The 230,686-nt window shown below is 21.5% G+C and carries 226 protein-coding genes, 16 tRNA genes, 2 rRNA genes and 2 pseudogenes (2 of these 246 only partly in view); 95 read left to right on the forward strand and 151 right to left on the reverse strand.

What is annotated here, in order from left to right; translation table 11 throughout:
- The 4 genes from H0H34_RS01545 to H0H34_RS01560 form a co-directional block, all read right to left on the reverse strand.
- Positions 1-375, reverse strand: a 23S ribosomal RNA gene (locus H0H34_RS01545) (it extends 2,554 nt beyond the left edge of the window).
- Between the two features lie 54 nt (positions 376-429).
- Positions 430-503: transfer RNA gene (locus H0H34_RS01550), tRNA-Ala, on the reverse strand.
- Positions 504-523: 20 nt separating this feature from the next.
- Positions 524-597 (reverse strand) — tRNA-Ile (locus H0H34_RS01555).
- A gap of 108 nt (positions 598-705) precedes the next feature.
- Positions 706-2,242: ribosomal RNA gene (locus H0H34_RS01560) — 16S ribosomal RNA — on the reverse strand.
- The 16S and 23S rRNA genes sit together here with 2 tRNA genes alongside, the layout of an rRNA operon.
- Positions 2,243-2,500: 258 nt before the next feature.
- Here H0H34_RS01560 and queA point away from each other — a divergent pair.
- Genes queA through topA form a run of 3 tightly spaced genes read left to right on the forward strand, consistent with a single transcriptional unit; the run spans position 2,501 to position 6,684 of the window.
- Complete coding sequence (gene queA, locus H0H34_RS01565) at positions 2,501-3,544, forward strand: tRNA preQ1(34) S-adenosylmethionine ribosyltransferase-isomerase QueA (RefSeq protein WP_185873566.1); 1,044 nt, start codon at positions 2,501-2,503, stop codon at positions 3,542-3,544.
- A 23-nt stretch (positions 3,545-3,567) separates the two neighbouring features.
- On the forward strand, positions 3,568-4,530 hold the full coding sequence (locus H0H34_RS01570) for a polyprenyl synthetase family protein (protein WP_185873068.1): 963 nt from the start codon (positions 3,568-3,570) through the stop codon (positions 4,528-4,530).
- A gap of 12 nt (positions 4,531-4,542) precedes the next feature.
- Positions 4,543-6,684, forward strand: a complete 2,142-nt coding sequence (gene topA / locus H0H34_RS01575; protein WP_185873069.1) for a type I DNA topoisomerase — start codon at positions 4,543-4,545, stop codon at positions 6,682-6,684.
- Here the strand turns inward: topA and H0H34_RS01580 are convergent.
- Positions 6,650-7,072 carry a hypothetical protein gene (locus H0H34_RS01580; RefSeq protein ID WP_185873070.1) on the reverse strand — a complete coding sequence of 141 codons (423 nt, stop codon included), beginning with the start codon at positions 7,070-7,072 and terminating at the stop codon, positions 6,650-6,652. The two genes, topA and H0H34_RS01580, sit on opposite strands and share 35 nt — an antisense overlap.
- A 172-nt stretch (positions 7,073-7,244) precedes the next feature.
- Here H0H34_RS01580 and rsmI point away from each other — a divergent pair, with 172 nt between their 5' ends.
- Complete coding sequence (gene rsmI, locus H0H34_RS01585; RefSeq protein ID WP_185873071.1) at positions 7,245-7,907, forward strand: 16S rRNA (cytidine(1402)-2'-O)-methyltransferase; 663 nt, start codon at positions 7,245-7,247, stop codon at positions 7,905-7,907.
- Between the two features lie 3 nt (positions 7,908-7,910).
- Here rsmI and H0H34_RS01590 read toward each other — a convergent pair whose 3' ends face one another.
- A complete protein-coding gene (locus tag H0H34_RS01590; protein WP_185873072.1) occupies positions 7,911-8,906 on the reverse strand; it encodes an aspartate-semialdehyde dehydrogenase in 996 nt (331 codons plus the stop codon).
- A 36-nt stretch (positions 8,907-8,942) separates the two neighbouring features.
- Here H0H34_RS01590 and gmk point away from each other — a divergent pair, with 36 nt between their 5' ends.
- Positions 8,943-9,515, forward strand: coding sequence for a guanylate kinase (gene gmk, locus H0H34_RS01595; protein WP_317167285.1), 573 nt, complete (start codon positions 8,943-8,945; stop codon positions 9,513-9,515).
- A 17-nt stretch (positions 9,516-9,532) separates the two neighbouring features.
- Here the strand turns inward: gmk and H0H34_RS01600 are convergent.
- Together H0H34_RS01600 and H0H34_RS01605 are read right to left on the reverse strand one after the other, a co-directional pair.
- Positions 9,533-9,606 (reverse strand) — tRNA-Asn (locus H0H34_RS01600).
- A 23-nt stretch (positions 9,607-9,629) separates the two neighbouring features.
- Entirely contained in the window at positions 9,630-10,067 is a 438-nt protein-coding gene (locus tag H0H34_RS01605) for an RpiB/LacA/LacB family sugar-phosphate isomerase (RefSeq protein ID WP_185873073.1), read from the reverse strand.
- Positions 10,068-10,188: 121 nt separating this feature from the next.
- Here H0H34_RS01605 and H0H34_RS01610 point away from each other — a divergent pair, with 121 nt between their 5' ends.
- The 5 genes from H0H34_RS01610 to H0H34_RS01630 all read left to right on the forward strand — a co-directional run bounded on the left by H0H34_RS01610 (position 10,189) and on the right by H0H34_RS01630 (position 13,321).
- On the forward strand, positions 10,189-11,379 hold the full coding sequence (locus H0H34_RS01610) for a phosphoglycerate kinase (RefSeq protein ID WP_185873075.1): 1,191 nt from the start codon (positions 10,189-10,191) through the stop codon (positions 11,377-11,379).
- Between the two features lie 44 nt (positions 11,380-11,423).
- Complete coding sequence (locus tag H0H34_RS01615; RefSeq protein ID WP_185873076.1) at positions 11,424-12,041, forward strand: superoxide dismutase; 618 nt, start codon at positions 11,424-11,426, stop codon at positions 12,039-12,041.
- A gap of 22 nt (positions 12,042-12,063) precedes the next feature.
- Positions 12,064-12,414: a dihydroneopterin aldolase gene (folB, locus tag H0H34_RS01620; RefSeq protein ID WP_185873078.1), complete on the forward strand. Its 351-nt coding sequence runs from the start codon at positions 12,064-12,066 to the stop codon at positions 12,412-12,414.
- Positions 12,415-12,421: 7 nt separating this feature from the next.
- Positions 12,422-12,493: transfer RNA gene (locus tag H0H34_RS01625), tRNA-Cys, on the forward strand.
- 42 nt (positions 12,494-12,535) lie between these two features.
- Positions 12,536-13,321 carry a uroporphyrinogen-III synthase gene (locus H0H34_RS01630; RefSeq protein WP_185873079.1) on the forward strand — a complete coding sequence of 262 codons (786 nt, stop codon included), beginning with the start codon at positions 12,536-12,538 and terminating at the stop codon, positions 13,319-13,321.
- On the opposite strand, the gene glmS is transcribed toward H0H34_RS01630, so the two are convergent.
- Positions 13,282-15,132 (reverse strand): glutamine--fructose-6-phosphate transaminase (isomerizing), encoded by a 1,851-nt coding sequence (gene glmS, locus H0H34_RS01635; protein WP_185873080.1) that lies wholly within the window; start codon positions 15,130-15,132, stop codon positions 13,282-13,284. The genes H0H34_RS01630 and glmS overlap by 40 nt on opposite strands.
- Positions 15,133-15,174: 42 nt before the next feature.
- Positions 15,175-15,969, reverse strand: a complete 795-nt coding sequence (locus H0H34_RS01640; protein WP_185873081.1) for a glycogen/starch synthase — start codon at positions 15,967-15,969, stop codon at positions 15,175-15,177.
- A 136-nt stretch (positions 15,970-16,105) separates the two neighbouring features.
- Between H0H34_RS01640 and rnr the strand changes: the two genes are divergently transcribed.
- Positions 16,106-18,061, forward strand: a complete 1,956-nt coding sequence (gene rnr, locus H0H34_RS01645) for a ribonuclease R (RefSeq protein ID WP_185873082.1) — start codon at positions 16,106-16,108, stop codon at positions 18,059-18,061.
- Between the two features lie 8 nt (positions 18,062-18,069).
- Here the strand turns inward: rnr and coaD are convergent, their stop codons facing one another.
- Positions 18,070-18,549: a pantetheine-phosphate adenylyltransferase gene (gene coaD / locus H0H34_RS01650; protein ID WP_185873568.1), complete on the reverse strand. Its 480-nt coding sequence runs from the start codon at positions 18,547-18,549 to the stop codon at positions 18,070-18,072.
- Between the two features lie 400 nt (positions 18,550-18,949).
- Here coaD and H0H34_RS01655 point away from each other — a divergent pair, with 400 nt between their 5' ends.
- Positions 18,950-21,274: a transglycosylase domain-containing protein gene (locus H0H34_RS01655; RefSeq protein ID WP_185873083.1), complete on the forward strand. Its 2,325-nt coding sequence runs from the start codon at positions 18,950-18,952 to the stop codon at positions 21,272-21,274.
- A gap of 29 nt (positions 21,275-21,303) precedes the next feature.
- Here H0H34_RS01655 and H0H34_RS01660 read toward each other — a convergent pair whose 3' ends face one another.
- Genes H0H34_RS01660 through H0H34_RS01670 form a run of 3 tightly spaced genes read right to left on the reverse strand, consistent with a single transcriptional unit; the run spans position 21,304 to position 24,686 of the window.
- Positions 21,304-22,914, reverse strand: a complete 1,611-nt coding sequence (locus H0H34_RS01660; protein WP_238785437.1) for a diflavin oxidoreductase — start codon at positions 22,912-22,914, stop codon at positions 21,304-21,306.
- A gap of 20 nt (positions 22,915-22,934) precedes the next feature.
- Positions 22,935-23,843: a cysteine synthase A gene (cysK, locus tag H0H34_RS01665; RefSeq protein ID WP_185873087.1), complete on the reverse strand. Its 909-nt coding sequence runs from the start codon at positions 23,841-23,843 to the stop codon at positions 22,935-22,937.
- Between the two features lie 6 nt (positions 23,844-23,849).
- Complete coding sequence (locus H0H34_RS01670) at positions 23,850-24,686, reverse strand: serine O-acetyltransferase (protein ID WP_185873089.1); 837 nt, start codon at positions 24,684-24,686, stop codon at positions 23,850-23,852.
- Positions 24,687-24,795: 109 nt separating this feature from the next.
- Here H0H34_RS01670 and H0H34_RS01675 point away from each other — a divergent pair, with 109 nt between their 5' ends.
- On the forward strand, positions 24,796-26,022 hold the full coding sequence (locus H0H34_RS01675; RefSeq protein ID WP_185873091.1) for an NADP-dependent isocitrate dehydrogenase: 1,227 nt from the start codon (positions 24,796-24,798) through the stop codon (positions 26,020-26,022).
- On the opposite strand, the gene H0H34_RS01680 is transcribed toward H0H34_RS01675, so the two are convergent.
- From H0H34_RS01680 to menB, 5 genes are read right to left on the reverse strand one after another with little or no spacing between them, the layout of a single operon-like run.
- Entirely contained in the window at positions 26,011-27,057 is a 1,047-nt protein-coding gene (locus tag H0H34_RS01680; protein ID WP_238785438.1) for an AMP-binding protein, read from the reverse strand. The two genes, H0H34_RS01675 and H0H34_RS01680, sit on opposite strands and share 12 nt — an antisense overlap.
- Positions 27,014-28,123, reverse strand: a complete 1,110-nt coding sequence (locus H0H34_RS01685) for an enolase C-terminal domain-like protein (RefSeq protein WP_238785439.1) — start codon at positions 28,121-28,123, stop codon at positions 27,014-27,016. Before H0H34_RS01685 ends, H0H34_RS01680 begins: the two co-directional genes overlap by 44 nt.
- A 15-nt stretch (positions 28,124-28,138) precedes the next feature.
- Positions 28,139-28,828: a metal-dependent hydrolase gene (locus H0H34_RS01690; protein ID WP_185873093.1), complete on the reverse strand. Its 690-nt coding sequence runs from the start codon at positions 28,826-28,828 to the stop codon at positions 28,139-28,141.
- A 14-nt stretch (positions 28,829-28,842) separates the two neighbouring features.
- Positions 28,843-29,724, reverse strand: a complete 882-nt coding sequence (gene menA, locus H0H34_RS01695) for a 1,4-dihydroxy-2-naphthoate octaprenyltransferase (RefSeq protein ID WP_185873095.1) — start codon at positions 29,722-29,724, stop codon at positions 28,843-28,845.
- Complete coding sequence (menB, locus tag H0H34_RS01700; RefSeq protein WP_185873097.1) at positions 29,721-30,545, reverse strand: 1,4-dihydroxy-2-naphthoyl-CoA synthase; 825 nt, start codon at positions 30,543-30,545, stop codon at positions 29,721-29,723. The genes menA and menB overlap by 4 nt, the downstream gene beginning before the upstream one ends.
- A gap of 41 nt (positions 30,546-30,586) precedes the next feature.
- Here menB and H0H34_RS01705 point away from each other — a divergent pair, with 41 nt between their 5' ends.
- Positions 30,587-30,961 (forward strand): hypothetical protein, encoded by a 375-nt coding sequence (locus H0H34_RS01705; RefSeq protein ID WP_185873098.1) that lies wholly within the window; start codon positions 30,587-30,589, stop codon positions 30,959-30,961.
- Between the two features lie 10 nt (positions 30,962-30,971).
- Here the strand turns inward: H0H34_RS01705 and H0H34_RS01710 are convergent, their stop codons facing one another.
- Genes H0H34_RS01710 through rplM form a run of 39 tightly spaced genes read right to left on the reverse strand, consistent with a single transcriptional unit; the run spans position 30,972 to position 54,574 of the window.
- A complete protein-coding gene (locus H0H34_RS01710; protein ID WP_185873099.1) occupies positions 30,972-32,231 on the reverse strand; it encodes an SLC13 family permease in 1,260 nt (419 codons plus the stop codon).
- A 16-nt stretch (positions 32,232-32,247) separates the two neighbouring features.
- Positions 32,248-33,543: a phosphopyruvate hydratase gene (eno, locus tag H0H34_RS01715; RefSeq protein WP_185873100.1), complete on the reverse strand. Its 1,296-nt coding sequence runs from the start codon at positions 33,541-33,543 to the stop codon at positions 32,248-32,250.
- 5 nt (positions 33,544-33,548) lie between these two features.
- The gene (gene rplQ / locus H0H34_RS01720; protein WP_185873101.1) at positions 33,549-33,980 is read right to left on the reverse strand and encodes a 50S ribosomal protein L17; all 432 of its coding nucleotides are present in this window, start codon (positions 33,978-33,980) and stop codon (positions 33,549-33,551) included.
- On the reverse strand, positions 33,977-35,008 hold the full coding sequence (locus H0H34_RS01725; protein ID WP_185873103.1) for a DNA-directed RNA polymerase subunit alpha: 1,032 nt from the start codon (positions 35,006-35,008) through the stop codon (positions 33,977-33,979). Before H0H34_RS01725 ends, rplQ begins: the two co-directional genes overlap by 4 nt.
- 7 nt (positions 35,009-35,015) lie before the next feature.
- Complete coding sequence (rpsD, locus tag H0H34_RS01730) at positions 35,016-35,618, reverse strand: 30S ribosomal protein S4 (protein ID WP_185873571.1); 603 nt, start codon at positions 35,616-35,618, stop codon at positions 35,016-35,018.
- Positions 35,619-35,632: 14 nt separating this feature from the next.
- A complete protein-coding gene (gene rpsK / locus H0H34_RS01735) occupies positions 35,633-36,019 on the reverse strand; it encodes a 30S ribosomal protein S11 (RefSeq protein WP_185873105.1) in 387 nt (128 codons plus the stop codon).
- A 20-nt stretch (positions 36,020-36,039) separates the two neighbouring features.
- Positions 36,040-36,420 carry a 30S ribosomal protein S13 gene (gene rpsM, locus H0H34_RS01740; RefSeq protein ID WP_185873106.1) on the reverse strand — a complete coding sequence of 127 codons (381 nt, stop codon included), beginning with the start codon at positions 36,418-36,420 and terminating at the stop codon, positions 36,040-36,042.
- Positions 36,421-36,424: 4 nt separating this feature from the next.
- Positions 36,425-36,541 carry a 50S ribosomal protein L36 gene (rpmJ, locus tag H0H34_RS01745; RefSeq protein WP_185873108.1) on the reverse strand — a complete coding sequence of 39 codons (117 nt, stop codon included), beginning with the start codon at positions 36,539-36,541 and terminating at the stop codon, positions 36,425-36,427.
- A gap of 6 nt (positions 36,542-36,547) precedes the next feature.
- Positions 36,548-36,763: a translation initiation factor IF-1 gene (gene infA / locus H0H34_RS01750; RefSeq protein WP_185873110.1), complete on the reverse strand. Its 216-nt coding sequence runs from the start codon at positions 36,761-36,763 to the stop codon at positions 36,548-36,550.
- A gap of 39 nt (positions 36,764-36,802) precedes the next feature.
- Positions 36,803-38,197, reverse strand: a complete 1,395-nt coding sequence (gene secY / locus H0H34_RS01755; protein WP_185873111.1) for a preprotein translocase subunit SecY — start codon at positions 38,195-38,197, stop codon at positions 36,803-36,805.
- A gap of 15 nt (positions 38,198-38,212) precedes the next feature.
- Positions 38,213-38,659, reverse strand: coding sequence for a 50S ribosomal protein L15 (gene rplO / locus H0H34_RS01760; RefSeq protein WP_185873113.1), 447 nt, complete (start codon positions 38,657-38,659; stop codon positions 38,213-38,215).
- Positions 38,660-38,663: 4 nt separating this feature from the next.
- The gene (rpsE, locus tag H0H34_RS01765; RefSeq protein WP_394798897.1) at positions 38,664-39,200 is read right to left on the reverse strand and encodes a 30S ribosomal protein S5; all 537 of its coding nucleotides are present in this window, start codon (positions 39,198-39,200) and stop codon (positions 38,664-38,666) included.
- A 5-nt stretch (positions 39,201-39,205) separates the two neighbouring features.
- A complete protein-coding gene (rplR, locus tag H0H34_RS01770; RefSeq protein WP_185873115.1) occupies positions 39,206-39,526 on the reverse strand; it encodes a 50S ribosomal protein L18 in 321 nt (106 codons plus the stop codon).
- A gap of 14 nt (positions 39,527-39,540) precedes the next feature.
- On the reverse strand, positions 39,541-40,092 hold the full coding sequence (gene rplF, locus H0H34_RS01775; protein WP_185873116.1) for a 50S ribosomal protein L6: 552 nt from the start codon (positions 40,090-40,092) through the stop codon (positions 39,541-39,543).
- Between the two features lie 12 nt (positions 40,093-40,104).
- Positions 40,105-40,479: a 30S ribosomal protein S8 gene (gene rpsH / locus H0H34_RS01780; RefSeq protein ID WP_317167287.1), complete on the reverse strand. Its 375-nt coding sequence runs from the start codon at positions 40,477-40,479 to the stop codon at positions 40,105-40,107.
- 21 nt (positions 40,480-40,500) lie between these two features.
- Positions 40,501-40,770 (reverse strand): 30S ribosomal protein S14, encoded by a 270-nt coding sequence (rpsN, locus tag H0H34_RS01785; RefSeq protein ID WP_185873118.1) that lies wholly within the window; start codon positions 40,768-40,770, stop codon positions 40,501-40,503.
- A gap of 6 nt (positions 40,771-40,776) precedes the next feature.
- Complete coding sequence (gene rplE / locus H0H34_RS01790) at positions 40,777-41,334, reverse strand: 50S ribosomal protein L5 (protein WP_185873119.1); 558 nt, start codon at positions 41,332-41,334, stop codon at positions 40,777-40,779.
- A 2-nt stretch (positions 41,335-41,336) separates the two neighbouring features.
- Complete coding sequence (rplX, locus tag H0H34_RS01795; RefSeq protein WP_185873120.1) at positions 41,337-41,555, reverse strand: 50S ribosomal protein L24; 219 nt, start codon at positions 41,553-41,555, stop codon at positions 41,337-41,339.
- Positions 41,552-41,923 carry a 50S ribosomal protein L14 gene (gene rplN, locus H0H34_RS01800; protein ID WP_185873122.1) on the reverse strand — a complete coding sequence of 124 codons (372 nt, stop codon included), beginning with the start codon at positions 41,921-41,923 and terminating at the stop codon, positions 41,552-41,554. The genes rplX and rplN overlap by 4 nt, the downstream gene beginning before the upstream one ends.
- Positions 41,924-41,928: 5 nt before the next feature.
- A complete protein-coding gene (rpsQ, locus tag H0H34_RS01805) occupies positions 41,929-42,174 on the reverse strand; it encodes a 30S ribosomal protein S17 (protein WP_185873123.1) in 246 nt (81 codons plus the stop codon).
- Complete coding sequence (gene rpmC, locus H0H34_RS01810; RefSeq protein ID WP_185873124.1) at positions 42,158-42,376, reverse strand: 50S ribosomal protein L29; 219 nt, start codon at positions 42,374-42,376, stop codon at positions 42,158-42,160. Before rpmC ends, rpsQ begins: the two co-directional genes overlap by 17 nt.
- Before the next feature lie 3 nt (positions 42,377-42,379).
- A complete protein-coding gene (gene rplP / locus H0H34_RS01815) occupies positions 42,380-42,790 on the reverse strand; it encodes a 50S ribosomal protein L16 (RefSeq protein ID WP_185873125.1) in 411 nt (136 codons plus the stop codon).
- Positions 42,790-43,500 carry a 30S ribosomal protein S3 gene (gene rpsC, locus H0H34_RS01820; protein ID WP_185873127.1) on the reverse strand — a complete coding sequence of 237 codons (711 nt, stop codon included), beginning with the start codon at positions 43,498-43,500 and terminating at the stop codon, positions 42,790-42,792. The genes rplP and rpsC overlap by 1 nt, the downstream gene beginning before the upstream one ends.
- Positions 43,501-43,502: 2 nt before the next feature.
- On the reverse strand, positions 43,503-43,838 hold the full coding sequence (gene rplV, locus H0H34_RS01825; RefSeq protein WP_185873128.1) for a 50S ribosomal protein L22: 336 nt from the start codon (positions 43,836-43,838) through the stop codon (positions 43,503-43,505).
- A gap of 3 nt (positions 43,839-43,841) precedes the next feature.
- On the reverse strand, positions 43,842-44,150 hold the full coding sequence (gene rpsS / locus H0H34_RS01830; RefSeq protein ID WP_185873129.1) for a 30S ribosomal protein S19: 309 nt from the start codon (positions 44,148-44,150) through the stop codon (positions 43,842-43,844).
- Between the two features lie 5 nt (positions 44,151-44,155).
- On the reverse strand, positions 44,156-44,980 hold the full coding sequence (gene rplB, locus H0H34_RS01835) for a 50S ribosomal protein L2 (protein ID WP_185873131.1): 825 nt from the start codon (positions 44,978-44,980) through the stop codon (positions 44,156-44,158).
- On the reverse strand, positions 44,922-45,272 hold the full coding sequence (gene rplW, locus H0H34_RS01840) for a 50S ribosomal protein L23 (protein WP_185873133.1): 351 nt from the start codon (positions 45,270-45,272) through the stop codon (positions 44,922-44,924). Before rplW ends, rplB begins: the two co-directional genes overlap by 59 nt.
- A gap of 10 nt (positions 45,273-45,282) precedes the next feature.
- Positions 45,283-45,915 (reverse strand): 50S ribosomal protein L4, encoded by a 633-nt coding sequence (gene rplD, locus H0H34_RS01845; protein ID WP_185873135.1) that lies wholly within the window; start codon positions 45,913-45,915, stop codon positions 45,283-45,285.
- Positions 45,906-46,547, reverse strand: a complete 642-nt coding sequence (gene rplC / locus H0H34_RS01850) for a 50S ribosomal protein L3 (protein ID WP_185873574.1) — start codon at positions 46,545-46,547, stop codon at positions 45,906-45,908. Before rplC ends, rplD begins: the two co-directional genes overlap by 10 nt.
- Positions 46,547-46,852: a 30S ribosomal protein S10 gene (gene rpsJ / locus H0H34_RS01855; RefSeq protein ID WP_185873136.1), complete on the reverse strand. Its 306-nt coding sequence runs from the start codon at positions 46,850-46,852 to the stop codon at positions 46,547-46,549. The genes rplC and rpsJ overlap by 1 nt, the downstream gene beginning before the upstream one ends.
- 3 nt (positions 46,853-46,855) lie before the next feature.
- Positions 46,856-48,958 (reverse strand): elongation factor G, encoded by a 2,103-nt coding sequence (gene fusA / locus H0H34_RS01860; RefSeq protein ID WP_185873137.1) that lies wholly within the window; start codon positions 48,956-48,958, stop codon positions 46,856-46,858.
- 4 nt (positions 48,959-48,962) lie between these two features.
- Positions 48,963-49,439 carry a 30S ribosomal protein S7 gene (gene rpsG, locus H0H34_RS01865; protein WP_185873138.1) on the reverse strand — a complete coding sequence of 159 codons (477 nt, stop codon included), beginning with the start codon at positions 49,437-49,439 and terminating at the stop codon, positions 48,963-48,965.
- A 3-nt stretch (positions 49,440-49,442) separates the two neighbouring features.
- Positions 49,443-49,817, reverse strand: coding sequence for a 30S ribosomal protein S12 (rpsL, locus tag H0H34_RS01870; RefSeq protein WP_185873139.1), 375 nt, complete (start codon positions 49,815-49,817; stop codon positions 49,443-49,445).
- A 5-nt stretch (positions 49,818-49,822) separates the two neighbouring features.
- Positions 49,823-50,635 carry a type I methionyl aminopeptidase gene (gene map / locus H0H34_RS01875; protein ID WP_185873140.1) on the reverse strand — a complete coding sequence of 271 codons (813 nt, stop codon included), beginning with the start codon at positions 50,633-50,635 and terminating at the stop codon, positions 49,823-49,825.
- A gap of 20 nt (positions 50,636-50,655) precedes the next feature.
- Positions 50,656-52,185, reverse strand: a complete 1,530-nt coding sequence (gene gpmI, locus H0H34_RS01880; protein WP_185873141.1) for a 2,3-bisphosphoglycerate-independent phosphoglycerate mutase — start codon at positions 52,183-52,185, stop codon at positions 50,656-50,658.
- A gap of 20 nt (positions 52,186-52,205) precedes the next feature.
- Positions 52,206-53,024: a translation elongation factor Ts gene (gene tsf / locus H0H34_RS01885; RefSeq protein WP_185873142.1), complete on the reverse strand. Its 819-nt coding sequence runs from the start codon at positions 53,022-53,024 to the stop codon at positions 52,206-52,208.
- 6 nt (positions 53,025-53,030) lie between these two features.
- The gene (rpsB, locus tag H0H34_RS01890; protein ID WP_185873143.1) at positions 53,031-53,717 is read right to left on the reverse strand and encodes a 30S ribosomal protein S2; all 687 of its coding nucleotides are present in this window, start codon (positions 53,715-53,717) and stop codon (positions 53,031-53,033) included.
- Between the two features lie 5 nt (positions 53,718-53,722).
- Positions 53,723-54,106: a 30S ribosomal protein S9 gene (gene rpsI, locus H0H34_RS01895; protein WP_185873144.1), complete on the reverse strand. Its 384-nt coding sequence runs from the start codon at positions 54,104-54,106 to the stop codon at positions 53,723-53,725.
- A gap of 12 nt (positions 54,107-54,118) precedes the next feature.
- The gene (gene rplM, locus H0H34_RS01900; protein WP_185873145.1) at positions 54,119-54,574 is read right to left on the reverse strand and encodes a 50S ribosomal protein L13; all 456 of its coding nucleotides are present in this window, start codon (positions 54,572-54,574) and stop codon (positions 54,119-54,121) included.
- Positions 54,575-54,751: 177 nt separating this feature from the next.
- On the opposite strand from rplM, the gene dnaK reads away from it, so the two are divergent.
- A complete protein-coding gene (dnaK, locus tag H0H34_RS01905) occupies positions 54,752-56,650 on the forward strand; it encodes a molecular chaperone DnaK (RefSeq protein ID WP_185873146.1) in 1,899 nt (632 codons plus the stop codon).
- An 18-nt stretch (positions 56,651-56,668) separates the two neighbouring features.
- Here dnaK and H0H34_RS01910 read toward each other — a convergent pair whose 3' ends face one another.
- Genes H0H34_RS01910 through rsfS form a run of 4 tightly spaced genes read right to left on the reverse strand, consistent with a single transcriptional unit; the run spans position 56,669 to position 60,479 of the window.
- Positions 56,669-57,337, reverse strand: a complete 669-nt coding sequence (locus H0H34_RS01910) for a phosphatidylserine decarboxylase family protein (protein ID WP_185873147.1) — start codon at positions 57,335-57,337, stop codon at positions 56,669-56,671.
- Between the two features lie 4 nt (positions 57,338-57,341).
- Positions 57,342-58,151, reverse strand: a complete 810-nt coding sequence (locus H0H34_RS01915; protein WP_185873148.1) for a phosphatidate cytidylyltransferase — start codon at positions 58,149-58,151, stop codon at positions 57,342-57,344.
- Positions 58,152-58,165: 14 nt separating this feature from the next.
- Positions 58,166-60,109, reverse strand: coding sequence for an ATP-dependent zinc metalloprotease FtsH (ftsH, locus tag H0H34_RS01920; protein WP_185873149.1), 1,944 nt, complete (start codon positions 60,107-60,109; stop codon positions 58,166-58,168).
- Positions 60,110-60,143: 34 nt separating this feature from the next.
- Entirely contained in the window at positions 60,144-60,479 is a 336-nt protein-coding gene (gene rsfS / locus H0H34_RS01925; RefSeq protein WP_185873150.1) for a ribosome silencing factor, read from the reverse strand.
- Between the two features lie 41 nt (positions 60,480-60,520).
- Here rsfS and H0H34_RS01930 point away from each other — a divergent pair, with 41 nt between their 5' ends.
- Positions 60,521-61,273, forward strand: a complete 753-nt coding sequence (locus H0H34_RS01930; RefSeq protein ID WP_185873151.1) for a biotin--[acetyl-CoA-carboxylase] ligase — start codon at positions 60,521-60,523, stop codon at positions 61,271-61,273.
- A gap of 6 nt (positions 61,274-61,279) precedes the next feature.
- On the opposite strand, the gene yidC is transcribed toward H0H34_RS01930, so the two are convergent.
- A complete protein-coding gene (gene yidC / locus H0H34_RS01935; RefSeq protein WP_185873152.1) occupies positions 61,280-62,992 on the reverse strand; it encodes a membrane protein insertase YidC in 1,713 nt (570 codons plus the stop codon).
- 7 nt (positions 62,993-62,999) lie between these two features.
- Positions 63,000-64,622: a CTP synthase gene (locus H0H34_RS01940; RefSeq protein ID WP_185873153.1), complete on the reverse strand. Its 1,623-nt coding sequence runs from the start codon at positions 64,620-64,622 to the stop codon at positions 63,000-63,002.
- A 203-nt stretch (positions 64,623-64,825) separates the two neighbouring features.
- Here H0H34_RS01940 and clpX point away from each other — a divergent pair, with 203 nt between their 5' ends.
- A complete protein-coding gene (gene clpX, locus H0H34_RS01945; RefSeq protein ID WP_185873154.1) occupies positions 64,826-66,061 on the forward strand; it encodes an ATP-dependent Clp protease ATP-binding subunit ClpX in 1,236 nt (411 codons plus the stop codon).
- Here the strand turns inward: clpX and obgE are convergent.
- The 3 genes from obgE to H0H34_RS01960 are packed head-to-tail and all read right to left on the reverse strand — an operon-like array spanning position 66,033 to position 69,081.
- On the reverse strand, positions 66,033-67,040 hold the full coding sequence (gene obgE / locus H0H34_RS01950) for a GTPase ObgE (protein ID WP_185873155.1): 1,008 nt from the start codon (positions 67,038-67,040) through the stop codon (positions 66,033-66,035). The genes clpX and obgE overlap by 29 nt on opposite strands.
- Positions 67,030-67,635, reverse strand: a complete 606-nt coding sequence (locus H0H34_RS01955; RefSeq protein WP_185873156.1) for an adenylate kinase family protein — start codon at positions 67,633-67,635, stop codon at positions 67,030-67,032. The genes obgE and H0H34_RS01955 overlap by 11 nt, the downstream gene beginning before the upstream one ends.
- 60 nt (positions 67,636-67,695) lie before the next feature.
- Positions 67,696-69,081 (reverse strand): dihydrolipoyl dehydrogenase family protein, encoded by a 1,386-nt coding sequence (locus H0H34_RS01960; protein WP_238785440.1) that lies wholly within the window; start codon positions 69,079-69,081, stop codon positions 67,696-67,698.
- An 87-nt stretch (positions 69,082-69,168) separates the two neighbouring features.
- Here H0H34_RS01960 and fsa point away from each other — a divergent pair, with 87 nt between their 5' ends.
- Positions 69,169-69,834 (forward strand): fructose-6-phosphate aldolase, encoded by a 666-nt coding sequence (gene fsa / locus H0H34_RS01965; RefSeq protein ID WP_185873157.1) that lies wholly within the window; start codon positions 69,169-69,171, stop codon positions 69,832-69,834.
- Positions 69,835-69,836: 2 nt separating this feature from the next.
- Here the strand turns inward: fsa and H0H34_RS01970 are convergent, their stop codons facing one another.
- From H0H34_RS01970 to H0H34_RS01990, 5 genes are all read right to left on the reverse strand, one after another.
- The gene (locus H0H34_RS01970) at positions 69,837-70,163 is read right to left on the reverse strand and encodes a hypothetical protein (RefSeq protein ID WP_185873158.1); all 327 of its coding nucleotides are present in this window, start codon (positions 70,161-70,163) and stop codon (positions 69,837-69,839) included.
- A complete protein-coding gene (locus tag H0H34_RS01975) occupies positions 70,160-70,837 on the reverse strand; it encodes an outer membrane protein assembly factor BamD (protein ID WP_185873159.1) in 678 nt (225 codons plus the stop codon). The genes H0H34_RS01970 and H0H34_RS01975 overlap by 4 nt, the downstream gene beginning before the upstream one ends.
- Before the next feature lie 58 nt (positions 70,838-70,895).
- Positions 70,896-71,393, reverse strand: a complete 498-nt coding sequence (locus H0H34_RS01980; protein ID WP_185873160.1) for a ferritin — start codon at positions 71,391-71,393, stop codon at positions 70,896-70,898.
- Positions 71,390-72,283 (reverse strand): 4-hydroxy-tetrahydrodipicolinate synthase, encoded by an 894-nt coding sequence (gene dapA / locus H0H34_RS01985; protein ID WP_185873161.1) that lies wholly within the window; start codon positions 72,281-72,283, stop codon positions 71,390-71,392. Before dapA ends, H0H34_RS01980 begins: the two co-directional genes overlap by 4 nt.
- Positions 72,284-72,373: 90 nt before the next feature.
- A complete protein-coding gene (locus H0H34_RS01990; RefSeq protein WP_185873162.1) occupies positions 72,374-72,655 on the reverse strand; it encodes an RNA recognition motif domain-containing protein in 282 nt (93 codons plus the stop codon).
- A 206-nt stretch (positions 72,656-72,861) separates the two neighbouring features.
- Here H0H34_RS01990 and pncB point away from each other — a divergent pair, with 206 nt between their 5' ends.
- The 7 genes from pncB to groL all read left to right on the forward strand — a co-directional run bounded on the left by pncB (position 72,862) and on the right by groL (position 79,615).
- Positions 72,862-74,034, forward strand: a complete 1,173-nt coding sequence (gene pncB / locus H0H34_RS01995) for a nicotinate phosphoribosyltransferase (RefSeq protein WP_185873163.1) — start codon at positions 72,862-72,864, stop codon at positions 74,032-74,034.
- 24 nt (positions 74,035-74,058) lie between these two features.
- A complete protein-coding gene (gene miaB / locus H0H34_RS02000; protein WP_185873164.1) occupies positions 74,059-75,366 on the forward strand; it encodes a tRNA (N6-isopentenyl adenosine(37)-C2)-methylthiotransferase MiaB in 1,308 nt (435 codons plus the stop codon).
- Positions 75,367-75,376: 10 nt separating this feature from the next.
- Positions 75,377-76,660 carry a sigma 54-interacting transcriptional regulator gene (locus H0H34_RS02005; protein ID WP_185873165.1) on the forward strand — a complete coding sequence of 428 codons (1,284 nt, stop codon included), beginning with the start codon at positions 75,377-75,379 and terminating at the stop codon, positions 76,658-76,660.
- On the forward strand, positions 76,650-77,264 hold the full coding sequence (locus H0H34_RS02010) for a hypothetical protein (protein WP_185873166.1): 615 nt from the start codon (positions 76,650-76,652) through the stop codon (positions 77,262-77,264). Before H0H34_RS02005 ends, H0H34_RS02010 begins: the two co-directional genes overlap by 11 nt.
- A gap of 20 nt (positions 77,265-77,284) precedes the next feature.
- Positions 77,285-77,524: a preprotein translocase subunit SecG gene (gene secG, locus H0H34_RS02015; RefSeq protein ID WP_317167288.1), complete on the forward strand. Its 240-nt coding sequence runs from the start codon at positions 77,285-77,287 to the stop codon at positions 77,522-77,524.
- Positions 77,525-77,639: 115 nt separating this feature from the next.
- On the forward strand, positions 77,640-77,918 hold the full coding sequence (locus tag H0H34_RS02020) for a co-chaperone GroES (protein ID WP_185873167.1): 279 nt from the start codon (positions 77,640-77,642) through the stop codon (positions 77,916-77,918).
- A gap of 53 nt (positions 77,919-77,971) precedes the next feature.
- The gene (gene groL / locus H0H34_RS02025; RefSeq protein WP_185873168.1) at positions 77,972-79,615 is read left to right on the forward strand and encodes a chaperonin GroEL; all 1,644 of its coding nucleotides are present in this window, start codon (positions 77,972-77,974) and stop codon (positions 79,613-79,615) included.
- 59 nt (positions 79,616-79,674) lie between these two features.
- Here groL and H0H34_RS02030 read toward each other — a convergent pair whose 3' ends face one another.
- Positions 79,675-80,178, reverse strand: a complete 504-nt coding sequence (locus H0H34_RS02030; RefSeq protein ID WP_238785441.1) for a KdsC family phosphatase — start codon at positions 80,176-80,178, stop codon at positions 79,675-79,677.
- A gap of 86 nt (positions 80,179-80,264) precedes the next feature.
- On the reverse strand, positions 80,265-80,612 hold the full coding sequence (locus H0H34_RS02035; RefSeq protein WP_185873169.1) for a DUF3276 family protein: 348 nt from the start codon (positions 80,610-80,612) through the stop codon (positions 80,265-80,267).
- Between the two features lie 198 nt (positions 80,613-80,810).
- Here H0H34_RS02035 and nusB point away from each other — a divergent pair, with 198 nt between their 5' ends.
- The 4 genes from nusB to H0H34_RS02055 all read left to right on the forward strand — a co-directional run bounded on the left by nusB (position 80,811) and on the right by H0H34_RS02055 (position 82,796).
- A complete protein-coding gene (gene nusB / locus H0H34_RS02040; protein WP_185873170.1) occupies positions 80,811-81,704 on the forward strand; it encodes a transcription antitermination factor NusB in 894 nt (297 codons plus the stop codon).
- 124 nt (positions 81,705-81,828) lie between these two features.
- Positions 81,829-82,086 carry a preprotein translocase subunit YajC gene (gene yajC, locus H0H34_RS02045; protein WP_317167289.1) on the forward strand — a complete coding sequence of 86 codons (258 nt, stop codon included), beginning with the start codon at positions 81,829-81,831 and terminating at the stop codon, positions 82,084-82,086.
- A complete protein-coding gene (gene coaE, locus H0H34_RS02050; protein ID WP_185873172.1) occupies positions 82,055-82,678 on the forward strand; it encodes a dephospho-CoA kinase in 624 nt (207 codons plus the stop codon). The genes yajC and coaE overlap by 32 nt, the downstream gene beginning before the upstream one ends.
- A complete protein-coding gene (locus H0H34_RS02055) occupies positions 82,665-82,796 on the forward strand; it encodes a 30S ribosomal protein THX (RefSeq protein WP_185873173.1) in 132 nt (43 codons plus the stop codon). Before coaE ends, H0H34_RS02055 begins: the two co-directional genes overlap by 14 nt.
- On the opposite strand, the gene H0H34_RS02060 is transcribed toward H0H34_RS02055, so the two are convergent.
- Positions 82,783-83,502: a zinc metallopeptidase gene (locus H0H34_RS02060; protein WP_185873174.1), complete on the reverse strand. Its 720-nt coding sequence runs from the start codon at positions 83,500-83,502 to the stop codon at positions 82,783-82,785. The genes H0H34_RS02055 and H0H34_RS02060 overlap by 14 nt on opposite strands.
- Positions 83,503-83,620: 118 nt before the next feature.
- On the opposite strand from H0H34_RS02060, the gene H0H34_RS02065 reads away from it, so the two are divergent.
- Entirely contained in the window at positions 83,621-84,922 is a 1,302-nt protein-coding gene (locus tag H0H34_RS02065) for an NAD(P)/FAD-dependent oxidoreductase (RefSeq protein ID WP_185873175.1), read from the forward strand.
- On the opposite strand, the gene H0H34_RS02070 is transcribed toward H0H34_RS02065, so the two are convergent.
- On the reverse strand, positions 84,919-85,998 hold the full coding sequence (locus H0H34_RS02070; protein ID WP_185873176.1) for a chorismate-binding protein: 1,080 nt from the start codon (positions 85,996-85,998) through the stop codon (positions 84,919-84,921). The genes H0H34_RS02065 and H0H34_RS02070 overlap by 4 nt on opposite strands.
- Complete coding sequence (locus H0H34_RS02075) at positions 85,991-86,428, reverse strand: hotdog fold thioesterase (RefSeq protein ID WP_185873177.1); 438 nt, start codon at positions 86,426-86,428, stop codon at positions 85,991-85,993. Before H0H34_RS02075 ends, H0H34_RS02070 begins: the two co-directional genes overlap by 8 nt.
- An 18-nt stretch (positions 86,429-86,446) precedes the next feature.
- Here H0H34_RS02075 and H0H34_RS02080 point away from each other — a divergent pair, with 18 nt between their 5' ends.
- From H0H34_RS02080 to miaA, 6 genes are all read left to right on the forward strand, one after another.
- Positions 86,447-86,980, forward strand: coding sequence for an isopentenyl-diphosphate Delta-isomerase (locus H0H34_RS02080; RefSeq protein ID WP_185873178.1), 534 nt, complete (start codon positions 86,447-86,449; stop codon positions 86,978-86,980).
- Complete coding sequence (locus H0H34_RS02085; protein WP_185873179.1) at positions 86,977-87,381, forward strand: 6-pyruvoyl trahydropterin synthase family protein; 405 nt, start codon at positions 86,977-86,979, stop codon at positions 87,379-87,381. The genes H0H34_RS02080 and H0H34_RS02085 overlap by 4 nt, the downstream gene beginning before the upstream one ends.
- Complete coding sequence (gene gcvT / locus H0H34_RS02090) at positions 87,368-88,483, forward strand: glycine cleavage system aminomethyltransferase GcvT (RefSeq protein ID WP_317167290.1); 1,116 nt, start codon at positions 87,368-87,370, stop codon at positions 88,481-88,483. Before H0H34_RS02085 ends, gcvT begins: the two co-directional genes overlap by 14 nt.
- 134 nt (positions 88,484-88,617) lie before the next feature.
- Positions 88,618-89,859, forward strand: coding sequence for an MATE family efflux transporter (locus H0H34_RS02095; protein WP_238785442.1), 1,242 nt, complete (start codon positions 88,618-88,620; stop codon positions 89,857-89,859).
- A 40-nt stretch (positions 89,860-89,899) separates the two neighbouring features.
- Positions 89,900-90,985: a chorismate synthase gene (aroC, locus tag H0H34_RS02100; protein ID WP_185873180.1), complete on the forward strand. Its 1,086-nt coding sequence runs from the start codon at positions 89,900-89,902 to the stop codon at positions 90,983-90,985.
- Entirely contained in the window at positions 90,982-91,920 is a 939-nt protein-coding gene (gene miaA / locus H0H34_RS02105; protein ID WP_238785443.1) for a tRNA (adenosine(37)-N6)-dimethylallyltransferase MiaA, read from the forward strand. The genes aroC and miaA overlap by 4 nt, the downstream gene beginning before the upstream one ends.
- Here miaA and H0H34_RS02110 read toward each other — a convergent pair.
- Positions 91,894-91,969: transfer RNA gene (locus H0H34_RS02110), tRNA-Val, on the reverse strand. The genes miaA and H0H34_RS02110 overlap by 27 nt on opposite strands.
- A 26-nt stretch (positions 91,970-91,995) precedes the next feature.
- Positions 91,996-93,246 carry a bifunctional folylpolyglutamate synthase/dihydrofolate synthase gene (locus tag H0H34_RS02115; RefSeq protein WP_185873181.1) on the reverse strand — a complete coding sequence of 417 codons (1,251 nt, stop codon included), beginning with the start codon at positions 93,244-93,246 and terminating at the stop codon, positions 91,996-91,998.
- A gap of 91 nt (positions 93,247-93,337) precedes the next feature.
- On the opposite strand from H0H34_RS02115, the gene glnS reads away from it, so the two are divergent.
- Positions 93,338-94,984: a glutamine--tRNA ligase gene (gene glnS / locus H0H34_RS02120; RefSeq protein WP_185873580.1), complete on the forward strand. Its 1,647-nt coding sequence runs from the start codon at positions 93,338-93,340 to the stop codon at positions 94,982-94,984.
- 6 nt (positions 94,985-94,990) lie between these two features.
- On the opposite strand, the gene rpoC is transcribed toward glnS, so the two are convergent.
- The 16 genes from rpoC to ileS form a co-directional block, all read right to left on the reverse strand.
- A complete protein-coding gene (gene rpoC, locus H0H34_RS02125) occupies positions 94,991-99,226 on the reverse strand; it encodes a DNA-directed RNA polymerase subunit beta' (protein WP_185873182.1) in 4,236 nt (1,411 codons plus the stop codon).
- Positions 99,227-99,267: 41 nt separating this feature from the next.
- Positions 99,268-103,083 (reverse strand): DNA-directed RNA polymerase subunit beta, encoded by a 3,816-nt coding sequence (gene rpoB, locus H0H34_RS02130; RefSeq protein ID WP_185873183.1) that lies wholly within the window; start codon positions 103,081-103,083, stop codon positions 99,268-99,270.
- 17 nt (positions 103,084-103,100) lie between these two features.
- On the reverse strand, positions 103,101-103,475 hold the full coding sequence (gene rplL, locus H0H34_RS02135) for a 50S ribosomal protein L7/L12 (protein WP_185873184.1): 375 nt from the start codon (positions 103,473-103,475) through the stop codon (positions 103,101-103,103).
- Between the two features lie 34 nt (positions 103,476-103,509).
- The gene (gene rplJ, locus H0H34_RS02140; protein WP_185873185.1) at positions 103,510-104,040 is read right to left on the reverse strand and encodes a 50S ribosomal protein L10; all 531 of its coding nucleotides are present in this window, start codon (positions 104,038-104,040) and stop codon (positions 103,510-103,512) included.
- A complete protein-coding gene (locus H0H34_RS02145) occupies positions 104,027-104,719 on the reverse strand; it encodes a 50S ribosomal protein L1 (RefSeq protein WP_185873186.1) in 693 nt (230 codons plus the stop codon). Before H0H34_RS02145 ends, rplJ begins: the two co-directional genes overlap by 14 nt.
- 4 nt (positions 104,720-104,723) lie before the next feature.
- The gene (gene rplK / locus H0H34_RS02150) at positions 104,724-105,152 is read right to left on the reverse strand and encodes a 50S ribosomal protein L11 (RefSeq protein ID WP_185873187.1); all 429 of its coding nucleotides are present in this window, start codon (positions 105,150-105,152) and stop codon (positions 104,724-104,726) included.
- 7 nt (positions 105,153-105,159) lie between these two features.
- A complete protein-coding gene (gene nusG / locus H0H34_RS02155; protein ID WP_185873188.1) occupies positions 105,160-105,714 on the reverse strand; it encodes a transcription termination/antitermination protein NusG in 555 nt (184 codons plus the stop codon).
- 12 nt (positions 105,715-105,726) lie between these two features.
- Positions 105,727-105,912 carry a preprotein translocase subunit SecE gene (gene secE, locus H0H34_RS02160; protein WP_185873189.1) on the reverse strand — a complete coding sequence of 62 codons (186 nt, stop codon included), beginning with the start codon at positions 105,910-105,912 and terminating at the stop codon, positions 105,727-105,729.
- Positions 105,913-105,971: 59 nt separating this feature from the next.
- Positions 105,972-106,045, reverse strand: a tRNA-Trp gene (locus H0H34_RS02165).
- Between the two features lie 9 nt (positions 106,046-106,054).
- Complete coding sequence (gene tuf, locus H0H34_RS02170) at positions 106,055-107,242, reverse strand: elongation factor Tu (RefSeq protein ID WP_185873190.1); 1,188 nt, start codon at positions 107,240-107,242, stop codon at positions 106,055-106,057.
- A gap of 35 nt (positions 107,243-107,277) precedes the next feature.
- Positions 107,278-107,349 (reverse strand) — tRNA-Thr (locus tag H0H34_RS02175).
- Positions 107,350-107,367: 18 nt separating this feature from the next.
- A tRNA-Gly gene (locus tag H0H34_RS02180) sits at positions 107,368-107,441 on the reverse strand.
- Between the two features lie 17 nt (positions 107,442-107,458).
- Positions 107,459-107,543 (reverse strand) — tRNA-Tyr (locus tag H0H34_RS02185).
- Positions 107,544-107,554: 11 nt separating this feature from the next.
- A tRNA-Thr gene (locus H0H34_RS02190) sits at positions 107,555-107,628 on the reverse strand.
- Positions 107,629-107,725: 97 nt separating this feature from the next.
- A complete protein-coding gene (locus H0H34_RS02195; RefSeq protein WP_185873191.1) occupies positions 107,726-108,367 on the reverse strand; it encodes a lipoprotein signal peptidase in 642 nt (213 codons plus the stop codon).
- On the reverse strand, positions 108,364-111,795 hold the full coding sequence (gene ileS / locus H0H34_RS02200) for an isoleucine--tRNA ligase (protein WP_185873192.1): 3,432 nt from the start codon (positions 111,793-111,795) through the stop codon (positions 108,364-108,366). Before ileS ends, H0H34_RS02195 begins: the two co-directional genes overlap by 4 nt.
- Before the next feature lie 45 nt (positions 111,796-111,840).
- On the opposite strand from ileS, the gene mutS reads away from it, so the two are divergent.
- From mutS to H0H34_RS02215, 3 genes are all read left to right on the forward strand, one after another.
- Positions 111,841-114,375 (forward strand): DNA mismatch repair protein MutS, encoded by a 2,535-nt coding sequence (gene mutS / locus H0H34_RS02205; protein WP_185873193.1) that lies wholly within the window; start codon positions 111,841-111,843, stop codon positions 114,373-114,375.
- Positions 114,376-114,431: 56 nt separating this feature from the next.
- Positions 114,432-114,504, forward strand: a tRNA-Gly gene (locus H0H34_RS02210).
- A gap of 7 nt (positions 114,505-114,511) precedes the next feature.
- Positions 114,512-114,596: transfer RNA gene (locus tag H0H34_RS02215), tRNA-Leu, on the forward strand.
- 8 nt (positions 114,597-114,604) lie between these two features.
- Here the strand turns inward: H0H34_RS02215 and guaB are convergent.
- Positions 114,605-116,062: an IMP dehydrogenase gene (gene guaB, locus H0H34_RS02220; RefSeq protein ID WP_185873194.1), complete on the reverse strand. Its 1,458-nt coding sequence runs from the start codon at positions 116,060-116,062 to the stop codon at positions 114,605-114,607.
- 195 nt (positions 116,063-116,257) lie between these two features.
- On the opposite strand from guaB, the gene H0H34_RS02225 reads away from it, so the two are divergent.
- Positions 116,258-116,554: a hypothetical protein gene (locus H0H34_RS02225; RefSeq protein ID WP_185873195.1), complete on the forward strand. Its 297-nt coding sequence runs from the start codon at positions 116,258-116,260 to the stop codon at positions 116,552-116,554.
- A 92-nt stretch (positions 116,555-116,646) separates the two neighbouring features.
- Here the strand turns inward: H0H34_RS02225 and rplS are convergent, their stop codons facing one another.
- From rplS to H0H34_RS02265, 8 genes are all read right to left on the reverse strand, one after another.
- On the reverse strand, positions 116,647-116,991 hold the full coding sequence (rplS, locus tag H0H34_RS02230) for a 50S ribosomal protein L19 (protein ID WP_185873196.1): 345 nt from the start codon (positions 116,989-116,991) through the stop codon (positions 116,647-116,649).
- On the reverse strand, positions 116,991-118,388 hold the full coding sequence (locus H0H34_RS02235; protein WP_185873197.1) for a phosphohexomutase domain-containing protein: 1,398 nt from the start codon (positions 118,386-118,388) through the stop codon (positions 116,991-116,993). The genes rplS and H0H34_RS02235 overlap by 1 nt, the downstream gene beginning before the upstream one ends.
- 53 nt (positions 118,389-118,441) lie before the next feature.
- Positions 118,442-119,965: a replicative DNA helicase gene (dnaB, locus tag H0H34_RS02240; protein WP_185873198.1), complete on the reverse strand. Its 1,524-nt coding sequence runs from the start codon at positions 119,963-119,965 to the stop codon at positions 118,442-118,444.
- 28 nt (positions 119,966-119,993) lie between these two features.
- Positions 119,994-120,947: an acetyl-CoA carboxylase carboxyltransferase subunit alpha gene (locus H0H34_RS02245; protein ID WP_185873199.1), complete on the reverse strand. Its 954-nt coding sequence runs from the start codon at positions 120,945-120,947 to the stop codon at positions 119,994-119,996.
- Between the two features lie 19 nt (positions 120,948-120,966).
- Positions 120,967-121,722: a succinate dehydrogenase/fumarate reductase iron-sulfur subunit gene (locus tag H0H34_RS02250; RefSeq protein WP_185873200.1), complete on the reverse strand. Its 756-nt coding sequence runs from the start codon at positions 121,720-121,722 to the stop codon at positions 120,967-120,969.
- A 7-nt stretch (positions 121,723-121,729) separates the two neighbouring features.
- A complete protein-coding gene (locus H0H34_RS02255) occupies positions 121,730-123,775 on the reverse strand; it encodes a fumarate reductase/succinate dehydrogenase flavoprotein subunit (protein WP_185873201.1) in 2,046 nt (681 codons plus the stop codon).
- 13 nt (positions 123,776-123,788) lie between these two features.
- A complete protein-coding gene (locus tag H0H34_RS02260) occupies positions 123,789-124,385 on the reverse strand; it encodes a succinate dehydrogenase cytochrome b subunit (RefSeq protein WP_185873581.1) in 597 nt (198 codons plus the stop codon).
- Positions 124,386-124,451: 66 nt separating this feature from the next.
- Positions 124,452-125,630 (reverse strand): cysteine desulfurase family protein, encoded by a 1,179-nt coding sequence (locus H0H34_RS02265; RefSeq protein WP_185873202.1) that lies wholly within the window; start codon positions 125,628-125,630, stop codon positions 124,452-124,454.
- Between the two features lie 168 nt (positions 125,631-125,798).
- Here H0H34_RS02265 and rny point away from each other — a divergent pair, with 168 nt between their 5' ends.
- From rny to lpdA, 3 genes are read left to right on the forward strand one after another with little or no spacing between them, the layout of a single operon-like run.
- Positions 125,799-127,370 (forward strand): ribonuclease Y, encoded by a 1,572-nt coding sequence (gene rny, locus H0H34_RS02270; protein WP_185873203.1) that lies wholly within the window; start codon positions 125,799-125,801, stop codon positions 127,368-127,370.
- 18 nt (positions 127,371-127,388) lie between these two features.
- Positions 127,389-128,357 (forward strand): deoxyhypusine synthase family protein, encoded by a 969-nt coding sequence (locus H0H34_RS02275; protein ID WP_185873204.1) that lies wholly within the window; start codon positions 127,389-127,391, stop codon positions 128,355-128,357.
- A 26-nt stretch (positions 128,358-128,383) separates the two neighbouring features.
- Positions 128,384-129,811 (forward strand): dihydrolipoyl dehydrogenase, encoded by a 1,428-nt coding sequence (gene lpdA / locus H0H34_RS02280; protein ID WP_185873205.1) that lies wholly within the window; start codon positions 128,384-128,386, stop codon positions 129,809-129,811.
- 3 nt (positions 129,812-129,814) lie between these two features.
- On the opposite strand, the gene H0H34_RS02285 is transcribed toward lpdA, so the two are convergent.
- Together H0H34_RS02285 and H0H34_RS02290 are read right to left on the reverse strand one after the other, a co-directional pair.
- Positions 129,815-130,486, reverse strand: a complete 672-nt coding sequence (locus tag H0H34_RS02285) for a uracil-DNA glycosylase (protein ID WP_185873206.1) — start codon at positions 130,484-130,486, stop codon at positions 129,815-129,817.
- Complete coding sequence (locus H0H34_RS02290; RefSeq protein WP_185873207.1) at positions 130,476-130,802, reverse strand: 4Fe-4S binding protein; 327 nt, start codon at positions 130,800-130,802, stop codon at positions 130,476-130,478. The genes H0H34_RS02285 and H0H34_RS02290 overlap by 11 nt, the downstream gene beginning before the upstream one ends.
- A 31-nt stretch (positions 130,803-130,833) precedes the next feature.
- Between H0H34_RS02290 and H0H34_RS02295 the strand changes: the two genes are divergently transcribed.
- On the forward strand, positions 130,834-131,880 hold the full coding sequence (locus H0H34_RS02295) for an acyl-CoA reductase (RefSeq protein WP_185873208.1): 1,047 nt from the start codon (positions 130,834-130,836) through the stop codon (positions 131,878-131,880).
- Here H0H34_RS02295 and ribD read toward each other — a convergent pair.
- The 4 genes from ribD to H0H34_RS02315 form a co-directional block, all read right to left on the reverse strand.
- On the reverse strand, positions 131,872-132,891 hold the full coding sequence (gene ribD, locus H0H34_RS02300) for a bifunctional diaminohydroxyphosphoribosylaminopyrimidine deaminase/5-amino-6-(5-phosphoribosylamino)uracil reductase RibD (RefSeq protein WP_185873209.1): 1,020 nt from the start codon (positions 132,889-132,891) through the stop codon (positions 131,872-131,874). The genes H0H34_RS02295 and ribD overlap by 9 nt on opposite strands.
- 10 nt (positions 132,892-132,901) lie before the next feature.
- Positions 132,902-133,693 carry a shikimate dehydrogenase family protein gene (locus tag H0H34_RS02305; protein ID WP_185873210.1) on the reverse strand — a complete coding sequence of 264 codons (792 nt, stop codon included), beginning with the start codon at positions 133,691-133,693 and terminating at the stop codon, positions 132,902-132,904.
- Positions 133,683-133,880: a 30S ribosomal protein S21 gene (rpsU, locus tag H0H34_RS02310; protein WP_185873211.1), complete on the reverse strand. Its 198-nt coding sequence runs from the start codon at positions 133,878-133,880 to the stop codon at positions 133,683-133,685. Before rpsU ends, H0H34_RS02305 begins: the two co-directional genes overlap by 11 nt.
- Before the next feature lie 30 nt (positions 133,881-133,910).
- Positions 133,911-133,985 (reverse strand) — tRNA-Val (locus tag H0H34_RS02315).
- 79 nt (positions 133,986-134,064) lie between these two features.
- On the opposite strand from H0H34_RS02315, the gene H0H34_RS02320 reads away from it, so the two are divergent.
- From H0H34_RS02320 to H0H34_RS02350, 7 genes are read left to right on the forward strand one after another with little or no spacing between them, the layout of a single operon-like run.
- Positions 134,065-136,101 carry an ATP-dependent DNA helicase RecG gene (locus H0H34_RS02320; protein WP_185873212.1) on the forward strand — a complete coding sequence of 679 codons (2,037 nt, stop codon included), beginning with the start codon at positions 134,065-134,067 and terminating at the stop codon, positions 136,099-136,101.
- Between the two features lie 15 nt (positions 136,102-136,116).
- Positions 136,117-138,150 (forward strand): ATP-dependent helicase, encoded by a 2,034-nt coding sequence (locus H0H34_RS02325; RefSeq protein ID WP_185873213.1) that lies wholly within the window; start codon positions 136,117-136,119, stop codon positions 138,148-138,150.
- 3 nt (positions 138,151-138,153) lie between these two features.
- Positions 138,154-139,161, forward strand: coding sequence for a cation diffusion facilitator family transporter (locus H0H34_RS02330; protein WP_185873214.1), 1,008 nt, complete (start codon positions 138,154-138,156; stop codon positions 139,159-139,161).
- Positions 139,162-139,196: 35 nt separating this feature from the next.
- Positions 139,197-139,814: a DUF4290 domain-containing protein gene (locus tag H0H34_RS02335; RefSeq protein ID WP_185873215.1), complete on the forward strand. Its 618-nt coding sequence runs from the start codon at positions 139,197-139,199 to the stop codon at positions 139,812-139,814.
- Positions 139,801-141,117 carry a UDP-N-acetylglucosamine 1-carboxyvinyltransferase gene (murA, locus tag H0H34_RS02340; protein ID WP_185873216.1) on the forward strand — a complete coding sequence of 439 codons (1,317 nt, stop codon included), beginning with the start codon at positions 139,801-139,803 and terminating at the stop codon, positions 141,115-141,117. The genes H0H34_RS02335 and murA overlap by 14 nt, the downstream gene beginning before the upstream one ends.
- A 19-nt stretch (positions 141,118-141,136) precedes the next feature.
- Positions 141,137-141,622, forward strand: coding sequence for a transcription elongation factor GreA (greA, locus tag H0H34_RS02345; RefSeq protein WP_185873217.1), 486 nt, complete (start codon positions 141,137-141,139; stop codon positions 141,620-141,622).
- The gene (locus tag H0H34_RS02350) at positions 141,612-142,016 is read left to right on the forward strand and encodes an HIT family protein (protein ID WP_185873218.1); all 405 of its coding nucleotides are present in this window, start codon (positions 141,612-141,614) and stop codon (positions 142,014-142,016) included. Before greA ends, H0H34_RS02350 begins: the two co-directional genes overlap by 11 nt.
- Here H0H34_RS02350 and H0H34_RS02355 read toward each other — a convergent pair.
- On the reverse strand, positions 142,006-142,788 hold the full coding sequence (locus H0H34_RS02355) for a type III pantothenate kinase (protein ID WP_185873219.1): 783 nt from the start codon (positions 142,786-142,788) through the stop codon (positions 142,006-142,008). The two genes, H0H34_RS02350 and H0H34_RS02355, sit on opposite strands and share 11 nt — an antisense overlap.
- 54 nt (positions 142,789-142,842) lie before the next feature.
- On the opposite strand from H0H34_RS02355, the gene H0H34_RS02360 reads away from it, so the two are divergent.
- Together H0H34_RS02360 and H0H34_RS02365 are read left to right on the forward strand one after the other, a co-directional pair.
- Positions 142,843-143,649 carry an alpha/beta fold hydrolase gene (locus H0H34_RS02360; protein ID WP_185873220.1) on the forward strand — a complete coding sequence of 269 codons (807 nt, stop codon included), beginning with the start codon at positions 142,843-142,845 and terminating at the stop codon, positions 143,647-143,649.
- Positions 143,646-144,269 (forward strand): 5-formyltetrahydrofolate cyclo-ligase, encoded by a 624-nt coding sequence (locus H0H34_RS02365; protein ID WP_185873221.1) that lies wholly within the window; start codon positions 143,646-143,648, stop codon positions 144,267-144,269. Before H0H34_RS02360 ends, H0H34_RS02365 begins: the two co-directional genes overlap by 4 nt.
- On the opposite strand, the gene rseP is transcribed toward H0H34_RS02365, so the two are convergent.
- The gene (gene rseP / locus H0H34_RS02370; protein ID WP_185873222.1) at positions 144,228-145,535 is read right to left on the reverse strand and encodes an RIP metalloprotease RseP; all 1,308 of its coding nucleotides are present in this window, start codon (positions 145,533-145,535) and stop codon (positions 144,228-144,230) included. The genes H0H34_RS02365 and rseP overlap by 42 nt on opposite strands.
- Positions 145,536-145,637: 102 nt before the next feature.
- Here rseP and H0H34_RS02375 point away from each other — a divergent pair, with 102 nt between their 5' ends.
- Complete coding sequence (locus tag H0H34_RS02375; protein WP_185873223.1) at positions 145,638-145,865, forward strand: FeoA family protein; 228 nt, start codon at positions 145,638-145,640, stop codon at positions 145,863-145,865.
- 17 nt (positions 145,866-145,882) lie between these two features.
- The gene (feoB, locus tag H0H34_RS02380) at positions 145,883-147,925 is read left to right on the forward strand and encodes a ferrous iron transport protein B (protein ID WP_185873224.1); all 2,043 of its coding nucleotides are present in this window, start codon (positions 145,883-145,885) and stop codon (positions 147,923-147,925) included.
- Positions 147,926-148,054: 129 nt separating this feature from the next.
- Here feoB and H0H34_RS02385 read toward each other — a convergent pair whose 3' ends face one another.
- On the reverse strand, positions 148,055-149,032 hold the full coding sequence (locus H0H34_RS02385) for a D-alanine--D-alanine ligase (protein ID WP_185873225.1): 978 nt from the start codon (positions 149,030-149,032) through the stop codon (positions 148,055-148,057).
- A gap of 83 nt (positions 149,033-149,115) precedes the next feature.
- Here H0H34_RS02385 and H0H34_RS02390 point away from each other — a divergent pair, with 83 nt between their 5' ends.
- Positions 149,116-150,174, forward strand: a complete 1,059-nt coding sequence (locus tag H0H34_RS02390) for a PASTA domain-containing protein (RefSeq protein WP_185873226.1) — start codon at positions 149,116-149,118, stop codon at positions 150,172-150,174.
- Positions 150,174-151,169 carry an RluA family pseudouridine synthase gene (locus H0H34_RS02395; protein WP_185873227.1) on the forward strand — a complete coding sequence of 332 codons (996 nt, stop codon included), beginning with the start codon at positions 150,174-150,176 and terminating at the stop codon, positions 151,167-151,169. Before H0H34_RS02390 ends, H0H34_RS02395 begins: the two co-directional genes overlap by 1 nt.
- Here H0H34_RS02395 and mgtE read toward each other — a convergent pair.
- Entirely contained in the window at positions 151,139-152,494 is a 1,356-nt protein-coding gene (gene mgtE, locus H0H34_RS02400) for a magnesium transporter (RefSeq protein ID WP_185873228.1), read from the reverse strand. The two genes, H0H34_RS02395 and mgtE, sit on opposite strands and share 31 nt — an antisense overlap.
- A gap of 79 nt (positions 152,495-152,573) precedes the next feature.
- Here mgtE and H0H34_RS02405 point away from each other — a divergent pair, with 79 nt between their 5' ends.
- The 6 genes from H0H34_RS02405 to rpoN are packed head-to-tail and all read left to right on the forward strand — an operon-like array spanning position 152,574 to position 160,944.
- Entirely contained in the window at positions 152,574-155,306 is a 2,733-nt protein-coding gene (locus tag H0H34_RS02405) for a class I tRNA ligase family protein (RefSeq protein WP_185873229.1), read from the forward strand.
- An 18-nt stretch (positions 155,307-155,324) separates the two neighbouring features.
- Positions 155,325-156,755: a Glu/Leu/Phe/Val family dehydrogenase gene (locus H0H34_RS02410; protein ID WP_185873230.1), complete on the forward strand. Its 1,431-nt coding sequence runs from the start codon at positions 155,325-155,327 to the stop codon at positions 156,753-156,755.
- Between the two features lie 19 nt (positions 156,756-156,774).
- Entirely contained in the window at positions 156,775-157,488 is a 714-nt protein-coding gene (pyrH, locus tag H0H34_RS02415; protein ID WP_185873231.1) for a UMP kinase, read from the forward strand.
- Positions 157,489-157,494: 6 nt separating this feature from the next.
- On the forward strand, positions 157,495-158,049 hold the full coding sequence (locus H0H34_RS02420; protein WP_185873232.1) for a ribosome-recycling factor: 555 nt from the start codon (positions 157,495-157,497) through the stop codon (positions 158,047-158,049).
- A 5-nt stretch (positions 158,050-158,054) separates the two neighbouring features.
- A complete protein-coding gene (gene asnS / locus H0H34_RS02425) occupies positions 158,055-159,443 on the forward strand; it encodes an asparagine--tRNA ligase (protein WP_185873233.1) in 1,389 nt (462 codons plus the stop codon).
- A 10-nt stretch (positions 159,444-159,453) separates the two neighbouring features.
- Positions 159,454-160,944, forward strand: a complete 1,491-nt coding sequence (gene rpoN / locus H0H34_RS02430) for an RNA polymerase factor sigma-54 (RefSeq protein WP_185873234.1) — start codon at positions 159,454-159,456, stop codon at positions 160,942-160,944.
- On the opposite strand, the gene H0H34_RS02435 is transcribed toward rpoN, so the two are convergent.
- From H0H34_RS02435 to H0H34_RS02460, 6 genes are read right to left on the reverse strand one after another with little or no spacing between them, the layout of a single operon-like run.
- On the reverse strand, positions 160,939-162,303 hold the full coding sequence (locus tag H0H34_RS02435) for an aldehyde dehydrogenase family protein (protein WP_185873235.1): 1,365 nt from the start codon (positions 162,301-162,303) through the stop codon (positions 160,939-160,941). The two genes, rpoN and H0H34_RS02435, sit on opposite strands and share 6 nt — an antisense overlap.
- On the reverse strand, positions 162,281-162,724 hold the full coding sequence (locus H0H34_RS02440; protein WP_185873236.1) for a SufE family protein: 444 nt from the start codon (positions 162,722-162,724) through the stop codon (positions 162,281-162,283). Before H0H34_RS02440 ends, H0H34_RS02435 begins: the two co-directional genes overlap by 23 nt.
- An 18-nt stretch (positions 162,725-162,742) precedes the next feature.
- Positions 162,743-165,031 carry a 5-methyltetrahydropteroyltriglutamate--homocysteine S-methyltransferase gene (gene metE, locus H0H34_RS02445; RefSeq protein WP_185873237.1) on the reverse strand — a complete coding sequence of 763 codons (2,289 nt, stop codon included), beginning with the start codon at positions 165,029-165,031 and terminating at the stop codon, positions 162,743-162,745.
- 31 nt (positions 165,032-165,062) lie between these two features.
- On the reverse strand, positions 165,063-166,253 hold the full coding sequence (locus tag H0H34_RS02450; protein WP_185873238.1) for a putative sugar nucleotidyl transferase: 1,191 nt from the start codon (positions 166,251-166,253) through the stop codon (positions 165,063-165,065).
- Between the two features lies 1 nt (position 166,254).
- Positions 166,255-166,521 (reverse strand): type B 50S ribosomal protein L31, encoded by a 267-nt coding sequence (locus tag H0H34_RS02455; protein WP_185873239.1) that lies wholly within the window; start codon positions 166,519-166,521, stop codon positions 166,255-166,257.
- Positions 166,522-166,533: 12 nt separating this feature from the next.
- Positions 166,534-167,628, reverse strand: a complete 1,095-nt coding sequence (locus H0H34_RS02460; RefSeq protein ID WP_185873240.1) for a 3-oxoacyl-ACP synthase III family protein — start codon at positions 167,626-167,628, stop codon at positions 166,534-166,536.
- 78 nt (positions 167,629-167,706) lie between these two features.
- Between H0H34_RS02460 and ubiE the strand changes: the two genes are divergently transcribed.
- Genes ubiE through H0H34_RS02485 form a run of 5 tightly spaced genes read left to right on the forward strand, consistent with a single transcriptional unit; the run spans position 167,707 to position 173,291 of the window.
- A complete protein-coding gene (gene ubiE, locus H0H34_RS02465; RefSeq protein WP_185873241.1) occupies positions 167,707-168,450 on the forward strand; it encodes a bifunctional demethylmenaquinone methyltransferase/2-methoxy-6-polyprenyl-1,4-benzoquinol methylase UbiE in 744 nt (247 codons plus the stop codon).
- A gap of 8 nt (positions 168,451-168,458) precedes the next feature.
- Complete coding sequence (locus H0H34_RS02470) at positions 168,459-169,973, forward strand: GH3 auxin-responsive promoter family protein (RefSeq protein WP_185873242.1); 1,515 nt, start codon at positions 168,459-168,461, stop codon at positions 169,971-169,973.
- Positions 169,974-169,977: 4 nt separating this feature from the next.
- On the forward strand, positions 169,978-170,244 hold the full coding sequence (gene rpsO, locus H0H34_RS02475; RefSeq protein ID WP_185873243.1) for a 30S ribosomal protein S15: 267 nt from the start codon (positions 169,978-169,980) through the stop codon (positions 170,242-170,244).
- A 27-nt stretch (positions 170,245-170,271) separates the two neighbouring features.
- Entirely contained in the window at positions 170,272-172,410 is a 2,139-nt protein-coding gene (locus H0H34_RS02480) for a polyribonucleotide nucleotidyltransferase (protein ID WP_185873244.1), read from the forward strand.
- A gap of 17 nt (positions 172,411-172,427) precedes the next feature.
- Positions 172,428-173,291 carry a sigma-70 family RNA polymerase sigma factor gene (locus H0H34_RS02485; RefSeq protein ID WP_185873245.1) on the forward strand — a complete coding sequence of 288 codons (864 nt, stop codon included), beginning with the start codon at positions 172,428-172,430 and terminating at the stop codon, positions 173,289-173,291.
- 10 nt (positions 173,292-173,301) lie between these two features.
- On the opposite strand, the gene H0H34_RS02490 is transcribed toward H0H34_RS02485, so the two are convergent.
- The 3 genes from H0H34_RS02490 to H0H34_RS02500 form a co-directional block, all read right to left on the reverse strand.
- A tRNA-Arg gene (locus H0H34_RS02490) sits at positions 173,302-173,375 on the reverse strand.
- A 22-nt stretch (positions 173,376-173,397) separates the two neighbouring features.
- Positions 173,398-174,159, reverse strand: coding sequence for a triose-phosphate isomerase (tpiA, locus tag H0H34_RS02495; protein WP_317167291.1), 762 nt, complete (start codon positions 174,157-174,159; stop codon positions 173,398-173,400).
- 1 nt (position 174,160) lies between these two features.
- The gene (locus H0H34_RS02500) at positions 174,161-174,673 is read right to left on the reverse strand and encodes a nucleotide modification associated domain-containing protein (RefSeq protein WP_185873246.1); all 513 of its coding nucleotides are present in this window, start codon (positions 174,671-174,673) and stop codon (positions 174,161-174,163) included.
- A 38-nt stretch (positions 174,674-174,711) separates the two neighbouring features.
- Between H0H34_RS02500 and folP the strand changes: the two genes are divergently transcribed.
- The 4 genes from folP to H0H34_RS02520 all read left to right on the forward strand — a co-directional run bounded on the left by folP (position 174,712) and on the right by H0H34_RS02520 (position 179,139).
- Positions 174,712-175,548 (forward strand): dihydropteroate synthase, encoded by an 837-nt coding sequence (folP, locus tag H0H34_RS02505; RefSeq protein ID WP_185873583.1) that lies wholly within the window; start codon positions 174,712-174,714, stop codon positions 175,546-175,548.
- 67 nt (positions 175,549-175,615) lie between these two features.
- A complete protein-coding gene (locus tag H0H34_RS02510) occupies positions 175,616-176,938 on the forward strand; it encodes a UDP-N-acetylmuramoyl-tripeptide--D-alanyl-D-alanine ligase (RefSeq protein ID WP_185873247.1) in 1,323 nt (440 codons plus the stop codon).
- A gap of 61 nt (positions 176,939-176,999) precedes the next feature.
- A complete protein-coding gene (gene pdhA, locus H0H34_RS02515; protein ID WP_185873248.1) occupies positions 177,000-177,989 on the forward strand; it encodes a pyruvate dehydrogenase (acetyl-transferring) E1 component subunit alpha in 990 nt (329 codons plus the stop codon).
- A 37-nt stretch (positions 177,990-178,026) separates the two neighbouring features.
- Positions 178,027-179,139 (forward strand): dihydrolipoamide acetyltransferase family protein, encoded by a 1,113-nt coding sequence (locus H0H34_RS02520; protein ID WP_185873249.1) that lies wholly within the window; start codon positions 178,027-178,029, stop codon positions 179,137-179,139.
- On the opposite strand, the gene H0H34_RS02525 is transcribed toward H0H34_RS02520, so the two are convergent.
- Together H0H34_RS02525 and H0H34_RS02530 are read right to left on the reverse strand one after the other, a co-directional pair.
- Positions 179,134-179,826 carry a TerC family protein gene (locus tag H0H34_RS02525; protein WP_185873250.1) on the reverse strand — a complete coding sequence of 231 codons (693 nt, stop codon included), beginning with the start codon at positions 179,824-179,826 and terminating at the stop codon, positions 179,134-179,136. The genes H0H34_RS02520 and H0H34_RS02525 overlap by 6 nt on opposite strands.
- A gap of 37 nt (positions 179,827-179,863) precedes the next feature.
- A complete protein-coding gene (locus H0H34_RS02530) occupies positions 179,864-181,642 on the reverse strand; it encodes an ABC transporter ATP-binding protein (protein ID WP_185873251.1) in 1,779 nt (592 codons plus the stop codon).
- A gap of 135 nt (positions 181,643-181,777) precedes the next feature.
- On the opposite strand from H0H34_RS02530, the gene H0H34_RS02535 reads away from it, so the two are divergent.
- Positions 181,778-181,945 carry a Sec-independent protein translocase subunit TatA/TatB gene (locus H0H34_RS02535; protein ID WP_185873252.1) on the forward strand — a complete coding sequence of 56 codons (168 nt, stop codon included), beginning with the start codon at positions 181,778-181,780 and terminating at the stop codon, positions 181,943-181,945.
- A gap of 21 nt (positions 181,946-181,966) precedes the next feature.
- Here H0H34_RS02535 and H0H34_RS02540 read toward each other — a convergent pair whose 3' ends face one another.
- From H0H34_RS02540 to H0H34_RS02920, 3 genes are read right to left on the reverse strand one after another with little or no spacing between them, the layout of a single operon-like run.
- Complete coding sequence (locus H0H34_RS02540; RefSeq protein WP_238785445.1) at positions 181,967-184,069, reverse strand: SurA N-terminal domain-containing protein; 2,103 nt, start codon at positions 184,067-184,069, stop codon at positions 181,967-181,969.
- Entirely contained in the window at positions 184,066-185,337 is a 1,272-nt protein-coding gene (locus H0H34_RS02545) for a hemolysin family protein (protein WP_185873253.1), read from the reverse strand. Before H0H34_RS02545 ends, H0H34_RS02540 begins: the two co-directional genes overlap by 4 nt.
- An 11-nt stretch (positions 185,338-185,348) precedes the next feature.
- Positions 185,349-185,594: a hypothetical protein gene (locus H0H34_RS02920; RefSeq protein ID WP_238785446.1), complete on the reverse strand. Its 246-nt coding sequence runs from the start codon at positions 185,592-185,594 to the stop codon at positions 185,349-185,351.
- Positions 185,595-185,913: 319 nt separating this feature from the next.
- Between H0H34_RS02920 and H0H34_RS02555 the strand changes: the two genes are divergently transcribed.
- Positions 185,914-185,986 (forward strand) — tRNA-Phe (locus H0H34_RS02555).
- 6 nt (positions 185,987-185,992) lie between these two features.
- On the opposite strand, the gene H0H34_RS02560 is transcribed toward H0H34_RS02555, so the two are convergent.
- The 3 genes from H0H34_RS02560 to H0H34_RS02570 form a co-directional block, all read right to left on the reverse strand.
- Complete coding sequence (locus H0H34_RS02560) at positions 185,993-188,599, reverse strand: BamA/OMP85 family outer membrane protein (RefSeq protein WP_185873254.1); 2,607 nt, start codon at positions 188,597-188,599, stop codon at positions 185,993-185,995.
- 14 nt (positions 188,600-188,613) lie between these two features.
- Positions 188,614-189,342, reverse strand: coding sequence for a polyprenyl diphosphate synthase (gene uppS / locus H0H34_RS02565; protein ID WP_185873255.1), 729 nt, complete (start codon positions 189,340-189,342; stop codon positions 188,614-188,616).
- A 65-nt stretch (positions 189,343-189,407) separates the two neighbouring features.
- Positions 189,408-190,289 (reverse strand): NAD kinase, encoded by an 882-nt coding sequence (locus H0H34_RS02570; RefSeq protein WP_185873256.1) that lies wholly within the window; start codon positions 190,287-190,289, stop codon positions 189,408-189,410.
- Between the two features lie 65 nt (positions 190,290-190,354).
- Between H0H34_RS02570 and H0H34_RS02575 the strand changes: the two genes are divergently transcribed.
- The 3 genes from H0H34_RS02575 to H0H34_RS02585 are packed head-to-tail and all read left to right on the forward strand — an operon-like array spanning position 190,355 to position 192,481.
- Positions 190,355-191,302, forward strand: a complete 948-nt coding sequence (locus H0H34_RS02575; RefSeq protein WP_238785447.1) for a mevalonate kinase family protein — start codon at positions 190,355-190,357, stop codon at positions 191,300-191,302.
- Between the two features lie 2 nt (positions 191,303-191,304).
- On the forward strand, positions 191,305-192,027 hold the full coding sequence (locus tag H0H34_RS02580; protein WP_185873257.1) for a pseudouridine synthase: 723 nt from the start codon (positions 191,305-191,307) through the stop codon (positions 192,025-192,027).
- 28 nt (positions 192,028-192,055) lie between these two features.
- On the forward strand, positions 192,056-192,481 hold the full coding sequence (locus H0H34_RS02585; protein WP_185873258.1) for a type II 3-dehydroquinate dehydratase: 426 nt from the start codon (positions 192,056-192,058) through the stop codon (positions 192,479-192,481).
- A 22-nt stretch (positions 192,482-192,503) separates the two neighbouring features.
- Here the strand turns inward: H0H34_RS02585 and H0H34_RS02590 are convergent, their stop codons facing one another.
- The 7 genes from H0H34_RS02590 to atpD form a co-directional block, all read right to left on the reverse strand.
- On the reverse strand, positions 192,504-193,256 hold the full coding sequence (locus tag H0H34_RS02590; RefSeq protein WP_185873259.1) for an alpha/beta fold hydrolase: 753 nt from the start codon (positions 193,254-193,256) through the stop codon (positions 192,504-192,506).
- A 12-nt stretch (positions 193,257-193,268) separates the two neighbouring features.
- Complete coding sequence (locus H0H34_RS02595) at positions 193,269-193,970, reverse strand: ribonuclease III domain-containing protein (RefSeq protein ID WP_185873260.1); 702 nt, start codon at positions 193,968-193,970, stop codon at positions 193,269-193,271.
- Positions 193,971-193,993: 23 nt separating this feature from the next.
- The gene (gene fabF / locus H0H34_RS02600) at positions 193,994-195,253 is read right to left on the reverse strand and encodes a beta-ketoacyl-ACP synthase II (protein ID WP_185873261.1); all 1,260 of its coding nucleotides are present in this window, start codon (positions 195,251-195,253) and stop codon (positions 193,994-193,996) included.
- Positions 195,254-195,279: 26 nt separating this feature from the next.
- Positions 195,280-195,528, reverse strand: coding sequence for an acyl carrier protein (locus H0H34_RS02605; protein WP_185873262.1), 249 nt, complete (start codon positions 195,526-195,528; stop codon positions 195,280-195,282).
- A 70-nt stretch (positions 195,529-195,598) separates the two neighbouring features.
- Positions 195,599-196,180, reverse strand: coding sequence for a riboflavin synthase (locus H0H34_RS02610; RefSeq protein WP_185873263.1), 582 nt, complete (start codon positions 196,178-196,180; stop codon positions 195,599-195,601).
- Positions 196,181-196,209: 29 nt separating this feature from the next.
- Entirely contained in the window at positions 196,210-196,443 is a 234-nt protein-coding gene (locus H0H34_RS02615) for a FoF1 ATP synthase subunit delta/epsilon (protein ID WP_185873264.1), read from the reverse strand.
- The gene (gene atpD, locus H0H34_RS02620) at positions 196,440-197,933 is read right to left on the reverse strand and encodes a F0F1 ATP synthase subunit beta (protein WP_185873265.1); all 1,494 of its coding nucleotides are present in this window, start codon (positions 197,931-197,933) and stop codon (positions 196,440-196,442) included. Before atpD ends, H0H34_RS02615 begins: the two co-directional genes overlap by 4 nt.
- An 85-nt stretch (positions 197,934-198,018) precedes the next feature.
- Here atpD and H0H34_RS02625 point away from each other — a divergent pair, with 85 nt between their 5' ends.
- Both H0H34_RS02625 and H0H34_RS02630 read left to right on the forward strand, forming a co-directional pair.
- Positions 198,019-198,951: a bifunctional riboflavin kinase/FAD synthetase gene (locus tag H0H34_RS02625; RefSeq protein WP_185873266.1), complete on the forward strand. Its 933-nt coding sequence runs from the start codon at positions 198,019-198,021 to the stop codon at positions 198,949-198,951.
- A gap of 22 nt (positions 198,952-198,973) precedes the next feature.
- On the forward strand, positions 198,974-201,499 hold the full coding sequence (locus H0H34_RS02630) for a PD-(D/E)XK nuclease family protein (protein WP_185873267.1): 2,526 nt from the start codon (positions 198,974-198,976) through the stop codon (positions 201,497-201,499).
- On the opposite strand, the pseudogene leuB reads toward H0H34_RS02630, so the two are convergent.
- The 4 genes and pseudogenes from leuB to H0H34_RS02650 all read right to left on the reverse strand — a co-directional run bounded on the left by leuB (position 201,493) and on the right by H0H34_RS02650 (position 205,702).
- Positions 201,493-202,543: pseudogene (gene leuB / locus H0H34_RS02635) on the reverse strand (3-isopropylmalate dehydrogenase). The gene H0H34_RS02630 and the pseudogene leuB sit on opposite strands and share 7 nt — an antisense overlap.
- Positions 202,540-203,121, reverse strand: a complete 582-nt coding sequence (leuD, locus tag H0H34_RS02640) for a 3-isopropylmalate dehydratase small subunit (protein WP_185873268.1) — start codon at positions 203,119-203,121, stop codon at positions 202,540-202,542. The pseudogene leuB and the gene leuD overlap by 4 nt, the downstream one beginning before the upstream one ends.
- Positions 203,122-203,138: 17 nt before the next feature.
- Positions 203,139-204,526, reverse strand: a pseudogene (gene leuC, locus H0H34_RS02645) (3-isopropylmalate dehydratase large subunit).
- The gene (locus H0H34_RS02650; RefSeq protein WP_185873587.1) at positions 204,527-205,702 is read right to left on the reverse strand and encodes a 2-isopropylmalate synthase; all 1,176 of its coding nucleotides are present in this window, start codon (positions 205,700-205,702) and stop codon (positions 204,527-204,529) included. It lies immediately after the preceding pseudogene.
- A 151-nt stretch (positions 205,703-205,853) separates the two neighbouring features.
- On the opposite strand from H0H34_RS02650, the gene H0H34_RS02925 reads away from it, so the two are divergent.
- From H0H34_RS02925 to tyrS, 3 genes are all read left to right on the forward strand, one after another.
- Positions 205,854-206,021: a hypothetical protein gene (locus tag H0H34_RS02925; protein WP_238785448.1), complete on the forward strand. Its 168-nt coding sequence runs from the start codon at positions 205,854-205,856 to the stop codon at positions 206,019-206,021.
- A gap of 77 nt (positions 206,022-206,098) precedes the next feature.
- Positions 206,099-207,403, forward strand: coding sequence for a hypothetical protein (locus H0H34_RS02655; RefSeq protein WP_238785449.1), 1,305 nt, complete (start codon positions 206,099-206,101; stop codon positions 207,401-207,403).
- A 380-nt stretch (positions 207,404-207,783) separates the two neighbouring features.
- Positions 207,784-209,052 (forward strand): tyrosine--tRNA ligase, encoded by a 1,269-nt coding sequence (tyrS, locus tag H0H34_RS02660; protein ID WP_185873269.1) that lies wholly within the window; start codon positions 207,784-207,786, stop codon positions 209,050-209,052.
- Positions 209,053-209,061: 9 nt separating this feature from the next.
- Here the strand turns inward: tyrS and era are convergent, their stop codons facing one another.
- Both era and H0H34_RS02670 read right to left on the reverse strand, forming a co-directional pair.
- Positions 209,062-209,958, reverse strand: coding sequence for a GTPase Era (era, locus tag H0H34_RS02665; RefSeq protein ID WP_238785450.1), 897 nt, complete (start codon positions 209,956-209,958; stop codon positions 209,062-209,064).
- Positions 209,959-209,965: 7 nt separating this feature from the next.
- The gene (locus H0H34_RS02670) at positions 209,966-212,566 is read right to left on the reverse strand and encodes an ATP-dependent Clp protease ATP-binding subunit (RefSeq protein ID WP_185873270.1); all 2,601 of its coding nucleotides are present in this window, start codon (positions 212,564-212,566) and stop codon (positions 209,966-209,968) included.
- Positions 212,567-212,626: 60 nt separating this feature from the next.
- On the opposite strand from H0H34_RS02670, the gene prfB reads away from it, so the two are divergent.
- Genes prfB through H0H34_RS02935 form a run of 7 tightly spaced genes read left to right on the forward strand, consistent with a single transcriptional unit; the run spans position 212,627 to position 219,122 of the window.
- Positions 212,627-213,712: a peptide chain release factor 2 gene (gene prfB, locus H0H34_RS02675; protein ID WP_185873271.1), complete on the forward strand. Its 1,086-nt coding sequence runs from the start codon at positions 212,627-212,629 to the stop codon at positions 213,710-213,712.
- A gap of 16 nt (positions 213,713-213,728) precedes the next feature.
- Positions 213,729-215,126, forward strand: a complete 1,398-nt coding sequence (locus H0H34_RS02680; RefSeq protein ID WP_185873272.1) for a type III PLP-dependent enzyme domain-containing protein — start codon at positions 213,729-213,731, stop codon at positions 215,124-215,126.
- Positions 215,123-215,983 carry an agmatinase gene (speB, locus tag H0H34_RS02685; RefSeq protein WP_185873273.1) on the forward strand — a complete coding sequence of 287 codons (861 nt, stop codon included), beginning with the start codon at positions 215,123-215,125 and terminating at the stop codon, positions 215,981-215,983. The genes H0H34_RS02680 and speB overlap by 4 nt, the downstream gene beginning before the upstream one ends.
- 12 nt (positions 215,984-215,995) lie before the next feature.
- Positions 215,996-216,733 (forward strand): (d)CMP kinase, encoded by a 738-nt coding sequence (gene cmk / locus H0H34_RS02690; protein ID WP_185873274.1) that lies wholly within the window; start codon positions 215,996-215,998, stop codon positions 216,731-216,733.
- Positions 216,684-217,421, forward strand: a complete 738-nt coding sequence (gene fabG, locus H0H34_RS02695) for a 3-oxoacyl-ACP reductase FabG (protein WP_185873275.1) — start codon at positions 216,684-216,686, stop codon at positions 217,419-217,421. Before cmk ends, fabG begins: the two co-directional genes overlap by 50 nt.
- Positions 217,422-217,425: 4 nt before the next feature.
- Positions 217,426-218,034 (forward strand): thiamine pyrophosphate-binding protein, encoded by a 609-nt coding sequence (locus tag H0H34_RS02930; protein WP_238785451.1) that lies wholly within the window; start codon positions 217,426-217,428, stop codon positions 218,032-218,034.
- A gap of 35 nt (positions 218,035-218,069) precedes the next feature.
- Positions 218,070-219,122 carry a thiamine pyrophosphate-binding protein gene (locus H0H34_RS02935; protein ID WP_238785452.1) on the forward strand — a complete coding sequence of 351 codons (1,053 nt, stop codon included), beginning with the start codon at positions 218,070-218,072 and terminating at the stop codon, positions 219,120-219,122.
- On the opposite strand, the gene H0H34_RS02705 is transcribed toward H0H34_RS02935, so the two are convergent.
- From H0H34_RS02705 to H0H34_RS02715, 3 genes are read right to left on the reverse strand one after another with little or no spacing between them, the layout of a single operon-like run.
- Positions 219,041-219,682: a SanA/YdcF family protein gene (locus tag H0H34_RS02705; RefSeq protein WP_185873276.1), complete on the reverse strand. Its 642-nt coding sequence runs from the start codon at positions 219,680-219,682 to the stop codon at positions 219,041-219,043. The two genes, H0H34_RS02935 and H0H34_RS02705, sit on opposite strands and share 82 nt — an antisense overlap.
- A 47-nt stretch (positions 219,683-219,729) precedes the next feature.
- Positions 219,730-222,975, reverse strand: a complete 3,246-nt coding sequence (gene secA, locus H0H34_RS02710; protein ID WP_185873277.1) for a preprotein translocase subunit SecA — start codon at positions 222,973-222,975, stop codon at positions 219,730-219,732.
- A gap of 42 nt (positions 222,976-223,017) precedes the next feature.
- Positions 223,018-223,251, reverse strand: a complete 234-nt coding sequence (locus H0H34_RS02715) for a DUF2795 domain-containing protein (protein WP_185873278.1) — start codon at positions 223,249-223,251, stop codon at positions 223,018-223,020.
- Between the two features lie 69 nt (positions 223,252-223,320).
- Between H0H34_RS02715 and H0H34_RS02720 the strand changes: the two genes are divergently transcribed.
- The gene (locus H0H34_RS02720) at positions 223,321-224,337 is read left to right on the forward strand and encodes a methionyl-tRNA formyltransferase (RefSeq protein ID WP_238785453.1); all 1,017 of its coding nucleotides are present in this window, start codon (positions 223,321-223,323) and stop codon (positions 224,335-224,337) included.
- A gap of 87 nt (positions 224,338-224,424) precedes the next feature.
- Complete coding sequence (locus tag H0H34_RS02725) at positions 224,425-224,691, forward strand: HU family DNA-binding protein (RefSeq protein WP_185873279.1); 267 nt, start codon at positions 224,425-224,427, stop codon at positions 224,689-224,691.
- A gap of 44 nt (positions 224,692-224,735) precedes the next feature.
- Here the strand turns inward: H0H34_RS02725 and pdxH are convergent, their stop codons facing one another.
- Positions 224,736-225,383, reverse strand: a complete 648-nt coding sequence (gene pdxH / locus H0H34_RS02730) for a pyridoxamine 5'-phosphate oxidase (protein ID WP_185873280.1) — start codon at positions 225,381-225,383, stop codon at positions 224,736-224,738.
- A gap of 69 nt (positions 225,384-225,452) precedes the next feature.
- Here pdxH and H0H34_RS02735 point away from each other — a divergent pair.
- A tRNA-Met gene (locus H0H34_RS02735) sits at positions 225,453-225,527 on the forward strand.
- 22 nt (positions 225,528-225,549) lie between these two features.
- Entirely contained in the window at positions 225,550-227,661 is a 2,112-nt protein-coding gene (locus tag H0H34_RS02740) for a phenylalanine--tRNA ligase beta subunit-related protein (RefSeq protein ID WP_185873281.1), read from the forward strand.
- Between the two features lie 16 nt (positions 227,662-227,677).
- Here H0H34_RS02740 and H0H34_RS02745 read toward each other — a convergent pair whose 3' ends face one another.
- Both H0H34_RS02745 and trxB read right to left on the reverse strand, forming a co-directional pair.
- Positions 227,678-229,117, reverse strand: coding sequence for a glycine--tRNA ligase (locus H0H34_RS02745; protein ID WP_185873282.1), 1,440 nt, complete (start codon positions 229,115-229,117; stop codon positions 227,678-227,680).
- Positions 229,118-229,126: 9 nt separating this feature from the next.
- Entirely contained in the window at positions 229,127-230,071 is a 945-nt protein-coding gene (gene trxB, locus H0H34_RS02750) for a thioredoxin-disulfide reductase (RefSeq protein WP_185873283.1), read from the reverse strand.
- 42 nt (positions 230,072-230,113) lie between these two features.
- Between trxB and H0H34_RS02755 the strand changes: the two genes are divergently transcribed.
- Complete coding sequence (locus H0H34_RS02755) at positions 230,114-230,545, forward strand: type I restriction enzyme HsdR N-terminal domain-containing protein (protein WP_185873284.1); 432 nt, start codon at positions 230,114-230,116, stop codon at positions 230,543-230,545.
- A gap of 12 nt (positions 230,546-230,557) precedes the next feature.
- On the opposite strand, the gene gap is transcribed toward H0H34_RS02755, so the two are convergent.
- Positions 230,558-230,686, reverse strand: partial view of a type I glyceraldehyde-3-phosphate dehydrogenase gene (gene gap, locus H0H34_RS02760; protein ID WP_185873285.1) — the end only. It continues 891 nt past the right edge of the window; 129 of the gene's 1,020 nt are visible here — the last part of the coding sequence; its start codon lies beyond the right edge, outside the window — the gene reads right to left on this strand; the stop codon is at positions 230,558-230,560.

Raw genomic sequence — 230,686 nt, forward strand, 5'->3', positions numbered from 1 at the left:
AGGATTATCACCTTCTTTGATTGATTTTTCCAAATCATTTTGTTATAAGAAAATATTCCATATAATTGTAGTCCTACAACACCATTAAAGCCTAAACTATAATGGTTTGGGCTGTTCCACTTTCGCTCGCCACTACTGATGGAATCACTAAATTGTTTTATTTTCCTCTAGATACTTAGATGTTTCAGTTCTCTAGGTTTGCTTTAGTCTAATATGAAATATTAGATAATATCATATTATATGATAGGTTTCCCCATTCGGAAATCTGCGGATTAATTTGTATGTGCCAATCCCCGCAGCTTATCGCAGCTTATCACGTCCTTCATCGCCTCTCAGAGCCAAGGCATCCACCATACGCTCTTCTTTCGCTTTTTTTTACCCTTATTCCTCACTATTGTATATTTATTATATTTCAAAGAACATTTTGAATGGAGAATATCGGAATTGAACCGATGACCTCCTGCGTGCAAAACAGGCGCTCTATCCATCTGAGCTAATTCCCCTATTCTGTTTACGTTATGAATAGTCTCGCGCGGAATTGAACCGCGGACCTCTACATTATCAGTGTAGCGCTCTAACCATCTGAGCTACGAGACTGATTTTATAAAATCAATCTCAATCTCAATACCAAATTTATAAAATATTTTAATCAAAATATAAAAAAGCTTCTACTAATTTTAAGAATTCTTTGAACAAAAACTCTAAAAAAGAGATGTTCCAGCCGCACCTTCCGGTACGGCTACCTTGTTACGACTTAGCCCCAGTCATCGATTTTACCTTAAGCAGTTCCTTTTATGGTTACCGATTTCAGGTCCCTCCGACTTCCATGGCTTGACGGGCGGTGTGTACAAGGCCCGGGAACGTATTCACCGCATCATGGCTGATATGCGATTACTAGCGATTCCAGCTTCATAGAGTCGAGTTGCAGACTCCAATCCGAACTGAGACCAGTTTTTAGAGATTAGCTTTTGATTACTCAATAGCAACCCTTTGTACTGGCCATTGTAGCACGTGTGTAGCCCAAGGTATAAGAGCCGTGATGATTTGACGTCATCCTCACCTTCCTCTCGACTTACGTCGGCAGTCTTGTTAGAGTCCCCGACATTACTCGTTGGCAACTAACAACAAGGGTTGCGCTCGTTGAGGGACTTAACCCAACACCTCACGGCACGAGCTGACGACAACCATGCAGCATCTTGCACTCCGTCCGAAGACTAAACTATTTCTAGCTTATTCGTAGTTCATTTAAACCTTGGTAAGGTTCCTCGCGTATCATCGAATTAAACCACATGCTCCACCGCTTGTGCGGGCCCCCGTCAATTCCTTTGAGTTTCAGTCTTGCGACCGTACTCCCCAGGTGGATCACTTATTACTTTCGCTTAGTCACTGAATAAAAATCCAATAACTAGTGATCATCGTTTACGGCGTGGACTACCAGGGTATCTAATCCTGTTTGCTCCCCACGCTTTCGTGCCTCAGCGTCAGTATAGATTTAGTAACCTGCTTTCGCGATCGGTGTTCTGTGTGATATCTATGCATTTCACCGCTACACCACACATTCCAGCTACTCCAATCTCACTCAAGTTTATCAGTTTCAATAGCAATTTTAACAGTTAAGCTGTAATATTTCACCACTGACTTAATAAACCGCCTACGCACCCTTTAAACCCAATAAATCCGGATAACGCTTGTGTCCCCCGTATTACCGCGGCTGCTGGCACGGAGTTTGCCGACACTTATTCGTATAGTACATTCACAATTCTTAATAATAAGAATTTTTATTCCTAAACAAAAGCAGTTTACAACCTATTAAGGCCTTATTCCTGCACGCGGCGTGGCTGGTTCAGAGTTTCCTCCATTGACCAATATTCCTCACTGCTGCCTCCCGTAAGAGTCTGGTCCGTGTCTCAGTACCAGTGTGGGGGATCACCCTCTCAGGCCCCCTACCGATTGTCGTCTTGGTAAGCCATTACCTCACCAACTAACTAATCGGACATACGCTCATCTTTTGCCACATTTCTGCTTTAATAATGAAATCATGCGATAACATTACATTATAGAATATTAATTTGAGTTTCCTCAAGCTATTTTCTTGCAAAAGGTAGATTACGTATGCATTACGCACCCGTTCGCCGGTCGCCATCAAATTATATTAGAAATATAATTCATGTTGCCCCTCGACTTGCATGTGTTAAGCCCGCCGCTAGCGTTCATCCTGAGCCAGGATCAAACTCTCCGTTGTAAAAAAATTAATTGAAAATTTGTTAAAGGATCCTTGACTATTAGCTAGAAGCTTTTTAATGTTTTATATTTAATTCTAAAATATTTATAAAGACAAAGAACAATCGAAATGATGTCTCATTTATAAAATGAATAAATCAATTCAAGAATGCAATTATACATATTTTTTTTAAAAAAAACAAATTTAAAAAAAAATATTATATATTATGTTGTAAATTTTTTAAATTTTTTATTAAATAAAGAAAAAGAAACTGAAATTATGAGAACTTCAGATTTTAATTTTGAAAATCCTTTTAATCTTCTTGCAAAATTTCCATCTAATGAAAGAGATGAATCTAAATTAATGATAATTCATAAAAATGATAAAAAAATTGAACATAAATTATTTAAAGATTTACATTATTATTTCAATGAAGGAGATTCAATAATATTGAATAATACAAAAGTATTTCCTGCAAGATTACTGGGTAATAAAGAAAAAACAGAAGCAAAAATAGAAGTTTTTTTACTTAGAGAATTAGATAAGGAAGATAGAACATGGGATGTTCTAGTTGATCCAGCTAGAAAAGTAAGAGTAGGTAATAAATTAAATTTTGGATATGGATTGTCAGGAGAAGTAATAGATAATACAACTTCTAGAGGTAGGATCTTGCAACTTAATTTTAACGGAGATCATAATGATCTAATAAAAAAAATAAAAGAAATAGGAAAAACTCCATTACCAAAATATATAAATAGAGATCCAGAAGAAATTGATAAAAAAAGATATCAAACCGTATATGCAAAAAAAGAGGGATCAGTTGCTGCTCCTACAGCAGGATTACATTTTTCTAAACATCTTTTAAAGAAATTAGAAATAAAAGGAGTTAATTTAGTAGAAATTACTCTTCATTTAGGTTTAGGCAGTTTTATACCAGTAGAGGTAGAAGATATATCTAAACATAAAATGGATTCTGAAAAATGTTTAATAGATAAAAAATCATGTGATATAATTAATAAAACAATAAAAAATAAGAAAAGAGTTTGTGCTGTAGGTACTTCTTCTATGAGAGCTATAGAAAGCTCTATTTCTTCTGAAAGAAATCTTAATCCATTTTTTGGATGGACTAATAAATTTATTTTTCCACCTTATAATTTTAGTATTGCTAACTCTATGATCACAAATTTTCATATGCCAAAATCAACATTAATAATGATGACTGCGGCTTTTACTGGATTCAGTTTATTAATGAAAGCATATAAAATAGCAATACAAAAAAAATATAGATTTTACTCATATGGAGATGTAATGTTAATTTTATAAAAATATTAGTTCATTAACTAATTATGAAAGAACTTTTAGAAAAAGCAAAAAAACCTATAAGTAAAGAAATAAAAATATTTGAAAAACAATTTTTTAATATAATAAAAAGTGACGTTAACCTGATAAATAAAATTAGCAATTATATTTTACAAAAAAGAGGAAAAATGATTCGTCCAATATTTGTTTTTTTAATTGCAAAAATGTTTGGAAAAATACAAAAAAAAACATATCATACAGCATATTTAATAGAATTAATACATAACGCAACACTTGTTCATGACGATGTTATTGATAACAGTAATTTAAGAAGAGGATTTTCTTCTATTAATTCTTTATGGAAAAATAAAATAGCAATTTTAATTGGAGATTATTTACTATCTAAAAGTTTATTATTAGCCAGTAATAACAATTATTTAGATTTATTAAAAATTATTTGTAAAACATTAAATAATATGAGTGAAGGGGAATTATTACAAATAGAAAAATCTCCCAATATTTCTGAAAAAATTTATGATAAAATTATTTATAAAAAAACAGCTAATTTAATTGCTACATCTTGTGAATGTGGAGCAATATCTGTTAATGCAGATAATAAAAATATATTGAATATGAGAGAATTTGGTACTTTAATTGGAATTGCATTTCAGATAAAAGATGATTTATTTGATTATGGATATAATAATATTGGAAAACCAATAGGAATTGATTTAAAAGAAAAAAAAATAACATTACCAATAATTTATACCATAAAAAAAGCATCTGTAAATGATAAAAATACAATTTTAGATTGTATCAAAAATTATAATGAAGAAAAAAGAAAAGAAATAATATTTATTGTTAATAAATATGGAGGATTGAAATACGCTATTAAAAAAATGATGAATTTTTATAAAAAATCATTAGAAATATTAGAATTATATCCTGAATGTATAGCAAAAGAATCATTAAAAATTATGACAAAATTTATTATTAAAAGAAATAAATAATAAATTAAAAAAATGAAAAAAAATTTAGTTATTGTAGAATCCCCGACTAAAGCTAAAACAATACAAAAATTTTTGGGAAATAATTATCATGTTATTTCTAGTTATGGACATATAATGGATTTACCAGAAAAAAAATTAGGAATTCAAATTGAAAACAATTTTACTCCTGATTATGTAATATTAAACAAAAAAAAAAAGATAGTAAATAATATAAAAAAATTAATAAAAGATTTTAATATAATATGGATTGCCTCTGATGAGGATCGTGAAGGTGAATCAATTGCGTATCAAATTAAAAAAATATTTTTTTCACCTGAAAAAATATATAAAAGAATTGTATTTAATGAAGTTACAAAAAATGCAATAATAAAATCTATAAATAATCCAAGATCATTAAATTTTAATTTAATTTATGCACAACAAGCAAGAAGAATCATAGATAGATTAGTTGGATTTAAATTATCTCCTTTATTATGGAAAAAAATTAAACCTAAACTTTCTGCAGGTAGAGTACAATCTATTGCTGTTAGACTTATTGTAGAAAGAGAAAATAAAATAAAAAATATAATTCCAATTAAAACTTTTAAAATAAATGGAATCTTTAAAAAAGACGATCAAATTATTTATACAAAATTTAATGAAAATATAGAAAATAAAAGAAAAGTTAAAGAATTAATGAAATCATTTATTAACAATAATTTTTTTGTTGAAAAAATTATAGAAAATATTGAAAAAAAATCTCCATCTTATCCATTTACTACATCATCTCTTCAACAAGAATCATTTAATAAATTAAGATTTTCTATATCTAAAACTATGTTTCTTGCCCAAGAATTATATGAAAAAGGTTATATAACATATATTCGTACAGATAGTCAAAAATTATCTTCTATTATTATTTCAGAAATAAAAAAATATGTATTAAACACTTATGGGGATAAATATTTATCAATTAGAGTAAATAAATCATCTAATAAAAAATTTTCTCAAGAATCTCATGAAGCGATTAGACCTACAGTTATTAATTATGATAGCAGTTATTTAAAATTATTAAATAAAAATGAAAAAATGCTTTATAAATTAATATGGAATCGTACTATTATGAGTCAAATGAAAGATGCAATTTTTAGAAAAAAATTTTTTTACATAAAATTTTCTAATTTAAATAACTTTTTTATTGGAAATGATAAAATAATTGAATTTGATGGTTTTATGAAAATAAAAAATATAGATAAAAATAATTTGTTTTCATTAAAAATAAAAAAAGGATCTTCTTTAGAAAGAGTAGAAATAATTGCAAAACAAATTATAAAGAATAATTCACATAGATATAATGAATCATCATTAGTTAAGGATTTAGAAAATCTTGGGATAGGAAGACCATCAACTTATGTTCCTATAATTTCTACAATAAAAAATAAAAATTATGTTAATATTCAGAAAATTATTAAAGAAAAAAATTTTTATGAAATTTTTATATTAAAAGAAAAAAGTAATGTTATATCTAATATTAATGAAAATAAAATTAGAATAGAAAGAAATAAATTTATTCCTACAGAAATAGGGACAATAATAACAAATTTTTTAAAAAAATATTTTAAAGAAATAGTAAACTACAATTTTACTGCAGATTTAGAAAAAAAATTTGATGACGTTTCTAAAGGGAATTTATCTTGGACAAGTGTAATACAAGATTTCTACAAAAATTTTGAAAAAAAATTATTTTATGTTAATAATAATGTTAAAAAAATTTATAATAAACATTATATAGGAATAGATCCAAAATCTAATAAAAAAATATTTACAAGAATAGCAAAATTTGGCCCCGTAATACAATTAGGAGATTTTGAAAAGAACAAAGAAAAACCAAAATTTTTTCCATTATTAAATAATCATAAAATTGATTCAATATCATTAAATAATGCTATAAATATAATAAATTTACCTAGATCTATAGGGTTTTTTAGAAAAAAAGAAATATTATTAAAAATGAATAAATATAATGTGTATATAAAATATAACAATAAATTAATACCAATAGAAAAAGAAGAATTTTTTAATAATAAAATTAATCTAAAAAAAGCTATTAATATTATTAATAATTTTGAAAAAAAAACGGTTAGTGATCAAAATACCTTTGATTTAAATAAGTAGTAGGATAAGCTTGATCATGACCTGTTCTTTTAACATGATCTAAATATATAGGAATATAAGATAATGCTTTTACTCTATCAGATAAAGACATGTTATTCCATATATTCTCAGCCATTTTTTTTTTCCCTACTTTATATTTATAATCTATCCAAAACCTATTAAATGATAAATCTGTAGGTATTTCTTCTATAGAAAAAGATAATTTTGATTCTTTCATTTTGTTAATAATAGATTCATTATAAGGAAGATATTTTCCAATCCATATATAATGAGACAGTGATAATTTATTAGGAAATATAATTTCTCTTAAATAACCATTCAAATCATATTTAAATACAATCTCTCCAGACACCAAATTACTTCTAAATATATATTGTTTACCTTTCATTAATTTATACTAAATAATAAAATTTTTAATTTTTTTTACTTAAAAAAGTATGATAACCAGTATGATAACCAATATAATAAACCAATATGATAACCAATATAATAAAAATGATAAATATTAAATTTAAAAAATATTATTAATAAATATATAATTAAATATTAATAAAAAAAATATGTTATATATAGTTCCTACTCCTATAGGAAATTTAGAAGATTTTTCTTTTAGAAGTATAAGAATTTTAAAAGAAGTAGATTTTATTTTAGTTGAAAGCTATAAAATATCTATTAAATTATTAAAATTTTATAATATAAATACAAAATTAATAAAATATAATATGTATAATGAATGGAAAACTATTCCATTTATTATTAATAATATAAAACAAGGGAAAAATATAGCATTAATATCTGATGCTGGAACACCTGGAATTTCTGATCCTGGATATTTACTAATTAAACATTGTATAGAATCATCTATTTATGTAGATTGTTTGCCAGGTCCTACTGCATTAATTCCATCATTAATAATATCAGGTTTTCCAATAGATGAATTTTTATTTATTGGATTTTTACCAAAAAAAAAAAGAAATTTAAAATTAAATAGTTTATCTAAAGAAAATAGAACTATTGTTTTATATGAATCTCCTCATAGATTATTAAAGACATTAAATGATATAAAAACATTTTTTGGAGAAAACAAAAATATTGTTTTATGTAAAGAAATATCCAAATATTATCAAAATATATTTAGAGGAAATGTAAAAGATATTTTATTTTTTTATAAAAAAAATGTAAATAAGATATTAGGAGAATATACAATAATTATAGGAAAATAATTACTAAACATATTTTTTTTCAATTAAAAATTTTGCTATTTGAATAGCATTAGTTGCTGACCCTTTTCTTAAATTATCTGATACAATCCAAATATTAATAGAATTTTTACATGAATTATCTTTTCTTATTCTACCAACAAAAACTTCATCTTTTCCATGAGAAAAAATTGGCATTGGATAAATATTATTTACAGGATCATCTTGGACTATTACACCTTTTGTTTTATTTAAAATTTCTTTAATATAATTTATTTTTACATTTTTTCTAAATGTTATATTAACGCTTTCAGAATGTCCTCCAATAACTGGGACTCTAACTGAAGTAGCTGTTATAGAAATACTATTATCATTAATTATTTTTTTAGTTTCGTTTATTAATTTCATTTCTTCTATAGTATATCCATTTTTTAAAAAACTATCGCATTGTGGAATAACATTTTGATGAATTTTATATGGATAAATTTTTTTTTTAGAAAATCCCTTTAATTTTTCCTCTTCTAGTTGATCTAATGCTTTTTTACCTGTTCCTGTTACTGACTGATAAGTAGAAACTATTACTCTTTTTATAGAGAAAATTTTATGTAAAGGATTTAATATCATTGCTAATTGTATAGTTGAACAATTTGGATTTGCAATAATTTTATCTTTTTTTTCTAATAAAAAACTATTTATTTCCGGAATAATCAATTTTTTTTCAGGATCCATCCTCCATGCAGATGAATTATCTATTACATAAGATCCAATTTCAAAAAATTTTTCGGCCCAATTTTTTGATATTATTGATCCAGCTGAAAATAAAACTATATCTGGTTTTTTTAAAATTAATTCATTTATTCCAATTATTTTATAACTTTTTCCTTTAAAAAAAATTTCATTTCCAATGGAACGATGTGATGCAGATAAATATAAATCAAATAAAATTTTTTCTTTTTCAAGAATCTTCATCATAACTCTACCAACCATACCGGTAGCACCAACTATTCCTAGTTTAAGTTTCATAAATAAATTTTAAAAATCAAATTTATACATTAATTAATGATTAAACAAAGTAAAATAATTATTTTATCTGGCCCATCTGGTAGTGGAAAAACTACTATATCAAATTATCTTATATCAAAAATTCCAAATTTAAAATTATCTATATCATGTACAACAAGAAAAATTAGAAAAAATGAAAAAAATGGAAAAGATTATTTTTTTATTTCTAAAAAGATTTTTAAATCAAAAATAAAAAAAAATCAATTTTTAGAATGGGAAGAAGTTTACAATAATATTTTTTATGGAACATTAAAAAATGAAATTAATAATTTATTAAAAAAAAAAAAATATATATTATTTGATATTGATGTAAAAGGAAGTATAAATCTAAAAAAATTATATAAAAATGAATCTATATCAATTTTTATACTAACGAATTCTAAAAAAATTTTAAAAAATAGACTTATAAATAGAAAATTAAATAATTATAAAGAAATTAAAATTCGTTTAGAAAAAGTTAAAAAAGAAAATAATTATTCTAATTTATTTGATTTTATTATTTTAAATGAAAAATTGGAAAAAACTAAAAACAAAATATTTAATATAGTATATAATTTTATAAAAAATTAATTTATATATAACTATAACTCCCTAGGTCGGATTCGAACCAACGACACCCTGATTAACAGTCAGGTGCTCTAACCAACTGAGCTACTAGGGATTAATTATTAAAGTAATTAATGATTAATTAATTGGTATTTTTTCTATTCTTTTTCTATGTCTACCTTCATCAAAATCTGTTTTAAAAAAAATTTTTATAATTTCTAATAAATCATTTTTTTTTATAAAACGAGCAGGTAAACTAATTACATTTGCATCATTATGTTTTCTTGCTAAACAAGTTATTTCCTTATTCCATACTAAAGCTGCTCGAATTTTTTTATATTTGTTTGCAATCATTGCTGCACCATTTCCTGTTCCACAAATTACTATTCCAAAAGTAGCAATACCATCATTTACATGTTTAACTGTAGGATGAATAAAATCTGGATAATCTACTTGTTTTCCATTTTTATTATGGAAACCAAAATCTATTATTTTATATCCATTTTTTATCAAAAAATTTTTTATTAAATATTTATAATATACCCCTGTATGATCAGAACCAATAGCTACTATCATTATTACTTACTAAAATTTTTATCGAAAAAATTTTATATTTAATGCAATATAATAAAAAATTTTTTTATATTCTTAGTTTAGGTTGATAACCTAACATAATAATAATATTTACAAATATATAATGAAAAAGATAAAAGATGTAAATGATTTTAATTTTAAAAATAAAATAGCTTTACTAAGAGTAGACTATAATGTTCCAGTTGATAAATATGGAAAAATAACGGATGATACACGTATTAAATATTCTTTACCTACTATAAATAAAATTATTTCTGATGAAGGAAAAATTGTTATTATATCTCATTTTGGAAGACCTAAAGGTATTTTCAATAAAAAATATTCATTAAAATTTTTAATACCAATTTTATCTAAAAAATTAAAAAAATCAATTATTTTTTGTCCAAATGTTATAGGGAATGATACAAAAAATAAAATTAAATACCTAAAAAATGGTAATATTATTTTATTAGAAAATTTACGTTTTTATAGAGAAGAAGAAAAAGGAGATGAACAATTTTCTTATATTTTGTCAAAATATGGAGATATTTATGTAAATGATGCATTTGGAGTTTCTCATAGAAAACATTCATCAATAACAATTGTACCAAAATTTTTTAATAAAAAATGTATAGGACTTTTAATGAAAAAAGAAATTTACAATCTAAGTATTTTTTTTAGTAAAAAAATTAGTAGACCTGTTACTATAATATTAGGTGGTGTAAAAATATCATCAAAATTAAATTTTATAAAAAATTTTATAAATATAGCTGATTATATATTAATAGGAGGTGGTTTATCATATCCATTTATAAAAATGGATAGTGGAAATATAGGAAAATCACTTAATAATATAAAAGAAAAAAAGAAATTAATACAAGAAATATTATATTTAAAAAATAATATAATATATTTTCCAAATGATGTTATTGCTGTTAAAAATGGAAATTTTAATAATATTAAAATAATATCAATTAATAATATACCTAATAATTGGAAAGGATTAGATATAGGACCTAATTCTATAAATAATTTTTGTAAAATTATTAATAAATCTAAAACTATATTATGGAATGGACCAATGGGTTTATTTGAGAATAACAAATTTTCTAAAGGAACTATTTCAATTGCAAAAGAAATTATAAAAATAACAGAAAAAAATTATGCATTTACTATAGTAGGTGGTGGAGATTCCATATATGCATTAAAAATGATAAAAAGTATTGATAAAGTTAGTTACTTATCTACTGGAGGAGGAGCTATGTTAGAATTTTTAGAGAAAAAAACTTTACCAGGAATAAATATAATAAACTAATAAAAAATCAAGTTTTTAATTATATTTGTAATAAACTAAAAAATATGTCATTTAAACTTCCAAAATTATCATATTCATATAAGGATTTTGAACCATATATTGATGAAAAAACTATGGAAATTCACTATAAAAAACATCATTTAACTTATGTGAATAATTTGAATAATATTATTTCTGATACTGATATGAAAGATCTTTCTATAGAAGAAATTTTAAGAAGATCACATATTGAATCACCTGTTGTTAAAAATAATGCAGGAGGAGTTTATAATCATAATTTATTTTGGAAAATATTGATTCCTTCATCAAAATTTATTCCACCAAGCAAATACTTTATTAATATAATAAATGAAAATTTTTCTTCCATGAATAGCTTTAAAAATAAATTTTCAGATATTTCCTTAAAAAAATTTGGATCTGGATGGACATGGCTATGTATTAATAATAATAAAGAGTTAAATATTTGTATCACTAGTAATCAAGATAATCCTATTATGTATGGATCAGAATGTGAAGGAATACCAATATTAGGTCTAGATCTTTGGGAACATGCCTATTATTTAAAATATCAAAATAGAAGATCAGATTATATATCCTCTTTCTGGAAAATAATAAATTGGAAAGAAGTAGAAAATAATTATAATAATTCTATTTTAGAATAAAAATTATATTTTCATTCTATTTATGGCAATAATTATATTAGATAATATAAAATTATTTGGACATCATGGATGTCTACCTGAAGAAAAATTAGTTGGTTCTAATTTTTCTATAAAATTAGAAGTAAAGATAGACATTAATAATGTATTTAATGATGATATATATGAAACTGTTGATTACGTATCTCTTTACAATATAATTAAGGAAGAAATGAAAATACCATCAAAAATAATAGAATCTTTAGCAAAAAGAATAATTGATAGAATTAATAAAATAAAAAAAATAAAACATACAAAAATAAAAATATGCAAAGAAAATCCTCCAATAAATGGTAAAATAGATAAATTCTGTATTATAATGGAAAAAAAAATATAATTTTTATGGCACTGTGGCCGAATGGATAAGGCAGAGGTCTGCAAAACCTTTTAAAGCGGTTCGATTCCGCTCTGTGCCTCAAATTAATAAAAATATTAAAAATATAAATAATTGTAATTTAATGAACATTCTTATTTCACAATCTATATATATTGGACCTAATTCACCATATTTAGAGCTTAGCAAAAAAAAAAATGTAAAAATATATTGTAAATCTTTTATAAAAATAATAGATGTATCATCTTCTTATGTAAGAAGACAAAAAATTAATTTTTCTGATTTTAATGCAATTATTTTTTTAAGTAAAAAATCCGTAGATTATTACTTTAGAATTGCTAATTCTATGAGATTTAAAATTCCTACTACTATGAAATATTTTTGTAAAACAGAATCAATAGCTTTTTATTTACAAAAATATATTACTTACAGAAAAAGAAAAATATATACTGGAAAAAAAAATTTTTCAGAATTAATACCTTATATAAAAAATAATTCAAATAAAAAATTTCTTTTACCATCTTCAGATATATTATCATCTCTTGTTCCAAACATGTTAAATAAATTAAAAATTTTTTGGGAAAGAGTAATTTTATATAAAACTGTTTCTAATGATTTATCAGACATAAACATAAAAAACATATATTACGATATTTTAGTTTTTTTTAGTCCTGCTGGTATAAAATCCTTATTTCATAATTTTCCAAAATTTAACCAAAAAAAAACTACAATTGCAACTTTTGGGAAAAATACATTTGATGAAGCATATAAATCAGGTTTAAAAATAGATATAAAAATTCCAAATTCTAAATTTACATCAATGGCTATGGCGTTAGAAGAATATATAAAAAAAACAAAAGAAATTAAATATTATTCTACAGTTACAGATTTTGCTAAATTTCTAGGTTGATCTATATTTTTTCCACGTAAAAAAGCAATTTGATAAGCTAATAACTGAAGAGGTATAACTGTTATTAACGGACTCAATTCTTCAATTGTATCTGGAATATTTATAACATGATCAGCTAACATTCTAACTTGTACATCATCTTTATTAATTAATGCAATGATTTTCCCCCTTCTAGCTTTAATTTCTTGAATATTACTTAACATTTTCTTGTAACTACCTTTTAAAGGAGATATTACAATAACAGGAATATTTTTATCTATTAAAGCCATTGGTCCATGTTTCATTTCTGCTGCAGGGAATCCCTCTGCATGAATGTAAGATATTTCTTTTAATTTTAAAGCACCTTCTAATGCTACTGGAAAATTAATTCCTCTACCTAAATAGATAAAATTATTTGTGTAATACAATAAATTAGATATTTTTTTTATAGAACTATTGTATTTTATTACGTAGTTTATTTTTTCTGGAATTAAACTAAGTTCTTTGCAAATTTCTTTATAAGATAGATCACTTATTATAGACTTATATTTTCCTATTTTAAGAGCTATTAAAGTAAGTATAGTTATTTGTGAAGTAAATGCTTTTGTAGATGCTACACCTATTTCTGGACCAGCATGTATATAAACTCCAGCATTAACGTTTCTAGCAATAGAAGATCCTACTACATTACAAATACCAAAAACAAATGCACCCTTTTTTTTAGCTAGTTTTAAAGCTGATAAAGTATCAGCAGTTTCTCCAGACTGGGATATTACAATAACAATATCTTTTTTTCCAATAATAGGATTTCTATATCTAAATTCTGAAGAATATTCAACTTCAACTGGAATACGTGTATATTTTTCTAATAAATATTCTCCAATTAAACCAGCATGCCATGATGTACCACAAGCTACTATTATAATAGAATTTGCATTAATAAATTTTTCTTTATTAGATTCAATTCCATTTATACAAATAATTTTTTTAGAAATTAATAATCTCCCACGCAAAGTATCTAATATTGTTTTTGGTTGTTCGCATATTTCTTTCAACATAAAATATTTATACTCTCCTTTCTCAATTTCTTTTAAATTTATTTTTAATCTTTTTATAATAGGATTAAGTTTATGATTATTAATAATCTTTCTAAGATCTAATTCCTTATTTTTTTTTAAAATAGCCATTTCTCCATCTTTCATATAGATAACATTTTTAGTATAATTTATAAAAGGTATTGGATCTGATGCTATAAAAAATTCTTTTTTACCAATACCTATTATTAAAGGACTACCTAGTTTAGCTATAATTATTGTTTCTGGATTTGATTTTTCTAAAATAGCAATTGAGTAAGCTCCAATAATTTCATTTAATGAAACTCTTACTGCTTCTTCTAATGATAAATTATTTTCATATTTTATATATTCAATCAAGTTAACTAGAACTTCTGTATCAGTTTTACTATTAAAAGTATAACCATTTTTTAATAAAATAATTTTTATTGCATGATAATTTTCTATAATTCCGTTATGAATCATAACAAGATTATTAGAATTAGATACATGAGGATGAGCATTTATGTCATTTGGTTCTCCATGTGTTGCCCATCTAGTATGTCCTATCCCAACAGTACCTGTTAATTTATTTTTAAAAGAATAGATTTTTTTCTCTAATTCATTAACTTTACCTTTTGTTTTAAATAAGCTATATCCATTTTTATTTATTATAGAAATTCCAGAACTATCATAACCACGATATTCTAATTTTTTTAATCCATTAATAAGAATATGATATGCTTCTCTATACCCTAAATATCCAATTATTCCACACATTATTTTAGTGAAAATTATAAATATTTTTTAAAAATTTATTCATTATTTATAAAATTGTTTATAAATAGCTTCTATTTCATCTGATGATGAATATGAATATTTCAATATTTTATTTTTTTTTATAAAATCTTCTATTTCATCTTCAAATGAAATATCTCCTTTTATTATTCCATCAGAAAAATATATACATAACTTTGTTAAGTTAATATAATTTGGATTTTTTAAAAGATCTAATTCTTTAGATTCAATTCCATCAAATTTTATTTTTTTTATTATTTCTTTGTTAAGAATACCATTAAATAATTTGTTATAAATAGAGGAAATTATTTTCGTTTCTTTATATATAATCTCATTTTTGAAATATTTTTTTATATATAATGGAATAAAATAACTAATCCATCCATATAAATGAATAATATCTGGTTTCCAATTTAATTTTTTAACAGTTTCTAATACTCCTTTAGCAAAAAAAAGAGCTCTTTCATCGTTATCTTCAAAAAAGATACCATTTTCATCTTTATCAATAGCTTTCCTTTTAAAGTACTCTTCATTATCTATAAAATAAACTTGCAATCTGACATCAGGAATAGAAGCTACTTTTATCAAAAGTGATTGATATACATCATTAATAATTAAATTCATGCCTGACAAACGAATTACTTCATGTAATTGATGTCTTCTTTCATTTATTATTCCAAATCTAGGCATAAATATCCGTACATCATTTCCTACAGATTGCATAAATTTAATAGTTTTTGAAACTGATAAAGAAATTGAATTTTTTGAAGAAAAAGGAAACAAATATGAAGAAACATATAATATGCGTTTACCTGTCATCTTTTTAAGGATTTTATTTTTGAAATATATAAAAAAAAGGATAACTGCAAATATAAAAAATAATATCCAATTTATGGATATAAAAAAATTAAATTTTAAAAAAAATTTTTAAGATATATAAATAATTTTGTTAATTATGAAATTAAAAAACAAAAATAATAAAATTAATTTTAAAAAAAATCGTAATAATTATAATTATAGTAATGGCATAATTAATATAACAAATCAAGGTTATGCTTTTGTAAAAATAAAAAAAAATAATAAAACTATTTTTATTCCTAAAAATAAAATTAATAGATCTTTAGAGGGAGATACAGTTAAAGTTAAGTTTAAAAAAAATATCAATAAAATTAAAATAAAAGGAGAAATAATAAAAATATTAAAAAGAAAAACAAAAAAGTTTGTTGGTATTTTAAAAAAAAATTATAAAGACTATTGTTTTAATCCAAAAAACAATAATTTTATTGTTTGCAATAAAATTATTGTTAATATACCAAAAATTAAATCAGAAAAATATAAAAATAATTATAAAGTTTTAGTTGAGATAACTTCTTGGCCAAAAAATTTAAAAAATCCATTAGGAAAAATATTAAAAGTATTTGGAAAAGTTGGAGAATATAAAACTGAACTTTATTCTTTATTGGAAGAATATAATATTTCTTATAAATTTTCTAAAAATATAGAAAAAGAAGCAAAAAAAATATTTTCAAAAGGAATTTTGAATTCTAAATTAGAATTAAGAAAAGATATGAGAAATATTAATACATTTACTATAGACCCAAGTAATGCAAAAGATTTTGATGATGCTATTTCAATTAGGGAAATTAATAATAAAATTTGGGAAATAGGTATTCATATATCTGATGTTACATATTTTATTAAAGAAAATAGTGAATTAGACAAGGAAGCGTACTTAAGAAATACATCTATTTACTTAATAGAAAAAGTTATACCTATGTTACCTAATATTTTATCTAATGAACTTTGTTCTTTAAAACCTAAAAAAGATAAACTAAGTTTTTCTGTAATTTTTAATATTAACGAAAAAGGAGAATTATTAAAAAGTTGGATTGGAAAAACAATTATAAGATCTGATAAAAAATTTACTTATGATGAAGTACAAAAAATAATAAATGAAAAAAAAGGATTTTTTTATAAAGAAATTAATACTTTATTTTTATTATCTAAAAAATTAATTAATAAAAGATTAAATAATGGATCTATTTTTTTAGATAGAATTGAAGCAAAATTTAAGTTGGATAAAAATAATAATCCAAAATCTATAGTTTTAGAAAAAAATAATGAAGCTCATTCTATAATAGAAGAATTTATGTTACTAACTAATAAAAAAGTATCAGAATTTGTAAGTAATAAAATAACAAAGAAACCATATATATATAGAATACATGATAAACCAGATTACGAAAAAATTTTTGTTCTAAAAAAAATTATAAAACCTTTAGGTTATTTTTTAGATTTAAATAACATAAAAGATTCTATAAACCATTTATTAAAAAAAATAAAAGGTAAACCTGAACAAAATATGATTGAAAATTTAATTTTACGTTCTATGAATAAAGCTAAATATTCAACAAAAAATATAGGACATTATGGATTATCTTTTATTTATTATACTCATTTTACTTCTCCTATTAGGAGATATTCTGATATAATAGCTCATAGATTATTAAATAATTATTTATTAAATAAAAAAGTAAAATCCGTAGATTTTTACGAAAAACAATCACAATACTGTAGTTATAAGGAACGTGTAGCCATAGATATTGAAAGAGATTTTTTAAAATATATACAAATAAAATTTTTAAAAAATTTTTTAGGAAAAGAATTTGATGGAGTTATAACTGGATTTACAGAATGGGGGGTTTACATTGATATAATACAGTTTCAAACAGAAGGAATGATAAAATTACGTGATATAAAAGAAGATAGTTACACTCTAGATCCAAATGGTCATAGTATAATAGGTAAAAATAAAAAAAATTATTATTTATTAGGAGATAAAGTAAAAGTAAAATTAATAAATATAGATTTAGAAAAAAAAAGAATTATTTTAAACTGGATAAAAAAATAAAAAATATTTTAATTTATTCTTACAGATTGAGGAACAAATAATGTATAATCACCACCATTTTTTATGATACTTCTTACAAAAAAAGAACTAATATGCGATTTTTCATAAGAAGAAAATAAAAAAACAGTTTCAATATTATATTTTTTTTCCAAAATTTTATTTACAAATAAAATATTTTTTTCAAATTCAAAATCAAATTGATTACGAATTCCTCTCAATAAAAATTTTACTTTTTTTTTTTTACAAAAAGATATAGTTAATCCTTTAAAAGAGTCTATTTCTATTTTATTAAAAATATTATATTCTAAAAAAGAATCATGTATCCATTTTTTTCTTTTTTTTATAGAAAACATATTTTTTTTACTTGAGTTATCACCAATAGCAACAATTACTTTATCAAATAAATTTAAAGATCTAATTACAATATCACAATGACCTAAAGTTATTGGATCAAAAGTACCAGGAAACACAGCTATTTTTTTTAATATTTTCATTATTATATCATATTATAAATCTATAAAAATTTTTAGAATTTTTCGACTAAAAAAAATAAAAAATTTATTTAATAACGTTTTATATAATCAAAAAAACAATAATCTTAATAGAAGTAAAATCTGAATATAAAATAAATTTTTAATAAAAATTTTTTAAAAAATATAAATTAAAAACATTTTTAATTCATAAAATTATATCTATGTAATAAATTAAAATAAAAAAATTTTATTATTTCGATTTTAAAAAATATAGTTTTTTTACATAAAAAATCCTAACTATATTGTAAAAATAGGATAGTATTAACAATATATTTATCTAAAAATTAAAATTTAATTATTTATAAATATTAAAAAAATATTATCACGTGTAATAATATAAATAATTTTTACATACGTGAATAAAAAAAATTATAAACAAAGTTATTATTTTCGTTTATTTATTATTTATTTTTGGATTTTATTTTTTCTAATTATAAGTAGTATATTTTTAATTATTTTTTCTGCATCTAAAGGATACTTAGGAGATCTACCAAAATCTGAAGAAATAGATAATCCAAATATAGAAACTGGATCAAAAATATATGATTCTAATGGAAAATTTTTAGGTAAATTTTTTTCTGATAATAGAACTTTAATAAGTTATAAAGAATTACCTAACAATTTAATAAATGCTTTATTAGCTAAAGAAGATATACGTTTTAGAGAACATTCTGGAATTGATGGAAAATCACTTCTTAGAGCTATTTTTTCTTTTGGAAAAAAAGGAGGAGGTAGTACTATATCTCAACAATTGGCAAAACTTCTTTTTACTGGAACATCCGCAAAAAATAAAATTCAAAGAATTCATCAAAAAATTTTAGAATGGATAATGGCTATTGAACTAGAAAAACGTTATACTAAAGAGGAACTTATTACAATGTATTGTAATAAGTTTGATTTCTTGTATAATGCAAAAGGAATTAGTACTGCTGCTCGTACATATTTTAATAAAAAAATTTCAGATCTTAATTTAGGGGAATGTGCTTTACTAATAGGAATGCTTGAAAATCCATCTTTATATAATCCAAAAAGTTACCCTAATAGAGCAAAAAAACAAAGAAATTTAGTATTACATCAAATGAAAAAATATAATTTTTTAAATAATGATCAATATAATTACGAATCAAAAAAACCTATTAAAATAAAATTTAGTATGCAAAAAAATGATTCAGAATTATTTTCATATTATAAAGAATTTTTAATAAAAGAAGTTCAAGATTTACTATATAAGTACAAAGAAAAAACAGGAATTAAATTAAATATTTCTGATGGACTTAAAATATATATTTCTATTAATTCTAAAATGCAAAATTTTGCAGAAAAATCTGTAAAAAAACATCTAAAAAAATTACAATTATTATTTGATTCTTTTCAAAAAGAAAATATAAATGCACCATTTTCAAATCTTTCTAAAGATAAAACAAAAAGAATACTAATTTCTGCAATGAAAAGAACTAATTTTTATAAAGAATTAAAACAAAAAGGATTATCAGAAAATAAAATTATTAAAAAATTTAAAAAAATAAAATATATTAAAATATTTACTTGGAATGGAACAAAAAAAATAAAAATTTCTCCTTGGGATTTTATTCGTTATCAAAAAAGTATTATACAAGCAGGAATGCTTTCAATAGAATCATCTACTGGATATATTAAAGCATGGGTAGGAGGTATAGACTTTGATCATTTTCAATATGATCATGTTTATCAAACTAAAAGACAAGTTGGATCAATATTTAAACCTATTTTATATGCTGCTGCAATCAGTAAATTTAATTATAATCCTTGTACAAAAATATCTAATGAAAAATTCCAACTAGGAAATTGGTATCCAAAAAATTACAATGGAAAATACGGAGGATTAATGACATTGAAAGATGGTTTAGCTTATTCAGTAAATACTATATCTGCTCGTTTAATAGCACAAATTACTCCTAAACCAGTAATTGATTTAGCAAAAAAAATGGGAGTAAAATCTGTTATTCCAGAACATCCATCTATTGCATTAGGATCTGCTGATTTAACTTTATATGAAATGACTGGAGTATTTAACACTTTTTCTAATAACGGATTATATAGTAAACCTACTATTTTGATAAAAATAAAAGATAAAAATGGAATTGTTATTAATAAAGATTTTTTTAGAAAAAAAGTTTTTAATAAAGAGGTTTCTTATATAATGTTAGATTTGATGGAAGGAGTTATAAAATACGGGACTGCAAAAAGAATAAAACAAAAATATAATATTGAAGGCGATATTGCCGGAAAAACTGGGACAACAAATGATAATTCTGATGGATGGTTTATAGGAATAATACCTAATTTAACTACTGGAATTTGGGTTGGATGGGAAAATAGATTTTCTCATTTTAATGATATAAAATTAGGACAGGGGGCAAGCATGGCATTACCTATATGGGCTCATTATATAAAATACTTATATAATGACCATAAACTAATATATGATTATAAAATTATATTTAAAAAACCTAAAAACTATCAATTTAATTGGGATGAATGTGAAGAAAATAATAATTATAATAATAAAAAAAGTAAAAAATATGATAATAATGAAATTATAGAAAGTATAGAAGATAATGTAGAATTACATAAAAAAAATTATGATGATAATTATGACAATAATTATACTGATTATAATGATTTTAGTGAAGAAGAATAAAATTTTTTTATTTAATTATAAAATAATTTTTAATAAACATCTTTTAAATATCTTTTATTTTTTTTCATTTTTTCTATAAATAATTTAGGATCTTCTTTACCTATATTTTTTATAATACAATGAATTATTTTTTCCACATTTATACTCATTGGTGTTTTTTTTCCACATATATATATGTATGATCCATTTTTTATCCAATTAAAAAATTCTTTTCTATTTTCCCATATTTTATCTTGTACATAAATTTTATTTTTTTGATCTCTAGAAAAAGCTAAATGAACATTATGTAACAATCCACTTTTTTTCCAATTTTCTATTTCTGATTTATATAAAAAATCATGGTTATAATATTGATTTCCAAAAAATAACCAATTTTTTCCTGATGCATTTATTGATTCTCTTTCATATAAAAAAGATCTAAAAGGTGCTATTCCTGTTCCGGGACCTATAAGAATAATATCCTTATCAGGTTTAGGAAGTCTAAATAAATTATTTTTGTAAATAAAAAAATTTATTTTATCTCCTTTTTTTAATTTAGATAAAAAATTTGAACAATTACCATATTTAATTTTATTATGTAAATTATATTTTTTTAACAATACAGTTATATGTATTTTATTAAAATGTTTTTTTAAAGAAGAAGATATAGAATATAGTCTAGGTTTTATAGGATTCATAATCTTTATTAAATTTTTTATTATAAATTTTTTATTATTTAATAAAGAAAAATTTTCTATTATAGTAAAAATATCTAAACTTTGTAAGTTAGGAAAAAATTTTTCGTTATAATTTTGAAAATATTTTATAGGTATATTATATATATCTTTTTTCTTTTTTAACTTATAAAAGATATCATTATTTTTTATAATATCTAAATTAAATAATTTCATAATCTTATGGACTATTTCTGAATCATTTTCAGGATAAATTCCAATTGCATCTCCTGGAGAATATTTTATTTCATTTGAAACACAAAATTCTATATGATGTATACTTTTATTTTTATTACTATTAAGTAGTATATTTTTATGTACTAAACCAATATTATTTTTATTAAAATTTGATATTTTTTTTTTATACTTCTTTTCTTTAAAAAAATTTATAATTTTTTTAATCCATTTTTCTGACTCTTTTTCATAAAAAACATCACATTTTTTTAATTCTATAATTCTATTACCTCCTATCAATTTTAAACGTTTATCTATATCTTCTCCAGCTTTGCAAAAAGTATTATATGATTTATCTCCTAAAGCTAAAACACTATAATTAATATTTTTTATATAAATATTTTTATTATGAATAAAATTAAAAAATTCTTTTCCTGATTCAGGAGGTTCTCCACTACCATGAGTACTAATTACTATTAATAAATAAGTCTCTTTTTTTAACTCAAATAAACAATAATCTTTAAGATCAAATAATCTAATATTAAACTTTTCTTCATTAATTCTTTTATAAATATTTAATGCTAAATTTTTTGCATTACCAGTTTCACTAGAATAAACTAATGTAATAATATCATCATTACATTTTTTATTTTCTGAAAGTTTATATAGAATTCCAGATATATAACCATTTATCCAGATAAGTTCTTCTTTAGAAGAAGCTTTAATTAAATCATATAATATTTTAAAATCCATTAACATAATTTTTTAAAAAATTAAAATAAATCATCAACTGATATATATCTTTCTCCAGTATCATAATTAATTGTAAGTATTGTTGATTTTTTAGAAAAATTATTTATATTTTTATTTATAGCAGCTATAGATGCACCAGTGGATATCCCAACCAATAATCCTTCTTTTTTTGCTAATTTTCTAACAAAATTAAATGATTCATCTTTAGATACTAATAAAGTACCATTTAATAATTTTTTATTTAAAATAGTTGGAATAAATCCTGCTCCTATTCCTTGTATTTCATGACTATTAGGGATTCCACCAAATATAACTGGAGATTCAATAGGTTCTACAGAAAAAATTTTTATTTTTGGAAACGTTTTTTTTAATATATTTCCTATTCCAGTAATATGACCTCCAGTTCCAACTCCACTTATAAAATAATCTATTCCTTTAGGAAAAGATTTTACAATTTCTTTTGCAGTAGTCTCTTGGTGAATTATTGGATTTGATATATTTTCAAATTGACTAGGAATCCAAGAATTAGGTATAATTTTTACTAATTCATTTGCTTTTTCTATAGCACCTTTCATACCTTTTTCTCTAGGAGTAAGAACAAATTTTGATCCAAAAATAGAAAATAATTTTCTTCTTTCATGACTCATTGATTCTGGCATTACTAATATTAAACGATATCCTTTAACTGAAGAGACTATAGATAATCCTATCCCAGTATTACCAGACGTCGGTTCTATAATAATATCTCCTCTTTTAATAATTCCTTTTTTTTCTGCATCATTTATCATAGATAGTGCTATTCTATCTTTTATACTACCACCTGGATTATTTCGTTCTAATTTTATCCAAACATTATGTTCTGGATATAATTTATTAAGACGAAGGTGAGGAGTATTACCAATAGATTCTAAAATACTATTTATTTTCATTATGATTTATATTGTAAAATTGATAGGATCTGGAAAATAATTATTATTTCTCATTTTTACTTCACTTTTTTGATAAACTATAGAATATGGAGGAATACTTCTAGTAATCCAAACATTACCTCCTAATATACTATCATGACCTATAACTGTTTTTCCTCCAAGAATAGTTGCTCCAGAATAAATTGTTACTTTATCTTCTATTGTAGGATGACGTTTTATATTAGATAATTTTTTATCAACATAAATAGCTCCAAGTGTTACACCTTGATATATTTTAACTCTATTTCCTATTTTAGTACTTGATCCTATTACTATTCCAGTTCCATGATCTATTGAAAATGATTTTCCTATTTTTGCAGATGCATGAATGTCTACTCCAGTTTTACTATGAGCATATTCTGTTATTAATCTTGGAATAATTGGAATATTATGATTCCATAATTGATGGGCTATTCTATATAAGGCTATTGCAAAAAAACCTGGATAAGTTAAAAATATCTCCTCTATTGAGGTAGCTGCAGGATCTGATTCCAATATAGAATAAGCATCCAATAATAATAATTTATAAATATTTGGAAGTTCTTTGAAAAAAAGATCAGAAAATATTTTTGATTTTTTTTCTGAAATATCTAATTCTATAAGAATAGAATATAATATATCATGCAAATTATTATAGTTTTCCACAAATAAAAATTCATCGATCAATAATGATTGATCAGGAGTAAATAGTATATGAAATAATTTGTCTACAAATAATTTTGATTTGATTTTATCAGGAAAATTTTTTTTTCTTTTTTTATTTTTATTAAAAAGAATTCTAGGAAAATCTAAATTACTTATCATAAAAAAGATACTAAAAATTTAATTAATTAAAAATTAACTAAGATTTTATTAAATTTATGAAAATTATATCAATAATTATTTCAATTCTTTAAAAAAAATATAAAATAAAATGAAAATAAAAGTTGACAATCCTATTGTTGAGATGGATGGAGATGAAATGGCTAGAGTTATATGGGGATATATAAAAAAATATTTTATTTATCCATATTTAGATATTAAAATAATTTATTTTGATTTAGGATTAAAAAATAGAGATTATACTAATGATAAAATAACAATTGATGCAGCTAAAGCTATAATTAAATATAATGTAGGTGTAAAATGTGCAACAATAACTCCAGATAAGAAAAGAATGGAAGAATTCCATTTAAAAAAAATGTGGAAATCTCCAAACGGAACAATAAGAAATATAATAAATGGAACAATTTTTAGAGAACCTATAATTATAAACAAAATTCCTAAATTTGTTAAAAATTGGAAAAATCCTATATGTATAGCTAGACATGCTTATGCTGATCAATATGATTCTGTTGATTTTTCAATAGAAAATAAAGGAAAATTATATATTCATTTTATACCAGATGATTTAAGTAAATATAATGAAAAAAAATTTACAATTCATCATTTTAAATCTCCAGGAATTGGAATGGGAATGTATAATACAGAAAAATCTATATATAACTTTGCTCTTTCTTGTTTTAACTATTCAATATATAAAAAATATTCTCTTTTTCTATCTACTAAAAATACAATTCTTAAATATTACGATGGTAAATATGTTGATATATTTAAAGATCTATACAAATCTAAATTTGAATCAAAGTTTAAAAAATTAAATATAAAATATGAACATTATTTAATAGATGATATGGTATCTAAAGTCATTAAATCAAATGGAGGATTTATATGGGCATGTAAAAATTACGATGGTGATGTACAATCAGATTGTATTGCCCAAGGATTTGGTTCATTAGGAATGATGACTTCTATTTTATTAACTTCAGATGGAAAAACATTTAAATCTGAAGCAGCACATGGAACTATAACTAGACACTATAGAAAATATAAAAAAGGTATCATTACTTCAACAAATCCTATAGCATTATTATTTTCGTGGACACAGGCATTAAAACATAGAGCTTTTTTAGATAAAAATAAAAATTTAAAATTTTTTTCAGAAACAGTCGAAAAATCATGTAAAGAATTTGTAGAAAGAGGAAATATGACTAAAGATTTATTTTTTTTAACAGAAAAAAATAATGAATTAAAATATTTAGATACAAAATCTTTTATTAAAAAATTAAAAATTTTTTTACAAAAAAAATTAGGTTATTAAATTATTTACAATTTTAATTTTTTTTATTTTTCCTATAAAATTTTCTTCAAATTTTGATACAAAAAATATTTTTTTAGGAAAAAAATACTTTTTTTTAAAAATAAATTTTGGTATTTTAACTACAAAAAAATTACCTTCAATGACTAATATTATTTTTTCTCCAAAAATATCATCTTTAATAGATGATATAAAAAATCTTCTTTCATTCATAAATGGTTCTATTTTACTTTCTAATAATTCAGGTATAATCTTAATACCTCCAGTATTTATAATATTATCATATCTTCCGATCAAATTAAAAGTTTTACTAGATTTTAATTCTACAATATCATTTGTCTGAATACACATATTATTCATTTCTGGAAAATGAATTTTTAAACAATTTCTTTTATCTATACTAAGTGTAACATCATTTAAAGATTTATAATATTTGTCTTTATTTAATCCATTAATTAGTTTTAATGCTATATGTCCATAAGTCTCTGTTAATCCATATACACAATAACAATTTGTAGTAATATTTTGTAATTTTTTTTCAATAAAATTTGTTATATTAGATCCTCCAATAAGAATATTTTTTATATTGTTTAAATATTTTTTACTAAAAAATATTTGGATAGGAACCATAGACGCAATATCAAATCTATAATCTTTAATTTCTTCTAAGGGATTAGATGATGGATAAACACATAATATTTTCCAATTTAAAATCATTGCACGAACTAATAACATTTTAGATGCTATAAAATTTGGAGATAAACATAATAATCCTTTTATATTATTTTTTTTATCTAAATTTAGATATTTAATGCTTTTTATAGCCCTATGAACCATATATTTCTTTTTTAAAAAAATTTTCTTAGGGAATCCTGTACTACCAGATGTTGTTACTTCTATTAAAGAAGAATCATTTTTCCATTCTTTTAAAAAAAGAGTAATTGATTTAATCCAATTATAATTATATTTCTCAAAATATAAAAAATTTTTTTTTTCAGAAAAATCTATCCAAATTTTTTTCAATAGATTTTTTTTCATAAAAATTTATAATTTTATTATTATACCACATAAATCCATTTTTTCTAAAAAAAATAGGAAATAAATTGCTATTTTTATATACATCAAATGTATTTAGTCCATGATAATATAAATTATTTTTTTTATATTTATTAATCATTAAAAACGTCCATTGAGAGATAGCATTAATTCCTATATTACTTTCTAAAGATGAACTAATACACCATTTTATATTTCTTTTATCTGCTTCAATAATCCACTCTTCTGATTCTGAAAAACCACCATTAATACTAGGTTTTATTATTATATACTGAGGTTTTATAAAATCCAATATATTTCTTTTTTTTTCTAATTTTATTATTCCATTTAACTCTTCATCTAATGCTATTGGAATAATAGATTTTTTACATATTTTTTTCATTTCTTTAAAATTCCCTCTAGGAATTGGTTGTTCAATATAATATATAGATGTTATATTTTTTAATATTTTTGTAAAAAAAATTGTCTCATTTAAATCAGAAAAACATCCATTAGCATCTAACCTAATTTGTAAAAATGGATATTTTTTATGTATAAGAAGTAAAATATGATATTGGTAATCAAATGATTTTTTATCTATCTTAATTTTTAAAGATAAAAATCCATTAGATATATTATTTTCTATATAACTAAATATTTTTTTTTTATTAAAATTTTTATATATTTTTAACCATATTAAATTATTTACTGGTATACCAATTTTTCCTTTAGTAAAATTAGAATTGTATAAAATTGGGAATTTTTTTTTTTTAAAAAAAAGAAACATTTGTTCAAATGCAAATAAAATATATGGATTTAATATTTTTTTTCGATAAAAATTAAAATTTATATTATTATAATTAAATAAATTTATTATATTATTTTCTATATCATTTAATTTCTCATTATTATAATTTATTGTCAATAATGGATTACACTCTCCAATACCTATATTTTTATTATCCTTTTTTAAAACTAAAAAAAAAATTGTATTTACATTAAAATTAGTAATTGAATTACGTATTCCACTTTTAAAAAAAAATTTTTTTTTAATTAAATAAAATATCAAAATATTAATTTTTTATTAAATTATTATAGATTCTTCATAGTTTAACAAAATTAATTTTTTCCCCTTGTTATAAAATTTTTCAATTGATTTTTCTTTATTAATATTAATATTTTCGAAAGTATCATAATGTACACCTAAAATTCTATCACATTTTAATAAATCAGAAGCAATAATAGCATCATAAATATCCATTGTGTATACACCACCTATTGGTAATACTGATAAACTTAAATCTCCAAATTTTGGTATAAGTTTCATGTCATATGTTATAGATGTATCTCCAGATATATAAATATTTCCTTTGTTTGTATGTAATAAAAATCCACCAGGATTTCCACCATAACTTCCATCATTAAATGAACTAGAATGTAATGCTAATGTATATTTTATTTTTCCAAATGGAAATTTAACAAAAGAACCATAATTAATTCCATATGATTTAATATTCTTTTTGCTAAAAAAATTAGATATTTCATAATTAGATATAATCAATACATCTTTATTATTACTAGCAAATAATTCCACATCACATATATGATCATAATGAGCATGAGTTAATAATATATAATCAATTTTTATATTGAGATATTTATATAATAATTTCTTATCAAAAAAATTATTTTTAGATAAAAATGGATCTATTATAATTTTTATATTATTAATTTCCAATAAAATTGTACTGTGATATAAATAAGTTAATTTCATAAATTAGTAATTTTCTAATATCCAATATTTATAGAATGTATAAAAGTAATTATTACCATTATTTTTAATTCAAGTGATAATTTTTTTTTATTTGTATAATAAATTATATTATTAATATGTTTTAATAAGATAATTAATATTATAATAAATATAATCCATTGGTATATATTCTTATTATTTTTTACAAAAAAATAAAAGCTAATAAAAATATATGTTAATATAATTAATATGTGATATAATATAGAATATTTAGTGTTTAAATAATTGGCTATAGTTCTTTTTTTATTAAAAAGATCATTTTTTATATCTCTTATATTATTAATATTTAATACAGATATATTTAATAATCCTATAGATAAAGATATTAATATAATATTAATTGATGGAAATTTCTTAGTAAATAAAAAATAACTACTAGTTACAGAAATAATTCCAAAAAAAATAAAAACTAATAAATCTCCTAATCCAATAATACAACCATATGATATACCTATTGAGTAAGATATTGATGCATATATACAAATTATTAAACCAAATAAATAAAATATAAAATAAAATATATTTGATGATAATGTTTTATATATTAGTAGTAATCCAGATATAAATGATAGTAATGAAAATATGTATATAGATTTTTTTATTTCACTTTTAGTTAAAAATCCACATTTAATAATATTTTTTTTGAATAAAAAATTATCATATTCTTCTTCATAATCTACATAATTATTAGACAGATTTGACAAAATCTGTAAAAACATTGATGTAAATAAACATAATACATATGTATATATGTTATCATAATAATTTTTAACGTATAGATAAGTTGAAGTTATTCCTGATATAGATAATGGTAATGTATGGTATCTAAAAGCGTAAATCCAATATATTAATTTCATATAAATTTAGTAAACTTTTTGAAATTAGGATTTCTTTTTTCTAAAAAAGCATTTTTTCCTTCTTGAGATTCTTCCATTAAATAAAACATTAAAGTTGCATCTCCAGCTAATTGCATTAGACCATGTTGCCCATCTAATTCTGCATTTAAACATCTTTTAATCAATCTTATAGACATTTGACTTCTTTTTTGTATAGTTTTACACCATTTTATGGTAAATTTTTCTAATTCATTTATTTTTACTACTTTATTAATTAATCCCATATTTAAAGCTTCTTTTGCAGAATATTTTTTGCATAAAAACCACATTTCTCTTGTTTTCTTTTGTCCAATATGACGTGCTAAATAAGAACTACCAAATCCACCATCAAAAGAACCTACTTTTGGTCCTACTTGACTAAAAAATGAATTATCAGATGCAATAGTTAAATCACATACAACATGTAATACATGGCCACCTCCTACAGAGTATCCATTAACCATTGCTATAACAGGTTTTGGTAATTCTCTTATTTTTTTATAAAAATTTAAAATATTTAATCTTGGAATTCCGTCATCTCCAAGATATCCACCCATACCTCTAGTATTCTGATCACCACCTGAACAAAAATACTTTTTACCAACTCCTGTAATAATTAAAACATCAATATCTACATTATTTTCGCATATATTTATTGCACTTATCATTTCCTCAACTGTTTTTACACGAAATGCATTACAGAATTTAGGACGATTTATTTCTATTTTAGAAATTCCATTCCAAAATAAAAAATTTATATCTTCGTATTTTTTAATTGGTTTCCAATTTATTATATAATTCATAATTAATTTATTATTTTTATTAAAAAATAAATTATTTTAATATGTACAGAAATATATTTTCAATTATTATAGGACTATTAACTAGTATAGTTGAAATGATTTTTTTTATTATAAAAGTAAAAAATTTTTTTATAAGAAATGAATTTAAATCAACAAAAAATATTGAATTGATTTTTAATGAAAATCCCATTAAATTTTTATTTATAACAATTTTATTTTTTATAATCAGTATTTTTTCTGGATCAATGATAACTTATTTTCTTGTTAAAAAAGCAAAGAAAGCTTATGGAATTTTAACAAAAAATATATTAATTATAATTAGTATATTTTTTGTTATGTTATATCCATTTCCAATATGGTTTAAAATTATGTCATTACCAATATTTATAATATTAAATAGTATTATATTAGTTTAACTTAAGGTAGTTAAGTAGTAATTAATAAATAAGTATATCCAGAAATATATCCAATAAAAGCAATCCAACTAATTTTTTTAAAGTACCAAATAAAATCTATTTTTTCTATTCCCATAGCAGCTACACCAGATGCAGAACCAATCAAAAATAAACTACCCCCAGTTCCAGAAACATAAGCTATAAAATACCATAAATTATGATTTATTGGATAATATGAAAACATAGAAATTGATGCAGCCATCAATGGAACATTATCTATAATAGAAGATATTAAACCTAATATTAATGAAGTTATTTTCCATGAATGAAATGAATTATTTATCCATGTTGATAAATCAAATAATAATCCTAGTGATTCTAAAGATGAAACAGATAGTAATATTCCAAAAAAAAATAAAATACTAGATAAATCTAATCTTTTAAAAATTTTATCTATGCTTTTATTAAATTTATCCTTATAGTTAATTTTACAAATTATAAGTAAAATCATAAGAGAAAACATTATTCCCATATAAGGTGGAATTCCTATAAAATTTTTATAAATAGGAACAAGTAACATTAATAATAATCCTATTTTTAATATAAAAGATCCTTCTTTTATATCATTTTCTGATAATTTTTTTTTATCTAATTTAATAGGACCATTAAATACTGGCATATAAGATGCTATTAATGTAGAACTAATCATACATATTATAGACGGAATTAATATTTTTTTTATAAGAAAAATTGTAGTTACTTTCTTAGATATCCACAACATAGTTGTGGTTATATCTCCAATTGGAGACCAAACTCCTCCTGCATTTGCAGATATAATAACTAAACCAATATAATATAATCGATCTTTGTAATTATTAATAGTTTTTTTTAAAAGTGAAATTAATACTATAGTAGCTGTTAAATTATCTATTATAGCAGACAATAAAAAAGATACAATATTTAATTTCCATAAAAAATTACGTTTTGTAGTAGAAAAAAATAATTTTTTTAAAGATTCAAACCCAAAAAATTCATCTATTACAGAAATAATAGACATTGCTCCTATAATAAAAAATAAAATTTCAGAAGTTTTTCCTAAATGGAATAATAATAAATTATATTGATTTTTTTTTATTAAAAAATTATTGAATTCATAAACTGGTAGTTTAAAAAATATAATTATTGACCAACAAATAGTAGACATTAAAATTGATGGAATAATTTTATTTAAAGAAATAAAATTTCCAAATGCAATAAATAAATATCCAAAAATAAATACTAAAACTACCATTTATTTTTTTAATGGATTAATTAATATTTCCTTCCCATTTTGGATAGTGAGAATTTTTACCTAAATTTTCTTCAATTCTTAATAATTCATTATACTTTGATGTACGTTCAGAACGACATATAGATCCAGTTTTTATTTGTTCAATATTGAATGCAACACACAAATTTGATATAAAAGAATCTTCTGTATCACCAGAACGATGAGATATTATATTTTTATATTTATTCGATTTTGCAAAATTAATTGTATCAATTGTTTCTGTTAGTGTACCCACTTGATTTAATTTTATTAAAATAGAATTAGCTATTTTTTTATCAATTCCTATTTTTAATTTATTTATTTGAGTAACAAATAAATCATCACCTACTAATTGTATTTGATCTCCAATTTCATTGGTTAACATTTTCCAACCTTTCCAATCATTTTGATCCATACCATCTTCAATAGATATAATAGGATATTTATTAATTAAAAATGATAAATATTGTATATGTTCTTCCCTAGATTTTATAGAAGATGTTTCAGTATTTTTTTCAAATTTTGAATAGTTATATTTATTATTTTCATAAAATTCTGAAGCAGCACAATCAATTGCAATTCCAATTTCATCATATGGTTCATATCCGGAAAAATATATAGCATCTAATATGTAATTTAAAACATCTTCTGTTCCATTAAGATTTGGGGTAAATCCACCTTCATCTCCTAAACTAGTAGACAAACCTTTTTTATTTAAAATATATTTTAATTGATAAAAAATCTTGTGTATCATTTTTAATGATTCTAATAAATTTTTTGCTTTAGTAGGAACTATCATGAATTCTTGAAAAGCTATAGGTGCATTTGAATGTTTTCCCCCATTTATTATATTTACTAAAGGAATAGGTAACGAATGTGAATATAATCCACCTATATAATTATAAATTGGTATATTTAATTCAATAGATGCGGCTTTGGCAGCTGCTATTGATACTGCTAAAATAGAGTTTGCTCCTAACTTTTTTTTGTTATTAGTACCATCAAGGCTTAACATTAAATTATCAATATCTATTTGATTTAATACAGATTTTCCTATCAATTCTGGAGCAATAATATTTCTGATATTATAAACAGATTTTGATACACCTTTTCCTAAAAAAAAATTATTATCTTCATCACGTAATTCAATTGCTTCATTAATTCCTTTTGATGCTCCCGATGGAACTGAAGCTCTTCCTATTACATTATTTTTTGTTATTAAATCAACTTCTACTGTTGGGTTACCTCTAGAATCTAATATTTGTCTAGCCTTAATAGATTTTATATAACTCATTATTTTTATAATTTATCTATATTTTTTTTCTTTTTGCTTCTTCTTATATATTTCTTTTTTTTTGAAAAAAAAGAATTTTTATTAAAATCTACTAATTCAATAAATGATATAGAAGATTTATCACCATAACGATATCCTACTTTTAGTATTCTTGTATACCCTCCTTGTCGTTCTCTAACTTTTTTAAATGAATCTTTAAATAATTCAAAAACAGCCTTTTTATCTCTTAAATAAGACAATATAATTCTTCTAGAATGAATGGAATCAATTTTTGATTTAGTTATAATTGGCTCAATATATTTTCTTAATTCTTTTGCTTTTGATAAAGTTGTAAATATTCTTTTTTCTTTTATTAAAGATGATGCAATATTAGATAAAAAAGATTTTTTATGTCCATATTTTCTATTTAAAGGATTATTTTTTTTTCCGTGATTCATAAAATGATCATTTTATTTTTTTTACTTTCATTTATTTTATATTCAGATGTTTTCATTCCAAAATATAAACCTTTTTCTTTCATTTTTCTTTCTAATTCCTCTAAAGATTTTTTTCCAAAATTTCTCATTTTTAACATGGAATTTCTATTACAATTTACTAGTTCTTCTATTGTATTTATAGAAGCTAGTTTTAAACAATTTTTTGTACGAACAGAAAGATCCATTTCTACTAATTTAGATTTTAATAAAGCACGCATTTTTGAAAATTCTTCATTATATTTTCTTTTATTTTTACTTATTTTTTCCTTATATTTTTTGTCTATTTTTTCTTTAGAAAAAATAGATAAATATTGAATTAATATTTTAGATGCCTCCATTAATGCAGATTTTGGAGAAATTGATCCATCAGTTTTTATTTCTAATAATAAATTTTCAAAATCAGTTTTTTGTCCTACTCTACAATTTTCTATTGTATATTTTACATTTTTAATAGGAGTATAAATTGAATCAATTGGAATTGTTCCTATTAAAGAACAATAATCATTATTTTTTTTATTTTCTTCTGCTGAAACATATCCTCTACCTTCTTCAATTGTAAAACTCATGTCTAAAATAACAGATTCTTCTTTATTACAAATAACTAAATTATTATTAAGTATTTGAAATCCAGAAATAAATTTATTTAAAAGTTTTCCATTTATTGTTTTATATTTTTTTAATGAAACATTAACTATTTCTTTTTTAACATCTGGAATTATTCTTTTTAACCTAATTTTCTTAAAATTTAATATAATCTCAGTTACATCTTCAACAACCCCATTTATAGCAGAAAATTCATATTTTATTCCTTCTATTTTGATTGAAGTTACTGCAAATCCTTTTAATGATCCAAGTAAAACTCTTCTTAAAGAATTACCTAATGTAATTCCATAACCTGGTTCCAAAGGTTTTAAATGAAAAATTCCTTTATAATCGGAAAATTCTGTAACTAAAATTTTATCAGGTTTAATGAAATCTAAAATAGCCATAATTATATTATTTTGAATATAATTCAACAATTAATTGTTCTTTTATATTTTCAGGTATTTGATCCCTATTTGGTATTGATATGTACTCTCCAAACATATTTTTTTCATCTAGCATTAGCCAATCAACTAAATTTAGTTTTTTATTTTCTATTGATCCTATTATTACAGGATGTTTTTTATTTTTTACTATTATTTTATCTTTAGGTTTTAATCTAAATGAAGGAATATTTACAATACAATCATTTACAATAATATGTTTATGAGAAATTAATTGACGTGCAGATGATCTAGAAGGAGCTAAATTTAATCTAAAAACAATATTATCTAAACGACTTTCACAAAATTGTAATAATAATTCTCCTGTAATACCTCTTTTTCTTGAAGCCTCAAAAAATAGTTTCTCAAATTGACATTCTAATATACCATAAATATATTTTGTTTTTTGTTTTTCTAATAGTTGAAAAAAATATTCTGATTTTTTTCCTCTTCTTCTAGTACTAACATAATGTACTGGTAAATGTTTTCTTCTATTAAAATATTTATCTTCTCCAAAAAGACTTTCTCCAAATCTTCTAGAAATTTTTGTTTTTGGACCTATATATCTAGCCATTAAATTTAATTTTATCAAACCCTTCTCCTTTTTGGAGGACGACATCCGTTATGTGGTAATGGTGTAATATCTTTTATTACAGTTATTATTATTCCAGAATTACTTAATGCTCTTATGGCTGCATCTCTACCGGCTCCTGGACCTTTTACTTTTACTTCTACTTTTTTTAATCCAGCACTTAATCCTTTTTTTGCTACATTTTCTGCAGTAATTTGTGCTGCATATGGAGTATTTTTTTTAGATCCTTTAAAATTCATTTTTCCAGCAGAAGACCATGCAATAACTTCACCATTTTTATTTGTTAAAGATATTATAATATTATTAAAACTAGATTGTATATGTGCTATTCCAACAGGATCAGTTAATAATAATTTTTTTTTTTTAGAGGATTTGCTATTCATAATTCATAATATTTAATTATTTATTTTGTAATCTTCTTTCTATTTGCTACAGTCTTTTTCTTTCCTTTTCTAGTTCTACAATTATTTTTAGTTTTTTGTCCTCTTAATGGAAGACCTTTTCTATGTCTTATACCAAGATAACAACCAATATCTATTAAACGTTTAATATTAAACTGTATTTCTGATCTTAATTCACCTTCTACTTTTATAGTATCTGATATATATTTTTGTATTTTACTTATTTCTTCATCAGACCAATCTTTAACTTTCTTATTTTTATCTATACATAAAAATTTTAATATACTTTTTGAAATATTGTTACCAATACCATAAACATAGGTTAAACCTATAACTCCTCTTTTATAAAGAGGCAAATCTACTCCTGAAATTCTTACAGACATAAAATTATCCTTGTTTTTGTTTAAATCTAGGATTTTTTTTATTAATAATTCGTAATCTACCTTTTCTTATTACAATTATACAATTATTTGTTCTTTTTTTTAAAGAAGTTCTTACTTTCATAATGTATCAATATCTATAAGTTATTCTACCCCTTTCTAAATCATAAGAAGACATTTCTAATCTAACTTTGTCTCCTGGAAGAATTTTTATATAATGCATTCTCATTTTTCCAGATATATGTGCTTTTATAATACAACCGTTTTCCAATTTTACACGAAACATTGCGTTTGGAGAAGATTCTATTATTACACCATCTACCTCAATATGTTTTTGTTTAGTCATTAAAAAATATAAAATTTTGATAAAATATACATAAAAATTTTATAATTTATTGTATTTAATTCCATGATTTTTCATCATTAAATCATCATAATAATAATTTAACAAATGAATCTTAACTTGTTGATAAATATCCAATATAACTCCTACAACTATTAGTAAAGATGTACCACCATAAAATAAAGAAAAATTTTGATTTATTCCTAATCTAAAAACTAAAGATGGTAATACTGCTATAATAGAAAGTAGTATAGCTCCAGGTATTGTTATACACGATAAAATATGATCTATATATAATATAGTTTCTTTTCCTGGTTTTACTTTTGGTATATATCCACCATTTCTTTTTAAATCATCAGATATTTGGTTTACTGGAATAGTAATTGCTGTATAAAAAAAAGTAAAAATTATAACTAATAGAGCAATTATTAGATTATACCAAAATCCGTATACATCTTGTAAAATAAAAAAAAATTTTTTAAGTTTAGAATTTTCTATATAATTAGAAAAAGTAATAGGAAATAGTACTATAGCTTGAGAAAATATCAATGGCATTACTCCAACAGAAGTCATTTTTAATGGTATATATTGATGTTTTTTTCTAATTAATTTATCATTATAATTTTCTATGATAAATGATTTATAATGAGATACATATTGAACCGGAATTTTTCTTATTGCTTGAATTATTATTATAGAAAATAAAATAACTAATATCCACAATATAAATTCTAAAAATAATATAATTAATCCTTTAAATCCTAATTCTAATTTTGACGATATTTCTTTAGTTATTGCGATGGGAAATTTGGAAACTATTCCAGACATTATTATTATTGATATTCCATTTCCTATTCCTATATTAGTTATTTTATCTCCTAACCACATAGTAAAAAATGTACCAGCAGTTAATACTATAACTCCTATAATGAAAAACATAACTTTTCCATAAAAAGTATTTATATCAACTAAATAAACAGAATTATAAAATAAAGAAAATGGTATTAATTGTTTTGTTAGAGATATAAGATATAAAGGAGCTTGTATTAAACATATTCCTATAGTTAACCATCTTGTGATAAGACTTATATACATTCTTCCACTTTCACCTTCTTTTTGTAATCTATATAAACTAGGGATAATTATACACATTAATTGCATTATAATAGAAGATGATATATATGGCATAATTCCTAATGCTAAAATAGATGCTCTATTAAAAGCACCTCCAGTAAAAGAAGATAAAATTTGTATTAGTCCTTTAGATTTAGAACTAAATTTTTCCATAAAAAAATTAATTCCTAATGGATCAATACCAGGAATTGGAATATATGATCCAAAACGATATATTAATAATAAACTTAATGTTAATATAATTTTTTTACGTAATTCTTTTATTGTACATATTTTATATATTTTTTTTAGAAATATATTCATATAAAATTTTTTTATTTAATTTTCTAATAAAATTTCCCCACCATATTTTTCTATAGTATTTCTAGCTTTTTTACTAATTTTATTTACACGTATTTTTATTAAATCATTTATAGTTCCTCTTCCTATTATTTTTATTGGATAGTTTTTTTTAATTATATTTTTTTTTATTAACATTTCTTTACAAAATAAATCTTTTTTATCTATTTTTTTTTTATTTATATAATCTTGTATTGTATCCAAATTAATTTTAATAAATTTTTTTTTTGAATTATTTTTGAATCCAAATTTAGGAACTCTTCTTTGAAGAGGCATTTGTCCACCTTCAAAACCAATTTTTCTAGAAAATCCAGATCTAGATTTAGCACCTTTATGTCCTCTTCCACATGTTCCTCCTTTTCCGGATCCTTGACCTCTTCCTAAACGTATTTTTTTTTTTTTATTTTTTTTATTAAAAATTATCATAATATTATCCGTTTAATACTTTTTTTATTGATACTCCTCTTTGCTTAGATATAATGTTAACATCTCTAATCTTACTAAGAGCTTTAATAGCTGCTTTAATAATATTATGATGATTAGAAGATCCTCTTGATTTAGATAAAATATTCTTTAATCCAGTAATTTTTAGAACTGATCTTAAAGTACCACCTGCTATAATACCAGTACCATTTGTTGCTGGTATTAATAATATTCTTGCTCCACTATATTTAGCTTCTTGTTTATGAGGTATAGTACCATTTGATATACATATTTTACATAAATTTCTTCTAGCTTGTTCTCCAGCTTTTCTAATAGCATCTGGTGCTTCTTTAGATTTTCCAAATCCATATCCTATATACCCATTTTCATTACCTTTTATAACTATTGCACTGAAACTAAAATATCTTCTTCCTTTAGTTACTTTACATACTCTTGTAACTCCAATTAACTTTTCTTTTAAATCTAATCCAAAATATCTTGTTCTTTTATCTTTTTTTTCAGAAAAAATTTTTTTTATTGACATATTTTTTAAAATTCTAAACCAGCATTTCTTAATCCATCAGCTAATGCTTTTATTCTTCCATGATATAAATAATTTTTTTTATCAAAAAATAATTTTTTTATATTTAACTTTTTTGATTTTAATCCTAATAATTTTCCAACTTCATAAGACTGTTTAACTTTATTATCTTTTTTTGATATGATAGATGTTTTAGATAAACAAGATACTAATGTTTTCCCACATGAATCATCTATTATTTGGGCGTATATTTTTTTATTACTTCTAAATACTGATAGTCTAAATCTAGACGTATTATTTATAATACTATTTTTATATTTTTTTTTCAATTTTATAAATTTTATTAAGCAGATTTTCCAACTTTTTTTCTAATAATTTCATTTAAAAATCTAACTCCTTTTCCTTTATATGGTTCAGGAGGTCTTAATGACCTAATTTTATAAGAAAATATTCCTAATAATTGTTTATCATAAGATTTTAATGTAATTATGTAATTTTTGCTTTTTTCTAATCTTATTTCTATATTTATTTCATTAGGAATTTTAATCATAATATCATGAGAATACCCTAAATTTAAATTTAAAATTTTATTATTTATATCAAATACTGCTTTATATCCAATACCTATTAATTCCAATTCTTTTTTAAATCCCAATGAAACTCCAATAATCATATTATTTATTAATACACGATATAATCCTTGTAAAGATTTAGATTTTTTATCTTCATTATTTCTAATTACATATAATATATTTTTTGATATATTTATTTTTATTTTATCAGATATTTTTTGAGATAAAGTACCTAAATTTCCTTTTACTGTTAAAATATTTTTAAAAAATTTTAAATCAATATTATTAGGTATAAAAATGGGTTTATTCCCTATTCTTGACATATATTTTTAATTTCAATAAACATAACATAATATTTCACCCCCAATTCTATTTTTTTTAGCTTGTTTATTAGTTATTACTCCATATGATGTAGATATAATTGCAATTCCTAAACCATTTAAAACTCTAGGTAAATTTTTATATTTACAATATTTTCTTAATCCTGGCTTACTAATTCTAATTATTTTTTTAATAACAGACTCTTTTTTATAATATTTTAAAGCAATTTTAATTTTATTATTTTCTATTTTATAACTTAAAATATATCCATTTTCTAATAATACATTAGAAATATTTTTTTTTATATTAGAATATTTTACTATTAAAATTTTATGTTTTACAAAACATGCATTTCTAATTATAGTTAGGAAATCAGAAATTGAATCCATATTTAATATTATTTTTATTATTTACCAACTAGCTTTTTTTATACCAGGTATTAATCCTTGATAGACTAAATTTCTAAAAACTATTCTAGATACTCCAAATTTTCTCATATATCCTCTACATCTACCACTAATGGTACATCTATTTCTTAAACGAACAGGAGAAGAATCTCTAGGTAATCTTTGCAATAAATCATAATTTTTTGATTCTTTTAAAAATTTTCTTTTTTTTGAAAATTTTAATACCATTTTTTCTCTTTTTTTTTGTCTTGCTTTTACAGATTCTTTAGCCATATTTATTTATTTTTTAAAAGGCATTCCAAATAAAGATAAAAGATTTTTAGCTTCTAAATCTTTTTTTGTTGAAGTAACAAATGTTATATTCATGCCTAAATGTTTCTTAATTTTATCAATATTTATTTCTGGATAAATTATTTGTTCTTTTATTCCCATATTATAATTTCCAAATCCATCAAAACCATTATTACTTATTCCATTAAAGTCTCTAACTCTAGGTAATGTTACAACTATTAGTCTTTCTAAAAATTCATACATTATATTTCTTCTTAATGTAACTTTTACACCTATAGGCATTCCTTTTCTAAGTTTAAAACTAGATTCATCATGTTTAGAATAACAAGGTATTGCTTTTTGACCTGTTATACTAGTTATTTCATTTAAAGAATATTTTAATACATTCTTATCGTTTAATATTGAACTACCTATTCCTTGATGAATAACTATTTTCAATAATTTAGGAACTTCCATTATAGAAGTAAATTTAAATTTTTTTATTAAAGAATTAACTATACTATTTTTATATAATTCTTTTAACTTTGGTTTATAATATGAATTCAATTTTAAAGTTTTTTTAAATTAGATATATGTATAGGAGATTCTTTTTTCAATATTTTTCCTTTAGGATTTTTTAATTCTGGTTTTATATGTTTTTTTATCATATTCACACCATCTATAATAGCTTTATTGCTTTTAGTTAAAATTTTTTTTATAACTCCTTTTTTTCCTTTATGATTACCATATATTATAATAACATTATTTCCTTTTTTTAATTTTTTCATAAAACTTCCTGTGCTAATGATATAATCTTCATATATTTTTTTTCTCTTAATTCTCTAGCTACTGGACCAAAAACTCTACTTCCTATCATTTCTCCAGATGGATTAATTAATACACAAGCATTATCATCGAAACTTATGTATGATCCATCTTTTCTTCTAGTTCTATTTTTTATTCTTATGATAACTGCTTTAGAAATTTGTCCTTTTTTTATCGAATTATTTCCAGGAATAGCTGATTTTATAGTAACAATTATAGAATCTGCTAATAAAGCATATCTTTTTTTAGACCCTCCCAACACTCTAATAACTAGTGCTTCTTTAGCCCCAGTATTGTCAGAAACTTTACATATTGATTCTTGTTGTAACATAAATGTTATATTTTAGATAATGCTATCCAACATTTTTTTCTACTTATAGGACGTGTCTCCATAATTGATATTTTATCTCCATTTTTATATAAGTTTTTTTCATCATGAACTAAATATTTTTTCTTTTTTAGAATACTTTTTCCATAATATTTATGCTTAACTTTTCTTATTTCAGATACTACTATTGTTTTATCCATTTTATCACTTATGACTGTTACTTTTCTTTGTTTTCTATTATTTTTTCTTTTCATTATTTAACTTTTTTGTTAATTCTGTATTTAATTTAGCAATCAATTTTCTTAAAACTTTGATTCTTGAGTGATTTTTTATTCTGTTTATAGAATGGTTAAATTTTATATTTTTATAATTTTTTTTACTATTATTAATATGATTAATTAATTCATGATTTGAATAATTTTGTATTTTAAATTCTTTTTTTTCTAATTCACTCATAAATTAAGTTTTTTTATAAATAAATCTCATTTTTATTGGAAGTTTTTGTGAAGCAAGTCTTAATGCTTCTTTAGCAATATCAATATTTACACCATCAACTTCAAATATTATTCTTCCTGGCTTTACAACAGAGACCCAAAATTCAACTGGGCCTTTACCTTTTCCCATACGAACTTCTTGAGGTTTTTTTGTAGCTGGTTTATCTGGAAAAATATTAATCCATAATTTTCCTTCTCTTTTCATGTATCTTGTTGCTGCAACACGTGCAGATTCTAATTGTCTAGCAGAAATCCAAGAAGATTCCAATGATTTTATTCCATAAGATCCTCTTGATAAACAAAATCCTTTTTTTGAATTACCTTTAATACGTCCTTTTTGTTTTTTTTTATATTTAGTTTTTTTAGGTTGTAACATTATTTTTTATTTTTTTTTCTATGAAATCTATGAAAATTTTTTGACTTTTTTTTATTATAATGTGTCCCTAATAATGGATATAAATCTCTTTTTCCATAAACTTCTCCTTTCATTATCCATACTTTTACTCCTATACTACCATATATTGTATGAGCAACTTCCATATTATAGTCAACATCTGCACGAAAAGTACCTAAAGAAATTCTTCCTTCTTTATAAGTTTCACATCTAGCCATTTCTGATCCATTTAGTCTTCCAGATATTTGAATTTTTATTCCAAACGCATTCATTCTAATAGCAGACAAAATGAATAATTTAATCAATTTTTTATAAGAAATTCTATTTTCTAATTGTTTAACTACACTTTTAGAAACTAAGGAGGCATCTAATTCAGGTCTTTTGACTTCTGATATATTAATTTGTATTTCTTTTTTAGTTAATTTTTTTATTTCTTTTCTTACAGTATCAACTTCCTCACCTCTTTTTCCTATAATTAAAGCTGGTCTAGATGTTCTAATTGTAATTGTAATAAATTTTAAAGTTCTTTCTATAAATATTCTAGATATTATTCCTTTAGGAAATCTTGCTTCTATATATCTTCTAACTTTAAAATCTTCTTGTATTCTTTCTTTATAATTATTACACCAACTTGATTGCCATCCTGTTATAATTCCTAAACGATTAACTATAGGATTAGTTTTTTGTCCCATGATTATTTTTTTTTATCTACAAAAATTGTAATATTACTTAATTTTTTTTTTATTCTATGACTTTTTCCTTGTGGAACCGGGCGTATTCTTTTCATAATTTTACCTTGATCCACTATTATTTTTTTTATATAAAGATTTGATTTATCATCATTATACTTTTTCTCCCAATTAGATAATAAAGATAAAATTAGTTTTTTAATATTTAATGCACATCTTTTCTTATTACAGAATGATAATATTGTTAATGCAACATTTATTTCTTTATTTCTAATTAGGTTTACAACTAATCTAATTTTTCTAGGAGATATTCTAAATCCTTTTAAAGATGCTACTATCATGATTTATTTTATTACTTTTTTTTCATTAACATTTTTAATTTTTAATTTATTTTTTGATCCTGAATGTCCTCTAAAAATTCTTGTTGGAGCAAATTCTCCTAACTTATGCCCTATCATATTTTCTGTTATATATACATTAATAAAAATTTTTCCATTATGAACAGAAAAAGTCTGACCAACAAAGTCTGGTATTATAACAGATGTTCTAGACCATGTTTTAATAATCAATTTTTTATTAGACTTTATGTTTTTCATAACTTTTTTATATAATTTATAATGAACATAAGGTCCTTTCTTTATAGATCTTGGCATAAAATTTATTTTCTTCTTTGTATAATATATTTGTTAGAATATTTTTTTTTAGTTCTAGTTCTAAATCCTTTAGAAGGATACCCTTTTCTATTTCTAGGTATTCCTCCAGAAGCTTTACCTTCTCCACCACCCATAGGGTGGTCTATTGGATTCATTGCTACCCCTCTAGTTCTAGGTCTTCTTCCAAGTTGCCTAGATTTTCCTGCTTTTCCAAAAGTTTCTAATTGATGATCAGGATTTGAAACAGAACCTATAGTAGCCATACAAGTAGATAAAATCATTCTAATCTCTCCAGAAGGAAGTTTTACTGTTACATATTTTTTTTCTTTTGCAGATATTTGTGCAAAAGATCCTGCACTTCTAGCAAGCTTTGCGCCTTGACCAGGTTTTATTTCTATACAAGAAATAATTGTTCCTAAAGGGATTTCACTTAAAATTGTAGAATTTCCAATTTTCATTGGTATATTTTTTTTTCCTGAAATAATTTTATATCCAACTTTAAATCCATCTAAAGCAATAATATATCTTTTTTCTCCATCTGAATAAGATAGTAAAGCAATAAAAGATGATCTGTTTGGATCATATTCTATTGTTTTAATAATTGCATAAATTCCAAATTTTTTTCTTTTAAAATCAATAATTCTATATTTTTTTTTATGACCACCACCAATGTAACGCATAGTTCTACGTCCATAATTATTTCTTCCTCCTGTTCTTAATTTTCCTATTGTTAATTTTTTTTCGGGATTTGAATTAGTAATTTGATCAAATTTATTTACAACTCTGAATCTCTGACTTGGTGTTATCGGTTTCAATTTTTTTATCGCCATTGTAGTTTTTATTATCAAATAGTTTATTAAAATTAATTTTTTTATTAAATTTTACAATAATTTTTTTAAAACGGCTCATTTTTCCTTTTAAAAATCCTTTTTTAGTGAATTTTGATTTATCTTTCTTGGGATAAAGAATTGTTTTAACCTTTATAACTTTGTGTCCAAACAAATTAAAAATTTCTTTTTTAATTTGTTTTTTATTACAATTTACTTTCGTAATAAATGTATAAAAATTATTTTTTTCATTTATTAATGATTTTTTAGTTATAAAAATCTTTATCAAAATCATAATTTATATTTTATATAAACAATTTTTTAAATTTATGTACGGTATTTTCAAATAGTACAATATATGAACAATTCAGTAAATAAAAACAAGTAACATTATTTATGTTAATTATTTTATAATATTTTATATTTCTAAATGATAAATATAAATTATTATCTAACTTTTCATTTCCAATTATTATTAAAGATTTTTTATCAAAAATATCTAATGATTTTAATAGTTTTAATGCAATTTTAGTTTTAGGTTTTTTTAAATTAAGATTTTCTACAATTTTAATCTTATTTTTTAATAATTTATGTTCTATAACATATTTTTTTGCTATATTTTTAACTTTTTTATTTATTTTTATTGAATATTTTCTTGGTTTAGGACCAAAAATTCTACCTCCCCCTCTAAAAATAGGATTTTTTATGTCTCCTTTTCTTGATCCTCCAGTTCCCTTTTGTCTATGTAATTTTCTATTGCTACCAGATACATCACTTTTTTCTTTTGATTTATGTGTTCCCTGGCGTTGAGAAAATAAATATCTTTTTATTTCTAAATAAACAGAATAATCATAATTTTTTTTAAAAAAATTTTTACTATTAAATATTATTTTATTATTTGTATAATTTCCTTTAGAATCTAATATTTTTAATTCCATATTTTCTTTTTAATCATTAAAAATGAATTTTTATTTCCAGGAACTGATCCTTTTATAATTAATAAATTACGATCAATATCTATTTTTAATATTTTCAAATTTTTAATAGTAACTTTATTGTTACCCATTCTCCCAGCCATTTTTTTTCCTTTAAATACTTTAGATGGTGTAGATCCTGCACCTATTGATCCAGCAGATCTTAAGCGATTATGTTGTCCATGACTTCTTTCTCCTACACCAGAAAATTTATGTCTTTTTACTACACCTTGAAATCCCTTTCCTTTAGAAATTCCTGTTACATTAACAGTATCTCCTACATTAAATATACTAACATTAATTAATTGACCTATTTTATATGAATTTTCATCGAAATCTCCTTTAATTTCTAAAAGTTTTTTTTTAGGAGATACTCCAGATTTTTTAAAATGTCCTAACAAAGATTTATTAAAATTTTTTATATTTTTTTCACCACTTCCTATTTGAATTGATGAATAACCATCATTTTTTATTGTTTTAATTTGTATTATATAACAAGTATTAACATTTATTATGGTACAAGAAACATTCATTCCATTATCTAAACTAATATTAGTCATACCAACATTTTTTCCTATTAAACCTATTGTTTTCATCATACTTTTATTTCAGCTTCTACTCCACTAGGTAATTCTAATTTCATTAATGCATCTACTGTTTTTGATGATGCATTATGTATTTGCAATAGTCTTTTATGTGTTGGTAAAAAAAATTGTTCTCTAGATTTTTTATTTGCATGTGGAGATCTTAATATAGTAAAAACATTTTTTTCAGTAGGTAATGGAATCGGTCCATTTAATACTACTCCTGTTGGAATTACTGAATTAACAATTTTTTCTGCAGATTTGTCTAATAAATTATAATCATAAGATTTTAATTTTATTTTAATATTATATCCCATATTTTATTTATTTTCATTTTTATTTTTTTTAATTAAAATGTTATTCATCACTGAATTTGAAACAACATCATAATGAGAAAATTCCATAGTAGAGGTTCCTCTTCCAGATGAAAGAGTTCTTAATGATGTAACATAACCAAACATTTCAGATAATGGAACCATTACATTAATTATTTTAATATTATTTTTATTACCCATATTTTGTATAATACCTCTTCTTCTATTTAAATCTCCTATAACATCCCCCATGTTTTCTTCAGGAATAATTACTTCTAACTTCATTATAGGTTCTAGTAAAACAGGATTAGCTTTTTTTGATGCAGATCTAAAAGCAAATTTTCCAGCTAATTCAAAAGATAATTGATCAGAATCAACAGAATGATAAGATCCGTCTAATATAGTAACTTTTGCATTATCAATTTCATAGCCAAATAAAGGTCCATTTTTCATCATCTCTTTACATCCTTTTTCTATAGAAGGAATATATTCTTTTGGAATATTTCCACCTTTTATTTTACTAATAAAAATTAATCCAGGTTTTTCCTTTTCACCTGGTTCTAATTTAAGTAAAATATCAGCAAATTTTCCTCTTCCACCTGTTTGTTTTTTATAAATTTCTCTATGTTCTATAGATTTCGTTATAGCTTCTTTATATTCTACTTGTGGTTCCCCTTGATTAACTTCTACATTAAATTCTCTTTTCATTCTATCTATAATTATTTCTAAATGTAATTCTCCCATTCCAGATATAATAGTTTGACTAGTATATTCATCAGTTCTAACTTGAAAAGTAGGATCTTCTTCCATTAATTTAGATAATGCTATACTCATTTTATCTATATCAGATTTATATTTAGGTTCTACAGCTAGACCTATTACAGGATCAGGAAAAAATATTTTCTCTAATAAAATAGGATTTTTTTCATCACATAGAGTATCTCCGGTCTTAATATCTTTAAATCCAACTATTGCAGCTATATCTCCAGCTTTTATTTCTTTAATTGGATTTTGTTTATTAGCATGCATTTGATATATTCTAGATATTCTTTCCTTATTTCCAGATCTAGAATTAAAACTATAAGATCCAGGAAAAATTTTTCCAGAATATACTCTAAAAAATGCTAGACGACCAACAAATGGATCTGTAGATATTTTAAAAGCTAATGCAGAAAATGGATCATTTTCATCTGGTTTTCTACATATTTTTTTTTTGTTAATTGGATTAATTCCCACAACATTTTTCATATCAACTGGAGAAGGTAGATAATTACAAATTGCGTCCAATATAGATTGAACACCTTTATTTTTAAAAGAAGAACCACATAAAATAGGAATTATTTTCATTTCAATTGTATTCTTACGTAAAGATTTAATAATATCATTTTTTGATATAGAAGAATTATCATATAAAAATTTTTCCATTATTTCATCATCAAATTCAGATAAAATTTCAATAATATTATTTTTATATTTTTCAGTTGTTCTTTTCATATCATCAGGAACAGAAATTACTTTATATGTCATTCCGTAATTCTTTTCTTCCCATATTATTGCTTTATCACGAATTAAATCAACTACTCCTATAAAATTTTCCCCATAACCAATAGGTATTTGTATAGGTACTGAATTAGCTCCTAAAATTTTTTTTATTTGAAGACAAACATCTAAAAAATTAGCGCCTTGTCTATCCATTTTGTTTACAAAAGCTATTCTAGGTATTTCATATTTATCAGCTTGTCTCCAAACTGTTTCTGATTGAGGCTCTACTCCATCTACTGCACTAAATAATACAACCATTCCGTCTAAAACCCTCATAGATCTTTCTACTTCAACTGTAAAATCTACATGTCCAGGAGTATCTATTATATTAATATAATATTTATTGTTATTATAAATCCATTCACAACGTGTTGCAGCTGAAGTTATTGTTATACCTCGTTCTTGCTCTTGTAACATCCAGTCCATTGTTGCCGTTCCATCATGGACTTCTCCTATTTTGTGATTAATTCCTGTATAAAATAATATTCTTTCAGTTGTGGTAGTTTTTCCAGCATCAATATGTGCAACAATTCCTATATTTCTGTTATATTTTATGTTTTTTTTCATAAAATCAGAATCTGAAATGTGAAAATGCTTTATTGGCTTCAGCCATTTTATGTATATTTTCTTTTCTTTTTATAGATTCTCCTTGTTCATTAAAAGCATCCCATATTTCAAATGCTAATTTATTTGCCATTGTTTTTTCATTTCTTATTGAAGCGCAAGTTACTAATATCTTCATAGCTTTAGTTATTCTAATAGTAGAAGGAATAGATACTGGTATTTTAATGTTAGATCCACCCATTCTACGACTTTTTACTTCTACATATGGAGTGACATTTTTTAATCCAGATTTCCATATTTCTATTGAAGATTTTTCTTCATTTTTTTTAATTAAATCAATTTTATTCATTGCACTATAAAATATTTTATATGCTAAACTTTTTTTTCCATTTTTCATTAAATGATTTACAAAACGAGTAACAAGAACATCATTAAATTTTGGATCTGGTATATAAATTTTAGCTTTTCTTTTAATTTTTCTCATAATTTATTTTTTTTTCATTTTTGCTCCATATTTACTTCTACTATTTTTTCTTCCATTTACTCCAGCTGTATCTCGCGCTCCTCTTATAATTTTATATTTTACACCTGGTAAATCTTTTACACGTCCACCTTTAACTAATACAATAGAATGTTCTTGAAGATTATGACCTTCTCCTGTTATATAACTAATAACTTCTTTACCATTGGTGAATCTTACACGAGCAACCTTTCTCATTGCAGAATTTGGTTTTTTAGGTGTTGTAGTGTATACTCTTGTACAAACACCTTTTTTTTGTGGACAAAATTCTAAAGCAATAGACTTTCTTTTTTTTAAATTAGAATTTCTACCTTTTCTAATTAATTGTTGTATAGTAGGCATAATTATTAAAATTTAATTTTTTTATTTTGAAATTTATTTTCTTCATCAGAGCAAATATCTAGTTTATCATAAATATAACTAAAAGTAGATAGAAGACAAGGTTTATCGTCTACAATTGCTATATTATGTTCATAATGAGATGAATTCTTTTTATCTAAAGTAGTTATAGTCCATCCATCATTATGAAATATTATATCTGATTTTCCTATATTTATCATAGGTTCAATTGATAATACAAATCCATTTTTTAATTCCAACCCTTTTCCTTTTTTACCAAAATTTGGAACTTGAGGATCTTCATGCATTTTTTTTCCTATTCCATGTCCAACTAAATCTTTTACTACAGAAAATCCATTTTTTTCTATAAATGACTGTATAGAATATCCTATATCACCTATTTTATTACCGGAAATACATTTGGAAATTCCGATATAAAGAGATTTCTTAGAACAAGATAAAAAGTTTTTATTTTGTTTTGAAATTTCTCCAACTTCAAAAGTATATGCATGTTCTCCATAAAAACCATTCATATATACACCACAATCTACAGATAAAATATCTCCATCATGCAATAAATTTTTATTTGGAATACCATGAACTACTTGATTATTTGGAGATACACATAATGTATTTTTATAATTATATAAACCTAAAAATGCAGGTATTCCTCCATTATCTATAATGAAATTTTTTGCTAAATTATCTAAATAAATAGTATTTATTCCTGGTTTTATTTTTCCAGCTAACATACCTAATGTTTTAGATGCTAGAAAAGCACTTTTTTTTATTAATATTATTTCTTCAATAGTTTTTATCAAAATATTTATAAAATTAATTATTATTTAATAATTGAAAATCCATTCATATCGTTAGGAATAGGTAATTTCATTAAAGTTAAAATCGTAGGAGCAACATCACATAATGAACAGTTTTCATTTAAAAGAATATTTTTTTTTATATTATTATCTAATAAAATAAATGGTACTAGAGACTTACTATGTGATGTATTTGGGGTACCATCTTTATTTATCATATAATCTGCGTTTCCATGATCTCCTACAATAATAATTGTGTACATATTATTTAATGCATAATTAGAACATATTTTTACACATATATCAACAACTTCACATGCTTTTATAGTTTTAATCATATTTCCTGTATGCCCAACCATATCAGGATTTGCAAAATTTAGACAAATAAAATCGAATTCCTTTTTTTTAATTTTTGGAATAATTTTTTTTACAATTTTTATAGCACTCATTTCAGGTTTTATATCGTAAGTTTCTACTTTTGGTGATGGACATAAAATTCTTAATTCTTTATCAAATGGTTTTTCTCTTCCTCCAGAAAAAAAGAAGGTAACGTGTGGATATTTTTCTGTTTCTGCTATACGAATTTGTGTCTTTCCTTCTTTTGATAAAATTTCTCCTAATGTATTAGGTAAATTTTTATGTTTAATAATTGTTAAAATATTTTTATATTTTTCATTAAAAGAGGTCATAGTTATATAACTATAAAGACTAATTTTAGTATAATTTATTTTATGAAAATTGTTATTTGTTAATAATTCTGTTATCTGTCTTGATCTATCTGGACGAAAATTAAAACAGAAAACAATATCTCCATTTTTTATTTTCGATATTGGTTTACTATTTTTGTCTGTAATTATTAATGGAGGTAGAAATTCATCTGTTTTTTTTTTTTCATAAAAATTTTTTATAGAATATAAAATATTATTAGTATGAATACCCTTATAATTTGTCATAGCTTCATATGCTATTTTTGTTCTATTCCATTTTAAATTCCTATCCATTGCATAAAATCTACCAATTACAGATGATAATTTACCAACATATTTTTTTGTTATAATTAGTAATTTTTTTATATGAGAAATACCACTATATGGAGACGTATCTCTTCCATCCATAAATGCATGAATAAAAATATTTTTTAAATTATTTTCATAAGATATTTTTAATAAATATAGTAAATGATTTATATGAGAATGAACTCCACCATCCGAAAGAAGTCCAATAAAATGAATTCTTTTTTCGCTAGAAAAATTTTTAAAAATATTATTTATCTTTTTTTTTAAAAATCCATTTTTTATATATATGTTAATTTTTTCTAAATTTTGAATTATTTTTCTTCCAGAACCTAAACTCATATGTCCAACCTCAGAATTTCCCATTTGCCCACTAGGTAATCCTACATGTATTCCTGATGCATTTAATTTACTAAATGGATAGTTTTTAATACAAAAATCTATAAATGGAGTATTTGCTTTAGTTATAGCAGAAATATACTTATTATTAGTTGGAGTTATTCCCCATCCATCTACAATTATCAACATTATTTTTTTCATAAAAAAATGAAATAAAATTATTATATATTAATTCTCTTAAAAGATAAAATATTAAAATCTTTTTCAAATTTATTTATATATTCATTTACAGTTAAACTGTTATCTTTTATAAATTTTTGATTAATAAGTGTATTATCTAATATTAATTTTTTAATTTTTCCAATAATTATTTTTTCAATAATTTTAGTTTGTTTTTCTTTATTTTCATTTTCTACTTGTTGTCTAATTATATTTTTTTCTTCTTTTAAAATATTTTTTGGAAAATCATTTTCTGATATAGATAATGGATTCATTGCTACAATATGCATTGCTATATTTTTTGCTATATATTTTTCTATTTTTTTGGAAAACCCAACTAACGCAGCAATCTTATTATTATGAGTATAATTTATAACGTATGGAGCTTTTATTGTTTCAAATACACTTATTTTTATTTTTTCTTTAAAAATTACTATTTTATTTTTAATAAAATCATTTACAGTTTCTTCATTATTATATGAACTATTAAGAAAATCAATTTTATAATTATATGATACAGATTTTTTGGATAAATCATAAAGTAAATTTAAAAAATCTTTACTCTTAGAAAGAAAATCAGTTTCACAACTAATACCTAAAATAGTACCAAAAGTATCATCATTTTTTATATAAGATATTAATGCACCTTCATCTGTTTTGTTTTTACTAAAATTAATAGATATTTTTTTACCTTCTTTTTTTAAAAAAAAAATTGCTTTTTTTATATCTCCATTAGAATTTATTAATGCTTTTTTACATTCCATTATTCCTATTCCAGTAAATTTTCTTAATTCTTTAATTTTAGAAATTGATATTTTCATTTTTTATTATTTTTTTTTATCAGTACTTTTTTTTATATATTCTGTTATAAATTTTAATATTATATCTATAGATTTAGAAGAATCATCATTTGATGGTATAGGATAATTAATATCATTAGGATTAGTGTTTGTATCTACCATAGCAAATATTGGTATTCTTAATTTTTTTGCTTCTGTTAATGCTATTTTTTCTTCATTTGGATCAACAATAAATATTCCACTTGGAATATTATTCATATCAGAGATGGTACCTAAGTTTTTATATAATTTATTATATAATCTATCAATTAATAACCTTTCTTTTTTAGATAACGTATTAAAAGTTCCATTTTTTTTCATCCTTTCAATACTATTCATTTTTTTTATTGATTTACGAATAGTACTGAAATTTGTTAGTAATCCTCCTAGCCATCTTTCTGTAACACATGGCATTTTTATTTTTTTTGCATAAAAAAATATTTTTTCTTTAGCTTGAGGTTTAGTTCCAACAAATAATACTTTCTTTCCTAAACTTATTATTTTGTTTATTCCATTACATGCTTCTTTTAATTTTAATATTGTCTTTGATAAATCTATTATATGTATTCCTCCTCTTTTCATAAAAATAAAAGAACGCATATTAGGATTCCATTTTCTAGTAATATGACCAAAATGAACCCCTGATTTTAATAAATCTTGAGTATTTATTTCCATAATTATTAACGTTTTGAAAATTGATATTTTTTTCTTGCTTTTTTTTGTCCAAATTTTTTTCTTTCTACTTCTCTAGAATCACGTGTAAGTAATCCTTCATTTTTTAATATGCTTCTATTTTTTGAATTTATATTGCACATTGCACGAGAAATAGCTAATCTTATAGCCTCTATTTGCCCATTCACTCCTCCTCCTGATACTCTTATTAGTATATTAAATTTATTATCTATATTTAATAATTTTATAGGATAAAATATTTTATATATTATATATTTTGGAAAATAACATTCCAATTTTTTAGAATTAACAGTAATTAATCCATTTCCATCTGTATTAAGATAAATTCTTGCAGTAGATCTTTTTCTTCTTCCTATTGTATGATATACCATTTTAAGTTTTATTTAATAATCTAACAAATTTATTTTAGTAGGATTTTGAGCATTATGATTATGTTTTTCATTATGATATACATAAAGATTTTTTTTAAATATTTTTCTTGATAAACGGTTTTTTGGTAACATTCTTTTTACTGATTTATATATTAAAATTCTTGAATCTTTATTAAATAAATCTTTAGCAAAAATTATTTTTTTTCCTCCTGGATAACCAGTGTAACTAACATATTCTTTATTATTCCATTTATTTCCACTAAACTTTATTTTATTGGAATTAATAACTATTACATAATCACCGCAATCTATGTGTGGAGAAAAATAAGACTTATGTTTTCCCATAATAATACAAGCTATTTTTGATGATAATCTACCTAAAATTTGATCAGATGCATCTATAAGTACCCATGATTTTTTTATAAATTTTTTTTTTACTGAAATTGTTTTAAAACTTAATGAATCCATAAAATTTTTGTGTATAATATAACAATCTTTTTAAATATAATTTTTTTTTATGACAAAAAGTCATTTTTTTAATTGATTTTTATTGTCATATATTTTAATTTATTTATATATATACGGTTTTATTTTCATTATGGCATAATGATTGATGAAATCATAATAATATGAAAAAATATAAAAATGAGTAAAATTATAGGTATAGATTTAGGAACTACTAACTCTTGTGTAGCTGTAATGGAAGTTAATGATCCTAATGTTATTCAAAATTCTGAAGGAAAAAGGACTACCCCATCTGTTGTAGCCTTTGTAAAAGGAGGTGAAAGAAAAATAGGAGATCCAGCAAAAAGACAAGCTGTAACTAATCCTAAAAAAACTATTTTTTCTATCAAAAGATTTATGGGGAGAACATATTCAGAGATATCAGAAGAATTAAAACATATTCCTTATAAAGTAATAAAAGGTGGAAATAATACACCTCGTGTTAGCATAGATAATAGATTATATGCTCCACAAGAAATTTCTGCAATGATTTTACAAAAAATGAAAAAAACTGCAGAAGATTATTTAGGACATGAAATAAAAAAAGCAGTAATAACTGTACCAGCTTATTTTAATGATGCACAAAGACAAGCGACAAAAGAGTCTGGAGAAATAGCTGGACTTCAAGTAGAAAGAATAATAAATGAACCTACTGCAGCAGCCCTAGCTTATGGATTAGATAAAAATAATCAAAATAAAAAAATTGTAGTATACGATTTAGGAGGTGGAACATTTGATGTTTCTATTTTAGAATTAGGAGATGGTGTGTTTGAAGTACTTTCTACTAATGGTGATACTCATTTAGGTGGAGATAATTTTGATCAAGTAATCATAGATTATTTTGCAGATACTTTTAAATCTAAAGAAGGATTGGATTTAAGAAAAGATCCAATGGCATTACAACGTTTAAAAGAAGCGTCTGAAAAAGCAAAAATAGAATTATCTTCATCTAATCATACAGAAATTAATTTACCTTATATAACTGCAACTGAATCTGGTCCAAAACATTTGGTTATAACTTTAACAAGATCCAAATTTGAACAACTTTCTGACTCTTTAATTAAAAGATCAATAAATCCATGTTCTAAAGCCTTAAAAGATGCTAATTTAACTACTAAAGACATTAATGAAGTTATTTTAGTAGGAGGATCAACTCGTATACCAAAAGTTCAAAAAGAAGTAGAAAAATTTTTTAATATCAAACCATCAAAAGGTGTTAATCCAGATGAAGTAGTTGCTATAGGAGCTGCTATACAAGGTGGAGTATTAACAGGAGATGTACAGGATGTATTACTATTAGATGTAACACCATTATCCTTAGGAATAGAAACTTTAGGTGGAGTGTTTACTAAATTGATTGATTCTAATACTACTATACCAACTAAAAAATCAGAGGTATTTTCAACAGCATCAGATAATCAACCAGCAGTAACTATACGAGTTGGACAAGGAGAAAGATCAATGTTTAAAGATAATAAAGAAATAGGAAGATTTGATCTAGTAGATATACCTCCATCACCTAGAGGTGTTCCCCAAATAGAAGTAACATTTGATATAGATGCGAATGGAATATTAAATGTTTCAGCTAAAAATAAAGGAACTGGAAAAGAACAATCTATAAGAATAGAAACATCTTCAGGATTGAATCAAGATGAAATTAAAAGAATGAAAAAAGAAGCTAAAGAAAACGCTAAAAGCGATGAAACTATTAAGAAAAAAATAGAAAAATTAAATTTAATAGATAATCAAATTTTTCAATTTGAAAAACAATTAAAAGATAATGGTGAAAAATTATCAGAAAATAGTAGAAAAAATATAGAAAATACTTTAAAAGAATTAAAAGAATTTTATCAAAAAAAAGATTTAGATTCTGTTGATAATTGTATAAAAAAACTTAATGAACTATGGAGTAAATCGTTACAAAATATTCATAGTAATAGTAATAACAATAAAGAAAAAAATAATAAATCTTCTAATAAAAAAAATAATAAAAAAAACGGAAATAACGTACAAGATGTTGATTACGAAGAAGTAAAATAAAAAATAATTAGGGAGTTTTTATTTTGGAAGGATAGATATATCAGTAATTCCTCCTATAACTTTTTCTCCCTTTTTTATTAATATTTTAGAATTTATAGGAATAAAAATATCAACTCTGGATCCAAACTTAATAAATCCAAGATCATCTCTTTTTTTTACTATAAATTTTTCTTTTGCATAACAAACAATACGACGTGCAATAAATCCAGCTATTTGACGTAATAATATTTTATTTTTATTTTCTGTTTTTATTACTACAGTAGTATGTTCATTTTTAAATGAAGATTTTTTTAACCAAGCAATTAAATGTTTTCCAGGATAATATTTTGAATATATAATTTGTCCTGAAACTGGGTATCTATTAACATGAACATTAAATGGAGATATAAAAATAGATATTTTTATACATTTTTTTTTTAAATATTCATTTTCAAAAACTTTTTCTATCATTAATATTTTTCCGTCAGCAGGAGAAACTACAAAATTCCTTTTTTTAATTTCGTTAGAAAAATTTGTTTTGATTTTTGGATTCCTAAAAAAGAATATTAAAAATGAATAAATAATAAGTGATAAAAATGAAATTGCAATACAAATTTTTTTTGGTAAAAAAATAAAAATTAATATTATAATTAATAACAATAAAATTATTGTATATATTAAAAATAATTTCCCTTCTTTATGTATCATATTTTTAAAATATATAAAAAATAAATAATATCATAAATATTATTGGGATAACAAAAATAAAACTATCTAATCTATCTAAAAACCCCCCATGTCCTGGAAACCAAATACTAGAATTCTTTACACCATAAGATCTTTTAATAGTTGATTCAATAAGATCTCCTATAGATCCAAATATTGATACTATTAATGAAAAAAATAACCAATATTTATCTTTCCATATTTTATATAGAAAAATACCTATTAATATGCAAAACAATAATCCACCAATATATCCTTCTATAGATTTTTTAGGAGATATAGATATGGCTATTTTATTTTTTCCCCATTTTCTTCCTATTAAATAGGATAATGAATCATTTACCCATATTAAAATAAATATTCCCAACATTATTCTTTTACCATATAATGAATATATATAATATGATATAAAAAAAGGAACTACAATATAAGTTAAGCCAAATAAAATATTACTAATTTTAGTAAATTTTTTTTTATGATTATATTTATTAAATAATTGAATAATGGAAAAAAATAAAAAATATGAAAAAAAAATTATCATATATAGAATTAATCCGTTTTTAAAAAAAAAAATATCTAATAAAATAGATATAAAAAATAACAAAAATATTAGTTTATTTAAAAAAATATCAGTTTCCGATATAATTAAAAATTCAAGAAAACAAATAAAAGAAAATAACATCATGACAATTCTAAATAATTTTTCTCCTTTTTCAATAGAAAAAATAATTATTATAACATGAATTAAACCAGAAAAAATTCTTATTAAAAAATCTATATATTTTTTTTTTATCATAAAAAAAATTTTTGTTAGGAAACAGAAACATTTTTTTCTTTTAATAATTCTTCTATTTCATCAGGAAATGGTCTATTTCCAAATATTTTTTTTAAATCTTCTCTAAATAGAACTTCTTTTTTCAAAAGTTCATTTGCTAACATATCTAATTTTTTTTCATTATTTTTCAATATTTTTTTTGCTCTTTTATATTGTTCTGTAATAATTTTAGATATTTCTTCATCTATAATTTGGGCTGTTTTTTCACTATAAGGTTTTGAAAAATTAAATTCATTTTGTCCTGTAGAATCATAATAAGAAATATTTCCAATTTTTTCATTTAATCCAAAAATAGCAACCATAGATTGCGCTTGTTTTGTTACTCTTTCTAAATCATTCAAGGCTCCAGTTGAAATAGAATTAAAAGCAATTTCTTCTGCTGATCTTCCAGCCAATAAAGAACATATTTCATCTTTCATTTGTTCAGGAGTAGTTAATTGACGTTCCTCAGGTAAATACCATGCTGATCCCAAAGATTTACCTCTAGGTATTATAGTTACCTTAACTAATGAAGCAGCATGTTCTAATAACCAACTTATTATAGCATGACCAGCTTCATGATAAGCAATTCTTTTTCTTTCATTAGGTTTAATTATTTTATTTTTCTTTTCTAATCCACCTATTATACGATCTATTGCTTCTAAAAAATCTTTATTAACTATTGATTCTCCATTTTTTCTAGCTGCAATTAAAGCTGATTCATTACAAACATTTGCTATATCAGCCCCACTAAATCCAGGGGTTTGTCTAGCTAAAAAATCTATATCTACATTTTTAGATAAAACTAATTTTTTTAAATGAACATTAAATATTTCTTTTCTTTCGTTCAATTCTGGAGGATCAACTATAATAGTTCTATCAAAACGTCCAGGTCTTAATAATGCTTTATCTAAAATATCAGATCTATTAGTAGCAGCTAATACAATTACATTAGTATTAGTTCCAAATCCATCCATTTCAGTTAGCAATTGATTTAATGTATTTTCTCTTTCGTCATTTGATCCTGCGATACTACTTTTACCTCTAGCCCTACCTATAGCATCTATTTCATCTATAAATATTATACATGGAGATTTTTCTTTTGCTTTATCAAATAAATCTCTTACTCTAGAGGCTCCAACACCAACAAACATTTCAACAAAATCTGATCCTGATAAAGAAAAAAATGGAACTTTAGCTTCACCTGCTACTGCTTTTGCTAATAAAGTTTTTCCTGTTCCTGGAGGCCCAATCAATAAAGCCCCTTTTGGTATTTTACCACCTAATTTTGTATACTTGTTTGGATTTTTTAAAAACTCTACTATTTCTTCAACTTCTTCTTTAGCACCTTCTAATCCTGCTACATCTTTAAATGTAGTTTTTATATCATCATTTTCATCGAATAATCTTGCTTTAGATTTTCCAATATTAAATATTTGTCCTCCAGGTCCTCCACCAGTAGTACTTATTCTTCTAAACAAAAAAATCCAAAATAGTATTAATAGTATAAAAAATATTCCGTAATCAAAAAAAAATTTTGTAATAGTATAATCTTGTTGATTTTTAAAATCAATTATAGTATCTAAATTATATAGTTTTTTATATTTTTCAAATTTATTTTGAAATAATTGTAAATCTCCTATCTCAAATTCATATTGTAATTGATTTTGTTGTATAATAAATCCTTTTTCATTACTTATATTATTATCAATTGAATTACTGTATTTATTTTTATTTTTTTTTAAATATACATGTACAATTTCTTTATGTTTTACAATAATTTTTTCTATCTTTCCTTTTGAAAGGATGTTAAAAAAAATATCTTGATTTATTTTTTTTGGATTAGAAAAAGAAGATTTTAAAAAAAATATTCCCAAAAATATAATAAATATTGCAATATAAATCCAGAAAAAATTATTTCTATTTTTTTTATTTATCATACTACAAATTTCTCCATTTTAAAATTTAATATAATTATTTTTTTACAATATATTTACTACTCTTCCAAAGATTTTCTATATCATAATAGAACCTTTTCTCTTCAATAAAAATATGTACAACTACAGTAACATAATCAACTAATATCCATTCTTTATTTTTTAATCCTTCTATATGCCAAGGTTTAATTTTTAATTCATTTTTTGTAACTCTTTCTACAGATTTATAAATTGCATCTACTTGATTTTTAGAATTTCCATTACAAATTATAAAATAATCACATATAAAATTATTTTTACATTTTAAATTAATAATAGAAACATTTTCTCCTTTAACTAACTGAATTCCTTTTATAATTTTTTCTAATAACAAAATAAAAAATTTAAAATAAAAAACGTAAAACAAATTTAATAATGCAAAATAAATTTATTTGGCCAATAAGTATTATTTATTTAAAAAAAACTAAATCTACTAATAAATTTGCTAAAAAATATCTCAATAAAATACTTTTAAAATTTAAAAATTGGATAATTATACAATCTAAACATCAAACTGATGGAAAAGGATATTCGGGATCTTGGTGTACAGAAAATGGAAAAAATTTGACATTTAGTTTAATTTTTAAACCAAAAAAAATAAATATTTATAATTTGTATATAATAAATATTATTATAAGTAATGCTATTCATAAATCTTTATCAAAGATATTAAATTATCCAATATGGATTAAATGGCCTAATGATATTATAATAGATAATAAAAAAATAGGAGGAATTTTGATTGAAAATAATTTTATTTTTGATGAAATATATATTTCTATAATTGGTATAGGAATAAATATTAAACAAAAAAAGTTTAATATATATTGGAATGCTTCATCATTGAGTAACATTTTTAATATTGAATTTGATCTTGATTATATTATCAATAATATTATTTTTCATATTCAAAATGAATACTTATTATTTATAAATAATGTTATAAATATAAAACGATATTATATAAAACATTTATACTTAAAAAATAAAATATCTAACTTTTTTTTTTTAAAAAAAAAAATATTTTTTTATGGAATTATTAAATCAATTAATAATAAAGGACATGTTTTAATAGAAGTAAATGGTAAGTTAAAATATTTTTATCAAAAAGAAATAAAATTATTATAAAATTAATTATTTATTTTTTTTTATTTTTAACAATATTTTTTTTTCATTTAAAAAAAATTTTTTAATTAAAAAAAAGAATACAATATTTATAACATTGGAAATAAAGTAATATAAAGATAAAGCTGATGCATAATTATTTATAAATAATAACATAATAAACGGCATTAAATATAACATTATATCCATATTATATGAAAAATAATTTTCATTATTACCAATAGAAGCATTTTTTCCATTGTTACTTAATTTTGTATATACTAATAAAGCTATAGAATATAATAAAGTAAGTAAACTTACATGATCTCCATAAAATGGAATAAAAAATGGTAACTCCAATATTGAATCATATGATGTTAAATCATCTACCCACATAAAAGATTTACCTCTAAGATTAATTAGAGTAGGAAAAAATTTAAATAATGAATAAAAAATAGGGATTTGAAAAATGGCAGACAAACAACCAGACATTGGATTAATACCTACCTTTTTATATAAATTAATTATAGATTTTTGTTTTTCCATCATATTATTATTTCCAAATTTATTATTTATTTTTTCTATATCAGGCTTAATCAGCTTCATAATAACACTTAATTTATATTGTTTATAGGTAATTGGATATAATAGTAATTTAACTACCATAGTCATTAAAATAATTATAATTCCATAATTTAAATTAGTGTTTTCTAATAATTGAAATATTAATAAAAAAAAATATTTATTAATAAATTTTAAAAATCCCCATCCAAAGGGAATTATATCTTCATAATTGTTATTATATTTTTTTAATATATTAAAATCTAATGGTCCAAAATAGAAATTGGTAGAAAAATTTAATTCTTTGTTTTTATTATTTTTATTAGAGTTTATAATAGTGTTAATAAAAATTACTTTCAAAAATTTTTTAGAATTAAAATTTTTAGAATATACATTAATATGTTTTAAATTATTTTTTGGATTAAAAATAGTTGTAAAAAATTGTTGTTTACAGGCTATCCATCTTGGATTATTAATGTTTTTTTCTTCTGAATCTTTTTCAGATAAATTTTCTATAATAAATTTATTTTTATCTATATTGTAATAACTATAATATAATTTTGTATAAGAATTTTCCCAATTTTTATCTTTTTCTACAGGAAAAATACATTGTTCTAAATTTAGAGATACGGTATCGTTTAATGATTTAAATTTTTCTGTTTTAACAGAAAAATTTAAATCATATTGATTATTTTTTCCTATTTTATATATGTAATATAAAATTTTTCCATTATTATAATGTTTTAAAATAAGTATTATAAAATTTTTATCTTTTTTTAATAAAACGGGTTTGAATAATAAATTATGTGTACTAATATTAGTTCCAAATTTATTATAAAAATTAATTTTATAAAACAAACTATAATTTTTTACTAAGAAAAGATTTTTAACATTAGAATATTTTTTATAATCATAAGATTTATATTTTTTTAAAAAAACTTCGTTAATTAATCCTCCAATATTGGATATTTTCAATCTTAATACATTATTTTCTAATATAAAAAATTTTTCTTTTGAATTATTTTTTATTCTTAATACATTATATTCTTTTTCATCACTACGTTTTATTATTTTTTTTTCAAAAAAAGGTTTTTTTTCAGAAAAAAATGAAAAAATTATTAAAATCACAATTATAAGAAATAATCCTATTATAAAATTATAATCTGTACTTTTTCCTTTCATAAAATTTTTATAACGATTTATATTCTTTAGAAGTTAATACAAAAGAAATAAATAATGGATGAGGATTAATTATTGTACTTTTATATTCTGGATGATATTGAACTCCTATGAAAAATATATGATTTTTTAATTCTAATGCTTCAACTAAACCAGTTTCAGGATTTATACCTACAGGTATCATACCAGCTTTGGAAAAAGCATTAAGATAATCATTATTAAATTCATATCTATGACGATGTCTTTCTAAAATTTCTTTTTTTCCATAAATAGAAAATAATTTAGATCCTTTTAATAAAACACATTTCCAATTTCCTAAACGCATAGTTCCACCCTTATAAGTAATATTTTTTTGTTTTTTCATCAAATTTATAATAGGATAAGAAGTATCAGGATTTGATTCTATAGTTTCTGCTTCTTTTATTCCCAAAACATTTCTTGCAAATTCTATAGCAGAAATTTGCATACCTAAACATATTCCAAGAAATGGAATTTTATTTTCTCTAGCGTATTTAGCAGCTAATATTTTACCTTCTATTCCCCTTTTACCAAATCCTGGGGCAATTAAAATACCTGATATATTACTAAAAATTGATTTAATATTTTTTTCATTTATTAAGTCAGAATAAATCCATTTTATTTTAATAAAAATTTCATTTTTTGTTCCTGCATGAATTAATGATTCTATAATAGATTTATAAGAATCATGCAGTGAGACGTATTTTCCAACTAACGCAATTATAATTTTATATTTAGGATTTTTATACTTCTTTATGAAAGATGTCCATTCTATTAGATGATGATAATTTTTTTTTTTATTAAAAAATTTTAATTTTAAATAATTTAAAACTATTTTATCAAATTTTTGTAAATATAGTAAATAAGGTATTTCATATACTACTTTAGTATCAATTGATTCAATAACATGATCAGGTTTAATATTACAAAATAATGATAATTTATTTCTAATACTATTAGAAATAGTATTCTTTGTCCTACAGACAATAATATCAGCTTGTACTCCATTCTCCATTAAGTTTCTAACTGAATGTTGTGTTGGTTTAGTTTTAATTTCATCAATTACCCCACTGTATGGTAATAAAGTTAAATGAATTACTAATCCATTAAATTTTCCTAATTCCCATTTTAATTGTCTAACTGATTCTATATATGGTAGTATTTCTATATCACCAACTGTACCTCCTATTTCTATAATTACTATATCATAATTTTCAGAGTTTCCTAAAATTTTAATACGTCTTTTAATTTCATCAGTAATATGAGGAATAACCTGAACAGTTTTTCCTAAATAAACTCCTTTTCTTTCATTATCTATAACTGTTTTATAAATTAATCCTGATGTAATATTATTCTCTTTTGTTGTTTCTTGATCTAAAAATCTTTCATAATGTCCTAAATCCATATCAGTCTCCGATCCATCTTTAGTAACAAAACATTCTCCATGTTCATAAGGATTTAATGTTCCTGGATCTATATTTAAATAAGGATCTAATTTTAATAAAGAAATTTTGTATCCTCTAGATTTTAATAACATTCCTAATGAAGCAGAAACAACACCTTTTCCTAAAGATGAAATTACTCCACCTGTAATAAAAATATACTTTGTTTCCATTTACATAACATAAAAAAAATATGTAATTTTTATTAAAAATTTATTAGAAATTTATAATTTTTTTTTTATATTTGCCAAATTTAGGGCAAGTCCTACACAATCAGCTCCCTATTATCTCCCAGGATGGGAACATAGCAAGAGTAAATAAGGTTGTAGCGATGTGATGTAGAATAGCTTGCCCTATTTTATTTATATTATAAAATATGGATAATTCATTAAAATGTACATTTTGTGGAAGAAAAAAAGAAGATATATCAATATTGATATCAGGGATAAAAGCTCATATATGTGATTATTGTATAGAAAAGAGTTATTCAATAATACATAATCATAATAATAATAATGAAAATATAGGTAAAATAAAAAAAATTAATAAAAAATTTAATGAAAAAGAAAATGAATTATCATTAATAAATCCAAAAAAAATTAAAAAATTTTTAGATCAATACATTATAGGACAGAATGAAACAAAAAAAATAATATCTGTTTCTATTTATAATCATTATAAAAGAATAAAAAATAATTTTAATTACGAAATAGAAAATTCAAATTATATAGAAATAGAAAAATCAAATATATTATTAATTGGAAATACAGGAACAGGAAAAACTTTATTAGCAAAAAGTATAGCAAAATTATTGAATGTACCTTTTACAATAGCTGATGCTACCTCTTTAACTGAAGCTGGATACGTTGGAGAAGATGTTGAATCTATTTTAACTAGATTATTGCAATCTTCAAATTATAATATTAATACTGCAGAAAAAGGAATAGTGTTTATAGATGAAATAGATAAAATTTCAAAAAAAAGTAATAATCCTTCTATAACTAGAGATGTGTCTGGAGAAGGAGTTCAACAAGCATTATTAAAAATATTAGAAGGAACTGTTGTTAATGTTCCACCCCAGGGAGGAAGAAAACATCCAGATCAAAAAATGATTCCAATAAATACAGAAAATATATTATTCATTGCTGGTGGTACTTTTAATGGAATTAATAAAATTATTAAAGAAAGAAAAAATTCTTTTTCTATAGGATTTAAAAAAATAGTAAAAAAAAATAATATTTTAAAAAACGTTATTCCATCAGATTTGAAAAAATTTGGATTAATACCTGAATTAATTGGTAGATTTCCAATAATAACACGTTTAGATCCGTTAGATAAAAATATATTAAAAAAAATATTAATAAATCCTAAAAATTCTATAATTAAACAATATGAAAAATTATTTAATTTAGATAAAATAAATTTAAATATAACAGATGAAGCATTAGATATTATTGCAGATAAAACTTTTAAATCAAAATTAGGGGCAAGAGGATTAAGAATGTTTTGTGAAATAATATTTTTAGATTACATGTTTAGTATTGAAGAAATAGAAAACAAATTAGATATTAATAAAAAAATTGTTATGAAAAAATTGTCTTCTTATTTATAAGAATATTAAAAATTTTTTTTAATAAATTATTTATTTCATTTTTATTTTTATAAGATATAAAAGTTATATTTTCTTTAATGTTTAAAAACTCATTTAATATCCTTTTTTTATCACAATCTTTTATTATATCTGATTTAGAAGCAACTAATAATCTTTTTTTCTTTAATAATTCAGGATTGAATTTTTTTAATTCATTTAATAGTATTAAATATTGTTTTTTTTCATTTTTTTCTTCTGAAAAAATTAAAAATAATAATATATAATTACGTTCTATATGTCTTAAAAAATTATGACCTAAACCTTTTCCATGAGATGCATTTTCTATAATACCAGGTATATCAGCTATTACTATAGATTTAAAATTAAAATTTAAAATTCCTACATAAGGAATCTTATTTGTAAATGGATAATTACCTACTTTTGTTTTTGCTTTTGTTATAGTAGCAAGAAGAGTAGACTTTCCTACATTAGGAAATCCTATTATTCCTACATCTGCTAATACTTTTAATTCTAAATTAATCCATTTACCTTTTGTTTTTACCCCATTTTTTGAATTAAAATTAAGTATTTTATTTTTTTTATTTCCAAAAGATGCATTTCCTTTTCCACCTATACCTCCTGATAGTAACATTTTTTTTTCCATATTTTTATTAACTTCCATTATTAAATTTCCGTTACAATCTCTAACTATAGTTCCTAATGGGACTTCTATTAAGATATTTTTACCATTTGATCCTGTTCTATTATTTTTTCCACCAGATTTTCCTGGATTAGCGATCCAATGTTTTTTATATCTCAAATGAATAAATGTACAAATATTAGAATTTCCTTGAATAAAAATATTACCTCCATTTCCACCAGATCCTCCATCAGGATAACTTTTAAATATATATTTTCCTTTACGAAAACATATCATACCTGATCCACCATCTCCACTTTTACAAAAAATTTTTATAGAATCCACAAAATTATTTTTCATAAAAAAAATTTTTTTTGCATAAAATATTTTTTATATTTTTTTCTATAAATAAAGATATTTCATTTATAGAATAGTTTCCTTCTAATTTAATAATTATTTTTTCCCATTTTTTATCTTTCCAAATCAAAGATGTATTTTCATTATATTCTTTTATTCTTTCTTTTATAACTGTTGTATTTATATCATCATATCTTCCACTTATTTTGCTTCTATTTAATAATCTATTAATTATTATATTTTCTTTAATTAAAAAAAAGAAAATTATATTCAATTTTCCAATTGAAAATTTATTTAAAATATTTTCTAAAGAAAATATTTGATTTTTTGTTCTAGGATAACCATCGTAAATAATTCCTTTAGCTTTAAAAAATTTTTTTATTTCATTATCTACTATACTTGTGGTAAGTATATCAGGAACTAATTTTCCATTATTTATATATTTATTTACAATCTTTCCTATTTTAGTATTATTTTTTATATGATTTCTAAATATTAATCCAGTTGATAAATGAATATATCCAAATTTTTTTTTTATAATTCTAGCTTGAGTACCTTTACCACATCCAGGTGGTCCAAGCAATATAATATGTATCATACAAGATAAATTATGTTACTAATTTTAACAATTTAATTTATTAAAAAAATTATTCTAAATTTATAAATAAATAGATTTTTTGTATGCAAATGATACTGATTCTAAAATGGATTCACTTAATGATGGATAAGGATAAATTCCATTTAATATTTCATAGGCTGTAGCTTCTAATTTTCTAGCAATCATAATCTCTGTTATTAAATTTATAACATTTTTTCCTATTATATGACATCCTAATAATTCGTCATATTTAGAATCAAAAATCATTTTTATAAATCCATCTTTACTTTCATTAATCATTGAACTATTTAGTAAACTAAATGGTATTTTAGATATTTTTGTATGATATTTTCTTTTTTTAGATTCTTCTTCAGTAAAACCTATATACGCTATTTCTGGAATAGAAAATATACATTTTGGTATATTATTATAATCAATTTTTTGAGAATCTATTCCTTTTATATTTTCTACACAAGAAATTCCTTCTTTTGAGGCTATAGAAGCTAAAGATGGTGTATTTATTACGCTTCCAATAGCATAATATCCAGGTATATTAGTTCGATAATTTTCATTTACTACGATAAATTTATTTTCAACTTGAATTCCTAATTCTTCTAATCCAATAGAATCAGTATTAGGTACTGTGTCTAATAAAAGTACCATATCTGTTTCAATAGAAAATTTTTTATTATTATTTTTAATTTTTAAAATTATTTTACCGTTTTTTTTTTCAAATTTTTCTATAAAAGAATATTCATAAATTTTTATTCCTATATTTTTTAAATAATGTTTTAAATAACATGATACATCATTATCTCCATCTGTAAAAAAATTATTATTATCTATAATAGAAATTTTTGTTCCCATATAATAATAATAAGAGGCAAATTCTATGGCATTATGATCACTTCCAATTATAACTATTTCTTTAGGTTTTTTATTTAATTTAATTGCTTCTTTATAATTTATAAAATTTTTTTCATCATATAATTTACTAGACTTAGATCCAGTAGAGATAATAATATTTGAAGCAGTACATTCTAATATAGAATTATTTTTTTGAAAAATTTCTATTTTTTTTCCTTTTTTAAGTTTTGCATTTCCATATATAACATTTATTTTATTTTTTTTTATGGAAAAAAAAATATTTTCTTTTATTTTATTAGAAATTTTATTACCCTCTAAAAAAATTTTATAAAAATCAATATTAATTTTTTTATAATCAATTCCTAATAAATATTTATTATCTTTAAATAATTGAAAAATCTTTATTTTATTCAAAAAATATTTTAATAAACATTCGTAATTAAAATAAAATCCTCCAATAAATTCTTTCTCTATCAAAGCAGTTCTCATTCCTAATTGAGATGAACGTATAGATGCTGAATATCCAGCGGATCCACTACCTAAAATTATAATATCAAAATTCATAGATGTTCTACTCATAAAATATAAAATTCTAAATTAGAAAATTATTAATTTTTTTTTAAAAATAAAATAATTATAACTTTATAAAATAATAATGAAATAATTATGAAATTTTTTTTAGATACGGCTAATTTAGAAGAAATAAAAAAAATAAAATCTATTGGAATGCTTGATGGAATAACTACTAATCCTTCATTAATTTCTAAAGAAAATATTTATAACGAAAATGACGTTAAAAAACATTATATATCTATATGCAAACTATTAGATGAAGGAAAATATTTAAGTGTTGAAGTTATTAGCACTGATTATCATAATATTATTAATGAAGCAAAAAAATTATCTATTTTAGATCCAAATAAAATAGTTATAAAAGTTCCTATGACAATAGATGGAATAAAATCTATTCAATTTTTTTCAAAAAAAAAAATTAAAACTAATTGTACTCTTATATTTTCTGTAGGTCAAGCGCTTTTAGCAGCTAAATCTGGAGCTTATTATATTTCTCCTTTTTTAGGTAGACTAGACGATATATCATATAATGGATTAAAATTAATAGAAGAAATAAAAAAAGTTTTTTTTAATTTTAATTTTAAAACAAAAATATTAGCTGCATCTATAAGAAATCCAATACATATAATAGAATGTGCAAAAATTGGAATTCATGCAATTACAACACCTATTAATACAATATATTCATTATTTAACCATCCAATGACTAATATTGGATTAAATAAATTTTTAGAAGATTATAAAAAAAAAATAAAATAATATTATAATTTTATTTTTTTATCTATTAAACATTGAATAGATATAGATGTAGATTTAGGTAATCCTTCATAAAATTTAGATAACTCTATTTGTTCTCTATTTTCAAAAATTTCTTCTAGATTGTTATTTTTATTTGTTATATTAAATTCTTCTAATCTTTTATCTAAATCATATTTTATTTTTTCGTTTATTTTTTTACATACATTATTTAATATACATATAGTATGATATATATTTTTTCCTGATATATTTTCCAATAATGATCTATCAACTGTTACAGTATTAGATGGAACATTATTTATTATATATTCTATATCTAATTCTTTCATTTTTTTATATTATGTAATATTTTTTTAAGATTAATTACATTATTTGATTTAGGAAATTGTTTTATATATTTATTATAATAGCTATAAAAATATTTTTTTTGATTTAAATTATAATTACACATACATATCTTATATAAAACATCCTCTATATAATTACTATATGGATAATTTTTTAAAAAATCTTCAAAATAAAAAATAGCAACTCTATATTGTCTCATAGTAAAAAATGAATTAGATACATCATAATTTTTTTTCTCTAACATAGAATCTAGATTATCTAAAAGCGTATATGCTTCATTAATATTATTGTCATTAGGATTTTTTTCTATAAATTTAACTAAATTTTTAACAGAAATATTAACTGATCTAGGATCAAAATCACTTTCTATAGAATATAAATAATAATACTTTCCATTATAAAATAATGGATTAACTTTATTTTCAATATCTTTTTCTTTATTTTTTTTTGATGATAGACTAGACATACTAATAGTATAAGTACTATCAATATTTCCTAAAAATATTTTTTTTAATTTATCATAGAAAAAATGAATTATTTGTTTAAAACAAGTTTTTTTTAAATTTATATTTTTTTTTAAACAAGGATAATTATAAATAATATTTTTATAATTTTCTTCTATTATATCTTTGTAATAATATAAATTATTTTCCACTTGTATTGGAATTAAAATTGTACTTACCAACAAAAAAAATTTTGCGTTCAAAATTTTATTATTTACTATGTTTAATATTTTTATCAAATAAATATATACCCAATTTATTATCCTTTATTAATTTTATTTTATTTAAAAATTTTTTTATTAAATATTCTTCTTCAATTTGTTCTTCTGCAAACCATTGTAAAAAATTATATGTAAAATGATCTTTTTCTTTTAAAGAAAGTTCTAATAATGAATTTATTTCTGAAGAAATAAATTTTTCATGTTTAAATAATTTTTCAAAAATTATTTCTAATGATTCATATTTTTCATTTTTATCGTAAAACTCATTAGAATTGTTAATTCTTACGTAACCACCTCTTCCATTAAGATATTTTACTAATTTTAACATATGAATTCTTTCTTCATCAGAATGATTATATAAAAAATCAGATACACCTTCAAATCCATTTGATTCTGACCAAGATGCCATATTTAAATATAATTGTGATGATTCTAACTCTATATTAGATTGTTTTATTAAAGCAATTTTAATTTTTTCTTTAATCATAAATTATTAATATTATTTAAACAATTTTTCATTTCATTTCTTAATGAATATGTTCCAATTGATAAAGGTAATCTTACATATGGTTCGCACATATTCATTATATTTAATAATGTTTTTATACCAGTAGGATTTCCTTCTTTATATATTAAATATATGATATCTAAGATTTTGTAAAAAATAGAAAAAGATTTTTTTACATCATTTTTTTTTGCTAAATCTATCATATTAGAAACTTGTTTAGGAAATCCTTGTGCTATTACTGATATAATACTTTCACCACCACCTAATATTATTGGAATATTTATAAAATCATCTCCAGATATTAAACTAAAATTGTCTGACTTCTGTTTTATAATATTATAAGATTGTAATAAATTTCCAGAAGCTTCCTTAATTCCTATTATATTATCTTTAAAATCATTAGATAATTTTATCACTGTTTTAGTATTAATATTTGATCCAGTTCTTTTAGGCACGTTATATATTATTATTTTAATATTTGTATTGTCTATTATTGATTTAAAATGATTATATATTCCATTTTGAGATGGCATATTATAATAAGGAGAAACAGAAAGAATACAATAAAATTTAAATAAATTTTTCATGTAATTGATTTGATCAATAACATTAACTGTATCATTTCCTCCAATTCCTAAAACTAATGGTAGTTTTTTTAAATTAAAATATTGAATACATTCAATAATATCACGTTTTTCTTCTTTATATAAAGTAGAAGATTCCGATGTTGTCCCTAATGCAACTAAATAATTAATATTACTATTTAATACATATTTTATAATATTTTCTAATCCATTAAAATCAACATCTCCATTTTTTTTAAATGGTGTAATTAACGCTACACCTGTTCCACATAATTTTTTTTTCATAATATAATTATTAAACTAACAACTATAAAATATTAAATAAAAACAGATGTAGGCGCATTATTTTAAAAATTAAATCATAAAAACATACAATTAATAATCTCTTTTTGTTCTTGGTCTAGCTGCAGATACAATTATATTTCTTCCCATAAATTCAGTTCCATTCAATTTTTCTATAGCACGTTTAGCACTGTCTTCATCAGACATTTCTATAAATCCAAAACCTTTGCTTCTTTTACTTGATGTAGTTTCATCAAAAATAATTTTAGCATGATTAACAGTACCTATAGATTCAAAATATTTTTTTAACTCTTGTTCTGTCATATCATATGATAAATTTCCTACGTATAATTTAGTGTTATTGTTATTGTCCATATTGTGTAAATTATTTTTATACAAAAAAAAATTTATAAAGATTCTATTAATTAATTTGTAAGTTTTTTATAATATTTTAAGAAACTTTATAAACTTTAGATAATATATATAAAATACTTAAAAATATATAAACTCTATATAAAAAAAGATAAAATTTATTATTTTTTTAGATATTGTATATTTTATATATAAAAATAATGATTTTCATGGATAATTCTTTTTTTATCTCATCATTATTAGATAATGATTTTTATAAGTTTGCTATGCAAAATGCTGTTATTAAACTATTTCCTTTAGTAAAGGCTAAATATGAATTTATTAATAGAGGAAAACATTTTTTTCCAAAAAATTTTTCTAATGTTTTAGAAAAAAAAATAAATAACATGATTAATTTAAAACTTTCATATAAAGAAAAAATTTTTTTGAAAAAATCTTGTCCTTGCTTAGATAATTCATATATAGATTTTTTAGATAAATATCAATATAATCCAAAAGAGGTAAAAATTGAACAAAAGGGAAAATTTATAAAAATAATAATAGAAGGATTATGGAGTAAAATTATTTTATGGGAAGTTCCATTAATGTCAACAATATCCGAATTATATTATAAATTAACCGGAACTAAACGTTTATCAGATAAAATTATAACAATATCAACAAAAAAAAAAATAAAAAAATATAAAGAACTAAAAGTAAAAGTAGGAGAGTTTGGAACAAGAAGAAGATATTCATATCATGTTCATAAACTGATAATGAAAATTTTAATGAAAGAAGGAAAATCATTATTTGCTGGAAGTAGTAATGTACATTTATCTAAAACATTTTCTATGAAACCAATAGGAACTATTGGACATGAATGGGTAATGTTTCATGCAGCAAAATATGGATTTAATTCAGCAGACAGAATAGCTATGGAGAATTGGATAAATATTTATAATAATAAATTAGGAATAGCATTATCTGATACATATACTTCTAAAATTTTTTTTAAAAATTTTAATAAAAAATTATCAAATATATATGAAGGAGTTAGACATGATAGTGGTAATCCTATTTCATTTATTAATGAAACAATAAAACATTATAAAAAATTTAAAATAAATCCCAATAAAAAAAAAATTATATTTTCTGATAACATGGATCCATTTAAAGTTAAATGTATTTCTTCTTTTTGTAAAGGAAAAATTACTCCATTGTTTGGAATAGGAACTAACTTCACTAATGACGTTGGGGTACACCCCATGAATATTGTAATAAAAATGACTGAAATATTTATAAAAAAAAAATGGATATCAGTAGTAAAATTATCAAATTCAAAAGAAAAATCTACAGGAAATAAAAAAATGATTTTTTTTGCTAAGAAAAGACTTCATTTATAGAAATATTAAAATTAAAAAATAAAAATGAAAAGTTTTTACATAAAGAATTACGGATGTCAAATGAATGTATCTGATAGTGAAATTATTACTTCTATTTTATTAAAAAAAGGATTTTTTTTATCTAAAAATATAGAAAATGCAAAAATTATTTTATTAAATTCTTGTTCTATTAGAGAAAAATCAGAATTAAAATTAAAGAATCAAATAGAAAAAATAAAATATTTAAAAAAAAATAATGGATCATTAATAGGATTAATAGGTTGTTTTTCAAAAAATTTTAAAGAATTATTATTAAATGAAAAAAAAATAGATTTTTTTATAAATCCTGATTCTTATAAAGAAATAGAAAGTAAAATTTATAATAGTAATAATACTGTAAAAAATTTTAGAAAAAAGGAAACATATGAAGATGTAATTCCATACAAACAACAAAAAAAAATAACTACATTTTTAAGTATAACTAGAGGATGTAATAATATGTGTACTTTTTGTATTGTTCCATTTACAAGAGGAAGAGAAATAAGTAATAATCCATTTTTAATAGCTGAAGAATGCGAAAGATTACAAGACCTTGGATACAAAGAAATAACTCTTTTAGGTCAAAATGTAGATTCATATTTTTGGAAAAAAAATAATAATTTATCATTTAATTTTGCTAATCTTTTAGAATTAATTGCCGAAAAAATCCCTTATGTAAGAATACGTTTTACTACATCTAATCCTCATGATATGTCTGAAGAAGTATTAAAAACAATATATAAATATAATAATATATGTAAACATATTCATTTGCCTGTTCAATCTGGAAGTAATAAAATATTAAAATTAATGAATAGAAAATATTCTAGAGAAGATTATTTTTTTTTAATAAAAAAAATTAAAAAATTTATTCCAAATTGCTCAATATCTCATGATATTATGACGGGATTTTGTAATGAAAAAGAAAATGATCATTTAGATACAATTGATTTAATGAATAAAATAAAATATAACTATGGTTATATGTTTTCTTATTCCCCAAGACCAGGAACATATGCATATAAGAATTTAGTAGATAATGTTCCAAAAAATGTAAAAAAAAAGAGATTACAAGAAATTATAAATCTACAAAATAAACATTCATTATATAGAATGAACGAATTTCTAGAAAAAACTCAAGAAGTATTAATAGAAGGTACGTCAAAAAAAAATTATAACTATTGGTACGGAAAAAATTCACAAAACATAGTAGTTATTTTTCCAAAAGAAAAAAATTCAAAAATAGGAGATATTAAATTAGTTAATATAAAAAAATTTACATCTCATACTTTAATTGGAGAATTAATAAAATAATCAATTAATTATGGAATCTATTCAAAATATAAAACATAAATTTGGAATTATTGGATATGATTATAAGTTATATAGATCTTTAGAAAAAGCTATACAAGTTGCACCTACTGATATTTCAGTTTTAGTTCTTGGAGAAAGTGGGGTAGGAAAAGAATTTATACCTAAAATAATTCATAAATTCTCTTGTAGAAAACATCATTCTTACATTGCTGTTAATTGTGGTGCAATACCTGAAGGTACTATTGATAGTGAATTATTTGGTCATGAAAAAGGATCATTTACTGGTGCAACAAATATGAGAAAAGGATATTTTGAAGTTGCCAATGGAGGAACTATATTTTTAGATGAGGTAGGTGAATTACCATTAACAACACAAGTTCGTTTATTAAGAATATTAGAGTCTGGAGAATTTATAAAAGTAGGATCTTCTAAAATACAAAAAACTAATATACGTATTGTTGCGGCTACTAATTTAAATATGGTAGAATCTATACAAAAAGGAAAATTTAGAGAAGATTTATTTTATAGACTAAATACAGTACAAATAAATGTTCCCCCTTTACGTTTTCGTAAAAATGATATTAAATTTTTATTTAAAAAATTTTCAAATGATTTTGCAGAAAAATATCAAATGCCACCTGTAGTACTAAATGACAAATCATTAAAATATTTAGAATGCTATCCATGGCCTGGAAATATCAGGCAATTAAAAAATTTAGTAGAACAAATTTCTGTAGTAGAAACAAAAAGAAAAATAAATATAGATAAATTAAAAGAATATATCCCAGAAAATACACCTTTATTATCAATATCAAAACCAAATATTAATTTAAATAATAAAAATTTTTTTCATTCTAGGGAAAGAGATTTCATTTATAAAATATTGTTTGATATGAAAAAAAATTTTAATGATTTAAAAAATATTGTTTGTCAACTAATAAAAAATAATTCAGATTTTAGATTTAATAAAGAAAATAGAGACCTTATTAATAGAATATTTGGAAATGCATTTATTACCCAAAATGGATCTTTAAAAAAAAATCATGAAATTATGAATAAATCAATTTTTCAATTTGAAAATCAATCTAAAAATGATTTAGATTATGAAGAAATTGAAGAGGATTTACCTGAAAAAAATTTTTCTAATTCTAATCCCTTTTCATTAGAAAAAAAAGAAATAGAATTTATTCAAAAAGCTTTAAAAAAAAATAAGGGAAAAAGAAGAAAAACTGCAAAAGAATTAGGTATATCTGAAAGAACACTTTATAGAAAAATAAAACAATATGGATTGTAAAAAAATTTTACTATTTTTTATTATTTTTTATGGATTTCAAAATTATGAACTTATATCATCAAATTCATCGAGTTCATCAAATTCATCGAGTTCATCAAACTCATCGAGTTCATCAAATTCATCGAGTTCACCAAATTCATCGAGTTCACCAAATTCATCGAGTTCACCAAATTTAAATAAATTTTTTAAAAATTTTAAAGAAAATATAACAATAGAAATTGGAAATATTTCCGAAGAAGTTGTATTTCCTAATAAAAGATCATTATCTAATGATTTTAGAAAAAGTATAGAAAATTATATTAGAAATAAAAAACAATATTTAAATCTAGTTTTCCAAAATGGAGATATTGTATTGGATGGTAATTTTAAAAATTATAAAATAATTAAAAAAAAAAATAAACTAAATAAAGTTATTTTAATAGTTAAAATTTTCTATTCAAAAAACAATATAACAAATTGGAGTGATACATTTTTAATATCTAAATTTTATAAAAAAAATAAAGATTTATTATCAGATAAAATTATAAATAATCTAATAGAAAGGCTAACAACTAAAGTTTATAATAGATTATTATCTGGATTTCATATAAATAAAAAAAATTAAACACTTATACATTCTTTCTTATGAAATATATATACTCAATTAATATATTAAATTTTTTTATATTTATAATTTCAATATTTCTTATACTAATTATTTTAGTACAAAATCCAAAAAAAGAAATAGTTAATCAATCATTTATGGAAAATCTAAAATTTTTTGGAGTCAATAAAACAAATACTATTTTAGATAATATTACATGGTTTTTATCAATAGTTATATTTTTACTTGTTATAACATTAAATTTTTTATTAAAAAATTAAAAAATGACAAAATGACGCTTTTATTAAAATTTAATTGGAAAAAAATAACATTTTATAATTTGGCATGTTTTTGGCTATTTTGTTTGTATGTTAATCATAAAAAAAATTATTAAATATGATGGAAGTAAAGATTAAGCCTTTATCAGATCGTGTTCTTGTGCAACCTGATCCAGCTGAAACAAAAACATCTTCAGGAATAATTATTCCTGATACAGCAAAAGAAAAACCACAAAAAGGTACAATAGTTGCTGTAGGAACAGGAAAAAAAAATGAGAGAATGACTTTAAAAGAAGGAGATAGAGTTTTATATGGAAAATATTCTGGAACAGAATTGAAATGGGAAGGAGAAGAATACTTAATAATGAGAGAATCTGATGTTATAGCTGTTATATAAAATATTTTATTTATTTAACTATAATTGATTTGATTGAAAAAATATAGAAAATTATGGCAAAAGATATTAAATTTGATATTGAAGCAAGAGATAAATTAAAAAAAGGTGTAGATGCATTGGCAAATGCCGTTAAAGTTACTTTAGGACCAAAAGGAAGAAATGTTGTATTACAAAAATCTTTTGGAGGTCCTCAAGTTACCAAAGACGGAGTTACTGTAGCTAAAGAAATAGAATTAGAAGAACCTATAGAAAATTTAGGGGCACAGATGGTTAAGGAAGTAGCATCTAAAACCAATGATGTTGCAGGAGATGGAACAACTACAGCCACTGTTTTAGCACAAGCTATTGTTCGAGAAGGATTAAAAAATGTTGCGGCTGGAGCTAATCCTATGGATTTAAAAAGAGGAATAGATAAAGCTTTAGAAGCTGTTATTATAGATCTTAGAAAACAATCCAGAGAGGTTGGAGGAAATACTGAAAAAATAAAACAAGTAGCGTCTATTTCTGCAAATAATGATGAAAAAACAGGTGCATTAATAGCGGATGCATTTGAAAGAGTTGGAAGAGAAGGGGTAATTACTGTAGAAGAAGCAAAAGGTACCGATACGTCTGTAGATGTAGTTGAAGGAATGCAATTTGATAGAGGTTATCAATCTCCTTATTTTGTAACAAATACTGAAAAAATGATAACAGAATTTGATCAACCTCAAATTTTATTATCTGATAAAAAAATAGCAGCAATGAAAGATTTATTGCCTATTTTAGAACCTGTTGCACAGTCAGGAAAACCTTTACTTATAATCTCAGAAGAAGTAGAAGGAGAAGCATTAGCAACATTAGTTGTTAATAAAATTAGAGGTACTTTAAAGGTAGCTGCAATTAAAGCTCCAGGATTTGGAGATAGAAGAAAAGCTATGTTAGAAGATATAGCAATTTTAACTGGAGGTACAGTTATCTCTGAAGAGACAGGTAGTAAATTAGAAGACGTAAAACTAAATATGCTTGGTAAAGCAGAAAGAGTTATAATAGATAAAGATAATACTACAATTGTTAATGGTGGTGGAAATAAAAAAGATATTAGATCAAGAATTGATCAAATAAAAGCACAAATAGAGACTACAACATCAGATTATGATAAAGAAAAATTACAAGAACGTCTTGCTAAGTTAGCAGGTGGTGTAGCAGTTTTATATGTAGGAGCAGCATCTGAAGTAGAAATGAAAGAAAAAAAAGATAGAGTAGACGATGCTCTAAATGCTACAAGAGCTGCAGTAGAAGAAGGAATAGTTGCTGGAGGAGGTGTAGCTTTAGTTCGTTCAATTAAAACATTAAATAGCATAAAAGGAGATAATTGTGATCAAGATACTGGTATACAAATAGTTAGAAGATCATTAGAGGAACCTTTAAGACAAATTGTTGCTAATGCTGGTGGTGAAGGTTCAGTTGTGGTAGCAAAAGTAGCTGAAGGTAAAGGTGATTTTGGATATGATGCTAAAATTGGTGAATATAAAAATATGATTTCTGAAGGTATAATAGATCCTACTAAAGTAGCTAGAGTTGCATTAGAAAATGCAGCTTCTGTTTCAGGAATGTTATTAACTACTGAATGTGTAGTTACAGAAATAAAAAAAGATGAAAATAATTCAACACCACCAATGCCAGGAGGTGCTGGAGCAGGTATGGGAGGTATGATGTAAATTATTAATTTCATTCTGCAAAAAAAAATAGTGTCTAAATCAAGACACTATTTTTTTTTTTACCAGTTATTTTGAACTTTTAATGTTTTTTCTATAACATCTCTAACACATCCTTTTCCTCCTTTTTTTGGTGATATATATTTAGATATATCTTTTATTTCTTGAACTGCATCAATTGGAGAACAAGGAAGAGCTACTGATTTCATTACTTCCATATCTGGAATATCATCCCCCATATAAAGAATTTTATTTCTTTCTGTATTTGAGATGTAACAATAATCATCTAAATATTTTTTTTTGTTTATAACTCCTTGATAAATATGACGAATATTTAAACTTCTTAAACGTTTAAATACCATTAAGTCTGATCCTCTTGTAATTACACATAAATTATATCCCTTTTTTTTTGCTAATTGTATAGCATATCCGTCTTTAGCAAACATTTGTCTTACTAAATTTCCATCAGGAAAAAGATTTAATGTACAATTAGTTAAAACACCATCTACATCAAATACAAAAGTATCAATATAATTCATTATGTTTAAATATTCTTTGTTTAACATAAAACTAACTAATTTTTTTATTTATTTGTTAATAAATAAAACATACTTTATATATATTCAAAGTTTACATTTGTAAAATTTTTTATTTATGATTTTTTTTGAGATACTTTATATCCATGATTATAAGATGAATTATTTTTAAAATCTTTTTGATGTCGTTCTGATATTACTTCTTTACCTTTTTCATCTATAATAAATTTAATCATATCGTTAAGGATATTTTTAAATTTAGAAAAATCTTCTTTATATAAGTAAATTTTATGTTTTTTATATGTTATTTCTCCATTTTCATTAAAATTTTTCTTACTTTCAGTAATAGTTAAATAATAATCACCAGCTCTTGTTTCTCTTGCATCAAAAAAATATGTGCGACTACCTGTTTTTAAAGTACGTGAACATATTTCATTTTTTTCTTTATTTTTTTTTTCGTCCATTTCAAATTTTATTTATATGTTGGACAAATCTAAATAAAAAAAAATAAAAAAAAATATAATAAAACTATTTTTTCATTCGTTTATAAATAAAAAATTTTATTTACATAAAAATTTTTTTATTTATATATTTGATTTTAAATATATTAATAATTTATTTTTTTTTATAAAAAAACTATTAATTAATTATAATTAAAATAAATGTTAGTAAGAAGAGAATTTAGAATAAGAAGCTTACAATTCTTATATGCGCAATATATTTCTTCAATTGATTTATATAAAATTGAAAAAATTATGTTAAATAGTATTGAAGATTTACATAATACATACAAATCTTTTCTATGTTTAATATTAGTAATTAGAAATAATATAATAAAAAAACAAGAAAAAAATAATATCCCATTATTTTTTTTAGAAAAAAAAATTATTAATAATTCTATTTTAAAAATATTATCTAATAATAAACATTTAATAAAAATATATAATTCTCCAATTAATTTTTGGAAAAAAGAATATAATCTTATATTTTCTTTATTAAAAGATTTACAAAAAACTAATTATAATGAAAGTAATTTTTATTCTTTTGAAGATGAAAAAATATTTATAATAAAATATTATAAAGACAATATAATAAAGAATAATAAACTAAAAGAATATGTAGAAGATTTATTTATAAATGGTATAGAAAATAATTATATAGCTCATAATATGGTATGTAAAACTTTACAATTCATAAAAAATTCTATAAATCCAAATTTTAAATTGTATAATATTTATAATAATATAGAAAATAAAAAATTTATAATTAATTTATATAGAAATACAATAATTCATAAAAAAGAATTTAATAAGTTAATAGATTATACATCTAAGAATTGGGATATAAAAAGAATGGGTATTATAGATTTAATTATCTTACAAATGGCAACTTGCGAATTTTTATATTTTCCAAATATACCACCTAAAGCAACTATAAATGAATATATTGAAATTACAAAAATTTTTTGTATGAATAAAAGTAAATCATTTGTAAATGGAATTTTAGATAAAATCTATAAATTTTTATGTAAAAAAAATAAAATATCAAAATATTAAATTAATCAAATTATAAAAAATATTAAAACAAAAACAAATGTTAATATTATTTTTTTTCCAAAAAAATTCTATTGCAAATACTATTTGCATGTTCATATTAATTTTTATAATATTTTATTTCTTTATGATAAGACCTCAAATACAAAAACAAAAAAATGAAAGAGATTTTCAAGAAAAGTTAACTAAGGGAAGCTATATAGTAACAAATACAGGAATTCATGGAAAAATTATAGAAATAAAAAATAATTTTATTATTTTAGAGATTATCACAGGAAAAATAAAAATTGAAAAAAATACAATATCTAAAGAATTGACAAAATTACATTATAACAATAAAATAAAAAATAAAGTTGAAATCAATTCTAGTAGGAATAACAGGTAATATAGGTACAGGAAAAACTTTATTATCTAATTTTTTTAAAGAAAATGGAGTTCCTATTTATTCATCAGATAATAAGTGTAAAATTTTAATGAATAAATCAAATATTATAAGAAAAAATATTATAAAATTTTTTGGAATTAAATCTTATAATGGTAAAAAATTAAACAAAAATTTTTTATCAAAAATTATATTTAAAGATATAAATGCATTAAAAATATTATGTTCTATTGTACATCCATGGGTTAAGTTAGATTTTGAAAAATGGAAAAAAAATAATAATTATCCATATATAATTAAAGAATCAGCCCTTATATTTGAATTTGAAAATTATAAAGAATTTGATTTAATTATTATATTAACATCATATCTAAAAATAATATTGAAAAGAATTATAAAAAGAGATAAATTAAGTAAAGAAGAAATTATAAATCGTTTAAATAATCAAATAAATATTAACAATATAAAAAACATAAAAAATATAAGTAATAAAATTTTTTTTATTGAAAATAATTCGTCTATAACTAAATTAAAGAAATATTCAATAAGTTTACATAAAAAAATTATAAAAAACATTAAATATGGGAAAAGGTGATATAAAAACTAAAAGAGGAAAAATAATAAATAAAACATATGGTAACAGACGTCCTAATCCAAAAAAATTAAAAAAAAAGAAATATAAAATTAAAAACAATAATACTAATCGTCATTAATATTATCACTATTGTTACTATTGCTATTATTTAAAATAGACATAAAATATGTTAATTGAGTTAAATTTCCCAATGCAGAAATAATATAAGTCATTATAGCAAAATTTAACAATTTTTTAACTTGAAAATATTCGTTACCTTTTACTAGTTTTTTTTCTTTTAACCAACTTAGAGCTCTATCACTAGCATTAAATTCTATCGGTAATGTTATTAATGAGAATATTACAATTAATAAAAATAATCCTATTCCTATTTTAAGAATTAATGATTCTCTTCCTTCAGAGTTATAAAAAATAATTAATCCACTTATTATGGAAATATTACTTACTCTAGAACTAAAATTAAGAATAGTAGATAAATTATTACGAAATTTTAACAAATTATCTTTTATTCTATGTTGTAATGCATGTCCACATTCATGTGTAGCAATAGCAGCTGAAACTATATTTTTTCCATAAAAAACTATTTCACTTAAATTTATAGTTTTATCTGAAGGATCATAATAATCAACTAATTCTCCTTGAACTGGATATATTTTCACATCATTAATTCCATTATCAATCAACATCTTTTCTGCTATTTCTCTACCACTCATATTAGATTTTAAATAAAATTTAGAATAAAATCTTAATCTATTTCTTAGAAAAATATTTATAATATGATTAATTATATAAATAATTGATGTAATGAAATAATAAAAATTCATAAATAATGTTATTTTTATTCAATATAATGAATAATGAAAAAAAAACAAAAATATTAATTTATTACTAAAAATGAAAATATAACATAAATTAGTATTATATCGAAAAAATTTCGATTGTATGAATATTCCAACAGAAAAAAATTTAAAAAGAGTAATTATTATTGGAGCAGGATTTGCTGGATTACAAGTAGCAAAAAAATTAAGAAGAGATAAATATCAAGTTATATTAATAGATAAAAATAATTATCATACTTTTCAACCGTTATTATATCAAGTAGCTACTGCAGGTTTAGAACCAGATTCTATAGCTCATTCAATAAGAAATATAATAAAAAAAACTAAAAATTTTTTTTTTAGATTAGCTAATGTTCATTATATAAATACCAATAAAAGAAAAATATATACAAACATAGGTAATATATTTTATGATTATTTAATTATAGCTACAGGATCAGTAACAAATTATTTTGGTAACAAAAATATAAAACTTAATGCATTACCTATGAAATCAATTCCAGAAGCATTAAATCTAAGAAGTTTAATATTACAAGATTTTGAATCAGCTTTATTAACAAATAAAATAAAAGAAAAAAAAAAATTAATGACTTTTGTCATTGTTGGAGGTGGACCAACAGGTGTAGAATTAGCTGGAGCTTTAGCTGAAATGAAAAAATATGTTATTCCTAATGATTATCCAAATTTAGACCATAATTACATGAAAATTCATTTGTTACAAGCATCTACTAGATTACTAGATGGTATGTCTATAAAATCAGCTGAACATGCTTATAAAAGCTTAAAAAGTTTAGGTGTATCAATATGGTTAAATTGTTTAGTAAAAGACTATAACGGAGAAGTAATCTCTATGGATAAAAATAAATATATAGAAACATCTAATGTTATATGGGCAGCAGGTGTAAAAGGAGCATTAATAAAAGGATTTTTAACTAAAGATATGAAAAAAAATAGATTATTAGTAAATTCATATCTTAGAACTATAAGATATAAAAATATATTTGCTATTGGAGATATTGCTTTTGTGAAAGAAAATGAAAATTATCCAAATGGACATCCAATGACTGCTCCCCCAGCTATACAACAAGGTAATTATCTTGTAAATAATTTTAATAAATTATTATTTGATAACAGTAAAATTATGAAACCATTTATATATAATAATTTTGGATCTATGGCAACTATTGGAAGAAATAAAGCTGTTTGTGATTTTTCATTTATTAAACTAAAAGGATTTTTAGCTTGGATAATATGGATGTTTGTTCATTTAGTTAGTTTAGTTGGATTTAGAAATAGAGTAATAGCATTAACAAATTGGATTATTCAATATTTTCATTATAATAAAAGTGTTAGATTGATTATAAGACCTTTTTATAGAAAAAAATATTTAAAATCTAGATTTTAAATATTTTTAATAATAAAATTAGATAATATATTTTTAATTTTTTTATCTGTTTCTATATATTCACGGTATATGTTACTGCTTTCAATTATTCCACTACCTGCGTATAATACAATCTTTTTTTTTTTATATAAAATTTTTGAACATCTTAAATTAAGATATAGTTCAACATTATAATCATCATTTACAATACCTATATATCCTGTATAAAAAGATCTTTCATAATTTTCGTTTTTAACAATAAAATCCATAGATTTTTTTATTGGTAATCCGCATATGGAAGGAGTAGGATACAAATTTTTTAATATTTCATTATATTTAATTTTTTCTTTAAATTCAATTAATATATTAGTTTTTAAATGAAATAAATCATCTATAGATATTGTTTTAGTTTTATATATTAAAAAATTAACATTATATTTTTTTAATGAATCATTAATATGTTGAATTACAATTTCATGTTCATTTATCTCTTTATATGTCCATTTATTTATTAATTTATTATCATTTTTCCAAATAGTTCCAGCTAAAGCCATAGTTTTCAATTTTTTATTTTTATACTTCATTAATAATTCTGGGGTAGACCCTATCCAAAATTCATTATTATTATTATTATACCATAAACTAACTAAATTATTAATATGAGAAAAAATTAAATTTTTAAATGTTTTAATTAAATCAATCTTTCCTAATGAAATAATTAAATTTTTAGATACAACAACTTTTTTAAAAAAATTTCCTTTTATATAAGAAATAGATTTTTCTATTAATTTTTTATAAAACAAAGAAAAATTTTTTTTTGTAAAATCTTTAGTAGAAAAAAATGAATAAATACCATTATTTAAATTTTTTTTAGAATTTATTTTAACATAAAAAATATTATTTGTATATATTTTTATAGTTCTTTTTTGAAGGAAATCTTTAATTATAAAATAATTATTACTTATTTTTCTATTATCAGAATAAAAAAAAATTTTATCTTCGTTAGGTTTTCTAAAAATTGCAAAATTATTATTTTTAATATAATTATTTACTATTTTTCTATATAATAAAAATATACTTATTTCTTTTTTAACCATATTTTTTTTTTATAATTAAATTAGTCATTTTACAAAAACTAATAAGAATATTTTTTTCGTTAAAAACATTTATTTTCACTAAGTGAATTGTTTTACCTTTATGAATAAGTTTAGCTTTAATAAATAAAATACCATTTTTAATATTATGAACATGATTAATAGATATTTCTATATTAAATAAATTAAATTTATTATGATTTTTTTCATTTTTTATATTTATAAAAGATAATGAACAACCTACTGTTTCTGATAATAAACTAGTGATACCTCCATGAAGGTATCCAAAAGGATTTAATATCGTTTTATTAATAGGAATTCTTGCTATCAATAGATTTTTATTTGAAGAAATGAAAATAAATTTAATATTACATGAAAAAAAATTTTGTTTTTTATTTAATTCATTTAAAAAGTTAATTATTTTTGTTTTCATTTTTTATTAAAAAATCTTATGAATGAAAAAATAGATAATAGTTTTATTCCTATTATAAAAAATAATAAAATTATTGGTTTTGATAAAAAAGAAATAATACATAAAAAAGGAATACTACATAGCGCAGTATCTGTATTTATATTTGATACAAATAAAAAGATTAATTTAATGTTACAAAAAAGATCATATAAAAAATATCATTCATCTTTGTTATGGACAAATACATCTTGTAGTCATCCAATTAAAAATGAATCATTATTAAATTCTGCACATCGTTGTTTAAAAAATGAAATGGGATTTGATTGTAATCTACAATATAAGTTTTGTTTTATTTATAATGAAACTTTAGATAATGGATTAATTGAAAATGAATTAGATCATGTATTTGTAGGAGAGTATAATAAATATCCTATAGTAAATTACGAAGAAGTAGAAAATTGGAAATGGATGTCATTAGAAAATTTAATAAAAGATATTTATAATTTTCCACATTTATATACAATATGGTTAAAAATTATTATAAAAAATTATATAAATAAACTAATTAAATGAAAATAATTGTAAGTAAAAAAGGTTATTTTAGTGCATCACATAGACTTTTTAATAATTTATGGGATAAAAAAAAAAACGCTAGATTTTTTGGAAAATGTTACAATGATCATGGTCATAATTATAAATACATAGTAAGTGTAAAAGGAGAAGTAGATCCAATAACTGGATTTGTAATAAATTTAAATGAATTAAAAAACATTCTTGATAAAAATATAAAAGAATATTTTGATCATAAAAATATTAATTTAGAATTAAAAGAATTTGAAACTATTATTCCTACTTTAGAAAATATTGCAATAGTAATATGGAAAAAAATAAAAAATAAAATATCTTCTAAATTTGAATTAAAAATTATTTTATACGAAACAGAAAATAATTTTGTTGAATATGATGGAAATTAAAAATTTAAAAAAAACATCATTATATGATGTACATGTTAAATTAAATGCAAAAATAATAAATTTTTCAGGATTTTATATGCCAGTTCAGTATAAATCTTCATTAGAAGAGCATATGTATGTAAGAAATTACTCTGGATTATTTGATGTTAGTCATATGGGAAAATTAATAGTAAAAGGAAAAAATTCCAAAAAAATTTTACAATATTTAACAACAAATGATTTATCAAAAATAAGTCCAGGACAAGCTCAGTATACATGTTTTACAAATGAAAATGGGGGGATTATAGATGATTTGGTTATTTATTGTTTAAAACATTATGAATATTTACTTATAGTAAATGCCATTAATATTGAAAAAAATAAAAAATGGATTTTAAAAAATAAAAAAAACAACTTATTAAAGTTAATTGATTTTTCAGAAAAATATTCTTTATTAGCAATACAAGGTCCACTTTCTATAGTTTATATACAGAAACTAACATCTATTATATTAGATAAAATTCCATTTTATCATTTTAAAATAGGGGATCTATGCGGAATAAAAAATGTTTTAATATCCAATACAGGATATACTGGATCAGCAGGTATAGAAATTTATGTTTCTAATAAATACGTTAAAAGTATATGGAATAATATATTAAATATAGGAAATGGAAAAATAATACCATGTGGTATTTCTAGTAGAAATTCATTAAGATTGGAAATGGGATATCGTTTATATGGTCAAGATATTTCAGAAAATATAACCCCAATAGAATCTGGATTATCATGGATAGTTAATTTTAAAAAAAATTTTATATCAAAAGATATTTTAATAAAACAAAAAAAATCTGGAGTATATAAAAAATTTTTATCATTTTATATAAATGATTTAAAAGTTTGTATACCAAGAAATGGACATAAAATTATTGATGAATACAATAATATAATTGGATTTGTAACATCAGGTTCATATTCTCCAATAATAAAAAAATGTATAGGACTTGGATATTTATATAAAAATTATAGTAAAATTACTAATATGTTTATTTTAATAAGAAATAAAAAAATTTCCATAAAAATAAAAAAATTACCTTTTATAAAAATAAAAAAAGTTAATTAACTTTATTACATATAATTCTTTAATTAATTATAATAAAAATATATTTAAAACATTTTAAAGATAATTTTTTACTAATTTTTCCTGTAGTATTTACTCAGTTAGGAGTTTTATGTGTAGGATTATTTGATAATATTATGGTAAGTAGTCTTGGAAAAAGATCAATAGCATCTGTTTCATTATCCAATTCAGTGTTTTTTATGTTAATTATTTTCGGGCTAGGAGTTACCACTTCTATATCCTCTTTAATATCTTCTGCAGATGCAAAAAATAATTATAAAAAAGGATCTATGATTTTTATTCATAGTATAATTTTAAACTCTATATTATCAATTATTATGTACGTATTGACATACATATTTTTTTACATATTTCCATATATAAACGAACCTGAAGAAATAAAAAAAGAAACAATTTCTTTTTTAAAGATTTTATCTATTTCTTTTATTCCATGGATGATTTTTGAAGTATTTAGAAAATTTTCAGAAGGATTATCGTTAATATATCCAAGTTTAATAGTTACATGGATTTCTACTATAATGAATATAGTATTAAATTATTTATTAATAAATGGATTATTAGGATTTCCTAAATTAGGAGTTATTGGTGTTGCTTACGCTACATTAATATCACGATTTTTTATGTTAATATTAATAATACCTATACTTTTTAAGTATAAAAAAATTAGAAACTATTTTAGTTATATAAAATATTTTTCTTTTAAAAAGAAATATATTGAAAAAATACTAAAAATAGGAGTTCCATCTGGATTACATATGTTATTCGAAGTTGGTGCCTTTGCTATTTCATCTTTTATATCTGGAAAATGCGGATTAAAAGTTTTAGCAGCTCATCAAATAGTTATTAATTTAGTATCTTCTACCTTTATTATTATTACAGGATTTTCATTAATAGCAACGATTAGAATTGGAAATCAATTTGCTTTAAAAAAATATTTTAAAATAAAAGAAACAGTTACATCTATTATAATTATGGGGGCTATATTTATGTTAATATGTAGTTTTCTGTTTTTATTTTTTAAAAATTATATACCTTATATATACATAAAAAAAAACGATACAGAAATAGTTCCAATAATAAAAAAAATGATTGTAGTAGCTAGTATATTTCAATTATTTGATGGATTACAAGGAATAATATCTGGAATATTAAGAGGATTACAAGATGTTACAATTCCTATGTACATTATATTTTTTTCTTATTGGATAATAGGTCTCCCTATATCATGGTATTTATCAAAAAAAATGGGTGGGCCTGGAGTATGGATAGGATTGGGTATAGGATTAACTATATCATCTGTACTACTTTTTATAAGATATAAAATTATTATTAAAAAACTTATTAAAAGTAATGAATAATAATTTATAAAATCATAATTATTTATAAAACATAACATTTATGGCAGGAAATATATTTGGATCTATTTTTAGGGTTAGTACTTTTGGGGAAAGTCATGGTGAAGCTTTAGGTGGAATTATTGACGGATGCCCTTCAGGATTAAAAATTGATATAAAAAAAATTCAAATTGAATTAAATCGTAGAAAACCAGGACAATCTTCTATAGTAACTCCAAGAAATGAATTAGACAAAGTAAATTTTTTATCTGGAATTTTTAATGGTAAAACTACTGGTGCTCCAATTGGATTTATAATATATAATAATGATTTTAAATCAAAAGATTACAATCACATTAGAAATATATATAGACCATCTCATTCAGATTTTACTTATGAAAAAAAATATGGAATAAGAGATCATAGAGGTGGAGGTAGATCATCTGCTAGAGAAACAGTTTGTCGAGTAGTTGCCGGATCTATAGCAAAACAAATAATAAAAAATATTACAATAATATCTTATGTTTCTAGTGTAGGAAATATATCATTAAAAATACCTTATCAAAAATTAGATTTATCTATGGAATCAATAGAAAATAGTCAAATAAGATGTCCAGATCCACAAACATCAAATAAAATGATTGAAAAAATTAAAAAGGTTAAAAATAGTGGAGATACAATAGGAGGAACTATAACATGTATCATTAAAAATATTCCATCAGGAATTGGAGAACCAGTATTTAATAAATTACATGCAGAATTAGGAAAAGCTATGCTTTCTATTAATGCAGTAAAAGGATTTGAATATGGAAGTGGTTTTAATGGAACAAAATTAACAGGATCTGAACATAATGATTTATTTATTTCAAACAAGAAAACTAAAACAAATTTTTCTGGGGGAATTCAAGGAGGAATTTCAAATGGAATGGATATTTACTTTAAAGTAGCCTTTAAACCAGTAGCTACTATAATGAAAAAACAAAAAACCATTGATAAATTAGGTAATTATGTTGACCTAAAAGGTATAGGAAGACATGATCCATGCGTTTTACCTAGAGCGGTTCCTATTGTTGAATCAATGACTGCATTAGTTTTAGTAGATTATTGTATGTATAAAAAATTATCTAAATATAATAATAAAATAATTTGAATAATAAACTTTTAATATCTATAGTTGGTCCAACTTGTGTTGGAAAAACGTATTTGTCTTTATTTTTAGCTAAAAATTTAAAAACAGAAATTTTGTCTAATGATTCAAGACAATTTTATAAAGAATTGAAAATAGGTACATCTAAACCAACTGTAAAAGAATTAAAATTAATTACTCATCATTTTATTGGAAATAAAAGTATTTATCAAGATTACAATGCAAAATTATTCGAAATAGATTTTTTAAACAAAATTAAAATTTTGTTTAAAAAATATAATATATTAATTATGGTAGGTGGATCTGGTTTATATGAAAAAGCTGCATTAGAAGGTTTATCTGAAATTCCTAAAATAAATTTAAATATAAGAAATGAATTAATTTTTAATTTTAAAAAAAATGGAATACAATTTTTACAAAAAGAATTAAAAACATTATATTGTTTTAACAAAAATAATATTAAAAATATAGATTTAAATAATCCAAGACGTTTAATTAGATATATAGAAATAGTAAAATCTACAGGAAAGTCTCCCTCATTTTTTTTTAAAAAAAAAAATAAAAAAAGAAATTTCAATATTATACAAATAGGTCTTTTTTTAAAAAAAGAAATTATTCATTTAAATATTAATAATAGAGTTGATAACATGATAAAAAATGGATTATTAAATGAAGTAAAAGAATTTTATTCCAATAAAAATTTAAAAAGTTTACAAACAATAGGTTATAAAGAAATTTTTAATTTTCTTGACAAAAAAAATAAATCAAAATTTGATAAAATTATTGATTTAATTAAATATAACACTAAAAAATATGCAAAAAGACAACTTACTTGGTATAAAAAAAATAAAAAAATTATATGGTATGATCCATGTCAAAAATATAAAATATTAAATTTTATAGAAAAGAAATGGGTAATACTGGATTCGAACCAGTGACCTCCTGCTTGTAAAACAGATGCTCTAAACCAAGCTGAGCTAATTACCCATAATATCAAATTTAAGTAAAAAAAATTATAATAATGTAAAAATTTCAGATACAATAAATGTACTACCACATATTAATATTAAATCATTCTTTCCTGACGATTTTTTAGCAGAAAAAAATGCTGATTTAACAGAATCAAAAAAATTTAATCTTTTTCTATTTACAAAAATTTTTTCAATTAATATTTTTAATATTTTTATATCATATTTTCTTTCTATATTAGGATGACAAAAATAATAATATGAATCATTAGGAAAATATTTAATAAATGAACTAATTTTTTTATCTTTTACAAATCCCAATACCAAATGTAGATTTTTGTATGACTCTTTTTTTAATTGAATATTAACCATTGATATTCCACTTTTATTGTGAGCTACATCACAAATAATTTTTGGATCTTCTTTTCTAATTATACTCCATCGTCCTTTAAATTTTGTATTTTTTTCTAAATTAATTAATCCTTTATTAATAGAATTTTCCGATAAAAAAATATTTTTTATTTTTAAAATATTTATTATATATAATACTAAATATTTATTTTTTTTTTGATAAAAAACATTATTTAAATAATTATCATTTTTTATTAAAAATTTTTTAGGTACAAAATAAATTGGAGAATTTTTTTTCAAAGAACACTTAAAAAAAAATTTTCTAACAATTTTAGAAACATCTTTTCCTATTACTATAGGAATAGTTTTTTTTATAATACCGGATTTTTCATTAGCTATTTTTAATTCATTGTTACCTAAAGATTCTGTATGATCTATACTAATGTTAGTAATAATAGAAATAATTGGATTTATAATGTTTGTTGAATCCAATCTTCCCCCCATTCCTACTTCAATAAGAGCTATATCAATTTTTTTTTCTTTAAAATATTGAAATGCCATTGCAGTATTCATTTCAAAAAAAGAAATTGATTCTTTTTCTAAAAAAAATTTATTTTTTTTTATAAAATTTATAATAAAATTCTTATCTATATAATTTCCATTACAAGAAATCCTTTCTCTAAAATCAATTAAATGTGGAGAAGTAAATGCTCCTACTTTATAACCTTCTTCTATAAAAATAGAATATAACATATTAATAGTAGATCCTTTTCCGTTAGTACCACCAATATGAATACTTTTAAATGATTCTTGAGGATTACCAAGATATTTACAAATAGTAGTTATTCTTTCTAATCCAGGTTTATAAGTATTATTGTTTAACCCCATCTTTTGATAAGAGGGGATTTTATTTTTAATCCAATCTAAAGTTTCTAAATAATTCAATTATTAATTTTCAAAATTATTATAGCAAAAATATATTTTTTAAAAAAAATTAACTAAATTTAGTAAAATATATAAATAAAAATAAGATCTTATTTACTTACATTTTATAGAAAAAATAATAGAAGAAGATATAAAAAATGGTTTTCCTAAAAAAAAAATAAAATTCCGTTTTCCACCTGAACCAAATGGAGTATTACATATTGGACATGTTAAGGCAATTTATTTAAATTTTGAATTAGGTAAAAAATATAATTCTCCTGTTAATTTAAGATTCGATGATACTAATCCTAATAAAGAAAGTAAAAAATTTATAAAATCTATTAAAGAAGATATCCTATTTTTAGGATTTAAATGGGATAAAGAAAGCTATGCATCAGATTATTTTAAAAATCTTTATGATTTAGCAAAAACTTTAATAAAAAATAATTATGCATATATAGATGATCAACCAAAATATAAAATAAAACTTCAAAGAAAAAATTATTTTGAATCAGGAATTAATAGTAACAATAGAAATAGATCAATAGAAGAAAACTTATTTTTATTTGAAAAAATGAAAAATGGTTTTTTTAAAGAAGGATTTTGTGTATTAAGAGCTAAAATAGATATGAGTTCTTCTAATATAAATATGAGGGATCCTATAATGTATAGAATTATAAAAAAAAAACATTATAAAACTGGATATAACTGGTGTATTTATCCAACTTATGATTGGGCACATGGTCAATGTGATTATATTGAACAAATATCTCATTCTTTATGTTCATTAGAATTTGAAAATAAACGTCCATTGTATAATTGGTTTATAAAAAAAATATGTAATAACAAAAATATTAAGCCAAAACAAATAGAGTTTTCAAGATTAAATTTAAGCAATACAATAACTAGTAAAAGAAAAATACAATTTTTAATAAAAAATAAAATTATTAAATCTTGGGACGATCCAAGACTATCAACAATATCTGGTTTACGAAAAAGAGGATATACATCTACATCTATAAAAAATTTTATAAAAGAAGTAGGAGTTTCAAAAAGAAATAATACTATAGATAAATCTTTATTAGAATTCTGGATTAGAAAAGATTTGAATAAAATAACTCCTAGAATTATGGTTGTAATAAATCCAATAAAAATTACTATAACAAATTATCCAGAAAATAATGTAGAATGGATGAATGCAGAAAATAATCCTGAAAATATTAATTCAGGATTTAGAAAAATTCCTTTTTCAAAAAATTTATATATAGAGTATAATGATTTTTTGGAGAAAAAAAAAGAAAATTTTTTTCGTCTTTATATAGGAAATGAAGTTAGACTTAAAAATGCTTATATTATTAAGGCTAATTCAATAAAAAAAAATGATAATGGACTTATAAAAGAAATATATTGTACTTATGATCCACTTAGTAGATCAAAAGAATCAAAAAACAATAGAAAAATAAAAAGTACTTTACATTGGGTATCTATACAACATTCATTTATTATAAAAATAAATTTATATGAAAAACTTTTTTTAAAAAAAAATATAAATCATATAAATGAAAAAATATATGAAAATATAAATTTAAAATCCTTGAAAAAGACAATAGGATACGCCGAACCTTATTTAAAAAATATAGCTAAAGTAGGAAATCACATCCAATTCCAAAGAATTGGATATTTTTATATAGAAAAAATTAATAATAATGTAATAACTTTTAATAAAACGATTTCCTTGAAGGGCTATAAAAACAAATAGTATTTACTAAAAATTTGTATAAATATTTTCATATTCTTTTAACCCAGTTCCTGCAGGGATCTTATGTCCTACAATAACATTTTCTTTTAATCCATATAAATAATCTGTTTTACTACTTATTGCAGCTTCACTTAATACTTTAGTTGTTTCTTGAAAAGAAGCAGCAGAAATAAATGATTTTGTTTGTAAAGCTGATCTTGTAATTCCTTGTAATATTGGTCTAGCTGTTGCAGGTATTACATCTCTTATTTTAATCATTTTTTTATTGTTATATTTTAATATTGCGTTCTCGTTTCTAAAATCTCTATAATTAATCATTTCTCCTTTTTTAAAAATATTAGAATCACCAGAATCTTCAACGATTTTTAATTGAGAAATTCTATCATTTTCTTCTATAAAATCATCTTTATATTCAATATTTCCTTCCAAAAAATTAGAATCTCCTATGTCTATTACTTCTACTTTTCTCATCATTTGTAAAACTATAACTTCAAAATGTTTATCATTTATCTTAACACCTTGCAATCTATATACATCTTGTATTTCTTTTATTAAATATTCCTGAACAGCTCTAGGTCCTCTAATATTAAGAATATCATTAGGAGTTATAGCTCCATCTGATAATGGAACTCCTGCTTTAACATAATCGTTTTCTTGAACAAGTATTTGATTTGTTAATTTAACTAAATATTTTCTAATTTCTCCATTTTTAGATTCTACAATAATTTCCCTATTACCCCTTTTTATTTTTCCATGACTAACTATACCATCCATTTCTGAAACTACAGCTGGATTTGATGGATTACGTGCTTCAAACAATTCTGATAAACGTGGTAATCCACCTGTTATATCACCAGATTTAGCCGATTGTCTAGGAACTTTTACTAAAATTTTTCCTTTTTCTATTTCTTCTTCATCATCCACCATTAAATGAGCACCTACAGGTAAATTATAAATTTTTAATTCGTTATTATTACTATCGACTATTTTTAATGTAGGGATTAAATTCTTATTTCTAACTTCAGTTATTACTTTTTCTTGAAATCCTGTTTGTTCATCTATTTCTACTTGAAAAGTAACACCTTGTTCTAAATGTTGATAAGATATTTTTCCAGAAAATTCTGCAATTATTACTGCGTTATATAAATCCCATTTACATATAATATCTCCTTTCTTTATAAAACTTTTATTTTTAACATATAAATAAGCACCATATGGTATATTATTTATCATTAATATTGATGATTTATCTTCATTTAGTAATTTCATTTCTGTTGTTCTTGATACAACTATGTCAATTTTTTTTGAATTTTTATTAATTTGAACAGACTTTAAATCTTCCAATTCTATAAATCCATCATATTTACTAATTATTTTAGATGATTCTGTTATATTACCTGCAGTTCCTCCTACATGAAAAGTTCTTAGAGTCAATTGTGTACCAGGTTCCCCAATTGATTGAGCAGCTATAACCCCAACAGCTTCACCTTTTTGTACTATTTTTCCTGTTGATAAATTTCTACCATAACATTTAGCACATATTCCCATTTTTGCTTCACAAGTTAAAGGAGAACGAACTTCTATAGATAGATATCCAGATTTTTCAATATTTTTAGCTATTTTTTCATCAATAATTTCTCCAGATTTAACTATTAAAATTTTATTTTTTTCTGGATAAAAAATGTCATTTAGAGAAGTACGTCCTAATATTCTATCAGACAAAGCTTCTAATATTTCTTCATTCTTTTTTAAAGCAGATATTTCTAGTCCACGTAAAGTATTACAATCTTCTATTTTAATTATCACATCTTGTGCAGCATCTACTAATCTTCTTGTAAGATATCCAGCATCTGCGGTTTTTAATGCAGTATCAGCCAGTCCTTTACGAGCACCATGAGTAGATATAAAATATTCTAATATAGACAATCCTTCTCTAAAATTTGATAAAATAGGATTTTCAATAATTTCTCCACCAAAACCTCCAGTTTTTTGCGGTTTAGCCATTAATCCACGCATTCCTGATAATTGTCTTATTTGTTCCTTTGATCCTCTAGCTCCAGAATCTAACATCATATAAACAGGATTAAAACCATTTCTATCTTTACGCATATATCTCATTACTTTTTCAGTTAATAATGCATTAGTATTAGTCCATATATCTATAATTTGATTATAACGTTCATTATTAGTTATTAATCCCATATTATAATTTAATTTAACATTGTCTACTTTTTGTATAGCAAGTTTTACCATATCTTTTTTTTTATCAGGAATTATAATATCTCCCAATCCAAATGAAAGTCCACCCTTGAATGCGTTATAAAATCCTAATTCTTTAATATCATCCAAAAATTTGGAAGTAGTAGGAATGTCAGTTATATATAATATTTTTCCTATTATATCTCTTAATGATTTTTTAGTAAGTGATTCATTTATATAACCAACTTTTTTTGGTACAACTTGATTAAATAAAACTCTTCCCACAGTAGTTTCCACTAGTTTAGTTACTAAACTATCATTAGAACGAATATCTACCTTTACTTTAATTAATGCATGTAAATCTATTGATTTTTGATTATATGCTATTTCTACTTCTTCTGGAGAATAAAAAATACGAATTTTTCTTTTTTTTTCTTTTATTTTTTTATTATAATCAGATAAAAATATTTTAGTCATATAATATAATCCTAAAACCATATCCTGAGAAGGAACTGTAATTGGAGATCCATTTGCTGGATTTAATATATTTTGAGATGCTAACATTAATAATTTTGCTTCTAATATAGCAATATCCGATAATGGTAGATGAACAGCCATTTGATCTCCATCAAAATCTGCATTGAAAGCAGCACAAACTAATGGATGTAATTGTATTGCCTTTCCTTCTATTAATTTAGGTTGAAAAGCTTGAATTCCTAGTCTATGTAAAGTAGGGGCTCTATTAAGTAAAATTGGATGTCCTTTTAAAACATTTTCTAAAATATCCCATATAACTTCTTTTCTATTATCAATAATCTTTTTTGCTGATTTAACTGTCTTTACAATTCCTCTTTCAATTAATTTTCTTATAATAAATGGTTTATATAATTCTGCTGCCATATCTTTAGGTAATCCACATTCGTGTAATTTTAAATGTGGGCCAACTACTATAACAGATCTAGCTGAATAATCTACTCTCTTTCCAAGTAAATTTTGTCTAAAACGACCTTGTTTTCCTTTTAATGAATCAGATAAAGATTTTAAAGGACGATTTGCTTCTGATTTTACTGCTGAAACTTTTCTTGAATTATCAAATAAAGAATCTACTGATTCTTGTAACATTCTCTTTTCATTTCTTAAAATTACTTCAGGAGCTTTTATTTCTATTAGTCTTTTCAAACGATTATTTCTTATTAATACACGACGATATAAATCTGTCATATCAGACGCAGCATACCTTCCACCATCTAAGGGGACTAATGGTCTTAATTCTGGAGGAATAACTGATAAAATATTTATAATCATCCAAGATGGATTACCCCCATTTTTTTTTCCTTCTTTAAAAGATTCTACTACTTGTAATCTTTTTAAGGCATCTATTCTTCTTTGTTTAGAAGTTTCATTAAAAGATTGATTTCTTAATTTTTCAGATAATAAATCTAAATCAATTCTATTCAATAAACTCTTAACGCATTCAGCCCCCATTTTTGCAATAAATTTATTTGGATCTGAATCATCTAGATTTTTATTAGATTTTGGAAGTTTATCTAAAATATTTAGATATTCTTCTTCAGATAAAAAATCTCCTTTCTCATAAGATTTTCCATCTAAACGTGTAGCAATTCCTCCTTGTATAACAACATATCTTTCATAATATATTATCATTTCTAATTTTTTGGATGAAAGTCCTAATAATGATCCAATTTTATTTGGAGAAGAACGAAAACACCATATATGAACAACAGGAACAACAAGGTTTATATGACCCATTCGTTCCCTTCTAACTTTTTTTTCAGTAACTTCAACACCACATCTGTCACAGATTATTCCTTTATATCTAATTCTTTTATATTTTCCACAAGCACATTCATAATCTTTAACAGGTCCAAAAATTCTTTCACAAAATAATCCATCTCTTTCTGGTTTATGTGTTCTATAATTTATAGTTTCTGGTTTCAGAACTTCTCCATTAGATTCTTTTAATATAGCTTCTGGAGAAGCTAATCTAATTGTTATTTTATTAAATTTTTTGTTTTTGTTCATATATTTAATTAAACAATGGAATTTTTATAAATTTTATATTTTTATTCTTCTAAATTGATATCTAATCCTAACCCTTTTAACTCATAACATAATACATTAAAAGATTCTGGACTATTTGGTGTAGGCATTTCAGTACCTTTTACTATAGATTCATAAGTTTTAGCTCTTCCAACAACATCATCAGATTTAACTGTTAGTATTTCTCTTAAAATATTAGACGCTCCAAAAGCCTCTAACGCCCACACTTCCATTTCACCAAATCTTTGTCCTCCAAATTGAGATTTTCCTCCTAAAGGTTGTTGTGTTATTAAAGAATATGGGCCTATAGAACGAGAATGCATTTTATCATCTACCATATGTCCTAATTTTAACATATATATATATCCTACAGTAGCTGGTTGATCAAATTTTTCTCCTGTTGCTCCATCAAATAAATATGTAGTTCCAAATTTAGGAATACCAGATTTTTTAGTATAATTAGATATTTGATTAATTGTTGCCCCATCAAATATAGGAGTAGAAAATTTTACATTTAATTTATATCCTGCCCAACCTAATACAGTTTCATATATTTGACCTATATTCATCCTAGAAGGGACTCCAAGTGGATTAAGTACTATGTCCACAGTAGTTCCATCTTCTAAAAAAGGCATATCTTCTACTCTAAGTATTTTAGCTACTACACCTTTATTTCCATGTCTTCCTGCCATTTTATCTCCTACTTTTAACTTTCTTTTTTTTGCGATATAAACTTTTGCCATTTTAACAATACCAGATGGTAGTTCATCACCTACCATAATAGAAAATTTTTTATGTTTTAAACTGCTATTCAATTCATTTATTGATATCATATAATTATGAAATATTTCTGATATTAAATTATTTATTTTATTATTATCAGTCCATTTATCACAATAAATTTCTGTGTAATCTAATATTTTATCTAATATTTTTTTATTAAAGATTTCTCCATCATTTATGATTTTTTTATCATTTTTATCATAAATAGAACTAAAACATTTTTTTTTATTTAAAATATAATTTAATTTTTCTATTAGTTTTTCTCTTAAATTAGAAAATTTATTTTTGTATTCTTTTTCTAATGAATTTATTAATATTTTATCTTTTTCTCTAGAAGATTTATTTTTTATACTTCTAGTAAAAAGTTTTGTATCTATTACTATTCCAAACAAAGAAGGTTCTGCTCTTAAAGATGCATCTTTAACATTTCCTGCTTTATCTCCAAAAATAGCTCTTAATAGTTTTTCTTCTGGTGTAGGATCTGATTCCCCCTTAGGTGTAATTTTACCAATTAATATGTCTCCTGGTTTTACTTCAGCTCCAACTCTAATTATTCCATTTTCATCTAAATTTTTAGTAGCTTCTTCACTAACATTAGGAATGTCATTTGTCAACTCTTCCATTCCTAATTTTGTATCACGAACTTCTAAAGAATATTCATCTATATGAATAGAAGTAAACCAATCTTCGCTAACTACTTTTTCAGAAATTAAAACAGCATCTTCAAAGTTATATCCATTACAAGGAATAAATGCTGCTTTTAAATTTCTTCCTAATGCTAATTCTCCGTTTTCTGTAGCATATCCTTCACATAATATTTGTCCCTTTTTTATTTTTTCTCCTTTTTTAACAATAGGTTTTAAATTAATGCACGTATTTTGATTAGTTTTTCTAAATTTTATTAGGTCATAACTTTTTATATTAGAATTAAAACTAATTAACTTTTCTTTTTCTGTTATATTATAACGAACTATTATTTTTTTGGAATCCATATATTCTACTATACCATTTTTTTCTGCATTAATTAATATTCTTGAATCTTTTGCAACTTGTTTTTCTAATCCAGTTCCAACTATTGGGGATTCAGGTATTAATAAAGGAACAGCTTGACGCATCATATTTGAACCCATTAATGCTCTATTTGCGTCATCATGTTCTAAAAATGGTATCAAAGAAGCAGAAATAGATGCTATTTGATTAGGAGCAATATCTATATAATCAATTTGATTAGATTCTACAATTGGAAAATCTCCATCTTTTCTTGCTATAATTCTGTTAGAAATAAAATTTCCATTTCTATTTATAGAATTTGCTTGAGCTATAGTTTTTCCTTCTTCTTCTTCTGCACTTAAATATTTTACAAATTGTAATAGATCAACTTTATTATTTTTTACTATTCTATAAGGAGTTTCAACAAATCCCATACTGTTTATTTTTGCAAAAACAGATAATGAAGATATTAATCCTATATTAGGCCCTTCCGGTGTTTCTATAGGACATAATCTTCCATAATGAGAATAATTAACATCTCTTACTTCAAATCCAGCCCTTTCTCTTGATAATCCTCCAGGTCCTAAGGCTGATAATCTTCTTTTATGAGTAATCTCAGATAATGGATTTGTTTGATCCATGAATTGAGATAATTGATTTGTTCCAAAAAAAGTATTTATAACTGATGATAAAGTTTTAGCATTTATTAAATCAACCGGCATGAAAACTTCATTATCGCGAACATTCATTCTTTCTCTTATAGTTCTAGCCATTCTAGCTAATCCTATATTGAATTGTGTATAAAGTTGTTCTCCAACGGTTCTAACTCTTCTATTAGATAAATGATCTATATCATCTATTTCTTTTTTAGAATTAAATAAATCATTTAAATGATTTATTATAGCTATAATATCTTTTTTTGTTAAAACTAAATAATTTTGATCTATATTCAATCCAAGTCGTTTATTTAAACGATATCTACCAACTGCCCCCAAACTATATCTATTATCAGAGAAAAATAATTTGTTTATAATATTTCTAGCAGTTTCTTCATCAGGGGGTTCAGTATTTCTTAATTGTCTATATATATATTCTATTGCTTCTTTTTCAGAATTTGTAGGATCTTTATGTAAAGTATTGTATATAATAGAATAATCTTTTTTCTTTCCACTTTTTTTATGTAAAAAAATAGTTTTTATATTATGATTAATAATTATATCTATATGTTCTTGTTTTAATAAAGTATCTCTTTCTATAAGAACTTTATTCTTTTCTATTGTAATTACTTCCCCAGTATCTTCATCTACAAAATCTTCATGCCATATTTTCAATACTCTTTCAGCTAAAATTCTATTTAAAATAATTTTTGTATTATTTTTTTTTATTTTTACTTCTTCTGATAAATTAAATATTCTTAATATATCTTTATCCCTTTCATATCCTATAGCTCTTAATAGAGTAGTCATAGGTAATTTTTTTTTTCTATCTATATACGCATACATTATATTATTTATATCAGTTGCAAATTCTATCCATGATCCTTTAAATGGTATAATTCTTGCTGAATATAATTTTGTACCATTTGCATGATGAGATTGTCCAAAAAAAACTCCAGGAGAACGATGTAATTGAGACACAATAACTCTTTCTGAACCGTTAAATATAAAAGAACCAGATGGTGTCATATAGGGACATGTTCCTAAGTATACATCTTGATATACTGTTTCAAAGTCTTCATGTTCTGGATCGGTACAATACAATTTTAATTTTGCTTTTAATGGAACGCTATATGTTAATCCTCTTTCAATACATTCTTCTATAGAATACCTTGGAGTATCTATTGAATAACCTTTAAATTCTAAAACAAATGAATTTCTTGCATCAGAAATAGGAAAATTATCCATAAATGCTTTAAATAAACCTTCATTTTTCCTATTTTTTTGTTTAGTATCTAATTGAAAAAATTCTTTAAATGATTTAATTTGAATATTTAAAAAATCTGGATAATCTACTTGTTTTGCAAGTGATGAAAAAATTATTCTTTTTGATATTTTATCTGTATTCACTAGTAAATTTATATTTTTTATTTAAGCTCAATTTGAGCCCCTATATTTTCGAATTTTTCTTTTAAAATATCTGCTTCTTTTTTACTAATAGATTCTATAATAGTATTAGGTATATTGTCTACTAAATCTTTAGCTTCTTTGAGCCCTTTTCCAGTAATTTCTTTAACTAATTTAACTACAGAAAGTTTAGAACTACCAATAGATTTTAAAACAATATTAAATGTACTTTTTTCTTCGTTTTCATTATTATCTTTATTTTTATTATTTGAATTAGTTTGTAATTTTTGAAATACCTGTGGTTCTATTCCATATTTTTTTTTTAGAATTTCCGTTAGTTCATTAACTTGTTTTATAGTCAAATTAACTAATTGTTCTGCTAATTTTTCTATCATTTTAACTTTTTTTTACAATTTTATATTTTTTTAACTATTTAGTAGATAAAGATTTTAAAATATTATATATCTTATTTGATGAATTCGATAATGATGAAATAATATTTTTTAAAGTAGCTTTCAAATTATATAATATATCAATAATTAAATCTTCTTTAGATTTAATATTTATAAGTAAATCTAAATCTTTATTTCCAATATAAAAATCATTTTGAACATATGCTATTTTCAAAATAGGATTTTTCATCTTTTCTTTATAATGAAATTCCTTAATAATTATTGATACAATTTTTCCTAAATTTTTTTTTGAAAATAAAATACTAGTATTTTTTTTTAAAAAAGGTAAAAATGATTCAAATTTTTTATTTTTTTTTATAGATTTTTTTAATAAAGAATTTTTTATAACTTTCATTTGAATTCCATTTTTATGAAAATTTTTTCTTAAAAAAAATGTTTGATTTGCATTTAAATTAAAAAAATCCATTAAATATATAGTATTGCTACTGGATAGTATTTTATCTAAATTTAATAAAATATTTTTTTTATTATCCTTATTTTTTTTCATATAAAAACGTTTTATGATCAAGTATAATGCTATTACTCATAGTAGTTGATAAATAAACATTTTTTATAAAAAAATTTTTTTTAATAAATTCTTTGATAAAAACAATTATATTTTCTAATATAGAATTATTAGAAAAAGATTTTCTTCCAATTGAAGAATTAACAATACCGTATTTATCTGATTTAAAAAATATTCTTCCAGAAATAATATTTTTTATTGAAATTTCTGGATTTAAAGAAATAGTTTCTTCTTTATTATTTGGCATTAATCCTTTTTGCCCCAAAATTTTACTTATAATATTTACTTTATTCATAACAGATGGCATAGAAACTACAATATTTATTTTATTATCCCACCATCCTGAATTAATTTTATCTATATAATGTAATCCTACATAAGTAGCTCCAAATTCTTTAGATTTTAATTCTTTATCTTTAGTAACTATAGCCAATATATAATTTTTCTTTCCTGTACCATTGGGTAAATCAATTATACCTCTTATTATAGAATTATTTTCTTTTTTATTTTTTTTTAAACGAATTGATATATCTATAGATTCATTAAATTTAGCAAAACTAATTTTTTTTATTATTGATATAGATTCCTCTAAAGAATATTTTTTGTCAAAAACATTTAATAAATATTTTTTTCTATTTTTAGTTAATTTTTTTTTTGACATAATTTCAATAAATTTCAATACCCATTGATTTTGCTGTTCCAGTTATTATAGATATAGCGCTTTCAATAGAAAAACAATTTAAGTCACTCATTTTTTTTTCAGCAATTAATCTTATATCATTTAAACTTATTTTTCCAATTTTAATACGATTAGGTTCTTTAGACCCCCTTTTTTTTTTTAAAATTTCTAATAAAAAAAAGGATACAGGAGGACTTTTTATTTTAAAAGAAAAAGATTTATCATCATATACAGTTATTGTTACTGGACAAATCATTCCATTTTTATTATTTGTAACTGAATTATATTGTTTACAAAATTCCATTATATTTACACCAGAACTTCCTAATATTGGTCCAATAGGTGGAGCTGGGGTAGCTTTTCCTCCATTTATTTCTTGAATTTTAATTTTCTTAATAATTTTCTTATTAATCATAATAATTTTAAATTTTTTCTATCTGTGTAAAATTTAATTCTAATGGAGTTTTTCTTCCAAAGATTAAAACTGCTAATTCTAGTTTTTTCTTTTCTTCATTTATTTTCTCTATAGTCCCATTAAATCCATTAAATGGCCCATCTATAACTTTAATTGTTTCTCCGACTACAAAAGATAAATTTATATTTTTGTATGAATTAGAAAGATCTTCCATTTTTCCTAACATTTTACTTATTTCTTCTTTTCTCATAGGAACTGGATTTGATTTAGTTCCTTTTCCTTCACCTAAAAATGTTATAACACCAGGTACATTTCTAATAGCATGTAAAGCCTCTCCATCTAAATTTGCCTCTATCATTACATAACCTGGATAATATGCTTTCTCTCTATAAATTCTTTTACCTTTTCTCATTTTAATAATTTTTTCTATTGGAACTAAAATTTTTCCTATTTCGTTCTTAAATCCATTATTAATCAATTCATTTTCTATGTAAAATTTTATTTTATTTTCTTGTCCACTAATGGTTTTAATTACATACCATTTTTTTTCTATATCACTCATTATATAATATAATTATAAAGAAAAAAATTTTTTAATTAAAAAAATAAAAAAAACATCTATTCCATATAAAAATATGGATAAAAATACAGAACAAAAAATAATTAATATAGTTGAATTTTGTAATTCATACCATTTTGGCCAAGTAATATAATAAAAAAATTCTTTATAAATTTCATAAAAAAAATTATTTTTTTTCATAATAAAAACATTATTATACCTAATTATTCAAAATATTTTTTAACTGTTTTTTTTATTAGCACGGATGGTAAGAATCGAACTTACGACCTTCGGTTTTGGAGACCGACGCTCTTCCTATCTAAGCTACATCCGTTCACTATTATTAATTTATAATATCTGTAACTTGTCCAGCTCCAACTGTCTTTCCCCCTTCCCTAATAGCAAATCTTAATTTGTTACTTAAAGCAACAGGTTGATGCAATTTAACTAACATAGTTATGTTATCTCCAGGCATAACCATTTCTGTCTCTTTTGGTAGGTTTATTTCTCCTGTAACATCAGTTGTTCTTAAATAAAATTGAGGTCTATATTTATTATGAAATGGTGTATGTCTTCCACCTTCTTCTTTTGTTAGAATATAAACTTCAGCTTTAAATTCTTTATAAGGTTTTATAGTTTCAGGTGATGAAATTACCATTCCTCTACGGATATCTTTTTTTTCTATACCACGCAATAATAATCCTACATTATCTCCAGCTTGTCCTCTATCTAATATCTTTCTAAACATTTCAACACCAGTTATCGTAGAAGATAATTTTTCTTTTCCCATTCCTATTATGTCAACCGTATCACTAGTATTAATTATTCCACTTTCTATTCTTCCAGTAGCAACAGTTCCTCTTCCAGTTATAGTAAAAACATCTTCTATAGGCATTAAAAATGGTTTATCCATTTTTCTAACAGGAATTGGGATATAATCATCTAATATATTCATTAAATTTTTAATTTCTTCTATCCATTTTTTTTCTCCATTCAATGCTCCCAAAGCTGATCCTTTTATTATTGGAATTTTATTTCCATCATATTCATATTTTGTAAGTAATTCTCTAATTTCCATTTCTACTAGTTCTAATAATTCAGGATCATCTATTTGATCAACTTTATTTATAAAAACTACGATTTTAGGAACTCCTACTTGACGTGCCAATAAAATATGTTCTCTAGTTTGAGGCATAGGCCCATCCGTAGCTGCAACTACTAAAATAGCTCCATCCATTTGTGCAGCTCCTGTTATCATATTTTTGACATAATCTGCATGTCCAGGACAATCCACATGTGCATAATGTCTTTTTAACGTTTCATATTCAACATGAGAAGTATTAATAGTAATACCTCTAGCTTTTTCTTCTGGAGCATTATCAATAGCATCAAAACTTTTTTCTTCTGCTAATCCTTCTTTTGATAAAACTTTTGTAATTGCTGCAGTTAAAGTAGTTTTCCCATGATCTACATGCCCCGTAGTTCCTATATTTAAATGTGGTTTATCTCTTTTAAATTTTTCTTTTGCCATACAGTAAGTATTATTTAAGTTGAGTTAAAATAAAAAGCCAACGGCGGGAATTGAACCCGTGACCTCTTCCTTACCAAGGAAGTGCTCTCCCACTGAGCTACATTGGCCAATACATCGTACTTTAGAGCGGAAGACGGGATTCGAACCCGCGACATTCAACTTGGAAGGCTGAAGCTCTACCAAACTGAGCTACTTCCGCTAACATAATAAAAAAAATGGGGAGAGCAGGATTCGAACCTGCGAAGACGTAAGCCAACAGATTTACAGTCTGTCCTCGTTAACCAAGCTTGAGTATCTCCCCATAATTATTTAAGCCGGTGGAGGGATTCGAACCCACGACCCCGAGATTACAAATCACGTGCTCTAACCAACTGAGCTACACCGGCAGATTAAATACGTAATAATGTAATAATTGTAATAATAAAAATAAAAAAATAATACAAATCTATAGAGATTTTTATAATTATCAAAAATAAATAAATGTTAAAAAAAATTCACTTTATTAATTTTTTTTTTAAAAAAAAATATTAAAATAATTCCAATAAATATTGCCGCATCAGATAAGTTAAAAACAGGTTTAAAAAATTTGAAATTATATCCACCAATAAAAGGAATAGATTTAGGAAAAATAAAATCTATTATAGGAAAATAAAATATATCAACTACACATCCTTCCATTAAGGAAGAATAACCATTTTTAGTAAAAAAATTTAATTTAGATATACCTGAATAAGAAACCCATTTTCCATATTCTTTACTATATATAGTTCCAGTATTAAATAATTTACCATAAATAAAACTATCTAAAAAATTACCTATAGAACCTGATAATATAAAACTAATAGGTATTGATAAATAATTATTAATATTTTTTCTTTCATTTTTTATATAAAAAAATAATATAAATAAAACTAAAAAAAATCTTATAATACTTAATAATATTTTTCCATTATAACCAGAAGAAATTATTATTCCATATAACATACCAGGATTTTCTATAAAAAAAATCCTAAAAAAAGAAAAAATATAATATCCATTACCCAATTCAAAATGGGTTTTTACATAAATTTTCAAAAATTGATCAACCAATATTATTGGTAAAATAATTAAAAAAAATTTTCTCAAATATAATTATACTTTTTTATTTTTATAAATATATATTTATCTTCAATATAAAATTTTGATCCTTCTTTTTTATTCCATATAAAAATATTTTTAGACAATGTTTCTTTGCACAACAATAATTTATTACAATTTATTATAAGATTAATATATTTATTTTTTGTATTAATATATATTAATATTTTTTCTAATACATGAAAATTTTCTTTTTTTCTTAATTCTTGTATATATCTAATTAAATCTCTAATTATTCCTTCTTTTTTAAGAGATTCTGTAATCTTTAAATCTAAAGCAACAGTTATATTATTATCAAATGATATTGCCCAATTTTTTATATATTTTGTTGATATTATTACATCTTCCAAAAGAAGATTAAATTTTTTTTGTGATTTTGTATTTATAATAATTTTTTTATTTTTTTCTAAATTTTTTATATCAACTTGTGTTAAGTTATTAATTAAATATGATATTTCTTTTGTATTTTCTCTAAATTTTTTTCCTATAGATCTATAATTAGGTTTAATATATTTAAAAAGCTCAATAATTTTAAAAGATGAAGGAAATTTTATTTTTTTTACATTTGATTCTTTTAATATAATATATGATATTTTTTTTAAATGATTATATTTATCATTTTTATTACAAATTACCATTACATTTTCTAATGGTTGACGAATTTTTATATTATTCTTCTTTCTAATAGAAAGAATCATATTTACTATTTTTTTAGCTAAAGACATTTTATATTCTAAATCACTATTTACCAAATTAATATTATAAATAGGATAAAGACTAAGATGTACACTTATGAAGTTTTCTTTATTAGTAATAGAATTTAAATTAACATAAATAATTTCTGAAAAAAATGGAACTATTGGTGATATTATTTTTGATACAGAAATTAGACAAGTATAAAGAACTTGATATGCAGAAATCTTATTTTTTGTATATTTTTCTTTCCAGAATCTTCTTCTGCAAATTCTTATATACCAATTACTTAGATTATTTATTACAAATGATGTTACTAAACGAGTGACTTTGTTTGGATTATAATTATTGTAAGATTTTTCTGTATCTTTTATAAGATTATTTAATTTAGAAATAATCCACAAATCCATATCATTATAGTTATCTATACAATCTTTTTCTTTGTAGGAAAATCCGTCTATATTTGCATACATTGTAAAAAATGAATAAACATTATATAATGTTCCAAAAAATCTTTTTATTACAGTATTAATTCCATATACATCAAATTTTGAATTATCCCATGGTTCTGAATTTGATACAATATACCAACGTATAGCGTCTGGTCCATAGTTATTTATTAAATTTATTGGATCTATAGTGTTTCCTTTACTCTTTGACATTTTTTGTCCATTTTTATCCAAAACTAATCCTGTAGAAACAACATTTTTATAAGATATAGATCTAGATATAGCACAACTAATAGTATGTAAAGAAAAAAACCATCCTCTAGTTTGATCTAATCCTTCTGAAATAAAATCTGAAGGAAATAATATATTTTTTTCTATTATATTTTTATTTTCAAATGGATAATGAAATTGAGCATATGGCATTGATCCTGAATCGAACCATACATCAATTAAATCTGGATCTCTTTTCATAGGTTCTCCTTTAGAAGAGACTAATATTATTTTATCCAAAACATGTTTATGTAAATCTATATTTTTATAGTTTTCATCGCTCATATCATTTAACTTAAATTTTTCTAAAATATTATAGGACATAATTCCATTTTTTATAGATTTTTTAATTTCTAAAATTAATTCTTTAATAGATCCTATAACTATTTTTTCTTTTCCACTTTTGTTTTTCCATATAGGTAATGGTGTCCCCCAAAATCTAGATCTAGATAAATTCCAATCCTTTATATTTTTTAACCATGAATTAAATCTATTATTTTTCTTATTATGAGAATTTGAATACCAATTAATTTTATTATTTAAATCAATCATTTTATCTTTTATACTAGTAGTTTTAAAAAACCATGAATATAATGGATAATAAATTATAGGTCTTTCTGTTCTCCAACAATGTGGATAAAAATGTTTATAATTTTCTGATTTAAATATTTTATTTTCTTTTTTTAGTAATGAAATAATTTTATTTTCAACAGAAAATGTTTCATTTTTTTTTGGATTAAATTCTTTTTTTATGTATTTTTCACTTAATCCATGAGGAAAATTATTTATAAATTTACCTTGAAAATCTACTAAAGGAACAAGTTTATTGTTTTGTAAAACAATCATAGAAGGAATATTATATTTTTTAGAAATTAAAAAATCTTCTAATCCAAAAGTTGGAGATATATGAACTATACCTGTACCTTCATTTATATCTATGAAATCACAATTAACAATTTTAAAAGCATTATTATAATTATAATAGGGTTTAAACCATGGAAGTAATTGCTCATATCTACTATTAAATAAATATTTTCCTTTAAATTTTAAAATTTTAAAATATGGAATTTTTTCTTTATATATTAATTTAATGGATTTATGATTAGATATTTCATAATACTTATTTGGTTCAAGTATTTTATTAATTGATTTTTCAGAAAAAATTAAATTTTCTTCACAACTATTATTAAAATTATAAATTTTAATTAGTAAATAGTCTACATTGTATCCTACAGATAACGCTGTATTAGAAGGTAAAGTCCAAGGTGTTGTTGTCCATGACAATAAATAAATATCTCCTATAATATTTTTTATTTTATTTGATAACGTATTTTTTATCAATTTGAATTTTACAATAGGAGAGACTTGTTCTACTTTTTTATAAGTCCCAGGCATATTTAACTCATGATAACTCAATCCAGTACCAGCATAAGGAGAATATGGTTGTACTGTATATCCATTATAAAGTAGATTTTTTTTATATAATTCTTTTATTATCCACCATACACTTTCTATATATTTAGAATCATAAGTTTTAAAATAATTTTTTAAATCAATCCAATAACCTATTTTATTTGTAAAATTTATCCATTTTTTTAGAGATTCATTAACAAATTTTTTACATATTTTGTTATAATCATTTATACTAATTTTTTTACCTACATCATTTTTATTTATTCCTATTTTTTTTTCTACATTTATTTCTATTGGTAATCCATGAGTATCCCAACCTGATTTTCTAAAAACAATCTTACCTTTTAAAGAATGATATCTACAAAAAATATCTTTTATAGTTCTTGATAAAACATGATGTATACCAGGATCACCATTTAATGATGGAGGACCTTCATATAATACATATTTATAACTATTTTTATTATTAAAATTTTTTAAAAAATTATCCTGAATTTTTTGAAAAAGTTTGTAATCTTTCCAATATTTATCAATATTGTTATATATTTTTTTTAAATCTAATTTTTTATATTCTAGAAATTTTTCTGACATAAAAATTTTTTAATAAGAAATTCTAGTTTTGAATATATATTAATAATGAATAAAAACGATAATAATAAAAAAGAAGAAACTCCATTAATTAAACAATATAATAATATAAAAAATAAATATCCAAATGCTATTTTATTATTTCAAGTTGGAGATTTTTATGAAACTTTTGGAAAAGATGCAATTATATGTTCTAATATATTAAATATAATTTTAACAAAACGATCTAAATACATAACACATTTAGCTGGATTTCCTTGTCATTCTTTAAATAATTATTTACCTAAACTAATACGTAATGGTTATAGAGTAGCAATTTGCAATCAACTAGAAGAACATAATAATAATAAAAACATTGTAAAAAGAGGTGTAGTAGAATTAATTACTCCAGGAATTAATATAGATGATAATTTATTAGAAAGTAAATCAAATAATTTTTTAGCATCTATTCATATGGAAAAAAATATTTTTGGATTAAGTTTTTTAGATATTTCTACTGGAGAATTTTTTATAGTAGAAGATAACGAAAAAAACATATTTCAATACATAAAAAATTTTCAACCAAATGAAATAATTTTTCAAAAAAAACAAAGATTTTTTTTTGAAAAATTATTAAAACATATAATATATTCAAAATTTTTAATGAATGATTGGTTGTTTAATTATCAATTTTCATATGAAAAATTAATATCACATTTTAAAACAAATTCTTTAAAAGGATTTGGAATTAATGACATGAAAGTAGGAATAATTTCTGCAGGTTCAATATTATCTTATGTACATGACTCTCATCATATAAACATTCAACATATATCTACTATACATAGGATAGAAAAAAAAAATTTTATACACATAGATGATTATACATTCAAAAATTTAGAAATATTTAAACCATTAAATAAAAATGGAAAATCATTATTGGATATAATAGACAATACTATTACTCCAATGGGTGGAAGATTATTAAAAAATTGGATTTTATTCCCCTTAACAAATATTGATCATATAAATGATAGACTTTTTTCAGTAAAAGAATTATGTATATATAATGATATACGCATGTTTATTATTAATAAACTTAAATCTATTCGTGATATAGATAGAATAATATCAAGGATTGTTATGGGAAAAACTAATCCAAAAGAAATATTAGTTTTAGATAAATCAATAAACTCTATAGAAAAATTAAAAAAAATAAAATTACCTGAAAAAATAAAAAAAATTAAGTCAATTATAAATCTTATACAAGATTGTAGTTACATACATATATATATTAACGATATAATTGATATTAATTCAAATTATAAAATTAATAAAGGAAAAGATTTTTTTATAAAGGAAGGAGTTTCTAAAAAATTAGATAACTTTCGTAAGTTATATTTTTTTCAAAAAGAACATTTAGAAAATCTTTGTATTAAAGAACAATCTAAAATAGGTATAAAAAAAATTAAAGTAGTTTATAATAATACATTTGGATATTTATTTGAAATAAATAAAAAGTATAAAAAAAAAATTCCATCATATTGGATTCAAAAACAAATTCTATCTAATTCTATTAGATATAGTAGTAAAGAATTAATAAATTATGAATCTAATATTATTAATGCTGAAAAAAATATTTTTATTATAGAAAAATTTATATTTAAAAATTTGATAAAAAATATATTAACATATATAAAAAAAATACAAAATAATTCAAAAATAATATCTGAATTAGATATTTTATGTTCTTTTTCATTATCTGCATTAGAAAATAATTATTCAATGCCTTTTATAAGTAAATCTAATAAATTAGATATTATTAATGGTAGACATCCAGTTATAGAAAGAAATTTTTTTTTAAAAAATTGTTATATACCAAATAATATTAAACTTAATAAAAATAATCAACAAATTATTATTATAACTGGCCCTAATATGTCAGGTAAATCCGCAATTTTAAGACAAACTGCTATTATAATATTAATGTCGCATATTGGAAGTTTTATTCCTGCTGATAAAAATACTAAAATAGGAATAATAGATAAAATTTTTAGTAGAATTGGATCATCTGATAATATTTCATTAGGAGAATCAACGTTTATGGTTGAAATGAATGAAACTTCTAATATATTAAATAATATAACTAAAAATAGTTTTATTATTTTAGATGAGATAGGAAGAGGAACAAGTACCAATGATGGTATTTCAATAGCTCAATCTATTATTGAATTTTTACATGAAAGTAAATTAAAACCATTTACTTTATTTGCTACTCATTATCATGAACTAAATAATATTTATTTATCTTTAGAAAGAGTAAAAAATTATCATATATCCGTAAAAAAATATAATAATAAAATTATTTTTATAAGAACATTAAAACCAGGAGTAACAAGTCATAGTTTAGGAATACATGTCGCTAAAATGTCAGGTATGCCTAAAAAAATAATTGATAGAGCAAATACAATTTTAAAAAAAATTACTAAAAATAGTAATACTATAAAAAAAGTTTTTTCTTATATAAAAGACATAAAAGATATAAATTCCTTATATAGTAAAAATATTGCAATAAAAATAATAAAAATAATATTAAATAAATAATAATTAATTTAATTATTTGCTATAAAAATCTTTTTGAATTAGATTTGTTTTATAAAGCGAGAATAACTCAGCTGGTAGAGTACGACCTTGCCAAGGTCGGAGTCACGGGTTCGAATCCCGTTTCTCGCTTATTTTTATCCGGGTGGTGGAATTGGTAGACACACAGGACTTAAAATCCTGTGATCATTTTGATCATACGGGTTCGAGTCCCGTCCCGGGTATTTTTATATCAAAATCCAGAATAATTAGGAGATTCTTTTGTTATTCTAACACTATGTGGATGACTTTCTCTTAATCCAGAATTAGTAATTTTTACAAACTTTCCTTTCTTAATTAATTCTTTAATATTAGATACACCACAATAACCCATTCCAGACCGTAATCCACCACAAATTTGATAAATAACATCTTTCATTTTTCCTTTATATGGAACTATAGCTTCTACACCTTCTGGAACAATTTTTTCATTAAACTGAAAATATCTATCTTTACTTCCTTTATTCATAGATAATAAAGATCCCATTCCTACATAAGTTTTAAATTTTCTTCCATGATATATCACTTCTTCTCCAGGGGATTCATCAGTTCCAGCAAATAAACTACCTATCATTACTGAATTAGCTCCAGAAGCTATTGCTTTTACAATATCTCCTGAATATCTAATACCACCATCAGAAATAACACTTATGTTTCTAGTTTTAGAATATTCATAAACATCGTTAATTGCTGTAATTTGAGGCATTCCTACTCCAGCCACAATTCTTGTTGTACATATAGATCCAGATCCAATTCCCACTTTTAAAATAGAAGAACCAGCGTCTATTAAATCTTTAGCGCCTTCTTTTGTTACTACATTTCCAACCAATAATGGTATTTCAGGAAAAAAATAACGAATTGATTTTATTATTTTAATAATACTAGATGAATGACCATGAGCAGAATCTATGGTTATTAAATCAACTTTAACTTTGATTAAAGATTCTACTCTATTTAAGGTTTCTTTATCAATTCCTACTGCTGCTCCTACCCTTAATTTACCTTTTGAATCTTTGCATGCATTAGGATATTCAATAACATTATCAATGTCTTTAATAGTTATTAGTCCTTCTAACTTATTAAATTCATTTACAATAGGTAGCTTCTCTATTCTTCCTTCAAGAAGGATATTCTTTGCATTTTTTATAGTTACATCTCTTGTTGATGTTATTAATTTTTTTGTCATAATATCTTCTACGGAAGTGTCTAAATTTATTCTATACTTAATATCCCTTTTTGTAATTATTCCTAATAAATAATTATCTTTTTCTATAACAGGTAATCCTGAAATTCTGTACTTCATCATGAGATCTTTAGCATGTTTTAATGTAGAATTCTTATATAAAGTAATAGGATCATCTATAATTCCATTTTCATATCTTTTAACTTTATAAACTTCTTTTGTTTGATTTTCTATATCCATATTTTTATGGATTATGCCAAGACCACCTTCTCTAGCAATAGAAATTGCTAGAGAAGATTCCGTTACTGTATCCATAGCGGAACTTAATATAGGTATATTTAAAGTAATATCAGAAGTTATAGATGTTTTAAGAGATACTTCTGATGGAAGAATAGAAGAATAAGATGGAATAAGTAAAACATCATCAAATGTCAATGCTTCTTTTAGAATCTTTTTATTTAAAGACATAATTTTTTTTTGTTTTATTAAACAACTTTTTTTAAAGAAAATTAAATTGTAACATTCTTATTTTCAATTAAAAGAATAAAAATTATAATTTAATTTATTATTATATAAAAAAACACAAATAATTATATATTTTTTCATTTCAAATTTTTATATAAATTTGTCCAGTATGTGTAACAATTGAAATATTATTTGATTATGATGAAAAAATTAAGAATTGCTTTTACAACAATCTTGTTAGCTACATTTTTATTTACTATTAGTTGTAATAATAAAAATAAAAACAATGAAAATAATCCTTCTACAACAGAAGAAGATAAATCTTCTAATGGCGGAGAAAATCAAACAGATTCAACATCTTCTACAAACACTCCACCTGCAAATTCAAACAATGAAGATTCTTCAAAAAATAATGAAGAGAATAATAATGGTAGTATAGGATCTGAAAAAGAAAAAACAACAACTTCTGAAGATAACGAAAAAGGTAACAAGTAATTGACTAAAATTAAGCAAAAAAAGGAAATAATTATTCGTATTTACGAAGTATTTACTAATTAAATATATTCCTTCTTTTTGCTTTTTTTTTATTAACTTTTTATTCTTGCCTTTTTACCTTTTAAATATCTTATATAATATATTTTAGATCTTCTTACTTTTCCATATTTATTTATTTCTATTTTTTTTATATTTGGTTGATTAATTATAAATATTCTCTCTACAGAGATTCCCATACTTATTTTTCTTATAGTAAATGTTTTTGTTAATCTTTTTCCTTGTTTTTTTATTACTATACCCTTAAATGATTGAATTCTTTTTTTATCACCTTCTTTAATTTCAAAAAATACAGTTATAGTGTCTCCAGAATTGAATAAAGGAATATCATTTTTTGGTATAAATTTTTCTTCTACATATTTTATAATATTTTGTGACATTATATATTTTTTTTTATTTCGTTTATAATTTCTTTAGTTAATAAATTGGATCTATTATTTGAGATAGGACTTTCTGAATATATCCTTATAATATTTTCAGTTTTAGATTTTCTAACGTGAATCCATTCATTATTTGGAAAATAAATTTTTATACCATCATTACAGTCTATATTATTTTTAATATATTTTTTCTTTATTTTTTTTAAAAAAAAATTATAATTAAATGATAAATTAACTGTTTTTTTAGACATAAAATAAATAGGATATGTTTTTTTTAGTTTATATAAAGAAGTACATTTTAATTTATATAAATGAGTTATTAATAATGCGATTCCAATCAAGGCATCTCTTCCATAACGTATTTTAGGATAAATAATACCTCCATTTCCTTCACCACCAATTATAGCATTATATTCTTTCATTTTTTTTACAACATTTGCCTCTCCTATAGAAGAATAATAAAGTTTAACATTATTTTTAATACAAATGTCTTTTAATGCATGTGAAGATGATAATGTAGAAACTACAGGTCCTGATTCATTTTTTAAAATGAAATCTACAATAGATATTAAAGTATATTCTTCTCCAAAAAATTCTCCATTTTCACATATAAATACTACTCTATCTACATCTGGATCAACTGATATTCCAAAGTCAGCACCAACTTTTGGAACAATTTTACAAATTTCTTTTAGATTTTTTTTAATTGGTTCAGGATTATGAACAAAATTTCCATCAATATTACAATTAACTTTTATTACATCAATACCTAATTTTTTTAAAAGTATTGGAACAGCTATTCCACCAGTTGAATTTATACCATCTACTAATACCCTTAATTTATATTTTCTTAAATTATTTATATTATTATTTATAATAGGTATAGATAAAATTTTATTTATATGTTTTTGTATGTAACATTTTTTATAAATAATCTTCCCTAAATTTTTATTAGATACAAAATTAAAATTATTTTTTTCAACAATTTTTAGCAATTCATTAAAGTTTTTTTCTGATAAAAATTCTCCATTAGAATTAAAAAATTTTAGTCCATTCCAATTTTGTTTATTATGACTTGCTGTAATCATAATACCTCCATCAGATTTTTCTTCTATAATAGCTATACCTACTGTTGGTGTAGTAGATAATCCAATATCTACTACATTAAAACCAAGAAATTGAATAGTTACCATAATTAAATTATGGAATAAAATAGAAGAGGATCTACCGTCTCTACCTAATATTATTTTATAATTATTATTTTTTTTTTTATTTTTTTTTTTTATTAAAAAAATATATCCAGAAGAAAATTTAATTACTTCTGTAGGAGAAAAAGAATTTTCTTTTTTTCCTCCTAAAATACCTCTTATTCCAGATGAAGATTTAATAAGTACCACAAATATTATTAATATTTTTTAACAAAAATATATTTTATTTTTATTATTTAAGTTTAATAATTAACATCATCATCGTCTAAATCAATAAAATTTTCGTCATTATAAACATTATATGGTTTATTAACTATGTTATCTTTTTTTCTTTCATAATCAATAACATTTTTCTTATAATCCTCTTCCCAAACTAATGGAATAGTTTTTTTTTCTTCAATATTTATGAACTTAGATTTATCACTTATAAATTTTAATCTAAATCTTCCTAACCCCCCATTCCTATGTTTAGAAATAATTATTTCTGCTTCTCCAATGCATGAATCATTTTTTTTATCGTCATAATCCCATACTTTAAATCCATAATATTCTGGTCTATATATAAACATAACTATGTCGGCATCTTGTTCAAGAGCCCCAGATTCTCTTAAATCAGATAATAATGGCCTTTTACTTCCACCTCTAGTTTCAACTGCTCTAGATAATTGAGATAATGCTATTATGGGAATATTTAATTCTTTAGATATAGATTTTAAATTTCTAGAAATAATAGATATTTCTTGTTCTCTATTTTGAAATTTTAATCCAGATTTTGATCCCATTAGTTGTATATAATCTATTAATATCAATTTTATATTATATTTAGCAATTAAATACCTAGATTTAGTTCTCAAATTAAAAATATCTAGAGAAGGAGTATCATCTATAAATATAGGGGCATCTTTTAATCTTTCTGTTTTTTTCATTAATGAATTCCATTCTAATTCTGATAAATCAGCCTTTTTAATTTTTTCTGACGATATTTCTGTTTCTGATGAAATTAACTTTGTAATTAACTGAACTGATGACATTTCTAATGAAAAAATAATAACAGGAATTTTATGTTTAACTGAAATATTTCTAACCATAGATAACATAAATGTAGTTTTTCCCATTCCTGGTCTAGATGCTATAATAATTAAATCTGAATTTTGCCATCCAGACGTCATATAATCTAACCTATTAAATCCAGATGATATTCCTGATATTCCACTAATTCCTTTATTCTTTGTTTTTTTTATTTTTTCAATAACTTTTTTTACAAGATAATTAGTAGTTTCATATTTTTTTTTTACTAAATATTTTTGATTAACATCGAAAATTTTTGATTCTGCATAATCTATTAAAGATAAAACATCATTATTTTCTTCATAACATTTTGTTATAACTCCAGAAAAAATGTTAATCAATTTCCTTAAAATAAATTTTTTAAGAATTATTCTACTGTGATACTCTATATGTGCAGATGATACAACTTTCTGTGTTAATTTTATTAAATAATATTCACCACCTATATAATCTAATTTTCCACTTACACGTAGTTCATTTAAAACAGTATATAAATCAACTGGATTTGAATTATCATATAATTTTCGTATAGCTAAATATATATATTTATGTTCTTTTCTATAAAAAATATCAGGAAATAATGTATCAATAACTTTACTTAATCCTTTTTTATCTATAATCATTGCACCTATAACTGCCTCTTCTAATTCCAATGATCTAGGAGGTATTTTTTCTTCAGATTCTTTATTAATATCCATATAAAATATAATTCTTTTTTATTCATTTTTATTCATTAAAAATTCCCATAGATAAGTATTTATTTTTTCTATATCTAATAATTGATTCTATATCTATTTTAGATAATTCATTATGATATTTTATTATTTTTTTTTTTACTATTCTAAAAGCTTTTTCAGGAAAAAAGTGAGCTCCACCTAAAGGTTCCTTAATTATATCATCTATAAGATTTAATTCATACATTTTTTCTGATGTTAATTTTAATGAAGACGCATATTCTTCTTTTTTATCCCAATTTCCCCAAAGTATTGTAGAGCAACTCTCTGGAGAGATTACAGAATACCAAGAATTTTCCATCATAGAAACCTTATCACCTATTCCTATACCTAATGCTCCACCACTAGCACCTTCTCCAATAATTAATACAATAATAGGTACTTTTAAACACATCATTTCATATATATTTTTTCCTATTGCTTCTCCCTGTCCTCTTTTCTCTGCCTCAATTCCTGGAAATGCTCCAGGAGTATCAATAAATGTAATAATAGGTTTTCTAAATTTTTCTGATAATTTCATAAGACGTAACGCTTTTCTGTATCCTTCTGGATTAGGCATTCCAAACCTTCTATATTGTCTATCTTTAATATTTCTACCTTTTTGAGTTCCTATAATCATAAAAGTAGTTTCATCTATTTTTCCAAATCCTCCTATTATTGCCTTATCATCACTAAAATTACGATCTCCATGTAATTCTATAAATGATTTTTTTGTTATATATTGTACATAATCTAATGTATAAGGTCTATCAGGATGTCTAGATAATTGAACACGTTGCCAAGGAGTTAAATTACTGTGTATTTTTTTTATTGTTTTTTCCATTTTACATTTTAATTGATTACAAATATTTTTCATGTCTATTCCACTTTTTTTTTCTATAATTAGACAATTAATATATTGTTTTCTAATCTCTTGTATTGGTTTTTCAAAATCTAAGTATTCCATAAATAAAAATGATTAATAATCAAAAAAATGAAAGGATATATTCTTTATTTAAAATAGAAATATGTTCAGTAGATATTCCTTTAGGACACTCAGTTTCACAAGTTTTTGTATTTGTACAACTTCCAAATCCTTCTTCATCCATTTTGTTAACCATATTTAATACTCTTTTTTTTCTTTCTATTTTACCTTGGGGTAACATAGATAAGTGTGCAATTTTTGATGAAACAAATAACATCGCAGATCCATTTTTACATGAAGCGACACATGCTCCACAACCAATACAAGAAGCGGCATTAAAAGATTTTTCTGCATCATCTTTAGATATTAAAATATTATTTCCGTCTACTGTATTTCCAAAAGTATTTACAGAAATAAAACCTCCTGACATAATAATTCTATCAAAAGATGATCTATCAACAATAAGGTCCTTAATAATAGGAAAAGATGTTGCTCTCCATGGTTCTATCCATATAGTTTCATTATTAATAAAATTACGCATATATACTTGACAAGTAGTAGTTAAACTATCAGGACCATGAGCTCTTCCATTTATATATAATGAACACATTCCACAGATTCCTTCTCTACAATCATGATCAAATGATATAGGATCTTCTTTTTTAGAAGTTATTATATTATTATTCACTATATCCAACATTTCTAAAAAAGAACTATTAGGTGATATATTATAAACTTTATATGTTTTAAACTTTCCTATTTCTATATTATTTTTTTGTCTCCAAATTTTTAACTTGAAATTAAGTAAATTATCCATAAAATAATTATTTATAAGATCTTGATTCCATTTTAATAAATTTAAAATCTAGATTTTCTTTATGCATAATTTCTTCGCTAATTTTTTTATTAGATGAATATTCCCATGCTGAAACGTTTTTATATCTTTTATCATCACGTAATGCTTCTCCATCTTTTGTTTGATATTCTTCTCTAAAATGACTACCACAAGATTCATTTCTTTTTAAGGCATCCATTGCCATTAATTCACCTAACTCTAAAAAATCAGATAATCTAATAGCTTTTTCTAATTCATTATTAATTCCGTTTTCTACTTCATTTCCAGGTACTATAACGTTTTTCCAAAACTCATTACGAATTTCTTTTATGTATTTTATGGATTTTATTAATCCATCAAAACTTCTTGTCATTCCAACATATTTCCACATAATATTTCCAAGTTTTTTATGAAAAAAATCTACAGATTTTTTTCCTTTTTTTCTAATTAATTTTTTAATAACATTTTTTATTTCTTTTTCCGATTTTATAAATTCATTATTTTTTATTGTTAATTTATCTTTATGATTTACATATTTTGATAAATAATCAGTAATTGTATAAGGAAGAATAAAGTATCCGTCTGCTAATCCTTGCATCAATGCTGATGCTCCTAATCTATTTGCTCCATGATCTGAAAAATTAGATTCTCCTATTGAAAAACATCCAGGAATAGTAGACATTAAATTATAATCTACCCATATTCCACCCATTGTATAATGAACTGCAGGGTAAATTTTCATAGGGCTATTATATGGATTATCATTAGTAATTCTTTCATACATATGAAATAAATTACCATATTTTGTATTTATTATTTTTTTACCAATATTTTTTAATTCTAAATTAGTTAATTTATTTAAATCCATATTTAATTCATTTGCTCTTTCTTTTCCATATTTTATCATAGACTGTTCAAAATCTAAAAACACTCCTTCTTTTGTTTCATTATTTTCTATACCATATCCTTTATCACAACGTTCTTTAGCTGCTCTTGAAGCAACATCTCTTGGTACTAGATTTCCAAAAGAAGGGTAACGTCTTTCTAAAAAATAATCTCTTTCATTTTCAGTTATATCTGATGCTTTCTTCTTTCCTTTTCGTATTAAAATTGAATCTTTTATTTTTATCGGGACCCATATTCTTCCATCATTACGTAATGATTCAGACATTAATGTTAATTTTGATTGATAACTACCATGTATAGGTATACATGTTGGATGTATTTGTGTAAAACATGGATTAGCAAAATATCCTCCTTTTTTATGAACTTTCCATGCAGAACTAGCATTAGAACCCATAGCATTAGTAGATAAAAAAAATATATTTCCATATCCTCCTGAAGCTATAACCACGGCATGTGATATATGTCTTTCTATTTTTCCAGTTAATAAGTTTCTTGCAATTATTCCTCTAGCACATCCATCCACAATTACTAAATCTAACATCTCATATCTACTATACATTTTAATTCTTCCTTTTCCTATTTGCCTAGACATAGCAGAATAACAAGCTAATAAAAGTTGTTGTCCAGTTTGTCCTTTAGAATAAAAAGTTCTTGAAACTTTTGTTCCACCAAAAGATCTGGTATCAAGATAACCAGCATAATCACGTGCAAATGGTACTCCTTGAGCTACACATTGATCTATTATATAAGAAGATATTTCAGATAAACGATATACATTAGATTCTCTTGATCTAAAATCACCACCCTTTATTGTATCATAAAATAATTGATAAACTGAGTCATTATCAACTTTATAGTTTTTTGATGCATTAATTCCTCCTTGAGCTGCAACAGAATGAGCCCTTCTTGGAGAATCTTGATAACAAAATGATTTTATTTTATAACCTAATTCAGCTAAAGTTGCAGATGCAGATCCTCCAGCTAATCCAGTTCCAACTACAATTATTTCTATGTTGTTTCTATTATTAGGTGATATTTTTTTTAAATATGATTTACAATTTTTCCATTTTTCATGTAAATCTCCTTTTGGGATCTTTGAATTTAAAATTGATGTATTTTTTTTGTGCATTTAATTAATTTCATTAATTAAAAAAAAACCAAATAGCAATTGAAGAAAATCCAATACAAATAAAACAAAAATAAAAACATCCTAATCTTTTTATCCAAATTATATTTTTTTTTCCAGATAATCCTAAAGATTGAAAAGATGATTGAAATCCATGATTTAAATGAATTCCTAAAATTATAAAAGAAAATATATATATAGATGTATAAAATGGATTTTTAAATAATGAAGTTACTATATAATAATCTGAAATATTGTTAGAATATTTCATAGGAAATGAAAAATTTATCAAATGCAATATCAAAAAACATAAAATCAATATTCCTGTAATAATCATTTTACTATTAATAAAGTTATTAATTATAGAATTAAAATTTAAATATTTAAAATTTATATTTCCTTTAGATATATTATTTTTAATAGATAATTTTATTCCCATAAAAATATGGATAAAAAATCCGGAAGCAAGAAAATACTCCATTATTCGAATGATAATATTTTTTCTCATAAAAAAAACTGCTTCATTAAAAGCTGTTTCTCCTAAAAAAAGAAATAAATTAACACTTAGATGTAATAATAAAAAAATCATAAGAAATATTCCAGTAAATGCCATTAATATTTTTTTTCCAATAGAAGATTGAAAAATGTTTAAACAACTTATATTCACTTAATTTATTTTTTATTTTTTGTTAAAAAATTTTCTAATCTTTTTTAAAGATTCTATAAGCAAATCTATATCTTTTTTTTCATTAAATATTCCAAAAGATATTCTAATAGGCATCATTTTTTTCAAAAAAACTTTATCTGTAATATGTTGAATAACATGGGAAATTTTTTTTTTAGAACTTTTACAAGAACTACCTTTAGATACAGAAATTCCCATTAAATCTAATTTAAAATAAAGTAAATAATCTATTTTTGATATAGGATATAAAAAATTTAATATTGCATGACTACTTCTATTAAAATCTTTAGACAATCCATTAAATATTAAAGATGGAATAAGCTTTTCTAATTGTAAAATACAATAATATTTTAATTCTTTAATTTTTTTTATATGATCAACAAAGTTGTTATAAGATAATTGTAATGCTTTTGATGCACCTACTATTCCTGATATATTTTCAGTACCTAAACGAATACCATGTTCTTGATTATTTATTGAAACTGAAAATTTAATTTTATTTAAAATATTTTTTTTTATAACAACAAAACCTATTCCTTTTGGCCCATAAAATTTGTGGGCACTTGCAGTAATAAAGTCTACTTGTAATTTTTTCATATTAACAAGAAAATTACCTATAAACTGAATAGTATCGGAATGAAAATAAGAATTATATTTATTACATAATTCAATAACTGATTTTGTATTTAAAATATTTCCAATTTCATTATTTACATACATTAAACTAACTAAAATTTTCCCCGAACATGAATGAAATTTTTTCATTAAGAAATTCATATGATTTAAATCAATAATTCCATTTTTATCAAATTGAATAAAACTTACAGGTATATTATATAATTTAGAAAAATTAGAAATTGAATTTAAAACGGAAAAATGTTCTATTTTAGAAGTTAAAATATGTTTAATATTTAAATATTGTATAGAAAATTTAAATACTAATTCATTTGCCTCAGTTCCTCCAGATGTAAAAATAATTTCACTAGGATCAGAATTTATTGTATTAGCTATAGATATTCTAGATTCTTCTATTAAAGATCTTGCTTTTCTTCCATAACTATGTTGTAAAGAAGATGGATTACCAAATGTATATTTTAAAGTATCTATCATAACCTTTATTACTTCATTTCTAATAGGAGTTGATGAAGCATTATCTAAATATACTTTTTTCATTTTTTTATTTAAAATTATTGTAAATCATTTCTATATATTATATGAATTTATTTTTATTTAAATTTAATAACACATATAAATTAAATTTAAATTAACTTTTTACAAAAATTTTTTAAATTTTAAATATTTTAAAATATCTATTTTATTTTTATTTAATATTGAATAAATATGAAAATAAATGTTGGAATTTCGGCTTTTATGGGGTTTTTCATCGGAATTATTACATGTTATTTTTTATGGAAAAAAATTATATTTAAAAAATATATAAAATTTTTAAAAAAAGCTGTTAATAAATCAGAAAAAATAATAAAAAATGCTAATGAAAAAGGTGAATATATAAAAAGAATAAAAATTATTCATGCAAAAAAAAAATTTTTTGAACTTAAATCAAGATACGAAAGAAATATTTTTTTTAAAGAAAAAAGAATAATTGAAATAGAAAATAAAATTAAAGCAAAAGAAAATAGACTTTATAAAAAAATAGAAATTTTCTATAAAAAAAAAAATAAATTAGAGTCAAATATTCATGTTTATAACTACAATATAAAAATTTTAAAAAAAAGAGAAGAAAAAATTAAAAATTTATATTATAAACAGATAAAAATTCTTGAGAGATTATCAAATTTTTCTTCAAAACGTGCTAAAAACGAATTATTTAAAACTATTATAGGAAATGCTAAAATACAAGCTCAATCTCATATACAAAATATTATTGAAGAGTCACAATTAATTGCAAAAAAAGAAGCAAAAAAAATTATAATTCAAGCTATTCAAAGACTAGGTATAGAACCCACTGTAGAAAATTCAGTTTCTATTCTAAATATAGAATCTGATGATGTAAAAGGACGTGTTATTGGAAGAGAAGGTCGAAATATAAAGGCTTTGGAAAAAGCAACAGGAGTAGAAATTATAATTGATGATACTCCAGAAGTAATACTTCTATCTTGTTTTAATCCAATACGTAGAGAAATAGCAAGATTATCTCTAACTAAATTAGTTATAGATGGTAGAATCAATCCTACAAAAATTGAAGAAATTGTTTCAAAAACAAAAAAACAAATTGAAGAGGAAATAATAGAAATAGGTAAAAAAAATATAATTGATTTGGGGATACATAATATTCATCCAAAATTGATAAAAATGATAGGCAAAATGAAGTATAGATCTTCTTATGGACAAAATTTATTACAACACTCTCGTGAAGTTGCTAATTTAGCATCTATATTATCATCAGAATTAGGATTAGATACTAAATTAGCGAAAAGAGCAGGATTTTTACATGATATAGGAAAAATTCCTGAATCAGAACCTGAATTACCCCATGCTATTTTAGGAATGCGATGGGCTGAAAAATATGGAGAAAATACAATAGTATGTAATGCTATTGGATCTCATCATGATGAGATAGAAATGAAAACTTTAATATCTCCAATAATACAAATATCAGATTCTATTAGTGGATCACGTCCTGGCATAAGAAAAAATTCTTTTGAATCTTATTCAAAAAGATTAAAAAATTTGGAAGATATTGCTCTTAGTTTTTATGGGGTAAATAAAGCTTTTGCTATTAAAGCTGGAAGAGAATTAAGAGTAATCGTTGAAAGTAATAAAATTAATGATGAAGAAACTTTTCAACTATCTTATAATATAACGGAAAAAATAAAAAATGAAATGACTTATCCAGGTCAAATAAAAATAACAGTAATTAGAGAAACAAGAGTAATACAAATAGCTAGATAGTATATAAAAAAAAATATTATGAAAAATTATCCTATAACTTCTTTTATAGAAAAATATTTTTGTCATTTTAATGCTTTAAGTTTATATGAAGCGGCAAAATCATATAAAAATCATATTGAAAATAATGGAAAGATGATGATTACGTTGGGAGGTGCAATGAGTACTGCAGAAATAGGAAAAATTTTAGCTGATATGATTAGAAAAAATAAAGTACATATTATTTCTTGTACTGGTGCTAATCTAGAGGAAGATATATTAAATTTAATATCTAAATCTTTCTATAAAAAAATTGTTAACTATAAAGATTTGACTCCTAATGATGAAGAAATTTTGTTAAATGATGGATATAATAGAATAACAGATACTTGTATTCCAGAAGAAATGGCTTTTAAAAAATTACAAAAAAATATTTTTTTTGTATGGAATAAAGCAAAAAAAAAATCAGAACGATATTTCCCTCATGAATATATATATCAAATATTATTAGAAAATATGTTAGAACCATACAATATAAATCCTGATGATAGTTGGGTATTAGCTGCAGCAAAAAAAAATATACCAATGATCGTTCCTGGATGGGAAGATAGTACAATGGGAAATATTTTTTCGTCATATTGTATAAAAAAATTTTTTGATCCATTTTTAATAAAAAATGGAATTGAATATATGATTTATTTATCTGAATGGTATAAAAAAGAATGTAACAAACACAAAATAGGATTTTTTCAAATTGGAGGAGGAATATCTGGAGATTTTCCTATATGTGTTGTACCTATGTTATCTCAAGATGTAGGAATACCAACTCCAGTATGGGATTATTTTTGCCAAATATCTGATTCTACCACTAGTTATGGTTCTTATTCTGGAGCAGTTCCTAATGAAAAAATAACATGGGGAAAATTAAATAAATATACTCCTAAATTTATGATTGAATCAGATGCAACTATAGTTGCTCCATTGATTTTCGCGTATATACTAAATATGTAATTTTATTTTTATAATAAAAAATTATTATGAACAACAATATGTTATTATATGACCTTATAATTATAGGATCTGGGCCTGGAGGATACGTATCAGCAATAAGATCTAGTCAACTTGGATTAAAAACTGCAATTATAGAAAAACATTCATCGTTGGGTGGAACATGTTTAAATGTAGGCTGTATTCCATCAAAATGTATTTTAGATTCTTCTAAAAAATTTTTTTTAGCTAAAAAAAAATTTTCTTCACATGGAATATTTTTTGAAAATTTGAGATTTGATTTAAAAAAAATTATAAATAGAAAAAATAAAACAATTGAAAATATAAATAATGGAATAAAATATTTAATGAAAAAAAATAAAATAGATGTATATCATGGAATTGGCCATTTTATAACAATCAATACATTGTCTATATTTGATGAGATATCAATGGTAGAGAAAGAAAAAATTAAATTTAAATTTTGTATAATCTCTACTGGATCTAAACCAATGAAACTTCCACATATAAAAAAATTTGAAGGAAATATAATTTCTTCCACAGAAGCATTAAATATAAAAGAAATACCAAAAAAATTAATAACAATTGGAGGTGGAATTATTGGATTAGAATTAAGTTCTTTCTTTAATAGGTTAGGAAGTGATGTTACTATTATTGATAATATGGAAAATATTATTAATAATATGGATAAATCATTAAGTAACGAAATGAAAAAAATACTAGAAAAATCATCTATAGATATAAAAACAAATTTGACAGTTGATAAAATCATATCAAATAATAAGGACTATATCTATATTAAAACAAAAAATAAATTAGGTAATGAAATTTCATTTAAAGGAAATTACTGTTTAATATCAATAGGAAGAATGGCTAATACTGATAATTTAGGCTTGAATAATATAGGAATAAAAATAGATAGAAAAGGTTTTATTTTAGTAAATACTTTTTTACAAACTACAGTGAATAATATTTATGCAATTGGAGATGTTATTGGAGGAAAAATGTTAGCACACAAAGCAGAAGAAGAAGGTTTACATGTAGTTGAACATATTATAGGACAAAAACCTAATAAAATTAATTATAATTTAATACCATCAATAATATACACTTATCCTGAAGTAGCAAGTGTTGGGTATACAGAAAATGAAATAAAAGAAAATAAATTGAAATATAATACAGGAATTTTTCCAATGAAAGCTTTAGGAAGATCACATACTACTGGTAGTATGGATGGTTTTTTAAAAATGATTACTAATAAAGAAACAGATGAAATTTTAGGTGTTCACATAATTAGTGATTATGCATCTGAAATGATAATGGAAGCAGTTGTTTCTATGGAATTCAAAGCTTCTTCTGAAGATATATATAGAATATGTCATCCACATCCTAGCTTAAATGAGGCTTTTAAAGAAGCTTCATTGTTAAATTTTGAAAATCGTGCAATTCATATATAATAATTACGTCCATTTTATAATGGATTTATTATGAAAATATAAAAATTTATTAGTTTTTAAAAAATGTTTACAACCAATAAATCCTAAATTAGAAGAAAAAGGAGAAGGATGGGATGTTTTTAAAACATAGTGATTATTTTTTATACAAATTATATGCTCTTTTTCATGAGCATATTTTCCCCATAAAAGAAATACAATATGTGTTTTTTTTAAAGAAATTATGTGTATCATTTTATTTGTAAAAATTTCCCATCCACGATTTTTATGTGATCCTGGCATTCCATTTCTAACAGTTAATATAGAATTCAATAATAAAACACCTTGTTTTGCCCATCTAATTAAAGATCCATTAGTAGGAAATTTTTTATAATTAAAACAATTTTTTACTTCTATAAAAATGTTTCTTAAAGAAGGAGGAAAAGAAATTCCATTAGGAACAGAAAAACATAAACCATCTGCTTGTCCTTTATTAGGATATGGATCTTGTCCTAAAATAACTACTTTTATAGTATTAAATGGACAATATTTTATAGAATTAAATATATCATTTTTTTTTGGATAACAATTGTAATTTTTATATTCAAGATTAATAAAACTTAATAAATTATTAAAATAATATTTTTTAGATTCTTTTTTTAGAAAAAAATTCCAATTAAAATAATCATTATTTTCCATGTAAAAAAAATTTTTTTTTTATTAAATCTTTTTTTGTTTCTATATTTTTTGAATCTAAAACACAACAATTTACTGGACATATTTCTATACATTGTGGTGTATCATAAAATCCTATACATTCAGTACATTTTTCTTTCACAATAAAATATATATTATTTTTTATAGGATTATTTAATGATGTTTTATATAATTCTTTTTTTAAAGAAGTTCCATCTGACATACTCCATGATGTTCCTCCTTCATAAATAGCTTTATTTGGACATTCAGGTTCACATGCACCACAATTTATGCATTCATTTGTAATTTTTATAGACATAAAATATAATTTAGTATAAAATTATAAAACTATGATAAAAAGTTTTGTTAATTTAGGAAAATTATTACTAGAATTTAAAAATATATATAAAAAAAAATATATAAATACATATTTTAATAAATTTTTTACAGAGTTTAAAATTTTATTAAATAAAAATCAATGGTTTTTAAAAGAAGATTTAATTATATCATTTGATTATTGGAGTAAAGTTTTAAAAAGAGATAAAATAGAATATTTGATTAAAGGATCTTGTAGATATTGTAAAAAAAAAACTGTTTTAGTAATAATGCCAGGAAATATTCCTATGGCAGGATTTCATGATTTTTTATGTGTTATTTTATCAGGAAATAATATAATAATAAAACTATCAGAAAAAGATAATATTATTATTCCAATAATATGTAAAATATTAATAAATGAAAATCCATCAATAAAAAAAAGAATCAAATTTACTAAAAACTTTTTAAAAGAAAAATATGATTGTGTAATTGCTACAGGAAGTAATAATGCTTTTAGATATTTTAACTTTTTTTTTAAAAAAAAAAATATTCCATCTTTAATTAGAAAGAATAAAATATCTATATCTGTATTACAAGGAACAGAAAATAATAATGATTTATTAAATCTATCAAAAGATATTTTATATTATTATGGAAGAGGATGTAGAAGTGTAGGAAAAATATTTATACCATATAACTATGATATAAATTTAATATTAAAATCATCATATTCATGTCAATATGTGAGAAAAAACAATAAGTACATGAATAATTATAAATATTATAAATCTATTTTTAAAATTAATAAAATAAGTTTTTTAAAAAATGAATTTTTAATTCTTATAAAAGAAAAAAAATATTATAATCCAATTTCTGTTTTATATTATGAATATTATAAAAATTTAAAAAATTTAAAGGAAAATATTAATAATTTTCGTAAAAATATACAATGTATAGTATCAAAAAATTTTGTAAAAGAAGAAATTGATTTTGGAAAATCCCAATATCCAAAATTAGAAGAATATTCAGATAAAATTAATACTATTAAATTTTTAAATGAACAAAAAAAATTAAAATGATTTTATAATTAATGTATCATTATCAATTTTTTCTTGTAAAATTATTTTTTTATTTATTACAGGAGCATTTAATCCATTATTAAAAACAGTATCAGATATAAAAATACGACATTCGTCCCAAATATTACTTTTTATAAAACTATCTAATGTTTTTTTCCCTCCTTCAACAATAATAGATTGTATTTTTTTTTTCGACAAAAAAAATAAAATTTGTTCTAGTATAGTTTTATCAAAACAAATTTTAATAAATTCTATTTTTTTTTTTTTTTCTGAAACATTCTTTTCAGTGAACACAATAGTATTCTGTAATCCATCAAATATATTATAATTATTAGGTATACTTAATTTTCTATCTAAAATAATTCTTATTGGATTTTTACCATACCATTTTCTAATATTTAACTTAGGATTATCAATTAATACTGTTTTTCTACCTATTAGAATACTATTTTCTTCTGATCTCCATTTATGAACTAATTGTCTAGAATATATATTACTAATCCATTTCTTTTTATTTAATGCCATGAATCCATCATAACTTTGTGCCCATTTAAGTATAATAAATGGACGTTTTTTCTCATAAAAAGTAAAAAAACGTTTATTTATTATTCTACATTTATCATATAAATAATTTTCTATAACTTTTATTCCATATCTTTTTAATTTTTTTATTCCTATTCCATTTTTTATAAATGGATCTTTTGATCCTATTATAACAGTTGGAATTTTTTTTTTAATTATTAAATCTACACATGGAGGGGTTTTACCTATATGAGTACATGGTTCTAAAGTAACATAAAGAGTTGATTTAATAAATAATGAATTATCCTTAATTTTATTTATTGCTTTCGCTTCTGCATGTTCTTCACCACATTTATAATGCCATCCTTCTGAAATAATTAATCCATTTTTTTCTATAACGCATCCTACCAATGGATTAGGATAAGTATTACCTAATCCATTGGTAGCTATCTGTATAGCTCTTTTCATAAAAATTTCTTTTATTACCATGAAAAACTTTTTATATATTTGAATTCCATATCTTCCAGGATTCTTCCGCTTGAATATGAAGCATTTCTAATCCATTTTTCACTAAGGCACCTTTTTCTTCTCCTATTTTTAGAAAAATAGTTTTATACGGATTATATACTAAATCATATAGAATATGATGGTTATATATATATTTATATGGTAAGTTAGGGGAAGAATTTATATTTGGATATGTTCCAACAGGAGTACAATTAATAATAATTTTATACTTTTCTATCAAATCTCTATTAAGATCAACATAATTCAATATTTTATTATCTTTTTTTTTTCTAGATACATATTTATATTTAATTCCTAATTTTTTTAAAACAAATGATATTGTATTAGAAACTCCTCCAGTTCCTAATATTAAAGCTTTCAAATTATTATTTTTTTTATAAGGATAAGAATTTATTAAATTTTCAAATGATTTTTGAAATCCTATAATATCAGTATTATATCCTATTTTATAATTATTTTTTATTTTTATTACATTTACAGATTTAATTTTATTAGCTTCTATACTTATTTCATCTAAAAAATTAATAATACTTATTTTATAAGGTATTGTTACGTTACAACCTAATAAATTAGATATATTAAATATTGAATTAACTTCATCAATATTTTTAATATCAAAAATTAAATATGTTGAATTTTTTATATATTCTTTATCAAATTTTTTTAAAAAAAAATCTCTTGATAAAGAATAACTAATGTTTTTACCAATTAAACCAAATATGTATTTATATTTTTTATTAATATTTTTATAATTATCCTTCATTTTTTAATTTCATACGTTCCCTATACCTTGCTTTTAAAATTTCATTTCTTCTCCATTCGGATCTTTTTATATATTGTTGCTTTTCTCTAAATTCTTTTAGAATACGAGTTTTATCAAATTTTTTTTTACTTTTTTTTAAAGCTTTATCTATTGATTCTCCTTCTCTTACTGTAGTAATTAATATCATAATAAAATAATTTTATATACAATGTTATTGTGGACACTATCGGATTTGAACCGATGCCCTCTACCATGTCAAAGTAGTGCTCTAAACCTACTGAGCTAAATGTCCTTCCTAAAAATTAAATAAACTTTATAATATACAAAATAAAAATAATTATTTTTTTACATTATGTAAAAAAATAATTATTATGTATTACAATAGTATTTTACAAAAACCTATAGAATATTTAAAATTAAATTCAAAAAAAATTTATTTATTTAATAAAGAATTAAATATTTATACATATAAAGATTTAATTCTTTATTATCCAAATGGATATATATATGCAAAACTAAAAAATATTTCAGAACTTGGACAAAATGATAATAATTTTATTCAAGTTGTAGGAAAAATTATTGATTTAAAAGAATTAAAAATAAAAAAAAATAATAATATAAAAAAAGTATTAATAGCATTATTAGTAGATAAAACTGGGTCTATTGAATTGATTTGGTTTAAAAAAATAAATTTTTTTAAAAATTTAGAAAAAAATGTTTTAATATTAGTTTTTGGAAAAAAAGTATTTTTTAAAAATAAAATACAAATTATTCATCCAGTAATACAAAAATTTAATATTAAAAAAAAAATATATTCAATATATCCAACTTATTCTTTATCAAAGAACTTAAGAAAAAATGGAATTGACAATTTTTTTATAATTAATTTATTAAAAATAATTGTAAAAAAATTAGAAAATAATTCAAAAGAAATAAATCATTTTATATTTCATAAATATACCAACGATAAAAAATTAATAACAAAAAAAAATGCATTGATACAAATTCATTTTCCAGAATCTTTAAATAATTTAATAAAAGCAAGATATTCTTTAAAATTTGAAAAACTATTTTTAATAAAATTATTTTCTAAAAAAATAATAAAGGGGAAACCATTTTTGAAAATAGGTAAAAAATTTAATTCTTTTTATAAAAATCATTTACCATTTAATTTAACTGAAGATCAAAAAAATGTTTTCAGAGAAATACGTAATGATTTAAAAAAACCTATTCAAATGAATCGATTATTACAAGGAGAAGTAGGAAGTGGAAAAACTATTATTGCTATGTTAGCTATGTTGCTAGCATTAGATAATGGATTTCAATCATGTATAATGGCTCCAACTGAAATATTAGCAATTCAACATTATAATTATTTTACAAAAATGTTATATAAAATTAACATTAAAATAGCTTTACTTACAAAATCTACATCTTTTTGTGATAAGAATAATATTCATAATTTATTAATTAAAGGTAAAATATCTTTTTTAATAGGTACACATTCTTTAATACAAGATAAAGTAAAATTTAAAAATTTAGGACTTGCTATTATAGATGAACAACAAAAATTTGGAGTAGAACAAAGAGAAAAAATATATAAAAATAATTTTCCACACGTATTAATAATGACAGCAACACCAATACCAAGAACTCTTGCTAAAGTTTTTTATAAAAATTTAAGTATATCTATTATAAAACATAAACCTATTGGGAAAATACCAATTAAAACTATTCACTTTTGGAATGAATATAGATATAAGGCTTTTGAAATAATAGAGAATGAAATTTTAAAAGGAAGACAAATTTATATAGTTTATCCAATTGTTAATACAGAAAAAAGAAATTATAAAAATTTAATAAATGGATATGAAGAAGTAGTAAAAAGATTTAAATTTTTAAAAAGAGATCAAATTGGACTTTTGCATGGTAAAATGAACAATAAGGAAAAAGAAATACAAATGAATAAATTTTTAAATAAAAAAACTAAAATAATTGTTACAACTACAATAATAGAAGTAGGAATTAACGTAGTTAATGTTTCTGTTATACTAATAGAAAATGCTAATGTATTTGGATTGTCTCAATTACATCAATTAAGAGGAAGAGTAGGTAGAGGAAAACACGTAAGTTTTTGTATTCTTTTGTCAGAAAGATCTATTAATCCTTTAGGATTATCTAGAATTAATAAAATGTGTAATACTAATAATGGATTAGAAATTGCTAAAGAAGATCTTAAATTAAGAGGTGGAGGAAATTTAATTGGTAATGAACAAAGCGGAAAGAAATATTTATTCACAAATATTTTTAAACATAATGAATTAATCAAAGAAGTATTTTTAACTGTTGATAGATTTATAAAAAAAAATCCAAATTTTATAAAAAATAATTATTTTCATAAAAATTAAAATATTATTCCATGCATGGAATTAAATGATCTTCAACAAAAAATAGTAAATACTATTAATGGTCCTATTTTAGTAATAGCTGGTGCTGGATCAGGAAAAACTAGAGTTATAATATATAGAATAATTCACATGATTAATCATCATGGAATAGATCCATCTAATATACTAACGTTAACTTTTACAAAAAAAGCAGCAGAAGAAATGAAAAATAGAATATATAATTTAACAGATAATTCCTTATCAAGAAGAATAAAAATAGGAACATTTCATTCTATTTTTTCTAATATTCTAAGAAAAGAATCTCATCATGTTGGATTTAATCCTGATTATACTATATATGATCGAAAAGATTCAGAAAATGTAATAAAAAAAATTTTAAAAAATTTAAATATAGATAAATTATTTAATTACAAAGATCTTCTAAAAAAGATATCTATATATAAAAATAATTTTTTCTTTTTAAAAAAGAAAATGAAAGATCCATTAAAAAAAATTTATGATTTATATACATTAAAATGTTTTCAATCAAAAGCTATAGATTTTGACGATATATTATTATATACATATCGTTTATTTTATCATTTTCCAAAAATACTTAATAAGTATCAAGAAAAATTTAGATATATTTTAATTGATGAGTATCAAGATACTAATTTATCTCAAAATATTATTATAAAATTTTTGTCAAATAAATACAATAATCTATTTGTAGTAGGAGATGATGCTCAATCTATTTATAATTTTAGAGGAGCAAATATTTCTAATATTAAAAATTTTCATATTGAATATAAAAAAACTAAAATATTTTACTTAGAACAAAATTATAGATCAACTAATCAAATAGTTCAAACATCTAATAGAATTATTTCATTTAATAAAAATCAAATTTTAAAAAAAATATGGACAAATAATGAACAAGGAGAAAAAATAAAGATACATAGAGCTTATTCTGAAAAAGAAGAGGTATTATATATAATAGATACTATTAATTCTATTATTAACAAAACAAAATATCAATATAAAGATTTTGCAATATTTTATAGAACAAATTCACAATCTTATATTATTGAATATATTTTAAAAGAAAAAAAAATACCATATAAAATATATGGTAATATTTCTTTAGAAAGACGAAAAGACATTAAAAACTTATTACTATACTTAAAGTTTATAAATAATCCTTATGATGAAGAATTATTATTACGTATTTTGTATAACAATAATATTATATATAAAAAAACAGTTGATTCTATAATAGAACTAACAAAAAAATATAAAATTTTTGATATTATAGATAATATAGATTCTTATCGTGAAATAAATAATATTAACAAAAAAACTAAATATAAAATTAAAAAAATATTTTTTTTCATGAAAAATATTTTTTTAAAAAAAAATGAAAAAAATGTATATGAAATAATAAAAGATGTAATTAATTTTATTTTATCAACACAAAAAGAAAAAAATAAAAATTCTTATATTAATCAACTATATAATTATTTTAAACAAGAAAAAATAAATATTAAAAAAAATATTTTTTTATCAGAATTTCTTCAAAATTTTTACTTTGAAAATATTAATGATGATATCTATTTAGATGAAAAACAAATAGAAAATAAAGTTTCATTAATGACCATTCATCTATCTAAAGGATTAGAATTTCCTATTGTTTTTATTACTGGATTAGAAGAAAATATTTTTCCATCAAGATCAAATATTTATGACATATCAAAAATTGAAGAAGAACGTCGTTTATTTTATGTAGCAATTACAAGAGCTAAAAAATTAGCTATTTTAACATATGTTAAATATAGATTACTATGGGGTGATAAAAAAAAAAATATTCCAAGTCGTTTTATTAACGAAATAAAAAGTAAAAAGGAAAATAAAAAAATTTTAATAAAAAAAGGAATTAAAGTTTTTCATAAAAAATTTGGTATTGGAATTATTTTATATTTTAAAAATAATAATAAAATAGCTGTAATTAATTTTAAAAAATTAGGAGAAAAAAAAATTTTATTAAATTTAAATAAACTAACTTTTTTATAATTTATGATAAAAAAAACTATGATAAGTAGTTTTTTTATACAAAAAATAATATGTCTTGTTGCTGTAATTTTATTTTGTATAAAACTTATTACTTGGCGTATTACATTATCTATTTCCATATTTAGTGATGCAATGGAAAGTTTAACTAATATAATTAGTAGTATAATAGGCTTATTTAGTTTATATATTTCTTCTTTACCAAAAGATAAAAATCATCCATATGGACATGGAAAGATAGAGTTTATATCAACTGCTATAGAAGGATTTTTAATATCTATAATAGGAATTACAATATTTATAAATACTTTTATACGTGTTAAATATAACTTTTATCATAAATCATCTTCTTTATTATTACTAAAATTAGATTTTGGTATATTATTAATGTTCATTACTGCTATAATAAATTATATTATTGGTTTTTTAGCTTGCAAAATTGGTAATAAAAATAAAACTTTAACGTTAATAGCAAGTGGAAAACATCTTCAAATGGATACATTTTCTACTTTTGGAATAGCAATTGGACTAATATTATTAAATAAAACAAAATGTATTTGGATTGATCCAATTATTTCAATCATTCTTTCTTTATTAATTTTATATACTGGAATTAAATTATTAAGAAACGCCGCAGCTGGAATTATGGACGAAACTGATAAAAATCTTTTAAAAAAATTATCTTTTTATCTTAATAAAAAAAGATCTATCTATTGGATAGATCTTCATCATTTAAAAATTATTAAATATGGTAGTGCACTACATATAGATTGCCATTTAACTATTCCTTGGTTTTTCAATGTAAAAGAATCAAATATAGAAGTAAAAAAATTAACACAGTTAATAAAATATAAATTTGGTAATAAAGTAGAATTATCTGTACATATAGATCCATGTTCTAAATTTGATTGCATATTTTGTTTTAATAAGATATGTAGATTTAGAAAAAATTCTTTCAAAAAAAAAATACTTTGGACATTGAATAAAACTTATAAAAATAAATTAATAAAATAAATTATAATTTAATACAAATAAAAAATTAAAATAATATGGAATATAACACTACTAGATTTAAACTAGTAATACCTGAATATGGAAGAAATATTCAAAAAATGATAGATTTTGCAATAAAAATAAAAGACAGAAAAAAAAGAAATCAATGTGCTTTAAGCATTATAAGACTAATGACTGATTCTAATACTAATAAATATAATAAAAAAATTTTTAATTATTTTAAACATAAGTTATGGAATCAATTATTTATTATGTCTAATTATAAACTAGATATTGATACACCTTTTCCAAAACCAAATCCAAAAAAAACAAAAAATTTTATAAAAAAAATTGTTTATCCAGAATATTTAAACAATTTTAGATATTATGGAAAAATTATTAGAGACATGATAAATGTCGCTATAAATTGCAAAGACGAAAAAAAAAAAGAAGGATTATTATATTCTATTGCAAATACTATGAAAAAAAATTATTTAAGATGGAATAAAAATATGGTAGAAGATGATGTAATATTTAAAGATTTAACAAAACTATCAAATGGAAAAATTTCTATTACAAATAATAATATGGATCCATTATTACAATGTTCTAAAATTTTGAAAAGAAATTTTAATCATAGGATTAGAAAACAGTATAAAAATGGGAATTTTTAAAATAAAAGGAGGAAAATCTTTAAAAGGAGAAATAAAACCACAAGGTGCAAAAAATGAATCACTACAAGTATTATGTGCAGTATTATTAACTTCAGAAAAATTAAGAATAAAAAATATACCAGAAATAGGAGATGTAAAATGTTTAATTAAAATTTTAAACAATTTAGGAGTTTTAATAGAAAAAAATGGAAATGGAGATTATACATTTCAAGCAAAAAATATAAATATTGAATATTTAAATACAAAAAATTTTTATGAGAAATATGGAAAATCTATAAGAGGATCAATTATGATAGCTGGTCCTTTATTAACTAGATTTAAAAAAGTATGTATCCCTATTCCTGGAGGAGATAGAATTGGACGTAGAAGATTAGATGCACATCTAACAGGATTTAAATTATTAGGAAGCACAATTAATTATAAAAGTAATAATAAATGTTTCTACTTATATACAAATAATAAAAAATTAATTGGCAACTATATCTTAATGGAAGAAGCTTCTATAACAGGAACTGCTAATATTATAATGGCAGCAACTATGGCAGATGGAGAAACTATTGTATATAATGCAGCGTGTGAGCCTTATATACAACAATTATGTAAGCTTTTAAATAAAATGGGAGCTAAAATAAAAGGAATTGGAACAAATTTAATTAGAATAAAGGGTGTAAACAAATTAAAAGGAGGAAATCATACGATTTTACCCGACATGGTAGAAATTGGTAGTTGGATAGGATTAGCTGCTATAACATGTTCAGAAATAAGAATAAAGAATGTTAATTGGAATAACTTAGGCATTATTCCAATTATTTTTAAAAAAATGGGTATTAATATAAAAAAAGAAAGAGACGACATTATTGTTCCTTACCAAAAATCTTATCGAATAAAAAAATTATTAAATAATGCAATATTAACAATATCTGATGCACCATGGCCAGGCCTAACTCCTGATTTATTAAGCATACTAATTGTAGTAGCTACACAAGCAGAAGGTAGCGTTTTAATTCATCAAAAAATGTTTGAAAGTAGATTATTTTTTGTAGATAAATTGATTGAAATGGGAGCACAAATTATATTATGTGATCCTCATAGAGCTACTGTTATTGGATTAAATCATAAATCTTATCTAAAAGGAGCTATATTAAATTCCCCTGATATAAGAGCAGGAATATCTCTTTTGATAGCTGCATTATCTGCTAAAGGAACTAGCATAATTAAAAATATAGAACAAATAGATAGAGGATATGAAAAAATAGAAAAAAGACTACAAAATTTAGGTGCTAATATATACAGAGTAGAATAATAAAAATAATTAAAAAATTATGGAAAAATTCGAATATATAACTAAAGAAGGATTAAAAAAATTACAAAAAGAAATAAAAAGATTAGAAAATATAGAACGTCCAAAAATATCAATGCAAATAGCAGAAGCTAGAGATAAAGGTGATTTATCAGAAAACGCTGAATATGATGCAATAAAAGAAGCACAAAATATGTTAGAAATTAATATATCTAAATTAAAAAAAAAATTATATAATACAAGAATTATAGACGGTAAAAAAATAGATAAAACCAGAGTATCAATTCTTTCTACAGTAAAAGTAAAAAATTTGTTATTTAAAGATGAAAAAATATATACTTTAGTTCCAGAAGGTGAAGCTGACCTAAAATCAGGGAAAATATCTATAAATACTCCTATATCTATAGGATTATTAGGAAAACAAGTTGGACAAATTGCTAATATAAAATTACCTAATAAAATGATTATAAATTATAAAATATTAGAAATTACTTTTAATGAAATTTAATATTTTCAATAAAATAATAAATAATGATGTTTTATCTTATAAAATAGCAGAAGATAACGAACATTTAGCTTTTTTAGATATTTATCCATTAAAAATAGGACATACATTGGTTATACCAAAAAAAAATTATAATAGTAAAATTTTTTCTATGAAAGAAAAAAATTATATTTCTATAATGATTTTTTCTAGAAAGATAGCTATAGGAATAGAAAATGCAATACCTTGTAATCGTGTAGGTATGTTTATTATGGGATTTGAAATACCACATGTACATATTCATCTTATACCAATGGATAAAGAATCTGATGCAAATTTTCTTTCAGAAAGAATAAATTTATCTGATGATAAATTTAAATTTATATCAAATAAAATAAGAAATTCAATTAAATTATAATTTTGTTTTTATAATTAAAATTAAATAAAATTTTTAATCCTTTTATCGTATGTAATTTATCATTAACATGAATACTGTTTGTTAAAGGAGAATATATATGTGATAATCCCCCAGTTGCTATAACAAAACATTTTATTCCTATTTCTTTATTAACTTTCTCAATTAATCCTTCTATCATACTTAAATAACCATATATAATTCCACTTTGTATACAAAATTTAGTATATTTTCCAAGCACTGTAGGAGGTTTTTCAAATTCAATCTTGGATAATTCTTTATTATTATTTGTTAGAGATATTAATGAAGTATTTATTCCTGGGGCAATAATTATTCCTTTAATTTTTCCATTTTTATCAATACAAGTTAGACTTAAAGAAGTACCAAAATCAATTATTAATGTTGCTGTCTGTTTATATATTTCATGTGATGCTACTGCGTTAGCATATAAATCTGTTCCTAATTGATTAGAATTATGTTTAACAGATGAAATAGAATTTCTATCTACAATTAATGGATTAAATCCATGTATTTCTTCTAAAGATTGTAATATTCTTTTTGTCAAAGGAGGTACTACAGATCCAATAACAATATATTTTATTTTATTTAAAAAAATATTATTTTTTTTATACATTTTTTTAAATAAAAAGGTATATTCATCTAATGATTTAATAGGATTACTATTTGTTATCCATGAGTAGTTACATTTTAAATTGTTATTTTTAAATAAACCAAAACGAATACTTGAATTTCCAATATTTATAGTTAATAACATTAAAAATATAATATTGATTTTTGTTATAATATTACATAATAAATGATAATTATTATGAATGGTAACCAAATTTATATAAATGATAATTTTAAATTTTTTAATCCAAAAAATTTTATTAGAAACTTAACAATTATAATGATTCATGGATTTATGGGCAGCTCCAAAATATGGACTCCTATATATAAAATTCTTTGCAAAAAATTTAGAATTATTTTAATAGATGTCCCTGGTCATGGATATAGCGTTTGTTTTAAAAAAAATAATATATTAACAATGGAATATATTGCTGATACAATTATAAAATATGTATTAAAAAAAAATAATATAAATAATGCTATTTTTATTGGGCATTCTATGGGAGGATACATTTCTTTAGCTATTGCAGAAAAAGTTCCTAAATTATTTTTAGGATTATGTTTAGTTCATTCTACTGCAAAATCTGATAATGTTCAAAAAAGAAAAAATCGTATTAATTCAATTAAATTAATAAAAAATAATTATAATAATTTTGTAATTAAAACTGTTGATAAATGGTTTAATCCAAATAATATTCATTTATTAAAAGATGAAATTGATTTTACAAAAAAAATAGCTTTATTAAATTCTTCTGATGGAATTATATCTACTTTAATTGGGATAGCACTTAGAAAAGAAAGAAGTTTTATTTTAAAAAAATATTCGTTTCCTAAATTGTATATAACTGGTACATATGATTTAATTTTAAATAAGGAAGAAATATATAGAGAAGTAGATAAAGGAATTAATACAAATATAATAGAAATACCTACTGGACATATGGGGCACTTAGAATTACCAAAAAAAGTAACAACAATTTTAGAAAAATTTATAAAATCAATATGATTTATGATAAAAGTTATCTTAGAAAGAAATATTTATTAAAAAGAAAAAATTCATTTTCTAAAAACGATATTAGTTATATGAGTTATAAAATTTTTTTTAATTTAAAAAAAATTCCAATATGGAATAAAAAATTTTTTCATATTTTTTTATCTATAGAAAAATTAAATGAAGTTGATACATTTATTATTATTAACTATATTTTTAATAAAAAAGATATATTAATTACTGTACCTTATACAAATTTTAATAATTTTTCTATTAAAAATTGTCTTTTTAAAAAAGGAGAAATTTTATTAAAAAATAAATATGATATATTAGAGCCATTCTATAAAAAATTAATTAATCCTATATATATTGATGTTATATTTATACCATTGATAATATTTGATAATAGAGGTTATAGAGTAGGTTATGGAAAAGGTTTATACGATAAATTTATATTTTCATGCAAAAAAAATATCATTAAAATAGGATTAAGTTTTTTTAATCCTATAAAAATAATATATAATATACATGATAATGATCTAAATTTAGATATAGGTATTACACCAAATAGGATATTTTTTTTTAATAAAAAATTAAAAAAAGAATTTGAAAATATCCCAAATAATAACAACTAACATCAGTAGACTAATTATTAAAAATCCAATATTAGTAACACGTTTTAGTATTATTTCACTATATTTTTTACCTATAATCATCTCTAATATAATAAAAATTATATAACCACCATCTAATGATGGGACTGGAAGTAGATTTATAAATGCTAACCATATAGATAAAGTAGCGGTCAAATTCCAAAAAATATAACAATTCCAATATACTGGAAATTCTTTAGCTATAGAAAAAAAACTTCCTATTTGTTTATAAGCTTTGGTTTCTATATTAAAAATATTTTTAAATAATAATATTTGATTTTTCAATATATCCCATGATTTTACAAAACTTTGTAAAAAACTATTTATAATAGAGTAATTTCTCTTTTCAAGAGTAAAAACTTTTTTAAGTTTTAAAAAATTTTTTAAGTTAATTCCAATAAGATTTTTTGAATCAACTAAAATTTTTTTTTTAATAAAATTTCCATTTCTGTTAATTCCTATTGTAATATTTTTTCCTCTATTATTGTAAATTATGTTTTTCAATTGATCTCTAAACATAATTGGATTATAATTAATAGTCAATATTTCGTCATTATAATATAATTTACATTTATCTGCATTAGATTTTTTTATTACTGAATCTATAATAGGTGGAATTCTGGGATATAAAAAAAAATTTAATTTTTTCTCATTAAAAAAAATTTTTTTTTTATCATTTAATAAAAAATTTATAGTTTTTCCATTTCTATTTATTATCATCATATCACCTAATAATATCAATTTTGTAATATTATTAAAATAATTACTTGATTCATGATCAACAGATAATATTTCATCACCATTTTTTAATCCTATTTTATGTCCTAGATTATCCACTTCTAATCCAAACGGGACATTTTTTATTGGTAAATTGGATTCTCCATACTTAAATAGTAATAATGAAAATATAATAATAGATAATATAATATTTGAAATTATTCCTCCTGAAATAATTAAAATTTTTTTTATAGGTGATTTAGAATTAAATTCTGATTTTTTAGTTTTAGATGGTATTCCTACTTCATTTATCATTCCAGATATTTTTATATAACCACCTAATGGAATCCATCCTATTCCATAAATAGTTTCACCTATTTTTTTTTTAAAAATGGAAAACCATGGATTGAAAAATAAAAAAAATTTTTCAACTTTTACTTTAAATAAAATGGATAAAATAAAATGACCTAATTCATGAATTATAATTAGTATTGATATGCTAATAATTAATTGTGTGAAACGTGAAAACATATAATTTTGTTATCAATAATTTATTATATATAAATTTTTAAAATATTTTTTATTGCTAATTATTCTTTATTTTAAAGCATATTTCGAAATATACAAAAAATTTTGAATTTATCTGATTTAAAAAAAGGAGAAAAGGGGATTATTAAAGGTTACATAAATGACAATTTTCCCATAAAATTATTAGAATTAGGAATTTTACCAGGGGTAAAATTTGAAATAATTTTCGTATCTATTTTTTATGATCTTTTATGTATTGTTTATGACCAATCTTGTTTAGCATTAAGAAAAAAAGAAGCAGAAAATATATTAATTGAATATATTAAAAATTAAAAAAATATCATTACTTAATGAATAAAAATAAAGTTATTAAAATAGCTATTATAGGAAATCCTAATGTAGGAAAAACATCTTTATTTAATAAACTTACTGGTCTTAATCAAAAAATAGGAAATTATACAGGTGTAACAGTTGATAAAAAAATTGGTTTTTTTTATTATGAAAAAAATTATTATCAAATAATAGATATGCCTGGAACATATAGTATTTATCCTTCATCAGAAGACGAAGAAATAATTATAAAATTATTATTAAATAAAAAAAATATAGATTATCCAGATAAAATTATTGTTGTAGCTGATTCTTCTAATATAAAAAAAAGTTTATTCTTACTAAGACAAATACAAGATTTAGGATTTTCAGTATTACTTGTATTAAATATGATAGATGAGGCAAAAAAAAAAGGAATATTAATAAATATAAAAAAAATTAAAAAATTACTTTTTACAGATATTGTTTCAGTTAATGCAAGAAAAGGTATTGGAATAAATATTTTGAAGAGTAAATTAAAAAATTTTAAAAATAAAAAAAAAATTTTTTTTAATCCAGAATTATATTATTATTCTGCTATAAAAGAAATTAAAAAAAATTTTTTAATTGATTCTTATACATCATGGTATTATTTATCATCTAATAAAATTAATATTAAATCAGACTATAAAAATTTTTTAATAAAAAAAATAAAAAAAAAATATGGTATAATATCTAGAAGATTACAAATAAAAGAAACTATAGTAAGATATGAAGAAATTAATAAAATTTATTCTGATACAATTTATTATATTAAAAATAATAGTTATATAAATTTTTCTAGAAAAATAGATGATATATTGATAATGCATCCATTATTAGGATATATAACTTTTTTAGTTATTATATTTTTTATATTTCAGTCTATATTTTTTTTGTCTGAATTTCCTAAAAATTATATAGAATTTTTTTTCAATTTTTTTCAAAGAAAAATAGAAAATTCTTATAATGGACCGTTAAGTAATTTATTAACACAAGGAATAATTCCTGGAATAACAACCGTTTTTACTTTTGTTCCACAAATTTCTATACTTTTATTTTTTTTATTCATAATGGAAGAAAGTGGATATATAAATAGAGTAGTTTTTTTAATGGATAAAATAATGCGTCCTTTTGGATTGAACGGAAAAAGTATAGTCCCTATGATTTCGAGTATTGCATGTGCAATTCCTGCTATAATATCATCCAGACATATAGAAAATTATAGAGACCGTTTAATAACAATGTTAATAACTCCTTTTATTACTTGTTCTGCAAAACTACCTGTTTATATACTGATAATATCTTTAATTATACCAGATGAAAAATGGTATTTTTTTCAATTAAGAGGAATAGTATTAATGATTATGTATTTTATAGGAATTATATCTGCTTTTATTATAGCAATGATATTAAATAAAATTTTAAAAAAAAATTATAATAGTCATCTAATTATAGAAATCCCAACTTATAAAGTTCCTATAATTAGGAATATATTTATAAATATTTGGATACATATTAAATCATTTATTTTTAATACAGGTAAAATAATTTTATTGATAAATATCCTAATTTGGGTATTAGGATCATATGGTAGTCCTATTCTAAAATATAATAATGTTCGAGAACAAAAACTTGATAATTCCTATCTTGGATTACTAGGAAAAAAAATTGAACCTTTAATCAAACCATTAGGCTATGATTGGAAAATAGGAATAGGATTGTTATCATCATTTGTAGCAAGAGAAGTTTTTGTTAGTACAATGAATTCTTTATATAAAATAGAAAATAAAAATAATGAAAATTTAAATAAAATAATGAAAGATGATTTTGATAAAGTTACAAAAAAACCAATTTATAATATACCTACAGGACTATCGTTATTGTCTTTTTATGCATTTTCTATGCAGTGTACAAGTACTTTATTTATTCTTAAAAAAGAAACTAAATCATGGATTTGGCCGATAATACAATTAACTTTTATGACAATTTTATCATATATAATTTCACTTTTAATATATCAAATACTAATGAGAATATGTTAGAACATATAATTATACTTATTATTTTTATAATTTCTATTTTAATATTTTTAACAAAAATCTTTTTATTTTTTAAAAATAAAAAGATTTTTATTTGTAGAAAACAATGTATATGTAAGAAATAATTTAATTTTATTTTTTTATAGATGATTCTATAATATTTTTAAAAAAATTTGATAAAGATAATCCAGCAGATTTTAATTGTTTAGGAAAAATACTTTCTTTTGAAAGACCTGGTATTGTATTAATTTCTATAAAAAATGGTTTATTTTTTACAATAATATATTCTGCTCTTGACATTCCTGACAAATTTAAAATTTTATATACTTTTTTAGCAATTTTTATAATATTTCTTTCGATATTAAATGGTAATTTTGCTGGTGTTATTTCTTTAGATTTACCAGAATATTTTGATTCGAAATCAAAAAAATCATTTTGACTAATTATTTCCGTTATAGGTAAAACTTTAATTTTTTTCTTATTAAAAGAATATACTCCAACTGAAACTTCTTTTCCTTTTAAAAAAGATTCAACTATAATTTCTTCATCTAATTCAAAAGCTTTTTTTAATGCATAATCAAATTCATTTTCTTTATTAACTTTGCTTATTCCCAAACTAGATCCAGATTTACTAGGTTTTATGAAACAAGGAATCCCTATTTTTTTTAAAATATTTTTTTTACAAAAATTTTGATTTTTATTTATAAAAATATAATTAGAAACATTTATTCCAAAATCTTTTAAAAACGATAAACAGTATTTTTTATTAAATGTTATGTTAGAATTATGAAAATTAGAACCAGTATATGGAATATTCAATAAATCAAAATATGCTTGTAGAATACCATCCTCACCAGGAGTACCATGTATAGCAATAAATGCAAAATCAAAATTTAATTTCTTATTATTTATAATTACAGAAAAATCACCTTTATTTATTAAATATTCATTATTTTCATTTGATTTTAAAATCCATTTTTCTTTTGAAATATAAATTTTATAAGGATCATATTTCTTTCTACATAAATTTTCAAAAATTAATTGACCACTTTTTAATGAAATGGATGATTCCTCTGAAAATCCTCCCATTATAATAGCAACTTTTTTCATTATTATTATTTTATTGTAATATTTTCAGATAATATAAAATTATTTTTTTAATATTTTTGTTTAGTTAATTATTTATGTGCTCTATGATAAAAATAAAATATTTATTTATAATAATAATTAACATATTATTTTCAATATTTCTAGTTCATAAAATTTCACAAATAACACTAAGATGGATTGATTCTTATACTAAACATGGAAGTTATGTAGTAGTCCCAAATATACAATATTTAACACTTTCTAAATCCATATCTATAATAAAAAAATTAGGTTTAAAATATAATGTAAAAAATATTTATAAAAATGAAATTAATTTTTTTAAAAAACATAAGGTAATATTTTTTTATCCTAAAAATGGATCTTATATAAAAAAAGGAAGATGTATTTTTATTTGGATAAATAACAATTCTAAAGAATTATTCAAATCAATTTTACCAAAAATTATAAATAAAAAAGAATCTACAGCTATAGAAATACTTAATAGAAACAACATTTTTATTAAAAAAATTAAATATAAAAATAAAAAACAAAATTATAATAAAAATGTAGTATTAAAAGTTATTTATAATAATAAAATAATATATCCTGGATATATATTCCCTTTTTATAACAATTATATTACTTTAATAATAGGAGAAAAAAATAATATTATACCTAACGTTGTTGGAATTTCTTTAAGAAAAGCAATTAATATTTTTATAGAAAAAAAATTTAGAAAAATTTTTTTTCATGTAGAAAATGAAATATACATTATATACAATAATAATTTAATATTAAAAAATATTTTTAATAAATATAAAAATGAAAAAATTTGTAAACAAAACCCATTTTATGGAAAATTATGCAATTACAACGAAATTATTCATATATGGATAAAAAAACATAATAATGAATTAAAAAATAATAATAAAAAAGAATTTTTAGATAATAAAAAAAACGAAAATAAAAAGGAAAATAAATCAGAAACTTCTAATAAGATAAAATCTAACAGTAAGTTAGGTAATAAAAAAAAGGAAAATAAATCAGGAACTTCTAATAAGATAAAATCTAACAGTAAGTTAGGTAATAAAAAAAACGAAAATAAATCAGGAACTTCTAATAAGATAAAATCTAACAGTAAGTTAGGTAATAATATTCTATAATGAATGTAATAATAATAGGAAAAAATCAAAAAAAAATTCGTATAGATAAATTTATAATAAATAAAATTACTAATATCAGTAGAAATCAAATACAAAAATATATTAAAACTGGATCTATTTTAGTTAATAAAAATATTATAAAAAATAATTATATAATTAAACCATATGATAATATTAAAATTAATATACCATTAAAAATTAAAGAAAAAGTTAACTTATATCCAGCAGAAAAAATTAACATTGATGTCATACATGAAGATAATGATATTTTAATAATAAATAAACCACCAGGTCTAGTAGTTCATCCAGGAAATGGAAATCAATCTGGAACATTGATGAATGGTATTAAATATTACCTAAATAATTCATATTTATATAGATGTGGATTAGTACATAGATTAGACAAAGATACTTCAGGTATATTAATTATAGCAAAAAATAATAATTCCCAAAAAAATTTAAATAAACAATTTTATTTAAAAACAATTAAAAGAGAATATAGAGCTTTAATATGGGGAAAAATACCTAATGAATACGGAATAATTGAGGGTTTTATTAAAAGAGATCCAAAAAATAGAAAAAAAATGATTAATAGTAGTTTTAATAATCATGGTAAATATTCAATAACTTACTATAATGTTATAGAAAGATTTAATAAATATTTAACATATATCTCTTGTAAATTAGGAACAGGTAGGACTCATCAAATAAGAGTTCATTTTAAATATATTGGATATCCAATATTTAATGACATTCTTTATAGCAAAAGAAAACTTTTTTTTAAAAAAATATCTAAAAAATATAAATTTTTTTTTAAAGAATGTTTTAAAATTTTACCAAGACAAGCATTACATGCACAATCAATATCATTAATTCATCCAAATAATGGAAAAAAATATTATTTTTGTTGTCCAATACCAGATAATTTTAATAAAGTATTAAAACTATGTAGAAAACTATTTAATCACAATAATATTCCATGTAATATAAAATAAGATATAGAAAAATATATAATTAATCCAATAACATCTACTAATGTAGCTACAAAAGGTGCTGATGAACTTGCTGGATCTCCACCAAACTTTTTTATAATAAATGGTAACATAGATCCACTAAATGTCCCCCAAGAAACTACTCCTATTAAAGAAAAAAAAATAGTAAATCCAACTAAAATCCAATGATATCCATAATCAAATAATTTCATGTTATGCCAAATTACAATTCGTAAAAATCCTGTTAATCCTAATATAATTCCCAAAAATAAACCACATATTATTTCTCTTCTCATTACTATTAACCAATCTTTCATTTTAACCTCTTCCAACGCCATAGCTTGAATAATTAAACTAGATGCTTGAGATCCACTATTACCTCCACTAGATACAACTAGAGGAATAAATAAAGATAATATTATTGCTTTTTCTATAAAATTTGAAAATCTTTGCATTACTGTAGTAGTAAACATTTCTCCAATAAAAAGCAATATTAACCATCTTGCTCTTTTTTTTATTAATTTATACAAAGGAATACTTAAATATGATTGATTTATAAACTCCATTCCACCCATTTTTTGTAAATCTTCTTTATAATTCTCATTAAAAACTAAAAAAATATCATCAATTGTTACAATTCCTAATAAATAATTTTTATCATCTATAACTGGTAAAGATACTCTATTATTCATAGAAAATATTTTAGTTGCTTCCTCTTCTGTATCAGTTACTTTTAATACATCAGTATATTTCTTATCCATTAATTTATAAACTTTTGTATTAGGATCTACTAATAAAAATTTTCCTATTTTAATGTCATCTATTAATCTACCAAAATTATCTACTATATAAACAATTTCTATTACATTACTATTTTTAACTTCTTTTCTTATGTAATCTAATACTTTTTTAACTTTCCAAGTTTTTTGTACAGCTATATTATAAGGTACCATCAATCTACCTACACTATTTTCAGGATATCCTAAAGAGACTAATGTTTTTTTCTTTTCCTCTGGATTTAAATATTTAATTAAATATTTTAAAAAATCTTTTGGAAGATCTTCTAAAAAAGAAACGCGATCGTCTACCGATAAATTATTTAAAAATTCTTTTCTTTTTCTTGATGGAATTCTTTCAATAATCATTTTTTTTGTAGGAAAATCAAGAATTCTAAATACAGATTTAGCTTTAAAAGAATTTAATAAATTAAATATATTTACTATATAATTTGGATTATTATGTATTAATTCAACTAATGTACCAATAGTTTGATTATTTAAATATTTTTTATCCAAAAAATGATTTCTATATTCATTTTCATTAAACATTTTTATATTTTTTATTAAAATATTTTAATTGTATATTTTTTATAAAATTAACACTTAATACATTATTGTAATTTAAAAAATGGAATATAATTTTAGAGAAATAGAAGAAAAATGGAGAAAATATTGGAAAAAAAATAATATTTTTCGTATAAAAGAAAATAAAAAGAAAAAATATTATATTTTAAATATGTTCCCTTATCCATCTGGATCTGGATTACATATAGGACATTGTCTAGGATATATAGCTTCAGATATTTACGCTAGATATAAAAGAGCAAAAGGATATAATGTTTTAAATCCAATTGGATTTGATTCTTTTGGATTACCAACAGAACAATATGCTATACAAACTGGAAAATCTCCACATAGTATAACTTATGAAAATGAAAAAAAATACAAAAATCAAATAGAGGATATAGGTATTTCATTTGATTGGAGTAGAAAATTAAGTACTAGTAATCCAATTTATTATCGTTGGACTCAATGGATGTTTATACAAATTTTTAATTCATGGTACGATAAAAAAGAGAATAAAGCTAAAGATATAAATATCTTAATTAAAGAATTTAACAAAAATGGGAATTACAAAATAAATGCATATACTTCATACAAAAGAAAATTTAATTCAAAAAAATGGATATATTATAATTTTTTAAAAAAAGAAACTATACTTCAACATTATAGACTTGCATACTTAAAAAGAAGTTTGGTTAATTGGTGTAACGAATTAGGAACAGTATTAGCTAATGATGAAATAAATAATGGAAAAAGTAAAAGAGGAGGATATCCAATAAATAAAAAAAAAATGTTACAATGGCATATAAGAACAACTGCTTATTCAAATAGACTTATTAAAGGATTTGATGATATCAAATGTTCTAACTCTCTAAAAAAATTACAATTAAATTGGATTGGAAAATCAAAAGTAATTTCAATATTAATTAATATAATTAATATAGGAAAAATAGAGGCAATAATATTATATCCTGAACTTATATTTGGAATAACATTTATTACGTTATCAAAAAATCATTCAATTTCAAAAAAAATAAATAATTTTTATAAAAATCAGGATAATTGTACTTCAAATTTTCTTACAAAATATTACGCATTACATCCAATTACAAATAAAAAAATTCCAATTTTTATTGGTGATTTTTTTTTCATAAAAAATAAAAGAAAAGTTTATTTAGGAATACCTGGTCATGATAAAATTAGCAAAATATTTTCTTATAAATTCAACAATATTGAAATAATTAATGTATTAAAACATAAAAATGAAAAAGATGAAATATGTATTAATTCTAATTTTTTAAATGGATTCAATAGAATAGAAGCTAGAAAAAGAATAATAAAAATATTATTAGAAAAAAAAATAGGAAAAAGTGAAACAAGTTATAAAATGCACGATGCTATTTTTTCTAGACAAAGATATTGGGGGGAACCAATTCCTATATATTTTAAACAAGGAATTCCAATTCCAATTCCTATTAATAAACTACCTATAGTATTACCAATAATAAAAAATTTTTATACAAAAAGTGAAAAATCTGCGTTATATAAATCAAAAAAATGGGCTTGGAATGAGAAAAAATTAAAAATAGTTTCAACAAATCTTATAAACAATAAATATATATTTCCAATTGAAACTAATACAATGCCTTGTTGGGCTGGATCAAGTTGGTATTTTTTGCGTTATATGGATGTTAAAAATAATAATTTTTTTTTAAGTAAAGAAAAAGAAGATTATTGGAAAAACGTTGATTTATATATTGGAGGATCTGAACATGCTACTGGTCATTTAATATATGCAAGATTTTGGAATAAATTTCTAAAAGATAGAGGATGGATTAAATCAGAAGAACCATTTAAAAAAATAATAAATCAAGGTATGATTTTACATCATTCAGCTATAGTTTTAAAAGTAACTGGAAAAAAAATATTTGTATCTTATGGTTTAAAAAATTATAAAAAATATAAATTTTCATTTCAAGAGATGTATATAGACATTTCTTTAACTATAGAAAAAAATAAAATAGATATAAATAAATTTAAAGAATTTTATCCATTATTTAATGATGCAACTTTTCTTTTAGAAAAAGGTTTTTTTTTCTGTAAAAGAAAATTAGAAAAAATGTCAAAATCTAAATATAATATAATAAAACCTTATGATATATCTAAAAAATATGGTTCAGATGTATTTAGAATGTATGAAATGTTTTTAGGACCTATTACACAATCAAAATCTTGGGATGGATATAAAATAAATGGTATAAAAATATTTATAAGAAAAATTTGGAGTATTTTTCATGAAAATGGAAAATTTTATGTAAATGAAGACAAACCAACAATAGAAGAATTTAGATTATTAAACAACCTAATAAAAAAAATAGATGAAAAAATAGAATTGTATCATTTTAATACATGTATAAGTGATTTTATGATATTTATTAAAAAATTGATTAAAATAAAGTGTAATAAAAGAAAAATATTAGAACAATTTATTAAATTAATAGCCCCATTTGCTCCATATATCTCTGAAGAGATATGGAATAAATTAGGTAAAAAAAAATCTATTATGTATACTTTTATTCCTAATTTTAAATCAAAATTTTTATTAGATAATAAAATTAAATATATAGTAATGTTTAATGGAAAATTAAAATTTACAGAAAATTTTGATTCAAAATTTACAATAGAAAAAATAAAAAATAATATTTTAAATAATCCTAAAATAAAAAATATTTTAAATAAAAAAAAATTAAAAAAATTAATTATAATACCAAAAAAAATAATAAATATTTTATATTGACGATTTATTTTATATATTATGTCAAAAAAAAACCAAAATAACACTGGTTGTAATTTTTTCAATTATAGTATTGAAAAAAATTTTAATAAAGCTGCAAAGTTTATATCTGTAGATAATGGTATTCTAGATCAAATTAAAGAATGTAATTCTGTTTATAGGATGCATTTTCCTGTAAAAATAGATAAAAAAATAAAAATAATAAAAGCATACAGGGTTCAACATTCCCACCATAAACTTCCATGTAAAGGAGGAATTAGATACAGTAGTAAAGTTAATCAAGATGAGATTATAGCTTTAGCTGCATTAATGACTTACAAATGCGCAATAATGGATGTACCATTTGGAGGTGCTAAAGGTGGAATAAAAATAGATCCACAATCTACATCTAAAGAAAATATAGAAAAAATTACTAGACGTTATACCTATGAATTAATAAAAAAAAATTTTATTGGTCCAGGAATAGATGTTCCAGCACCTGATTACGGAACAGGAGAGAAAGAAATGAGTTGGATTTTAGATACTTTTACATCTTTGCGTCCTGGAGATATAAATGCATTAGCCTGTGTAACAGGTAAACCTATTTCTCAAGGAGGCGTTAGAGGGAGGAAAGAAGCAACAGGATTAGGTGTTTTTTATGGAATTAAAGAATTTTGTAGTATAAAAGAAGAAATGTCATCAATAGGACTTGATGTTGGTATAAGTGGAAAAAGAATAATAATACAAGGATTAGGTAATGTAGGTTATCATACTGCTAATTTCTTTTATAAATCTGATGCTAAAATAATAGCTTTAGCTGAAAGAGAAGGAGCAATATATAACAAAAATGGATTAAATGTATCGAAAGTTATTTCACATTTAAAAAATACAGGTTCTATTTTAAATTTTCCAGATGCAGTTAATATAGAAAAAACAGAAAAAGCTCTAGAAATAGAATGTGATATATTAATTCCTGCTGCATTAGAAAATGTAATACATAAATATAATGCTCATAAAATTAATGCTAAAATTATTGGAGAAGCTGCAAATGGACCTATTACACATGAGGCAGATTCAATTTTAGAAAAAAAAGGAATAGTAATAATTCCAGACATTTATTTGAATGCTGGTGGCGTTACTGTTTCATATTTTGAATGGTTAAAAAATTTGAGTCATGTTCGTTATGGAAGAGTAGAAAAAAAATTTAGTGAAAATATGAATGGAGAATTATTAAACATAATAGAAACAATATGTAAAAAAACAATATCAGAAAAAGAAAAAAAAATTATATTAAGAGGCGCTAATGAAATAGATTTAGTAAGAAGTGGTTTAGAAGATACAATGGTTAGCTGTTTTCATAAAATACGTAATTTAAAAAAATCTTTAAACATACAAAACTTTCGTACAACATCTTTTTTATTAGCTATAAATAAAATTATTGATTCTTATGAAAAATTAGGAATTTTTCCATGAAAATAGTATTATATACAACATGAAGTATAAAAGATTATTGTTGAAATTAAGTGGAGAATCTCTTATGGGAAACAGTAAATTTGGACTTCATTCTGACCGTCTTACACAATATGCAGAAGAAGTTAAGAAAATTGTAAATATGGGGGGTCAATTAGCTATAGTTATAGGAGGTGGAAACATATTTAGGGGATTTTCCAGAATTAGAGAAAAAGCTATTAATCGTATAGAAGGGGATTATATGGGAATGTTAGCTACTGTTATTAATGGTATAGCTTTTCAAGCTTATCTTGAAAAAGTTGGAATATGTGCTCATATTCAAACAGCAATTAGAATGGATCAAATAGCAGAACCTTTTGGAAAAAATAAAGCTATTTATCATCTTGAAAGAGGCAGAGTAGTAATATTCGTTGCTGGTACTGGTAACCCTTATTTTACTACAGATACAGCTGCTGTTTTAAGAGCAATAGAAATTAAGGCAGATGTTTTATTAAAAGGAACTAGGGTAGATGGCATCTATACAACAGATCCTGAAAAAAACAAATTTGCTAGAAAATTAAAAAATATATCGTTTGATATGGCATATAAAATGAAAATTAAAGTAATGGATCAAACAGCATTCATTTTAGGTAATGAAAATAATTTACCTATTATAATTTTTAATATAAATAAAAAAGGAAATCTTCAAAAATTAATTTCCGGAGAAAAGATTGGAACTTTAGTCTCAAAAAACTAAAAAATTATGGAAAAATTAGAAAAAATTTTTTCTTTTTGCATAAAAGATATGGAAAAAATTTTTAATATCTTAAAAAAAGATATAAGTAAAATACGATTGGGAATTAGATCATTAGCCTCTACTTTAGAAAAAATAAAAATAAAATATTATAATAAATTTGTTCCATTATTAGAAATTTCTAGTATTACAATTATAGACAATAAAAATATTACTATCCAACCATGGGATAAAACTATTATTTCTACAATTGATAAAGCTATAATAGATGAAAATCTAGGATTTATGCCAACAAACAAAGGAGGAATAATATATATCAAAATGCCTTCTATTACAGAAGAAGGTAGAAAAAATTTAGTAAAAAAAATAAAAATTTATACTGAACATTCAAAAATATTAATTAGAAATATTAGAAATAAAAATAAGAAAAATATAAAAAAATTAATAATATCTGAAGACTTATTAAAATTAGGAGAAAATAAAATACAAAATATTACTAGTGATTATATAAAAAAAATAGATTTTTTTTATGATCAAAAAAAAGAGGAAACACTAAGAATATAAAAAAAATGATAAGTAAATACTCAATTAAAGAAATTTTAAATAAAGGAATTTTATTCGAAAATAAAAAATTAATAGTTGAGGGATGGGTTAAATCTTTTAGACATTCTATGTTTATAATGATAAACGATGGATCTACAGTAGAAAATTTACAAATAGTTTTATATAAAAATTTTATAAAAAAAATTACAATTGGATCTTCTATTAAAGTTATAGGAATAATAAAAAAAAGTTACGGAAGTAAACAAAGTATTGAATTAAAATCACATGAAATAAAATTTTATAATTTAGTAGATAATAATATTATACAAAAATCTATTTTACAACCTAAAACTCATAGTCTAGAAAAAACTAGAGAACAAGCTCATATAAGATTTCAAACCAGTATTTTTAGTTGTGTAATGAGAATTCGTCATTTTATATCTTATTTTATACATAAATATTTTTGTAAAAAAAATTTCTTTTATTTACATACACCTATTATAACTTATTCTAATTGTGAAGGAACTGGAGAAATGTTTGAAATAGTTACTAAAAAAAAAAATAATATTAATGAAAATTTTTTTAAAAAAAAATCTTATTTAAGTGTATCTGGTCAATTAGAGGCTGAATCTGCTATTATGGGATTAGGAAAAGTTTATACTTTTGGTCCTGTATTTAGAGCAGAAAATTCAAATACTAAAAGACATTTATCTGAATTTTGGATGTTAGAACCAGAAATTGCATTTTCTAACTTAGATGATAACATAAATCTAGCAGAAGATTTTTTGAAATTAACTATTAAATATATTATTGATAATTGTATAGAAGATTTATCATTTTTAGATAAAAATATAAAAAAATGGAATAAAAAAAAAGAAATTACTGTATTAAAAACATTAGAAATTATACTAAAATTTTCTTTTCACAGAATTACTTATACAGAGGTTATAAACATATTAAAAAAAATAGAAAAAACGAAAAATATAAATTTTGTCTATCCAATTTATTGGGGAATGGATTTACAATCTGAACATGAACAATATTTAGTAAATGAATATTTTAATGGAATCCCTGTTATAGTTTTTAATTATCCTTCTTCTATAAAAGCCTTTTATATGCGAATGAATGATGATAATAAAACTGTTAGTGCAATGGATATTTTATTTCCAAAAATAGGTGAAATTATTGGAGGTTCTCAAAGAGAAGAACGTTATGAAATGTTACTAAAAAGAATTAAAGAATTAAAAATAAACATTGATACACTTTGGTGGTATTTAGACTTACGTAAATTTGGATCTATACCTCATAGTGGATTCGGTTTAGGATTCGATAGATTAGTTCAATTTATTACAGGAATGAATAATATTAGGGATGTTATTCCATTTCCAAGAACCCCTGGTTATACTATATTATAATTTTTTAATAATGTTAAAACAACAATTATACCAAAAAGGTCAACATAAATTATCACCTAAACAAATAAAATTGATGAAATTAGTTCAATTATCTGTTTTAGATTTTGAACAAAAAGTTAGACAAGAATTGGATAATAACCCTGCTCTTGAAGAAGAGACATATTCTTTTTGTGAAGATGAGATTTTTGATGAAAAAAATAATACAGAATTTTTAGATGAAAAAGATTCTAATATTGAAACTAATAAAGAATCTGAAATATCAGATATTGATGAATATCTTACTTATTTAAGTGATGATGAGTTAGAAGAATTCAAATTAGTAAATAATCATAATATTATAATAAAAAATAATTATATACCAACTATTACATCTAAATACTCATTTCAAGAATATTTAAAAAATCAATTACATACATTTCGTTTAAATAAAAATGATATATCTATAGCTGATTTTATATTAGGAAATATAGATGATGATGGATATTTAAGAAGAAAAAATGAATTATTATCTAATGATATTTTTATTGTATTAGGAAAATCAGTTAGTAAAGAAAAGATAGAGCAATTAATTGTAAAATACATACAGAAATTGGAACCTATTGGAATAGGATCTAGAAATTTACAAGAATGTTTATTAATACAATTAAACATGAATAAAAATATATCTTTTGAGTATAATTCTATTGCAATAGAAATTATAAAAAATAATTTTGAATCTTTTATTAAAAAACATTACAAAAAATTACAAAAAAAATTGAGAATAAGTAGTAAAAAACTAAAAAATGTATTTTTTTTAATAAAAAAACTTAATCCTAAACCAGGAAAAATGTATTCTGAAAATTATAAAATATTAGATTATATTATTCCAGATTTTACTATATCTATAGTAGACGAAAAATTAGAATTAACCTTGAATCAAGGAAATACACCAGAATTAAGAATTTCCAATATATATTTAAATATGCTAAAAAAATATAAAAATAATAAAGGAAAAAATGATAATAAAACTTTGGTATTTATTAAGAATAAAATAGATTCTGCAAAATGGTTTGTTGACGCTATAAAACAACGTAAAAATACATTAATGTTAACTATGAATACTATAATGGATTATCAAAAAGAATATTTTATGACTGGTGATCCTGTTAAAATAAAACCAATGATATTAAAAAATATTTCAAAAAAAACTGGATTAGATATATCAACAGTTTCACGTGTTGCCAACAGTAAATATGTTAGTACACCATATGGAACATTTTTAATAAAAAAATTTTTTTCTGAAAAAATGAAAAACAAATATGGAAAAGATATTTCTTCTATTGAAATTAAAAATTTTTTAGGTGAATATATTTCAAATGAAAATAAAGAAAATCCTTTAACTGATGAAAAATTATCAAAAATTCTTAAAAAGAATGGTTATCTTGTAGCAAGAAGAACAATAGCAAAATATAGAAATCAAATGAAAATACCTGTAGCAAGAATGAGAAAAACAATATTATAATTTATTTATTACTATTGTTTTACAATTGGAAAATTCATTTATAGAATAAAGAGATAACTCTCTACCATAACCTGATTTTTTTACTCCTCCAAAAGGGAATATAGGCGATGATTCTACGACTTTATTAATAAATACCATTCCAGAATTAATTTTGTAAGATAGTTTTTCTGCTTTTTCTATATCATTTGTCCAAATAGAAGTACCTAGTCCATAAATAGTATTATTAACTATATTAATAATCTCTTTTTCTTTATAAAAAGGAATAATTAATGCTATTGGTCCAAATAATTCTTCTTTATTTAAAATTTTATTTTCTTTATTAACCTGTATTAAAGATGGAGAAAAAAAATTTCTATTTCTTTTAGTTCTTAAACATATTTTTCCTCCATTTAATAAAATTTTTTTATATTGATTATACAATTTATCTGATAAATCAGATCTAGAAATATATCCTATTCTTGTATCTTTATCATATAAATTACCTTTTTTAAATTTTTTCATTTCGTATATAATTAAATCAATAAAATCATTTATTATATCTTTATCTACTATAAATCTTTTTGCAGATATACAAGATTGTCCTGTATTATTTAATCTTGATATTGTTGCTAATTTTGCTATTTTTTTAAGATTATTTTTAGTGTCTTTTAAGACAACAAATGCATCATTCCCTCCTAACTCCATAATTGATTTTTTTATATTTTTTCCGGATATAGAACCTATAGTTTTTCCAGAGTTGGTACTACCAGTAAATGATATTCCGTGTACTACATCGCTAGATATTACGTTATTTATATCTGAATCTTTTATTAATAATATTTGAAATGATCCAATAGTAAATCCAGAAATATAAAATAATTTTTCCAAAAATATAGAAGTACCAGATGTATTTATAGATGGTTTTACTAAAATTACATTTCCTAATATTAAATTAGGAATAGAAAATCTTATAATTTGCCAAATAGGATAATTCCATGGTGTAATACCTAATATAGAACCTAATGGTTCATATCTAATATATGATTTATAATATTTTTCATCACATATTTTTTTAGTAGTATTAATATTTTTTATATTACAATAATATTTACATAAATTAATACTTTTATCAATTTCTGATTCAGATTCTTTTATTGGTTTTCCCATTTCTTGGGTTATTATCTTTGCTATATAATCTTTATTTTTAAGTATTAAAAAATATAATTTTTTTATATATTTAATTTTAATATTATAATATATATTTTTCCATTTTTGGAATGCATTATTAGATATTATTAATTTATTTTCAATTTCTTTTTTAGAAAGAAAGAAATATTTATTTATAACTTTATTATTTTCAGGATTTATTGTACAAAACATTTTTATCTTTCTTACTAAAATATTTAGAATAAAATTTTATTTTTTTTAAAAAAAGTAATAATCCATTTGAACGAATAGGAGATAAAAATGTTGTTAATCCTATTTCATAAATAATACTATTATTTGAATTAATTATTTCATCAGGAAATAATCCAGAATATAATTTTATCATAAGAGCTATCATACCTTTTGGTAATAAAGCATCACTATCAGCATAAAAAAAAATTTTTTTATTTTTAAATTTAGCCTCTAGCCATACCATAGATTGACAACCTTGTATCAATTTATCATTTGATCTAAATTTATCAGACTTTTTTTTTAATTCATCTCCCAAATCAATCAGAAATTGATATTTCTCTTCCCAATTATTAAGAGATTTAAATTCATTTTTTACTATTTTTTCTCTTTGTATAAGACTCATATTATATAAATCCATTTATTAAATTAATTTAATTCTTGCAATTTTTGCAGCTTTAACCATATTTTTAATGGATTCTACTGCTTCATTCCAAGTTCTAGTTTTTAATCCACAATCTGGATTTATCCAAATGTTTTCTTTTGGTAAAAAATTACATGCTTTTTTAATTAAATTAAATATTTCTTTTTCAGTAGGAATTCTTGGAGAATGAATATCGTATATTCCGGGTCCTATTTGATTTGGATAAGAAAATATAGAGAAAATTTTCAATAATTCCATATTCGATCTAGAACTTTCTATAGTAATTACATCTGCATCTAAATCTGATATTTCTTTAATTATATCGTTGAATTCACTATAACACATATGAGTATGTATTTGTGTCTCGTCTTTTACACCACTAGATGCAATATGAAATGATTTAATAGACCAATCGAAGTATGATTTCCAGTTTTTCTTTTTTAATGGTAATCCTTCCCTTAATGCTGGTTCATCTATTTGAATAATTTTAATTCCATACTTTTCTAAAGATAAAACTTCATCTCTGATAGCCCAAGCTATTTGATATGAAGTTTTATATAATGATTGATCATCTCTTACAAAAGACCATTTTAATATTGTAACAGGACCAGTTAACATACCTTTTACTAGTTTTTTAGTTTTAGATTGTGCATAACAAATCCAATCAACAGTTAATTCCTTATTTCTACTTATATCTCCATATATAATTGGGGGTTTTACACATCTACTACCATAACTTTGAACCCAACCATTATTAGTTGATAGCATTCCATTCAATTTTTCTGAAAAAAATTCTACCATATCGTTTCTTTCAAATTCTCCATGTACTAAAACATCTAAACCAATATTTTCTTGTTTTTTTATAACATCTAAAATATATTTTTTTATTTTTTTTTCGTATTCTTTCTTACATAATTGTTTTCTTATAAATTTATTTCTTGTTATTCTAATTTCTTTGGTTTGTGGAAAAGAACCAATAGTCGTAGTTGGAAATAATGGTAAATTAAAAATTTTACGTTGTTTTTTTTGTCTTATTGAAAAAATATTTTTTCTTTTTAAGTCTTTGCTATAATAAGATCTTTTTTGTATTTCTTTATTATAAATAATATTAGATTTAAAATTAATAGTTGACGAATTGTTAAATAATATATTTTTATCTCCTTTTATAATTTTTTCTAAATCATTTAGTTCATAAATTTTTTGTTTTGCAAAAGACATTTTGTTTTTTATATCATAATGAATATATTTCTCATCTTCTAAATCAATTGGTACATGTAATAAAGAACAGTTAGGAGCAATCATAACGCGATCTTCCCCGATTGAACTTATAGATTTCTCTATTTTTTTTACTGAGTTATGATATAAATTTTTCCATATATTTCTTCCATTAATTATCCCTAGAGATAATATTGTTTTAGATTCTTTAATAAAAGATAGAACTTTATCTAATTGATTAGGATCTTCTACTAAATCTATATGTATAGCATCTATATATTTATAAAATTCATTAAAAATATTTAGATTATCGGAAATTCCATCAAAATAAGATGTTAATAAAATTTTTGTATCACTATTATGAAAATGTTTATATATCTTTTTATAAGCATATTTTATTGATGTTTTTTCACGATCTGACAAATCTAAAGAAAGTATAGGTTCATCTAGCTGAACCCATTTTATATTTTTACTAATTAAAATATCAATAATTTTTATATAAATAGTTACAATATTATCAATTAAATCCATTTTATTAAATGAAGTATCTTTTTCTTTACCTAAAAAAAGATAAGATACTGGACCTATTAAAACAGGTTTAATTTTATCATATGAATTTAATATATTTTTTAATTCTTCTATTTCATAAAAAATTTTTTTTGAGTAAAGAAAAAATTTTTGATTTTTAGTAAATTCTGGAACAATATAATGATAATTAGTATTAAACCATTTAGTCATTTCCATAGCTTTAATATCAAATTTATTATCTTGATATCCTCTAGCCATAGAGAAATATAAATCAATTATATTTTTGAATTTTGGAATTAAATATGATTCAGGAACAACACCTATTAAAATAGATAAATCTAAAACGTGGTCATAAAAACTAAAATCATTACATGGAATTATATCTAAATTAGATTTTATTTGAATATCCCAATTTTCTTTTCGTATTTTTTTTCCTACATTAAATAAAGTAAGATAATCAATATTATTGGACCAATATTTTTCACAAGCTATTTTCAATTCTCTACCTTTTCCTATTCTAGGAAATCCTAAATTATGTTTCAACATTAAATAAAATTTTTAGTATTGTAAATTAATTTTACGAATTATACAAGTATTCTAATATTTCTTTTTCCAAAAAAGAAAAAATTTTTCCTCTTCTGTTCATAACTATATATGCAGTTTTACATATTTCTTTAAATGGAATTTTTTTATTATTTTGTATTCCTCCTAAAGAAAAAGAGGGAATATATCTAGGAGGAAATCCATATCCAAAAATATTTGATCCAACCCCTACTATTGTAGCTGTATTAAATTTAGTATTTATAGATGATTTTGAATGATCACCCATTATCATACCAAAAAATTTTATTCCAGTAGGAATGAAATTTTTTTCTTTATAATTCCATACAGTTGAATTAGCATAATCATTTCTTAAGTTTGAAACATTAGTTCCAGCCCCTAAATTACACCATTCTCCTAATATAGAATTACCTACGAAACCATTATGAGATTTATTAGAAAAAGAAAAAAATATTGAATTATTAATTTCTCCTCCGATTTTACAAAATGAACCTATAGTCGTTCCACCATATATTTTTGTTCCTATATTTAGGGTGGAATTTCTTCCAATAAAAGCAGGACCTCTTATTACAGTTCCTTCCATTAAAGTTACTTCTTTTTCAATATATATAGGTCCATTTTTTGCATTTAGTACAACATTATTACATTCTAAATTGTCTTGCAAAAAAATTTTTTTATTATTTAAAATAATATTATTACCTAATAAAAAATTAGATTTCTTACCTTTTGTTAATAAAAAAAAATCTTCATTTAAAAAAAACGAATTTTTTGTAAAAATATCCCAAATATTTTTAATACAAATTAACTTATCTACTTTATAGATTCTATTATATTTTATTTTTTCTAAAAAATTTTTTTCATAATCTTCATAAGAAAAACGTTTTTTTTTTATTACTACAATTTTATTTTTATATAATATAGCTTCATCATATTTCATTAATTTAATTATATCAACAATATTTTCATTAGGTAAATATGAAGAATTTATTAATAATATATCATTAAAAGGTAGATTATCTTTATCTATAGAATATTTTCGTAATAAATACGATTTAGTAAATAAATAATTTATATTTTTTCCTATAAATTTTTCCCATCTTTCTTTTATAGTTAAAATACCAAATTTTATTTCTGATATTGGTCTAGTAAAAGTTAATGGTAATAGATTATTCCATATAACTGAATCATCGTATAATATAAAATTCATATTATCGTTTTTTTTTTAATTTATTGTATTTTTCATATTTCTTTTTAAATTTTTCAGCTGGTCCTGTTTTACCAAAAAATCTTTTTTCTCCAGTAAAAAATGGATGAGAATAACTAGATATTTCCATTTTATATAACGGATAATCTTTTCCTTTTATTTTTATATATTCTTTAGTATTTACAGTTGATTTACACATAATAATTTTATCATTATTAATATCTTTAAAAACAACAAGTCTATAATTTTCAGGATGTATTTTTTTTTTCATATATAAATTATTTTATTTTTGAAAACGATAAATAATACCATTTATATTCATTCCAGCACCTAAAGAAGCCATTAATATAACATCTCCAGGATTAATTTTATGTGGTAACATTTTTTTTTTTAATATTAAGTCTAATATAGTAGGTACAGTAGCAACAGAAGAATTTCCAAATTTTTGAATAGTCATTGGCATAATTTTTTTACAAAAATTATTATCTAAATCATAATTATATAATTTTAATAATCTATTTAAAATAGCATAATCCATTTTTGCATTAGCTTGATGAATTAATATTTTTTTTATATCTTTTAAATGAAAGTTATTATTATCAATAATTTTTTTTAACATTTTTGGCATTTCAGTAATTGCATATTCATAAATTTTTCTTCCATTCATTTTAATATTAACTAAAGATTTTTTATAATTTAAATTTATAGATGGTCCATTTGATAAATAATTCAATTCATTATTATTATCACACTGGCTATCATAACCAATAACTCCAAATTTTTCATTTAAATTTTTAATACTAATTGAAGATAAAATTGCTGCACCTGCACCATCAGAAAATATCATAGAATTTTTATCATGCGGATCAATAACCTTAGACAAGGTTTCTGATCCAGTTATTAATATATTTTTAGCGTATTTTGATTTTAAAAGTTTATCAGCTAAAATCATACCTTCTATCCATCCTGGACATCCAAAAATCATATCATATGGTCTACATTTATTATTTTTAATTTGAAGTTTATTTTTTACTTTAGCCGCAATAGATGGAACAAGATCAGATTGAAAAGAATTATGATTAATATCTCCATAATTATGAGCTGATATAATATAATCTAATTCTTCCTTATTAATATTTGAATTTGTTAATGCTCCTTTTGCAGCAATTGCTGCAATATCTGAATTTAAAATATTTTTTTCTACATATCTTCTTTCTTCTATTTCTGTTATATTTTTAAATTTATTAATAATTTCTTTATTAGACTTATTAATTTTTAATCCTCCTTTATTATAAAATTTAAAATTTAAAAAATATTTGTTTTTTATAACTTTTTTTGGCAAATAATGCCCAGTTCCTTTAATGATTGATATAATCATCAATAATAATTTTTATAAAAAATTAATATAAAAATAAAATCAATAATAATTATTACCTATGTTTATAATTTTATACTAATGAATAATTTTGAATTAGAAAAAAAATTAAAAGATATGTTTGATAACATATCTGAAGAATATGATATGATTAACAATATTTTATCATTTGGATTAGATTCTTTATGGAGAAAAAAGGTTATTAATATTTTAAAAAAATTTTTTTTAAAAAAAAATTATAGAAATATAAAAATATTAGATATAGCTTCTGGAACAGGTGAATTATCTTTTCTACTTTGCAATGAATTTTATAGATCTAAAATTATTGGACTAGATCCATCTGAAAAAATGTTAAAAGTAGCAATTAAAAAATTAAAAAAATACAATAATTGTTTAAATAAAATATTATTCATTAAAGGATATTCTCAAAATATACCATTCGATGATAATACTTTTGACATTATAACTATTTCTTTTGGATTAAGAAATTTTCAATTTCTTAATGAATCTTTAAAAGAAATATATAGAGTAATGAAATTATATGGAAAACTAATAATATTAGAATTTTCCAGACCAGATAACTTTTTTATCAGAAAAATTTATCATTTATACAATAAATTTATTATGATTAAAATAGGAGGATTTTTATCTAAAAATTATAATGCTTATAATTATTTAAAAGAATCAATAAATTATTTTTCATTTTATTTTAATGGAGAAAAAATGAAAAAATTTTTTCAAAGTAAAAATTTTAGATTGATACATATAAAAAAATTGACATTTGGAGTAGCTTCAATATATTTATTAGAAAAAAATATTAATTAAGTTTATTAATGATTAAATACATATCTAATTATATAACATCTTCTTTTTTAAAAAGAAGAATAAAAAATATAGAATTTACTATTAATTATCCTATAGAAATTCAAAATAAAATATTAAATAAATTATTATTATATGCTAGAAATACAGAATTTGGAAAAAAATATAAATTAAATGAAATAAAAAATTACAAAAATTTTTTTGAAAGAATCCCAATATGCAAATATTCCGACATAAAACAAACTATAAATAGAGTTAGAAAGGGAGAAAAAGATGTATTATGGCCTGGAAAAGTTAAATGGTTTGCTAGATCTTCAGGTACAACAAACACAAAAAGTAAATACATACCTGTAACGTTACAGTCTATGAATTCACATTATAAATCAGGAAAAGATATGTTATCTATTTATATAGATAATAATCCAAAAACAAAAATTTTTTTAGGAAAAGCTTTGCGTCTAGGAGGTAGTTATGAACTATACAAAATGTATAATAATTTTCATGGTGATTTATCTTCTATATTAATAAAAAATTTACCATTTTGGGCAGAAATTATTTGTACTCCAAGAAAAAAAATTGCACTAATGAGTGAATGGGATAATAAATTAAAAAATTTAATTAAAATAACAGTTAAAGAAGATGTTCGTATATTATTAGGAGTATGTTCTTGGTTATTAATTTTTCTTGATCGTTTATTAAAAAAATATAACAAAAAAAACATTAATGAAATATGGCCAAATATGGAAGTAATATTCCATGGAGGAGTTAGTTTAAATCCATACATACTACAATATAATAAATTATTTAATAAAGAAATAAATTATTATAATATTTACAGTGCATCAGAAGGTTTCTTTGCTATTCAAAATGAAAATAAAATAGAAGATCTTTTATTATTATTAAATAATGGAATTTTTTATGAATTTATTCCTATTGAAGATATTAATAATAATAATCCAAAAATATTATCTATAGGTGAAGTAAAATTAAATAAAAATTATGCTATGGTTATTTCTACAAATGCTGGTCTATGGAGATATATTATAGGAGATATAGTAAAATTTACTAATTTATCTCCATATAAAATTATAATCTCTGGAAGAACCACCCAATATATTAATTGTTTTGGAGAAGAATTAATTGTAGAAAATGCTGATAAAGCATTAAAAACTACTTGTATAAAAACAGATTCTATATTGCAAGAATATACTGCTGGACCTATTTATATTAATAAAGGAAAATCTGGAGCTCACGAATGGATTATAGAGTTTAAAAAACATCCCAAAAACATTTACAACTTTATAGATATTTTGGATAAAGAATTACAAAATTTAAATTCTGATTATGAAATAAAACGATATAAAGATATTATTTTACGTCCTCCAATAATACATGTTGCTAGAAATGGGTTATTTTATGATTGGTTAAAATTAAAAAATAAACTAGGTGGACAAAACAAAATTCCACGTTTATCTAATGATAGAAAATATATTGATTCTATAATTAGAATAAATAATAAAAAATAAGATTATGTATTCAAAAGATAAAAAAAAAGAAATATTTAAAAATTATGGTAAATCTATATACGATACTGGATCATCTAAAGTACAAATTGCTTTATTTACATATAGAATTAATTATTTAAATAATCATCTTGAAAAAAATAAAAAAGATTTTAATACAGAAAGAGCATTAATAAAATTAGTAGGTAAAAGAAAAAAATTATTAAAATATATTGAAAAAATAGATATAAATAATTATAAAGATATTATTAAACATTTAAAATTAAGAAAGTAACTTTTTTTCTAATTCAAAGAAAAATGTATGTCAAAAATTATAAAAGAGTCCATATCTTTGGAAGATGGTAGAAAAATAATTATAGAAACAGGATGTCTTGCTAAACAAGCGGATGGTTCTGCTACAGTTCGTGTGAATGATACTATGCTATTAGCCACAGTAGTATCATCTACTTCGAAAATAAAAAAAGAAATAAATTTTTTCCCATTAACAATAGATTATAGAGAAAAATATTATGCAGGAGGTAAAATACCTGGAGGATTCATAAAAAGAGAAGGAAGACCGTCTAATGAAGAAATCTTAACAATGAGATTAGTAGATAGAGGATTAAGGCCTATGTTTCCAAATATTTTAAATAAGGAAATACAAATTATGATATCTCTTTTATCTTACGATAAAACTGTATTACCGGATGGATTAGCAGGATTAGCTGCATCCGCAGCCTTATCTGTCTCCAATATCCCATTTAATGGACCTATATCTGAAGTACGAATAATTAGATCTGGAAAAAAATTTTTTATTAATCCAAGTTTAGAACAATTAAAAGAAGCAGATATAGATTTAGTTGTAGGGGGGTCTAATGATTCTATTATTATGGTTGAAGGAGAAATGAAAGAGATACTAGAAATAGAATTTTTAGAAATTTTAGAAAAAGCTCATGAAGAAATAAAAAAACAAATTGAGGCACAAAATAAACTAATAAAAAAAATCAATAAACAAAAAATAAATAAAGAAATAAAATCTTCAGAAGAGAATGAAATAAATATTTTATTAGAAGAAAAAGCAAATAATTTTTTTACAGAAAAAATTAAAAATATATATAAAAATAATTTTAATAAAAAAAATAGACTTATAAAAGAAAATTTATTATTAAATGAATTTAAAAATAAATTTTTTACAGAAAAAGAAATAGAAGAAAAAGATTTTTTAATTAATCAATCTTATGAAAAAATTAAAAAAAAATTAATAAGAAAATTATTAATAGAAAAAGGAATTAGAATTGATGGAAGAAAAAATAGAGAAATTCGTTCAATACATAGCTATGTAAATTATTTGCCTGGAGTACATGGTTCAGCCTTGTTCTCAAGAGGAGAAACTCAATCTTTAACTACAGTAACATTAGGATCATCATTAGATGCAAATAAAATTGATAATGTAATAATGGAAAATAATGAAAAGTTCTATTTACATTATAATTTTCCTCCTTTTTCAACAGGTGAAATACGTCATATTAGAGGAGTAAGTAGACGTGAAGTAGGTCATGGAAATTTAGCACAAAGAGCGTTAAAAAATATTATTCCTGATAGTCCTTATACAATTAGAGTTGTATCAGATATATTAGAATCTAATGGATCATCATCTATGGCTACAGTTTGCGCTGCTAGCTTAGCATTAATGGACGCTGGAATATCTATAAAAAATCCTGTATCAGGTATATCAATGGGATTAATTATGGAAGATGATAAAAAAATAATTATTTCAGACATTTTAGGGGAAGAAGATTATTTTGGAGATTTAGATTTTAAGATAACAGGGACAAAAAATGGTATTACTGCTTGTCAAATGGACATAAAAAATTCTAAAAAAATAACATATGATATTTTAAAAAAAATTTTAATGCAAGCTTTAGAAGGTAGACTTTTTATTTTAGATAAAATGATTAAAACTTTACCTAAATATAGAAAAAAAATGAAACCAAATACGCCAAAAATATATACGTTGGATATCCCAAAAAATTTTATAGGATCAGTTATTGGGCCAGGAGGAAGAATAATTCAAGATATACAATCACGTACTAATACTAATATTGTTATTGAAGAAAAAGATAAATTTGGTTACATAGAGATTGTAGGAAAAACTTACGAAAATATAGAAAATGCAATTAATATAATTAAAGAAATTACATTTATTCCAAAAATAGGAAAAGTTTATAAAGCAAAAGTAAAATCAATAAAAAATTTTGGGGCATTTGTAGAGATATCAAAAGGAGTTGAAGGATTATTACATATTTCAGAAATAGGATGGAAAAGATTAAATAAAATAGAAGAAGAATTAAATATAGGTGATATGATTGATGTTAAAATAATGGAAATGGATGAAAAAAATAGGAGAATGAAATTATCTAGAAAAGTACTTATTCCTCGTCCAAATAAAAAAATGAATTAGTAAAATAATATGATTATATGAGACAACTTAAAATTACTAAACAAGTAACAAATAGAGAATCTGAATCATTAGATAAATATCTTCATGAAATTGGAAAAATACCATTATTAACTCCTGAAGAAGAAGTAGAATACGCTAGAAAAGCAAGAAATGGAGATAGTTCAGCTATTAATAAATTAGTAAATGCTAACTTACGTTTTGTGGTATCAGTGGCTAAACAATATCAAAATCAAGGATTAAGTTTATGTGATTTAATTAATGAAGGAAATTTAGGATTAATAAAAGGAATATTAAGATTCGACGAAACCAGAGGATTTAAATGCATTTCATATGTTGTATGGTGGATAAGACAAGCAATACTACAAGCTATTGCAGAACAATCACGTTCTATAAGACAGCCAACAAATAAATTAGCATTATTAAATAAAATATTAAAAACTCTTGCTCAATTAGAACAAGAATTACATAGAACTCCTTCTATAAGAGAAATAGCGGATTATTTAAAAATGAATGAAAAAGAAGTTGAAGATTCTATAAAAAATTCTGGTAGACATATTTCTATGGATGCACCATTAGTAGAAGGGGAAGATTCTAATTTATATGATTTAGTAAGATCAAATGAATCACCTCGTCCAGATGAATTTTTAGAAAAAGAATCCTTGAAAAAGGATATAAAAAGAATTTTAGAAACACTAAGTGAAAGAGAACGAAAGGTTATTGTTTTGCATTTTGGATTAAATGGATCTCCACCAATGACTTTAGAAGAAGTAGGTAAATTTTGTGATTTAACAAGAGAAAGAGTAAGACAAATAGAAAGTATTGCTTTAAAAAGATTAAAACATTCATCAAGAAGTAAAATATTAAAACCTTATTTAGGGTAAAAAAATAAAAAGACCTCGAAGGGATTTGAACCCATAACCTTCTGATCCGTAATCAGATGCTCTATCCATTTGAGCTACGAGGCCTATAATTACAAATATAAAAAAATTAAGATTGAACAATTTTTAAAAATTGTTCAATCTTAAGAGATGATTTCCCTATTAATCCTCCATCAACATTATCACTATATATAATATCTTTTGCATTTAAATGATTAATGCTTCCACCGTATAAAATAGATATTTTATTAGAAATAAAATTTCCATATTTTTTGTTAAAAATATTTCTAATAAATTTATGCATTTTTTTTATTTGATTAATAGTTGCTGTTGATCCTGTTCCTATTGCCCATATAGGTTCATAAGCTATATGAATTAATTTAATTTCATCTGTAGAGCAATTAAATATTGTATTATTTAATTGTTTTTCAATAATTGAATATTGATTATTTTTATTTCTATCTTCATATGTTTCTCCTATACAAAATATAACTTTTATTTTATGTTTTAATGCTATTTTTAATTTTTTTAATAAAGAATTTTCATCTTCAAAAAAAATATTTCTTCTTTCACTATGTCCAATAATAACTATATTTATACCAATTGATTTCAACATATATGCAGATATTTCTCCAGTATACGATCCTTTCTCTTTAAAATAAATATTTTGAGCTGCAATTTTTAATGAAGTTCCTTGAGATATTTGATTAGATATATGTAAAAAGGGAAAAGATGGGGCTATAATAACTTCTTTATTATGAAAGATTTTTTTTTCATTAATATATTTTAAAAAATTTCTTAAAAAAGAAGTAGTTTCATGTAAATCATAATTCATTTTCCAATTTGCAACTATAATTTTTTTTTTCATCATATTACATTTTATTACAAGAATTGTTGATCGTTTTTTTTATTAAAAAAATAGTATAAATTAAAATTTCAAAATAAATTTTTTTTAGTTTTTTATTAGATAATCTATCTAAATTTTCCTTTAAATCTAAAATTTTTTTTATTAAAATATTTATATCAGAATTTATACAAAAATTCATATTATTAATAATATTTAATGTATTTCTTATATTTTTCTCATAAAAATTTATAACATCATAATTTGATATTTTATTATTTTTTATATAAAAAACATCTAATTTAATTAATGCAATTAATAAATAATTAATAATATCTATATATGTATCTAATATATTTTCTCCTTTAACGTGATAAAATCCTTTTAAAGAAATATTTCTTATTCTGATAATTTTAATGAAAATTTGATCTATAATAGAATGATTTTTTAAAATTTTCCACGATAAACCATAACTTTCTAACTTATAGAAAAAAATTTTCTTACATCTTTTAATAAAAAAATATATATAATTATAATTCATAACTAAACTAAAATTAAAATACAATAAAAAATAATTTAATAACAATAAATTGTTCTGGTACTTTATTAAAATTTGACAAACCAAAAATTATGGGGATTGTTAATTTAACTCCTGATTCTTTTTATGATGGAGGTTTTCTTGATTCAGAATTAAAAATATTGAAACATGTAGAATTTTTAATAAAAAGTGGAGTTGATATTGTTGATATAGGAGGATGTTCTACTAAACCAGGATCTAAAATAATATCAGAAGAAAAAGAATTAAAAAGAGTAATAAATCCAATTAGAGCAATAATAAAAAACTTTCCAAAAATTTTAATATCTATAGATACGTTTAGAAGTAAAATTGCAAAAGAAGCAATAGAATCAGGAGTTGTTATTGTTAATGATATTTCAGGAGGTGAATTAGATAAAAAAATGTATTCAATAATAAGTAAATTCCAAATACCATACATATTAAATCATATGAAAGGAATTCCAGAATATATGCAAAAAAATATTTTCTATAAAGAAAATATAATAATAGAAATAAATAAATTTTTTTCAAAAAAAATTTTCTTATTGAAAAAATATGGAATAAATGACATTATTTTAGATCCTGGATTTGGATTTGGAAAAACAATTAAACAAAATTTTCAATTATTAAAACATATAAATTTATTTGGTTTTAAAGATTATTTAATATTAATAGGAATATCTAGAAAATCAATGATAAAAAATTTATTAAAAATATATAACAATAAAAATTTATTAAATGCAACTTCTATTATACATACAATAGCGTTAATAAAAGATGTAGTAAAATTAATTAGAGTTCATGATGTTAAAGAAGCACTAGAATGCATAAAAATTATAGATTTTTATAAAAAAATTTAAATAAAATATAATAAAATAATATAATTCATTACTTTACTTTAAATTAAAAATTTAGGTATAAAAATTCATGAAAATAAAATATGTATATAAAAAATATTATAATATTTCTACAGGAATAGAAACAAATAGCAAAAAAGTTAGTAAAGGATCTATTTTTATTGCTTTAAAAGGTGAAAATTTTGATGGAAATAAATTTGTAAAAGAAGCAATAAATAATGGAGCATTATTAGTAATTATGGATAATAATAAATATTTTTTTTCTTGTGAAAAAATATTTCTTGTAAAAGATTCGTTAACTTTTTTACAACAATTAGCAGTCTATCATAGATATAAAAATATGCATATTCCTATAATAGCGATTACAGGTAGTAATGGAAAAACCACTACTAAAGAACTTACAAAAAATGTTTTATTAAAAAAATATAAAAAAGTACATTACACAAAATACAATTATAATAACCATATAGGAATTCCATTAACTATATTATCTATGCCAAAAGATACAGATATCTCTATTATTGAAATAGGAGCTAGTCACAAAAAAGAAATAAAAAATATGTGTAATATAATTAATCCTGATTATGGTTACATTACAAATTTTGGTAAAGCTCATATGGAAGGATTTGGAAGTGTAGATGGAATTATACATGGTAAATTAGAATTATATGAATTTATAAAAAAAACCAATAAATTTGTTTTTGTAAATGGAGATGATCCTATTCAATTAGATAATAGCAAAAATATTAAAAGATTTATTTTTTCTGGAAAAAAAAATAAAAATTCTGATGTAATATTAAAATACATATGTAATAAAAAAAATATATATTCAACGTTATCTATTAATAACGTGATTATTAAATCATCATTAGTAGGAAATTATAATTCATATAATATAGCATTTTCTATTATTGTAGGTATTTATTTTAAAATTAAATTGAAAAATATTAAAAATGCAATAGAAGAATACGTTCCAAATAACTATCGATCTCAAATTTTAGAAAAAAAAAATAGTAAAATTATAGTTGATTGTTATAATGCAAATCCAACTAGTATGATAAAATCATTAAATTTTTTTAAAAATAATTTTATAGGGAATAAAATGGTTATATTAGGAGATATGTTGGAATTAGGTTCTTTTTCTGAAAAAGAGCATGAAAACATAATTTTGTTTTTAAAAAATAGCAATATAAGTATTGCCTATTTAATAGGAGATATTTTTTTTAATACTAAAAAAATAAATTCTAAAAAAATAAAAATAATAAAGTTTTTAAAAAAAAAAATGTTTATTAAATGGATAAAAGTAAATCCTATAAAAAATATAAAGTATATTTTTATTAAAGGATCTAGAAAAATTGGATTAGAAGAAACTATTCCATTTATTGATCCATGAAATAACTAAAAAATATTACTTTTGTATAAAAAAATTTCATAAAAGCATAAAAATTTTTTTTATGAAAAAAATAACTGCAGAAATTTATATAAAATGGTTTAAAGATATGTCTTTTTGGAGAAAATTTGAAGATAAATGTCGTTCTTTATACTTAAAACAAAAAATTAGAGGATTTTTACATTTATATAGTGGACAGGAAGCTATTCCGGCTGGATTAATACATGCTATGGATATGTCAAAAGATAATATCATAACTGCTTATAGATGTCATATAATTCCTATAGCTATGGGAACTGATCCTAAAGAAGTAATGTCAGAACTTTTAGGTAAAAAAACTGGAACATCTCATGGAATAGGTGGTTCTATGCATATTTTTAGTAAAAAAAATAGATTTTATGGAGGACATGGAATTGTTGGTGGACAAATACCATTAGGAGCAGGAATATCATTTGCTGATAAATACTTTAAAAGAAAATCTGTTACATTAACATTAATGGGTGATGGTGCAGTAAGACAAGGATCTTTACATGAAACATTTAACATGGCAATGTTGTGGAAACTTCCTATAATTTTTATATGTGAGAATAATAAATATGCTATGGGGACTTCTGTTGAAAGAAGTTCTAATATTGAAGATATATATAAAATAGGATTATCATATGGGATACCATCTTATCCAATAGATGGAATGAATCCTGAAGAAATAGCAAAAAATGCATTTTTTGCTATTGAAAAAGCTAGAAACGGAAAAGGAGCCACATTTTTAGAAATAAGAACTTATCGTTATAGAGGACATTCTATGTCCGATGCTGAATCATATCGTAGCAAAGAAGAAATACTGTTTTATAAAAAAAAAGATCCTATTTTAAGGATAAAAAATATTATTAAAAAAAATAATTGGAAAACTGAAGAAGATATAAAAGATTTAGAAAATGAAATAAAAAAAAAGATAGATTATTGTGTTGAATTTGCAGAAAAATCTTCATATCCTTCTATAAATGATATGTATGATTTTGTTTATTCTGAAACAGAATATCCTTTTTTGAATTAAAAAATTTATTTATTATTTTATAAAACAAAATAAAAATATGGCAGAAATAATATCTATGCCCCAGTTAAGTGATACCATGGAAGAAGGAACAGTAATAAAATGGAACAAAAAAGTAGGAGAAAAAGTTTTAGAAGGTGAAATTTTAGCAGAAATAGAAACTGATAAAGCTATTCAAGATTTTGAGATAGACATTAGTGGTACTTTATTGTTTATAGGTGTTAAAGAAGGGGAAAGAACAAAAGTTAATGATATAATAGCAATTATAGGAGAAGAAGGAGAAGATATAAATCACATTATTAAATCAAAAAAAAATAAAAAACTTAATAAAAGTAAAAGAATATTTATTTCTCCTGTAGCAAAAAAATTAGTTAAAGAAAAAGATTTTTCATTAGAAAAAATACACGGAACTGGAAATAATGGGAGAATTATTAAAAGAGATATTGAATCAAAAAACAATAGTAATTATAAAGAAAATAGAGTTTATCATTCTTTAATGAGAAAAAAAATTGCAGAAAGACTTTCCTATTCAAAATTTTCATCTCCTCATTATTATCTATTTATGGATATAAATGTTGATAAATTAATTAAATTAAGAAAAAATTTTAATGAAAAACTTTCTAATGAAGAAAGAATATCATTCAATGATATTATAATTAAAGCTTCAGCTAAATCTCTGGAAAAAAATTTTAAGATGAATGTTTCTTGGAATAAAGATTATATATCGTTATATAGCGATATAAATATTGGTTTTGCTGTTGCTATTGATGATGGATTGATTGTCCCTGTTATAAAAAATGCTAATAAAAAATCTATATTACAAATTTCGAAAGAAGTAAAAGAAAAAATAATACTTTCTAAATCTAAAAAAATATCTTCAGAAGAATTATATAGTAGTACTTTTACTATATCTAATTTAGGAATGTATGGAATAGATTCTTTTACATCTATTATTAACAGCCCAAATTCATCTATATTATCCATAGGATCTATAACTGAACGTCCAATTGTAAAAAACTCAAAAATAGAAGTAGGAAATATTATGAAAATCACATTGTCTTGTGATCATAGGTTAATAGATGGATCTACTGGTAGTGATTATATTAGATCAATAAAAAAATATATAGAAGATCCTATAACAATATTATTATAATTTTTTTCTTTTAAAAAAAAATGGAGTTATAAATATAATTAGTATTATTAAAGTAAATATATTTTCATAATAATTATTAAATTGTTCAATTAAATATTCTTCAATAAAAAATGAAATAGATAATTTAATTCCTAATAATATCATAATAATAAATATAGAATTATTTAATATTGGAAATTTTTTTATTATTTTAATAAAAAAATTTGTAGATAATCTTATAGAAAAAATTCCTATAAATGATCCTAATAATATTAAAAATATATTTTTTGATAAAGCAATAGATGCAAATATATTATCTATAGAAAAAGATAGATCGACTATTTCCATCATTATTATAGTTTTCCAAAGACTATAGTTTTTATTTATATCTCTTAATATTTTTTTATTTTTTCTTATAAAAAAATTATTAATTCCAATAATAATTAAATATAAACCTCCTACTAATTTAATCCATTGTATTTTCATTAAAAATGAAATAAATACTAAACACAATATTCTAAAAAAATAAGCACCTAAAATACCATATTTTATTGCTTTTTTTCTATCTTTATTATCTTTTAAATTTAATATCATAGAAGATAATATTATGGCATTATCTATAGATAAAATACTTTCTATTATAATTAAATTTCCAATTATAGAGATTGATAATATAGGATTACTAATAATATCTTTTATATACTCCATTTAATTAATTTAATAATTTCAATTTAAAATTATTATTTTACAATATTTTTATTATTTTACCATTGTCTAATGTTATAATATGATCTGCATTTTTTATAAAAACTTTTGATAATCTATTAGTAATTAATAATGACGTTTTATCTCTTATTATCATATTTAACATATTTTTTATTATTATTTCAGATTCTGAACCTATAGAATATATTGCTTCATCTAATATTAGAATAGGAGGATTTTTTAATATAGTTCTTACAATGCTAATTCTTTGTTTTTGTCCTATTGATAATTTATTACCATTTTTTCCAATTATTGTATTATATCCATTTGGAAGATTTTTTATAAAAAAATGTGCATTAGCTATTTTTGCTGCTTTTATTATTTTATTTAATGATATTTCTTTACTCATTCCTAATGATAGATTATTAATTATAGAATCATTAAAAATTATTGGATTCTGAGTAATTATTCCTAATAGTTTCCTATATTCTATTATTTTTAATGAATTAATATTATTTCCATCAATAGTAATTTTTCCATATGTAACATTATAAAATTTTGCTAATAAATCAGCAATAATTGATTTACCACATCCAGATTTTCCAACTATAACAACTGTTTTTCCTTTTTTAAAAGAAAAAGAAAAATTACTAAGTAAAACTCTTTTATTGTGAATAAAAGTTACATTATTAAATAGTATTTCGTTATTAAACGACTTAATTGATTTTAATTTAATTTTTTTATTTACAGTATTATAATTATCATTTAGTATATCTGAAATTCTTTTTGCAGAAGCTTTTCCTTTCTGAATATTAGAAATAGAGGTTACTAAACTTTTAGATGGATTAATAATTTGATAAAATAATCCTATAAAAGGAAATAAAATTTTAGGTTCTATTTCTTTCTTTTCTAAAAATATTTTACTACCATACCAAATAATTAAAATCATAATAGAAGATCCCATAAACTCTATAATTGGAGAAATCAATTCTTTTTTACGATTTACACGAGAAGATAATTCTTTTTGATATCTTGATACTTTTTCAAAACGTTTTTGAATTTCATTTTCTGCATTAAATACACTTATAATTTTATAATTATTTAAAGTTTCTTCAACAATAGACAGTAATTTACCCAATTGATTTTGAGAATTTTTTGCATCTTTTTTTAGACTATTTCCTATAATATAAACGAATATTGTCATTATAGGTATAAGCAAAAAAACAAAAATAGTTAATTTATAACTTATTAAAAATAAAGTTAATAAATGAAAAGTTATTATAATAGGAGAACTAATTAAATTAGTAAAAGAATGAATTATTGAATTTTCAATATCATTTATATCATTTGATAATCTAGACATTATATCTCCATTTTTTTTACTTGATAAATAAATTATTGGGGTGTATAATATTTTTTTATGAAAATCATTTTTTATTTTTCTTATAATAGACGTTCTTATTCCTATTAGAATATATTCTGCTAAATATTTAAATATATTTTTTATAAAAAATATTAAAATAATAAAAATACAAAATATAGTTAATGTATTTATTTTTCCATATTTATATGAATATAACTCAATATTATATTGAAAATATCCTTTTAATAAATCAAACAATCCATTTGAAGAGTTTATAATAATTTTTTTATGATTTTCATTAGGTATTTCTAGTAAAAAACTTAGTACTGGAGATATTAATACAATGGAAATAATTGAAAATATAGAATGTAATAAATTGCATATTATATTTATAATGTAATGATATTTATAATATTTAGAATAACTTAATATTTTATCAAGTGCATTATTATTCATTTCATATCCTTAAATACAATTATTTAACAAAGGTAGTTAGAAAATATTTTAATTTTTTAACAAAAAATTTAATTATCTATTTTATATAAATTTTATTTTATATTTATATTATTTTCATAAATTTAAAAATTTATAATGAAAAATATTTTATTTATTAGTATTGAAGAAAGTTTATTTATAATATTTATAGCTATATTAATTTTTGGGCCAAAAAATATACCTGGTATAGCTAGAGGATTGGGAGATGGAATAAGATTTTTGAAAAAAGCAAAAAGAAAAATTAAAGATGAAATTGAATGGTAATTTATTTCTAATAAAACTTTACTAATAAAACTTTATTTTAGATTTTTCTAATAAAACTTTATTTAATTTTTCCAATAAATTTTTTCTTAATATATTATTTAAATATTCCATTTCATATAAATAATCAAATGAATTCTTTTCTTTAGAAAAACGTTTTTTAGGCTTTATAAAAAAAATACCTTTTTTTCCTAATATAGGATTAGATGTTTTATTTAGTTTTAACGCAAATGCTGCACCTAAAACTTTTGGTTCTTTTATAAGATTTATTATTGAATTATGAAAATTTACTTTATATGATTTGTTTATTCTTTTATAAAGAAAATTAGAAATTTCTTCTAAACTTTTATTAGAAAATTTATTATGTAATATTTTATAAATTTTTTTATTTATAAGGTTAGTAATTAATTGATTTATTTCTTTAATAGAAGCTTTTCCATTATTAATTCCAGATAAATATACTATAAAATTATTTTTTTTTGAATCTACGAATATTTTTTTATCACCTTTTTTTCTTTTTTTTTCAAAAGACCAATTTATAATATCTTTATCCAATTCAGTATTTAGTCCATCAATATTCCATTGATTTTCTTTTATTTCTTCTAAAAATAATGTTTCAATTTTTTCTTTATTTGCATTATTAATTATTTTATTAATATTAGAATATTTATTTTTTAATAAAAATAAATTTATATTTTTATTAATTTTATTTATAGTTTTTTTTGATGACTTCAATGTTTTTATTAAAAAACCAAATTGATATATGTTTTTTATATTTTTTTGATCATCTATTCTAATAATATTATAACCAAAATTTGATTCAGTAATTCCTATAGATCCTATTTTGTTTTTTATAGAAAAAATATTAAAATTATTATTTATAATATTTTGATTTTCATATTTTATCCATCCCAATTTTCCATTATTTATTCCTAAATTAACAAAATTATCTGATTTTTTTAAAAAAAAATTAAAATTATTAGGATGTTTTTTTAATTTTAAAATGATGTTTTTAACTATTTTTAGTGCTTCTTTTTTATTCCTTTTATTTAAAGAATATATTGCGTCTTTATGTGATATTAAAATATTACTAATTAATACAGAATCAAATATTGATTTCTTATCAGTTAATTTAACTATAATATAATTATTTTTATCCTTTATTGGTCCAAATACGCTACCTACTTTATCATTTTTTTTTAAAAAAAATTTTAGAATAGGCGGAATAGAATCTTTAGTATAAAAATTTTTATCAAATGGTGTATCAGAATTTTTATAAATTATATCAAAATGATTATAATTATTTTTTAATTTATATGACAAATTATTCATAATTTTTTTCATATTATTTTCATCTTCTAATGAAGGAATAGAACGAAATATAATTAAACTTATATTCCTTAAATTATTTTTTTTGTATAAAAATTCATGTTTTTTAATATAATTATATAAATCATTTTTTGATATATGAATATTATACTTTTTTTCTATTTCTGTATATGGTATAAATATATAATCAATAATTGAAAAAATATTTTTATTTTTTAAATTTAATTCTACTTCTTTGTTTGTTACGTTTAATCCATACATTAACATTTCTGCATATTTTTTCGTAATTATTTTATTTTTTATACTATTTTTTTCATAATTCCATATTTTTTTTTCAGATTTTATTTGAGGAAATAAATAGTATGGTAGTTTATCTAAATTTTTTATATATAATTTAAATTTTTTTACATTCATTTTTCCATTAAAATCTTTGAAATCATCTATTTTACTGTATATAGATCCAGTTTTTATATATTTCCAAATATCTTTTTCCGTATTTGTTATTCCTAGTTTATATCCTTGTTGACTTAATAAATTTTCGTTAATTAATAATCTAAATGCATAGTTTTTTAAACTAAGTTCAGAAACTTTACCATTAAATTTCCTTAGAAATTCTAAACAATTTTCATATTCTTTTTTAGAAATATTATTTCCATTTATATTTCCAATATAATTATTATTATTAAAAAAAAATTTTGTTATTAAATTAGGATCAATAATAAAAAATAATAAGGAAATACTAATCAATGAAAATATTATCCATGTATTTTTTCTTATTTTATTTAAAAAATTCATCATTTTTTTTTTTTTTTATAAAAAATTACTTCTTCTATTTTGTTTTTAGAAACTTTTATAATTTCAATATAGAAATCTGGACTAATCAAAATTTTATCTCCATTATTTGGAATATTTCCTATATGAGTAACTATTAATCCACCCAATGTTTCATATTCATCAGATTTTGGAATATCTAAATTGTATTTTGAATTAATAAAATCTACTTCTAAACGTGCAGAAAATAAAAATTTATTATCATTTATTTTTTTGTCTAATAAAAAAATTTCATCATGTTCATCTTTTATATCTCCAAGAAATTCTTCTAAAATATCTTCTATTGTAATTAATCCAGCTGTTCCACCATACTCATCTAATATGATAGCAATACTAATCTTTTTTCTAATTAAAACATCCATTATTTCTCTTACCGGAGTATTAATATAGAACCATTCTATTGGCCTAATAATTGATTTATCTAAATATTTTGGTTTTTTTAAAAACTCCAAATAATGAACATATCCTATAACGTTATCTATATTATTTTTATAAATAATAATTTTCGATAATCCACTTTTTGTAAATAAATCACGTATTCTGTATACAGAAGATTCCATTATATTAGAAGATATTATCTCTTTTCTTGGCACCATACATTCTCTTGCTTTTTTTTCATAAAAATTTAATGCTTTATGAAAAATATCAATTTTATATTCTGATAAAGAGCCTTTTTTATTAAAATTATGTTTTACATTTTTTGATAAAAAGTTAATTAAATCATTTTTATCAAAAATTTTTTTTTCAAAATTTTCTTCCTCGTCAAATATTTTCAAAAAAAAATTTGAAATACAAATAATAAAATTTGTTATAGGTGAAAAAATTTTATATATGATATATACAGGAACTATAAATAATGTTAATAATTCATTTGAATATATACTAAATATCATTTTTGGAATAAATTCTCCAATTATTAAAATAACAATGGTAGAAATGAAAGTTTCTAAAAGGAATAACCACATAGAATCTTCAAAAAATGGAAATAACAAAAAAAATATTTTATTCATGTAAATACCATATACAACCAAAGATATAGTATTCCCTATTAACATAGTTGTTATTAATTTTTTATAATTATTTATACATTCATAAAGTATTTTATAACGAATAGAATTTTTCTTTTTTTCTAGTTCTATTTGAAATAAATTACAAGAAACTAAAGCCATTTCTATTCCAGAAAAAAAAGCAGAAACTAGTATAGTAAAAATGACTACACTAATATAAAAAATCATTTTTTTTATTCTTATAAAGGAAGGACTCCACTAATATCTTTTAATTTAAAATTTTTAAGATTATTATACATCTCTATACCTTTTTTAGCATGTAAAATAGTTCCATTTAAATTGGATATTGTTACATTTTTTTTATTAAATATTTTTTTTTTATTTTTATCCCAAAAAATTTCATCAGTTTTAAAAAAATATCCATTAGGGGTTAATATTTTAATATTTCCTTTTATATGAAAAAAAATCATTTTAAATGATTTCATCCAATTTCCTCTAATATAAATAAGTTTATTATTACTGTCATAAACAACTAAATAAATTCCATTAGGAAATATTGTATAATAGTTATATTCTTTAATTAAAGGTGAATATATAAAATATTTTGTAATTCCATTTTTTTTAAAAAAAATACTTGTTTTTATAAAAATGTTTGATGGAATTTTATTTCTATTATATTTATAAATTTTATTTACATTATCATTATCACATGATAATAAAAATAAAAATAATATAATAATTAATTTTTTTGATATACTACTTATTATTTTTATTGTAATTTTGTTTATTTATACAATTTATAAAGGTATCTTAGCTCAGTTGGTAGAGCAAAGGACTGAAAATCCTTGTGTCCCCGGTTCGATTCCGGGAGATACCACAATGATTATTTTATTTTTCCTATATTAAAACTTATTTTCCATTTTTTATAAAAATTATCTTCTATTGAACTTAATGGATATGAAAAGTCTATTCCAAGTATTCCAAATGGAGAACAAAGACAACGTAATCCAAATCCAAGAGATTTATTCATTTCTAATGATGTTAAAGATTTATAAGAATTTCCAATATTTCCAGCTTCTATAAAAGAATTTAACCATGTTTTAAAATTATTACTTGATCCATTTATTAAATAATGCATTTCTAATGAAATTTTTTTATAACTAGTACCTCCATTTTTAGACATTTTATAAAATGAATTATTTTCTGGGAAAGAATATCCCTTTAAAGGAATATGATTCTCTCCAAATTTTTTTGATGTACCACCCATATAAAACATATCGAACGGTGTAAGTTTTCTTCCAGAATCTTTATTGTATACACCTACATGTCCTAACTCACCTTGACATTTTAATACTAAATTTTCTTTAATTTTTTTATAAAAATTTCCAAATAATTTTAATTTAAAATGTTCTGTCCATATGTTATTACTTTTACTATAATCAAAATGTTTAAAAAATGGAATATCAATTTTTCTTAAACCATTGTTTTTTATATGCTTTTTTTTTGCAAATGAATTATATTCTTTTTTTTCGAAAAATGAATATGGTGGACTTGATGAGAAATAAAATTTTAATTTTGATCCATCAGTAGGAAAAAAATTATTTGGAGAAATAGTGTTTCTTTTAAAAGATAAAGAACAAAATAAATTATTAAATTTATATAAGTTATTATTATCACATATTTTTATAAAATCAGTTTCTTTAGGAAAAGTCCATCTTTCTCCATGTATAGAAGTTGATATATTAGAATAAGGATCAATAAATTCTATATCTTTATCTAATCCAATAGACATTTTAATTTTTCTTAAAAAGAATGGATTTTCTTTATCAATTAAACAATATTTAGTGTTAAATGGAATATCATTTTTTATTAGTTTATTTACAGAATAATTTGTATCAATTTTTAATGAAGTTGGTTCATCTTTTTTTATCCAAGGTTTTAATAATGAAAGACCAAAAGATTTCATATTTTTTCCAAATTGACTATAAAATATTATTTTATCTCCATCTCCTTGAGGTATTGTTTTCCAAAATTTCCAATTTATAATGTTTTTAATTGAAAAATTATTTAATATAATTTTTAAACCACCAGTTAATTTTCTTATATCATTTCCTATAATTCCTCCATGAAATTTAAATTCATTATTATCTTTTTCTAATACATGCCATTCTATATCTACAGATTCATCATTAATAGGAATAATTTCAAAATAAACTTTATCAAAAAGGAATAAATTTTCTATATTATGTAAACTTTCCATAAGTTTTTCAATAGAAAAAATATCTTTATTGTAAATTTTTATTTCTCTTTTAATTACATAATCTTTAGTAATATTATTACCTAATATTTTTATATTTCTAATATAAACAGGAGAATTTTCTTCTATAAGAATATTTATATCAATTTTATTATCATCATCTTTTATTTTTTCTACTGTATTTAAATTAATAAATAAGTGACCTAATTTAAAATAATTATTAACTATACTTGGTTCTGTTGGATTAAAAATATTTTCTGTTAATTTTGTTTTATCATAAATATTTTCATTGTTATTATATGATATAACTTTTTCTAAATATTTATTACTTACTTTTTTATTTCCTGTAATATTTATTTTTCCTAAATAATATTTACTTCCTTCAACTATTTTTATTTTAATACCATAGTTTCCTGAACTAGTTTTCCAAACTGATTCTAAAAAAACTTTGGCAAACCTATAACCTATAGATTGATATTTTTCTTTTATTTTATCTAAATGTTTATTTATTTGATCACTAACAAATATATGATTAGGTCTATTTATCAATAATGATAAAAAAGATTTATCCCTATTTATGATACTTAATAATTCTTTATCACTTATTACATTATTTCCATAAAAAACAAATTTTTCTATTTTAATTTTTTTTCCTTTTTCAATATAAAAAAACAATATATTTTTATCATATTCTTTTTTTATTTCATGATTTATAGTAATTTCATTGTAACCATCTTCTTTATAAAAATTTTTTATTTCATTTTCCATTTCTTTAATCATTGATTCAGATATTTTATCTCCGCTTTTTACATTATTTATTTTAGGAAAATCACTTTTTACAATTAATCCATCACTTTTAAACTGAATATCATGTATTTCATTTAAATCTTTTAAATCAAAAATTAAATCAATTTTATTTTTATATTTATCTTCGTTATACTTATAAATAGATATATCTTCAAATAATTTACTATCCCAAAGTTTTTTTATAATATTATTTATTTTTATTCCATATGGATCTATTAAAGATCCAGAACTTATTCCAGATATTTTAGAAACAAATTCTTTATTATATTTTGTATCTCCTTTAATATATATATCATTTATTGTGATATTTATGTTTTTATTTTTTTCCTCGTTTTCATTGTTGTTGATTTTATCGTTATTATTAGAATACAAGTAATTAATTGATATTATAAAAAATATACAGTAAATAAATAATTTTTTTTTCATTGAATTTTATAAAATTAAATTTTTCCAAAACGACGTTTTCTTTTTTGATAATTAATTATAGCCTCAATAAAATCTTTTCTTCTAAAATCTGGCCATAAAATATCAGTAAAATATAATTCCGCATAAGCAGATTGCCAAAGTAAAAAATTACTTATACGTTTTTCTCCACTAGTTCGTATTATTAGATCGACATCAGGAAAATTTTTAGTATATAAATGATTTTGAAAGAAATAATAATCAATATCCTTTATTTTTAATTCTCTATTGTATACTCTTTTAGCTATATTTTTTGTAGCTCTTAAAATTTCTTCCCTGGCACTGTAACTTAATGCTAATATTAAAGTCCCAGATTTATTTTTTCTAGTTTTTTTAATGAAAAAAACTAAATTTTTTTGTATACATTTAGAAAATTTTGATAATTCTCCTATAATAATTATTCTTAAGTTTTTTTTGTGAATTTTTTCTAAAAAATTTTTTAAATTTTTGTAGAACAATTCCATTAAACTATTAACCTCTTCTTTAGGTCTATTCCAATTTTCATAAGAAAAAACATATAAAGTTATATATGGAATAGATAATTCCTTACATACGTTTAAAGTATCTATTATAGAATAAATACCTTTTTCATGCCCAAATGATCTTATTTTACCTCTTTTTTTAGCCCAACGACCATTTCCATCCATAATAATAGCAACATGATTAGGTATATTATTATAATCTATTTTTTTTAATAAATTTTCCATATAAAAATACGATCGTAATAAAAAATACGTGTACACAAATATAATAATAAATTTTTCATATTATTTTAATTTCTTTTATCCATTCCCCATAGTAATTTTTCTCTTAATGTTTTATAATAGGTATTTTTATCTTCTTCATATATATATATCCTGAAAGGAGCTTTTATAATATCCAACTCATTTTCTTTTTTTAAAGAAATTAGTCTTGTATCTATAGATAGTGAATAATACTTTACACGACTATGAATTTTTAGATGTATACTTTTATTGTCAGATATAACCAATGGACGTGAAAATAAATTATGTGGAGATATTGGTGTAAGAAGAAAATTATTGTTATCAGGACTAATAATTGGACCTCCGCAACTCAAAGAATATCCAGTAGATCCAGTAGGAGTAGATATTATTAATCCATCTGACCAATAAGATGTTAAAAATTCACCATCAATGAATACATCAATAGTAATCATAGAAACAGTTTTTTCTCTAAAAACAACAATTTCATTTAATGCGAAATTAAATAATTTATTTAAATTATTTTTTGATGTTTTTAATTTTAATAAACTTCTAGGAATTAGATTCAATTTTTTATTAAAAATATTGTCAATATTTTTAATAAAAACATCTTTGCTGAAAGTCGCCAAAAATCCTAAATTTCCTGTATTAACTCCAACTATAGGTAGTTTAGAATCTTTAACAAAAGTAATAGCAGATAAAATAGTACCATCTCCACCAAAAGTAAACATTAAATCGAAATTTTTTATTTCTTCACAACATGAAAATGAAGGTAAATCTAATTTGCAAAATTCTTTGAAAGAATTCAATATACTTAAAAAATATTTTTCTACATATATTTCTATTGAATTACTGAAAACATATTTTAAAAATTTATATAAATAAACTACATTATATTTTTCTAATTTTTGTCCATATATAGCTATTTTCATTATTTATTTTTATGTATAATGTTTAATACATAAATTTACTTAATCAAAATTTTTTAATTTTAATATTGTTAATAAATAAAAATAAAAAGTTATCTATATTTCCTTCAAAAATATTATTATTTGGAGAATATGGAATATTAAAAAATTATACAGGATTTTCAATACCTAATTATGAATATAAAGGATATTTAAAATTTTATTCTAAATTAGATAAAAACGTTATAAATTCTAATAATGAAATAAGAAAATTTTTTAATTTTTTAAAAATTAAAAAATTTAATATTATAAATTTGGAAAAATTAGATAAAGATTTAAAAAAAGGAATATATTTTAAATCAAATATTCCACAAAAATATGGAATAGGTAGTTCTGGATCATTAGTTGCAGCTATTTATGATAGATATCTAATGTATAAAACATCTATTTGTAATAAAAATTTAATTTTTATAAAAAATATTTTTAGTAATATGGAATCTTTTTTTCATGGAAAAAGTTCTGGAATTGATCCTTTAATATGTTATTTAAAAAAACCAATATTAGTTAAATCAAATAAACATATATCTACCATAAACATAAATATAAAAATGTTTAATAATAAAAATAAAAATAATGGAGGAATTTTTTTAATAAATTCTGGATTACAAAGTAATACTAAAAAAATGAATAATCTTTTTATAAAAAAGATAAAAGAACATAATTTCAAAAAAATCATGGATCAAGAATATGAAAAATATAATGTTAAATGTATTTATTCTTTTATTAATAGAGATTATAAAACTTTATTAGAAAATATAAAAAAATTATCAATTTGGATATTTAATAATATTAAACAAATGATACCTAAAAATATGTTAAAAATATGGATAAATGGAATAAAAAATGATAATTATTATTTAAAATTATGTGGATCAGGTGGTGGAGGTTTTTTTTTAGGATTCACAAAAGATTATACAAAATTAAATAATGAATTTGAATTAAATAAATATATAAGAAAAATAATTTTTTATTTTTAAGTATGTGTTTAAATAAAAAAATTAGATTAAACCGTTATTTATCTCAATCAGGTATTTCTTCTAGAAGAGAAGCAGATAAATTAATTCAATCAGGTTCTGTTGAAGTTAATGGAAAAGTTATATCTAAATTAGGAACTAATATAGATATAAAAGATATTGTAAAATTTAATGGAAATAGAATAAGAATACAAAATAAAGTTTATTTATTAATTAATAAACCTAAAGGATTTATTACTACAACAAAAGATCAATTTAATAGAAAAACAGTTATGGATTTAATTCCAAATATTTTTCATGGAAAAAAATTATTTCCTGTAGGTAGATTAGATTCTAATACAAAAGGAGTATTAATTATTACAAATGATGGAAATATATCAGAAATATTAACTCATCCTAAATATGATATACAAAAAATTTATAACGTTACTTTAAATAAAAAAATTGATGATAATGATATTAAAGTTATTTTAAGTGGAAAAATTTTTTTAAAAGAAGGAAGGGTAAAAGTAAAATTTATAAGAAAAATAAAAAATAATAAAATAAAGATAGGATTATGTTTAGGATGGAACAGAATAATAAGAAGAATTTTTAATAAATTAAATTATAAAATAACTGAGTTAGAAAGAATTTTTTTTGGAAAATTTTCTAATAAAAATATTAAAATAGGAAATTTTATAAAATTAGATAATAATTTAATGATTGATTATCTTAAGTTAAAAAAATAAATAAATCTATTTATTAAATTGTTTCTTTATGAAAAAAATTAATATAATTAACGGGCCAAATTTAAATCTTATAGGAATTAGAGAAAAAAATTTATATGGTAAAAAAAATTTTTTAGATTATTTAAATTTACTAAGAAAAAAAAAAATTTTTTCTAATTTCAAAATTGATTATTATCAAAATAATTGTGAAGGAAAAATTATAGATTATTTACATTATGTAGGATTTAAGTCAAATGGTATAATTTTAAATGCTGGAGCATATACTCACACTTCAATAGGTATTGCTGACGCGATTAAATCAATTTCAACTCCTGTTATAGAAGTTCACATATCAAATATTTATTCTAGAGAAGAATTTAGAAGAAAATCATACATTAGTAATGTATGTAATGGAACTATTTTAGGTTTTGGATTAAAATCATATGAATTAGGAATTATTAGTTTTATGATTTAATTTAATAAAAAATACAAAATTATTAATAATGGAATCTTGATAACCATTTTTCCAAAATTTTTCTAAATTTTATAGGACTTTCCATCATAGGAACATGTCCGCATTTATCTATCCAATGTAATTCAGAATTTGGTAATAATTTATGAAATGATAATGCAACATCAGGAGGTGTTACATTATCCTGTTTTCCCCATATTATACAAACTGGTTTATATATTTTTGATAAATCTTTTGACATATTATACTTCATTGCACTTTTAGCTAAATATAATATTTTAATGCTTTTTTTTTTATCATTAACAATATTAAAAATTTCATCTACCAATTCTTTAGTAGCCATTTTAGGATTATAGAATACTTCTTGAGATTTTTTTTTAATATATTCATAATTTTCTCTTTTTGGAAATGCATCTCCAAAAGATTTTTCAAATAAACCAGAACTTCCTGTTAATACAACAGAATGAACTAGATCTAGTTTAGTTTTAGCTATAATTAAAGCAATATGTCCACCAAGAGAATTACCAATTAATGTGGCATTTTTTATATTAATCCTTAATAAAAATTTTATTATATATTCAGATAAAGTTGAAATATTAGTTGAAAATAAAGGCATATTATAAATTGGTAAATATGGCATAATAACTTTGTATCCTTTTTTTGGAAAAAAATCAAAAATAGATTTAAAATTACTTAGTCCACCCATTAATCCATGAAGTAAAACTAAAGGATGACCTTCTCCTTTAATTATATGATTTATAATATTTTTTTTATCCATTAAACAATATTATTATATTTTTTCTATTATATGTTTTTTTTTAATAACAGAATATGCGTTTTTAGCTGCCATTTCTTCTGATTTTTTTTTCGAAAAACCTCTACCAATAGATTTAATATTGCAATTAGATATATTAAATTTTGATAAAAAAATAATTCTATTATTTTTTTTTTCTTTCTTTTCAAGAAAAGTATGAAAATTTATAAAAAATTTATTTTTTTGACACCATTCCATAATCCATACTTTATAACTATAAATTTCATTTTGTAGCTTATTCATATCTACTTTAGATAATATTTTTTCATATATAAAATTTTTACATTCTATAATACCTATTTCTATATATATAAATCCTATTAATGCTTCAAGTATATTTCCTAACACATTGTTATTAAACAAATTATTTTTTGGTAAAAATATTTTTTCTAATGAAAGTCTTTTAGATATATTATTTAAATTTTTTCTACAAACAATTTTAGATCGTATTTTGGTAAGATCTCCTTCTTTTTTTTTAGGTAAATTTTTATATAAAAAATGTGATATTATAGTATTTAAAATTGAATCTCCTAAAAATTCTAATCTTTGAAAATTAATAGAATAATATTTATTTATATTTCTTTTTTTAGTAGAAAAATTATATATAAAAGCTTCTTTTAAAAGAAGAACATTTTTTTTTGTTTTAAATCCTAATATTTTATTTATTTTATCAATCACTGATTAAATTTTTATATTTTTTTTTAATTTTTTTTGAATAAAATACAAACGTTATGACCACCAAATCCAAATGTATTACACATACTAATATTTATTTCCTTTTTAATTGATTTATTAGGAATAAAATTAATTTTTTGATCTATTTTTTTGTCAATTTTAAATAAATTAATAGTTGGTGGAATTATTTTTTTTGTCAACGGTAATATAGTTGCAATAGATTCTATTACTCCAGCTGCTCCTAATAAATGTCCAGTCATTGATTTTGTAGAATTAATATTTATTTTATATAAATTTTTTTTAAATACATTTTTTATAGCTTTTATTTCTGCAATATCTCCTAATTTTGTAGATGTTCCATGAGAATTAATGTAATCTACATCTATAGACTTAATCTTAGCGTCCTTTATAGCAGATTTCATTGCTAAAATAACCCCTTTCCCGTCAGGATGTGGAGCTGTAATATGATATGCATCTCCAGACATTCCTATTCCTATCAATTCTGCATATATATTAGCACCTCTTTCTTTAGCGTGAAAATATTCTTCTAAAATTAAACATCCAGCACCTTCACCTAAAACAAAACCATCTCTATCTTCATCAAATGGCCTAGATGCTGTTTTATAATCATAATTTCTTGTAGATAATGCATTTAATGCATTAAATCCACCTACACCACTTTGTGTTATTGCTGCTTCTGATCCCCCAGTTATCATTACATCAGCTTTACCTAAACAAATTAAATGATAAGCATCAACAATTGCATTAGATGATGAAGCACAAGATGAAACCGTAGCATAATTAGGGCCATGTAATCCATAGTTTATGGATATTAATCCAGCAGTAATATCTATAAGCATTTTTGGAATAAAAAATGGACTAAATCTAGGATAATAATTTCTGTTAACATGATTAATTATTGAATTTTCTAAATTCAATAACCCACCTATTCCAGATGCCCAAACTACACCAATTCTATCTTTTTTTTCGTTTGAAAAGTTTATTCCACTATTTTTTATAGCTTCTTCGGAAGCTATAATACCATATTGTGCGCAAGGATCTAATTTTTTTATTTCTTTTTTAGAAAAGAATATTTTTGGATCATAATTTTTTAATTCACAAGCAAACTTTGTTTTATATTTTTTAGTGTCAAAATATGTAATAGGATAAGTACCACTTATTCCATCAATTAATGATTTCCAATAGTCTTTAACGTTGTTTCCTATAGGAGTAATAGATCCTATCCCAGTTATTACTACTTTTTTTAATCCATATTTATTATACATAAAATAAAATTATAATGCTTTAAGCATTATATATTTTTATTTTTTAGTAGATTTTTTATAGCAGATGTAGCTTCTCCTACTGTTGTTATTTTTTCTGCTATTTCGTCAGAAATACTAATTTCAAATTCTTTTTCAAATTCCATAATAAGTTCAACTATATCTAATGAATCTGCACCTAAATCATTAGTAAAACTAGAATTAGGATTAATACTAGCCTCTTCTACACTTAATTTATCTACAATTATAGAATTAACTCTAGATACAATATCAGACATAATATTATTTTTTAATGTTGCAAAATTAGTAAACTTTTATAATAAATTTATAATAAATTTTTATAAAAAATTATTTTTTTAAAAATTTTTCTATATATTTTCCAATTATATCAAACTCTATATTAACTACATTTCCTACTTTTAGGAAATGTAAATTTGTATTAATATAAGTATATGGTATAATAGATACACTAAATATATATTTTTCAAAACTTACTATAGTTAGACTTATACCATTAACAGTGATAGATCCTTTTTTTATAACATATTTTAATATATTTTTGCATTTAAAATAAAACAACCAACTCCCATTAAGTTTAACTATTTTAAAAACATTAGCAGTAGTATCTACATGTCCTTTAACTAAATGGCCATCTATTCTACTATTAATTAATAAACTTCTTTCCAAATTTACCAAATCTTTTCTTTTTAAGAAACGTATATTAGTGCAACATATAGTTTCTTCAGAAACTGAAACTAAATAATTATAACTAAAAATATTATATACAGTCAGACATATACCATTATGAGAAATACTTTGCCCCAGTCTAATTTTATTATAAAATGGATTATAAAATTCAATAAATAATTTTTTTTTATAGTAATATAATTTATTTACTTTTACTATATGTTCTATAATCCCAGTAAACATATTAAGTTTTTAAAGTTAAAAATAAATCCTTATAAAAGGATAACAATCAAATTATTTATTACCTTTAATAATCCACTTTCTACACTTATATTTTGTTCAATTTTATTTTTATTTTTAAATTTTATACTTCCTTTTTTTAATACAGAAATAAATGAAGTATGATTTTTTAATATTTGGAAATATCCATTTAATCCTGGAGCTTTTAAATAAAAAATTTTTCCATTATATAAAATTTTGTCTGAATTCATAATTTTTAATATCATAATTTTACATTTTCTATAACTTGATCTATAGTTCCTTTAAGATTAAATGCATGTTCTGGAATATTATCTAGATTTCCATCTATAATCATGTTAAATCCTTTAATTGTATCAACAATGTTTACAAATTCTCCATCTAATCCAGTAAATTGTTTTGCTACATAAAAAGGTTGTGATAAAAAACGTTGAACCTTTCTTGCTCTATTAACTATTAATTTATCTTCATTATTTAATTCTTCCATTCCTAAAATGGCAATAATATCTTGTAAAGATTCATATTTTTGTAATATTTTTTTTACACGTTGTGCGCAATTATAATGTTCTTCTCCTACTATACTTGGAGACAAAACATTAGAATTTGAATTAAGAGGATCTACAGAAGGATAAATTCCTAAAGATGATATTTTTCTTGACAAAACTGTAGTTGCATCCAAATGAGAAAATGTTGTAGAAGGAGCTGGATCCGTTAAATCATCTGCTGGGACATATACTGCTTGTACTGAAGTTATAGATCCTTTTTTAGTAGAAGAAATTCTTTCTTGCATTAATCCCATTTCAGATGATAAAGTAGGTTGATACCCAACAGATGATGGAATTCTTCCCAATAGAGTAGATATTTCTGATCCAGCTTGAGTAAAACGAAATATATTATCTATAAAAAATAAAACATCTTGTTCTTTTTTATTGCTAGTATATCTATCCCTATAATATTCTGCCAATGTTAATCCTGATAATGCAACCTTAGCTCTTGCACCTGGGGATTCATTCATTTGTCCAAATACAAACGTAGCATTTGATTCTTTTAACATTTTTTTATCTACTTTAGATAAATCCCAATAACCATTTTTCATAGATTTCATAAAATTTTCACCATATTTTATTATACCGCATTCTAACATTTCTCTAAGTAAATCATTACCTTCTCTAGATCTTTCTCCTACGCCAGCAAATACAGACATCCCCCCATATTCCTTTGCAATATTATTTATTAATTCTTGAATAAGAACAGTTTTTCCTACACCTGCTCCTCCAAATAAACCTATTTTTCCTCCTTTTGGATAAGGCTCAATTAAATCAATTACTTTAATTCCTGTATATAAAATATTTGTATCAGTAGATAAATCTTTTAATGACGGAGGATCATTATAAATAGATCTCATTTCATCATAATCTTTTATATGTCCCAGACCATCTATAGCTTCACCTAAAGCATTAAAAATTCTTCCATTAATAGAATTACCAACAGGCATAGTTATTGTCTTATTTAATACGTTAACTGTCTGACCTCTATTTAATCCATATGTCTCTTCCATAGAAAGACATCTTACTTTATTATCTCCTATATGTTGTTGAATTTCTAATAATATATTCCTGTTATTGTTTAATTTTACCAATAATGCGTCGTATATATTTGGTATTTGATCTGTTTTTTCAAAAAAAACATCTATTATTGGCCCTATAATTCTGACTATTTTTCCCTTTATTCCTTCCAATTTTTATATACCATTTATAATTTTATTATATAATATAATCATTATTTCTATCTTTATATTTGTATTTAAAGAAAAATAAAAAATTTTGAAAATTTATTCATTTATCGATGAATTTCATTCTTCAATTCCATGTGTTTTAACTATAGGAATTTTTGATGGAGTTCATATGGGTCATAAAAAAATAATTCAAAATTTAGTATTTGAATCTGGAAAAAAATATTCTTCAGTTTTAATTACATTTAATCCACATCCTAAAGAAATAATTTCTTATAATAAGAATAAATTTTATTATCTTAATACTGTAAAAGAAAAAATATTTTTTTTTAAAAAAATTGGAATAGATAATTTGATTATACATCCATTTACTAAAGAATTTTCAAAATTGAAAATGCAAGATTTTTTTTATACGTTTTTAAGTTCTAAATTTTGTATAAAAAAAATTATCATAGGATATGATTTTCATATAGGAAACGATAGATATAAATCTTTAAATAGATTAAAAAATTTATCAGAAATTTTTCAATTTAAATTCAATATAATATCTCCTTATAAAATTGATAATAAAATTATTAGTTCAACTAAAATAAAAAATTCAATTATTATAGGTAATATAGAATGGGCTAATAAAGCTTTAGGATATTTTTATACATTATCTGGTTATATTATAAAAGGTAAGGGAATAGGAAAAATTATTAATTTTCCAACATCTAATATAAAGGTTGATTCAAAAAAATTGATACCAAAAAATGGAGTTTATGCAGTAAAAATTCGTTATAAAAATAGTTATTATAATGGCATGATGAATATAGGAACTAATCCTACTATTGATGATAGCAATAATAAAATTAAAATAGAAACAAATATATTTAATTTTTCAAAAAATATTTATGGAGAAAAAATTGATATTTTAATCATAAAAATGATTCGTGAAGAAATTAAATTTTCTTCAATAGAAAAATTGAAAACACAAATTATAAAAGATAAAAAAATTATTGTGAAATTTTTATCAAAAATATGAATAATGCTTCAATTTATAAAAAATGAAAAATAGTAAAAAATTTATTTTTTTATCACAATATAATTTTAATATAAAATTTCTATTAAAAAATTTAAAATTTTTTACTATAAAAGAATTTATGGAATTTTTATCTGGATTAAAAAGTATAAATGAAAATGAAACTATTTTATACTTTTTCTCTATTCTAGAAAAGAAAGATATAAATAACTTTAAAACAGAATATATACCATGTATACTAAATAATTTTCAAAATATAGATATTAACTTAATTAATATAAAAAATTTTTCTCAATATTTTACTTCAGAAGAATCGATAAAAAATTATAATTTATGTAAAGAAAAAATAAATAAATATTATTTTAAATTTAAATCTTTTTTATTAAAAAAAAATATAGCTTATAATGCTATGTTATTCAACATAAGCATTAAATATTTAAAAGATATTGATTTTATATATAAAAAAAAATTAAATGAAATAGTTTTTTTTTGTGATAAAAATTATATTTTTAATACATTGGAAAAAAAGATTGTAGAAGAAATTCTTTTTAAAAATAAAGTTTATTATAATAATAAATGTCAATTAAGATTTGAATTAAAAGATAAGGTTTTTAATTATAAATATTTTAAAAATTTAAGAATTATAAATGTAAATAATGAAATAGAACAAATTAAAATAGTAGAAAATATAATAAAAAAATCTTCAAAAAATAAAAAAATATTATTAATATTAGGAAATAACAATTTGTTAATTCCTATTATTAACACATTTTTTATAAAAAAAAATAATATTAATATATCATTTGATATAGATTATCCATTTAAAATTATTCCTATTAATTATACTTTTATTTCTATATTTAATTTATTATTAAATAAAGATAAACTTAAAAAATTCATTAAAAATGATATAATTAAAGTTTTATCAAATGGATATATTAAAAAATTTTTTATAGAAACAAAATTTTTATTAAAAATATTTAATAAAAAAAAATATAATATTGATTATATCTCGTTTAATTCAATAAAGAAATTTTTAGTAAATACTGACATTGAAATTATATTTAAAATATATACAAATAAAACTTATTCTATTTTAAAAGGTTTAATAAGTTTCATAAGAAAATTAAAAAATTTTCTTATGAAAAAAAATTCTAATAAACATTTTATAGAATTAAAATTTATTTCTAAAATAGAATATTATATGCAAAAGTTAAAAATATTAACAAGGAAAAAAAAATATTTATTCAATGGAATAAAAGATATATATAATATATATAATCAATTTATTAATACTGAAAATATTGAATTTAAATTCAATAAATGTTATAAACATTATAATAAATCTTTATTTATAACTGAATTTAAAAATTTTTATTTTGATAAATTTGATATTTCGATAATTACATCATTAAATAATGGTATAATTCCTCCTAGACAAAAAAATAATAATTTGTTTTATTATGATAATACTAAAACAATATACAATGATAAATATTTTATTTTATTATTTAATAAAATATGTCAAATTTCTAAAAATACATATGCAATATATAAAAGTAATCCCGATGAAATCAGTTCTGGAGAAAAAAGTGGTTTTATTAATAATATAATATATAATTATAAAATTAAAACAAAAAAATACAATTTTCCTTTTGCTTCAAATGAAAATATAAGAAATCCAATTTCAATAATAAAAACAAATCTTATTAATAAACAATTAAATGAAATTTGTATTAATGGAATATCTCCATCTTCTATAAATTTATATAATTATAATCCTATATCATTTTATTTAAAAAAAATACTAAAAATAAATAATTTAGAATCGTCATATAAAACTGAAATTGGAAAAATTATACATTATATATTAAAAAAATTATATTATAATAATATAGCAAGTTTTCTTAATAAAAAAAAAATAAATATAATTAAAAAAATTATTGATGATGAAATTAATAATTTTTTTATAAAAAAAAATATTTCTTTTTTTGAAGAAAAACCAGAAATAACTAAATTTTTAATAAAAAGTTATATAATAAAATTTGTTGAATTAGATGAAAAATTAATTAAAGAAGGAAATAAGATATTTCTAAATAAACTAGAACATAAATTTTCTACATTTTTAAGTATAAAAAAATCAAAAAATATTATTATACATGGAATATTAGATCGTGTAGATAAATATAATGGAATTAATAGAATTATTGATTATAAAATAGGAAAATTTCAATTTAAAGAAATAAATGTCTCAAATAATAATATTCAAAAAATTTTTGAAGATCCTAAATATCATAATATAATGCAATTAATATTTTATATTTATTTATGGTTCAAATATGATATAAAAAATCAAAAATCACCAGTTACAGTAGCAATTTTATCTCCTAATAAATATAATATAATATCAAAAATTTTAATAAATTTTTTTGATAAAAAAGAACCATATATAATGTATAAAGATTATATAAAAAATTTTCTTCCATTTCTTTCTGAAAGAATAAATAATATTTTAGATATAAAAAAATCAATTATAGAAAAAATTTACTGATTAACTATATATTTTGCAATATAATCACCCACATAATCAGTAGTACATGGATTACTTTTATTTATATCTTCTGTTGAAATTCCACATAAAATAGAATTTTTTACTGCCTTAAATAATAAATTTTTTTCTTTACACATACCAAAATAATCTAACATCATTCCAACTGATAGTATAGCCCCTATTGGATTAGCTATATTTTTTCCTTTTGCTTCTGGATAAGATCTATGTATTGGTTCAAACATAGATTTATTATCTCCAATAGATGCAGAAGGTAATAAACCTAATGATCCACTTATTAAACTAGATTCATCTGATAAAATATCTCCAAACATATTATCTGTTAATATAATATCAAATTTATGAGGATTTTTAATAACTTGAATGGTAGCATTATCAATATATAAAAAATCTAATTTAACACTTGGATAAGTTAAACTAATTTCACATACAACTTCACGCCATAATTTAGAAGTTTCTAATACATTTGACTTATCTACTAATGTAATTTTTTTTTCTCTTTTTAAAGAATCTTCAAATGCTATTTTTGCAATTCTTTCAATTTCTTTTTTAGAATAATTACAACAATCATAAGCTTCATTTTTTGACCTACCTTTTTTACCAAAATAAATACTACCTGTTAATTCTCTATAAATTAAAAAATTTGATTTTTTTATATATTCTTTTTTTATAGGAGAATTATCAATTCCTGAAAAAAAAAATTATAGGACGTATATTACAATATAAATTCATTCTTTTTCTTAATTTTAATAATCCATCTTCAGGACTCATACCAATTGGATAAAAATTATTTTTATTGTCACCTACACAACCAAATAATACTGAATCTGCTTTTATACAAGCATTTATAGTTTCATTTGAAATAGGATTATTATTTTTTTCTATGGAAGCATTTCCTACTAAAAAATTTTTATAATAAAATTTATGTCCATATTTTTTTTCAATAGCATTCAATACTTTTAAAGCTTGTTTCATTATTTCATGACCTATTCCATCACCTTCTATAATAGCAATATATTTACTCATTTTATATAAAAATATTTTTTTTCAAAATTAATTATATCATCTTTTATAGACAATAAAAAATCTATGTCATCATATCCATTTAAAAAACAATTTTTTTTATATGGATGAATATAAAAATATTCATTTTCATTTGTTTTTATTATAGATATTATTTGATTAAATAAATCAATCTTTATTTTTATTTTATTGTCTAATATTATTAAATCAAATAATCTTTTAAGAAAAAAGTTAGAAACTTCTACAGTTAATAATCCATTATTTAAAGCATTATCTTTAAATATATCAGCAAAAGAACTAGATATAACTACTTTAAATCCATAATCTATAATTGCCCATACTGCATGTTCTCTACTTGATCCACATCCAAAATTTTTACCAGATAAAAGAATACTTCCACAAAAGTTATTATTATTCAATATAAAATTTCTATAATTTTTACGCCAATCTATGAAAAGATATTTACCATATCCTATATTATCTACTTTTTTTAAGTACCTAGATGGAATAATTTGATCTGTATCTATGTTATCTATTGGAATAGGAATAACTGTACTTGTTAATATTTTAAACTTATCCATAAAAAATTTTGTTATTTTTAAGATATTTTTTCTATATCTATTATTTTTCCTTCTATAGCTATAATAGCTGCAATTAAAGGACTAACCAATAGAGTTCTTGATTTAGGACCTTGTCTTCCTTCAAAATTTCTATTAGAAGTAGAAATACAATATTCATATGGTGGTATTTTATCTTCATTCATTCCTATACAAGCAGAACATCCAGGTTTACGAAAATCTAATCCAGATTTATTAAATATTATATCTAATCCTTCTTTTTTTGCTTCATTCATTACTTTATTTGATCCAGGAACAATCATTACATTAGTATTATTTGCTTTTTTTTTACCTTTTACAATAGATGCTACTAATCTTAGATCTTCTATTCTAGAATTAGTACAACTTCCTATAAAAATATAATTAATTTTTTTACCTATTAAAGATTCTCCAGGTAAAAACCCCATATATTTTATAGATTTATTCCAATTTTTTGAACCATTTTTTGGAATAAAACCTTTTATTTTAATTCCCATTCCTGGATTAGTACCATATGTAATCATAGGTTCTATTTCATCAGCATTGAATACAAATTCTTTGTTAAATACTTTATTTGAATCTGTTTTTAATGATTTCCAATATTCTAATATTTTTTTATTTTTTTTTATAAATTTTATTCCTAATTTATCTGTTATGTAATCTAAAGTTATTTTATCTGGAGAGATTAATCCGCCTTTTGCTCCCATTTCTATACTCATGTTACAAATGGTCATTCTTCCTTCCATGCTAATGTTATTAAAAACTGATCCTGAATATTCTATAAAATGTCCTCTACCTGAATTTACTCCTAATTTTGAAATAATATATAAAATAATATCTTTTGGAGTTGATCCATTTTTTAAATTTCCATTAATAGAAATTCTCATTTGTTTTGGTTTATTTAATAATAAACATTGTGTAGCCATTACCATAGTAATTGACTAGTTCCAATACCAAAAGCAATACTACCAAAAGCTCCATGTGTAGAAGTGTGACTATCTCCACATACAATTGTCATACCAGGTAATGAGTAACATAATTCTGGACCAATAACATGAACAATACCATTATTTTTATGTCCTAATTCATATATTTTTTTTATTCCAAATTTTTTGCAATTTTTTGTTAATAAGTTTATTTGTTTTTTAGATAAACAATCTGAAATAATTTTTTGATTTTTTGTAGGAACATTATGATCTGCTGTTGCTATAATTTTATTAGGTCTTAATATAGATAAATTTCTTTTTTTTAATTCCAGGAAAGATTGCGGACTTGTTACTTCATGTATATAATGCCTATCTATGTAAATAATGTATAAATTATTAGTTAATTTTTTAACTACGTGACAGTCCCAAATTTTATCGAACAAAGATTTTGATGTTTTTAACATTTATAAATTTAAAGTTTTATTATTTAAACAAGCTTTTTCAATTATTATTCTTAATTCTTTATTATTTATTTCATTTTTTTTATCCGCATATTCTATAAAAATAGAGTAAATTTTATCTAAAGAATTTTTACTTAAATTATATCCTAATTTTTTATAACGATAATTTAAAGCTGCTCTTCCGCTTTTAGATGTAAGAATTATTGATGATTTATTTAAACCAATTTCTATAGGATCAATAATCTCATATGTTTCTTTTTTTTTAATTACACCATCTTGATGAATACCTGAAGAATGAGAAAATGCATTTAATCCTACTATCGCTTTATGTGGTTGTATTTTAATACCTGTATGATTAGATACTAATTTGCTTATATATGATAAAAATTTAGTATTAATATTAGAAAATAAATTTAAATAATTATTTTTTTTTATAATCATAACTATTTCTTCTAAAGATGTATTTCCAGCTCTTTCTCCAATTCCATTTATAGTACATTCAACTTGTTGTGCACCATTAATTATACCGTATAGTGAATTAGCTGTAGCTAATCCTAAATCGTTATGACAATGAGTAGATAATGAAATTTTATCGATTCCTTTTACATTTTCTTTTAAAAATCGTATTTTTTTACCATAATTTTCTGGTAAACAAAACCCTGTTGTATCAGCTATATTTATTACAGTAGCACCATATTTTATAACATTTTCGCAAATTTTTGCTAAAAAATCATTTTCTGTTCGTCCAGCATCTTCTGCATAAAATTCAACATCTTCTACAAACTTTTTTGCATACTTTACTGCATTTATAGCTAGATCCATAATTTTATCTTTATTACTATTAAATTTATAACGTATATGACAATTAGATGTACCTATTCCTGTATGAATCCTAGGGTTTTTAGCAAATTTTAAAGAATTTGCTGCAATTTCTATATCTTTTTTTAAAGCTCTTGATAATGCACATATAGTTGTATTAGATATAGATTTAGATATTTCTTGTACTGAATTAAAATCTAATGGACTAGATATTGGAAATCCAGCCTCAATTACATCCACACCTAATTCTTCTAATTTTTTTGCTATTTCTATTTTTCTTTTAATATTTAATTTACATCTTGGAGATTGTTCTCCGTCTCTTAATGATGTATCAAAAATTTTAATCCTTCTTTTTACTATCATCCTCCATTAACTCAGTTAAATAATTTTCAAAACTATTTTTTATAAAAATAAAATGAAAACAAATTATTTAGATATTTACAATATCTAACTATATATAATAGTTAATTATATATCTATTAATCAATAGAAGTATTACAAATTAATTACAATGCCTAGTAATAAAAAAAATTATTTTGATTATCTTTTTTTTCTTATTAAGAATCTTTCTAAATCTGAAAAAAGAAATTTTAGAATATATGTTAATCGTATTAAAAAAAATAAATGTTATAAATATTTAGAATTATTTGAAATAATAAATAGTATTAATATTTTTTAAAAAAAACTACTATAAGTAAGAAACAATTATCAAATGTAAAATCTAATCTTTATAAACAAATATTGGTAAGTTTAAAAATGAATCTTGCTAAAAACAACTTCTATATTAAAATACGTGAATATTTAGATTTTTCTAAAATATTGTATAATAAAGGATTATATAGACAAAGCTTAAAATTTTTAAAAAAATCTAAAACTATTGCTACATATTATGAATGTAATACAATTTTATTAGAATTAATAGAATTTGAGAAAATGATAGAATCTCAACATATAACTAGAAGTGGTTGTTCTAGATCTATGGATTTATCTATAAATTCAAATAATTTAATATATAAAATTAAATGTAAAAACGATTTATCTAATTTATCACTAGAGTTGTATTCATTATATTTAAAAGTAGGATATGTAAGAAATGAAAAAGATAAAATATTTATAGAAACTTATTTTAGAACTAAAATACCAAAATTTAATTTTTACCAGTTAGGTTTTTATGAAAAATTATTTTTTTATCAAGCTAATATATGGTATCATTATATACAACAAGATTTTTTAATGTGCTATAAAATTTCATTTAAATTAGTAAGATTTTTTCAAAATAAAAATAATATAAAATATAAAAAAATAATTCCAATTAGTTATTTAAAAGGATATCATTATTTACTAGATTCTTTATTTTGTATGAATTTTTATTCAGAATTCAATTCTGTATTAAAACAATTTGAACAAGAAATATCAAATGGAGATATAATAATAAATGAGAATACTAAAATTTTTATTTTTATTTATAAATATACTAATCGTATTAATAAACATTATATGGAAGGATCATTTTCTATAGGAATAAAGAAATTAATTCCATCGTTTTTAAAAAAATTTAAAATAATTTATAAAAAAATGGATCCTCATTATATAATTATTTTTTACTATAAAATTGCTTGTTTATACTTTGGAAGTGGTGATAATAAAAATACTATATTTTTTTTGTTAAAGATTATTGATAATAAAAGAAATAATTTAAGAAATGATTTACAATGTTTTTCTAGGTTATTATATATAATTGCATTATATGAAAGTGGAATAGATGAATATTTAGATCAAAAAATTAAGTCTACTTATAAATTTTTTATTAAAATGGATGATTTATTTTTTGCACAAAAAGATATTATTAATTTTTTTAAAAATTTAAGAAAATCGTATCCAAGTCAAATAAAAAATCAGTTTAGAAAATTAAAAAATAGATTAGTTAAATATTATGATCATCCTTATGAAAAAAGGATATTTTTATATTTAGATATTATATCATGGTTATCCGCAAAAATAGAAAATAAAACTGTTGAATCAATTGTAAAAGAAAAGTTTATAAAAAATTTAAAAAAATAAATTAATTATTTTATATAAAGAAATGTTTGAATAATAAGTATCATAAAATATGATAATATAAAATTAACAAAGTTATAGAAATTATCTTTTGATTTATGCAGATAATAGAAAAAAAAACAAATACTAAGTGCAAGTTTAAATATCTCTGATAAAATATAAATAATTATAAAAATATTATTTTTTTTTTCTATTTTGAAATATAAACATAAAAAAAAAATACACTATTTATAGGAAGTAAAAAAGTATATAATTTTATTATAAAAAATGGATGTTTTTTTAAAAATATTGTATTAAACAATATATGAAAAAAAGATATAATAAAAGTTATAATATTATATAATATAATTTTCTTTATCATTTTTAATTTTTATATTTTAATCATGAAAAATATTATAGATGAATTAATATGGAGAGGATTAATACAAAACAGTGTTCCCAATCTAAAAAATATTTTAAAAAAACCTATTACTATTTATGTTGGATTTGATCCAACATCTAATTCACTTCATATAGGAAATCTTTTAATTATTATTACCTTAATTCATTTTAAAAAATTTGGATATAACACAATAATATTAATTGGAGGTGCTACTGGTCTTATAGGAGATCCATCTGGAAAAGAATCCGAAAGAAAAATATTGAATAAAAGTATATTAAAAACAAACATAATATCTATAAAAATTCAAATATATAAACTTTTTAAGTCTTTTTCAGAAAAAATAGAATTATTAAATAATTTTGATTGGATAAAACAAATATCTTTTATTGATTTTATTAGAAAAGTAGGTAAATATCTTTCTGTAAATTATCTAATTTCTAAAGATTCTGTAAAACATAGAATGGAAAATGGAATTTCTTTTAATGAATTTTCTTATTCTCTTATACAAGGATATGATTTTTATTATTTAAATAAAACAAAAAATTGTAAACTCCAAATTGGTGGATCAGATCAATGGGGTAATATTACATTAGGAATTGAATTAATAAGAAAAAAAACTGGTAAAAAAGTATATGGTTTCACTATACCATTAATAATTAGAAACAATGGAATAAAATTTGGAAAAAGTAATAGAGTAGAAGATAATATATGGTTAGATGAAAATAAAACCTCTCCATATAAATTTTATCAATATTTTATAAATCTATCAGACATAGAAATAGAAAAGTATATAAAAATGTATTCTTTTCTATCTAAAGAAAAAATAGAATATTTAATTGCAAAACATAAAGAAAATCCAGAAAAAAGATTATTACAAAAAAAATTATCTACTGAATTAACTAAATTAGTACATGGAGATGAAAAATATAAAGAAATACTAAATGTAGTATCAATCTTATTTGATAAAAACTATAAGAATATAAAATTTTTAGGAAAAGAAGATTATATCTCTATTTATAATAATATTCCAAATAATATTTTAAGTAAAAAAGAATTTAATAACGGAATTTATTTATCAAATCTTTTAAAAAAAAGCGGACTAATTAATTCTAATAGTGAATCAATTCGTGCTATAAAAAATAATTCAATTTATGTTAATAAAATTTCTATAAAAAAAGATATATTAATAGATGAAAGACATATAATAGGTAAAAAATATATAATACTACAATATGGTAAAAAGAATTTTTTTATATTAATAATAAAGTAATGTATAAAATTAATATCCAAGATTTTTTAATTTTTTATAATTATTTCTCCAATTTTTGGATACTTTAACAATTAATTCTAAACTTATTTTTTTACAAAAGAATAAACTTATTTTTTTTTCAGAAAAATATTTCAATATTTTAATAGATTTTTTATTTTTTCCTATTAAAATAGTTTTTTGAGAATTTTTTTCTACATATATAATTGAATATATATAAGTAGTATTTGTTTTTTTTTCTAAAAATTCAGTTTTTATTTCTACAGAATATGGTATTTCTTGTTTATAAAAATTAAATATCTCTTTTCTTATTATTTCATTAATAAAAAAATTATCATTTCTATCACTTAATAAATTTTTAGGATAAAATGGCATGTGTTTAGGCAAAAATTTATAAATTTTATCCATAAGTAAATCTTTATTTATATTTTTTAACGCAGATATAGGTAATATTTCTATGTTAGGAAAAATATTACTCCAGTGATTAATTGTTTTATACAAAATATTTTGTCTATATTCTAATCCTATTTTATCAATTTTATTTATTAATATAATTATTGGGATTTTTGATATTATTTCCTTAAATTTTTTATAAAATATTTGTGGGATATCTGGATATTTTCCTAATTCAGTAACTAATAATATTATATCTGCATCCTCAAATGATTTTTTGATATATTGCATCATTATTTTATGTAAAATATATTTTTTTTTTTCTAAAAAACCAGGAGTATCAGAAAAAATAATTTGTAACTTTGGTTTATTTAAAATACCAAATATTCTATGTCTAGTAGTTTGTACTTTTTTTGTAATAATTGATATTTTTTTATCCAAAATTGAATTTATTAAAGTAGATTTTCCTACATTAGGAAATCCTATAATATTAACAAAACCAGATCTATAATTCAAAATTATTTTATTTATTTCTAAAAATTATACCATTTTCTTTAAAAAAATCTATTAAAATATTATTATTTTTTTTTATACCTCCTTTAAGTATTTCTTTTGATAAATTATCTAATATATCATGTTGAATTACTCTTTTTAAAGGTCTAGCTCCAAAATTAATATCATATCCTTTTTCCGATAAATATTCTATTGCATCATTTGTTATTTCTATATTAATATTTTTTTTTAATAACAATTGTTTTAATTTTATAATTTGTAATTTAACTATATCTTTAATTTCATTTCTAGATAAAGGTTTAAATAATATAATTTCATCAATACGATTAATAAATTCAGGTCTAACCAAACTTTTTAACAAGTCAATTAAATATTTTTTAGTATTTTCTATTCCATTAACAGATATTATATTCCTATGTAAATTCTCATGAATTATATCTGATCCTATATTAGAAGTCATTATAATAATAGTATTAGTAAAATTTACAGTTCTACCTTTATTGTCTGTCAATCTTCCATCATCTAAAACCTGCAAAAGAATATTAAAAATATCAGAATGTGCTTTCTCTATTTCATCTAATAAAATAACACTGTATGGTCTACTTCTAACAGATTCTGTTAATTGTCCGCTTTCATCATAACCAACATATCCTGGAGGTGCACCAATCAGTCTACTTATAGAATGTCGTTCTTGATATTCACTCATATCTATACGAATCATATTATTCTCATCATCAAATAAATATTCTGTTATAGTTTTAGCTAATTCTGTTTTTCCTATACCTGTTCCTCCCATAAATAAAAAAGATCCTATAGGTCTTTTTTCGTCTTGTAATCCAGCTCTAGATCTCCTTATTGCATTAGATATAGATTTTATAGCATAATTTTGCCCAATAACTCTATTATGTAATTTATTTTCCAATAATAATAATTTTTTTCTTTCATTTTCAAGCATTTTTGTAATAGGAATACCTGTCCATTTTGATACTATTTGAGCAATATCTTCTTTAGATACTTCTTCACGTATCATTTTTTTTCCTTTATCTTCTTGCTTTTTTAACTCTTTTTCAAAAAATTTAATTTTATTTTCTTCTTCTTTAATTTTTCCATATCTTAATTCTGCTACTTTTCCGTAATCTCCTATTCTTTCAGATTGTTCTGCTTCAAATTTAAAATTTTCTATTTTATCTTTAGACTTTTGTATTCCCTCAACTAAATCTTTTTCACTTTGCCATTGAGATTGTAATTCTATTTTTTTTTCATTTAACTTATATAATTCTTTTTTTAATGGAACTAATTGTTTTTCGTCTTTTTCTCTCTTTAATGTTTCTATTTGTATTTCCATTTGCATAATTTTTCTATACAATACATCTAATTCTTCTGGTTTAGAATTAATTTCCATTCTTAATTTAGAAGCTGCTTCATCAATTAAATCTATGGCTTTATCTGGTAAATATCTTTCATTTATATATCTTTTAGATAACTTTACTGCCGCAATTATTGATTCATCTTTAATCATAACCTTATGATGACTCTCATATTTTTCTTTTATTCCACGTAATATAGATATAGCATCAGGAATTGTAGGTTCACTAACATATACTTGTTGAAATCTTCTTTCTAGTGCTTTATCTACTTTAAAATATTTTTGATATTCATTTAATGTTGTGGCTCCTATAGATCTTAATTCTCCTTTTGCTAAGGCTGGTTTTAAAATATTAGCTGCATCAATTGAACCATTACCACCTCCTGCACCAACTAAAGTATGTATTTCGTCTATAAATAATATTATTTCTCCATTTGAAGAAATTACTTCTTTTATTACTGATTTTAATCTTTCTTCAAATTCTCCTTTATATTTAGCACCAGCAACTAATAATGCCATATCTAATGAAAAAACTTTCTTAGTTTTCAAATAATCTGGAATATCTCTACTAATAATTCTATGCGCTAATCCTTCAGCAATAGCTGTTTTTCCAACTCCAGGTTCACCTATTAATAAAGGATTATTTTTTGTTCTTCTAGATAAAATTTGTAGTACTCTACGTATTTCTTCATCTCTTCCAATAACCGGATCTAATTTACCTTTTAATGCTAAATCATTTAAATTTTTAGCGTATTTTTCTAAAACATTATAAATTTTTTTTTCATAAAAAGATGTTATATTTCCACTTTTTTTTCTAATATTATTAATTACAAATTTAATATTTTTTTCTGTTACTCCTTGTTCTTTAAATAATTGACTACATTTATCGTCAGTAATAAAAATACCATATAGAAAATGTTCTGAAGATATAAATTTATCTTTTAAACTATCAGCAAAATTTTTTGCTATACTAATCATTTTAATTACTCCTTCACTTAAATGTTGATTAAATATTTCACTAACTATTTTAGGATATGAGGAAATTATTCTATCTAATCCAATTATAATTAAATAAAAATCAACTTTTAATTTTTTGAAAATTAATGGAATAATATTTTTTTCAATTTTTATCATTGATTTTAAAATATGTGAATTTTCAATAGATTGATTAGAATTATTTAATGCTATATTTTGTGATTCTTGTATAATTTCTTTAGATTTTATTGTAAAATTATTGAAGTTCATAATTAAATATGTAAAATTTTTTGTTATTAAAATAATTTTTAAAATTTATATTTAATTTAAATGATAAAAAAAGAAGAAATAAAGTTCATATCAAAAAGAATTAATCAAATACATAAAATACTTAGAATAGATAAACTAAAAAAAGAATTTTGCGAAAAACAGAAAAAAATAAATAATATAAATTTTTGGAAAAAAAATAAAAGAAATTCAAAAAATATATATAAACAAATTAGTAAAATTAAAGTATGTATTGATAAATTTTCAAAAATTAAAGAAGCGTTTGAAGAATTGAAAATAATATATTCAATTTCTGTAGAAGATAATTCATACAAAGAATATAAAAATCAATTATATAAAATTAATAGTTTAATATCAAATTTAGAATTAAATAGTATGTTTTCTGAAGAAGATCATTTGAGTGCTATATTACAAATTTCTTCTGGTGCAGGGGGAACAGAAAGTTGTGATTGGACTTCAATGCTAACTAGAATGTATATTATGTGGGCAGAAAAAAATAATTTTATGACAAATAAAATACATTATTTGTATGGAGATGTTACTGGAATTAAATCTATTACATTAGAAATAAATGGAAAATATGCATTTGGATATTTAAATGGGGAAAATGGAGTTCATAGATTAGTAAGAATATCTCCATTTGATAGTAACTCAAGAAGACATACATCATTTTCTTCTGTTTATGTTTATCCAATTGTAAATAATGAAATTAATATAGAAATAAAAAATTCAGATATTCAATGGGAAACCTTTAGGTCTGGGGGGGCTGGTGGACAAAATGTAAATAAAGTAGAAACTGGTGTAAGATTACGTCATTTACCTACAGGAATAATTATAGAAAATACAGAGTCTAGATCTCAAATACAGAATAGAGAAAAAGCTATAAAACTTTTAAAATCAAGGTTATTTGAGATAGAAATAAAAAAAAAAAATAGTAAAAAAGAAAAAATAAAATCTGAAAAAAAAAAAATAGAATGGGGGTATCAAATACGAAATTATATTATGCATCCATATAAATTAGTGAAAGATCTAAGAACTAATTATGAAACTTCAGATATACAATCTGTAATGAATGGAGATATAAATATTTTTTTAGAAAAATTTATAATGTTAAAAAAACAGCTATAAAAGTTATTATAATTTAATGAAAATAAGATATATTGATTTAATAGATCAAACTTTTGAATTTCCGACTGAAGAATTTTCTATTAAAAATAATTTACTAGAATTTCATAAAATTCCATTAATGGAACTTATAAAAAAATATGGAACACCACTAAAATTCACATATTTACCTAAAATATCTCAAAATATAAAAAACGCAAAAAAGTGGTTTAAAAAAGCAATTCATTCTAACCATTATAATAATAAATATACTTATTGTTTTTGTACTAAAAGTTCTCATTTTTCATTTATTTTAGAAGAAGTACTAAAAAATAATATTAGTATAGAAATTTCATCTGCTTATGATATAGATATAGTAAAAAATATTTATAAAAAAGGAAAAATTGATAAGAATATGGAGATTATATGTAATGGATTTAAAACTGAAAATTACATATATAATATATCAGAATTAATTAATAATGGATTTTATAATACTGTACCTATACTTGATAATTATGATGAATTAGAAAAACTTAGTTCAACTATTAATTCATCTTTTAAATTAGGAATACGAATAGCTTCTGAAGAAGAACCTAAATTTGAATTTTATACATCTAGATTAGGAATAGGATATAAAGATATTATTATATTTTATTTGAATAAAATTAAAAATAATTCAAAAGTAGAATTAAAAATGTTGCATTTTTTTATAAATACAGGAATAAAAGATACCGCTTATTATTGGAATGAATTATTTAAATGTTTACATATTTATGCAAAATTAAAAAAAATAGCTCCTGAATTGGAAATATTAAATATAGGTGGTGGGTTTCCAATAAAAACATCTATGTCATTTAAATATGATTACGAATACATGGCGAATGAGATTATTTATCAAATAAAAAAATTTTGTCAAGAAGAAAATGTATCTGTTCCTCATATATATACAGAATTTGGTTCTTATACAGTAGGAGAAAGTGGAGGAATTTTATATAAAATATTAAATCAAAAATGTCAAAATGATAGAGAAAAATGGAATATGATAAATAGTTCATTTATGACTACACTTCCTGATACTTGGGCAATAAGTAGAAGATTTATTATGCTAGCGATAAATCGTTGGAATTATTCTTACGAGAGAGTTTTTTTAGGAGGATTAACATGTGATAGTGATGATTATTACAATTCAGAACAACATATAAATGCTATATATCTTCCTAGTTTTTGTAAGAATGCTCCATTATATATAGGATTTTTTAATACAGGTGCGTATCAAGATACAATTAGTGGATATGGAGGAGTTCATCATTGTTTAATACCTCAACCTATTCATGTTTTAATAGATAAAAATAAAAAAAATTTTATATATAAAATTTTTAGAAAAAATCAAAAACCAAAAGATATATTAAAAATATTGGGATATAAAAAAATATGAAAATAAAAAAAAATTTTTCTAATATATCATACAAATATTCAAATTTAAAAAATTCCAATATAGTTATAATTCCGGTACCATATGATTATACACAAACATGGAAAAAGGGGGCTAAATATGGACCTAACGCATTTTTTAATGCATCTAATTACATAGAATTATATGATATTGAAACTGATTATGAAGTTTATAAGAAAGGTATATTTGTTACTCCTTATATAAAAACAAACTCAAATTCATCAGAAGAAATGGTTAAGAAAGTTTATTATATAACAAAAAAATTTTTATCAAAAAAAAAATTTATCACATTAATAGGAGGAGATCACTCTATATCAATAGGTAGTATTCGTGCTTTTGGTGAAAAATATTCAGATATTAGTATTCTTCATATGGATGCACATGCAGATTTAAGACCAATATATAATGGTAATCCATATAATCATGCATGTTCTATGCATGAAGCTTCAAAAAAACATTCTCTAATACAAGTAGGTATACGTAGCATGGATATAATAGAAAAAAATTTTATTCAAAAAAAAAATATATTATACATGCATAATATTTTTAATTGTAATAACGACTCTTGGATTGATGATATTATTAATAAGTTATCTTACAATGTATTTATTAGTATTGATATAGATGTTTTTGATCCTAGTATAGCACCTGCTACTGGTACTCCTGAACCTGGTGGATTAGACTGGTACACTAGTTTAAAATTATTTAAAAATGTTTTTAATATAAAAAATGTAGTAGGATTTGATATTGTTGAACTTTTACCACATAAAAATGAATTTCGTACAGATTTTTTAGCAGTAAAACTATTTTATAAATTATTATCTTATAAATTTTATTAATTAAAAATATATATGGAAAATAATAAAATTATTATTTCTATTGATGGATTTTCTTCATCTGGTAAAAGTACTTTATCAAAAATAATATCAAAAAAATTACATTATAAATATATAGATACTGGCGCAATTTATAGATGTATTACATTACTAGCAATAAGAAAAAATGTATTTAATAGTGATTTATGGAATATTAATAATTTTATTCCATTTATAAAAAATTTAAAATGGAAATTTTATTGGAATGATAAATTAGATAATATGAATATTATTTTAAATAATGAAAAAATTAAAGATGAAATTAGATCAATGGAGGTAACAAAAAAAGTTCCATTAATATCTAGAATACCAGAAATAAGAAAAATATTAACTTCTATACAAAAAAATATTGGGGATAAAAAAGGAATTGTAGTTGATGGAAGAGATATTGGAAATTGTATTTTTCCTGAATCAGAATTAAAATTTTTTATTAATGGATCTTTAGAAACTCGTTCTTATAGAAGATATAAAGACTTTATAAAAAAAGGAATAAGAGAAATTTCTTATGAAGATATAAAAAACAATATTTTATATAGAGATGAAATTGACATTAATAGAATAATTTCTCCTTTGAAAAAATCTTTTAATCATATAGAAATAGATAATAGTTTATATTATAATGATAAAATAAATTTAATTTTAAAAATTATTAATAAAAAAATTCATGCAACTTTTAAAAAAAAAAATAATAATAGTAACAGGAGGATCAGGTGATATAGGTCAATCTATAGTAAAGAAATTTGTTAAACATGGAGCTATTGTAATTTTTACATTTTTTTCTTCAAAAAAAAACGCAAAAAATTTGGAAAAAAAACTAAAAGGAATGGCAATAGGATATAAAGTTAATTTATCAAATAGTAATTCATCAAAGGAATTTATTAAAACTATAATAAAAAAATATGAATTCGTAGATATATTAGTTAACAATGTTGGAATTGTAAGAGATTCTTTTTTAATAAGAATGTCTGATGATAATTGGAATGATGTAATAAAAACAAATCTTTATTCTATTTTTAATATTACTAAATATGTAATTTATTATTCTATGATAAAAAGAAAAAGTGGAAATATTATTAATATGAGTTCTATTGTTGGAATAACAGGTAATTCTGGACAATCTAATTATGCTGCTTCTAAAGCAGGTATTATTGGTTTTACTAAATCAATTGCTAAAGAATTTGGTAAAAAAAATATTCGTTGTAATGTTATAGCACCTGGATATATACATACTAAAATGAATTACAATTTAAAAGAAAATATAAAAAATAATTGGATAAAAAAAATACCATTAGGTAGACCTGGTACTGTAGAAGAAGTATCAAATTGTATTTTATTTCTTGCCTCAGATCTTTCTAGTTATATTACTGGTTCAGTAATAAACGTAAATGGTGGATTAATATAAATTTATGTATTCAAATAAGAAAACAGTACAAATATTAGGAGAAGTTTTAAAATCAAAATTAATTTTCAATATTATTATATCACCTGGATCAAGAAATGCTCCAATTATTATACATTTTACTCAAAATAAATTATTTAAAACTTATAGTATTGTAGATGAAAGATGTGCAGGTTTTTTTGCTTTAGGTATGGCTCAAAAATTAAAAAAACCTGTTGTAATTAGTTGTACCTCTGGATCTTCTGTAGTAAATTATTTTCCTTCAATAATAGAATCCTTTTATCAAAATATTCCTATTATAATTGTTACAGCAGATCGTCCTAAAGAATTTATTACGATATATGATGGACAATCTATGAATCAGGAAAATATTTTTCAAAATTATGTAATAAAATTCACTCAATTAACTGAAGATGAATCTAAAAGGGGGATATGGTATAATAATAAATTAATTAATGAATCAATAAATGAATGTATTTTAAAAAATAAACCTATACACATAAATATACCTTTTTCCGAACCACTTTATGGTATTACTAATAAAATAAAAATACATATTAATATTGTAAAAACTTTTTATACAGAAACATATATTAAAAAAAAAATCAATTTTTAAATGAAAAAAAAATATGGAATAAATGTAAAAAAAAGATGATATTATTAGGATTAAATAATTTTATTAATAAAACTAAACTTACTAAAGTTTTAAAAAAAATTAGTTTAGATGAATCAATAATTATTTTTTCTGAAACAACTTCACAAATAAATAGTAATAAATTATTTTCTAATATAGATCAAATTGTTTATGGTATAGACATAAATAAATGGATAAAAATATTAAAACCAAATATTTTATTAACAATAGGAATAAATATATTATCTAAAAATATAAAATATTTATTAAGAAAATTCCCACCTAAATATCATTGGCATCTTGGTAATAATTGTAAAAATTATCCTGATACTTATTTTAAATTAAGTTCATACTGGAATATAAATCCTGAATATTTTTTTAAAATAATTGAAAAAAATAAAAATTTTCCTAACTCTAATTATAAAAGAACTTGGGAAGTTTTAATAGAAGATAAAATAAAAAAGCAAAATTTTTTTATAAAAAAAGAAAAAAATTTTTCAGATTTAAAAGCTCTTTTTTTTATTTTTTCTAAAATTCCTAAAAAATCTATTTTACAATTAGGAAATAGTATGATTATAAGATATTACCAATTATTTATTAGTAAAAGAAAATATAAAATACAATCTTATTGTAATAGAGGCATATCAGGAATAGATGGTAGTGTATCAACCGCAATAGGATATTCAATAGTAAGCAAAAAAATTGTAACATTAATTATTGGAGATATAAGTTTTTTTTATGATAGTAATGCCTTATGGAATAATTATACACCAAAAAATTTTAGAATAATACTTATAAATAACAAATGTGGAAATATTTTTAAAATAATTTTAAATAAAAAATTTTCAAAAAAAACATTTAATTTTTTTGAAACAAAACATAATTTATGTGCATATGAATTATGTAAAATGTATAAATGGAATTATAATAAAGTATCTGATTTAAATAGATTAAGATATATTTTATCATTTTTTTGGAAGAAATCCAATTATCCATTTTTATTAGAAATAGATACAAAAAATTGTAATAATGAAAATATTTTTAGAAACTTTTTATATAGTTCTAAATGAAAAAAAATTCTTAAAAAAATTTTAATTCTAGAAAATATTTCTCTAAAATATATTTTACTACTATAAGTAGTTAAATTTTTAGCATTAAATGCTACCACATCTAATCCTAGATATTTTCCAAAAAAAATTGCTCTTTCATTATGAAATTTTTGAGACACAATTGTAAATTTTTTTTGATGAAAAATTTTATAGGCTCTTATTATAGAATTCATTGTATTAATTCCATATAAATCTTCATATATAATATTTGATGGTATTCCTCTTTTTATTAGTTCTATTTTCATCATTTTTGGTTCATTATAATTTTCTTCTTTATTATCTCCACTAACAATAATATATTGTATTTTTTTTTTATAAAAAAGTAATTGAATTGCATCCATTCTGGATTTAAAGTAATAATTTACTCCACCTCCATGTAAATACTTTGATGTACCTAATACTATTCCAAAATTATTATATGGAATTTTTTCAATAGAATCATAATTTTTATTTCTTGATGTAAAACTTATTAAAAAATAAGAAAATATGACTATTGAAATAATAATAAAAAAAATACACATATTAATTTTTTTATTAATTTTTTCATATCTATTTATTTATATTATATTTAATCATCAGAATATTCTATAATCCATTTTCCTTGTTTCAAAAAAAAATCATATTGTTTAAATTTAATTATTTTCATTTCTCCAGTATCAATATTACGAATATTAATTCTATTATTTCTACCAAGTTTATTTTTATCATTTTCAAATATAGATGATAAACTATTTATTAATAAATTAGATTTAAATAAAAAAGAAAGTATTTTTTTATTAATATCATAAATTCTATCTTGAAATAAATTAAATGCATTTTGTTTATAAACTATAAGAGGATCTTTTTGTTCAAAAACTGCATTTTGAACTGAAAATCTTAAACTATCCATTTCTTTTAAATGATCTCTCCATGTTTCATCTACAAAAAATAATATAGATTTTTTTTCAAGTTCTAAGAATAATGATTTTCCTTTAGTAATATTAAAATCATTTAAACTAGATGTGCATAAAATATTTCTATTTCCATTAGAAAACATTACTTGTATTTGATATAAATCTATATTTTTATAAATTTTTTCATATATATATGGATTTATATAATTTGTAATTATATTTTTTTTTCTTTTTTCATAATATTCTACAATATAATCATGAACATTTTCAACATAATCTATTCTATTTAGAAAAAATTGATCTTTTTCTATTAAACATTCAATACCAAATATTTGAAAAAAATCAAATCTTAAATTATCAAAATTATTATTAGATTTATTCATATAAATCATAATCTTCAATAAAACATATATCATATTTGATATATCTAAATCTAATTTATCCCCATACAATGCATTTTTTCTCTTTTTATAAATAAATTCTCTTTGTTTATTAATAACATCATCATAGTCTAATAATCGTTTTCTAATACTAAAATTATTGTCTTCTATTTTTTTTTGAGCTTTTTCAATAGATTTTGTTAATAAAGAATGTTGAATAACATCTCCTTCTTTATGACCAAATTTATCCATTAATCTAGAAAGTCTTTCTGAATCAAAAAATAAACGTATCAAATCATCTTCTAAAGATATGTAGAATTGACTACTACCTGGATCTCCTTGTCTTCCAGATCTTCCTCTTAATTGATTATCTACTCTTCTAGAATCATGTCTTTCTGTTCCTAAAACAGCTAATCCTCCATTATTTATTACTTCTTTACATAATTTAATATCTGTACCTCTTCCAGCCATATTTGTAGCTATTGTTACATAACCTGGTAAACCAGCTTTTGCTATTATTTCTGCTTCTTTTTCATGTAATTTAGCGTTTAAAACATTATGTTTTATTTTTCTAAAATTTAATGTTCTACTCAATAATTCTGATACCTCTACAGAAGTAGTACCAACTAAAACAGGACGATTTTCTTTTCTAGAAAGAGAAATAATTTTTTCTATTATAGAATTATATTTTTCTCTCTTTGTTTTAAAAACAAGATCTTGTAAATCTATTCTTTTTATAGGATTATGAGTAGGTATGACCACAACATCTAGTTTATAGATATGCCAAAATTCTCCTGATTCTGTTTCTGCAGTTCCTGTCATTCCAGATATTTTTTTATACATTCTGAAATAATTTTGTAAAGTTATAGTAGCAAAAGTTTGACTAGAAGATTCTACATATACATTTTCTTTTGCTTCTATAGCTTGATGTAAACCATCAGAATAACGTCTTCCTTCCATAATTCTACCTGTTTGTTCATCAACTATTTTAACTCTATTTCCTAGTACAACATAATCTATGTCTTTTTCAAATAATGTATAAGCTTTAAGTAATTGATTTATAACATGTATTCTTTGAGATTTAATAGAAAAATCTTTAATTAAAAAATCTTTTTCTTTTATTTCATCTTCTTTTGATAAATTTTTATTTTCTATATTATAAATTTCTAAGTTAATATCTGATAATATAAAAAATTTTTGATCTTCTATATTTCTAGATAAAAATTCTATACCTTTATCTGTTAGTTCTACTGTATTATTCTTCTCATCAATTACAAAATATAATTCTTTATCTACTTTATACATTTCTTTTCCATAATCTTGTATATATTGTCCTTCTACTTTTTGTAAAAATGAACGAATATTTTTTTCACTTAGAAATTTAATTAAAGATTTTTTTTTTGGTAATCCTCTATATGCTTGAAGTAATCTAAATCCACCTAATCTAATTTTTTTGTTTTTTATTAAATTTTTAGATTCTTTTATAAAAAAATTTACTATTGAATTTTGTTTCTTTACTAAATTTTTTACTTTGTCCTTAAATATTTCAAATTCTTTTTTATTGTCTTTATCAGAATCTACAGGTCCTGATATTACTAATGGCGTCCGTGCCTCATCTATTAATACAGAATCTATTTCATCTATTATTGCATAATTTAAATTTCTTTGAACTAAATCTTTTTTATTATTTACCATATTATCACGTAAATAATCAAATCCAAATTCATTATTTGTTCCATAAGTTATATCAGCTATATATGCATTTTTACGCATTTTGATATTATTATAAGAATAATTATCAATACAATCTACTCTCAATCCATGAAACTCCATTAGTGGAGCCATCCATTCAGTATCTCTTCTAGATAGATAATTATTTACTGTAACAATATGAACTCCTTTTCCTGATAAAGCGTTAAGATAAGCAGATAAAGTAGCTACAAAAGTTTTTCCTTCTCCTGTAGCCATTTCTGCTATTTTTCCTTGATGTAAAATTATCCCACCCATTAATTGTACATCGTAATGTACCATATCCCAAATAATATTTTTACCATATGCATTCCATTTGTTTTCCCAAATAGAATTTTCTTTATGTAAATAAATATAAGATCTTATTTTCGATAATTCTTTATCTAAAGAAGTTGATTTTACTACAATTTTTTTATTTTTTTTGAAACGTTTTGCAGTTTCTTTAATAATAGCAAATGATTCTGGTAGTATTTTTAATAAAATTTGTTGTTCAGTTTTATATGATTTTTCTCTAATTTCTTCTATAGATGAGTATATCTTTTCTAAGATTGGGACAGAACAACTTTCTCTTGATTTTTCTAATAATATTTTTTCTTTTTGGTCAAATTCTTTTAAATTATTTTTTATAAACTTTTTCAGTAAAAAAGTTTTATTTCTTAGTTCATCATTAGATAATGAACATATTACTTTAGTTTTTTCTTTTATTTGATCTAAAATTTTTTCTACTTCTTTTAGATCTTTTTCATTTTTATTTAATAAAAGCTTGTTTAATAATTTCTTTATAAAATTCATTAATATGTGTGAAAAAATTAATATTTATCCATTGTTTATTCTTTAAAGTTCGTATTCATCTCTATTCCAATAAAAATCCTCATCATCACGAGGATAATCAGCCCATATATCTTCAATTGATTCAAAAATTTCTCCTTCTCCATTTTCTAGTTGTTGCAAGTTTTCAACTACTTCTAATGGAGCACCAGTCCTAATTGCAAAATCTATAAGTTCTTCTTTTGTTGCTGGCCAAGGTGCGTCTTCTAAGTGAGAAACTAATTCTAAAGTCCAATACATAATAATTGTAATATTTTAAAACAAAAAGGTAATATTCTTAATTTTTATATATTTGATTTTCAAAAATCAATGAATCTTTTTTTTACAAAAACACAAGATAAAAATAGTGAATTTAAATTACAAATAAATTATATGAAAAAATTTCCTAAAATTATTTTTATAGGATCTGATAAATTTTCTGTTTCTTCTTTAAAAGAATTATATATAAAAAAATATAATATTGTTGGAATAATTACTAATCCAGACAATAAGAAATATAATCCTGTAAAAATATATTCATTAGAAAAAAAAATAACATTGTTACAACCTAAAAAATTATTAGACCCAATATTTATAAAAAAAATAAAAATTATTAATGCTGATTTATATATAGTTGTTTCTTTTAAATTTCTTCCAAAAAAAATATGGAATCTTCCCAAACTTGGGACAATTAATTTACATCCATCTTTGTTACCTAAATATCGGGGAGCAGCTCCAATTAATTGGGTGATAATTAATGGAGAAAATAGAACTGGATTAACTGTTTTTTTTGTAGAAGAAAAAATAGATTGTGGTAAAATAATATTACAAAAAGAAATAAAAATAGAAGATAATGAAACAGCTGGTGAATTGCAAGAAAAATTACAATATTATAGTGGATCAATAATTATATCAAGCATAAATAAAATTTTAAAAAATAAAAATTTTTCCAATGAAAGAAAAAAAATGTATTACATAAAAAATGATGATAAAATACATACAAAAAATGCTCCAAAAATATATACAAAAGATTGTAGAATTAAGTGGTCTTTATCTATTGATACTATTTATAATAAAATAAGGGGATTAAGTCCATCTCCTTCAGCATGGACATTATTATATTTAAATAAAAAATTTTATAGATTTAAAATATTTTTTGTTAAAAAAGAAAAAAAAATTCATAATTATTCAATAGGATTGGTATTTATAAATTTATATAATATGTTTATATCTGTTAAAGAAGGATTTATTAATATTTTAGAATGTCAAATAGAAGGTAAAAAAAAAATGAATATAAAAAAATTTATTAATGGAATAAAAATAAAAAAAAATCTATTTGTTAAATAACAATTATAACAATTAGATATTAGTTATTTATTATATTTGTTTCTATTAATTATAATCTTGTTTTATAATTAATTAAAATTTACAATTATGAATAAAACAGAATTGGTTAATTCAATAGCAGAAAAAACTGGAATAACAAAAATAAAAGCAAAAAGCGTTACTGATGCACTTATTAAAACAATAATTGAATCTTTGAAAAAAGGAGAGAAAGTTACTCTTGTTGGATTTGGAACATTTTCTGTGGTAAAAAGAAATCCTAGAAACGGTGTTAATCCTAGAACTGGAAAAAAAATATATATTCCTGGAAAAAAAGTAGCTAAATTTAAAATAGGAGCAGAATTAACAAACTTATAAATAAAATTAAAAGATAAAGTTTTTACAAAAAACTTTATCTTTATTTATGGAGATAATCTTCGTATTAACCATTTTTTATTATCTTGTAATTCATAAGATAGTCTATCATGTAATCTGTTTGACTTTCCTTGCCAAAATTCCATTTTATACGGATATACTAAGTATCCTCCCCAATAAAAAGGTCTAGTTATATTTTTATTTTCAAAAAATTTTTTCCATTTTTTATATTTATTTAATAAATATTTTCTAGATGTAATAATAGAACTCTGTCTAGACGCCCAACATCCTAAATTATTATTAATTGGACGTTTATTAAAATATATATCAGATTTTTTTCTATCTATTTTAGATGTTACTCCTTTAATTATTATTTGTCTTGATGTTTTTTCCCAAAAAAAAGATAAACAAACCCTTGGATAAATTCTAATTGAAATACCTTTAGAACTATAATAGTTTGTATAAAAAATAAAACCTTTATTAGAATATTCTTTTAATAAAACAATTCTAGTTTCAGGACAACCATCTTTTCCTATAGTAGATAAAGACATTGCATTAATTTCTTTTTTTTTTGATTTATAAAAAGATTTTTCATATTGAAACCAATAATGAAATAATTGAAATGGATTTCTTGGTATTTTTTGACAGTAATCATTATAGTAATTTTTTCTTAATCCACTTAAATCAATAATCATAAAAAAAATATATTAATAATATTATATAAAATATAAATATATTATATATTGAAATAAAAAATATATTTAGGCGTGATAGCTCAGATTGGTTAGAGCATTGGATTCATAACCCAAAGGTCGGGGGTTCAATTCCCCCTCACGCTATTTTAATAATAAATTTTTCATAATGAAAATATCATTTAATTGGATAAAAAAATATGTATATCCCATAAATTTTTATGAAAAAAAATTTTTTGAAATATTATCGAATATAGGATTAACAATAAAAAATTATGAAAAAATATATGATAAAGACAATAAAAAAGATTTTATTCTAAATATAGAATTTACCCCTAACCGTCATGATATAATGAGTCATTATGGTATAGCAAGAGATATATATGCATTTTTAAAATTTAATAATTATAATATTTCAATAAAAGAATTAAAATTATATAAAAATTCGTATAAAACATGTATAAAAAATAATGTTTCAATTTTTTTAGAAGAAAAATTAAAAAAAAATAATTTTTTTATAAGGTATACTGGAGCATCTATTTTAAACTTAAAAATAGATTCATCTCCTTATTGGTTAACTCATAGTTTAAAATCTATAGGAATTAATAGTGTTAACAATATTATTGATATAATAAATTATACAATATCAGAATTAGGTGTACCTATACATTTATTTGATTTAGATAAAATAATAGAAAATAAAATTTTCATAAAAAATTTAAATAAAAAAAACAACTTTTTAACAGAAAATAATAATCTAATAAAATTAGATGAAAACGAAATAATAATTTCTGATAAACAAGAAATATTATCTTTAGGAGGAGTATTAAATAATGGAAAATATGGATGTATTGATAAAAATACTAATAATATCTTTATAGGTATTATATGTATTGATCCATCTTATATTTATTTAATAAGGAAAAAATATCTTTTTAATACAAAATCTCAATTTTTACTTGAGAAAGAAATTGATCCAAATAAAACTATTTATGTATTAAATAGGTTATTTTTTCTTATAAAAAAAATAATGAAAATTAATTGTGAAATATCTAAAATTATAGATATCTATCCAAATAGATTAAAACCTATAATTATTAAATTAAACTATGATAAAATATCAAAAATAATTGGAGAAAAAATAAAAAAAAAAGATATTAAAAAAATTTTACTTTTATTAAAAGTATATATAAATAAAGAAGAAAAAAATTATTTATTAGTTTCTATTCCTACATGTAGAACAGATATAAAAAGAGAAATAGATTTAATAGAAGAAATATTACGAATATATGGAATAAGTAATATAAAAGGAATTGATAATATTAATTATGTCCCAATTAATTATAATTTATGTACAACAGAAAATGAAATACAAAAAATTATTTCAGAACAGTTGACATATTATGGATTTAAAGAAATTATTAGTTCCACTATTAGGAATTATAATGAAAAAGAATTATTTGAACTTAATAAATTAAATAGAAAAATAATAAAAATAATTAATTCTAATATAGATATATATAATAATAAAATATTACGTCCAACTATGTTATTTAGTATGGTAGATTGTATAATATATAATTATAATCATAATAGACATCTTATAAAAGATAATGGAATAAAATTATTTGAAATAGGAAAAATTTATTATAATAATAATAATTGTTATATAGAATCTAAAAAACTTATTTTATCTGTATCAGAGATACAAAAAAATTATAAAATTTTAGATTTTTTCTATTTAAAAGGAATTATTGAACAAATTTTTAAAAGAATAGGTATTAATGATTATATACAAAAGAATTTAGAACATTCTTTTTTAGAAAATTGTTTATCAATTTTATATAAAAAAAAATTATTAGTTATTATTGGAAAAATTAAAAATATATACACTAATAATTACGAAATATTTTATTCAGAATGGGATTGGGAATATATAATTTCAATAATAATAAATAATAAAATTATATACAAACCTATATCTAAATATCCAATAATAAAAAGAGATATTTCGTTTATTATTGATGATAATATATCATTTGAAGAATTAAATAATTTTATTAAAAATGAAAAAAATGAAATAATAAAAAATATATATATATATGATTTATATAGAGGAAAAAATATTCCAATTTCAAAAAAATCTTATACTATAAGTTTTTATTTTGAGAGTAAAAAAACCACCTTAACAAAAAATTTTATAGATACATATATGAAAAAGATAGAAATTATTTTAAAAAAACGTTTTCTTATTGAAATAAGAAATAAAAAATTAATTTGATATATTAAATTATAAATTAGTTATTTAATAATTTTTTTAATATATTTTTTAATCCAGTTTCTAATTCTATTTTATTTGAAATTTCGTTTATATGAATTCTTTCTTGGTTCATATTATCTCTATAACGTATAGTTACAGTATTGTTTTCTATAGTTTTATAATCTACAGTAAAACATAATGGTGTTCCTATTGCATCTTGTCTCCTATATAATTTTCCAATCGAATCTTTATAATCATAAATTATATTATGATTTATTTTTTCATTATGAAATATTTTATTTGCAATATCTGGAATTCCATCCTTTTTTACTAATGGTAAAATAGCAGCTTTTACAGGAGATAAACAAGGAGGAATTTTTAATATTGTACGTTTTTTTCCATTATCTAATTTTTCTTCTTTTAAAGAAGAAGACAATATAGCCATAAATAAACGATCTAATCCTAAAGACGTTTCTATAACATAAGGCGTATATTTAACTTTTTTATTATTATTTATAATAAATTTTTTGTTAGTAAATAATTCATGCTTTTTTAAATCAAAATCTCTTCTAGAATGAATTCCTTCTAATTCTCTAAAACCAAAAGGATAATTAAATTCTATATCAACACCTAAACTAGCATAATGTGCTAAATTTTTGTGATCAATTAGTCTGTATTTATTTTTTCCCAAATTTAACGAATTATGCCATTTTAATCGTATATTTTTCCAATATTTATACCATTTTTTTTCTTCTTTTGGATTAATAAAAAACTGCATTTCCATTTGTTCAAATTCTCTTAATCTAAAAAGAAATTGTCTTGCAATAATTTCATTTCTAAATGATTTTCCTATTTGAGCTATCCCAAATGGGATTTTCATTCTACTGGATTTTTGTACATTTATAAAATTACAAAAAATTCCTTGTGCTGTTTCTGGACGAAGAAATAAATTTTTAGAATTTTTTATTTCAAACATCATATTCATAAAATGAATATTTGTCCAAATTTTATCTTTTTTATTTCCACTAATTGGATCATGTATATTTAATTCGTTAATTAAATTAATTATATTTAACGTATCTTTTTTTTTAAAATATTCATTTAAACGAATTAAAATTTTATTTATTTGTTCATTATCATTTTTAAAAAATTTTTTTATATGATTTTCAATCAATAGATGAACTTGGTACTTTTTTTTAGAATTTTTATTATAAACTAATAATTCTTTGAATTCATCAATATGTCCAGATGACTTTAACACATTTGAATGTGTTAATATTGATGAGTCAATTCCAACTATATTTTCATTTAGTTGAGTCATTGATTTCCACCAAAATTCTTTTATATTGTTTTTTAGTTCTATACCATATTGTCCATAATCATAAATAGCATTTATTCCTCCATAAATTTCATTAGAAGGGAAAATAAATCCATAAGATTTTGAATGAGATATTAAAAATTTTAAAAAATTTTTCATAAAAAATTCTTATAATGAATATAAATATTTTTCTAAATCTAATGCTGCCATACATCCACTACTGGCAGAAGTTATAGCTTGTTTATAATTAGAATCTTTAACATCACCAGCTGCAAAAATTCCTGGGACACTAGTATTTGTTCCTCCATTTTTAACAATTATAAACCCTTTACTATCCAAATCTAATTTATTCTTAAAAAGAATTGTGTTTGGATAATGACCTATGGCAATAAATAGTCCACTAATTTGTTTTAATTCATAATTTTTTGTATTATAATTAAATATTTTAATACCTTCTAACACATTATCTCCTATAATATCTGATATAGTTGATTTAAATAAAATAGTAATATTATTATTATTTATAACATTATTTTGTAATATTTTAGAAGCTTTTAAATAATTTTTTCTAACTAACAAATAAACTTTTTTACAAATTCTTGAGAGATAATTTGCATATTCTAATGCTGTATCTCCACCACCTACTATTGCTACATTTTTTTTTTTATAAAAAAATCCATCACAAACAGCACAAAAAGAAATACCTGATCCTAATAATTTTTTTTCTTTTTTAATTCCAAGAGTTTTTGGAGTAGATCCAGTAGCAATAATAATTCCTTTACTCAAAAAAAAATTATTTTTTTCTTTTCCAAAAAATATTTTATGAATTCCACCTACCTTATTACTTAAATCTACTTTAAAGGCAGATTCATTTAATATTTTAACATTAAAACGTTCTGCCTGTTTTTTACAATTATCCATAAATTTACTTCCATTAATTCCATTTGGAAATCCTAAATAATTATCAATATAATTTGTATTAATTAATTGTCCTCCAGGTAAATTACCAGATAAAATAATTGGATTTAAACCAGATCTAGCTGCATAAATAGAAGAGGAATAACCTGCTGGTCCAGATCCTATAATTACACAATTATGTATTTTATTATTCATATTTTTTTTAACTTAATAAACATATTCAATTAATAATATAATATGGATACATTATCTTTTTTTATAAAAAAACATCTTTTTTTAAAAAAAAAGGGGAAAAAAATATATATATACTGTGTGATTAGAAAAAAATTTTTTCTTTATAAAAAAGAAGAAGTTACACGTCAATATATAATTTTTCTATTGAGAAAAATAAAAAGTTATAGTATTTCAAATATTTTATTAGAATTTCCTATATATATAAATAAATTTTTTTATAAAAGATTAGATATTTTAGTAAAAAAAAATAATAAACCTCATATAATTATTGAATGTAAATCAATTTACAATATAATAACACAAAAAACATTTGATCAAATATCTTTATATAATACATTTATAAAATCTCCACATTTAATAATAAGTAATGGATTAAAAAATTTTATATTTAAAAGAAAAAAAAATAAATTTTGTTCCATTAAATTCATTCCTTAATTATCCAATTAATTATTTATTGCTAATTTTATTCATGTAACTAATAAGATCTAATAATTTATTTGAATATCCGAATTCATTATCATACCAAGATATTATCTTAATAAAATTTGGAGTTAACATCATGCTTGCATTTGCATC

The sequence above is a fragment of the Blattabacterium cuenoti genome, from assembly GCF_014252375.1.
Taxonomy (GTDB): Bacteria; Bacteroidota; Bacteroidia; order Flavobacteriales; family Blattabacteriaceae; genus Blattabacterium; species Blattabacterium cuenoti_AH.

Bases quoted from the DNA above. Each gene is read 5' to 3' on its own strand.
- queA (WP_185873566.1), top strand. From the start codon at position 2,501: ATGAGAACTTCAGATTTTAATTTTGAAAATCCTTTTAATCTTCTTGCA.
- H0H34_RS01570 (WP_185873068.1), top strand. From the start codon at position 3,568: ATGAAAGAACTTTTAGAAAAAGCAAAAAAACCTATAAGTAAAGAAATA.
- topA (WP_185873069.1), top strand. From the start codon at position 4,543: ATGAAAAAAAATTTAGTTATTGTAGAATCCCCGACTAAAGCTAAAACA.
- H0H34_RS01580 (WP_185873070.1), bottom strand. From the start codon at position 7,072: ATGAAAGGTAAACAATATATATTTAGAAGTAATTTGGTGTCTGGAGAG.
- rsmI (WP_185873071.1), top strand. From the start codon at position 7,245: ATGTTATATATAGTTCCTACTCCTATAGGAAATTTAGAAGATTTTTCT.
- H0H34_RS01590 (WP_185873072.1), bottom strand. From the start codon at position 8,906: ATGAAACTTAAACTAGGAATAGTTGGTGCTACCGGTATGGTTGGTAGA.
- gmk (WP_317167285.1), top strand. From the start codon at position 8,943: ATGATTAAACAAAGTAAAATAATTATTTTATCTGGCCCATCTGGTAGT.
- H0H34_RS01605 (WP_185873073.1), bottom strand. From the start codon at position 10,067: ATGATAGTAGCTATTGGTTCTGATCATACAGGGGTATATTATAAATAT.
- H0H34_RS01610 (WP_185873075.1), top strand. From the start codon at position 10,189: ATGAAAAAGATAAAAGATGTAAATGATTTTAATTTTAAAAATAAAATA.
- H0H34_RS01615 (WP_185873076.1), top strand. From the start codon at position 11,424: ATGTCATTTAAACTTCCAAAATTATCATATTCATATAAGGATTTTGAA.
- folB (WP_185873078.1), top strand. From the start codon at position 12,064: ATGGCAATAATTATATTAGATAATATAAAATTATTTGGACATCATGGA.
- H0H34_RS01630 (WP_185873079.1), top strand. From the start codon at position 12,536: ATGAACATTCTTATTTCACAATCTATATATATTGGACCTAATTCACCA.
- glmS (WP_185873080.1), bottom strand. From the start codon at position 15,132: ATGTGTGGAATAATTGGATATTTAGGGTATAGAGAAGCATATCATATT.
- H0H34_RS01640 (WP_185873081.1), bottom strand. From the start codon at position 15,969: ATGACAGGTAAACGCATATTATATGTTTCTTCATATTTGTTTCCTTTT.
- rnr (WP_185873082.1), top strand. From the start codon at position 16,106: ATGAAATTAAAAAACAAAAATAATAAAATTAATTTTAAAAAAAATCGT.
- H0H34_RS01660 (WP_238785437.1), bottom strand. From the start codon at position 22,914: ATGGATTTTAAAATATTATATGATTTAATTAAAGCTTCTTCTAAAGAA.
- cysK (WP_185873087.1), bottom strand. From the start codon at position 23,843: ATGAAAATAAATAGTATTTTAGAATCTATTGGTAATACTCCTCACCTT.
- H0H34_RS01670 (WP_185873089.1), bottom strand. From the start codon at position 24,686: ATGATAAGTAATTTAGATTTTCCTAGAATTCTTTTTAATAAAAATAAA.
- H0H34_RS01675 (WP_185873091.1), top strand. From the start codon at position 24,796: ATGAAAATAAAAGTTGACAATCCTATTGTTGAGATGGATGGAGATGAA.
- H0H34_RS01680 (WP_238785438.1), bottom strand. From the start codon at position 27,057: ATGAAAAAAAATCTATTGAAAAAAATTTGGATAGATTTTTCTGAAAAA.
- H0H34_RS01690 (WP_185873093.1), bottom strand. From the start codon at position 28,828: ATGAAATTAACTTATTTATATCACAGTACAATTTTATTGGAAATTAAT.
- menA (WP_185873095.1), bottom strand. From the start codon at position 29,724: ATGAAATTAATATATTGGATTTACGCTTTTAGATACCATACATTACCA.
- menB (WP_185873097.1), bottom strand. From the start codon at position 30,545: ATGAATTATATAATAAATTGGAAACCAATTAAAAAATACGAAGATATA.
- H0H34_RS01705 (WP_185873098.1), top strand. From the start codon at position 30,587: ATGTACAGAAATATATTTTCAATTATTATAGGACTATTAACTAGTATA.
- H0H34_RS01710 (WP_185873099.1), bottom strand. From the start codon at position 32,231: ATGGTAGTTTTAGTATTTATTTTTGGATATTTATTTATTGCATTTGGA.
- eno (WP_185873100.1), bottom strand. From the start codon at position 33,543: ATGAGTTATATAAAATCTATTAAGGCTAGACAAATATTAGATTCTAGA.
- rplQ (WP_185873101.1), bottom strand. From the start codon at position 33,980: ATGAATCACGGAAAAAAAAATAATCCTTTAAATAGAAAATATGGACAT.
- H0H34_RS01725 (WP_185873103.1), bottom strand. From the start codon at position 35,008: ATGGCTATTTTAGATTTCATTAAACCTGATAAAATTTTAGTTACAGAA.
- rpsD (WP_185873571.1), bottom strand. From the start codon at position 35,618: ATGGCTAGATATATAGGTCCAAAAACAAAAATTTCTAGAAGATTTGGA.
- rpsK (WP_185873105.1), bottom strand. From the start codon at position 36,019: ATGAATAGCAAATCCTCTAAAAAAAAAAAATTATTATTAACTGATCCT.
- rpsM (WP_185873106.1), bottom strand. From the start codon at position 36,420: ATGTCTGTAAGAATTTCAGGAGTAGATTTGCCTCTTTATAAAAGAGGA.
- rpmJ (WP_185873108.1), bottom strand. From the start codon at position 36,541: ATGAAAGTAAGAACTTCTTTAAAAAAAAGAACAAATAATTGTATAATT.
- infA (WP_185873110.1), bottom strand. From the start codon at position 36,763: ATGACTAAACAAAAACATATTGAGGTAGATGGTGTAATAATAGAATCT.
- secY (WP_185873111.1), bottom strand. From the start codon at position 38,197: ATGAATATATTTCTAAAAAAAATATATAAAATATGTACAATAAAAGAA.
- rplO (WP_185873113.1), bottom strand. From the start codon at position 38,659: ATGATAATTTTTAATAAAAAAAATAAAAAAAAAAAAATACGTTTAGGA.
- rpsE (WP_394798897.1), bottom strand. From the start codon at position 39,200: ATGTCAATAAAAAAAATTTTTTCTGAAAAAAAAGATAAAAGAACAAGA.
- rplF (WP_185873116.1), bottom strand. From the start codon at position 40,092: ATGTCAAGAATAGGGAATAAACCCATTTTTATACCTAATAATATTGAT.
- rpsH (WP_317167287.1), bottom strand. From the start codon at position 40,479: ATGGATTCAATTTCTGATTTCCTAACTATAATTAGAAATGCATGTTTT.
- rpsN (WP_185873118.1), bottom strand. From the start codon at position 40,770: ATGGCTAAAGAATCTGTAAAAGCAAGACAAAAAAAAAGAGAAAAAATG.
- rplX (WP_185873120.1), bottom strand. From the start codon at position 41,555: ATGAAAAAATTAAAAAAAGGAAATAATGTTATTATAATATATGGTAAT.
- rplN (WP_185873122.1), bottom strand. From the start codon at position 41,923: ATGTTACAACAAGAATCAATATGTAAAGTTTCTGACAATACTGGGGCT.
- rpsQ (WP_185873123.1), bottom strand. From the start codon at position 42,174: ATGAAAAGAAAAAATAATAGAAAACAAAGAAAAGTAACAGTCATAAGT.
- rpmC (WP_185873124.1), bottom strand. From the start codon at position 42,376: ATGAGTGAATTAGAAAAAAAAGAATTTAAAATACAAAATTATTCAAAT.
- rplP (WP_185873125.1), bottom strand. From the start codon at position 42,790: ATGTTACAACCTAAAAAAACTAAATATAAAAAAAAACAAAAAGGACGT.
- rpsC (WP_185873127.1), bottom strand. From the start codon at position 43,500: ATGGGACAAAAAACTAATCCTATAGTTAATCGTTTAGGAATTATAACA.
- rplV (WP_185873128.1), bottom strand. From the start codon at position 43,838: ATGATAGTAGCATCTTTAAAAGGATTTAGAATATCTCCTAGAAAAATT.
- rpsS (WP_185873129.1), bottom strand. From the start codon at position 44,150: ATGCCAAGATCTATAAAGAAAGGACCTTATGTTCATTATAAATTATAT.
- rplB (WP_185873131.1), bottom strand. From the start codon at position 44,980: ATGGCGATAAAAAAATTGAAACCGATAACACCAAGTCAGAGATTCAGA.
- rplW (WP_185873133.1), bottom strand. From the start codon at position 45,272: ATGATTTTGATAAAGATTTTTATAACTAAAAAATCATTAATAAATGAA.
- rplD (WP_185873135.1), bottom strand. From the start codon at position 45,915: ATGGAATTAAAAATATTAGATTCTAAAGGAAATTATACAAATAATAAA.
- rplC (WP_185873574.1), bottom strand. From the start codon at position 46,547: ATGAAAACAATAGGTTTAATAGGAAAAAATGTTGGTATGACTAATATT.
- rpsJ (WP_185873136.1), bottom strand. From the start codon at position 46,852: ATGGGATATAATATTAAAATAAAATTAAAATCTTATGATTATAATTTA.
- fusA (WP_185873137.1), bottom strand. From the start codon at position 48,958: ATGAAAAAAAACATAAAATATAACAGAAATATAGGAATTGTTGCACAT.
- rpsG (WP_185873138.1), bottom strand. From the start codon at position 49,439: ATGAGAAAAATTAAAAGAAAAGCTAAAATTTATATACCAGATCCAAAA.
- rpsL (WP_185873139.1), bottom strand. From the start codon at position 49,817: ATGCCTACTATACAACAATTAATTAGAAAAGGTAGAAATTCTAATTTA.
- gpmI (WP_185873141.1), bottom strand. From the start codon at position 52,185: ATGAAAAAAATAATGTTGATAATTGTAGATGGATGGGGAATAACTCCA.
- tsf (WP_185873142.1), bottom strand. From the start codon at position 53,024: ATGAAAATATCAATTTCTAAAATTAAAGAATTAAGAAAATTTACTGGA.
- rpsB (WP_185873143.1), bottom strand. From the start codon at position 53,717: ATGGAAATAAATACTCAAGATTTATTAAAATCAGGGGTTCATTTTGGT.
- rpsI (WP_185873144.1), bottom strand. From the start codon at position 54,106: ATGGTATATCATACAATAGGAAGAAGAAAAAGATCTACTGCAAGAATT.
- rplM (WP_185873145.1), bottom strand. From the start codon at position 54,574: ATGGATTCATTAAGTTTTAAAACAATTTCAGTAAAAAAAAAATTTATA.
- dnaK (WP_185873146.1), top strand. From the start codon at position 54,752: ATGAGTAAAATTATAGGTATAGATTTAGGAACTACTAACTCTTGTGTA.
- H0H34_RS01910 (WP_185873147.1), bottom strand. From the start codon at position 57,337: ATGATACATAAAGAAGGGAAATTATTTTTAATATATACAATAATTTTA.
- H0H34_RS01915 (WP_185873148.1), bottom strand. From the start codon at position 58,151: ATGATAAAAAAAAAATATATAGATTTTTTAATAAGAATTTTTTCTGGT.
- ftsH (WP_185873149.1), bottom strand. From the start codon at position 60,109: ATGATAAATAAAAAAAATAGAAATAATTTTTTCTGGATTTATATTGCA.
- H0H34_RS01930 (WP_185873151.1), top strand. From the start codon at position 60,521: ATGCAAAATAAATTTATTTGGCCAATAAGTATTATTTATTTAAAAAAA.
- yidC (WP_185873152.1), bottom strand. From the start codon at position 62,992: ATGAAAGGAAAAAGTACAGATTATAATTTTATAATAGGATTATTTCTT.
- H0H34_RS01940 (WP_185873153.1), bottom strand. From the start codon at position 64,622: ATGGAAACAAAGTATATTTTTATTACAGGTGGAGTAATTTCATCTTTA.
- clpX (WP_185873154.1), top strand. From the start codon at position 64,826: ATGGATAATTCATTAAAATGTACATTTTGTGGAAGAAAAAAAGAAGAT.
- obgE (WP_185873155.1), bottom strand. From the start codon at position 67,040: ATGAAAAATAATTTTGTGGATTCTATAAAAATTTTTTGTAAAAGTGGA.
- H0H34_RS01955 (WP_185873156.1), bottom strand. From the start codon at position 67,635: ATGATACATATTATATTGCTTGGACCACCTGGATGTGGTAAAGGTACT.
- H0H34_RS01960 (WP_238785440.1), bottom strand. From the start codon at position 69,081: ATGAGTAGAACATCTATGAATTTTGATATTATAATTTTAGGTAGTGGA.
- fsa (WP_185873157.1), top strand. From the start codon at position 69,169: ATGAAATTTTTTTTAGATACGGCTAATTTAGAAGAAATAAAAAAAATA.
- H0H34_RS01970 (WP_185873158.1), bottom strand. From the start codon at position 70,163: ATGAAAGAATTAGATATAGAATATATAATAAATAATGTTCCATCTAAT.
- H0H34_RS01980 (WP_185873160.1), bottom strand. From the start codon at position 71,393: ATGATTAAAGAAAAAATTAAAATTGCTTTAATAAAACAATCTAATATA.
- dapA (WP_185873161.1), bottom strand. From the start codon at position 72,283: ATGAAAAAAAAATTATGTGGAACAGGTGTAGCGTTAATTACACCATTT.
- H0H34_RS01990 (WP_185873162.1), bottom strand. From the start codon at position 72,655: ATGGACAATAACAATAACACTAAATTATACGTAGGAAATTTATCATAT.
- pncB (WP_185873163.1), top strand. From the start codon at position 72,862: ATGGATAATTCTTTTTTTATCTCATCATTATTAGATAATGATTTTTAT.
- miaB (WP_185873164.1), top strand. From the start codon at position 74,059: ATGAAAAGTTTTTACATAAAGAATTACGGATGTCAAATGAATGTATCT.
- H0H34_RS02005 (WP_185873165.1), top strand. From the start codon at position 75,377: ATGGAATCTATTCAAAATATAAAACATAAATTTGGAATTATTGGATAT.
- H0H34_RS02010 (WP_185873166.1), top strand. From the start codon at position 76,650: ATGGATTGTAAAAAAATTTTACTATTTTTTATTATTTTTTATGGATTT.
- secG (WP_317167288.1), top strand. From the start codon at position 77,285: ATGAAATATATATACTCAATTAATATATTAAATTTTTTTATATTTATA.
- H0H34_RS02020 (WP_185873167.1), top strand. From the start codon at position 77,640: ATGATGGAAGTAAAGATTAAGCCTTTATCAGATCGTGTTCTTGTGCAA.
- groL (WP_185873168.1), top strand. From the start codon at position 77,972: ATGGCAAAAGATATTAAATTTGATATTGAAGCAAGAGATAAATTAAAA.
- H0H34_RS02030 (WP_238785441.1), bottom strand. From the start codon at position 80,178: ATGTTAAACAAAGAATATTTAAACATAATGAATTATATTGATACTTTT.
- H0H34_RS02035 (WP_185873169.1), bottom strand. From the start codon at position 80,612: ATGGACGAAAAAAAAAATAAAGAAAAAAATGAAATATGTTCACGTACT.
- nusB (WP_185873170.1), top strand. From the start codon at position 80,811: ATGTTAGTAAGAAGAGAATTTAGAATAAGAAGCTTACAATTCTTATAT.
- yajC (WP_317167289.1), top strand. From the start codon at position 81,829: ATGATAAGACCTCAAATACAAAAACAAAAAAATGAAAGAGATTTTCAA.
- H0H34_RS02055 (WP_185873173.1), top strand. From the start codon at position 82,665: ATGGGAAAAGGTGATATAAAAACTAAAAGAGGAAAAATAATAAATAAA.
- H0H34_RS02060 (WP_185873174.1), bottom strand. From the start codon at position 83,502: ATGAATTTTTATTATTTCATTACATCAATTATTTATATAATTAATCAT.
- H0H34_RS02065 (WP_185873175.1), top strand. From the start codon at position 83,621: ATGAATATTCCAACAGAAAAAAATTTAAAAAGAGTAATTATTATTGGA.
- H0H34_RS02070 (WP_185873176.1), bottom strand. From the start codon at position 85,998: ATGGTTAAAAAAGAAATAAGTATATTTTTATTATATAGAAAAATAGTA.
- H0H34_RS02075 (WP_185873177.1), bottom strand. From the start codon at position 86,428: ATGAAAACAAAAATAATTAACTTTTTAAATGAATTAAATAAAAAACAA.
- H0H34_RS02080 (WP_185873178.1), top strand. From the start codon at position 86,447: ATGAATGAAAAAATAGATAATAGTTTTATTCCTATTATAAAAAATAAT.
- H0H34_RS02085 (WP_185873179.1), top strand. From the start codon at position 86,977: ATGAAAATAATTGTAAGTAAAAAAGGTTATTTTAGTGCATCACATAGA.
- gcvT (WP_317167290.1), top strand. From the start codon at position 87,368: ATGATGGAAATTAAAAATTTAAAAAAAACATCATTATATGATGTACAT.
- H0H34_RS02095 (WP_238785442.1), top strand. From the start codon at position 88,618: ATGGTAAGTAGTCTTGGAAAAAGATCAATAGCATCTGTTTCATTATCC.
- aroC (WP_185873180.1), top strand. From the start codon at position 89,900: ATGGCAGGAAATATATTTGGATCTATTTTTAGGGTTAGTACTTTTGGG.
- rpoC (WP_185873182.1), bottom strand. From the start codon at position 99,226: ATGAACAAAAACAAAAAATTTAATAAAATAACAATTAGATTAGCTTCT.
- rplL (WP_185873184.1), bottom strand. From the start codon at position 103,475: ATGATAGAAAAATTAGCAGAACAATTAGTTAATTTGACTATAAAACAA.
- rplJ (WP_185873185.1), bottom strand. From the start codon at position 104,040: ATGAAAAAAAATAAGGATAATAAAAAAAATATTTTATTAAATTTAGAT.
- H0H34_RS02145 (WP_185873186.1), bottom strand. From the start codon at position 104,719: ATGTCAAAAAAAAAATTAACTAAAAATAGAAAAAAATATTTATTAAAT.
- rplK (WP_185873187.1), bottom strand. From the start codon at position 105,152: ATGATTAATAAGAAAATTATTAAGAAAATTAAAATTCAAGAAATAAAT.
- nusG (WP_185873188.1), bottom strand. From the start codon at position 105,714: ATGAGTGATATAGAAAAAAAATGGTATGTAATTAAAACCATTAGTGGA.
- secE (WP_185873189.1), bottom strand. From the start codon at position 105,912: ATGAAAAAAAATAATTTTTTTTATGAAATTTATAAAGAATTTTTTTAT.
- tuf (WP_185873190.1), bottom strand. From the start codon at position 107,242: ATGGCAAAAGAAAAATTTAAAAGAGATAAACCACATTTAAATATAGGA.
- ileS (WP_185873192.1), bottom strand. From the start codon at position 111,795: ATGTCAGAAAAATTTCTAGAATATAAAAAATTAGATTTAAAAAAAATA.
- mutS (WP_185873193.1), top strand. From the start codon at position 111,841: ATGAATAAAAACGATAATAATAAAAAAGAAGAAACTCCATTAATTAAA.
- guaB (WP_185873194.1), bottom strand. From the start codon at position 116,062: ATGTCTTTAAATAAAAAGATTCTAAAAGAAGCATTGACATTTGATGAT.
- H0H34_RS02225 (WP_185873195.1), top strand. From the start codon at position 116,258: ATGATGAAAAAATTAAGAATTGCTTTTACAACAATCTTGTTAGCTACA.
- rplS (WP_185873196.1), bottom strand. From the start codon at position 116,991: ATGTCACAAAATATTATAAAATATGTAGAAGAAAAATTTATACCAAAA.
- dnaB (WP_185873198.1), bottom strand. From the start codon at position 119,965: ATGGATATTAATAAAGAATCTGAAGAAAAAATACCTCCTAGATCATTG.
- H0H34_RS02245 (WP_185873199.1), bottom strand. From the start codon at position 120,947: ATGGAATACTTAGATTTTGAAAAACCAATACAAGAGATTAGAAAACAA.
- H0H34_RS02250 (WP_185873200.1), bottom strand. From the start codon at position 121,722: ATGGATAATTTACTTAATTTCAAGTTAAAAATTTGGAGACAAAAAAAT.
- H0H34_RS02255 (WP_185873201.1), bottom strand. From the start codon at position 123,775: ATGCACAAAAAAAATACATCAATTTTAAATTCAAAGATCCCAAAAGGA.
- H0H34_RS02260 (WP_185873581.1), bottom strand. From the start codon at position 124,385: ATGGCATTTACTGGAATATTTCTTATGATTTTTTTATTATTACATCTA.
- H0H34_RS02265 (WP_185873202.1), bottom strand. From the start codon at position 125,630: ATGAAAAAAGTATATTTAGATAATGCTTCATCAACTCCTATTAGAAAT.
- rny (WP_185873203.1), top strand. From the start codon at position 125,799: ATGAAAATAAATGTTGGAATTTCGGCTTTTATGGGGTTTTTCATCGGA.
- H0H34_RS02275 (WP_185873204.1), top strand. From the start codon at position 127,389: ATGAAAAATTATCCTATAACTTCTTTTATAGAAAAATATTTTTGTCAT.
- lpdA (WP_185873205.1), top strand. From the start codon at position 128,384: ATGAACAACAATATGTTATTATATGACCTTATAATTATAGGATCTGGG.
- H0H34_RS02285 (WP_185873206.1), bottom strand. From the start codon at position 130,486: ATGGAAAATAATGATTATTTTAATTGGAATTTTTTTCTAAAAAAAGAA.
- H0H34_RS02290 (WP_185873207.1), bottom strand. From the start codon at position 130,802: ATGTCTATAAAAATTACAAATGAATGCATAAATTGTGGTGCATGTGAA.
- H0H34_RS02295 (WP_185873208.1), top strand. From the start codon at position 130,834: ATGATAAAAAGTTTTGTTAATTTAGGAAAATTATTACTAGAATTTAAA.
- ribD (WP_185873209.1), bottom strand. From the start codon at position 132,891: ATGGTAATAAAAGAAATTTTTATGAAAAGAGCTATACAGATAGCTACC.
- H0H34_RS02305 (WP_185873210.1), bottom strand. From the start codon at position 133,693: ATGAAGGATAATTATAAAAATATTAATAAAAAATATAAATACATATTT.
- rpsU (WP_185873211.1), bottom strand. From the start codon at position 133,880: ATGATATTAATTACTACAGTAAGAGAAGGAGAATCAATAGATAAAGCT.
- H0H34_RS02320 (WP_185873212.1), top strand. From the start codon at position 134,065: ATGTATTACAATAGTATTTTACAAAAACCTATAGAATATTTAAAATTA.
- H0H34_RS02325 (WP_185873213.1), top strand. From the start codon at position 136,117: ATGGAATTAAATGATCTTCAACAAAAAATAGTAAATACTATTAATGGT.
- H0H34_RS02330 (WP_185873214.1), top strand. From the start codon at position 138,154: ATGATAAAAAAAACTATGATAAGTAGTTTTTTTATACAAAAAATAATA.
- H0H34_RS02335 (WP_185873215.1), top strand. From the start codon at position 139,197: ATGGAATATAACACTACTAGATTTAAACTAGTAATACCTGAATATGGA.
- murA (WP_185873216.1), top strand. From the start codon at position 139,801: ATGGGAATTTTTAAAATAAAAGGAGGAAAATCTTTAAAAGGAGAAATA.
- greA (WP_185873217.1), top strand. From the start codon at position 141,137: ATGGAAAAATTCGAATATATAACTAAAGAAGGATTAAAAAAATTACAA.
- H0H34_RS02350 (WP_185873218.1), top strand. From the start codon at position 141,612: ATGAAATTTAATATTTTCAATAAAATAATAAATAATGATGTTTTATCT.
- H0H34_RS02355 (WP_185873219.1), bottom strand. From the start codon at position 142,788: ATGTTATTAACTATAAATATTGGAAATTCAAGTATTCGTTTTGGTTTA.
- H0H34_RS02360 (WP_185873220.1), top strand. From the start codon at position 142,843: ATGAATGGTAACCAAATTTATATAAATGATAATTTTAAATTTTTTAAT.
- H0H34_RS02365 (WP_185873221.1), top strand. From the start codon at position 143,646: ATGATTTATGATAAAAGTTATCTTAGAAAGAAATATTTATTAAAAAGA.
- rseP (WP_185873222.1), bottom strand. From the start codon at position 145,535: ATGTTTTCACGTTTCACACAATTAATTATTAGCATATCAATACTAATT.
- feoB (WP_185873224.1), top strand. From the start codon at position 145,883: ATGAATAAAAATAAAGTTATTAAAATAGCTATTATAGGAAATCCTAAT.
- H0H34_RS02385 (WP_185873225.1), bottom strand. From the start codon at position 149,032: ATGAAAAAAGTTGCTATTATAATGGGAGGATTTTCAGAGGAATCATCC.
- H0H34_RS02390 (WP_185873226.1), top strand. From the start codon at position 149,116: ATGATAAAAATAAAATATTTATTTATAATAATAATTAACATATTATTT.
- H0H34_RS02395 (WP_185873227.1), top strand. From the start codon at position 150,174: ATGAATGTAATAATAATAGGAAAAAATCAAAAAAAAATTCGTATAGAT.
- mgtE (WP_185873228.1), bottom strand. From the start codon at position 152,494: ATGTTTAATGAAAATGAATATAGAAATCATTTTTTGGATAAAAAATAT.
- H0H34_RS02405 (WP_185873229.1), top strand. From the start codon at position 152,574: ATGGAATATAATTTTAGAGAAATAGAAGAAAAATGGAGAAAATATTGG.
- H0H34_RS02410 (WP_185873230.1), top strand. From the start codon at position 155,325: ATGTCAAAAAAAAACCAAAATAACACTGGTTGTAATTTTTTCAATTAT.
- pyrH (WP_185873231.1), top strand. From the start codon at position 156,775: ATGAAGTATAAAAGATTATTGTTGAAATTAAGTGGAGAATCTCTTATG.
- H0H34_RS02420 (WP_185873232.1), top strand. From the start codon at position 157,495: ATGGAAAAATTAGAAAAAATTTTTTCTTTTTGCATAAAAGATATGGAA.
- asnS (WP_185873233.1), top strand. From the start codon at position 158,055: ATGATAAGTAAATACTCAATTAAAGAAATTTTAAATAAAGGAATTTTA.
- rpoN (WP_185873234.1), top strand. From the start codon at position 159,454: ATGTTAAAACAACAATTATACCAAAAAGGTCAACATAAATTATCACCT.
- H0H34_RS02435 (WP_185873235.1), bottom strand. From the start codon at position 162,303: ATGTTTTGTACAATAAATCCTGAAAATAATAAAGTTATAAATAAATAT.
- H0H34_RS02440 (WP_185873236.1), bottom strand. From the start codon at position 162,724: ATGAGTCTTATACAAAGAGAAAAAATAGTAAAAAATGAATTTAAATCT.
- metE (WP_185873237.1), bottom strand. From the start codon at position 165,031: ATGTTGAAACATAATTTAGGATTTCCTAGAATAGGAAAAGGTAGAGAA.
- H0H34_RS02450 (WP_185873238.1), bottom strand. From the start codon at position 166,253: ATGAATTTTATATTATACGATGATTCAGTTATATGGAATAATCTATTA.
- H0H34_RS02455 (WP_185873239.1), bottom strand. From the start codon at position 166,521: ATGAAAAAAAAAATACATCCTGAAAATTATAGACTTGTTGTTTTTAAA.
- H0H34_RS02460 (WP_185873240.1), bottom strand. From the start codon at position 167,628: ATGATTATATCAATCATTAAAGGAACTGGGCATTATTTGCCAAAAAAA.
- ubiE (WP_185873241.1), top strand. From the start codon at position 167,707: ATGAATAATTTTGAATTAGAAAAAAAATTAAAAGATATGTTTGATAAC.
- H0H34_RS02470 (WP_185873242.1), top strand. From the start codon at position 168,459: ATGATTAAATACATATCTAATTATATAACATCTTCTTTTTTAAAAAGA.
- rpsO (WP_185873243.1), top strand. From the start codon at position 169,978: ATGTATTCAAAAGATAAAAAAAAAGAAATATTTAAAAATTATGGTAAA.
- H0H34_RS02480 (WP_185873244.1), top strand. From the start codon at position 170,272: ATGTCAAAAATTATAAAAGAGTCCATATCTTTGGAAGATGGTAGAAAA.
- H0H34_RS02485 (WP_185873245.1), top strand. From the start codon at position 172,428: ATGAGACAACTTAAAATTACTAAACAAGTAACAAATAGAGAATCTGAA.
- tpiA (WP_317167291.1), bottom strand. From the start codon at position 174,159: ATGATGAAAAAAAAAATTATAGTTGCAAATTGGAAAATGAATTATGAT.
- H0H34_RS02500 (WP_185873246.1), bottom strand. From the start codon at position 174,673: ATGAATTATAATTATATATATTTTTTTATTAAAAGATGTAAGAAAATT.
- H0H34_RS02510 (WP_185873247.1), top strand. From the start codon at position 175,616: ATGAAAATAAAATATGTATATAAAAAATATTATAATATTTCTACAGGA.
- pdhA (WP_185873248.1), top strand. From the start codon at position 177,000: ATGAAAAAAATAACTGCAGAAATTTATATAAAATGGTTTAAAGATATG.
- H0H34_RS02520 (WP_185873249.1), top strand. From the start codon at position 178,027: ATGGCAGAAATAATATCTATGCCCCAGTTAAGTGATACCATGGAAGAA.
- H0H34_RS02525 (WP_185873250.1), bottom strand. From the start codon at position 179,826: ATGGAGTATATAAAAGATATTATTAGTAATCCTATATTATCAATCTCT.
- H0H34_RS02530 (WP_185873251.1), bottom strand. From the start codon at position 181,642: ATGAATAATAATGCACTTGATAAAATATTAAGTTATTCTAAATATTAT.
- H0H34_RS02535 (WP_185873252.1), top strand. From the start codon at position 181,778: ATGAAAAATATTTTATTTATTAGTATTGAAGAAAGTTTATTTATAATA.
- H0H34_RS02540 (WP_238785445.1), bottom strand. From the start codon at position 184,069: ATGATGAATTTTTTAAATAAAATAAGAAAAAATACATGGATAATATTT.
- H0H34_RS02545 (WP_185873253.1), bottom strand. From the start codon at position 185,337: ATGATTTTTTATATTAGTGTAGTCATTTTTACTATACTAGTTTCTGCT.
- H0H34_RS02920 (WP_238785446.1), bottom strand. From the start codon at position 185,594: ATGAAATCATTTAAAATGATTTTTTTTCATATAAAAGGAAATATTAAA.
- H0H34_RS02560 (WP_185873254.1), bottom strand. From the start codon at position 188,599: ATGAAAAAAAAATTATTTATTTACTGTATATTTTTTATAATATCAATT.
- uppS (WP_185873255.1), bottom strand. From the start codon at position 189,342: ATGGAAAATTTATTAAAAAAAATAGATTATAATAATATACCTAATCAT.
- H0H34_RS02570 (WP_185873256.1), bottom strand. From the start codon at position 190,289: ATGAAAATAGCTATATATGGACAAAAATTAGAAAAATATAATGTAGTT.
- H0H34_RS02580 (WP_185873257.1), top strand. From the start codon at position 191,305: ATGTGTTTAAATAAAAAAATTAGATTAAACCGTTATTTATCTCAATCA.
- H0H34_RS02585 (WP_185873258.1), top strand. From the start codon at position 192,056: ATGAAAAAAATTAATATAATTAACGGGCCAAATTTAAATCTTATAGGA.
- H0H34_RS02590 (WP_185873259.1), bottom strand. From the start codon at position 193,256: ATGGATAAAAAAAATATTATAAATCATATAATTAAAGGAGAAGGTCAT.
- fabF (WP_185873261.1), bottom strand. From the start codon at position 195,253: ATGTATAATAAATATGGATTAAAAAAAGTAGTAATAACTGGGATAGGA.
- H0H34_RS02605 (WP_185873262.1), bottom strand. From the start codon at position 195,528: ATGTCTGATATTGTATCTAGAGTTAATTCTATAATTGTAGATAAATTA.
- H0H34_RS02610 (WP_185873263.1), bottom strand. From the start codon at position 196,180: ATGTTTACTGGGATTATAGAACATATAGTAAAAGTAAATAAATTATAT.
- H0H34_RS02615 (WP_185873264.1), bottom strand. From the start codon at position 196,443: ATGATATTAAAAATTATGAATTCAGACAAAATTTTATATAATGGAAAA.
- H0H34_RS02630 (WP_185873267.1), top strand. From the start codon at position 198,974: ATGAAAAATAGTAAAAAATTTATTTTTTTATCACAATATAATTTTAAT.
- leuD (WP_185873268.1), bottom strand. From the start codon at position 203,121: ATGGATAAGTTTAAAATATTAACAAGTACAGTTATTCCTATTCCAATA.
- H0H34_RS02925 (WP_238785448.1), top strand. From the start codon at position 205,854: ATGCCTAGTAATAAAAAAAATTATTTTGATTATCTTTTTTTTCTTATT.
- H0H34_RS02655 (WP_238785449.1), top strand. From the start codon at position 206,099: ATGAATCTTGCTAAAAACAACTTCTATATTAAAATACGTGAATATTTA.
- tyrS (WP_185873269.1), top strand. From the start codon at position 207,784: ATGAAAAATATTATAGATGAATTAATATGGAGAGGATTAATACAAAAC.
- H0H34_RS02670 (WP_185873270.1), bottom strand. From the start codon at position 212,566: ATGAACTTCAATAATTTTACAATAAAATCTAAAGAAATTATACAAGAA.
- prfB (WP_185873271.1), top strand. From the start codon at position 212,627: ATGATAAAAAAAGAAGAAATAAAGTTCATATCAAAAAGAATTAATCAA.
- H0H34_RS02680 (WP_185873272.1), top strand. From the start codon at position 213,729: ATGAAAATAAGATATATTGATTTAATAGATCAAACTTTTGAATTTCCG.
- speB (WP_185873273.1), top strand. From the start codon at position 215,123: ATGAAAATAAAAAAAAATTTTTCTAATATATCATACAAATATTCAAAT.
- cmk (WP_185873274.1), top strand. From the start codon at position 215,996: ATGGAAAATAATAAAATTATTATTTCTATTGATGGATTTTCTTCATCT.
- fabG (WP_185873275.1), top strand. From the start codon at position 216,684: ATGCAACTTTTAAAAAAAAAAATAATAATAGTAACAGGAGGATCAGGT.
- H0H34_RS02930 (WP_238785451.1), top strand. From the start codon at position 217,426: ATGTATTCAAATAAGAAAACAGTACAAATATTAGGAGAAGTTTTAAAA.
- H0H34_RS02935 (WP_238785452.1), top strand. From the start codon at position 218,070: ATGATATTATTAGGATTAAATAATTTTATTAATAAAACTAAACTTACT.
- H0H34_RS02705 (WP_185873276.1), bottom strand. From the start codon at position 219,682: ATGTGTATTTTTTTTATTATTATTTCAATAGTCATATTTTCTTATTTT.
- secA (WP_185873277.1), bottom strand. From the start codon at position 222,975: ATGAATTTTATAAAGAAATTATTAAACAAGCTTTTATTAAATAAAAAT.
- H0H34_RS02715 (WP_185873278.1), bottom strand. From the start codon at position 223,251: ATGTATTGGACTTTAGAATTAGTTTCTCACTTAGAAGACGCACCTTGG.
- H0H34_RS02720 (WP_238785453.1), top strand. From the start codon at position 223,321: ATGAATCTTTTTTTTACAAAAACACAAGATAAAAATAGTGAATTTAAA.
- H0H34_RS02725 (WP_185873279.1), top strand. From the start codon at position 224,425: ATGAATAAAACAGAATTGGTTAATTCAATAGCAGAAAAAACTGGAATA.
- pdxH (WP_185873280.1), bottom strand. From the start codon at position 225,383: ATGATTATTGATTTAAGTGGATTAAGAAAAAATTACTATAATGATTAC.
- H0H34_RS02740 (WP_185873281.1), top strand. From the start codon at position 225,550: ATGAAAATATCATTTAATTGGATAAAAAAATATGTATATCCCATAAAT.
- H0H34_RS02745 (WP_185873282.1), bottom strand. From the start codon at position 229,117: ATGAAAAATTTTTTAAAATTTTTAATATCTCATTCAAAATCTTATGGA.
- trxB (WP_185873283.1), bottom strand. From the start codon at position 230,071: ATGAATAATAAAATACATAATTGTGTAATTATAGGATCTGGACCAGCA.
- H0H34_RS02755 (WP_185873284.1), top strand. From the start codon at position 230,114: ATGGATACATTATCTTTTTTTATAAAAAAACATCTTTTTTTAAAAAAA.